This is a genomic window from Erwinia sp. MYb375 (genome assembly GCF_037479175.1).
In the GTDB taxonomy this organism is placed as follows: Bacteria; Pseudomonadota; Gammaproteobacteria; order Enterobacterales; family Enterobacteriaceae; genus Erwinia; species Erwinia rhapontici.
Genome location: NZ_JBBGZS010000012.1, coordinates 1 through 163875, shown reverse-complemented (window position 1 = coordinate 163875; position 163875 = coordinate 1). Strand labels below are relative to the sequence as shown.

Annotated in this window: 147 protein-coding genes, 1 rRNA gene and 4 pseudogenes; 80 read left to right on the top strand and 72 right to left on the bottom strand. The window is 54.1% G+C overall.

All coding sequences use genetic code 11. The features are described from left to right. Nucleotides 1–90 precede the first annotated feature (90 nt). The 12 genes and pseudogenes from murE to lpxC all read left to right on the top strand — a co-directional run bounded on the left by murE (nt 91) and on the right by lpxC (nt 14490). Nucleotides 91–1578, top strand: a complete 1488-nt coding sequence (gene murE, locus WH279_RS06130) for a UDP-N-acetylmuramoyl-L-alanyl-D-glutamate--2,6-diaminopimelate ligase (RefSeq protein ID WP_339455319.1) — start codon at nt 91–93, stop codon at nt 1576–1578. Further along, nucleotides 1575–2936 carry a UDP-N-acetylmuramoyl-tripeptide--D-alanyl-D-alanine ligase gene (gene murF, locus WH279_RS06125; RefSeq protein ID WP_339455318.1) on the top strand — a complete coding sequence of 454 codons (1362 nt, stop codon included), beginning with the start codon at nt 1575–1577 and terminating at the stop codon, nt 2934–2936. The genes murE and murF overlap by 4 nt, the downstream gene beginning before the upstream one ends. Continuing rightward, nucleotides 2930–4012 (top strand): phospho-N-acetylmuramoyl-pentapeptide-transferase, encoded by a 1083-nt coding sequence (gene mraY / locus WH279_RS06120; RefSeq protein WP_200641652.1) that lies wholly within the window; start codon nt 2930–2932, stop codon nt 4010–4012. The genes murF and mraY overlap by 7 nt, the downstream gene beginning before the upstream one ends. 2 nt (nt 4013–4014) lie before the next feature. Continuing rightward, nucleotides 4015–5331: a UDP-N-acetylmuramoyl-L-alanine--D-glutamate ligase gene (gene murD, locus WH279_RS06115; protein WP_339455317.1), complete on the top strand. Its 1317-nt coding sequence runs from the start codon at nt 4015–4017 to the stop codon at nt 5329–5331. After that, entirely contained in the window at nt 5331–6539 is a 1209-nt protein-coding gene (gene ftsW, locus WH279_RS06110; protein ID WP_133842302.1) for a cell division protein FtsW, read from the top strand. Before murD ends, ftsW begins: the two co-directional genes overlap by 1 nt. Nucleotides 6540–6542: 3 nt before the next feature. Beyond that, entirely contained in the window at nt 6543–7601 is a 1059-nt protein-coding gene (gene murG, locus WH279_RS06105; RefSeq protein WP_339455316.1) for an undecaprenyldiphospho-muramoylpentapeptide beta-N-acetylglucosaminyltransferase, read from the top strand. A gap of 111 nt (nt 7602–7712) precedes the next feature. Then, a complete protein-coding gene (gene murC, locus WH279_RS06100) occupies nt 7713–9188 on the top strand; it encodes a UDP-N-acetylmuramate--L-alanine ligase (protein ID WP_339455315.1) in 1476 nt (491 codons plus the stop codon). Further along, a pseudogene (locus WH279_RS06095) lies at nt 9181–10101 on the top strand (D-alanine--D-alanine ligase). The gene murC and the pseudogene WH279_RS06095 overlap by 8 nt, the downstream one beginning before the upstream one ends. A gap of 1 nt (nt 10102) precedes the next feature. After that, entirely contained in the window at nt 10103–10960 is an 858-nt protein-coding gene (gene ftsQ, locus WH279_RS06090; RefSeq protein WP_339455314.1) for a cell division protein FtsQ, read from the top strand. After that, a complete protein-coding gene (ftsA, locus tag WH279_RS06085) occupies nt 10957–12213 on the top strand; it encodes a cell division protein FtsA (protein ID WP_048914885.1) in 1257 nt (418 codons plus the stop codon). The genes ftsQ and ftsA overlap by 4 nt, the downstream gene beginning before the upstream one ends. 101 nt (nt 12214–12314) lie before the next feature. Continuing rightward, complete coding sequence (ftsZ, locus tag WH279_RS06080) at nt 12315–13469, top strand: cell division protein FtsZ (RefSeq protein WP_133842297.1); 1155 nt, start codon at nt 12315–12317, stop codon at nt 13467–13469. 103 nt (nt 13470–13572) lie between these two features. Further along, nucleotides 13573–14490, top strand: a complete 918-nt coding sequence (gene lpxC, locus WH279_RS06075) for a UDP-3-O-acyl-N-acetylglucosamine deacetylase (RefSeq protein WP_200641646.1) — start codon at nt 13573–13575, stop codon at nt 14488–14490. A gap of 8 nt (nt 14491–14498) precedes the next feature. Here the strand turns inward: lpxC and WH279_RS06070 are convergent, their stop codons facing one another. Beyond that, nucleotides 14499–15014, bottom strand: coding sequence for a DUF721 domain-containing protein (locus WH279_RS06070; RefSeq protein WP_200641645.1), 516 nt, complete (start codon nt 15012–15014; stop codon nt 14499–14501). 21 nt (nt 15015–15035) lie between these two features. On the opposite strand from WH279_RS06070, the gene secM reads away from it, so the two are divergent. Continuing rightward, nucleotides 15036–15536, top strand: coding sequence for a secA translation cis-regulator SecM (gene secM, locus WH279_RS06065; protein WP_339455313.1), 501 nt, complete (start codon nt 15036–15038; stop codon nt 15534–15536). Between the two features lie 78 nt (nt 15537–15614). Beyond that, a pseudogene (secA, locus tag WH279_RS06060) lies at nt 15615–18320 on the top strand (preprotein translocase subunit SecA). Between the two features lie 49 nt (nt 18321–18369). On the opposite strand, the gene WH279_RS06055 reads toward secA, so the two are convergent. After that, on the bottom strand, nt 18370–19164 hold the full coding sequence (locus WH279_RS06055; RefSeq protein WP_339455312.1) for a prepilin peptidase: 795 nt from the start codon (nt 19162–19164) through the stop codon (nt 18370–18372). 194 nt (nt 19165–19358) lie between these two features. On the opposite strand from WH279_RS06055, the gene mutT reads away from it, so the two are divergent. Further along, nucleotides 19359–19748, top strand: a complete 390-nt coding sequence (gene mutT / locus WH279_RS06050; protein ID WP_339455311.1) for an 8-oxo-dGTP diphosphatase MutT — start codon at nt 19359–19361, stop codon at nt 19746–19748. Nucleotides 19749–19751: 3 nt separating this feature from the next. Here the strand turns inward: mutT and yacG are convergent, their stop codons facing one another. From yacG to coaE, 3 genes are read right to left on the bottom strand one after another with little or no spacing between them, the layout of a single operon-like run. Further along, nucleotides 19752–19955 carry a DNA gyrase inhibitor YacG gene (gene yacG / locus WH279_RS06045; RefSeq protein ID WP_133842290.1) on the bottom strand — a complete coding sequence of 68 codons (204 nt, stop codon included), beginning with the start codon at nt 19953–19955 and terminating at the stop codon, nt 19752–19754. Nucleotides 19956–19965: 10 nt separating this feature from the next. Continuing rightward, nucleotides 19966–20709 carry a cell division protein ZapD gene (gene zapD / locus WH279_RS06040; RefSeq protein ID WP_133842289.1) on the bottom strand — a complete coding sequence of 248 codons (744 nt, stop codon included), beginning with the start codon at nt 20707–20709 and terminating at the stop codon, nt 19966–19968. Between the two features lie 4 nt (nt 20710–20713). Continuing rightward, nucleotides 20714–21325, bottom strand: coding sequence for a dephospho-CoA kinase (coaE, locus tag WH279_RS06035; RefSeq protein WP_339455310.1), 612 nt, complete (start codon nt 21323–21325; stop codon nt 20714–20716). A 249-nt stretch (nt 21326–21574) separates the two neighbouring features. Between coaE and WH279_RS06030 the strand changes: the two genes are divergently transcribed. After that, nucleotides 21575–22615: a GMP reductase gene (locus WH279_RS06030; protein WP_339455309.1), complete on the top strand. Its 1041-nt coding sequence runs from the start codon at nt 21575–21577 to the stop codon at nt 22613–22615. A gap of 53 nt (nt 22616–22668) precedes the next feature. Here the strand turns inward: WH279_RS06030 and hofC are convergent, their stop codons facing one another. The 7 genes from hofC to WH279_RS05995 all read right to left on the bottom strand — a co-directional run bounded on the left by hofC (nt 22669) and on the right by WH279_RS05995 (nt 28178). Further along, on the bottom strand, nt 22669–23868 hold the full coding sequence (gene hofC, locus WH279_RS06025) for a protein transport protein HofC (protein ID WP_339455308.1): 1200 nt from the start codon (nt 23866–23868) through the stop codon (nt 22669–22671). After that, a complete protein-coding gene (gene gspE / locus WH279_RS06020) occupies nt 23861–25258 on the bottom strand; it encodes a type II secretion system protein GspE (protein ID WP_339455307.1) in 1398 nt (465 codons plus the stop codon). Before gspE ends, hofC begins: the two co-directional genes overlap by 8 nt. Further along, complete coding sequence (ppdD, locus tag WH279_RS06015) at nt 25255–25698, bottom strand: prepilin peptidase-dependent pilin (RefSeq protein ID WP_200641638.1); 444 nt, start codon at nt 25696–25698, stop codon at nt 25255–25257. The genes gspE and ppdD overlap by 4 nt, the downstream gene beginning before the upstream one ends. Nucleotides 25699–25940: 242 nt before the next feature. Further along, entirely contained in the window at nt 25941–26831 is an 891-nt protein-coding gene (gene nadC, locus WH279_RS06010; RefSeq protein WP_200641637.1) for a carboxylating nicotinate-nucleotide diphosphorylase, read from the bottom strand. A gap of 80 nt (nt 26832–26911) precedes the next feature. Beyond that, on the bottom strand, nt 26912–27457 hold the full coding sequence (locus WH279_RS06005; RefSeq protein ID WP_200641636.1) for a DUF4865 family protein: 546 nt from the start codon (nt 27455–27457) through the stop codon (nt 26912–26914). Further along, the gene (locus WH279_RS06000; protein ID WP_200641635.1) at nt 27454–27852 is read right to left on the bottom strand and encodes a tautomerase family protein; all 399 of its coding nucleotides are present in this window, start codon (nt 27850–27852) and stop codon (nt 27454–27456) included. Before WH279_RS06000 ends, WH279_RS06005 begins: the two co-directional genes overlap by 4 nt. Before the next feature lie 5 nt (nt 27853–27857). Continuing rightward, entirely contained in the window at nt 27858–28178 is a 321-nt protein-coding gene (locus WH279_RS05995) for a carboxymuconolactone decarboxylase family protein (protein WP_339455306.1), read from the bottom strand. Nucleotides 28179–28282: 104 nt separating this feature from the next. On the opposite strand from WH279_RS05995, the gene WH279_RS05990 reads away from it, so the two are divergent. Further along, nucleotides 28283–29194 carry a LysR substrate-binding domain-containing protein gene (locus tag WH279_RS05990; protein ID WP_339455305.1) on the top strand — a complete coding sequence of 304 codons (912 nt, stop codon included), beginning with the start codon at nt 28283–28285 and terminating at the stop codon, nt 29192–29194. Here WH279_RS05990 and WH279_RS05985 read toward each other — a convergent pair. From WH279_RS05985 to WH279_RS05975, 3 genes are all read right to left on the bottom strand, one after another. After that, nucleotides 29181–29840, bottom strand: coding sequence for an anti-sigma factor (locus WH279_RS05985; protein ID WP_339455304.1), 660 nt, complete (start codon nt 29838–29840; stop codon nt 29181–29183). The two genes, WH279_RS05990 and WH279_RS05985, sit on opposite strands and share 14 nt — an antisense overlap. Continuing rightward, nucleotides 29837–30382: an RNA polymerase sigma factor gene (locus WH279_RS05980; RefSeq protein WP_339455303.1), complete on the bottom strand. Its 546-nt coding sequence runs from the start codon at nt 30380–30382 to the stop codon at nt 29837–29839. Before WH279_RS05980 ends, WH279_RS05985 begins: the two co-directional genes overlap by 4 nt. 125 nt (nt 30383–30507) lie before the next feature. Then, nucleotides 30508–31065, bottom strand: coding sequence for a fasciclin domain-containing protein (locus WH279_RS05975; protein ID WP_339455302.1), 558 nt, complete (start codon nt 31063–31065; stop codon nt 30508–30510). A gap of 261 nt (nt 31066–31326) precedes the next feature. Here WH279_RS05975 and ampD point away from each other — a divergent pair, with 261 nt between their 5' ends. Then, nucleotides 31327–31896 (top strand): 1,6-anhydro-N-acetylmuramyl-L-alanine amidase AmpD, encoded by a 570-nt coding sequence (gene ampD, locus WH279_RS05970; RefSeq protein ID WP_339455301.1) that lies wholly within the window; start codon nt 31327–31329, stop codon nt 31894–31896. 3 nt (nt 31897–31899) lie between these two features. After that, the gene (gene ampE, locus WH279_RS05965) at nt 31900–32754 is read left to right on the top strand and encodes a beta-lactamase regulator AmpE (RefSeq protein WP_339455300.1); all 855 of its coding nucleotides are present in this window, start codon (nt 31900–31902) and stop codon (nt 32752–32754) included. Here ampE and WH279_RS05960 read toward each other — a convergent pair. From WH279_RS05960 to aroP (WH279_RS05945), 4 genes are all read right to left on the bottom strand, one after another. Beyond that, on the bottom strand, nt 32725–33699 hold the full coding sequence (locus tag WH279_RS05960) for a glycoside hydrolase family 43 protein (protein WP_339455299.1): 975 nt from the start codon (nt 33697–33699) through the stop codon (nt 32725–32727). The genes ampE and WH279_RS05960 overlap by 30 nt on opposite strands. Beyond that, nucleotides 33696–35111 carry a glycoside-pentoside-hexuronide (GPH):cation symporter gene (locus WH279_RS05955; RefSeq protein WP_159336894.1) on the bottom strand — a complete coding sequence of 472 codons (1416 nt, stop codon included), beginning with the start codon at nt 35109–35111 and terminating at the stop codon, nt 33696–33698. Before WH279_RS05955 ends, WH279_RS05960 begins: the two co-directional genes overlap by 4 nt. A gap of 170 nt (nt 35112–35281) precedes the next feature. Next, the gene (gene aroP / locus WH279_RS05950; RefSeq protein WP_339455298.1) at nt 35282–36637 is read right to left on the bottom strand and encodes an aromatic amino acid transporter AroP; all 1356 of its coding nucleotides are present in this window, start codon (nt 36635–36637) and stop codon (nt 35282–35284) included. A gap of 336 nt (nt 36638–36973) precedes the next feature. Beyond that, entirely contained in the window at nt 36974–38329 is a 1356-nt protein-coding gene (gene aroP / locus WH279_RS05945; RefSeq protein ID WP_339455297.1) for an aromatic amino acid transporter AroP, read from the bottom strand. A gap of 499 nt (nt 38330–38828) precedes the next feature. Between aroP (WH279_RS05945) and pdhR the strand changes: the two genes are divergently transcribed. The 8 genes from pdhR (at nt 38829) to WH279_RS05905 (ending at nt 48436) form a co-directional block, all read left to right on the top strand. Next, on the top strand, nt 38829–39593 hold the full coding sequence (pdhR, locus tag WH279_RS05940) for a pyruvate dehydrogenase complex transcriptional repressor PdhR (RefSeq protein WP_339455296.1): 765 nt from the start codon (nt 38829–38831) through the stop codon (nt 39591–39593). A 135-nt stretch (nt 39594–39728) separates the two neighbouring features. Then, on the top strand, nt 39729–42392 hold the full coding sequence (aceE, locus tag WH279_RS05935; RefSeq protein WP_339455295.1) for a pyruvate dehydrogenase (acetyl-transferring), homodimeric type: 2664 nt from the start codon (nt 39729–39731) through the stop codon (nt 42390–42392). A 14-nt stretch (nt 42393–42406) separates the two neighbouring features. Then, the gene (gene aceF / locus WH279_RS05930; RefSeq protein WP_339455294.1) at nt 42407–44008 is read left to right on the top strand and encodes a pyruvate dehydrogenase complex dihydrolipoyllysine-residue acetyltransferase; all 1602 of its coding nucleotides are present in this window, start codon (nt 42407–42409) and stop codon (nt 44006–44008) included. 300 nt (nt 44009–44308) lie between these two features. Then, nucleotides 44309–45736: a dihydrolipoyl dehydrogenase gene (lpdA, locus tag WH279_RS05925; RefSeq protein WP_133842715.1), complete on the top strand. Its 1428-nt coding sequence runs from the start codon at nt 44309–44311 to the stop codon at nt 45734–45736. Between the two features lie 130 nt (nt 45737–45866). Next, nucleotides 45867–46571, top strand: a complete 705-nt coding sequence (locus WH279_RS05920; RefSeq protein ID WP_339455293.1) for an SDR family NAD(P)-dependent oxidoreductase — start codon at nt 45867–45869, stop codon at nt 46569–46571. 13 nt (nt 46572–46584) lie between these two features. Continuing rightward, nucleotides 46585–47259: an energy-coupling factor ABC transporter ATP-binding protein gene (locus tag WH279_RS05915; RefSeq protein ID WP_200641624.1), complete on the top strand. Its 675-nt coding sequence runs from the start codon at nt 46585–46587 to the stop codon at nt 47257–47259. Beyond that, nucleotides 47256–47900: an energy-coupling factor transporter transmembrane component T family protein gene (locus WH279_RS05910; protein WP_200641623.1), complete on the top strand. Its 645-nt coding sequence runs from the start codon at nt 47256–47258 to the stop codon at nt 47898–47900. The genes WH279_RS05915 and WH279_RS05910 overlap by 4 nt, the downstream gene beginning before the upstream one ends. Then, on the top strand, nt 47900–48436 hold the full coding sequence (locus tag WH279_RS05905; protein WP_133842257.1) for a biotin transporter BioY: 537 nt from the start codon (nt 47900–47902) through the stop codon (nt 48434–48436). Before WH279_RS05910 ends, WH279_RS05905 begins: the two co-directional genes overlap by 1 nt. A gap of 325 nt (nt 48437–48761) precedes the next feature. On the opposite strand, the gene WH279_RS05900 is transcribed toward WH279_RS05905, so the two are convergent. Continuing rightward, nucleotides 48762–49748, bottom strand: a complete 987-nt coding sequence (locus WH279_RS05900) for a zinc-dependent alcohol dehydrogenase family protein (RefSeq protein ID WP_339455292.1) — start codon at nt 49746–49748, stop codon at nt 48762–48764. Nucleotides 49749–49794: 46 nt separating this feature from the next. Here WH279_RS05900 and WH279_RS05895 point away from each other — a divergent pair, with 46 nt between their 5' ends. The 3 genes from WH279_RS05895 to WH279_RS05885 are packed head-to-tail and all read left to right on the top strand — an operon-like array spanning nt 49795 to nt 52911. After that, on the top strand, nt 49795–50226 hold the full coding sequence (locus WH279_RS05895; protein ID WP_445235264.1) for an acyl-CoA thioesterase: 432 nt from the start codon (nt 49795–49797) through the stop codon (nt 50224–50226). A gap of 5 nt (nt 50227–50231) precedes the next feature. Further along, entirely contained in the window at nt 50232–51743 is a 1512-nt protein-coding gene (locus WH279_RS05890) for an AMP-binding protein (protein WP_339455290.1), read from the top strand. After that, nucleotides 51706–52911 (top strand): thiolase family protein, encoded by a 1206-nt coding sequence (locus tag WH279_RS05885; protein ID WP_339455289.1) that lies wholly within the window; start codon nt 51706–51708, stop codon nt 52909–52911. The genes WH279_RS05890 and WH279_RS05885 overlap by 38 nt, the downstream gene beginning before the upstream one ends. 2 nt (nt 52912–52913) lie before the next feature. On the opposite strand, the gene WH279_RS05880 is transcribed toward WH279_RS05885, so the two are convergent. Both WH279_RS05880 and WH279_RS05875 read right to left on the bottom strand, forming a co-directional pair. Beyond that, the gene (locus WH279_RS05880) at nt 52914–53696 is read right to left on the bottom strand and encodes an enoyl-CoA hydratase/isomerase family protein (RefSeq protein ID WP_339455288.1); all 783 of its coding nucleotides are present in this window, start codon (nt 53694–53696) and stop codon (nt 52914–52916) included. Beyond that, on the bottom strand, nt 53693–54634 hold the full coding sequence (locus tag WH279_RS05875) for a LysR family transcriptional regulator (protein ID WP_339455287.1): 942 nt from the start codon (nt 54632–54634) through the stop codon (nt 53693–53695). The genes WH279_RS05880 and WH279_RS05875 overlap by 4 nt, the downstream gene beginning before the upstream one ends. 101 nt (nt 54635–54735) lie before the next feature. Between WH279_RS05875 and WH279_RS05870 the strand changes: the two genes are divergently transcribed. The 3 genes from WH279_RS05870 (at nt 54736) to acnB (ending at nt 60217) form a co-directional block, all read left to right on the top strand. Beyond that, nucleotides 54736–55740 (top strand): aldo/keto reductase, encoded by a 1005-nt coding sequence (locus WH279_RS05870; protein WP_339455324.1) that lies wholly within the window; start codon nt 54736–54738, stop codon nt 55738–55740. 1181 nt (nt 55741–56921) lie between these two features. Further along, nucleotides 56922–57134: a transcription antiterminator/RNA stability regulator CspE gene (cspE, locus tag WH279_RS05865; RefSeq protein WP_133842250.1), complete on the top strand. Its 213-nt coding sequence runs from the start codon at nt 56922–56924 to the stop codon at nt 57132–57134. Between the two features lie 485 nt (nt 57135–57619). Further along, nucleotides 57620–60217, top strand: coding sequence for a bifunctional aconitate hydratase 2/2-methylisocitrate dehydratase (acnB, locus tag WH279_RS05860; RefSeq protein ID WP_339455286.1), 2598 nt, complete (start codon nt 57620–57622; stop codon nt 60215–60217). A 51-nt stretch (nt 60218–60268) separates the two neighbouring features. Here acnB and WH279_RS05855 read toward each other — a convergent pair whose 3' ends face one another. Then, complete coding sequence (locus WH279_RS05855) at nt 60269–60541, bottom strand: helix-turn-helix domain-containing protein (protein ID WP_339455285.1); 273 nt, start codon at nt 60539–60541, stop codon at nt 60269–60271. Further along, nucleotides 60538–60870: a type II toxin-antitoxin system RelE/ParE family toxin gene (locus tag WH279_RS05850; RefSeq protein ID WP_339455284.1), complete on the bottom strand. Its 333-nt coding sequence runs from the start codon at nt 60868–60870 to the stop codon at nt 60538–60540. The genes WH279_RS05855 and WH279_RS05850 overlap by 4 nt, the downstream gene beginning before the upstream one ends. A gap of 305 nt (nt 60871–61175) precedes the next feature. Between WH279_RS05850 and yacL the strand changes: the two genes are divergently transcribed. Beyond that, nucleotides 61176–61538 (top strand): protein YacL, encoded by a 363-nt coding sequence (gene yacL / locus WH279_RS05845; protein WP_133842246.1) that lies wholly within the window; start codon nt 61176–61178, stop codon nt 61536–61538. Between the two features lie 40 nt (nt 61539–61578). On the opposite strand, the gene WH279_RS05840 is transcribed toward yacL, so the two are convergent. From WH279_RS05840 to WH279_RS05815, 6 genes are all read right to left on the bottom strand, one after another. Beyond that, the gene (locus tag WH279_RS05840; protein WP_339455283.1) at nt 61579–62256 is read right to left on the bottom strand and encodes an SDR family NAD(P)-dependent oxidoreductase; all 678 of its coding nucleotides are present in this window, start codon (nt 62254–62256) and stop codon (nt 61579–61581) included. Next, entirely contained in the window at nt 62253–62729 is a 477-nt protein-coding gene (locus tag WH279_RS05835; RefSeq protein ID WP_339455282.1) for a YhcH/YjgK/YiaL family protein, read from the bottom strand. The genes WH279_RS05840 and WH279_RS05835 overlap by 4 nt, the downstream gene beginning before the upstream one ends. Further along, nucleotides 62726–63907, bottom strand: a complete 1182-nt coding sequence (locus tag WH279_RS05830) for a sialidase family protein (protein ID WP_339455281.1) — start codon at nt 63905–63907, stop codon at nt 62726–62728. The genes WH279_RS05835 and WH279_RS05830 overlap by 4 nt, the downstream gene beginning before the upstream one ends. A gap of 1 nt (nt 63908) precedes the next feature. Next, nucleotides 63909–65324, bottom strand: coding sequence for a sodium:solute symporter family protein (locus WH279_RS05825; RefSeq protein WP_339455280.1), 1416 nt, complete (start codon nt 65322–65324; stop codon nt 63909–63911). Between the two features lie 171 nt (nt 65325–65495). After that, nucleotides 65496–66380 (bottom strand): dihydrodipicolinate synthase family protein, encoded by an 885-nt coding sequence (locus tag WH279_RS05820; protein ID WP_339455323.1) that lies wholly within the window; start codon nt 66378–66380, stop codon nt 65496–65498. Between the two features lie 13 nt (nt 66381–66393). Continuing rightward, a complete protein-coding gene (locus WH279_RS05815) occupies nt 66394–67542 on the bottom strand; it encodes an iron-containing alcohol dehydrogenase (protein WP_339455279.1) in 1149 nt (382 codons plus the stop codon). Nucleotides 67543–67771: 229 nt separating this feature from the next. On the opposite strand from WH279_RS05815, the gene dtnK reads away from it, so the two are divergent. Genes dtnK through WH279_RS05800 form a run of 3 tightly spaced genes read left to right on the top strand, consistent with a single transcriptional unit; the run spans nt 67772 to nt 70796 of the window. Continuing rightward, nucleotides 67772–69055 carry a D-threonate kinase gene (gene dtnK, locus WH279_RS05810; RefSeq protein WP_339455278.1) on the top strand — a complete coding sequence of 428 codons (1284 nt, stop codon included), beginning with the start codon at nt 67772–67774 and terminating at the stop codon, nt 69053–69055. After that, entirely contained in the window at nt 69048–70028 is a 981-nt protein-coding gene (locus tag WH279_RS05805) for a D-threonate 4-phosphate dehydrogenase (protein WP_339455277.1), read from the top strand. The genes dtnK and WH279_RS05805 overlap by 8 nt, the downstream gene beginning before the upstream one ends. A 6-nt stretch (nt 70029–70034) precedes the next feature. Continuing rightward, on the top strand, nt 70035–70796 hold the full coding sequence (locus WH279_RS05800) for a DeoR/GlpR family DNA-binding transcription regulator (protein ID WP_339455276.1): 762 nt from the start codon (nt 70035–70037) through the stop codon (nt 70794–70796). Nucleotides 70797–70913: 117 nt separating this feature from the next. On the opposite strand, the gene speD is transcribed toward WH279_RS05800, so the two are convergent. The 3 genes from speD to WH279_RS05785 all read right to left on the bottom strand — a co-directional run bounded on the left by speD (nt 70914) and on the right by WH279_RS05785 (nt 73170). Continuing rightward, a complete protein-coding gene (gene speD, locus WH279_RS05795; RefSeq protein WP_200643762.1) occupies nt 70914–71723 on the bottom strand; it encodes an adenosylmethionine decarboxylase in 810 nt (269 codons plus the stop codon). Between the two features lie 27 nt (nt 71724–71750). After that, nucleotides 71751–72608: a polyamine aminopropyltransferase gene (gene speE, locus WH279_RS05790; RefSeq protein WP_339455322.1), complete on the bottom strand. Its 858-nt coding sequence runs from the start codon at nt 72606–72608 to the stop codon at nt 71751–71753. A 214-nt stretch (nt 72609–72822) separates the two neighbouring features. After that, nucleotides 72823–73170 carry a YacC family pilotin-like protein gene (locus WH279_RS05785; protein ID WP_048914955.1) on the bottom strand — a complete coding sequence of 116 codons (348 nt, stop codon included), beginning with the start codon at nt 73168–73170 and terminating at the stop codon, nt 72823–72825. A 205-nt stretch (nt 73171–73375) separates the two neighbouring features. Between WH279_RS05785 and cueO the strand changes: the two genes are divergently transcribed. Beyond that, nucleotides 73376–74980 carry a multicopper oxidase CueO gene (gene cueO / locus WH279_RS05780; protein WP_339455275.1) on the top strand — a complete coding sequence of 535 codons (1605 nt, stop codon included), beginning with the start codon at nt 73376–73378 and terminating at the stop codon, nt 74978–74980. Between the two features lie 97 nt (nt 74981–75077). Here cueO and WH279_RS05775 read toward each other — a convergent pair whose 3' ends face one another. From WH279_RS05775 to WH279_RS05750, 6 genes are all read right to left on the bottom strand, one after another. After that, a complete protein-coding gene (locus tag WH279_RS05775; protein ID WP_339455274.1) occupies nt 75078–75626 on the bottom strand; it encodes a fimbrial protein in 549 nt (182 codons plus the stop codon). Nucleotides 75627–75639: 13 nt separating this feature from the next. Next, nucleotides 75640–76113 (bottom strand): fimbrial protein, encoded by a 474-nt coding sequence (locus WH279_RS05770; RefSeq protein ID WP_339455273.1) that lies wholly within the window; start codon nt 76111–76113, stop codon nt 75640–75642. Nucleotides 76114–76130: 17 nt separating this feature from the next. After that, nucleotides 76131–76631, bottom strand: a complete 501-nt coding sequence (locus WH279_RS05765) for a fimbrial protein (RefSeq protein ID WP_339455272.1) — start codon at nt 76629–76631, stop codon at nt 76131–76133. Between the two features lie 182 nt (nt 76632–76813). Further along, nucleotides 76814–77563 carry a fimbria/pilus periplasmic chaperone gene (locus WH279_RS05760; protein ID WP_445235261.1) on the bottom strand — a complete coding sequence of 250 codons (750 nt, stop codon included), beginning with the start codon at nt 77561–77563 and terminating at the stop codon, nt 76814–76816. Between the two features lie 72 nt (nt 77564–77635). Next, the gene (locus WH279_RS05755) at nt 77636–80155 is read right to left on the bottom strand and encodes an outer membrane usher protein (protein ID WP_339455270.1); all 2520 of its coding nucleotides are present in this window, start codon (nt 80153–80155) and stop codon (nt 77636–77638) included. A gap of 381 nt (nt 80156–80536) precedes the next feature. After that, complete coding sequence (locus tag WH279_RS05750; protein ID WP_339455269.1) at nt 80537–81070, bottom strand: fimbrial protein; 534 nt, start codon at nt 81068–81070, stop codon at nt 80537–80539. 484 nt (nt 81071–81554) lie between these two features. Between WH279_RS05750 and WH279_RS05745 the strand changes: the two genes are divergently transcribed. Further along, nucleotides 81555–83312, top strand: coding sequence for a PglL family O-oligosaccharyltransferase (locus WH279_RS05745; RefSeq protein ID WP_339455268.1), 1758 nt, complete (start codon nt 81555–81557; stop codon nt 83310–83312). A 713-nt stretch (nt 83313–84025) separates the two neighbouring features. On the opposite strand, the gene WH279_RS05740 is transcribed toward WH279_RS05745, so the two are convergent. Beyond that, on the bottom strand, nt 84026–85303 hold the full coding sequence (locus WH279_RS05740; protein ID WP_339455267.1) for a cystathionine gamma-synthase family protein: 1278 nt from the start codon (nt 85301–85303) through the stop codon (nt 84026–84028). Nucleotides 85304–85555: 252 nt separating this feature from the next. Between WH279_RS05740 and hpt the strand changes: the two genes are divergently transcribed. After that, nucleotides 85556–86092, top strand: a complete 537-nt coding sequence (gene hpt, locus WH279_RS05735; RefSeq protein WP_133842233.1) for a hypoxanthine phosphoribosyltransferase — start codon at nt 85556–85558, stop codon at nt 86090–86092. A gap of 58 nt (nt 86093–86150) precedes the next feature. On the opposite strand, the gene can is transcribed toward hpt, so the two are convergent. Then, nucleotides 86151–86813: a carbonate dehydratase gene (gene can, locus WH279_RS05730; protein ID WP_133842232.1), complete on the bottom strand. Its 663-nt coding sequence runs from the start codon at nt 86811–86813 to the stop codon at nt 86151–86153. Between the two features lie 107 nt (nt 86814–86920). On the opposite strand from can, the gene WH279_RS05725 reads away from it, so the two are divergent. Both WH279_RS05725 and WH279_RS05720 read left to right on the top strand, forming a co-directional pair. Continuing rightward, the gene (locus tag WH279_RS05725) at nt 86921–87847 is read left to right on the top strand and encodes an ABC transporter ATP-binding protein (protein WP_133842231.1); all 927 of its coding nucleotides are present in this window, start codon (nt 86921–86923) and stop codon (nt 87845–87847) included. Next, nucleotides 87844–88614, top strand: a complete 771-nt coding sequence (locus WH279_RS05720) for an ABC transporter permease (protein ID WP_133842230.1) — start codon at nt 87844–87846, stop codon at nt 88612–88614. The genes WH279_RS05725 and WH279_RS05720 overlap by 4 nt, the downstream gene beginning before the upstream one ends. Nucleotides 88615–88705: 91 nt before the next feature. Here the strand turns inward: WH279_RS05720 and panD are convergent, their stop codons facing one another. The 8 genes from panD to sfsA form a co-directional block, all read right to left on the bottom strand. Beyond that, nucleotides 88706–89086, bottom strand: a complete 381-nt coding sequence (gene panD, locus WH279_RS05715) for an aspartate 1-decarboxylase (protein WP_171149221.1) — start codon at nt 89084–89086, stop codon at nt 88706–88708. A gap of 65 nt (nt 89087–89151) precedes the next feature. Then, the gene (panC, locus tag WH279_RS05710) at nt 89152–90006 is read right to left on the bottom strand and encodes a pantoate--beta-alanine ligase (RefSeq protein ID WP_171149220.1); all 855 of its coding nucleotides are present in this window, start codon (nt 90004–90006) and stop codon (nt 89152–89154) included. A gap of 14 nt (nt 90007–90020) precedes the next feature. Next, nucleotides 90021–90815, bottom strand: coding sequence for a 3-methyl-2-oxobutanoate hydroxymethyltransferase (gene panB, locus WH279_RS05705; protein ID WP_339455266.1), 795 nt, complete (start codon nt 90813–90815; stop codon nt 90021–90023). A gap of 199 nt (nt 90816–91014) precedes the next feature. Beyond that, nucleotides 91015–91494 carry a 2-amino-4-hydroxy-6-hydroxymethyldihydropteridine diphosphokinase gene (folK, locus tag WH279_RS05700; protein ID WP_339455265.1) on the bottom strand — a complete coding sequence of 160 codons (480 nt, stop codon included), beginning with the start codon at nt 91492–91494 and terminating at the stop codon, nt 91015–91017. Further along, complete coding sequence (gene pcnB, locus WH279_RS05695; RefSeq protein ID WP_325169075.1) at nt 91491–92912, bottom strand: polynucleotide adenylyltransferase PcnB; 1422 nt, start codon at nt 92910–92912, stop codon at nt 91491–91493. Before pcnB ends, folK begins: the two co-directional genes overlap by 4 nt. A 58-nt stretch (nt 92913–92970) precedes the next feature. Further along, nucleotides 92971–93879, bottom strand: a complete 909-nt coding sequence (gene gluQRS / locus WH279_RS05690; RefSeq protein WP_339455321.1) for a tRNA glutamyl-Q(34) synthetase GluQRS — start codon at nt 93877–93879, stop codon at nt 92971–92973. Between the two features lie 69 nt (nt 93880–93948). Continuing rightward, nucleotides 93949–94404: an RNA polymerase-binding protein DksA gene (dksA, locus tag WH279_RS05685; protein ID WP_133842225.1), complete on the bottom strand. Its 456-nt coding sequence runs from the start codon at nt 94402–94404 to the stop codon at nt 93949–93951. A gap of 369 nt (nt 94405–94773) precedes the next feature. Then, a complete protein-coding gene (gene sfsA / locus WH279_RS05680) occupies nt 94774–95478 on the bottom strand; it encodes a DNA/RNA nuclease SfsA (RefSeq protein ID WP_339455264.1) in 705 nt (234 codons plus the stop codon). Nucleotides 95479–95661: 183 nt separating this feature from the next. Here sfsA and hrpB point away from each other — a divergent pair, with 183 nt between their 5' ends. Continuing rightward, the gene (hrpB, locus tag WH279_RS05675; protein ID WP_339455263.1) at nt 95662–98112 is read left to right on the top strand and encodes an ATP-dependent helicase HrpB; all 2451 of its coding nucleotides are present in this window, start codon (nt 95662–95664) and stop codon (nt 98110–98112) included. Between the two features lie 79 nt (nt 98113–98191). Here the strand turns inward: hrpB and WH279_RS05670 are convergent, their stop codons facing one another. The 7 genes from WH279_RS05670 to WH279_RS05640 all read right to left on the bottom strand — a co-directional run bounded on the left by WH279_RS05670 (nt 98192) and on the right by WH279_RS05640 (nt 103809). Next, nucleotides 98192–98884, bottom strand: coding sequence for an amino acid ABC transporter permease (locus WH279_RS05670; protein ID WP_339455262.1), 693 nt, complete (start codon nt 98882–98884; stop codon nt 98192–98194). A gap of 19 nt (nt 98885–98903) precedes the next feature. Continuing rightward, nucleotides 98904–99611, bottom strand: coding sequence for an amino acid ABC transporter permease (locus WH279_RS05665; RefSeq protein ID WP_339455261.1), 708 nt, complete (start codon nt 99609–99611; stop codon nt 98904–98906). A gap of 68 nt (nt 99612–99679) precedes the next feature. After that, on the bottom strand, nt 99680–100507 hold the full coding sequence (locus tag WH279_RS05660) for a transporter substrate-binding domain-containing protein (protein ID WP_133842220.1): 828 nt from the start codon (nt 100505–100507) through the stop codon (nt 99680–99682). Nucleotides 100508–100572: 65 nt separating this feature from the next. Further along, nucleotides 100573–101265: an amino acid ABC transporter ATP-binding protein gene (locus WH279_RS05655; protein ID WP_339455260.1), complete on the bottom strand. Its 693-nt coding sequence runs from the start codon at nt 101263–101265 to the stop codon at nt 100573–100575. Nucleotides 101266–101303: 38 nt separating this feature from the next. Beyond that, on the bottom strand, nt 101304–101870 hold the full coding sequence (locus tag WH279_RS05650; protein WP_133842218.1) for a peroxidase-related enzyme: 567 nt from the start codon (nt 101868–101870) through the stop codon (nt 101304–101306). Then, the gene (locus WH279_RS05645; RefSeq protein WP_339455259.1) at nt 101867–102349 is read right to left on the bottom strand and encodes a CMD domain-containing protein; all 483 of its coding nucleotides are present in this window, start codon (nt 102347–102349) and stop codon (nt 101867–101869) included. The genes WH279_RS05650 and WH279_RS05645 overlap by 4 nt, the downstream gene beginning before the upstream one ends. After that, a complete protein-coding gene (locus tag WH279_RS05640; RefSeq protein ID WP_339455258.1) occupies nt 102346–103809 on the bottom strand; it encodes an NAD(P)/FAD-dependent oxidoreductase in 1464 nt (487 codons plus the stop codon). Before WH279_RS05640 ends, WH279_RS05645 begins: the two co-directional genes overlap by 4 nt. A gap of 167 nt (nt 103810–103976) precedes the next feature. Between WH279_RS05640 and WH279_RS05635 the strand changes: the two genes are divergently transcribed. The 6 genes and pseudogenes from WH279_RS05635 (at nt 103977) to fhuB (ending at nt 113810) form a co-directional block, all read left to right on the top strand. Continuing rightward, nucleotides 103977–104939 (top strand): LysR family transcriptional regulator, encoded by a 963-nt coding sequence (locus WH279_RS05635; protein WP_227536413.1) that lies wholly within the window; start codon nt 103977–103979, stop codon nt 104937–104939. A gap of 165 nt (nt 104940–105104) precedes the next feature. Further along, complete coding sequence (gene mrcB / locus WH279_RS05630) at nt 105105–107654, top strand: bifunctional glycosyl transferase/transpeptidase (RefSeq protein WP_200643780.1); 2550 nt, start codon at nt 105105–105107, stop codon at nt 107652–107654. 211 nt (nt 107655–107865) lie between these two features. Further along, nucleotides 107866–110079 (top strand): annotated as a pseudogene (fhuA, locus tag WH279_RS05625) (ferrichrome porin FhuA). A gap of 48 nt (nt 110080–110127) precedes the next feature. Further along, on the top strand, nt 110128–110922 hold the full coding sequence (fhuC, locus tag WH279_RS05620; protein WP_339455257.1) for a Fe3+-hydroxamate ABC transporter ATP-binding protein FhuC: 795 nt from the start codon (nt 110128–110130) through the stop codon (nt 110920–110922). Between the two features lie 30 nt (nt 110923–110952). Continuing rightward, on the top strand, nt 110953–111834 hold the full coding sequence (fhuD, locus tag WH279_RS05615; RefSeq protein WP_339455256.1) for a Fe(3+)-hydroxamate ABC transporter substrate-binding protein FhuD: 882 nt from the start codon (nt 110953–110955) through the stop codon (nt 111832–111834). Then, nucleotides 111834–113810, top strand: coding sequence for a Fe(3+)-hydroxamate ABC transporter permease FhuB (fhuB, locus tag WH279_RS05610; RefSeq protein WP_339455320.1), 1977 nt, complete (start codon nt 111834–111836; stop codon nt 113808–113810). The genes fhuD and fhuB overlap by 1 nt, the downstream gene beginning before the upstream one ends. 69 nt (nt 113811–113879) lie before the next feature. Here the strand turns inward: fhuB and hemL are convergent, their stop codons facing one another. After that, complete coding sequence (gene hemL / locus WH279_RS05605) at nt 113880–115160, bottom strand: glutamate-1-semialdehyde 2,1-aminomutase (RefSeq protein WP_339455255.1); 1281 nt, start codon at nt 115158–115160, stop codon at nt 113880–113882. A gap of 168 nt (nt 115161–115328) precedes the next feature. Here hemL and clcA point away from each other — a divergent pair, with 168 nt between their 5' ends. After that, nucleotides 115329–116744, top strand: a complete 1416-nt coding sequence (gene clcA / locus WH279_RS05600; RefSeq protein WP_339455254.1) for a H(+)/Cl(-) exchange transporter ClcA — start codon at nt 115329–115331, stop codon at nt 116742–116744. Between the two features lie 100 nt (nt 116745–116844). Next, nucleotides 116845–117189, top strand: a complete 345-nt coding sequence (gene erpA / locus WH279_RS05595; RefSeq protein ID WP_133842208.1) for an iron-sulfur cluster insertion protein ErpA — start codon at nt 116845–116847, stop codon at nt 117187–117189. Nucleotides 117190–117328: 139 nt separating this feature from the next. On the opposite strand, the gene WH279_RS05590 is transcribed toward erpA, so the two are convergent. The 3 genes from WH279_RS05590 to mtnN all read right to left on the bottom strand — a co-directional run bounded on the left by WH279_RS05590 (nt 117329) and on the right by mtnN (nt 119204). Continuing rightward, entirely contained in the window at nt 117329–117583 is a 255-nt protein-coding gene (locus WH279_RS05590) for a hypothetical protein (RefSeq protein WP_133842207.1), read from the bottom strand. A 120-nt stretch (nt 117584–117703) separates the two neighbouring features. After that, nucleotides 117704–118513, bottom strand: coding sequence for a vitamin B12 ABC transporter substrate-binding protein BtuF (btuF, locus tag WH279_RS05585; RefSeq protein ID WP_339455253.1), 810 nt, complete (start codon nt 118511–118513; stop codon nt 117704–117706). Continuing rightward, complete coding sequence (gene mtnN, locus WH279_RS05580) at nt 118506–119204, bottom strand: 5'-methylthioadenosine/S-adenosylhomocysteine nucleosidase (RefSeq protein ID WP_339455252.1); 699 nt, start codon at nt 119202–119204, stop codon at nt 118506–118508. The genes btuF and mtnN overlap by 8 nt, the downstream gene beginning before the upstream one ends. Nucleotides 119205–119400: 196 nt before the next feature. Here mtnN and dgt point away from each other — a divergent pair, with 196 nt between their 5' ends. Together dgt and degP are read left to right on the top strand one after the other, a co-directional pair. After that, nucleotides 119401–120906 carry a dGTPase gene (gene dgt / locus WH279_RS05575; protein WP_339455251.1) on the top strand — a complete coding sequence of 502 codons (1506 nt, stop codon included), beginning with the start codon at nt 119401–119403 and terminating at the stop codon, nt 120904–120906. A gap of 147 nt (nt 120907–121053) precedes the next feature. Then, nucleotides 121054–122499 carry a serine endoprotease DegP gene (degP, locus tag WH279_RS05570; protein ID WP_339455250.1) on the top strand — a complete coding sequence of 482 codons (1446 nt, stop codon included), beginning with the start codon at nt 121054–121056 and terminating at the stop codon, nt 122497–122499. A 98-nt stretch (nt 122500–122597) separates the two neighbouring features. Here the strand turns inward: degP and WH279_RS05565 are convergent, their stop codons facing one another. The 4 genes from WH279_RS05565 to map form a co-directional block, all read right to left on the bottom strand. After that, nucleotides 122598–122990, bottom strand: coding sequence for a DUF3461 family protein (locus WH279_RS05565; protein WP_133842202.1), 393 nt, complete (start codon nt 122988–122990; stop codon nt 122598–122600). Nucleotides 122991–123219: 229 nt separating this feature from the next. Further along, nucleotides 123220–124044 (bottom strand): 2,3,4,5-tetrahydropyridine-2,6-dicarboxylate N-succinyltransferase, encoded by an 825-nt coding sequence (dapD, locus tag WH279_RS05560; protein ID WP_339455249.1) that lies wholly within the window; start codon nt 124042–124044, stop codon nt 123220–123222. A gap of 173 nt (nt 124045–124217) precedes the next feature. Continuing rightward, nucleotides 124218–126875 (bottom strand): bifunctional uridylyltransferase/uridylyl-removing protein GlnD, encoded by a 2658-nt coding sequence (glnD, locus tag WH279_RS05555; protein ID WP_200643792.1) that lies wholly within the window; start codon nt 126873–126875, stop codon nt 124218–124220. 109 nt (nt 126876–126984) lie between these two features. Next, nucleotides 126985–127776 (bottom strand): type I methionyl aminopeptidase, encoded by a 792-nt coding sequence (gene map, locus WH279_RS05550; protein WP_200643793.1) that lies wholly within the window; start codon nt 127774–127776, stop codon nt 126985–126987. Between the two features lie 373 nt (nt 127777–128149). Between map and rpsB the strand changes: the two genes are divergently transcribed. From rpsB to WH279_RS05445, 21 genes are all read left to right on the top strand, one after another. After that, nucleotides 128150–128875, top strand: a complete 726-nt coding sequence (gene rpsB / locus WH279_RS05545; RefSeq protein ID WP_200643794.1) for a 30S ribosomal protein S2 — start codon at nt 128150–128152, stop codon at nt 128873–128875. Nucleotides 128876–129199: 324 nt separating this feature from the next. Then, nucleotides 129200–130051, top strand: coding sequence for a translation elongation factor Ts (gene tsf / locus WH279_RS05540; protein ID WP_200643795.1), 852 nt, complete (start codon nt 129200–129202; stop codon nt 130049–130051). 154 nt (nt 130052–130205) lie between these two features. Further along, nucleotides 130206–130931 (top strand): UMP kinase, encoded by a 726-nt coding sequence (gene pyrH / locus WH279_RS05535; RefSeq protein WP_062747112.1) that lies wholly within the window; start codon nt 130206–130208, stop codon nt 130929–130931. Nucleotides 130932–131059: 128 nt separating this feature from the next. Further along, the gene (frr, locus tag WH279_RS05530; protein ID WP_339455248.1) at nt 131060–131617 is read left to right on the top strand and encodes a ribosome recycling factor; all 558 of its coding nucleotides are present in this window, start codon (nt 131060–131062) and stop codon (nt 131615–131617) included. Nucleotides 131618–131766: 149 nt separating this feature from the next. Further along, complete coding sequence (gene ispC, locus WH279_RS05525) at nt 131767–132981, top strand: 1-deoxy-D-xylulose-5-phosphate reductoisomerase (RefSeq protein ID WP_339455247.1); 1215 nt, start codon at nt 131767–131769, stop codon at nt 132979–132981. Between the two features lie 293 nt (nt 132982–133274). Next, nucleotides 133275–134027, top strand: a complete 753-nt coding sequence (gene ispU, locus WH279_RS05520) for a (2E,6E)-farnesyl-diphosphate-specific ditrans,polycis-undecaprenyl-diphosphate synthase (RefSeq protein ID WP_200643798.1) — start codon at nt 133275–133277, stop codon at nt 134025–134027. Nucleotides 134028–134045: 18 nt separating this feature from the next. Continuing rightward, the gene (gene cdsA, locus WH279_RS05515; protein ID WP_339455246.1) at nt 134046–134903 is read left to right on the top strand and encodes a phosphatidate cytidylyltransferase; all 858 of its coding nucleotides are present in this window, start codon (nt 134046–134048) and stop codon (nt 134901–134903) included. 9 nt (nt 134904–134912) lie between these two features. After that, nucleotides 134913–136262 (top strand): sigma E protease regulator RseP, encoded by a 1350-nt coding sequence (gene rseP / locus WH279_RS05510; RefSeq protein ID WP_339455245.1) that lies wholly within the window; start codon nt 134913–134915, stop codon nt 136260–136262. A gap of 55 nt (nt 136263–136317) precedes the next feature. Then, nucleotides 136318–138729: an outer membrane protein assembly factor BamA gene (bamA, locus tag WH279_RS05505; RefSeq protein ID WP_339455244.1), complete on the top strand. Its 2412-nt coding sequence runs from the start codon at nt 136318–136320 to the stop codon at nt 138727–138729. A gap of 117 nt (nt 138730–138846) precedes the next feature. Next, the gene (skp, locus tag WH279_RS05500; RefSeq protein WP_200643802.1) at nt 138847–139344 is read left to right on the top strand and encodes a molecular chaperone Skp; all 498 of its coding nucleotides are present in this window, start codon (nt 138847–138849) and stop codon (nt 139342–139344) included. Nucleotides 139345–139347: 3 nt separating this feature from the next. After that, on the top strand, nt 139348–140370 hold the full coding sequence (gene lpxD / locus WH279_RS05495; protein WP_339455243.1) for a UDP-3-O-(3-hydroxymyristoyl)glucosamine N-acyltransferase: 1023 nt from the start codon (nt 139348–139350) through the stop codon (nt 140368–140370). A gap of 148 nt (nt 140371–140518) precedes the next feature. Continuing rightward, nucleotides 140519–140974: a 3-hydroxyacyl-ACP dehydratase FabZ gene (gene fabZ, locus WH279_RS05490; RefSeq protein ID WP_133842187.1), complete on the top strand. Its 456-nt coding sequence runs from the start codon at nt 140519–140521 to the stop codon at nt 140972–140974. 3 nt (nt 140975–140977) lie between these two features. Further along, entirely contained in the window at nt 140978–141766 is a 789-nt protein-coding gene (gene lpxA / locus WH279_RS05485; protein ID WP_200643804.1) for an acyl-ACP--UDP-N-acetylglucosamine O-acyltransferase, read from the top strand. 3 nt (nt 141767–141769) lie between these two features. Then, the gene (lpxB, locus tag WH279_RS05480; RefSeq protein ID WP_339455242.1) at nt 141770–142915 is read left to right on the top strand and encodes a lipid-A-disaccharide synthase; all 1146 of its coding nucleotides are present in this window, start codon (nt 141770–141772) and stop codon (nt 142913–142915) included. Further along, on the top strand, nt 142912–143535 hold the full coding sequence (gene rnhB, locus WH279_RS05475) for a ribonuclease HII (protein ID WP_339455241.1): 624 nt from the start codon (nt 142912–142914) through the stop codon (nt 143533–143535). The genes lpxB and rnhB overlap by 4 nt, the downstream gene beginning before the upstream one ends. 85 nt (nt 143536–143620) lie before the next feature. Next, a complete protein-coding gene (gene dnaE, locus WH279_RS05470) occupies nt 143621–147103 on the top strand; it encodes a DNA polymerase III subunit alpha (RefSeq protein WP_171149213.1) in 3483 nt (1160 codons plus the stop codon). Nucleotides 147104–147115: 12 nt separating this feature from the next. After that, nucleotides 147116–148075 (top strand): acetyl-CoA carboxylase carboxyl transferase subunit alpha, encoded by a 960-nt coding sequence (gene accA / locus WH279_RS05465; RefSeq protein WP_159336927.1) that lies wholly within the window; start codon nt 147116–147118, stop codon nt 148073–148075. 101 nt (nt 148076–148176) lie between these two features. After that, nucleotides 148177–150327 carry a lysine decarboxylase LdcC gene (locus tag WH279_RS05460; protein WP_339455240.1) on the top strand — a complete coding sequence of 717 codons (2151 nt, stop codon included), beginning with the start codon at nt 148177–148179 and terminating at the stop codon, nt 150325–150327. Between the two features lie 73 nt (nt 150328–150400). Next, nucleotides 150401–150796, top strand: a complete 396-nt coding sequence (locus tag WH279_RS05455; protein WP_200643808.1) for a VOC family protein — start codon at nt 150401–150403, stop codon at nt 150794–150796. Between the two features lie 53 nt (nt 150797–150849). Next, nucleotides 150850–152154, top strand: coding sequence for a tRNA lysidine(34) synthetase TilS (gene tilS / locus WH279_RS05450; RefSeq protein ID WP_339455239.1), 1305 nt, complete (start codon nt 150850–150852; stop codon nt 152152–152154). Nucleotides 152155–152169: 15 nt separating this feature from the next. Continuing rightward, nucleotides 152170–152481 (top strand): c-type cytochrome, encoded by a 312-nt coding sequence (locus WH279_RS05445; protein WP_339455238.1) that lies wholly within the window; start codon nt 152170–152172, stop codon nt 152479–152481. A gap of 37 nt (nt 152482–152518) precedes the next feature. Here the strand turns inward: WH279_RS05445 and rof are convergent, their stop codons facing one another. Next, the gene (gene rof, locus WH279_RS05440) at nt 152519–152785 is read right to left on the bottom strand and encodes a Rho-binding antiterminator (RefSeq protein ID WP_133842177.1); all 267 of its coding nucleotides are present in this window, start codon (nt 152783–152785) and stop codon (nt 152519–152521) included. Next, a complete protein-coding gene (locus WH279_RS05435) occupies nt 152769–152972 on the bottom strand; it encodes a YaeP family protein (RefSeq protein WP_133842176.1) in 204 nt (67 codons plus the stop codon). The genes rof and WH279_RS05435 overlap by 17 nt, the downstream gene beginning before the upstream one ends. Nucleotides 152973–153104: 132 nt before the next feature. Between WH279_RS05435 and WH279_RS05430 the strand changes: the two genes are divergently transcribed. The 4 genes from WH279_RS05430 (at nt 153105) to WH279_RS05415 (ending at nt 156706) form a co-directional block, all read left to right on the top strand. After that, complete coding sequence (locus tag WH279_RS05430) at nt 153105–153659, top strand: YaeQ family protein (RefSeq protein WP_133842175.1); 555 nt, start codon at nt 153105–153107, stop codon at nt 153657–153659. Next, nucleotides 153656–154072: an alternative ribosome rescue aminoacyl-tRNA hydrolase ArfB gene (gene arfB, locus WH279_RS05425; protein ID WP_133842174.1), complete on the top strand. Its 417-nt coding sequence runs from the start codon at nt 153656–153658 to the stop codon at nt 154070–154072. The genes WH279_RS05430 and arfB overlap by 4 nt, the downstream gene beginning before the upstream one ends. 26 nt (nt 154073–154098) lie before the next feature. After that, nucleotides 154099–154509 carry a copper resistance protein NlpE N-terminal domain-containing protein gene (locus tag WH279_RS05420; protein ID WP_339455237.1) on the top strand — a complete coding sequence of 137 codons (411 nt, stop codon included), beginning with the start codon at nt 154099–154101 and terminating at the stop codon, nt 154507–154509. Nucleotides 154510–154861: 352 nt separating this feature from the next. Continuing rightward, nucleotides 154862–156706 (top strand): M48 family metallopeptidase, encoded by a 1845-nt coding sequence (locus WH279_RS05415; RefSeq protein ID WP_339455236.1) that lies wholly within the window; start codon nt 154862–154864, stop codon nt 156704–156706. 80 nt (nt 156707–156786) lie between these two features. Here WH279_RS05415 and proS read toward each other — a convergent pair whose 3' ends face one another. The 6 genes and pseudogenes from proS to metN all read right to left on the bottom strand — a co-directional run bounded on the left by proS (nt 156787) and on the right by metN (nt 162374). After that, nucleotides 156787–158505 carry a proline--tRNA ligase gene (gene proS / locus WH279_RS05410; protein ID WP_339455235.1) on the bottom strand — a complete coding sequence of 573 codons (1719 nt, stop codon included), beginning with the start codon at nt 158503–158505 and terminating at the stop codon, nt 156787–156789. A gap of 90 nt (nt 158506–158595) precedes the next feature. Further along, a complete protein-coding gene (gene tsaA, locus WH279_RS05405; RefSeq protein ID WP_339455234.1) occupies nt 158596–159303 on the bottom strand; it encodes a tRNA (N6-threonylcarbamoyladenosine(37)-N6)-methyltransferase TrmO in 708 nt (235 codons plus the stop codon). Further along, on the bottom strand, nt 159300–159704 hold the full coding sequence (rcsF, locus tag WH279_RS05400; protein WP_200643815.1) for an Rcs stress response system protein RcsF: 405 nt from the start codon (nt 159702–159704) through the stop codon (nt 159300–159302). Before rcsF ends, tsaA begins: the two co-directional genes overlap by 4 nt. A 140-nt stretch (nt 159705–159844) precedes the next feature. After that, complete coding sequence (locus WH279_RS05395; protein WP_339455233.1) at nt 159845–160660, bottom strand: MetQ/NlpA family lipoprotein; 816 nt, start codon at nt 160658–160660, stop codon at nt 159845–159847. Nucleotides 160661–160696: 36 nt separating this feature from the next. Then, nucleotides 160697–161350, bottom strand: coding sequence for a methionine ABC transporter permease MetI (locus WH279_RS05390; RefSeq protein WP_133842167.1), 654 nt, complete (start codon nt 161348–161350; stop codon nt 160697–160699). Continuing rightward, nucleotides 161343–162374: pseudogene (gene metN, locus WH279_RS05385) on the bottom strand (methionine ABC transporter ATP-binding protein MetN). The gene WH279_RS05390 and the pseudogene metN overlap by 8 nt, the downstream one beginning before the upstream one ends. Before the next feature lie 188 nt (nt 162375–162562). Here metN and gmhB point away from each other — a divergent pair. After that, nucleotides 162563–163123: a D-glycero-beta-D-manno-heptose 1,7-bisphosphate 7-phosphatase gene (gene gmhB, locus WH279_RS05380; RefSeq protein WP_133842165.1), complete on the top strand. Its 561-nt coding sequence runs from the start codon at nt 162563–162565 to the stop codon at nt 163121–163123. Nucleotides 163124–163533: 410 nt separating this feature from the next. Continuing rightward, a 16S ribosomal RNA gene (locus tag WH279_RS05375) occupies nt 163534–163875 on the top strand; the annotation flags it as partial.

Sequence of the window (163875 nt, the reverse complement as noted above, 5' to 3'; positions counted from 1 at the left end):
GCGGTGTATTGCGCACCATGAATGTTGAGCCGGATGCGCTACCCACCAGTGACAAGAACGAGATGGTAACTAACAAGAATGAGGGATCGAGTGACCGATCGTAATCTGCGCGACCTACTGGCCCCCTGGGTGCCTGGCGCACCGGAGCTCCCACTGCGTGAAATGACGCTGGACAGCCGTATTGCGGCATCCGGCGATCTGTTTGTGGCGATAAAAGGCCACGCGGCCGATGGGCGCCGTTTTATTCCTCAGGCGATTGCCCAGGGCGTGGCGGCAGTGATTGCCGAAGCCGAAGGTGAAGCTGAAGACGGACAGATCGTGCAGATGCACGGTGTGCCGGTGATCTTCCTCGCACAGCTTTCTCAGCGTTTGTCTGCGCTGGCCGGGCGTTTTTATCAGCAGCCAGGTGAGAAACTGAAGCTGATTGGCGTCACGGGTACTAATGGAAAAACAACCATCACTCAACTGCTGGCTCAGTGGGCGCAGTTGCTGGGCGAAACCGGTGCGGTGATGGGCACGGTGGGTAACGGTGTCTATGGACAACTGGCACCTGCGGAAAATACGACAGGCTCGGCGGTGGATGTGCAGCACCTGCTGGCCTCGCTGGTGAACAAAGGCGCTACGCTGGCAGCGATGGAAGTCTCCTCACACGGCCTCGTACAGCATCGTGTGGCTGCTTTGCCGTTTGCAGCAGCAGCGTTCACCAACCTGAGCCGTGATCACCTTGACTATCATGGTGATATGACGCGCTACGAAGCGGCTAAATGGCTGCTGTTCTCCGAGCATCAGGTGGGCCAGGCGATCATTAATGCGGATGACGATGTGGGTCGCCGCTGGCTGGAAAAATTGCCCGATGCCGTCGCGGTCACGATGGAAAATAATTTACAGCCAGGCTGCCGTGGGCGCTGGCTGAAAGCAACAGACGTTAACTACCACGATGGTGGGGCCTCTGTGCGTTTTGAATCCAGTTGGGGTAACGGCGAAATTGAAAGCCGCCTGATGGGGGCATTTAACGTCAGCAATCTGCTGGTGGCACTGGCTACGCTGCTGTCTCTGGATTATCCGCTGGCTGCACTGACCTCTACCGGCCAGCAACTGCTGCCAGTGACCGGGCGTATGGAAGTGTTCAGCGCACCGGGCAAACCAACGGTGGTGGTGGATTATGCCCACACGCCGGATGCCCTGGAGAAAGCGCTGGCAGCCGCGCGACTGCACTGTAAAGGTCAGCTGTGGTGCCTGTTCGGCTGCGGTGGCGACCGTGACAAAGGTAAACGTCCGCTGATGGGGGCCATTGCCGAGCAGTTTGCCGATGTCGTGGTGATTACTGACGACAACCCACGCAGCGAAGATCCGGCGGCGATTGTTGCCGATATACTGAGTGGACTGCTGGATGCGGGCCGTGCACGCGTGGTGATGGGACGTGCGCAAGCGGTCACTAACGCAGTAATGCAGGCGCAGGAAGGCGACATTGTTCTGGTGGCGGGTAAAGGCCATGAAGATTATCAGATCATCGGTAACCAGCGCTTTGATTACTCTGACCGTGTTACCGTCGCTCGTCTGTTGGGGGTGCTCGCATGATTGCTTTTACGCTACGGCAACTGGCAGACATCACCGGCGGCACGCTGTATGGCAGCGACCTGACGATGGATGCGGTCACCACGGATACCCGTAAGGTCACCGCAGGCTGTCTGTTTATCGCCCTGAAAGGCGAACGCTTTGATGCGCATGACTTTGTTGCTGATGCTCTCACCTCGGGCGCGCTTGCGTTATTAGTGAGTAAGCACTTACCTGTCGCCGTGCCGCAGGTGGTGGTGGCGGATACCCGTATTGCACTGGGCCAGCTGGCAGGCTGGGTCCGTCAACAGTCCGGTGCCCGCGTTGTGGCGCTGACCGGTTCTTCTGGCAAGACCTCCGTGAAAGAGATGACGGCCGCTATCCTGCGCGAGTGTGGTGAGACGCTGTATACCGCCGGAAATCTGAATAACGACATCGGTGTGCCACTGACGCTGCTTCGTCTGACAACCGATCATCAGTATGCGGTGATTGAACTGGGGGCTAACCACCAGGGCGAGATCGCGTATACCACTGAACTGACCCGGCCGGAAACGGCGCTGGTGAATAATCTTGCTGCCGCGCATCTGGAAGGTTTCGGGTCGCTGGCGGGCGTGGCGAAAGCCAAAGGTGAGATTTTTAACGGCCTGCCGCTGCATGGCACTGCGATTATCAACAGCGACAGCAACGACTGGCCGCACTGGCAGCAAGCGCTGCATGCCAAAACGGTCTGGCGTTTTTCGCCCGAGCAGCAGGCTGACAGTGATTTTTATGCCACGGACGTGACATTTAGCACCCAGGGCACGCAGTTCACCTTACATACGCCGAAAGGCGATGTGGCGGTGATGCTGCCACTGCCGGGGCGTCACAATATTGCCAACGCGCTGGCCGCCAGTGCGCTGGCGTTATCCGTTGGCGCGCCGCTGAGTGCAGTAAAACAAGGGCTGAGTTCGCTGCAAGCCGTTCCGGGGCGTCTGTTCCCGGTGATCTTGGGTACGGACCAGCTGCTGCTGGACGACAGCTACAACGCCAACGTGGGTTCGATGACCGCCGCCGCACAGGTACTGGCTGAGATGCCGGGCTATCGCGTGATGATCGTCGGCGATATGGGCGAACTGGGGGCTGAGGCCGCCGAGTGCCATCGTCAGGTGGGGGCAGCCATACAGGCCGCCGGTATCGACAAAGTATTAAGTGTAGGTTCACTCAGCCAGGGCATCTCTGATGCCAGCGGTGTCGGTGAGCACTTCCGCGATAAGGCAGCACTCAGCGCGCGTGCGCGTGAGCTACTGTCACAACATCAACAGATTACCGTATTGGTTAAAGGTTCACGCAGTGCTGCGATGGAGCAGGTTGTGCAAACCTTACAGGAGAAAGGCGCATGTTAGTCTGGCTGGCCGAGCATCTGGTCACATTTTATTCCGGCTTTAACGTCTTTTCGTATCTGACGTTTCGCGCCATTGTCAGCCTGCTGACCGCGTTGTTTATCTCCTTGTGGATGGGGCCGCGTATGATTGCCCGCCTGCAGGAAATGTCTTTTGGTCAGGTTGTGCGTAACGACGGCCCGGAATCGCATTTCAGCAAGCGCGGCACGCCGACGATGGGCGGGATTATGATCCTCACCTCCATCACCATTTCGGTGCTGCTTTGGGCTTATCCTTCTAATCCCTATGTCTGGTGCGTACTGTTCGTCCTCGTGGGCTACGGGGCCGTTGGCTTTGTGGATGATTATCGCAAAGTGGTGCGCAAAGACACCAAGGGCTTGATTGCCCGCTGGAAATACTTCTGGCAGTCAGTCATCGCGCTGGGCGTGGCGTTTGTGATGTACATGATCGGCAAAGATACCCCGGCGACCGAACTGGTTGTGCCGTTCTTTAAAGATGTGATGCCGCAGCTGGGGTTGCTGTATCTGCTGCTGGCTTACTTTGTGATTGTCGGCACCAGCAACGCGGTCAACCTGACGGATGGCCTTGATGGCCTGGCGATTATGCCGACCGTTTTTGTTGCTGCGGGCTTTGCTCTGGTGGCCTGGGCAACGGGTAACGTGAAGTTTGCTGAGTATCTGCATATTCCATATCTGCGCCATGCCGGTGAACTGGTGATTGTCTGTACCGCGATTGTCGGTGCGGGCTTAGGGTTCCTGTGGTTCAACACCTACCCGGCACAGGTCTTTATGGGCGATGTGGGGTCACTGGCGCTGGGCGGCGCGCTGGGAACTATCGCCGTGCTGCTGCGCCAGGAGTTCCTGCTGGTGATCATGGGCGGTGTGTTTGTGGTTGAAACGCTGTCGGTGATCCTGCAGGTCGGGTCGTTCAAACTGCGCGGGCAACGTATTTTCCGCATGGCGCCGATCCACCATCACTATGAATTGAAAGGCTGGCCAGAACCTCGCGTCATCGTGCGTTTCTGGATCATTTCACTGATGCTGGTGCTGATTGGCCTGGCAACACTGAAGGTGCGTTAATTATGGCTGACTATCAGGGTAAAAAAGTGGTCATCATCGGGTTGGGCCTGACGGGCCTCTCCTGTGTTGATTTCTTTGTCTCACGCGGCGTAACGCCACGCGTGATGGATACCCGTGTCGTGCCGCCGGGGTTGGAAAAACTGCCGGAAAACGTCGAACGCTGGTTGGGCTCGTTAAATGATGACTGGCTGCAAGGTGCGGATCTGATTGTTGCCAGCCCGGGCATGGCGGTGAGCCATCCTTCGCTGATGGATGCCGCCGATGCGGGTGTGGAGATCGTTGGCGATATCGAGCTGTTCTGCCGTGAAGCGCAGGCTCCGATTGTGGCCATCACCGGCTCCAATGGCAAAAGCACCGTCACCACGCTGGTGGGGGAAATGGCGAAAGCGGCGGGCTGGCAGGTGGGTGTTGGCGGCAATATCGGTTTGCCGGCGCTGATGCTGCTGGACAACTCCGCGCAGCTGTATGTGCTTGAGCTCTCCAGCTTCCAGCTGGAAACCACCGCCAGCCTTCAGGCGGCAGCGGCCACGATCCTCAACGTCACTGAAGATCATATGGATCGCTATCCACTGGGAATGCAGCAGTATCGCGCCGCCAAGTTACGCATTTATGAAAATGCCGCCGTCTGCGTGGTGAACGCTGACGATGCGATGACGATGCCAGTTCGCGGAGCGGATAAACGCTGTGTCAGCTTTGGTGCTGATGTGGGCGATTATCATCTTAACCGCCAGCAGGGCAGCATCTGGCTGCGGGTGAAAGGCGAGAAAGTCTTAAACACCGACGAAATGCACCTCGTCGGTCAGCACAATTATACCAATGCCCTGGCGGCACTGGCGTTGGCTGATGCCGTTGGCCTGCCGCGAGCCACCAGCCTGAAAGCGTTAACCACCTTTGGTGGCCTCCCACACCGCTTCCAGCTGGTGCATGAACATAATGGCGTACGCTGGATTAATGACTCCAAGGCCACCAATGTCGGCAGCACAGAAGCTGCGCTGAATGGTTTACAGGTGAAGGGAACGTTGTGGTTGCTGCTGGGCGGTGATGGCAAGTCGGCTGATTTCAGCTCGCTGAGCCGCTATTTGCAAGGCGATCGTATCCGTACTTACTGCTTTGGCCGTGATGGTGCGGCGCTGGCCGCCTTGCGTCCGGAGATTTCAGTGCAGACGGATACGATGGCTGAAGCGATGCAACAGATTGCCGACCAGGTTCAGCCGGGTGATCTGGTGCTGCTCTCTCCCGCCTGCGCCAGCCTCGACCAGTTTAAGAACTTTGAGCAGCGTGGTGACGCCTTTGCTCAACTGGCGCGGGAGGCAAACTGATGCGTGTACCGGGTCTGAGCCTGGCCGGTGGCCTCTCCGAACGCCTGAAATCCTGGGTGATGGGATCGCGTGAAAGCGATACCAACTCTATTGTGCTGTATGACCGTACCCTGCTGTGGCTGACCTTCGGCCTGGCGATTATTGGTTTCGTAATGGTGACGTCCGCATCGATGCCGGTAGGGCAGCGCTTGTCTGACGACCCGTTCTATTTTGCCAAGCGTGATGCCTTCTACATTGCGCTGGCGCTGGGGATGTCGCTGGTCACCCTGCGCATCCCGATGGATTTCTGGCAGCGTTACAGCAATATCATGCTGCTGGCCTCCGTGCTGATGCTGTTGATCGTGCTGGTGGTGGGGAGCTCGGTCAACGGGGCTTCGCGCTGGATTGCTCTTGGGCCACTGCGTATTCAGCCTGCAGAATTATCGAAGCTGACGCTGTTCTGTTACCTCGCCAGCTACCTCGTGCGCAAGGTAGAAGAAGTGCGTAATAACTTCTGGGGCTTCTGTAAGCCAATGGGTGTGATGGTGGTGCTGGCTGTGTTACTGCTGGCCCAGCCTGACCTTGGCACGGTGGTTGTGCTGTTTGTGACGACGCTGGCCATGTTATTCCTGGCGGGGGCAAAACTGTGGCAATTCCTGGCGATTATCGGCTCCGGCATTTTTGCTGTGTGTTTGCTGATTGTTGCTGAACCTTACCGAATGCGTCGTGTGACCTCTTTCTGGAATCCATGGGAAGATCCCTTTGGCAGTGGTTACCAGTTAACCCAATCGTTGATGGCCTTTGGTCGAGGCGAATTCTGGGGGCAGGGATTAGGTAATTCTGTGCAAAAACTGGAGTATTTACCTGAAGCGCACACCGATTTTATCTTCTCGATTATCGGTGAAGAACTGGGTTATATCGGTGTGGTTTTAGCCCTGTTAATGGTATTCTTCGTCGCTTTTCGCGCGATGTCCATCGGACGTCGTGCTTTAGAGCTCGATCAGCGTTTTTCGGGCTTTTTGGCGTGTTCTATCGGTGTCTGGTTTAGCTTCCAGGCGCTGGTCAACGTTGGGGCCGCAGCGGGCATGTTACCGACTAAAGGTTTGACGTTGCCGCTGATCAGTTACGGTGGATCGAGTCTGATTATTATGTCGACCGCCATCGTATTTTTATTACGCATAGATTATGAAACGCGCCTGGCGAAAGCACAGGCGTTTAGCAGAGGGTAGTCGATGAGTGGAAAGCGACTGATGGTGATGGCCGGCGGTACTGGTGGGCATGTGTTTCCCGGACTGGCAGTCGCACACCATCTGATGGCGCAGGGCTGGCAGGTGCGCTGGCTGGGTACCGCTGACCGAATGGAAGCGGACTTAGTGCCGAGGCATGGTATCGACATTGATTTTATCCGCATTAGCGGACTGCGTGGCAAGGGGATTAAAGCGTTGCTGGCTGCGCCATTGCGTATCTTCAATGCCTGGCGCCAGGCGCGGGCAATTATGAAAGCCTGGAAGCCGGATGTCGTGCTGGGGATGGGCGGTTATGTTTCTGGTCCCGGTGGCCTGGCGGCCTGGAGCTGTGGCATCCCGGTGGTGCTGCACGAACAGAACGGCATTGCCGGCTTAACCAACAAATGGCTGGCAAAGATTGCTACTACCGTAATGCAGGCCTTTCCCGGCGCTTTTCCCAAAGCGGAAGTCGTGGGTAACCCTGTGCGGACCGATGTGCTGGCTCTGCCATTACCGGCGGTACGTTTAGCCGGACGCGAAGGCCCGACCCGCATACTGGTCATTGGCGGCAGTCAGGGGGCGCGCGTGCTTAACCAGACGATGCCTCAGGTGGCAGAGTTGCTGGGCGATGACATCAGTTTGTGGCATCAGGTGGGTAAAGGGGCACTCGAGGCGGTCAATCAACATTATGCTCGTGTGAACCAGACGCAACATCGGGTGTCGGAATTTATCGACGATATGGCCAGTGCCTATGCCTGGGCCGATGTGGTGGTGTGTCGTTCCGGTGCGCTGACCGTCAGTGAAGTGGCTGCAGCAGGTTTACCGGCGATCTTCGTGCCATTCCAGCACAAAGATCGTCAGCAGTACTGGAATGCTCTGCCGCTTGAGCAGGCCGGGGCCGCCAAAATTTACGAACAGCCGGAGTTCACCGCCGAAATAGTGGCTGCCACTCTGGCTCGCTGGGATCGTGCAACGTTATTGCAAATGGCTGAAAAAGCGCGCGCGGTGGCGATCCCGGATGCAACTGAGCGTGTCGCGGCTGAAGTCAGCAAAGCGGCAAAATGATTTCCAGGGGTCGGGCATAACCGGTCTAAAACTGTAGGGGAAGGGGATGCCCGACCCGATTGAGAATGGTAGGGGCCAGGCATGCCTGGCCCGCAGCAACACAGGTAAGAGATGAATACACAGCAACTGGCAAAACTGCGTTCGATCGTGCCCGAGATGCGTCGCGTCCGGCACATTCACTTTGTTGGCATCGGTGGTGCTGGCATGGGTGGTATTGCCGAAGTGTTAGCGAACGAAGGTTATGAAATCAGCGGGTCAGACCTGGCACCGAATGCGGTGACGCAGCATCTGAGCGCGCTGGGGGCGACCATTTACTTTAACCATCGCCCGGAAAACGTCAGTGATGCCAGCGTCGTGGTTGTCTCCACCGCGGTATCGCAGGACAACCCGGAAGTGGTTGCTGCACGTGAAGCCCGCATCCCAGTGATCCGCCGTGCGGAAATGCTGGCTGAACTGATGCGCTTCCGCCATGGCATTGCGGTTGCGGGTACGCATGGCAAAACGACCACCACCGCGATGGTGTCGAGCATTTACGCTGAAGGCGGCCTCGACCCGACGTTTGTTAACGGTGGGCTGGTGAAAGCGGCAGGGACGCATGCGCGCCTGGGCAGCAGCCGCTACCTGATTGCAGAAGCCGATGAGAGCGATGCATCGTTCCTGCATTTGCAGCCGATGGTGGCGATTGTGACGAATATTGAAGCCGATCATATGGATACTTACCAGGGCGACTTCGAAAATTTAAAGCAGACGTTTATTAACTTTCTGCATAATTTGCCGTTTTATGGGCGTGCAGTGCTGTGTGTTGATGATGCGGTGATCCGCGATTTGATCCCACGCGTTGGCCGCCAGATTACCACCTACGGCTTTAGCGATGACGCTGATGTGCGCGTTGAGAACTACGAACAGCGCGGGGCGCGTGGGCACTTTACTCTGGTGCGCCATGATAAACCGCTGATGCACGTTACGCTGAATGCACCAGGTCGCCACAATGCGCTGAATGCAGCAGCAGCGGTGGCGGTAGCGACGGAAGAGAACATTGAGGATGAAGATATCCTCAGTGCGCTGGAGAGCTTCCAGGGCACCGGACGTCGCTTTGACTTCCTCGGTGAGTATCCGGTGACTGACACGAAGGGGCAGAGCGGTACCGCGATGCTGGTGGATGATTATGGCCATCATCCAACGGAAGTGGACGTAACGATTAAAGCAGCACGTGCAGGATGGCCGGATAAAAATCTGGTGATGATCTTCCAGCCGCACCGGTATACCCGTACCCGCGATTTATATGATGATTTTGCTAATGTTTTGTCGCAGGTTGATGTGTTGTTGATGCTGGATGTCTATGCTGCTGGTGAGTCGCCGATTCCCGGGGCAGACAGTCGCTCCCTGTGCCGTACTATTCGTGGTCGCGGCAAGGTTGACCCTATCCTGGTCTCAGACCACGATGCGGTATTGGAAATGCTGTTGCCAAAACTGTCCGGCAACGATCTGATTCTGGTTCAGGGTGCCGGTAACGTTGGACGTATTGCCCGCACCTTGTCCGAGCAAAAGTTACAACTGCAGACGATTAATGAGGAACATCATGGCTGAGAAAATAGCGGTATTGCTGGGTGGAACCTCCGCAGAACGTGACGTATCGCTGTTATCTGGCGCTGCGGTACTGAAAGGTTTGCAGGAAGCAGGCATTGATGCACATCCTGTAGATATTCGCGATGTGCCTGTTTTACAACTGAAAGAACAGGGCTTTGATAAAGCCTTTATCGCCCTGCATGGCCGTGGCGGTGAAGATGGGACATTGCAGGGCGTGCTGGAGTTTCTCAACATTCCCTACACCGGCAGTGGCGTTATGGCGTCTGCCATCACCATGGACAAACTGCGTAGTAAGTATCTGTGGCAGGGCTGCGGTTTACCGGTTTCGCCGTTTGTTGCCCTGACGCGTAAGCAGATGTATGAGGGGCTGACGCCTGAGGAACTGGCAAGCATCGATGCGCTTGGCCTGCCGCTGTTCGTTAAACCGAGCCGTGAAGGTTCGAGCGTCGGTATTTAGCGGGTGAATGAAGCCTGGCAATTCCCTGCGGCACTGGATGAAGCTTTCCGTCATGACGATGAAGTGCTGGTAGAAGCATTTCTTAGCGGACCGGAATATACGGTGGGCGTGATTGGTGAAGAAATTTTACCTTCTATCCGTATTCAGACCGCCAGTGAGTTCTATGACTATGAAGCAAAATACATTTCTGACGATACTCAATATTTTTGCCCCTCTGGGCTGAGTGCGGAACAGGAAGCGGAATTGAGTGAACTGGTGATCGCGGCATGGCGAGCACTGGGTTGCAGCGGCTGGGGCCGTGTTGATGTGATGATGGGTGGCGACGGGCGTTTCTATCTGTTGGAAGTCAATACTTCCCCGGGAATGACCAGCCATAGTCTGGTCCCGATGGCGGCCAAACAAGCTGGCATGAGCTTTTCACAGTTGGTGACGCGCATTCTGGAACTGGCCGACTGATATGTCTCAGGCTGCTCTGAATGTCCGCAACCGTGAAGCGCAAGAAAAAGCACGCCCCGGTACCGGGCGCAGCAACGGTTCACGCCTTGCTGGGATCGTTTTCCTGCTGATGGTCATGGGTGTGATGCTGGCCGGTGGTTTTGTGGTGCTGAAGTGGATGAACGATGCCTCCAGACTTCCGTTGTCGAAGCTGGTGGTCACCGGTCAGACGCATTACACCACTAACGATGACATCCGCCAGGCGATTTTGTCGCTGGGTGAGCCCGGCACGTTTATGTCGCAGGATGTGGATGTTATTCAGCAACAGATTGAACGCTTGCCGTGGATACAGCAGGTGAGCGTACGTAAGCAGTGGCCGGACGAATTAAAAATTCATCTGGTTGAGTATGTCCCGGTTGCACGCTGGAATGATGTGCATATGGTTGATGCAGAGGGTAAATCGTTTAGCGTCCCGGCCAGTCATCTCGGCAAAGAAGTGATGCCGATGTTGTATGGCCCTGAAGGCAGCGAGTCCGAAGTGTTAACCGGCTTCCACCAGATGAGTGATGTTCTGGCGGCCAGTAAATTGAAATTGAAAGCGGCATCCATGACCGCAAGGCGTTCATGGCAGTTGGTGCTACAGAATGATATCCGGCTTGAGCTGGGGCGAAACGAAGACATGAAGCGGCTGCAGCGCTTTATCGAGTTATACCCCACCCTGCAACAGCAGGCCCAGTTGGATAACAAGCTTATTACCTACGTTGATCTGCGTTACGACTCTGGCGCAGCAGTAGGATGGGCACCGGCACCTATCGTGGCCGCTGACAGTAATCAGCAACAGCAACAAACTCAGGCACAGGCACAGGCTAAACAACAATGATCAAGTCGACGGACAGAAAACTGGTAGTTGGACTCGAGATAGGCACCGCGAAGGTGGCCGCCCTGGTAGGGGAAGTTCTGCCTGATGGCATGGTGAATATTATCGGGGTGGGCAGCTGCCCGTCTCGTGGGATGGATAAAGGCGGGGTCAATGACCTGGAATCGGTAGTCAAATGCGTTCAGCGTGCTATCGACCAAGCCGAATTGATGGCTGATTGCCAGATTTCGTCTGTTTACCTTGCATTATCGGGCAAACATATCAGTTGTCAGAACGAAATAGGGATGGTTCCTATTTCCGAAGAAGAAGTGACACAGGAAGATGTGGAGAATGTGGTACACACTGCAAAATCCGTCCGTGTTCGTGATGAACACCGCATCCTCCATGTTATTCCGCAAGAATATGCGATCGACTATCAGGAAGGGATCAAAAACCCGGTCGGATTATCCGGGGTGCGCATGCAGGCGAAAGTGCATTTGATCACCTGTCACAATGATATGGCGAAGAACATCGTCAAAGCGGTAGAGCGCTGTGGCCTGAAGGTGGATCAGTTAATTTTCGCCGGGCTGGCCTCCAGCTTTGCCGTGTTGACTGAAGATGAACGCGAGCTGGGCGTCTGCGTGGTTGACGTGGGCGGCGGTACAATGGATATCGCCGTGTATACCGGCGGCGCGCTGCGCCACACGAAAGTGATCCCGTACGCGGGTAACGTGGTCACCAGCGATATCGCCTATGCCTTCGGCACGCCGCCGACGGATGCTGAAGCGATTAAAGTTCGCCATGGCTGTGCACTGGGATCCATTGTCGGCAAAGACGAGAATGTGGAAGTGCCCAGCGTGGGTGGTCGTCCACCACGCAGTCTGCAACGTCAGACGCTGGCAGAGGTCATTGAACCGCGTTACACCGAGCTGCTTAATCTGGTGAACGACGAAATCCTGCAATTGCAGGAGCAGCTACGCCAGCAGGGCGTTAAACATCACCTCGCGGCCGGTATCGTACTGACGGGTGGCGCGGCACAGATTGAAGGATTGGCGGCTTGCGCCCAGCGTGTATTCCACACGCAAGTGCGTATCGGACAGCCGTTGAATATCACTGGATTAACGGATTACGCGCAGGAGCCTTACTACTCAACAGCGGTTGGCTTACTGCACTACGGAAAAGAATCTCACCTTAACGGTGAGGCAGAAGTAGAAAAAAGAGCCTCAGTGGGTAATTGGTTCAAGAAAATCAACAGCTGGCTGAGAAAAGAGTTTTAATTTTTACCAAAGGGGATCATGCTGTACCTAAGCAATTTTACGTTGCAGGTATAGACTTATTAGTGATCTCCAGGCGAACAGGCACATAACGGAGAGAAATTATGTTTGAACCGATGGAATTAACCAACGACGCGGTGATTAAAGTCATCGGCGTCGGCGGCGGCGGCGGCAACGCTGTTGAGCATATGGTGCGTGAGCGTATTGAAGGCGTTGAGTTCTTCGCAGTCAATACCGATGCACAGGCACTGCGCAAAACAGCAGTAGGCCAGACCATTCAGATTGGTAATGGCATTACTAAAGGCCTGGGTGCGGGTGCAAACCCGGAAGTAGGTCGTAACTCTGCAGAAGAAGATCGTGAAGCACTGCGTCAGGCACTGGAAGGTGCAGACATGGTGTTCATCGCCGCAGGTATGGGTGGCGGTACCGGTACGGGTGCTGCGCCGGTTGTGGCGGAAGTGGCTAAAGAACTCGGCATCCTGACCGTTGCTGTGGTGACTAAGCCCTTCAATTTTGAAGGTAAGAAGCGCATGGCGTTTGCCGAGCAGGGCATCGCAGAGCTGTCTAAGCATGTTGATTCTCTGATCACCATTCCAAACGACAAGTTGCTGAAAGTTCTGGGTCGTGGGATTTCGCTGCTGGACGCATTCGGCGCCGCTAACGATGTGCTGAAAGGTGCAGTGCAGGGTATCGCAGAACTGATTACCCGTCCGGGCCTGATGAACGTCGACTTTGCTGACGTGCGCACCGTGATGTCCGAAATGGGCTACGCGATGATGGGTTCAGGCGTGGCGTGTGGCGAAGACCGTGCTGAAGAAGCCGCTGAAATGGCGATCTCCAGCCCACTGCTGGAAGATATCGATCTGTCAGGCGCACGTGGTGTGCTGGTTAACATCACCGCTGGTTTTGACCTGCGTCTGGATGAGTTCGAAACCGTGGGTAACACTATCCGTGCTTTCGCTTCTGATAACGCCACCGTCGTTATCGGTACATCGCTCGATCCAGAAATGAATGACGAACTGCGTGTCACCGTGGTGGCAACCGGTATCGGCATGGACAAACGTCCAGAAATCACCCTGGTGACCAGCAAACAGCCGACTCAGCCACTGATGGACAACCGTTATCAGCAGCACGGAATGGCCCCGTTGCCGCAGGAACAAAAACCTGCTGCGAAAGTGGTCAATGATCCGGGTGCACAGACGAACAAAGAGCCTGACTATCTGGATATTCCGGCCTTCTTGCGTAAGCAGGCAGACTAAGAATTACCTGAGAAATTGGGATTCTTCGCTCTTTGTGTTAAAGTGTTTGCCCGTCAGTGAAGTAAACTGACGGTCGGATGACTAATTTTTGCGAGATAATACGATGATCAAACAACGGACATTAAAACGTATTGTTCAGACGACTGGCGTCGGTTTACATACCGGCAAGAAAGTCACGCTGACGTTACGCCCTGCGCCGGCTAATACCGGGGTCATCTATCGTCGCACTGACTTGAATCCACCGGTTGACTTCCCGGCTGATGCCAAATCCGTGCGTGATACCATGCTCTGTACTTGCCTGGTTAATGAGCATGACGTACGTATTTCAACGGTCGAACATCTGAATGCAGCCCTTGCGGGACTTGGCATTGATAATATCGTGGTGGAAGTGAACGCGCCTGAAATTCCTATTATGGATGGCAGCGCCGCACCCTTTATTTATCTGCTGATGGACGCGGGTATTGAAGAACTGAATAGCGCCAAGAAATTTGTTCGCATCAAGCAGCCTGTCCGGGTTGAAGATGGCGACAAATGGGCTGAGCTTTCGCCGCACAATGGTTTCTCACTGGATTTCACCATTGATTTTAACCATCCGGCAATTGACTCCAGCTCACAGCGCTACCGCATGGATTTCTCTGCAGATGCTTTTGCGCGTCAGATCAGCCGTGCTCGTACGTTTGGCTTTATGCGTGATATCGAAGCATTACAGTCCCGCGGCCTGTGCCTTGGTGGCAGTTTTGACTGTGCAATCGTGGTGGATGATTACCGCGTATTGAACGAAGATGGCCTGCGCTTTGAAGACGAATTCGTCCGTCACAAAATGCTGGATGCGATCGGTGACCTGTACATGTGTGGCCATAATATCATTGGTGCGTTTACCGCATTCAAGTCTGGCCATGCGCTGAACAATAAGCTGTTACAGGCTGTTCTGGCGAAACAGGAAGCCTGGGAATGGGCGACGTTTGAAGACGAAGCTGCACTCCCGGTGAAATTCAAGGCACCAAATCTGGTTCTGGCGTAAGCCTGAACTTACTTATTACGACTGGTTGAGCTGGTACCTTCTCCGGCCAGTGAGGCCAGTCGTTCTAATATTCTCTTCAGCTTTTCCGGGCTCTGGCTCGCGACACTTCGCAATATTTCTGCACTGTGCTCACTAATCTGTCGTAACGGCGGTTTTTCTGCGTCCTTTGCCTGATTGCTTCTTTCTTGTACAGATTCCTGACCTTTTGCCGCCAGCGAAGGATTTATCCTGATGTCGATTGACGTCAATGATGGTAATATTTGCGCACGTAAAGCTGACAGCAGACTGGATTGTTCATAGCGTAAGCGCATCAACCAGCTGGCATTAGCCGTTTCGATGACCAGAATCCCCTGGCGAAAGTTTGCCACACGGCACCAGGGATGCAGTTGAACGGGAATAATCCCCTGCACTGCGCGATTCAACTTGTTCAGGGCGATGGCTCGTTGCTGCACGTTTTGCAGCACGCTCTGGTCCTGGGCCATATCGAAAAAACTTTCAATTGATTGTGGGCGACTATCTCGCATAGCAAGCTCCGGCGGAACACAGTGATCGGTATTCTTAATCGTTGGCGACAATTTGGCAGACGCTATTTCTGGCCGCATCTCCTTTTGGGGATGGTCGCGGCGAGTCTTGGGCTGCCTCAAGCGTCAGCGCACGAGCGAACTACCTTAGCAGAAACCTCGTCACGAAGCCTGAATATTGGCACCGCCGCACGCTTTGACAGCCTGGCATTGCTCGAAAGTGCTCGACGCCCATCGTTCAGCGTAGACTACTGGCATCAGCATGCTATCCGCACGGTCATCCGCCATCTGTCGTTTACGCTGACACCATCGGTGTCACCCGCAGCGGTTGCCGAGCATCCCCACGAAGCGCATAAACTGGCGCTGCTGGATACGCTCAACGCGCTGCTGACTCACGAAGCCAAACCGCCGGTCATTATTCGCTATACAGCCCAACGTCAGGTTGAAGCTGCACCCCGTCATCAAACCGGCCTCTGGCTGGCTCAGGTTCAGGGCATTCGTGCCGGACCCGTTCTCATCTCTTAATTCATAAAAAACAGTCTGTTTAAAATCAAACGTTAAGTGCCCATCGTGAACAGCGGTGGCTGAGAGAAATTATTCATTATGTTAATCAAATTATTAACCAAAGTTTTTGGTAGCAGTAACGACCGCACACTGCGCCGTATGCGTAAATCTGTAGAACAGATCAACAAGATGGAGCCGGATTTCGAGAAGCTGTCTGACGACGAGCTGAAAGCGAAAACCGTCGAGTTCCGTGCGCGTCTGGAAAAAGGCGAAGAGCTGGATAGCCTGATCCCTGAAGCCTTTGCAACCGTACGTGAAGCCAGTAAGCGTGTGTTTGCCATGCGTCACTTCGACGTACAGCTGCTTGGCGGTATGGTGCTGAACGATCGCTGCATCGCGGAAATGCGTACCGGTGAAGGTAAAACCCTGACCGCAACGCTACCAGCCTACCTTAACGCGTTGAGCGGCAAGGGTGTTCACGTGGTGACCGTCAACGACTACCTTGCCCAGCGTGATGCGGAAAACAACCGTCCTCTGTTTGAGTTCCTCGGTCTGAGCATCGGCATCAACTTGCCAGGTATGCCCGCTCCAGCAAAACGTGCCGCTTATGCTGCTGATATTACCTACGGCACTAACAACGAATACGGTTTTGACTACCTGCGCGACAACATGGCATTCAGCCCGGAAGACCGTGTACAGCGTAAGCTGAACTATGCGCTGGTGGATGAAGTTGACTCCATCCTGATTGATGAAGCACGTACACCGTTGATCATCTCCGGCCCTGCTGAAGACAGCTCTGAGCTGTATATCAAGGTCAATAAAATCATTCCTAACCTGATCCGTCAGGAAAAAGAAGATTCTGACAGCTTCCAGGGGGAAGGCCATTTCTCTGTTTATTAAAAATCGCGTCAGGTTCACCTGACCGAACGCGGCCTGGTGGCCGTTGAAGAATTGATGGTCAGTGAAGGGATTATGGCTGAGGGAGAGTCTCTCTACTCGCCAGGTAACATCATGATGATGCACCACGTGACCGCTGCACTGCGCGCCCACGTGCTGTTTACCCGTGACGTTGACTACATCGTTAAAGATGGCGAAGTGATCATCGTCGATGAACACACCGGCCGTACCATGCAGGGCCGTCGCTGGTCTGATGGTTTGCATCAGGCCGTTGAAGCTAAAGAAGGCGTGGAAATCCAGAACGAAAACCAGACGCTGGCTTCAATTACCTTCCAGAACTATTTCCGTCTGTATAACAAACTGGCCGGAATGACCGGTACTGCCGACACTGAAGCGTTTGAGTTCAGCTCTATCTACAAGCTGGATACCATTGTGGTGCCAACCAACCGCCCAATGGTTCGTAAGGATCTGCCGGATCTGGTCTATATGACTGAAATGGAAAAGATCGGCGCGATCATCGAAGACATCCGCGAGCGCACCGCTAACGGCCAGCCAGTGCTGGTCGGGACCATTTCGATTGAGAAATCGGAAGTGGTGTCTAATGAGCTGACCAAAGCGGGCATCAAGCACGAAGTGCTGAACGCCAAGTTCCACGCACGCGAAGCGGACATCGTCTCTCAGGCGGGCCAGCCAGCAGCGGTTACCATTGCAACCAACATGGCGGGTCGTGGTACTGACATCGTGCTGGGCGGTAGCTGGCAGTCAGAGATTGCTGCCATCGAAGAACCAACGGCTGAACAAATTGAGGCAATCAAAAGCGCGTGGAAAATTCGCCATGATGCTGTGCTGGCCTCCGGCGGTCTGCATATCATCGGTACTGAGCGTCATGAATCACGCCGTATTGATAACCAGCTGCGCGGCCGTTCAGGCCGTCAGGGTGACCAGGGTTCTTCCCGCTTCTACCTGTCAATGGAAGATGCCCTGATGCGTATCTTCGCCTCAGACCGCGTCACCAATATGATGCGTAAACTGGGTATGAAGCCTGGCGAAGCGATTGAGCACCCATGGGTGACCAAAGCCATTGCCAACGCTCAGCGTAAAGTAGAAAGCCGTAACTTCGATATCCGTAAGCAACTGCTGGAATATGATGACGTTGCCAGCGATCAGCGCCGTGCTATCTATACACAGCGTAATGAATTGCTTGACGTGTCTGACGTGTCAGAAACCATTGCCAGCATTCGTGAGGATGTGTTTAAAAGCACCATTGATAGCTACATACCGCCGCAGTCTCTGGAAGAGATGTGGGATGTTGCTGGTTTGCAGGAGCGCCTGAGCAACGATTTCGACCTCAATCTACCGATTCAGGAATGGCTGGATAAAGAGCCAGAGTTGCATGAAGAGACGTTGCGTGACCGCATCATGGAGCAGGCGAAAGAACAGTATCAGCGTAAAGAAGAAGTGGTTGGCGTTGAAATGATGCGCAACTTCGAGAAAGGCGTGATGCTGCAAACGCTGGATTCCCTGTGGAAAGAACACCTGGCGGCAATGGATTATCTGCGTCAGGGCATCCATCTGCGTGGCTATGCGCAGAAAGATCCTAAGCAGGAATACAAGCGTGAGTCCTTCGCTATGTTTGCGGCAATGTTGGAATCACTGAAGTATGAAGTGATCAGCACCCTGAGCAAGGTTCAGGTGCGTATGCCGGAAGAAGTTGAACAGATGGAAGAACAGCGTCGTCTGGAATCTGAGCGCCTGGCACAGCAACAGCAGTTAAGCCATGTGGATGCCGATACCGAAGCGGCCCAGTCTCTGGCTGATCAGACCGGCGAACGTAAAGTCGGACGTAATGATCTGTGCCCGTGCGGCTCGGGTAAAAAATACAAGCAGTGTCACGGTCGCCTGGCGTAGTCAGCCACGAACGATAACACCAGGGGCCGGAAATTTTCCGGCCCTTTTTTTATGTGTTTTGCCAAAAGAACAGTATCCAGATCGCCGCTGCCAGCGCCGGGCCAAAGGGCAGGCGTGCCGACAGTGGGCGCTTAACCACCAGGCGTGCCAGCATGAAAACAGTGATACCCAGAGATGAAGCCAGTAGTAGCAATGGCGGAAGGGTTTGCCAGCCCAGCCATGCCCCTCCGGCAGCCAGTAGTTTCGCATCCCCCCTTCCCAGACCTTCTTCACCCCGCACGATTTGATAGCACCACGCGAGTAGCCAAAATAAGCCATAACCTAGTGCGGCACCGGCAATCCCCTGTTCCAGAGACACGGATGGCAGCACTCCGGCAAGATGGCAGAGCAAACCCACCCACAACAAAGAAAGCGTCAGACTGTCCGGTAATAAAAAATGCATGCTGTCGATGATCGCCAGCGCCAGTAATAGCCAACTCAGCAGCAGAGCGGCCAACAGCAGCGGTCCGGCAGGCAGGAGGCAGGCAACCAGTAATGTGATCAGCAGTGACAGACTTTCGATGGCAGGGTAACGCCAGGAAATGGCTTCCCGGCATCCTCTACAGCGCCCGCGTAGCCACAGCCAGCTAAACAGAGGAATGTTATCGCCTGGCGTCAGTGTTATCTGACACCGTGGGCAATAAGATCGTGGAAATCCCAGGTTGAACAGGTGCGGGTCGTTCCGCTGTATCATCAGCGGCAGCCTGAAAATCACCACATTCAGCAGGCTGCCTGTGCACAGTCCAGACATCACCAGCAATGCCCAGTAAATCCATACTGATTCCGTCGCGAATTGCAGCATCATTTCCTCCCTCTCACCATGATGCTGCGCACTATAGCGCCGGATACAGAATGAAAGGCAGGGCAGAATGCATTTGCACCATGTTACATTTCACTCCTGCGGCGAGGCTCGATCTTTCCCGTATAACAGCTTGTCATTGGGGGGCAACGCTGGAATAGTGGCGGGAAAAATAAGTCAGCCAGTGAAGTGAGGAAAACATGAAGCACCTGCAAGTGGCCGTTGGCATTATCCGCAAAGACGGAGAGATTTTTTTAGCGCAGCGCTCCGCAGACTCTTATATGGCCAATCGCTGGGAATTTCCTGGTGGGAAAATGGAAGAGGGTGAAACACCGGAACAGGCGCTGAAACGTGAATTGCTCGAAGAAACCGGCATCGAGGTGGTGAATGCGACGGCGTATGAGACTATCGATCACACCTATGACGATTTGCGCGTTACGCTGCACTTCTTCATCGTCGATCGCTGGAATGGTGAGCCGTGGGGGCGTGAAGGGCAGCCACAGCGCTGGGTCAGACAGAGCGAACTGGATGCGGAGGCATTTCCCCCTGCAAACGTTGAGATTGTTGCGCGACTGAAAGCCAGCGCTTAACCATTAATCGCGATCAAATGGCTGCTCACTCCAGTCATCGCTGTCAGTCTGGTCACCGCTGCTGGGAATACGTTTCTCTTCAGCGGCCCATTCACCCAGGTCAATTAACTGACAGCGCTTACTGCAGAACGGCCGCCAGGTACTGAGTTCATCCCAGATAACCTGCTTACTACAGGTCGGGCAGTTCACTACGGTTACATCATTCATTACACTTACCTTAACAACAGGCCAGCTCGAAATCGAAGCGGGCAGGAACTTCACCACGTTCGCTGTCCAGCGGCAGAAAACGGATGGCATAACGGCTTTTATGGCCAGAAATCTGAGGATATAACGCATCATCCAACCGGAGCTGCATGCGCAGCAGGTCAGCCCCTTCAGCATTATCCTGGAAGAAACCATTCAGGCTGGTGTGATTACGGAAGATCCCTGACTGGCGAATCAGATCGAGGATCATCGTCAGCGCCTGCTGTATCGGTACTAACGATGCCATCCAGGTGGTCACCTGCTGGTCACGCAGATGTTGTTCAATATGAAGCCAGATATGTAGCGTAGGCAGATCAAAGCTGCAGCAGCCTCCTGGAATGCTCAGGCGCTGACGCACCAGGGCGATCAGCCGTTCTTCGCGCAAAATCTGGCCCATGCGCGGGGCGGACATCAACGTAGCACCAAAACTTTTAAGATCGCTGCGCAGCGTGTTAATACGCGCCATATCCACGCCAGGCACTTCCGCCCAGCCCAGCAGTTTCTGCTGCTGACGTTCAAGTTCTTTCAGAATGTCGGTGCGAAGTTCGCCGCGCTCAAAGACGTCCAGGAGTTCTGCAGCATTGCGGAAAAAGGTCAGGGCACCTAAATGGTCGGTGATTTTCTGGCTGGCAGTAAGCTGTTTTAATAAAAATTCGATACGCAGCCAGGTGCGCATTTTCTCATTCAGAGGATGCTCAAATAGAACCATTGTACTCATACTGTTAATCCCGATAGCTTGCCGCAGCCAGCGCCAGATAACGCTGGTTGAGTTCGGCAACGTGCGTTGTCACCGTCTCAGGCGACCCGCAGTTATCAATAATATCATCCGCTACTGCCAGACGTGCTTCGCGCGTTGCCTGTGCAGCAAGAATATTTTCAGCCTGTTCACGGCTAATGTTATCACGGCTCATAGTCCGGGCCAGTTGCGTTTCACGGTCTACATCGACCACCAGTACCCGGTCAGCCAGATGCTGCAAATTATTCTCCACCAGCAGGGGGACCACCCACAGACACCAGAGTGACTGGGTTAATGCTAGCTGCTGTCGGGTTTTTTCATGGATAAGAGGATGTAACAAATTATCAATCCAGCGTTTTTCCTCTGGAGAGTTGAAAATTTTCTGGCGTAATGCCGGCCGGTTTAACGCGCCATCCGGGTGCAGCACATCGTCGCCAAATCGGGCATGAATAGCGGCTAGCGCGGGCTGACCCTTTTCCACCACCTGACGTGCGATAACATCCGCATCGACAATATCAACGCCCAGTGAGGCAAAGGCATTTGCAATGGTACTTTTTCCGCTGCCGATACCACCGGTCAGCGCTACGGTATAGTGCATATGTCTTGATTCTCTCTGCCTTGTCGTACTGGAATTTGCGCGTTGAAAGCAAATTTGAGGCACAGATCACAAGACAAATTCACAGGTAAATTTCTCGAATTGTAGCCTAAATAAAACAAATTTCGCAGTCTTGTCGGCGTGTTTTTAGCGCGTATGATAGCGTCACTGGAGCGGGCAATTCGCTTATGACCAAAAGTGTTGCCCGCAGAGTGCGTTATTGCACCAACGCCATCAACCAGGAAATCTGTTATGCGTATCGAAGAAGATATTAAGTTAGGCTTCAAAGATGTTCTTATCCGGCCAAAGCGTTCAACGCTGCAAAGCCGTTCTCAGGTTGAGCTGGAGCGTCAGTTTACCTTCAAGCATTCAGGCATTGCCTGGTCAGGCGTACCGATTATTGCCGCGAATATGGATACCGTTGGCACCTTTAATATGGCGCAAGCGCTGGCCTCATTCGATATCCTCACCGCGGTGCATAAGCATTACAGCATTGAGCAATGGCGGGCATTTGTTGAGCGTTCCACGCCTGCGGTGCTTCAGCATGTCATGGTATCGACCGGCACGTCTGAGGCAGATTTCCTGAAGTTACAACAAATCCTGGCATTATCACCGGCACTCAATTTTATCTGTATCGATGTGGCTAACGGCTACTCTGAGCACTTTGTGGCTTTCCTGCGGCGTGCACGCGAAGCCTGCCCGGGGAAAACCATCTGTGCTGGCAACGTCGTGACGGGTGAAATGGTTGAGGAACTGATCCTTTCCGGGGCGGATATTGTGAAAGTCGGTATCGGCCCGGGCTCTGTTTGTACCACCCGAGTGAAAACGGGTGTTGGCTACCCGCAGCTGTCTGCCGTTATTGAGTGTGCCGATGCGGCGCATGGATTGGGCGGACAAATCGTGAGTGATGGTGGCTGCTCTGTGCCTGGCGATGTTGCTAAAGCCTTTGGCGGCGGGGCCGATTTTGTCATGCTTGGCGGTATGCTGGCGGCCCATGATGAATGTGAAGGGACGCTGGTCGAAGAGAACGGAGAACAGTTTATGCTGTTCTATGGCATGAGTTCCGAGTCTGCAATGAAACGTCATGTGGGTGGCGTGGCGCAATACCGCGCGGCCGAAGGAAAAACCGTTAAATTGCCGCTACGTGGGCCCGTAGAGTTTACCGCACGCGATATTCTCGGCGGCCTGCGTTCAGCCTGCACTTATGTGGGGGCCGAACGCTTGAAAGAACTGACCAAGCGCACGACGTTTATCCGCGTTAACGAGCAGGAAAACCGCATTTTTAACCGATAGAAATAGCTGTTAACGCCACAAGTGCTCCCGCCCAACCGGGCGGGACATGGTTTTTAGCCGAGCGCATCCCCTAACCGGAACACGGGCAGATACATCGCCACCACCAGCGTGCCAACAATTCCCCCAATGACCACCATCATTAATGGCTCTAGTGCGGCGGCCAGCTGGTCTGCCAGCTGATGGGTCTGTTGTTCATGCCAGCTTGCCAGTCTTTCCAGTAACGTATCCAGTGAACCCGACTCTTCGCCCACCTTGACCAACTGATAACACAGTGGGGTGAACAACGTATGCGACTTCAGCGCCTGATGCAGCGGATTACCGGCAGCGATATGTTGCTGTAACTGCATGATAGCCTCACGCCAGAGTAGGGGTGAAAGCGTTTTCTCAACCGCCTGAAGGCTTTGCAGCAGAGTCAGCCCGGCACGCTGAGTCATGGAGAGCGTGGTAAATATCTGGCTCAACAGGCTGCCCTGATACAGCGTGGCAATCAGCGGCAATCTGAGTAACAGACGCTGTTCTCGCCGCTGCCAGGTTTGAGATTTCCTACGCTGAACGTTCCAGAAAATACCGAGGCTCATAATAAACAGCATAAATATCATTGCCTGTTGCTGAATGAGCTGAGAAAACGCAATGACCGCAGAGGTAAAAGCAGGGAGTGGCGCGTTGAAGGTGCGGTAAATCTCGACGAACTCCGGTAACACAAACACCAGCATACCGATGCTGACCAGCAGGGCGACCGCCAGAATAAAGAGTGGGTAGCGTAGTGCTTTTTTCACTTTCAGCTGTAACTGTTGCTGCCGCTCTTGCTGGGTTGCCAACTGCTGGCAGCACTCATCCAGCTCCCCGGTTAGTTCGCCAATGTGCACCAGCGCCGGGAACAGCGGTGGGAAAACGTCCGGCCATGCAGCCAGGGCCTGCGAGAAAGGTTCTCCGCCTGAAATGCTCTGCTGGAGCCGCAACAACAGCGCCTGCCAGCCAGGTTCAGGATGATCTTCGCCCAGCAGCTGTAAACTGCCTGTCAGGGGAATTCCCGCTTTCAGTAACGTTGCCAACTGACGGATAAATGCATTCTTCTGTTGCCACTGCCAGTGACGCGGAGCATAGCTGCGGCCACGGGTGATCTTTAACGGGAGCTGATGGACAGCTGCAAGATCCTCAATAATCTGCCCGGTGCTGGTGGCAAAACTGCTTCCCTGATATAACTGCCCGTCGTCGTCAATAGACTGCCAGCGGAAAAGTGTTCGTTTATTCATCACTACCACCCGCTACACGGGTTAACTCTTCCAGTGTGGTATCGCCACGATTTACGCAGTGAAGCCCCTCAACAAACAGTGAGTTCAGCCCTTGTTGACGTGCAATATCTGCCAGCTCTTCCGGGCGTGCCGATTTTGCCAGCGCATTTTGCAGCCGCGCAGTGATGGGGAGCAGCTCAAACAAGGGCAGACGCCCATAGAAACCAGAAAAACAGTGTTCACAACCCACTGCACGCCAGTTCTGCACGGTACCGGGCCAGATATGAGGCGGAAAATGGGCCGTTGCTTCTGCAGGCTGGCGGCAGTGTTTGCACAGCCTGCGAACCAGACGTTGAGCAATCACCAGTTTGAGCGCAGAGGCCAGCAGATAGCCTGGCACCCCCATTTGCCCCAAACGTACCAGTGTTTCAGTGGTGGAATTAGTATGCAGAGTCGATAGCACCAGATGTCCAGTTTGAGCGGCTTTAACGGCGATCTCAGCGGTTTCTCCGTCGCGGATCTCACCGATCATAATGACATCGGGATCCTGGCGCAGCAGGGCGCGTAATACGCGATGAAAATCGAGTCCGGATCGGGCATGAATCTGGGTTTGGTTCACGCCCGCCAGGGGGATCTCCACCGGATCTTCCACGCTGCAAAGATTACGTGTCGCGACATTTAACCAACTGAGGCCACTGTAAAGCGTGAATGTTTTTCCACTTCCAGTGGGGCCGGTGACCAGAATCATTCCCTGAGGGCGGGATAATGCATCACGGTAGCGCTTGAGAAGCGGGCCAGGCATACCGATATTCTCCAGTGCAATCGCCCGGGTATCGCTTTGCAACAGGCGCACCACCGCTTTTTCACCAAAGCGTGTGGGCAGCGTCGACAGGCGAAATGACTCCGTCGTATTGTTCATGGCTAGCGAGAACTGTCCGTCCTGCGGCACCCGGCGCTCGGCAATATCCAGGCCCGCAAGAATTTTAAGTCGTGCAATGAGGGCGGCGCTATTTTCAAATCCTGTTGCCGGCAGCAGTTGCATAACACCATCGACGCGCAAGCGCAGACGTAACCCATTTTCCAGTGGTTCGATATGCAGGTCTGAGGCGCGTTTTTGCAGCGCCTGAGCCAGCAGATAATCCATTTTTTCTACCGCAGTACCACTATGCTCTTCCGGGGCTGGCTCGTGTGCGGCTGTTGTCATTGTCTGTCGGGAAAACTGTTCCAACCTTGCTTTTGGCCAGCATTCGACATTAATTGCGCTATGCGTAGCGAAGCGTAATTCAGTCATCATTTCATGACTGGGTGAGTCTGCCAGCGCAATGTGAAGTCGCTGCGGGCTGCATTCGATAATCACGGCCTGGTAACGTTGGCAGATAGCTTCCAGCGCACGCTGTGTTTCTACTGTCATGGCGTCTCCTCCTCATCAAAACGGAATACATCCTGACAGGCGTCCTTCAGCCCGCTATTGGTACTGTTACAGCTACGCTGCCAGCTTAACTGGCCGTCATTGCTATTCCACTGAGGAGTCAGTTTCACACTCAGCCCCTGGAGGCTTTCCTGGCCGGTAAGCGTGATGACTCCTGCATTGGTGGTTAGCGCTGAAACATAGCGTGAGGTCCGTTCAGCCGGAACACCGTGACTTCCCGCGCTACAGTTTCCGCTGCCACCGTGTTCAATGGCGCATAGCTCGACGGCGGTTTTATACGGCATCGCCGTTTGCAGCATATCGGTGAGTGCGGCTTTTTGCAGATAACCCTGGTAAGCAGGCAGTCCGATGGCGCTGAGAATGGCAATAATGGCGATGACGATCATCAGTTCGATCAGGGTAAAGCCTTGTTGGTTGTTCATAGCAAACCTCCTTGTGTATTGAGGCTGGCAACATAAATCGGGGATGGGCGGGCAGCCAGCGGCAAACGGCGGCTTTCAGAGGAGGAACGTAAAGTCTTTTGCTGCGTTGCATCGGTGCAAGGAGGGGCTGGAAGCCGCCTCGCAAAACCGAAATGCAGGCAGAAAAAAGGCCAGCACGATTGGCTGGCCTGGGGTACAACGTGGGCATTGGCTGACGCGATATCTCTTAAGCGTCGTTACCCTTAGCGAAAGCGCATCGACAGGTCGAGGGCACGCACATGTTTGGTCAGAGCGCCTACGGAAATATAGTCCACGCCGGTTTCGGCAAAGGTCCGCAGAGTTTTATCCGTCACATTACCCGACACTTCCAGCAGTGCGCGTCCATCGCTCAAGGTGACGGCTGCCCGCATCTGTTCAACGGTAAAGTTGTCCAGCATCACGATGTCAGCACCGGCCTGCAACGCCTGTTCCAGCTCGTCCAGCGATTCAACTTCCACCTCGACAGGAACATCCGGGCGCAACCAGGAGGCTTTCTCGACCGCTTTGGCGATCGAGCCGCAGGCAATAATGTGGTTCTCTTTAATCAGAAACGCATCGGACAAACCCAGGCGATGGTTCGCACCGCCGCCACAGAGCACGGCATACTTCAGCGCAGTGCGCAGCCCCGGCAGGGTTTTACGCGTGTCGAGCAACTGCGTGCGTGTGCCTTCCAGCAGGGCAACATAACGGCTGACTTCTGTCGCCACGCCGGAGAGCGTCTGCACAAAGTTCAGCGCGGTGCGTTCAGCCGTGAGGATCAACGGTGCCGGGCCGGTGACTTCAAACAGGATCTGATCGGCGATGATCGCATCACCATCTTCAACGCACCAGGTAATTTTCGCTTTGTCGCCCAACTGAATAAATACCTCTTCCACCCAGCGTTTACCGCAAAAAATACCGGGTTCACGCGTGATGACTACCGCATGAGACAGGGTGTCGGCAGACAGCAGGCTGGCGGTGATGTCTTTACAGGGATCGATTTCCCCGCCCAGATCTTCACGCAGCGCCTGGGCAACGCCAGGGGGAATATCATCTTCAATACGGCCCATCAATTCAGCTCGGCGGCTGTCCGGATCGTAACGGCGGGAGGTCATGATCAAACTCCGAAAGGTCGGATAACAGAGGCTGACATGCTAGCGCGTTTACTGCACCCATACCAGCCAGCGCCATGCGATTACACGATGTTATGCGGGAGCGAAAGATGCCCCACCCGATAGCATTCAGCGGCCGTATCATCAGTGAAAGGCTTTGGGCTTAACTGAAAGTTTAAATGCCGCCATGTCTGTGTATCCCATGCCTGAATATGACTGACATGGCCTGCCTGTTTGTCGGCCCCTGAGCTGTAAGGTATGAGGTCTGTGTAGGGGGCTATTGGTGTGATGATGCGCCTGGCAAAGACGGAGTCCGCCAGTTCCACAGCCGGTTGATAGTGCAAAACCAGCCAGCTGTCGATCTGTGGCCAGCCAAAATCCTGAGTCAGCTGCTGAAACCCACTGCTGGTGAGGAATCGCGTCATACTTTTACTGTCCTGCCAGAGGTAAAAGGGAGCGTAAAGAGGGTCAGTGGAGCTTTGCGGACTGCCATATTCGGCATAGCAATATGCCTTAAGAATCAGGCCCGGAAAGCCATCAAGCCGGTGGCCATTTTCATGGATTCGGGTGGTGATGATCGCCATGTCATAGTCATTGGGCAGGCGGAAACGATATTGCATGGCAATCATTCGTCATTCTCCACCGGCCAGTGAAAGGCGTTACCGCTGGCAAAAGACCAGTCCTCTGGCTGCGTAAAGCTCAGGGTGACCATCACATCCTCCGGGCGCACCGACAGTTCAGAGGCCAGTCGGTGTGCCAGATGATGATAGAACTGATGTTTTTGCTGTGTCGAGCGGGGCCGGCCGGCAGTGATATGGAACCAGATAAATCCCTCCGAGCGTGGGCCGCCAAGATAGTGGCGCGGGAACACGCGCTGGCCTGGCGCATATTCATCCAGCAACTGAAAACAGTCGTCGGTGGGGACGTCGAAGAAGTCCACCAGGGTTCGGTGCAGAATCTCAGACAACGCCTGGCGGAAAACCGGCGTTGTGCCTGCGGGCAGAGCAATACGGCTGAAAGGCATGTCGGTTACTCCTGAGGTTGATGACCGGGCTGGGGTAACTGGCTGAGGGCTGAGACGGCAGCGGGCCAGCCGCAGTAGAACGCCAGGTGCGTCATCACTTCGGCCAGTTCGGCGTTACTAAGGCCATGTTGCCGGGCAAAATCCAGGTGCCAGGGTAACTGCTGGTCGCGGCCGAGGGCGATTAACGCCGCCACTGTGATCAGGCTGCGCTCGCGCTTACTCAGTTCGGGTCTCTGCCAGATCGTGCCGAACAATGTCTGCTCAGTTATCGCTGCCAGCGTGGGCGCGACGCTGGCCAGGCTGTGACGGTCAAGAGGGATGGTCATGTTGCTGTTCCTGTAGTGAGGAAGAAGTCAGCAGCATAGAACGTGAAAATAGTTTATAAAATCGCATAGATTGGTATCGATAATCCCGAAAAACAGGATGATTAATGCAACCGTTTAAACGTATGACTTTCGATCTGGATGCGTTACGCACGTTTGTTCTCGGTATTGAACTGGGAAGTTTTGCGCAGGCGGCCGATCGCCTGAACCGCTCGACCTCTGCCGTCAGCGCACAGCTCAAAAAACTGGAACAGCAAACGGGGTTACTCCTGTTGCAGAAAAGCGGGCGACGCCTGATGCTCACCGATGATGGAGAGTTACTGATGGCTTACGGGCGGCGCCTGCTGGCGCTCAATGATGAAGCGTACAGCGCATTGTCCGGGCGGGATATTGCTGGCAGCGTGCGCATTGGGTTACAGGAAGATTTTGGCGAGACGTTGCTGCCAGCGCTGCTGGGGCAGTTTTCCCGGGCACATCCTCTGATACAGATCTCCGCGCGCATCGGGCGTAACAGCGAACTACTTCAGGGGATTCGTCAGGGAGAGCTGGATCTGGCACTGTGCTGGCAGGGTGAGGAAACGTCACGTTTTATGCAGCCACTACCCGCTGCACCGCTGTGCTGGATAGGGTGTGATGAGTCGCCGTTTACGCAATGGATGGAACAAGGCGATGTTTTACCGCTGCTGCTGTTTGATGCACCTTGTGTGATGCGGACCCGTGCTATTGATGCACTGGACCATGCTGCAATTCCGTGGCGGGTGGCATTTACCAGCCGAAGTCTGAGTGGCATCTGGGCCGCCGCTGCCGCCGGGTTGGGCGTGACGCTACGTAGCGAGTTTGGTTTGCCAGCCGGGCTAAAGCGACTGCAGCATCCGCTGTTGCCGCAAGTGGCCGATTTAGGCCTGGTGCTGCATCTGGGGCAGGAGATTTTACCCCCTGCTGCCGCTCGTTTACGCGAAATACTGCTTGCACAGCTGGCCCCGGTGTTGCCGCAGGCCAGCCTCGCTAAAGCGGGATAACTTTACCGCTGTACAGTACGGGTCCGGTCGGCTGCCCGGTTGGGGAGCCACCGCGAGGTTCAAGACTGATAGCAAGCGTTGGCAGGCTGGCCAGCTGAATTTCCTTCACGGCCACCTGCTGAAGAGCTGAATGATCAATTAGCCCAAGCGATTGCGGTTTTTCCCCTGGCGGGATCAGCCACAGCTGCAAGCTGCGATTGGACTGCACGGCAGAGGCATTGATGGCCTGGACTGTCAGCTGCGTTTTATCCGGGCTGAGGCTGACCACCCAAGAGCCTTGCTGGCTGTCACCGTTAAGGACGGCCACGGTCTGCGGTGCCGGAGGCACAGTAAACTGGTTATACAGCAATGCCCCGGCAAACGAGGCGGCCAGCGCCCAGCCGAGCCATGGCCAGCGCACACTGCTCGTACGCATTTTATCGGCAGGAAGCCCACGGGCGATGCGTTGCCACACCGCTTCCGGCGGGATAACCGGCGTAACCCGCTGATCCAGCTCAGAGAGTGAATTCTGCCAACGGCTGACTTCTGCCGCCAGCTCAGGTTCCTGCAACAGGCGACGGGCAAAACGCTGGCGTGCTGCACCACGCAGGGTGCCAAGGGCATATTCTGCGGCCAGTGCTGAGTCAAAATCGCGTCTGCTTTTCATATGCCCACACACTCTTTTAGTTGAGTTAATGCACGGCGGATCCAGCTTTTAATGGTTCCGGCAGGCTGCTCCAGGTGCAGGGCAATTTCACTGTGCGACAGCCCCTGGTAATACGCCAGCGTGATGCTTTGCCGCTGTTCAGACGTCAACTGCGTCATACAGTCTGCCAGCCTGCGCGACTCCGAGCCTGAAGGTAACTCTGCTGATGAACGATCAACATCGAAAAGGGTGTCATCCTCTTCCAGTTCTTCAACGCGGTTGTCCTGCAGGCGCAGGTAATCAATAGCGCGATTGCGCACAATATTGGTAAGCCAGGTCTTGGGGGCACTGAGCGCCGGGTCGAAGCTGCCAGCACGCTGCCAGACAGTAAGGAAACTGTCGTGCAGGACCTCTTCTGCCCAGTCGCGTCGGCGTAACATCCGCAGTGCGATGGCAAAAAGGTAGGGTGAATAACGGTGGTAGGTCGCTTCAAAAGCCCGTTTATCGCCGGCCGCAATGGCCTTCATTAACAAAATCTGGCTATCTGTTACGTCGTCCGTCATGAAACGTCCTGAAAAAAAGAGGTGCAGAAGGAGTATGAAAAAAACCTGCTGCACCAATTATATACCCTTTATTTTAACATCAGCGGGTATATTTAATTTTTCCCTTGGTGTTGGCACACGATGGATTAAGGCATCAGTACCGTATCAATAACATCAATCACGCCATTTTTTTGTTGCACGTCATAGGTGCTGATATTGGCAACATTGCCTTTATCATCTTTTACCTGAATATTGTGTGGGCCATTCATCATCAGCCACAACGGGGCGCCATTCACGGTTTTCAGCTCAGTGCTGCCGTTGCCCTGTTTGATTTTTTTCACCAGCGTCTTCATATCATACTTTCCGGCCACCACATGGTAGGTCAGCACGCTGGTCAGCGTTGCTTTGTTTTCCGGCTTCAACAGGTTATCCACCGTGCCAGCGGGCAGCTTGGCGAAAGCGGCATTGGTGGGGGCGAAGACGGTGAATGGGCCAGGGCCTTGTAGTGTATCCGCGAGGCCTGCCGCTTTTACGGCAGCGACCAGCGTGGTGTGATCTTTCGAGTTCAGGGCATTCTCAACGATATTGTGGGACGGGAGCATAGCGGCCCCACCCACCATCACGGTATTCTTGGACATCTCAGCCATTGATGCGGTACTGAACAACACTGAGAGGCACAGAGCGGTACGGATGAACGTTTTCATGATGAATTCCTTTGGGTAAGAGAAGGCATTTTTGCCTTACATAGTCCCGCCATGTTTGAAGCGTCAACGGCATGAGCATCATCGGATGCTGGCCTGCTGTTACCCCAATTATGCTGGTTATATCTATCTACGGCTGAGACTGGAAATCGGATGCAAAAAGATGAAAATATTTTTTGCCACAGTAAAAAGAACGACAGAGAAGTTTGATTAAGCTGAAAAAAACCATGTTAATCTGCGAGAGGCTGAACACAGGAGATGGGTATGCAGTTGCAAGATGGGTGGATCGCTGGCGTGCGGCATGTTCCGTCCCCGCATGTTAATCAGCGACCTGACGATGAAGCACCTTCACTACTGGTGGTGCACAATATCAGTTTGCCGCCCGGTGAGTTTGGTGGCCCCTGGATCGATGCGCTGTTTACCGGTCAGCTTGATCCTGGCATTCATCCCTATTTCGCTGATATCTCTCATTTACAGGTGTCTGCACACTGTCTGATCCGCCGCGACGGCGAGATCGTGCAGTATGTGCCTTTTCATCTGCGGGCGTGGCACGCCGGGGTTTCTCGCTATCAGGGGCGTGAAGTCTGTAATGATTTCTCCGTAGGTATCGAGCTGGAAGGCACGGATACGCTGCCCTATACCGATGCGCAATATCAGGCGTTGCAGGCCGTGACACAGCTGTTAATTCAACACTACCCGATGATGGCGCAGCACATCACCGGGCACAGCGATATTGCACCTGAACGTAAGACGGACCCTGGGCCCTCTTTCGACTGGGTGCGTTTTCGCGCCGACCTTGGGCATAACACCCTGACCACACTCAATGGGAGTTAAGGCATGACATTATTCAGCCTGTTGCTGGTTCTCGGATGGGAACGATTATTCAAAATGGGTGAACACTGGCAACTGGATCATCATCTGGTGCCACTGTTCCGCGCTCGTCAGCGTTTTTCTCTGGTGCGTACGCTGTTGATGGTCGTGATGATCATGGCTATCGTCGCTCTGTGCTTACTGGCGCTAAAAGGGCTGTTTTTTGGAGTGCCTAAGCTGCTGTTCTGGATACTGATCGGCCTGCTCTGTATTGGCGCCGGGTCGGTGCGTCTGCACTACCACGCTTATCTGAAGGCGGCCAGCCATAACGACACAGATGCCCATAACGCCATGATTGAGGAATTGACGTTGATCCACGGCGTACCCGGCGAGTGTAGCGAACGTGAGTTTTTGTCTGAGCTGCAAAATGCGTTGCTGTGGATTAACTACCGTTTCTATCTGGCACCGCTGTTCTGGTTCGTGGTGGGGGGCCCGTGGGGGCCGGTGCTGCTGGTGGGCTATGCATTCCTGCGTGCCTGGCAGAGCTGGCTGGCGCGGCAGCAAAACCCGCTGGCGCGTGCACAGTCCGGTGTTGATGCCATTCTGCACTGGGTTGACTGGATCCCGGTACGATTAGTGGGCGTAGCTTATGCCTTGCTGGGGCACGGTGAGCGTGCATTACCCGCATGGTTTGCGTCTCTGGGCGATCGCCACACACCGCAGTATCAGGTGCTGACCCGCCTTGCCCAGTTCTCACTGGCGCGCGATCCCCACCTGGATAAGGTGGAGACCCCGCGTGTGGCAGTGATGCTGGCGAAAAAAGTGTCGCTGGTCATCGTGGTGGTGGTGGCGTTACTGACTATTTACGGCACGCTGGTGTAACACGCTGTCTGCGGGTGGTGTGCCGAACTGCGGCAGGCCATCGGCACTCCAGCTGAATGTTTTCACCCGGGTATGGCGGTTAGGGTCGTATAGCGGGTCACCTTCAATTTCGGTGTAATTGCGTGCGTGATACACCAATACGTCTTCGCCGTTCTCCCCGACCGTAAAACTGTTGTGGCCCGGACCATATTGATGGTTCTCCCAGTCGGTGGTAAACACGGGCGCAGCAGATTTGTGCCAGTTTTCTGGCTGTAGCGGATCCGCATCGACATCAATCCACAACAACCCCATACAGTAATTCTCATCGGTGGCGCTGGCCGAGTAGCTGACAAACAGGCGCCTGCCGTGATGTATTGCCGCCGGGCCTTCATTGACGCTAAATCCTGCACACTCCCATTCATACTGCGGGCGGCTGAGCATCACCGGCTCGCCTTTTATCTGCCAGGGGGTAGCCAGCTCTGCCAGGTAGAGGTTGGAATTACCGGGGATGGCCGGATCTTTCTGCGCCCACAAATACCAGTTTTTCCCCTGATGGACGAAGTGTGTGGCATCCAGCGCGAAGCTGTCGATGGGGGTCAGGATCTGCCCGCGTTCGACCCATTCCCCTTTCAGTGGATCGATATCATCGCAGGTGAGGGCAAACATACGGTGCTGGAACAGACCTTGTTTAATCTCCTGTGATGGCGCTGCCGCAAAATAGATCACCCACTGGCCGTCAATAAAATGCAGTTCCGGTGCCCAAATCAGGGCGCTCATGGGGCCCTGCTCAGGTTTGCGCCAGACGACGACGGCATCGGCCTGTGCCAGTTCTGCCAGGGTAGCGGCGCGGCGGATCTCCAGCCTGTCGTACTCCGGTACCGACGCGATAAAATAGTAGCTCCCCTGATGGCGCAGAATAAAGGGATCGGCGCGCTGTTCAATTAACGGGTTAGGCCAGTGGCTCATCGTGCGGCTCCTTGTGGTTTGGTTTTCAGTTCTTTGTGCTCATGATAGTCGTTCAGCTCCTGATAGTTAGTGCGGCGCTGTTCAAGATCGCTCTGGATTTGCAGCATCAGCGTGCGGTCCACTTTCAGCAGGCGTACCACGCCAGCCGTAATCAGGTATCCCACCGCTGGGATAACGGTAAACAGCAGCACGATACCATTCAGCGCAGCAGGGCTTTGTTGTTTCGCGCCCGCATTGTAACCGTACCAGGAGAGCAGGAAACCGACCATGGCACCGGCCACCGCCAGCCCGACTTTGAGGAAGAACAGGTTGCCGGAGAAGCTGATACCGGTAATGCGTTTACCGGTTTTCCACTCACCGTAGTCATCAACGTCGGCCATCAGCGACCAGTGCAGCGGTGACGGGATTTGATGCAGGATGTTCAGCAGGAAGTACATCACCAGCACCAGCATCGTTGCCTGCGGGTCAAGGAAGTAAAAGCCCCCGGAGAATGCTGCCAGCACGATGTTGGTCCAGAAGAACACTTTCAGCTTGCACCAGCGGTCGGTCAGGATCTTCGCCAGCGTACTGCCGATCATCATGCCTACCACACCGAGGCTGATAAACAGCGTGGCGAAGTGAGTCGATTGCTGCATCACCCAGGTGACGTAATACATGGTGGCTGCCATACGGATAAAGCCGGGGCAGACGTTGCAGAAGGTCAGCAGCAATATGCGTACCCACTGATCGTTCTTCCACACATCCCGCAGATCGGCCTTCAGGTCGTCATTGCTGGGCACTGCCGGACGAATACGCTCGCGTACCGTGGCAAAGCTGAACAGGAACATCAGCAGTGCCACCAGCGCCATCACACCCATGGCCATCTGGTAGCCGCGCGCCTTGTTGTCACCGCCAAACCACTCTGCCAGCGGCAGCAGCGTCAGTGACAGGATCAGCGTGGCAATTCCGACCATCACAAACCGGTACGACTGGCAGGAGACGCGTTCGCCGGGATCGTTGGTGATCACGCCACCCAGGGAACAGTAGGGGATATTGATCGCGGTATAGGTCAGCGACATCAGGAAGTAGGTCGCAAACGCCCATATGACTTTGCTGTTATAGCTCCAGTCTGGAGTGGTGAACATCAGCACACTGAACAGCACATAGGGTACGGAGACCCACAGTAACCAGGGGCGGAAACGACCCCAGCGACTCTGAGTCCGGTCGGCTATCGCACCCATAATCGGGTCCGTGACCGCATCCAGCACCCTGACAGATAACAGGAGAACGCCCACCAATGCAGGCGCCAGTCCGAACACATCCGTATAAAAATAGTTAAGAAAAAGCATGATGGCGCCGCCGATCATATTGCATCCGGCATCGCCCATTCCGTAACCAATTTTCTCTCTGACTGAGAGTTTTGAGCCCTTCATGGATAATTCTCCCGCGTGTCTTTAGTGCTTGAGAGTATTCACGCTTATCGGATGCGGTGCGCAGGTGCAAAACGTCGCAGAGATGGACAAAACGCCTGGAGAAGGGAAAGTGTGAAGCAGATAACAATTCGGCCAGCTAATGCTGGCCGAATCAATAGCGGGCGTGATGATTACGCGCGCTGCGTGCGGTTTTTAATCCAGTACCCCACGGCGAGGATCAGTACCCATACCGGGATCAGCCAGACAGAGATCGCCATGCCTGGGGTCATTGCCATCAGCACCAGAATCCCCGCCAGGAACAGCAGGCAAATCCAGTTACCCAACGGATAAAGTAGCGCCGGGAAGCGGGTGGTGACACCCTGCTGATCTTTCTTACGGCGGAACTTCATATGCGCGAGGCTGATCATCGCCCAGTTGATCACCAGAGCTGAGACCACCAGCGCCATCAGCAGGCCAAACGCCTCACCCGGCATCAGATAGTTGAGCAACACGCACAATCCAGTCGCGATCGCGGAGAACAGGATTGAGATCACCGGCACGCCGCGGCTGTCGACTTTTAACAGCGCTTTAGGCGCATTACCTTGTTGCGCCAGGCCAAACAACATACGGCTGTTACAGTAAACGCAGCTGTTGTACACCGACAGCGCAGCCGTAAGGATCACCACGTTAAGAGCATTCGCCACCAGCGCATCACCCAGCTCGTGGAAAATCAGAACGAACGGGCTGGTATCGGACGTCACGCGCGTCCATGGCATCAGCGACAGCAGGACCGCCAGGGAACCAATGTAGAAAATCAGAATGCGGTAAATCACCTGATTGGTGGCTTTCGGAATGCTGGTTTCCGGGTTATCCGCTTCCGCAGCGGTAATGCCGACCAGTTCAAGACCCCCGAAGGAGAACATGATAATCGCCATCATCATGATCAGCCCGCTAAAGCCATTGGGCAGGAAGCCGCCCTGTTCCCAAAGGTTACGCACGCTGGCCTGTGGGCCGCCGGTGCCGCTGAACAGCAGCCAGCAACCGAACAGGATCATGGCCACCACGGCAACGACTTTAATAATCGCGAACCAGAACTCCATCTCACCAAACACTTTCACGTTGGTCAGGTTGATGGCGTTGATGAGCACAAAGAACACCGCTGCCGACATCCAGGTAGGAATATCCGGATACCAGAACTGAATATATTTGCCTACGGCTGTCAGCTCTGCCATCGCCACCAGCACATACAGTACCCAGTAGTTCCAGCCGGAGGCGAAACCGGCAAAGTTGCCCCAGTATTTATAAGCAAAGTGGCTGAAGCTTCCGGCTACCGGCTCTTCTACCACCATCTCACCCAGCTGGCGCATGATCAGAAAGGCAATAAATCCGGCAATGGCATAACCCAGTATGACGCCAGGCCCTGCGGATTGGATAACCGATGCACTACCCAGAAACAGACCGGTACCAACGGCACCGCCTAATGCGATCAGCTGAATATGGCGGTTTTTCAAGCCACGTTTCAGCGTTTCGCCCTGCTGATGTTCCATGTATGACCTCATGATGTTTTATTATTTTTTATGTCTACGGCTGGCCCTGTTATCCAGGTGTATTAAAAACTTTACGACACTGTGTTAGCAAATATAATCCAAGGCGTAGCCTCAGGATGAGAATAGTGATATGTGCAGAGGTTTGCACTCGCTTTCTGATAAACATGCGCAGGAACGACTAAAAAAGCAGCGCGGCGTCTCATTTATCGCTGTATTTGTTTTGTCATAAATGGGGGGAAATGACGAATAACATTGTCTTATGACGGGGCGTTTCGAAGGGCTTAAGAGCGTTCCGGCCGGAGACAGCCGGAACGTGGATAAAGGAGAAGGGGGTGATCAGGTGCGCGCAGTGCGGCGTTTAACCTGGTAGCCGATAGCCAGGATACCAACCCATACCGGGATCAGCCAGACAGAGATCGCCATACCTGGCGTCATTGCCATGATAACCAGCACCCCAGCCATGAAGATCAGGCACAGCCAGTTGCCAAACGGGTAGAACAGGGCCTTAAAGCGAGGCTGTATCCCCTGCTCGACGAGGCGTTTGCGGAACCGCAGGTGGGAAAGGCTGATCATGGCCCAGTTGATCACCAGCGTGGAAACCACCAGCGCCATCAGCAGCTCGAAAGCTGAAGCGGGCATCAGATAGTTGAGCAGTACGCCGAAGGCGGTCGCAGTGGCAGACATCAGGATGGCTGCGACCGGCACACCTCGTGAATCGACTTTGAGCAGGGCTTTTGGTGCATTACCCTGCTGCGCCAGGCCAAACAACATGCGGCTGTTGCAGTAAACGCAGCTGTTATAGACCGACAGTGCCGCGGTCAGGATCACCACATTCAGTGCGTTAGCCACCAGAGCATCACCCAGCTCATGGAAAATCAGTACAAACGGGCTGGTATTTGCTGTCACACTCGTCCACGGCATCAGCGACAGCAGTACGGTGAGTGAACCGACATAGAAAATCAGGATGCGCCAGATGACCTGATTGATTGCCGTCGGGATGCTTTTTTCCGGGTTCTCTGCTTCTGCAGCGGTCAGGCCAATCATTTCCAGCCCGCCAAAGGAGAACATGATGATGGCCATCATCATAACCAGCCCGCCAATGCCGTGCGGCATAAAGCCACCCTGGCTCCACAGATTGCTGATGCTTGCCTGTGGGCCACCCGTGCCACTGAACAGCAGCCAGCCGCCAAAGGCTATCATCGCGACGACGGCGATGACCTTAATAATGGCGAACCAGAACTCCAACTCGCCAAACACCTTCACATTGGTCAGGTTGATGGCATTGATGATCACGAAGAACACCGCCGCTGTCACCCAGGTCGGAATGTCCGGATACCAGAACTGGATATATTTGCCCACGGCGGTCAGTTCGGCCATTGCCACCAGCACGTAAAGCATCCAGTTGTTCCAGCCGGAGGCCAGGCCCGCAAAAGCCCCCCAGTATTTGTGGGCGAAGTGACTGAAACTGCCGGCAACCGGCTCCTCGACGACCATCTCACCCAGCTGACGCATAATCAGGAAGGCGATAAACCCGGCAATCGCATAGCCCAGAATGACTGCCGGACCGGCGGATTTGATCACCGATGCACTGCCCAGAAACAGTCCTGTGCCCACGGCCCCGCCTAATGCGATCAGCTGAATATGGCGGTTTTTTAATCCGCGCTGCAGCGTCTCTCCCGGTTGTTGCTCCATGATAATCCTCGTAATGCGCTTTTTGTGTATGACTGCATTGGCTAAAAAACTAATAACGTACTGATATATTTACACTTATGTCAGTACGAAAATGCGTATGAGTCTGGTATGGCGCAGAGAATAATGTTAGGAGCGGTACTTTGCACTTTCTTTCTCATTATGTGCGCCAGATCGGATAAAAAACCACCGATCGCACCGGGCACTGTAAGGTAAATAACAGGATGCCGATAACGGTCATAACGCTTTATCGGCGAGGGTTTCGGTATCGTATTCCATCCACTAAGCTGCTGCCTGCTTTCGAAAAAGTGAAGAAATTTAACATTTGTTGCCAGGTAAATTCGGGTGTCAATGGCGTGCCTGTGCCCTGACAGAGAAGGAGACGGCGGTCTGGTTTCGGGCAGTTGCCATATGGACATCAGGTGAATACTTTGTTACTTTACGGGCACCTTTTTGCAATTGGTATTACCAATTTACTCTGGCAAATCGAAAAGAAGGGATGATGGCCTACAGCAAGATCCGCCAACCTAAGCTCTCTGATGCTATAGAGCAGCAGCTTGAGTCCCTGATTATGGAAGGGACACTGCGTCCCGGAGAGAAACTGCTGCCTGAGCGAGAGCTGGCCGTGCAGTTCGATGTCTCCCGTCCCTCCCTGCGCGAAGCGATTCAGCGTCTGGAAGCCAAGGGCCTGCTATTACGCCGTCAGGGCGGTGGCACTTTCGTCCAAACCAATTTGTGGAAAAGCCTGAGCGATCCGCTCGTAGAATTACTTGCCGGCCATCCTGAATCCCAGTTCGACCTGCTCGAAACGCGTCATGCGCTGGAAGGGATTGCCGCTTATTACGCCGCACTGCGCGGTACTGACGACGATCTGAAACGCATCCGCGACTGCCATCTGCATATACAGACCGCCCAGCAGAATGGCGATCTTGACGCAGAAGCGGGCGCGGTGATGCAGTATCAGATCGCTGTAACAGAAGCGGCGCATAATGTGGTGTTACTGCATTTGCTGCGTAGCATGGGTCCGATGCTGGAACAGAACGTCAGACAGAACTTCGAAATGCTCTACACGCGTCGTGAGATGCTGGAGAAAGTAAGTAGCCACCGCGCCAGTATTTTTGAGGCGATTGTGGCACGTGAGCCAGAGCAGGCACGCGAGGCTTCACACCGCCACCTGGCGTTTATCGAGGAAGTATTGCTGGACAGAAGTCGGGAGCAAAGTCGTAGAGAGCGCTCCTTGCGACGTTTACAGCAACGTAAGGATTAACGCGTAAATATAACGCGGCACGTACCTATAAAGGTATAAACGACGGGCCTGTCTCTTTGTGTTTTGCCCACAGAGCACAAAGAGACAGGCTCCAGACAATTCAACGTAATTAGACACAGATAAGGAATACCCCCCATGTCAGAACGTTTAAACAATGACGTGGATCCGATCGAAACTCGCGACTGGTTAGAAGCGATCGAATCGGTCATCCGTGAAGAAGGTGTTGAGCGCGCACAGTATCTGATTGACCAGGTATTGAGCGGCGCACGTAAAGGTGGCGTTAAAGTGGCTGCCGGCGCGGGAGCCAATAACTACATTAACTCTATTGCTGTTGAAGATGAGCCGGAATACCCGGGCAACACGTCTTTAGAGCGTCGTATCCGTTCCGCTATTCGCTGGAACGCCATCATGACCGTTCTGCGTGCTTCCAAGAAAGATCTGGATCTGGGCGGCCATATGTCTTCCTTCCAGTCTTCTGCCACCGTGTATGAAGTGTGTTTCAACCACTTCTTCCGTGCGCGCACTGAAAAAGACGGCGGCGATCTGGTTTACTTCCAGGGCCACATCTCTCCGGGTGTTTATGCGCGTGCCTTCCTGGAAGGTCGTCTGACCGAAGACCAGATGAACAACTTCCGTCAGGAAGTTGACGGTAAAGGCCTGTCCTCTTACCCGCACCCTAAACTGATGCCTAACTTCTGGCAGTTCCCGACCGTTTCTATGGGCCTGGGTCCACTGGGTGCGATCTATCAGGCTAAATTCCTGAAATATCTGGAACACCGTGGCCTGAAAGATACCTCTCAGCAGACCGTTTACGCCTTCCTGGGCGACGGTGAGATGGATGAGCCGGAATCCAAAGGGGCGATCACTATCGCGACCCGTGAAAAACTGGATAACCTGGTCTTCATCATCAACTGTAACCTGCAGCGCCTTGATGGCCCGGTGACGGGTAATGGCAAGATCATCAACGAACTGGACGGTATCTTCGGTGGTGCTGGCTGGGAAGTGATTAAAGTGATCTGGGGTGGTCGTTGGGATGAGCTGCTGCGTAAAGATACCAGCGGTAAACTGATCCAACTGATGAACGAAACCGTTGACGGTGACTATCAGACCTTCAAATCCCGTAACGGCGCCTACGTTCGTGAGCACTTCTTCGGTAAATATCCGGAAACGGCTGAGCTGGTGAAAGATCTGACCGACGACGAGATCTGGTCTCTGAACCGTGGTGGTCACGATCCGAAGAAAGTCTTCGCTGCACTGAAAAAAGCGCAGGATACCAAAGGTAAACCTGTGGTGATTCTGGCACATACCATTAAAGGTTATGGTATGGGTGAGACTGCCGAAGGCAAAAACATTGCGCACCAGGTGAAGAAAATGAACATGGATGGCGTACGCTATATCCGTGATCGTTTCAACGTGCCGGTCAGCGATGAAGCCATCGAAAAACTGCCGTACGTGACCTTCGATAAAGGGTCTGACGAATACAACTACCTGCATGGTCAGCGTGAAAAACTGGGCGGCTACCTGCCAACCCGTGAGCCGAAATTCAGCGAGAAGCTGGAGATGCCGGTCCTGGAAGATTTCCGTCAGCTGCTGGATGAGCAGAACAAAGAGATCTCAACCACGATCGCCTTCGTACGTGCCCTGAACGTGATGCTGAAGAACCCGTCGATCAAAGATCGCCTGGTGCCAATCATTGCCGATGAAGCCCGTACCTTCGGTATGGAAGGTCTGTTCCGTCAGATCGGTATTTATAGCCCGAATGGCCAGCAGTACACCCCGCAGGACCGTGAGCAGGTTGCTTACTATAAAGAAGACGAGAAAGGTCAGATCCTGCAGGAAGGTATCAACGAACTGGGTGCAGGCGCATCGTGGCTGGCGGCGGCAACGTCTTACAGCACCAATAACCTGCCAATGATCCCGTTCTACATCTACTACTCCATGTTCGGTTTCCAGCGTATCGGCGACCTGTGCTGGGCAGCAGGTGATCAGCAGGCTCGTGGCTTCCTGGTCGGCGGAACTTCCGGTCGTACCACCCTGAACGGTGAAGGTCTGCAGCACGAAGATGGTCACAGCCACATTCAGTCTCTGACTATCCCGAACTGTATCTCTTACGATCCAGCATACGCTTACGAAGTCGCGGTCATCATGCATGACGGTCTGGTGCGTATGTACGGCGATGCTCAGGAAAATATTTACTACTACATCACCACACTGAACGAAAACTACCACATGCCAGCAATGCCGGCCGGTGCAGAAGACGGTATCCGTAAAGGTATCTACAAACTGGACAGCAAAGAAGGTAGCAAAGGTAAAGTTCAGCTGCTGGGTTCAGGTTCTATCCTGCGCCACGTGCGTGACGCGGCAGAGATCCTGGCGAAAGATTACGGTGTCGGTTCTGACATCTACAGCGTGACTTCCTTCACCGAACTGGCCCGTGATGGTCAGGACTGTGAGCGTTGGAACATGCTGCATCCAACAGAAGAAGCCCGCGTGCCGTACATCGCTCAGGTGATGAACGATGCACCTGCTGTGGCATCGACTGACTATATGAAACTGTTCGCCGAGCAGGTTCGCAGCTATATCCCTGCCAGCGATTATCGCGTACTGGGTACTGACGGCTTCGGTCGTTCAGACAGCCGTGAGAATCTGCGTCACCACTTCGAAGTGGACGCATCTTACGTGGTGGTTGCAGCCCTGGGTGAACTGGCTAAACGTGGCGAAATCGACAAACAAGTGGTGGCAGACGCTATCGCTAAGTTCGATATCGACGCTGATAAAGTCAACCCACGTCTGGCATAAGAGGTAATAGAGTAATGGCTATCGAAATTAATGTCCCGGACATCGGCGCAGACGAAGTTGAAGTCACCGAGATTCTGGTCAAAGTGGGCGACACTGTAGAAGTTGAGCAGTCACTGCTGGTCGTTGAAGGCGATAAAGCCTCAATGGAAGTGCCATCCCCACAGGCTGGTGTGGTTAAAGAGATCAAAGTCGCTACCGGCGATAAAGTCGAAACCGGCAAACTGATCATGATCTTCGAAGCGGCAGGCGGTGCAGCAGCACCGGCAGCAGGCGAAGAGAAGAAAGAAGAAGCGGCTCCGGCAGCCGCACCTGCAGCGGCCCCGGCGGCCAGCGCAGCAAAAGAGGTTAACGTACCGGATATCGGCGGCGACGAAGTTGAAGTCACCGAGATCATGGTGAAAGTGGGCGACAAAGTTGAAGCTGAACAGTCGATCCTCACCGTTGAAGGCGACAAAGCCTCAATGGAAGTGCCTGCACCATTCGCGGGTACGGTTAAAGAGATCAAAATCAGCGCTGGCGACAAAGTCAGCACCGGCTCTCTGGTAATGGTCTTCGAAGTTGAAGGTGCTGCGCCAGCCGCCGCTCCTGCCGAGACTACCGCTGCCGCTGCACCTGCTCCGGCTAAACAGGAAGAGAAAGCGGCTCCGTCTCCTGCGCCTGCGAAAGCGGAGGCGAAGTCAGAATTCGCAGAAAACGATGCTTACGTCCATGCCACTCCGGTTATCCGCCGTCTGGCACGTGAATTCGGTGTAAACCTGGCGAAAGTCAAAGGCACCGGACGTAAAGGCCGTATTCTGAAAGAAGACGTGCAGAGCTATGTGAAAGACGCGGTGAAACGCGCTGAAGCACCTGCTGCTGCTGGCGGCGGTCTGCCAGGCATGCTGCCTTGGCCGAAAGTGGACTTCAGCAAGTTTGGTGAGATCGAAGAAGTTGAACTGGGCCGTATCCAGAAAATCTCTGGTGCGAACCTGAGCCGTAACTGGGTGATGATCCCACACGTGACTCACTTCGACAAAACCGACATCACTGAGCTGGAAGCGTTCCGCAAACAGCAGAACACCGAAGCTGAGAAGCGTAAGCTGGATGTGAAGTTCACCCCGGTGGTGTTCATCATGAAAGCGGTCGCGGCTGCGCTTGAGCAGATGCCACGTTTAAACAGCTCGCTGTCTGAAGACGCACAGAAACTGACGCTGAAGAAATACATCAACATCGGTGTGGCGGTTGATACGCCAAACGGTCTGGTGGTTCCAGTGTTCAAAGATGTGAACAAGAAAGGCATCACTGAGCTGTCTCGCGAACTGATGGCTATCTCCAAAAAAGCACGTGATGGCAAACTGACTGCGGGCGAAATGCAGGGCGGTTGCTTCACCATCTCCAGCCTCGGTGGTATCGGGACAACCCACTTCGCGCCTATCGTGAACGCGCCGGAAGTGGCTATCCTCGGTGTGTCCAAGTCTGCGATTGAGCCGGTCTGGAATGGTAAAGAGTTCACGCCGCGTCTGATGATGCCGATGTCACTCTCCTTCGACCACCGTGTTATCGACGGTGCTGATGGTGCGCGTTTCATCACCATCATTAATAACGCACTGGCCGACATTCGCCGCCTGGTGATGTAATCCTGAAGAAGGCCGGCGTAAGCCGGCCTTCTGGTAAGTTGTTGTAGTGATTCGTGGCGCCGTGGTTTGCAGTTTATTAACAATTCTGTAAACTCTTGCGGTGAACGCGTCCCGGTGGATGAAGGGCGTTGAAATATATACCCAAAATAATTGGAGCTGCATCAAGGCGGCAAGCGAGGGAATCCCGATGAGCTTACATAAGTCAGTGATTCGGGTGAGCGAGCGTAGCCAACACAGATGCAGATTCAAGTATGACGGGTATCTGCTCTGACCCGCCGGACAATCAAATAAGAGGTCATGATGAGTACAGAAATTAAAACTCAGGTCGTGGTACTTGGGGCAGGTCCTGCAGGCTACTCTGCAGCCTTCCGTGCAGCGGATTTAGGTCTGGAGACCGTGATCGTTGAGCGTTACAGCACCCTCGGTGGTGTTTGTCTGAATGTCGGCTGTATCCCTTCTAAAGCCCTGCTGCACGTGGCGAAGGTGATTGAAGAAGCCAAAGCGCTGGAAGAGCACGGTATCGTGTTCGGCAAGCCGCAAACCGACATCAACAAGATTCGTACCTGGAAAGAAAAAGTCATCACCCAGCTGACCGGTGGTCTGGCGGGCATGGCGAAAGGCCGCAAAGTGAATGTGGTCAACGGTCTGGGTAAATTCACCGGTGCTAACACCCTGGAAGTCACCGCTGAAGACGGTTCTAAAACCGTCATCACTTTCGACAATGCCATCATCGCTGCGGGTTCCCGTCCGATTGAACTGCCGTTTATTCCCCATGAAGATCCACGCGTGTGGGACTCCACTGATGCGCTGGAACTGAAAGAAGTGCCTGAGCGTCTGCTGGTTATGGGCGGCGGCATCATCGGTCTGGAAATGGGTACCGTGTATCACGCGCTGGGTTCTCAGATCGACGTGGTCGAGATGTTTGACCAGGTGATCCCGGCGGCTGATAAAGACGTGGTGAAAGTCTTCACCAAACGCATCAGCAAGCAGTTCAACCTGATGCTGGAAACCAAAGTTACCGCAGTTGAAGCCAAAGAAGACGGCATCTATGTAACGATGGAAGGTAAAAAAGCGCCGTCAGAACCACAGCGTTACGACGCGGTTCTGGTAGCGATTGGCCGCGTACCTAACGGTAAAGGCCTGGATGCTGGCAAAGCGGGCGTGGAAGTGGACGAGCGCGGATTTATCCGTGTCGACAAGCAGCTGCGTACCAACGTGCCACACATCTTCGCTATCGGCGATATCGTGGGTCAGCCAATGCTGGCACACAAAGGTGTGCATGAAGGCCACGTGGCGGCAGAAGTGATTTCTGGTCTGAAGCACTACTTCGACCCGAAAGTGATCCCATCGATCGCCTATACTGAGCCAGAAGTTGCCTGGGTCGGTCTGACCGAGAAAGAAGCGAAAGAGAAAGGCATCAGCTATGAGACGTCCACCTTCCCGTGGGCAGCATCAGGCCGTGCTATCGCTTCCGACTGTGCAGACGGCATGACCAAACTGATCTTCGACAAAACCACTCACCGCGTGATCGGTGGTGCGATTGTTGGCACCAACGGCGGCGAGCTGCTGGGTGAAATCGGTCTGGCTATCGAGATGGGATGTGATGCTGAAGATCTGGCTCTGACCATCCACGCTCACCCAACCCTGCACGAATCGGTGGGTCTGGCGGCGGAAATCTTCGAAGGTAGCATTACCGACCTGCCAAACCCGAAAGCGAAAAAGAAATAACTCGCTTTGGTGTGTAAAAACGGCTCCTGCGGGAGCCGTTTTGCTTTCTGTCTTTCCGTAAAAAACCGCGCAGGGCGCCGCAAAATCGCGTATCTTTGCTGGCAATTTCTGACCGGTCAAAAGGCTCGTTGTGTCGAATAAAGTTGCCCTGATCACCGGTGCCTCACGTGGTATCGGTCACCATCTTGCCCGCCATCTCCATGCTGCGGGTTATCACCTGATACTCATTGCACGGAATGCGCAGGCGCTGAACGCCTTAGCAAACACTCTCGGCTCTGCACGCGTGCAGACGCTGGCACTGGATGTTTGCGATTATCCGGCGGTGGCACAACAGGTGCAGCAGGCACTGAGCGTGCACGCACAGCTTGATGTGCTGATCAACGCGGCGGGGATCTTCCGTGGCGGATCAACGCAGACAGCGCTGGATGATTTCAGCGCCATGCTGGCGACCAACGTCACTGCCATTCATCATCTCTGCCAGCTGTGTGTTCCCTGGCTGTCGAAATCGCCTGAGGGGCGCATCTTTAATCTCGCCTCTGTGAGCGGCGTGCAGCCTTATGGCAGCGTGGCCAGCTATGCCGCCAGCAAACATGCGCTGGTTGGATACAGCCGATCGATTGCGCGTGAGCTGGGAGCTCAGGGGATTAAAGTCACCACGCTCTGCCCCGACGTGGTGGATACCGATATGGCGCAGGGTTCCGGTCTGGCCGTCGATGAGATGCTGAGTACCGACGATCTTTGCCGCGCGGTTGATTTCGTGATGTCGTTGTCCCCGGCTGCGGTTGTGGAGCAACTCACCATCGGGCGGCAGTATCGTCCGCGTAAACCCGTCTGACCCAGGAGACGTTATGCTGGAACTGAAAGGGGTATCGCATGCTTATGGTGAGCGTAAGGTCCTCGATAACATCACTCTGCAACTCGCAGAAAAGCGCATTGGTATTGTCGGCAGCAACGGGTGCGGCAAAAGTACCTTTGCCCGTCTGCTGAACGGCCTGTTGCTGCCGCAACAGGGCGAGGTGTTGGTTGATGGCTTGAACACCCGTCAGCAGGGGAAAGCGGTACGGCGTAAAGTCGGCTTCGTGTTTCAGAATCCGGACAACCAGATTGTCTTCCCGGTGGTTGAAGAAGATCTCGCTTTTGGCATGAAAAACCTTGGGCTGTCAAAGCAGGTGATCCGCGAACGCACCGATGCGGCGCTGGCACGTTATGATATGCAGGATCTGCGTCAGCATCCGGCTCATCTGTTAAGCGGCGGGCAAAAGCAACTGCTGGCTATCTCTGGCGTGCTGGTCATGGAGCCGGAATATATCGTCTTTGATGAGCCAACCACGTTACTCGATCTGCGTAATAAACGGCGCATTGCGCAGGCTATTGCCGATCTCGATCAGACGGCGATCGTGGTCTCTCACGATCTGGAATTTTTACAGGATTTCGATCGCGTGCTGGTGTTTGATCACGGCCAGGTGGTGATGGATGACGTGCCCGCGGTGGCCCTGAAAGAGTACGTCAGGATGATGTCATGATATTAAGCGATTACGTCCCGGGAAATTCGATCATCCACCGGCTGCCACCCGGCCTGAAGATCCTTTCGCTGGCGCTACTGGGCACGCTGCTGTTTGTGTTCCCCCGGCTGGAAACCTCTCTGGCGGCTCTGCTGTTGGTCGGGCTGCTCTATCCACTGGCGCGTATCTCACCCCGTATTATGTTGTTGCAGCTTAAACCGCTGCTGTGGGTACTGGTGCTGTTGTTTGCCGTGCAGTGGTGGATGGTCAATTGGCAGTCCGGCGTGCTGGTGATTGCACGGCTGGCAGCGCTGATGCTGATGGCGGCGCTGGTGACGCTCACCACGCGCACCACTGAGATGATTGACGCCCTGGAGAAAGGCCTGTTCTGGCTGCGTTATGTACGTATCAATCCGGCGAAGGTCAGCCTGGCGCTGTCGCTGGCGATGCGTTTTATTCCGGTGCTGGCAGCGATTGTTGCAGAAGTGCGGGAGGCGCAAAAAGCGCGTGGGCTGGATCGCAGCCTGATCGCCATTGCCATTCCGGTGATCGTTCGTACCCTGAAAATGGCCGATGATATTGCGGCGGCGCTTGAAGCCCGCGCTTATGACCCCCAACTGCGCCGTGAGCGCACTGATGCTGAGAAAGTGAGAGGATCTTAATGTCCACCCGAGATATTGTTTATATTGCGCTGTTTGCCGCCATCACTGCCGCGCTGGGTCTGTTTCCTGCGTTCAGTCTGCCGGTGATTGCTGTGCCGATCACCGCTCAGACTTTAGGCCCGATGCTGGCCGGTGCCATTGCCGGGGCGAAGCGCGGTGCGCTGGCACTGGTGCTGTTTGTGGTGCTGGTGGCGATTGGCCTGCCACTGTTGGCGGGCGGTCGCGGTGGTTTAGGGATTTTCCTCGGTCCAAGTGGTGGCTTTATCCTGGCATGGCCGCTGGCAGCATTACTGATTGGCTTCCTGTATCAGCGTAACCTGCGTTCACTGACGCTGGTCAAAGAGGTGCTGTTCCTGGTGTTAGGCGGGGTAGTGCTGATCTACTCGGCAGGTATTCCGTGGATTGCGGCGGTAGCCGGCTTATCTCTGAAGCAGGCGGCGCTGGGTTCTCTGGGTTTCCTGCCGGGCGATATCGTCAAAGTGGTGCTGGCGGTGCTGATCATTCGCGCGGTGCGCCGGGCTTATCCGACATTGTAAGCGGGGCGGGCATGCCCGCCCCCTAAGGTGATCTGCGTGGGGGCTTATCCGACATTGTGAGGGGGGGGGGGCCTGCCCCCACCCCTACGGGGATCTGCGTGGGGGCTTATCTGACATTGTAAACGGGGCGGGCATGCCCGACCCCTTACGGGAATCTGCGTGGGGGCTTATCTGACATTGTAAACGGGGCGGGCATGCCCGCCCCCTACGGTGATCTGCGTGGGGGCTTATCTGACGTTGTAAACGGGTCGGGCATGCCCGACCCCTACGGGAATCTGCGTAGGGGCGAGGCAAGCCTCGCCCGGGTTTTTTCCCGGAATAATGGTTACATCCGCAATAAAATCTTCCCTTTCAACTCCCCTGACTGCACGGCTTTGACCGCCTGATCAATCTCTTCCAGCGCATATTCGGCGACAATCTCGGTGGCAATCACGCCGTCGTGGATCAGCGCCATCACCTCGTTGATCTTACGCTGCACCACGCTTTTCTCGTGATTATGCACCCACAGGCGCAGATGGAAGTTCGAGAAGCGGATATCCGGGCGGCTGCGCCAGAAGGTCGCCGGGATCGGCTGACCAGACAGCAGGCCATAGTGAATAAACTGCCCACCCGGCGTCAGTGCCTGGGCCAGCGCCAGAGACTCATCGCCGCCGATACAGTCGAAAATAGCCGCGACGCCGCCGCTTTGTGCTAATGCAGTCAGCGCCTGTGGATAATCTTGTGCGCTGCTGTTCAGCACCTGCTCTGTGGCATACCCGCTGAATAAATCAAGATTCTCTGCCTTACGCACAATCGCAATCGGCGTCAGCCCCAGATGATTGGCGATGCGGATCAGCATCTTACCGATGGCCGAGTTTGCTGCATTGATGATGATGCGCATCCCGGGTGTGAAATACATCTCCTCGGTCAACATCAGCAGCGCTGTCATTGGGTTGACGTAGCTGGTCGCCGCCTGCTGGTCAGTTACGAAATCTGGCAGGGTAAAACACCACTGCGGATCGCTGTCCTTATAATGCTGCCAGGCTCCCATGCTGCCAACGGGTAACACACGCTGGCCGACGGGTAACCCGGGCTCATGACTCTGGCTTATTCTGCCCATTCCCTCGAAGCCCGGTACAAAGGGCAGGGCGATACGTGAACGATAGGCGCCAGAAATAGTAATAATATCAGAGGGGTTGATGGTGGCGAAGGCCATTTCCACCCGCACCTGGCCTGTAGTTAATTCTGTGAGTGGGCACAGTTCAAGCTGCATCACCTCACCGATTTTGCCGAACTCCCGGACGACTGCTCTGGTGAATAAAGTCTCTTTCATGGTATATTTTCTTCAGTGTTGTCCGGTTGACAGGTTAATGATTTTTATGCAGGAACAGTATAATAGCGAAACATTTCGCGTATCAATGCGCGATATAGATTTAAACGGTCACGTGCATAATTCTGTTTATTTAGATTATTGTGAAGATGCTGTGGTTAATGCGTTTCGCCGCGCTGATATTCTGCCTTTATTTCGCCCCCATACCGCAGGTGTGGCCTACCATGTGAAAAAATGCGAAGCCACCTTCTTTCATCCGCTGTCGGTGGATGATGTGGTGTTACCTCAGGTATTGATTGAGAAAATCGGTAACAGCAGTTTAATTTTCACCATCCGTTTAATGCTCCATGATAAAACCACGCTGTGCGCCGAAGGCAAATTCATCTGGGTCTGTGTGAATCCAACGGATAATAAGCCGTGCCCGATCCCGGATGAAGCCCGTCAGGCGCTCACCCGGCACTTTCCGTTTGTCGGGGCCTGATCGTCATGCCGGTTCACGACAGAGTTAAGCAGCATGCAGAAAACCATCCCGACCTGACCGCCGTTGATATTGAAGGTTACACGCTGAGCTGGCAGCAGCTGTGGCAGCGTGCGCAGGTGCTGTACCAGCAGCTGTGCCGGATGCCTTCCACTAGTGAAAACCGCACTGTAGCAATAGCCATCGGTAACGATATTACCTTCCCCGTTGCCTGGCTGGCGGCCACTGCGCAGCCTTTTACGGCGGCGATTATCGATCCTCACGCGCCAGTTGAACAACGCCACGATATGCTGCGACGGCTGGCGCCGGATCTGTTGCTGCTGAAAGCAGAGGATCGGGCGCTGATCGCACTGGCCGAGCAGCTGGCGATCCGCTGGCTGGCTGTCGATAGCGAACCCGCGCCATGTGTTCTGCCAGACGATCCCGAATTTACCGCCGGGATGCAGGCTGACACGCCGTTTCTGATCAACTTTACCTCCGGCACCACCAGTCTGCCGAAAGCCTTTATTCGATCGCGACGATCCTGGCGCTGTAGCTTTGAAAACGGTGAAGCGCTCTTTGGGTTAAAACATGCCCCCTCAACGCTGTTTCCCGGTCCTCTTTCTCACGGTATTGGCCTTTACTGCCTGAATGAAACGCTGTACGCCGGAGGGACCTTCTACAGTCCCGGGCAGTGGCAGCCTGCGGCGGCGCTGGCGTTGATTGCGCAGCGACAGATTGAACGGCTGGTGGTCGTCCCCACGATGATCGCCGGGTTTGCTCGTGTGGCAGAAGGCAGCGCATATCCCAGCCTCCAGCGTCTGTTAAGCGCCGGTGCCAAGCTGGAGCTGAACCACTATCGTCAGGCGCGGGCACTGTTTCCCGTTGCCCGAATGCAGGAATATTACGGGGCTTCAGAGCTGGGATTTATTGCCGTTTCCACCCTGGAGGATGCCGATATCAGCGCATCGCTGGCAACGGTCGGCCAGGCGTTTCCCGGTGTGGAGATTAGCATCCGTAATGATCAGGGAGAGGTTCTTCCCGCGTATCAGCCGGGCACCATCTATATTACCAGCGAACAAATTATCGACCGTTATTTGTGGGGCGATGACGGCAGCGCGTTCGTGAAATATCAGTCAACGGCGACGGTGGCCGATATCGGTTATCTCGATGATGATCATCGACTGCATGTGATTGGCCGTCGGGGAAATATGATCCTCAGCGGTGGCAATAATATTTATCTCTCTGAAATAGAGTCAGCGATTAAATCCCTGCCGGGAATTATTGAAGCCGTGGTGATTGCGGTGGATGATGATTATCTGGGTAAGAAAATGGTCGCTATTGTTGAGGGCGCACCAGAAGAACTGAAACAGTTATCACAACGCTGCCGCTCACTGCTGGCGAAATATAAAGTCCCGCGCCAGTTTTATCATATTACACACTGGCCACTGACGCCGAGCGGTAAAATAAAACGCGCCGAGCTGGAAAAAAGGATCGCACAACATGGCAGCAGCAAAGAGCTTACTGAATTATCAGCCTGAGGATGACTGGCAGCCGGTGATCGTCGCTGCCCGACGTACTCCGGTTGGCAGAGCTTATGGCATCTTTGACGGTGTGCCGATGGCCGCGCTGCTTGCACCGCTGTTTGAGCACATCATGGCGACTCTGCCCGCGGAGTGTACCGCGATTGATGAAGTGATTATCGGGAATGCGACGGGCGGCGGTGGCAATATTGCCCGGCTGGCAGCGCTGACGGCGGGTTTGCCGCTCTCTGTTCCTGCCGTTACGGTGGATCGCCAGTGTGGTTCCGGGCTGGAAGCGGTGATTAATGCCTGCCGTCTGGTGCAGGCCAGAGCAGGGGAGTGTTATCTGGCGGGCGGCGTTGAAAGTGTCAGTACTGCACCGTGGCGCGTGGAAAAACCCGCATCGCTGAAACAGATGCCGCGTTTCTTCGGGCGGGCGCAGTTTTCACCGGATGATATCGGTGACCCGGAGATGGGCATGGCGGCCGAGAATGTGGCGCGCCAGTGTGGCATCAGCCGGCAGCGTCAGGATCATTTTGCCCTGCGCAGCCATCAGCGTGCGCTGGCGGCACAGCAGCAGGGGGCATTTCGGCAGGAGATTGTCCCGGTTAGCGTCAGGGGACGTCTGGTGGAGAACGATGAGTGTCCGCGTGCCGACACCTCGCTGGCTAAGCTGTCGGCATTGTCGCCGGTGTTTGCCGCTGACGGAACAGTAACGGCAGGCAACTGTTGCCCGCTGAATGATGGCGCATCGTTGCTTCTGGTGATGAGCCGCCGCAGGGCACGTGCCAGTGGTTTTACCGAAGGACTGCTGTTTGCGGATGCCTGCAGCGCAGGCGTCGATCCCAATCTTCTGGGCCTCGGGCCGGTGCCCGCCACGCAGAAACTGCTGGCGCGCCAGCCGGGTCTGACGCTGGATCAGGTCGATGTCATTGAGTTTAACGAAGCTTTTGCTGCCCAGGTTCTGGGGTCTGTTGATGCTTTGCATATTGATGAGATGCGGATTAACCGCCAGGGCGGCGCTATTGCTCTGGGGCATCCTTATGGCGCATCAGGTGCGATAATGGTAACGCGTCTGTTCAGCCAGCTTCTGGGTCAGCCGCACAGTGGCGGCTTTGGTCTGGCGATGTTGGGCATCGCCGGAGGGCTGGGATTAAGTGCGTTATTTAAAGCGGTGCGGCTTTAAACCTATTTTCCGCGCCACTGCGGAGCGCGCTTTTCGCTGAAGGCAAGCAGGCTTTCCTGATAATCCAGGCTTGCCTGCAACTGCTGAAGCTCCGTAGCGCTGCTCTGGCGCAGATCCTTCATGTAGGCTTCTTTCAGCAGGGCGTTACAGGCCTGAACGGCCAGCGGCGCGTTGCGGTTGAGGCTGGCAGCCAGCGTCAGTGCGTTTTCCAGAAGGTCTTCCGCTGCGGCAACCTGGTAAAACAGGCCCAGTGCCAGCGCACGCTGCGCGTCCATGGGGTCACCGATCAGCAACATCTCACGTGCAACATTGGCAGGCAGGCGTGTTGCCAGTTGGTCGATGGCACCGCCGAGCGGTAGCAGACCGTACTTCACTTCGGGGAGTGCGATTTTTACCTGTTTAGCAGCAATAATAAAATCACATTCCAGCGCCAGTTCCAGCCCGCCACCAAAGGCATGACCATTCAGCGCCGCTATCCAGATTTTGCGCCGTGGCAGATGTTGCAACGGGTTAAACCCACCGTGCGAATTGATCAGACCTTTGCCACCGTCGGTGAAGGCCTCCTCAAGATCGGCTCCACTGCAAAACACCGTGCCGCTGCCGGTAAGGATCACGGTACGGATATCGGCCTGCTGTTCGCACCAGTTCAGGCACTGTTCCAGCTCGCTAATCATCACGGCGTTATAGGCATTGCGCGCAGTGGGGCGATGCAGCGTCAGGCGCGCAACGTGTGGGATGGGGCGGTCGCAGCGGACCAGTTGCGTATTCGGTTGTTCGCTATTCATCGTGGCTCAGCGTGATTCAGCAAGGAATTTGAGTGTATCACGCCGCGATTGGCCTGTTGTATCCACTCAATAAAGCAGCGCATCGCGGCGGAGTGGTATTTACGGCTGGGATAATAGAGCCAGAAACTTTCAGCTGGCGCCACATAGTCAGTCAGCAGCTCCACCAGTTCCCCGCTTGCCAGCGCGCTTTCACTCAGGTTACGCAGCACAAAGGCGATGCCGGCCCCGGCTTGTGCGGCCTGAATCATCATCTGATCGTTATCCAGTGTCAGATTGCCGTTGACCGCAATCTCCTTCAATTTGCTTTGCACCTGGAACTCCCATTTATATTGCATCCCGCTGGGAAAACGCCGCTGGATACAGGGATAATCTGGCAGTTCATCCGGATGCTGCGGCGCACCGTGACGGGCAACAAACGCCGGGCTGGCAATCACTGCGCCAGTGACGGGCATGCCGAAGGGGATCGCCACCATATTCTGCGGAATGACGTTGCCAAAACGTACACCGGCATCAAAACCCTCTTCCACGATGTTCACAAAGCCATCGCTGGTGGCTATCTCCAGGGCAATGTCGGGATACTGCTGGCGGAACGGCAGCAATACAGGGTGCAGAGCAAGGGCTTCCGCATTGCGCGGCATATTGAGACGCAGTGTGCCACGCGGATCGGCACGCCAGGTGTTCAACTCATCCACCGCACTGGACAAATCGACCAGTGCCGGTTCAATACGCGACAGAAAAGCACGACCCGCCTCAGTTAACGATACGCTGCGCGTGGTGCGGTTCAGGAGCCGCAAACCGATACGCTGCTCCAGATTTGTGAGGGTATGACTCAACGTCGAAGGTGTGACGTTACGCTCCTCCGCCGCCTTGCGGAAATTGAGATGGCGGGCGATGGCAGCGAAGATCTCTAATTCCTGTAGCGTAGTGCGATTTTTCATATTGATGATTATTTTTCATTAAAGCGCTTAATCAGCGTCAATTGTTGATTTTAACCGGGGAAAGTATAACGACATTGTCGCTAATCAACGGGATAAAAATGATGAAACAAAGAACATTGGGCAGTGAACATTTTCACGTTTCCGCTCTCGGTCTGGGATGCATGGGAATGAGTTTTGCCTACGGGCAGCCGGGCGATGAACAGCAGATGATCAAAACGCTGCATCGCGCCTTCGATCTGGGCATAGATTTCCTTGATACTGCGGAAGTTTACGGGCCGTTCACCAACGAGTCTCTGATTGGAAAAGCACTGAAAGGTCACGCGGGTAAAGTAAAGATCGCTACCAAATTTGGTTTTCATATCACGGATGAGGGGGAAGGCTGGGAACGTATTAAAGGCGTGAACAGCCAGCCTGAAAATATTCGTGCCTCGGTAGAGGCATCCTTACAGCGCCTGGGGGTAGAAGTGATTGACCTCTACTATCAACACCGCCTCGACCCGAGCGTAGCAGTGGAGGACGTGGTGGGAACAATGGCCGACCTGGTACGTGAGGGGAAAGTTCTGCACCTGGGTTTGTCAGAAATTTCCAGCGAAACATTGCAGCGTGCACATGCGGTGCATCCCATTACCGCCGTGCAGAGTGAGTATTCGTTGTGGTCACGCGAGCCTGAACACTGCTTGCTCTCAACCTGTCGTCAACTTGGCATCGGTTTTGTCCCTTACAGTCCATTGGGCCGAGGTTTCCTTTCAGGAAAGCTTCCCGTGTTGGCAGCCGATGATTTCCGTCATTATCTGCCGCGTTTCCAGAAAGAGGCGCTGGCCCACAATCTTTTGTTAGTCGAGCAGCTAAAAGACGTGGCTTACGGCTATAGCTGTAGCGCGGCGCAGATGGCGCTGGCCTGGGTGCTGGCGAAAGGGGAGAACATTGTGCCTGTTCCTGGTGCCAGTAAAATTCCCCATCTGGAAGATAATTGCCGTGCCGTCGATATCCGTCTGGCAGAGGATGACCTGGCACTGCTCGATCGCTTGTTTGTGGCGGAGAATATTATCGGTGAACGCTATACGGCACAGGAGCTTACGCTGGTGGAAAGCGATTTACCCCGCTAAGCATTTATCACGTCGATAACGTCAGCCGTGGGCGCAGGGTTTGCTGTTTGGCAATCCTGAAGGGCCACGCGTTGACTGACGCATGTGCATGTTAAAAATACGTGCAGGAAAAAAGTTGAACGTAGCCTTATTTATTTTCGAGTAATGTCTTTCTTGGCATGGATATTGATTTTTACCTTGTTTTTTTGCCCATTTATAATGATTTCTGCCGGGTTTGGCGGACAGTTGGCGTTTATATCACCAGATTTTCTCCTTGCCTGACAATGGAGGTGATAAACACTGATAATAATCACATGGCATTAAAAACAGTATTGACTCTTGTTTTTAAAGCAGTAGATTAGAACTCACAGCACGGGAATATTACCGGGTTGTGTCAGATAAAGTTTAATGTTTATTTTGCGATGAAGGTCACGAAGTATTTTTGTATGGGAGAGTCGTTGTGAGTTTAGTTATTGTTATCCACTCGCTTCGATGATGCTTAAGGCCACGCAGTCAGTTGCGAAATCGCAGGGTGGGAACGTAAGCGCGATGACATAAGGCTATGTTTTACCGATATAAGCGAGTCTGAATGTTGTGATGTGTGCTAATAAATCACAATGGAAGTCAAGCCACGTATCAAAGAGTCTACGTCGCGTTGGGTGTGTACTTGTTTAACCGGCCATGTCTTTCGACAGGCATGATGATGTTAACTGTCATTTATGGAGGTAAGCTAGAATCTTAGTCACTTATACTATCCGTAATAAACACGTACATTTGACGAAGTACTAATAGAAGTCATTACTCGTTAAGTTCATTAATGTTAAAGTTTGAGTTAGCAGTACCTTAAAAGCCCTGGCAATCTCTGTCAGGGCTTTTATCATTTAAGCCTGGTGACATTTTCATGAGCTTACCCACATGAGCACTTATCCTTCAGTACAACCCCAGACCAGACGAGAACCATAAAGTTCAAAAAATATAAGTGAAATGAATCCTTGCTTGTTGAGTCTTATCCGGTCTACTATGCCTCATCGGTTTGGAATACAGACCTTATGAAAGCAGTTTTAGTAAAGCAGTCCTCAGTACAAGTGTTATCAAAGATATCCCTTCATCGAGAGCCTCCTCCTAAGTGCCCATAAGTTTAAATCTGATGAACAGGCCATGTTCGCCATGTTAAGTGGCTCAAAAATTGAAAGGAAATATCTATGTCTAACAAAATGACTGGTTTAGTAAAATGGTTTAACGCTGATAAAGGCTTCGGTTTCATCACTCCAGCAGACGGCAGCAAAGATGTATTCGTACATTTCTCTGCTATCCAGAGCAGCGATTTCAAAACCTTAGATGAAGGCCAGAAAGTTGAGTTCTCTATCGAGAACGGCGCTAAAGGTCCATCAGCTGTAAACGTTATCGCTCTGTAATTTGCGATAATCTCGCTAACACCGACGACAGCGATGAGGGCATTAGCCTGAGCAGTGATGTGTTAGTGATAAAAAAAGCCGCCAAGTGCGGCTTTTTTTGTTTTTCTCCCCGCAAAAAATATCCCCTGTGTGCCCCTCTCCATAAGTCATCGAACCGCTGTTTAAAATAAGCTGCATTTATTTCCACAGGTAGTAGCGGGAGATTGCTGTGCGGCAGGAATGCGGTTTTTTAGTCGCAAGTGAAGAACAACCCATATGATCATGTAAAAAAAGCAGCTAAAAACGCTGGAAAAAGGCTTTTTTGCCCATAAAAACTGTCAGGCTATTGATGTTGCTTTTTTGTAAACGGATTAACACGCAACCGAAATCCTGCTATGCTGGCCCTCGCGGAACCGGGCACCTTACCCTACACATGGATGGTTTTCACTTTGCGGTGAACTCAGGTAGCCCGGGATGCTAAATACAATGAGAGCGAGGAGAACGTCGTGCTAGAAGAATACCGTAAGCACGTTGCCGAGCGTGCTGCCCAGGGGATTGTTCCAAAACCGTTAGATGCTTCCCAAATGGCCGCGCTGGTTGAACTGCTAAAAGCCCCTCCTGCGGGTGAAGAAGAATTTCTGTCCGATCTGTTAATCAATCGAGTGCCGCCGGGCGTTGACGAAGCGGCGTATGTCAAAGCGGGTTTCCTGGCTGCTGTCGCGAAAGGCGAAACAACTTCTCCTCTGGTTACTCCTGAACTGGCAATCAAACTGCTGGGCACCATGCAGGGCGGCTATAACATCCATGCGCTGATTGAAGCACTTGACGATGAAAAGCTGGCACCGATCGCCGCTGAAGCGCTGTCCCACACGCTGCTGATGTTCGACAATTTCTACGATGTTGAAGAAAAATCCAAAGCAGGTAACCCACACGCGAAAAAAATTATTCAGTCGTGGGCCGATGCCGAGTGGTTCCTGAAGCGTCCTAAACTTGCCGAAAAAATCACTGTAACCGTGTTTAAAGTGACCGGCGAAACCAATACCGACGACCTCTCTCCGGCGCCGGATGCATGGTCTCGTCCGGATATTCCACTGCACGCGCTGGCGATGTTGAAAAACGCCCGTGAAGGTATCGAACCCGACGATGCGGGTAACGTAGGCCCGATCAAACAGATCGAAGCATTACAGGCAAAAGGCTTCCCACTGACCTACGTTGGTGATGTGGTCGGTACAGGTTCTTCGCGTAAATCCGCCACCAACTCGGTGCTGTGGTTTATGGGCGATGATATTCCTTACGTGCCGAACAAGAAGGGCGGTGGCGTCTGCCTCGGCGGTAAAATCGCACCTATCTTCTTTAACACGATGGAAGATGCGGGCGCACTGCCGATTGAAGTCGATGTTGACCGTCTGAATATGGGCGACGTCATCGACATCTATCCGTATAAAGGTGAAGTCCGCAATCACGACACCGACGAAGTGCTGGCTAACTTTGAACTGAAAACTAACGTACTGTTGGATGAAGTTCGTGCGGGTGGCCGTATTCCACTGATCATCGGCCGTGGTTTGACCACGAAAGCCCGTGAATCGCTGAATCTGCCGCACAGTGATGTGTTCGAGCAGGCGAGAGATGTGGCGGCCAGCACCCGTGGTTTCTCACTGGCGCAGAAAATGGTCGGCCGTGCATGTGGCGTTGACGGTGTGCGCCCTGGCGCCTACTGCGAACCCAAAATGACCTCGGTTGGCTCGCAGGACACCACCGGTCCAATGACCCGTGATGAACTGAAAGATCTCGCCTGCCTCGGCTTCTCTGCGGATCTGGTGATGCAGTCCTTCTGCCATACTGCGGCTTATCCAAAGCCGGTCGATGTGACCACGCATCATACGCTGCCTGACTTCATTATGAACCGTGGCGGCGTGTCGCTGCGCCCAGGTGATGGCATTATTCACAGCTGGCTGAACCGTATGCTGCTGCCGGACACCGTGGGTACCGGTGGTGACTCTCACACCCGTTTCCCTATTGGTATCTCCTTCCCTGCGGGGTCAGGTCTGGTGGCCTTTGCCGCTGCGACTGGCGTGATGCCACTGGACATGCCTGAGTCAGTTCTGGTGCGCTTCAAAGGTAAGATGCAGCCGGGGATCACTCTGCGTGATCTGGTGCATGCGATCCCACTGTATGCCATCAAAGCTGGCCTGCTGACCGTTGAGAAAAAAGGGAAGAAAAACATCTTCTCTGGCCGCATTCTGGAAATTGAAGGTTTGCCGGATCTTAAGGTTGAGCAGGCATTTGAATTGTCAGATGCATCCGCTGAACGTTCTGCCGCCGGTTGTTCTATCAAACTGAGCAAAGATCCGATCATTGAGTATCTGAACTCGAACATTGTCCTGCTGAAGTGGATGATCTCTGAGGGCTATGGCGATCGTCGTACGCTTGAACGCCGTATTCAGGGCATGGAAAAATGGCTGGCCGATCCGCAGCTGCTGGAAGGCGATGCGGATGCAGAGTACGCTGCGGTGATCGATATCGATCTGGCAGATATTAAAGAGCCAATTCTGTGTGCGCCGAACGACCCGGATGATGCTCGTCTACTGTCTGATGTGCAGGGCACAAAAATCGATGAAGTCTTTATCGGTTCCTGCATGACCAACATCGGTCACTTCCGTGCGGCTGGGAAACTGCTGGATGCGCATAAAGGCCAGCTGCCGACGCGTCTTTGGGTGGCTCCGCCAACCAAGATGGATGCGGCACAGCTGACTGAGGAAGGCTACTACAGCGTATTCGGTAAGAGCGGCGCGCGCATTGAGATCCCAGGCTGTTCACTGTGCATGGGTAACCAGGCGCGTGTGGCAGATGGCGCAACGGTGGTATCGACCTCCACACGTAACTTCCCGAACCGTCTGGGAACGGGGGCAAATGTGTACCTGGCGTCTGCTGAGCTGTCCGCGGTAGCTTCTCTGCTGGGTAAACTGCCAACGCCGGAAGAGTATCTGACGTTTATGGGCCAGGTGGATAAAACCGCTGTGGATACCTATCGTTATCTGAACTTCGACCAGCTGAGTCAATACACCGACAAAGCCGATAGCGTGATTTTCCAGACTGCGGTTTAATCTTCAGTGCGCGTTAAGAAACCGGGCCAAGTGCCCGGTTTTTTTATGTGCTCAGTGGATAGCCGCAATCTCGAACTTCACTTGATAGCCGGCTTTGGCAAGCAGTATGACGAGTTTATCCAGACTGAAAAGATGAAACTTTCCGCTACGAATTTCGGAAATACGTGAGACGGTGACGCCGAGCAGTACGGAGGCTTCTTTGAGCGGCATGCCGTCAATTTTTTCCTGCAAAGCCATCAGTAATTGTGAGCGTGCTTTGAGCTGTGCGGCCTCTTTCGGGGTGTCGGCAAGGGCATCCCAGACACTGTCGAAACGCTGGATCATGAGCTGAACTCCTGTATCAGTTGCTGATAACGCTGGCGGATCAGTGCCACATCCTGCGGGCTGGTCTTGAGCGTTTTCTTATGGAAAGCATGCAGTACATAGATGGCATCGCGGAGCTTTGACACATAGACCACGCGAAATGTCCCGCTGTCACCATCATGTATTCGCAATTCCCACACCCCACTGGCAACAGCAGCCAGTGATTTAAAATCTGCGGGTGTCGCACCCGCCTGTAGCTGAGCGAGTTGATAACCCGCATCATGCATCACATTCCTGGGAAAGCGTTTAAGGTCGCTCAGCGAGCTACCAAGAAAACAGATCTTTTTCATTCGATTCTTCCCTGTTGATGAATTTACGGAATTACGTAATTTTAAGCAACTGTTTTTCCGTGATTACGTAATTTTGTGTTATCGGTGAACGGGAATTTCCGTTGTGCCGGGCAGAACATGCCATGGGGAAAAGCGGACAGGCCAGTATTTTTACTGTTCCGTTATCAATATTGGAAAGCGCTACGTAAAACCTCCTGCTTTTCCCGCGCCGGGCTGCGATAATGCGCGCCAAAGCTCAGTATTGTCGCGGCAGACGCGCAAAATGTGGTTGAGCCTGTGAGCAGGCTGACCGGGAGGAAAGCGCGATGGAATATGAATTTTTAAGAGATATCACCGGTGGTGTGAAGGTTCGCATGACGATGGGCCACGAAGCCGTCGGTCACTGGTTTAATGATGAAGTGAATGAAGACCTCACCCTGCTGGATGAGGTCGAAGCGGCTGCCGAAGATGTCAAAGGCAGCGTGCGTCAGTGGCAGCGCGTGGGCAAAGAGTACACGCTGTTGCTGGATGAAGAAGAAGTGATGATCCGTTCAAACCAGCTCAACTTCGAAGGCGATGAGATGGAAGAGGGGATGAATTACTACGATGAAGAGAGCCTGTCATTCTGCGGAGTGGAAGACTTTCTGGCCGTGATTGCCGCCTACCGGGAATTTTTACAGGGGCGTTAACGACCATGCCCAAGCCCTGCTGGGCGAGGGCATGTCCGGTTTATAACGATGCTCCACCGCACATTACCAGCTCCTGCCCGGTAATGGCGGCGGCGGCAGGTGACAGCAGATAGCCCACCAGTTCGGCAACTTCCTGCGGCTGAATAAAGCGGCCGATGGGTGGCAGTTTTGGCGGCGAACCTTCGCGTCCGGGGCTGTTCAGCATCGGTGTCTGTGTGGCGCCAGGCGCAACGATATTGGCCGTCAGCCCACGTGGTGCCAGCTCTGCTGCCCAACTGCGAACCATACCTATCATGGCCGATTTGGTGGCGACATACTGACTACGGCCTGCTGCCCCGCGTGACGTGCGGCTGCCCAGTAGCACGATGCGCCCACCGCTGCGCATATGCGGCACAAAGGTATTGGCCAGCGTTTCCGCCACGGCAATATGCAGCTGCCACAGCTGCTGGCTGGCCGTGACATCCAGCTCCCCCAGCAATGCCGCTTTCATCATCCCGGCCGCGTGAACAATGGCCTGCGGTGTCTCCATCCCGGCAAGTACCCGGGCCAGCGCGGCATTGTCGAACAGGTCCACGCTGACAGACCGAAACTGCGGGTTATCATGTTCAATGTGGCTGCGGCTTAATCCTGTCACCTGCCAGCCCTGCTTTAACAGATGATCGACAATCGCCGCCCCAATGCCTGAACTGGCGCCGGTCACCAGCGCATGACGGCTCATGGCTGGCCCTCCAGCATTCCCACAGGGATCTTGAAAACCGCCTTGCGGACCATCATCGGTTGCCCGATGGCGCACAGTGCCTGATGCGCTTCGCCTGGTGCAAACGTCACAAAGTCGCCGGGGCGCAGATGGACCTGCTGCGTCAGCTGCGGATCGGCGACGATATACAGATCCGCTTTACGTTCTTCACCGCCCGTCGGGCGTGCATCGGTTAGCCCGAAGCGGATAACCTCCTCGCCCGTCAGTACGATCTGAATATCGAGATATTCCCGGTGAAACTCGGTATGGCGCGTGACCGCTGGTGCACTCTGCTGTGAGCCGATATGACAGAACCAGGCAGCCCCCTCCGGCTGCCATCGTCCGTCGGGCAGCGCACTCAGTGCCGCCAGACTGTGTCGGGGCTGCGCCAGCAGTTGAAACAGCGATGCAGGCAGGGTAGCCAGCGTCAGATGGTTGAGGTTACCGGCGATCATCGGCGATCTCCTGTCACCCATTCCTCTTCCACACGCACATATTTAATCGCCTGGCGGAAATAGGTGTAGGCAATATGCAGTTCCCCGTTCAGCCCCTGCTTAATGCTGGGGTAGGAGAACTCACGGTTCAGCTTCTGCTGCGAATTATTCGTCATGCAGTAGCCGTCGCCTTCATCCAGATTACGCCGGAACGGCCAGCTTTTTCCGCCATCACGTGAAATCGCCAGCGTCATGGGGGCACGTGGTGCTCCCCAGAAGGCGGTTTTACCGTTGTGGATCACCGGTTCGGCGGCGACCGCCACGTCATCTTCTTCATCTTCAATTTCGTCATACAGTGAGGTGCGGCGTTCGCTGGCCCCTTCGGCACTCATGGCGTTAAACACCAGCGCCAGGTCACCGTTCGCCAGTGTGGTCACCTGAATGGACGAGTTATTGTTTGGCAGTTCGGTGGCCTGCGGGGCAGACCAGCTTTGCCCGCCGTCGTTGGACCGGCTTTGATAGATATGATCTGCCCAGCGGCTGCGATACAGCGCCAGCAGCGAGCCATCCTTCAGCAGTGTAATATTCATATGCACGCAGCCGGTGCTGTCCGGCACGGCCACATCGTGCCAGTTTTTGCCTTTATCCCGCGAGATTTTCACCGCGCTGTCGTCATTATTGCCCACCCATTTTTCACCCGGTTGTGTACGGCAGTAGAACACCGGCAGCAGCCAGTCGCCGTTAGCCAGCACGACTACTGGCTGACGGATAAAGGTGCCGGGCTGGTCGAGCAGCGTGGCAATCGGCCCCCAGCTCTGGCCGAAGTCCGTTGACTGGCGGTAGCGCACAATTGCCGTATCCTGATTGCCGGACTTTTGCGCGGTGTACAGCAGCCACAGCACGTTGTCCGGGTCGAGGAACAGTACCGGGTTCTGCTCCGAGCGGGTCGGGTCGTCCGAGAGTTTTACCGCGTCGGACCAGCGCTCGCTCCCTTTCTCCAGGCGTGAGCACCAGACAGAAATATCGGCGATCCCTTCCTGAGTACCACCAAACCATACGCAGAGCACATCGCCATCCGGCAACGGCAGCAGGTTAGCCGCATGATTTTGCGGGCAGGATGACGGCAGCATTGCCTGCTGCCTGTCACCCTCGGTAGCGATAATGCCGTTACGTTCTACGGTGAGCGTTTCCAGTGTCATATCAGGCTCCACTTTTTTGAATTTGGTGTGCGGTTTTTTTATGGCTGTCCCGCGATGGGATCATGCGATCAATCACCATCACCAGCGCCGGAACAATCAGGGCGATGTACATATTATTGATGCCGAACGGGTCACCCATGACAAACCAGATCGAGGTCACGACGCAGGAGCCAATCAGCCCCCAGTTTGCGCCGCGCGCACTTTTGAACATCGGCAGGTAGAAGGCGATAATCGCCACCACGGAAATCGACAGACGGATAGCGCGGGTGAAGAACGACAGCTTCAGCACTTCCGGCACCAGCAGCACAAAAATCAGCGGGGCAAAACCGATGGCCAGCGACAGCCAGCGCGTCATTTTGAACTCGCGCTCTGGCGTTGGGTTACGCATCGGCACATAGAAGTCCTTCACAATCAGCGATGCAATCGCCAGCGCTACCGTACTGACGCTGACGAAGATCGACGCCACCAGCGACGTGGTAACCACGCCCGCCAGCCACGGGCTCATATCCTGTAAGAACACGGGCAGGGCATACAGACTGTTGATATCCGGATGCAGAAACTTGGCCGCGACGCCAATCACCGCAATCGCCAGGCCAATCGGCAGACAGAAGAAGAAGGCCACCCAGGTGGCACGGCGCGCAGAGGCCGGGCTTTTGGTGGAGGAGATCGCCTGGATCACGAACTGGGTACAGAAGATCGAACCGATAGTCCCGATCAGCCACGCCATGATCGTGCTGGCACCGACGTGACCATCCCAGGTCCAGTAGAACGACGGCATTTTCTCAACCATGGGCGTAATACCGCCGGTCATCTTCAGTGCCACGCCGAGAATAATCAGAATACCAATGTACTTCAGGCCGCTGTGCAGCATCGTGACCCAGGCCATTCCCTTCATGCCGCCAAAGGCAAAGTAGAAGGTGCTGACAATGGCGGTAATAAAGGCTGCCACCGGCAGATTCACTTTCAAGACGGTTGAGATCGCCGCCGCGCCGCTGACGTAGTTACCCACGTTCACCAGCAGCAGGGCGTAGATCATAATCAGCGAGATAATGCATTTAGTTGTGTTGCCGTACTTCTCGGCAATGGCACCAGAGATAGTAATTTTTCCGGTGTTGTAGATGCGTTTTACCAGCAGCAGACCGAAAATCGGGAAGCCAATGGCGGCACCAATTACCGACCAGGAGGCCGCGAAGCCATCTTCGAACGCCGCCTGTGCGGTACCAATGGTGGACTTGGCACCGATATATTCCGACATCAGCAGGATGCCGACGATAAACGCGGGCATCGCGCGTGCGCCTTCCATATGTTCACCGGAGGTTTTACTGCGCAGTCGCCAGGTCAGCCAACTGGTAAACAGAATGTACACCAGCACCATCCCGACGATGATCAGCGTACCTTGCGTGGTAAATTCTTTCATAACAACCTCTTAAGTTGTAAAAAGCGCGCTGGCCTTCAGGCTCTTGTGGCGCTTCAGTAGGGTACAAAGGCAAAAGAGAGCGATGCACACCTCACAGGAAGGTGTGCCTGTATTGCTGTTAGTGTCTGATTGAGTCAGAGCAGGTGGCACCGTAATGCCGCTGCCGGAAAATTATTGAAGATACTGGTTAACGATCTGGCGAATTTTTTGCTCTTCTTCCGCGCTAAACTGCACCGCGTAGCGGCTGTCGCCCACGTCAAAGCCCATCAGTGCCACGGCTTTTTTCACCGCTGCGGGTGAGAAGGCCACGGCATAGAGGTCGGTACGCAGTCCGGTGACGTTCTCCTGGGCTTTGCGTGAGGCCGCGATATCGCCCGCGTGGAAGTGCGACCAGATGGCGTTGATCTCTTGCGGTGCAACGTTAGCCAGGCCGGAAATACAGGCCGAACAGCCGTCGACGAAACCCTGATGGATCAACGAGTCCGGACCGTTCAGCACGTTAAAGTGATCAATGCCTTCGGCCGCTTTCAGGAAGCCGCTCAGGCTTTCATAGCTGCCTGCGCTGTCTTTGATGCCGATAATGTTGGGGTGGGCGGCCAGCTGGCGAACGGTTTCTGGCTGTAAGGTATTGCCAGTACGCGCCGGGATGTTGTAGAGAAACACCGGCACCGTCAGTGCATTGGCCACTGCGGTGTAGTGGGCGATCAGCTCTGACTGTTTGAGTGGGACAAAGTAGGGAGTGATCACCGACACGGCATCCGCACCCAGCGCGGCAACCTGTTTACCGAGGCGAATGGTGTCGCGTGTGGAAATTTCGCCGACGTGCGCCACCACACTGGCTTTTCCTGCCACTTCGTCGACGCAGGTGGCCGTCACGGCCAGCTTTTCCTGTTCGTTTAATACGAAGAACTCACCGTTGGTGCCGCCGCAGAAAATACCGTTTCCGGCGGCCAGCTGGCGCTGCACCTGACGGCGCATGGCTGCTTCAGCATAGGCACCGTCGTGATCGAAAGGCGTGACGATGGCGGTCAGTACGCCCCGAATAATTTTGCTCATCATAATCTCTCTGTTAGTGATTCAGTGCCGGAAATAGCGTCAGGTACACGTTACGCACGTCGTTTGCGCTCACCGGTGCCGGGACATTTTTCATCAGGCGCTGCACATCGAGTGCCGCTTCCACTAAATAAGGCAGGTGTTCTGAGGTGATCCCCAGCTCGTCGAGGCTGGCAGGCAGCTTCAGTCGCTGGACCAGGGCCGCGAAGTAATCCACCAGTGCGTGAGACTTCTCATCCGCGTTGAGCTGCGGGTTAGCCTCAGGCAACAGGTCGTAGACTTCGGCGAATTTGCTTACCGCCGCCGGGCGCACAAAGCGCATGCAGGGAGCGAGCAGAATGGCGTTCGCCACGCCGTGCGGCAGGTGATATTTGCCGCCCAGCGGGTAGGACATGGCGTGCACCAGATGAGTCCCGGCATGGGCGATGGCCGCACCGCCGTAATAAGATGCCCACAGCATATTCAGTCGGGCCTCCAGGTTGCCGGGTTCAGCCACGGTGGTTTCCAGGCTGGCAAACAGCTTCTTCATCCCGATCAGCGCGTAGTTGTCACTCACCGGGTTTGACACCGTCGCGGTAAAGCACTCAATCAGGTGGCAGAGCGCATCAATCCCGGTTGAAGATGCAATATGTGCCGGCATGCTGGTGGTCAGTTCCGGGGCCAGAATCACATAGTCCGGCAGCATCACCGGGGAGATAATGCCGACTTTCGTCTCTTTTTCCGGGATGGCCAGAATGGCATTTGGCGTGGCTTCTGACCCCGTACCTGCAGTGGTCGGGATCAACAGCGAGGGGGTGCGTCTCTGAGGTTTCTCTCCGGCCAGCAGGGCCTCCAGCGTGGGTGCATTCTCAACGCACAGCACCGACAGCAGTTTTGCCACGTCCAGCACGCTGCCACCGCCTACGCCAATCACCAGATCCACATCGCGCGAGGCCAGGCCGGCGAGGATCTCTGCTACATCATGCTGGCTCGGCTCGGGTGGCACATTGCTGACGGTATGTAAGGTTGAGACCTGACGGCGCACCTGCTCAGTCAGCGTCTGCACTGCCGGGATCGCTGCAATATTCTTATCGGTGACCAGCAAAACACGCGGCTTATCTTTTAACAGGTAGCCAATGTCATTGAGTGTCTGGTAACCCGCGATCACGGTACTGTTTATGTTCATGCCTGATTTCTCCTCATCACACCGCTTTCAGTTGCGGGTGATTGCATTTCGTCATTTGTAAGGACTTTCCGACTTTGATGGGTAATTTATAGGGCATATTGATTCTGATTAATTTGAACTTGCTCACATTTAATCAAATGTGATTGAATATAATCATATTCAGATAATGAGTGGTGTCCTGACCCTCTCTTCACAGACAGGCACCTCAATGTTCCGTACAGGAGTGGCGATGACGCAGCGTAAATGGCAAACGCCGGTACTGGTGATTGCGGATGATTTTACCGGGGCCAATGATGCGGGCAGCGGGCTGGCCAGAGCGGGAGCGCGGGTGAATGTGCTTTTTGACAGCCAGTCACCGCGTGGTGACGAGCAGGCCGACGTCTGGGTGGTCAGCACGGACAGCCGCGCGCTCTCTGCCCAGGATGCTGCAGAGCGGGTGCATCGCGCGCTGATGCACTGGTCGCCGATTGCCCGCGAAGGCTGGCTGTTTAAGAAGATGGATTCCACTCTGCGCGGCAATCTGGGCGCAGAAACCGAAGCGGCTCTGCTGGCCAGCGGTGCATCGCTGGCGCTGGTAGTTGCGGCGGTTCCACGGCTGGGGCGCATTACCCGCGACGGTGAGTGCTTTATTCACGGCTTGCGACTGACCGAGACCGAATTTGCCAGCGACCCGAAAACGCCGGTGACAACGGCGAACATTGCCCGGCGGTTATTGGAGCAGAGCACATTGCCTTGCGGCGGCCTGACGCTGGCCCAGGTTCGCGGGCCACAGTTGCTGGCGCTGATGCAACAGGCCGCCGACAGCGCACCGTCGCTGCTGGTGGTGGATGCAGAAACCGATGATGACTTACAGCGCATTGCGCAGGCAGCGTCCCGCCTGGCACAGCGTCCGCTGCTGGTCGGTGCTGCCGGGCTGAGTGATGCTCTGACGGCGTTGCTGGTGGATCGCCACCCGTCACCGCTGCTGGCAGTGGTGGGCTCGATGAGTGACATCGCCCGTCAGCAAATTGACCGGATTCAGCAGCAGCATCCCGTGACGCTGGTGGATATCGATATTGCCGAACTGTTTGCTATCCCGCGCTGGGCATCGCTTTCCACCTGGCGCCAGACCGTGACCAAGGCATTGCGCGCCGGGCAGCACTGTGTGGTCCGCACCTGCCAGCATAATGGGCAGCGTGAAGCGATTGCTGCACTGTGTGAAGAACATCAGCTGAGCCGTGCTCAACTGGGTGAAGAAATTTGCCAGCTACTGGCACAGCTCACGGCTGAAGTGCTGGCAGAAGCCCAGCCTGGCGGGTTGTATCTTTCCGGCGGTGACGTGGCGATCGCCGTGGCGCGCGGGCTGGGTGCCAGTGGATTCCAGATTCAAGGCCAGATTGCGGGCTGTGTGCCCTGGGGCCGCTTATTAAATGTGACTGAACCCTTGCTGGTGATGACCAAAGCCGGTGGCTTCGGTGATGCAAACACCCTGGTCGACGTTATTCGTTTTATTGAGGAGAAATCGAGTGAGTAAAATTATTGCGATCACTATGGGCGACCCGGCGGGTATCGGTCCGGAAATCATTATCAAATCACTGGCCAGCGGTGAGCTGTCCGGGGTTCCGGCAGTGGTGGTGGGCTGTGCCAGTACCCTGCGGCGCGTGCTGAGCCTGAATATTACCCCGCAGGCAGAACTGCGCGTGCTGGATCGCGTGGCCGATGCTCACTTCGCCCCTGGTATTATCAATGTTATCGATGAACCGCTGACCGATCCGGCTGCCCTGAAGCCCGGAGTGGTGCAGTCGGAAGCGGGTGATCTGGCGTACCGCTGCGTTAAACGTGCCACGGAACTGGCGCTGGCGGGGGAAGTACAGGCGATTGCCACCGCCCCGTTAAATAAAGAAGCGCTGCACTCTGCCGGGCATCTTTATCCCGGGCATACCGAACTGCTGGCGAAGCTGACCGACAGCAAAAATTACGCGATGGTGCTGTATACCGACAAGCTGAAGGTGATCCACGTCACCACGCATATTGCGCTGCGTCAGTTCCTTGATACCCTGGGGCGTGAACGCGTTGAGACGGTGATCGGCATGGCGGATACCTTCCTCCGGCGCGTTGGTTTTGAGAACCCGCGTATTGCGGTGGCCGGAGTGAATCCGCATGCGGGTGAAAATGGCCTGTTTGGCGATGAAGAGATCACTATCGTCGCTCCCTCGATACAGGCGATGAAAGCGCAGGGGCTGAACGTGACCGGGCCGTGCCCGCCGGATACCGTTTTCCTGCAGTGCCAGGAAGGCCAGTACGATATTGTCGTCGCGATGTATCACGATCAGGGGCACATTCCGCTCAAGCTGTTGGGCTTTTACGATGGGGTCAATATTACCGCCGGGCTGCCGTTTATCCGTACCTCGGCAGACCACGGTACGGCGTTTGATATTGCCTGGACAGGAAAAGCGAACTCTGCCAGCATGGCGATCTCTATTCAGTTAGCGATGCAGCTTGCATAAGGACATATGAAGGGACAAAGCCGCCTCGATCAGATTATGGACTATCTGAAAAGTCATAATCTGGTCACGGTCGAACAGCTGGTGGCTGCCATTGCGGCGTCACCCGCCACCATCCGACGCGACCTTATAAAACTCGATCAGGAAGGGGTGATCAGCCGTAGCCACGGTGGGGTAACCCTGAACCGCTTTATTCCCAATCAGCCCACCACGGTTGAGAAGATGCAGCGTCATCTGGCAGAGAAACGGGTTATTGCGCATACCGCGGCCAGCCTGGTGAAAGCCGGTGATGCTGTGGTGCTGGATGCCGGCACCACCATGCTGGAGCTGGCACGTCAGCTGACGCATTTGCCGCTGCGGGTGATCACGGCTGATTTGCATATCGCGTTGTTTCTTTCCGAGTTTAAGCAGATTGAAGTGACGATTATCGGTGGGCGCATCGACGACTCCAGCCAGTCCTGTATTGGTGAGCACGGACGCCGTCTGCTGCGTAATATCTATCCGGACATCGCTTTTGTCAGCTGTAACTCCTGGAGCCTGGAGAAGGGCATCACGGCACCGACGGAAGAGAAAGCCGGGCTGAAGCAGGACCTGCTGGCCAATGCACGCCGCCGGGTGCTGCTGGCCGACAGCAGTAAGTACGGTTCCTGGTCGCTGTTTCAGGCGGCACCGCTCCAGCAACTGACGGATATTATTACCGACAGGCTGCTTAGCGATGAATCTCAGAGTGAGCTGAGTGAGCAGGACTTTACGCTGAGGCTGGCGCTGTAACGCTAAATCCCGGGCCGATCAACGATCGACCCGCGCACTTTTCAGTAACAAGATCTGACGCCAATAAAAAAGCGACCCGAAGGTCGCCTTGTTACGGATATCAATACACCCAACCAGTTACTGCGTTTTTAATCCCAACGACGGAATATTGCGGCCGTAATAAATCTCACGCATCTCTTTCCACAGTAAACCCGTAATGCGTTTATGTTCCTGCGGACTCAGATCGGCGGGTTCGGTATTGAACAGATAGTGTTTCAGATCGAACTCTTTCAACAGCATTTTGGTGTGGAAGATGTTTTCCTGATACACATTCACATCCATCATGTCGTACATCGATTTCATATCATCCGACATGAAATTCTGAATAGAGTTAATCTCGTGATCGATAAAGTGTTTCACCCCGTTCACATCGCGGGTAAACCCACGTACGCGATAATCGATGGTGACAATATCGGATTCCAGCTGATGAATTAAATAGTTCAACGCTTTCAGTGGCGAAATGACACCACAGGTCGAGACTTCAATATCTGCACGGAAGGTACACAGACCGCCTTCAGGGTGGCTTTCCGGGTAGGTATGTACGCAGATATGACTTTTGTCGAGGTGCGCCACAACGGAGTTGGGCAGCGGGCCAGGATGTTCGGAGGTGTCGATGTCGCGCGGATCGATCGGCTCTTCACTGACCAGAATCGTAACGCTGGCCCCCTGGGGTTCATAATCCTGACGCGCGATATTCAGCACGTTGGCACCGATAATTGAGCAGGTCTCGCTCAGGATCTCGGTCAGGCGGTTAGCATTATACTGCTCATCAATGTATGCAATATATCCGTCACGCTCCGCATCGGTGTTTGCGTAACAGATATCGTAGATACAAAAACTCAGGCTTTTCGTCAGGTTGTTGAAGCCATGTAGTTTAAGCTTTTGCAATTTAGTTCACCCCCTTAAAATACCTGGTTAGTCGGCCAGCGCATTTAACAGATATTGCGGCAGGGCAAAGCTGCCAGTGTGGATCGCCGGATTATAGTAACGGCAGTTCAGGCCTGCTTGTGCAAAGCGTGAGGCAATTGTCGCGGCATCGAGCTGGCGCAGCGCCGGATTATTACTGGCCCAGGCGAAGGTCATAATGCCGCCGTAGTAGGTCGGGATCGCAGCCTGGTAGAAGCTGACATCAGCGAAATAGTGGCTGAGTTTGCGATGGCTGTTCACCGCTTCATCCTGCTGCAGGAAACAAACGCCGTTCTGCGCCACGAAGATGCCATTTGGGTTCAGGCAGCGGTGGCAGCCTTCATAAAAGTCTGAAGTAAACAGGCTTTCTCCCGGCCCAATCGGGTCGGTGCAGTCAGAGATAATCACATCGAATTTTTCGCTGGTCTGTTTAACGAAGTTCACGCCATCGTCAATCACCAGGGTAAAGCGCGGGTCGTCATAGGCGCCCTGGCTGTGGTTCGGCAGGTGTTCTTTGCAGAAGGTCACCACGCCAGCATCGATTTCAACCATCGTAATCTGTTCGATGTTTTTATGCCGGGAGACTTCACGCAGCATGGCACCGTCACCGCCGCCGATGATCAGCACTCGCTTTGCGGCCCCGTGGGCCAGCAACGGAACGTGTGTCATCATCTCGTGATAGATAAACTCATCGCGTTCGGTGGTTTGTACTACGCCGTCCAGCGCCATTACCCGGCCTAATGCCGCATTCTGAAAGATAATCAGATCCTGGTGTTCGGTCTGCTCGCGATACAGTACGTTGTCGACAGAAAAATACTGCCCGAATCCGGCATGAAGCGTTTCATACCACATTTCTTTATCGGTCATGGTGGGGGTTTTCATCCTCATATACTCTCCGTCATGCACGTTGCAGCCCGGCGGCACCCGTGTGAACACTGTGTGACGGGGGGAGCAAACGTGGCCTGCGCAGGTGCAGGCTGAATCAGGGCGAATATAACAGCCGCGAAAAATGGGCCAGTATCATAGCGATTAATGACCGCAGTTGCACGGTCAAATCAGCAGCAGGAGGGCGAGAGAACGATTACTTCACGTAGGCCAGCAGGCTCAGAGAGTCACGCGCCAGAGATTTACACTTAGTATCGTTCGGTACGGCAATACCACTGAGATCGCGATAGCTGTCTTCACCTAATGCTTTCATATTAAAGCTGTTGTAATTGGTTAAATCCCAACGATTTTGCTGTGCGAAAAACACCAATGCACGGCGAATTTGCCCGTCGGGGAGATCCTGATAACCACAATCGTTTTTCAAATAAACAAATACGGCGGTTAAATCTGCCAAATCTTCTGCTTCCGATTCGCTGAGGGCGAAACTGGTGGAGGAGAAGCCAAACAGCCCTAACAGCAACAGAGCCTTGATGCTTTTCTTCATGGTTTATCTCATACGTGTGCAATAGCTTGACGTTAGCACAGTTCAGGCCGGGTGCCAGCCACTTTTAAGACAGAAAAGTCCTGAAGGGCTTATCCCGCAATCTTTTAACGGGCTTGACCTTCCCGCTGGGGCAGGGTTTATGCTGTCAGTCGCTATCGATATCTGATACAGACATCTTAGACAAGGACTGAATAAGGAATGGATAATGCAACGTCGTGATTTTATCAAATTAAGCGCCGCCATCGGCGCAGCCAGTGCATTGCCACTGTGGAGCCGTTCATTAATGGCGGCTGAACAGCGCCCGCTGTTGCCGATACCCACGTTACTGACGGCCGATGCGCGCAGTGAAATCACCCTGATTGCCCAGACCGGTAACAGCCTGTGGCGCGGTAAAAACGTGCCAAGCTGGGGCTATAATGGCAGCCTGCTTGGCCCGGCGATCCAACTGGATCGTGGCAAAGAGGTCAACATCACCGTGCATAATCGTCTGCCCGAAACGACGACGGTGCACTGGCACGGTCTGGAACTGCCGGGCAACGTCGACGGTGGGCCACAGGCGCGGATCGCGCCGAACAGCAGCCGCCGGGTGACATTCACGCCCGATCAACCGGCTGCGACCTGCTGGTTCCATCCGCATCAACATGGCCGTACCGGTTACCAGGTCGCGCAAGGACTGGCAGGGCTGGTGCTGATCAACGACCCGGAAAGCGGCAAGCTGCTGCTGCCCAAACAGTGGGGCGTTGATGACATTCCCGTGATTTTACAGGATAAGCGCCTGAGTGCTGACGGCAGCCAGATCGATTACCAGCTGGATATCATGAGTGCGGCGGTGGGCTGGTTTGGCGACACGATGCTGACGAATGGGGCTATCTACCCGCAGACCGGCGTACCGCGAGGTTGGCTGCGTCTGCGTCTGCTGAATGGCTGTAATGCCCGTTCGCTCAATCTGACCACCAGCGATCAGCGCCCGATGTATGTGATTGCCAGTGACGGCGGCCTGCTGGCTGAGCCCGTGCAGGTCAGCGAGCTGCCGATGCTGCCGGGCGAACGTTATGAAGTGCTGGTGGATACCTCTGACGGTAAACCCTTCGACCTGCAAACGTTGCCGGTGCGTCAGATGGGTATGACACTGAAGCCCTTTGATCAGCCTCTGCCGGTGTTGTCGATTAATCCATTGCGGGTGTTGGCCAGCGGAACGCTTCCGGACAAGCTGGTGGAGCTGCCCGCCGTTCCTGCGACTGACGGGCTTAAAACTCGCTGGATGCAATTAATGATGGATCCGGAACTCGACCGTCGCGGCATGATGGCGCTGATGGAAAAATACGGACATGCGTCGATGGCCGGTATGGCGATGGACGGGCACGAAAGCGATACACCGGCAAGCCCGGCGAAATCTGATATGGCTGGAATGGATCACGGCAACATGGCCGGAATGGATCATGCAAAACCGGTGAAAGGCTATGATTTCCATAACGGTAATCAGATCAACGGCGTGGCCTTTAATATGGATAAACCCTCGTTTGAGGTCGCGAAGGGCGTGTATGAGAAGTGGACCATTTCAGGTGAAGGCGATGAGATGCTGCATCCGTTCCATATTCACGGCACCCAGTTCCGCATCCTGTCGGAAAATGGCAAACCCCCTGTCGCACATCGCAGCGGCTGGAAAGACACCGTTCGTGTTGAGGGCTGGCGCAGCGAGGTGCTGGTGCGCTTTAACCATCAGGCCGATGCCGCCAATGCTTATATGGCGCACTGCCATCTGCTGGAGCATGAAGATACCGGCATGATGCTGGGCTTTACCGTGGCGTAGCGACGTGTTGCCACGACAGGCTGCAAAGAGCGGGGCGCATGAATGGCCCCCGATTTTTGCGTGATGGATGCCTGAAACGCATTGTTCGTTACAGGCGTTACTCATATTCCAGGCGAAAAGTGGCCACTGCACTAAAGGGGCCACGCTCAATGGTTTTTTTTGCGATTGCCTCAGGTTCACCCTGTATATAAGCTTTAAAGGCGATTAGGTTACTGCCTGCCATCAGGATAGATTTTTGTCCGGCCAGGTTTAACGGCAACGGTTTGCCTTGCCGGGTTTCCATGCCTATCGCAATGCCATTGGCCTGGCTGGCAGCATCCAGGGCTAATAATCCAGGCAATTGCGGGTTTTCATTGCCAATGAATGTAACGGTAAGTGTGTTGCCCTGATTCAGGTTACATGCCGTCAGATGAATTTCAAAGGGTTGCCCACGCGTTCGCTTATTCAGATACAGATATTTGTCGATCACCGAGCCAAAGTCCAGTTGCAGGTTCTCTTCCCCCGGTGGTATGACACAGGGTTCTGCCACCAGGGCGCCGCGTAAATGCACGTTGTCCTCCGCCAGAACGGCAAAGCTGGATAACAATAATAATCCCGCTATTTCCAGGCTTGTTTTGCTTCTGCCGTCTTTAGGATCGTGCTTCATCTGTTACCGTCCATCATTGATATTCTGCCTTTAATGTTGCCGTGGCCGAAAATACTCCCACTTTTAAGTTTGCGCCCGGCTTTTTGACCGGAACCGCTTTCAGTGTAGGGGGCACTTTGGGGTCGATCACTAACGGGATGTCCAGAACGAAAGGCTTATCGTTTTGCAATACCTGGATGCCCAAATCAGCCATATTGGTTTGGATTGCTGCGTTATTATAGGTCGTTTTTTTTACACTCAGTGTGAACATCACGTCCATTCCGGTCACCCCTTTTTCACAGGTAATGGAGTAACTCAGGGTCTTCAGGTAGTTCACTCCGTCCACTTTGTGGACCCCCAGCTGGTCACCAAAATTGACATCTACCTTATCTCCCCCGTTAATTTTGCAGGGCGGCGGCCCAATCAGCGTACCGCTAAATAGCATATTATCTGCGGCATACAATGGCCGGCTGAGTATTAGCAATAAGCTATAGAGTAAAAATCGCATAGTCAGTTTGTTCCTTTTCAATGGTATGTCACCGTCATGGTTGCTGCGGCCGAAAATTTCCCAGCCTGCAGCGTCATGCCGGGGGATTTCACCGGCACCGCCTGTAACTTCGGCAGGTTGGGATAAGTAAACTTAATCTCACTGTTGAGTGTCACTGGCTGCCCATTGCTGAGAAATTCGATACCTAAGATCTCCTTATCAGTACCCAGAATATCCTTGCCAAAACGGGCCTTTGTACCTTTTATACTAATGGACATGTCATTGGCGGTTGTATTGGTACATTTAATGTCGAACAGCACGTTTTTTTTATAGTTGTCGCCGTTCACCTTATAGGTCAGGACCTCGCCAAAATCCACTTCGATCGGTCGTTTGCCATTGATCTCACAGGAAGGTGAGGGGATGACATCCACACTCAAACTCAATCGGTAGGCTGATGAAACCTGTGGGCTGATCAGTAACCAAGCCACACCCAGACCCGCTGCCCACGCTTTTGACCATAAACGCTTTGAACTTATCATTGGCTCCTTACCCCTCTATCAGCCTGAAGTTCAGTTGTGCCAGAGACAAGCCGCCCTGTAACGCGCCTTTGTGTTGTGGCGCCACGAGACCTTTTCCCCAACATTAATAACAATGCGGGTTCAGGCCGCACCAGACACACCTTGTGTTTCCGTCAACGGCAATGCCATGTCCCGGTTCCGCATTAGTGACTGCTATTGGCTGGTGTTGCCACGCAACTGCTGGCTTTGCAGCTAAATTGCAACTGGGGACGAGCGCCGTAGTCATTGATGTAAGTCAGTACCGGGCTGTTACCCAGTGAGCTCACTCCCGCTGTCATCAAGCTCTGGCCATTGGGTTCCACCATCAACGGTTGAAACTCTTTTGCTGATTCGCCTTTTGCGGACGCTTTGGCATCTACCAGGGTGATGAAATAAGGTGTTGGATTGTTCACCATGTACTTGCCACCCTGTTTAGTTAAGGTGATTTGCTCCTGCCACGGCGTGTCCCCTGACATAATCTCCAGTGGTTCAGGTCGGTAGAACATTTTGATGCGCGTCTGCAGGGCTATCTGTAAGGTATTGGGTTTATCAGTGCGCGGTGGGATCTCTCTCAGGTTGAAGTAAAAGAGTGATTCCCGGTCCTGTGGCAATTGTGCGGCAGCGGGCAGGCCCTGAACTTTCACCTGGCTTTTAGCACCAGGCTCAATACGCTGCACCGGCGGCAGCACCGCCAGCGGAGAGGTGATCTTGTTACCCTGTGCATCCTCAATCCAGCCTTGAGCCAGATAAGGCAGTTGTTTGTTCTCATTGCTGACATTCAGGCTGATCGATTTTTGGCTACCGTTATAAACCACACGGGTGCGGTCCAGAGCGATAGCGGCAAAAGCCGATTGTGCGGTCAAAGCACATAATATAGCGCCAGCGATCAATGGTGTTTTCATCTTCAGTTTCATTTCACTCGTTCTCAATAAAATAGTATTCAGTTGTGATGCGTCATATGCATCAAGCGTCTCTGTCCAAAGGGCTTATTCGCTTAGCAAATGGCACGGCAGCAATAAGCCTGTCAGGCTGCTGTTCGATAGCTCTTCAGGTAAGTCGAATGCACATTGTGCTCTTCCACTCCAGTGCACTGTCATGGCTTCACCGGCTTTAATACCGCTCAGGTACACGCTACCGCCGTCGTCGACGATGCCGACATCTTGCTTTTTCAGGTTCAGAACCGTTGCGCCAAACGGTGGAACCGAACCATCGGCAAGGCGGATCACCGCCATCGCTTTTGCCCCAGAGATCACATCGAATTTCCGGTAGCCAATAGCACCCTCAGTCAGAGTCAGCTGCACAACCGAGTTCATCGCTTCCGCATCATCCGGCAGTGTGTTCAGATCGATACTGACCCGGTTACGGTGATAGCTGCCCACATCGGAAACTGCCGCTTTGCCAAAATAGTTGGACAGCGTCGTTGCGCCATAGCCCTGAATAGGGATCCCCGCGACACCACCGGTGTCGAGCAGTATTCGGGTCCCTCCCATGCTGCCAGAACGGTGCAATGCCGCCCCCTTCAGCGTGGCAGTCGCCCCTCCCTGGAATGACAAGCCTGCAGTGGCATAACGTCCTTCCTGATAGCTGGCATTTGCGTTTATTTGGGCAATACTCCCCTGGTGGCTGTAATAACCACTCGTGGTGACACCGCTACGTGACACTCCGCTACTTATCTGATAACTATCGTTATCATTAACTCGGTTGTAGTAATTTGCCTGGTGGCTGTTTTCTTTACCTTCCCAGCTGCCGCTGTAGCTGATGGATCCGCCATTGCCCCATGGCATCGACAGTGACAGGTACATGCCGTCGTCGTTTATCCCGTTAAATTTATTGCGATACGCCGTCACCGACAGACTCAGGTTTCTCAGCTGGCCAATATCGAGATAATGTGACAGCGTCAGGTTGTACCGATCGTTCGCTGGCTGGTCCCAATACGTCTGGTGGTTGTAGTTCAGGTAGGCACTTAGCCCTAAATCCCGAAACTGCTGGTTAAAGGTGATGGTGTACATCTCTTTACTGTTTTGTGAACGCGTGCCGTAAGTACGTGCATCCAGATATTCCCCCATGGTCATATAGTTTTTCTGCGAGAAGCGATAACCCGCAAATGTGACCTGGCTATCGTAATCGTCAAAACGTTTCGAATAGCTCAGCCTGTAAGAGCCGCCAGAAAGCGTTTCACCCTCTTTTGGTAACTTTGCATGCGATTGTGTGGTGTCAAATGACAAGGCACCCAGGACCATCAAATCACGGCCGATCCCCAGCGCCAGCGCGTTGTAATCGCCGTCCGTTACGCCGCCGCCATACAGCGACCAGCCATTGCTGACACCCCAGGAAAACTCTCCAGTGGCAAAAAGCGGACCGTTGGTACGGCGCTGCCAGTCATTAGGTCGTCCTACTGCCACCTTGTGGCGTAATGTGCCCGGGCGCGTCAGATACGGAACGCTGGCGGTGTCCAGATTGAATTCCTGTACGGTGCCATCTTCTTCTTCGACACGAATATTCAGCTGACCAGTAACCGCATCATTAATATTCTGAATACGAAAAGGGCCAGCTGCGACCTGTATTTCCTGCAATACACGCCCCTGTTGGCTGATAACGACCCTGGCATTCGTGCGCGCAGTGCCGGTAACTTCTGGCGCATAGCCGCGCAGATTCGGTGGCAGCATATTGTCGTCGCTTGTCAGGCTAACCCCCGCATAACGGAAGCTGTCAAAGATGTCGGAGTTCAGGTAGTTCTCACCTATGGTCAAACGCGACTTCAGTCGCGTAATGACCCGATAGGCGTAATAGCGGCTCCAGTCCCAGTTATGCCTGGTAGGTTCACCAGAACCGGTCTTATGATCTAACTGGCTCTGCCAGTCAGCACGTAAACGCCAGGCACCCAGATTGGCACCAACGGTACCGCTACCGCTGACGTTATAGCTTTGTGCTCCATGCTGTTCCTGCCGTTGGGCTTTTGTATTAATTCTGTAATCCATAAGAATGCCCGGAATACCGTTGTCCCAACTCGACGGTGGATCCCAGTTATCATTGGAATATTCCAGATAAGCCTGCGGAATACTCAGATATAATCTGGCCGCCCCTAAATCACCCTTAGCGGTCATTCCCTTCATGCTGTCCAGTACAAGGCACTGGCTCTGATTCCACCAGGTCAGTTTGTCCTTTATTTCAGGTTTTAGTCCAAATTGCTCGACCAGTTCTGGCGAGACACAGGCTACACTGCCTTTAGGATCATCTTCCGGCGCGATGAATGTGACCGGTTGCTCTAAAAGCTCCTGTTTATTAATCTGAACTGTCATAGAATATTCACCCGGCATGATATAACCGCTACGGGAAAACTGTTCTAAGTCAATATTATTTTTATCGTTAATGTCCAATATGTCAGTGTTAAATGTAAATTCATCTGACCGAACAGTAAAAACAGTTCCATGAATAATGAGCCCAATCAATAAACTCAGAAAACGCGGGCGCGAAGACCATGTCTTCAGATTGGTTAACGCCATCATCCTCTGTCCTTTTATATAATTCCATTTAGTATTAATGATGATGTGCAGTTTTAACCGAGGTTAGCGAAGTGAGGTTGTAACTACAATCGCTCGATCATGATATTTTAGTCATAATCCATTTTTAACTATACCGTTGAAATTATTCAACGGCATGTGAATTTTTTAGGTTACTCACAGGCTGTAGTAAGTCGAATATCGTTAATATTTCCTTCGCTAAGGAATCACTGCTCTTCACGGAAACTAATCTCTTGCTAAGGTTAAAAATAGGTTAATTATACCAAATAAAGCCATGTCAGTTATTATTGTGAACATAAGAATGCTTGTGAATGGCAGCAGATAAAATGCATGTGGGGTTATCCACATGCATGAATAACGAGTATCTTACTGATAAGTCAGAGTGAAGTTAGCTACGCTCTTGAAGTCACCAGGGACAATACCGTCTGATGCGCCATCACCCTGCAGATAGGCTGAAAACAGCATGCTGTTGGTACCCGTTTGCAGAGCCTGAGTCGTGGTCGCCTCGCCTAGCTTAATTAACTTGCCGGCACCATCGGTCAGCGCGATGCTGGCACCTTTGGCTGTACCGGTCATACCCAGCATGCCAGTGGTCGCACCGGAAGGACCGGTGAATGTTGCAGAAACAGTCTTTTTGGCTCCTTCGAGATCACAGTTGCTCAGCTGGATTTCGAAGTTCTGAGGTACAGATGAACCTTTATCTTTTAAAGCAACCTTGGACACCATGCCCAGGTTTACGGTCTGATCAACCGATTCTGGCTCAATTGAGCATGCCGCATCAATAACAGAACCTGTAAAGGTGACAGAACCGTTTCCCTTGGCTAATGTAGTTGCCGCGTGACTCATGGAAACCATACCCAGAGCTAATGACATGCCCAGAATAATTTTATTCATTTTCATTTGAAGCGATTCCTTAATTAATAAAATCCTTGATGTTGAAGCTTGCGGTGCTGCAGCCCGTACTTATTGAATAATATCAATGTTACGGTGGTGGAATTATTGCAGAGTAATGGGTGTATTTAATAGTAAAAAATCATTCTGGATGAAATGCGAGTAAAAAAACTAAAAAATAATAGCCAAAGGAATAAAGTGGGATTTTAACGCTACTAAAATTAATTTAGCGACATTTTATTCTGACATAAAAATAAAAAGTAACACCTTGTACTACTCTAATGTAAGATACGGAATAATTGTCGAAATTAAGCCACTGAGAGGCATGGAGACATATTCAAGTTACAGGCGCGCTCATGAAATTTATTTTTCCTTTTTTTATAATTCATTTTTTATTGGTGGTGGGTCATTGTCTTAAACTTTTTTTATTTTTTGAGTGAGCATTTTTAACTATTCCGTGAAACGGAGATGTTGAAAAAATCAGGTGTATAAAATGAACTGTAAGTTACGTGTTTTAAACGTTGGCAAGCTGGGTGGGATTTCTTGGTTACCATTGTATTTGTTGATAATTTGGTTTGGATTCCTCAGTCATCTGTACCTGCCTAATATGGGAGGAAGTGGCCTAAAGCTTCCCCAAAATATCATTACCTGGGCTGTTATAGCCGCGCTGGTCTCAACGATTTGGCTAACGTTTCCATCAGACAAGGCCGTTCGCCTCACGACAGCATCCCGCTTGATATTCGTGTCCATTGCCATTCTGGGCATCCCTTTGTTCTTTACTTCACCCCAATGGCAGGATGTTGCACGTTTACGCTGGCTTGGGTTGCTGGGAGGGGGGGTCTTCTATGTATCGTGCCTGCAATTGAGCACGCGATGCTTTTACCGGTTTTCTCTGTATTACATCTTACTGATAGCAATCGTTTTTCAGGCATTGATCGCCTTGTTGCAATTCACGATACCAGAAGCGGTGCCGGCCTGGCTTGCTTATCCGCAGTCTTGGGGCCGACCGTATGGTGTTTTTCAGCAGGTGAACGTGTTGGCAAGTTTTATTGCCACGGGGCTGGCATTAGCCATCATGTTATTACTGTTGCCGGGCTTTATCCTGGATAACATTAAAAGAGAACGTCTTCGGCTATGCGCTTTAGGTCTGATTTTGCTGATTTTTCCTGCATTGCTGGTGTGGTTACAGTCAAGAGTGGGTTGGCTCGGTGGTGCGATTTCAGACGTATTGTTATTAATCATTGGGGCGAAGGCGGCGCCAAAAAAAAACCTTATCGCCGCAGGCTTAATGGGAGCGAGTATTGTCCTGGCGATTGCAGTTCAATGGAGCGGCCATATTACTGACGTCGCGCATACTGGCTCTAATTTTGCCCGTATGGCTATCCTTAAAAGCACGCTGAGCATGATTGCCGAGAGACCCTGGACAGGCTGGGGATATGGTAGCTTCGAATATAACTTTCAACATTATCGCCTTACTCAGGGATTCTCAACATTAGAGACGAAAGTTGTCAGCCACCCGCATAATGAAATATTACTGTGGTGTGTTGAAGGAGGGGTTATCGCGTTTATTGGATTGTCACTGTTGGTTTATGTCGGGGGGGATATGGTGTGGCGAGCATGGCGGCCAACCCGTCAGCTAAACGAATATCAGACTGGCCTGAACCGAGGATTATCCTGTGCATTATTGCCGATACTGCTGCACACTCAAACGGAGTTTCCGTTCAGCCTTTCAACCGCGCACTGGGCTATTTTCATCCTGTTGCTGGCAAAACTGGATAGCGATATTACACCAACGGCAAGGTACTATTCACTTTCTGCTGCGACGACTGCCTTTTTGAGAAAGGCCTTGCCCGTCTTTTCCATCACAATACTCTTGCTGGCCGGTATTGCATTATATGCAAACCTGTCTTTGACTTCTCTTGAGCGCAATCGTTTTTTAAATGCTGAACCTGCCCGCCGCGCTATGGCGTTTGATCCAGGGGTTAATACTGAACGCTGGCACTATGATCAGCAAATTCATGCTTTGTTGATGTTTAATCAAACGCGTGATCCTGCTTTACTTGAGGGTTACGTTCGTTGGGCTGATTCCTATCTTTCCCGCAGAATTGATAAAAATGTTTATGCCTCATGGCTGTCTATCGCGCACTATCAGCAGGATGCAATAACATACCAACGATTGCGCCGTGAGGCTCACGCACTGTTTCCTGAAGATGAACGTTTCATGGTCCATCTTCAGGAAGGTATCAAATGATGTATCCAAACTTGGGCGGTGACATCGTGAGACATGATTGATTAAGACAAACGCCGAAGTGAGGAATAGTTAAAAACATGTCTGATGGGAAACCCGCCTTGCTTAATGTTAGTCGGGTCCTGTAAATGAGTTTGTTGAACTTTTTTTCGGTCTCTTTGTTTTTTCCTTCATCACCCCAAATTATATCAATGATCTTCTTTTTTTCATTTATTTTGCCTGTCAGGCAAATGAAAAGTTTCATCTGGTTATTGCTTAATCGAACGGATTTATTCTCGCGCTTCATAGATAAAACCTTACCATGCAATGAAATGATATCGCTTTCATAATGATAAAAATCGATGTTGATATTTTTCATTTTAATCTCGGCATTGTAATGATGAATTAAATAATATTTTTTCTTTTTTAATTGTTGATTTTCTCCGGTTTTTTTGGGAGGTTTATAATATAAGTTGTATGGGTTTTTTCGACTCGTTGATAAGAAGTTTTTCCCTCATCGTTAAGTGGAATATTGCTGAGGTTGGGTTATTTAATCGGTTTGTGGATTTTTATGTGTTGCGAATCATGCTAAATAAATTTTAATTAAAATATCTATTTATTGGATGGTTACTAAGTGAGGGGGGATAAAAAGGTTCTACACGACATCAGGCTGGCGCAGCCTGACAATGATGTCCCGCCCCTTGAGGCGGGAACATCCCAGCTCTGCGGATAACGCCTTACCCCAGGGACAGTCGCACATCCTCGATCAAGTCATCTTTATTCTCAATACCAATCGACAGACGAATGGTGGATGAGGTGATACCAAAACGGTTGCGCACATCAAGCGGAACGCCGGAGTGGGTCGTGCTGCCCGGGTGGCTGGCAAGAGATTCGGTGCCGCCCAGGCTCACCGCCAGCTTAAACAGTTGCAGACTGTTGAGGAAACGGAACGCTGCTGCCTCGCCGCCGCGAATATCAAAGGAGAAGGTCGAGCCTGCGCCGCTGCACTGAGTGGTATACACCTTGCCTTCTGCGGAGGCCGGGTCCAGGAAGGGCAAATAATGGACGTGCTCCACCTGCGGATGGCTGCGCAGGAACTCAGCAACCGCCGTGGCGTTATCGTTGGCGCGCTCCATACGCAGCGCCAGCGTCTCCAGCGAGCGGCCAATCATCCAGCTGGAATGTGGGTCAAGCTGCGTGCCAATGGCACTGCGCAGGGCTTTCACCTGGCGAATTAACGCCTTGTTGCCCATGGCGGCTCCGGCAATCAGGTCGGAGTGGCCGCCTACGTATTTGGTCAGTGAGTAGAGAGAAATATCGGCACCGTGTTCCGTCGGGCGTGAAAACACCGGGCCGAGCAGGGTGTTATCGCAGGCGATCACCGGGCGATGCTGCTGCTGGCGCTCAATATGGTCGGCTACACGCTTAATCAGCGCAATATCCACCAGGCTGTTGGTCGGGTTCGCCGGGGATTCAATCAGTATCACCGATACACGTCCCAGCTTCATCGCTTCTTCTGCGGCGGCCTGCACCACGGCTTCGTTCACACCATCCGCAAATCCAAGCGTCGAAACGCCCAGATTACGGAAGGTTTTACTCAGCAGCGTCTCCGTGCCGCCATACAGCGGCTGTGAATGCAGGATGGTATCGCCCGGTTTGACGAAAGCCAGCAGGGTGGTGGAGATCGCTGACATGCCGGAAGAGAACAACGCAGCGCTGTCGGTGCGTTCATAAATTGCCAGGCGATCTTCAACTATCTCGCTGTTCGGATGGTTAAAGCGCGAGTAGACCAACCCGTTACCCTCTCCGGCTGGCGGTTCGCGGCGGCCGGAAACATAGTCAAAGAAGTCTCGCCCCTCTTCTGCACTGTTAAATACGAAAGTAGAGGTGAGAAACACCGGCGGTTTGACCGCGCCTTCTGACAATGACGGATCATAGCCATAGTTGAGCATCTGGGTTTCAGGATGCAGCTCGCGGTTACCGATATGTGTTTTTTTCGAATGTGAAGAAGGCATGCAAACTCCGGCTATCAGGCCTGTGACTTATTATTGTTGCGCATAAGCTAGCATGTGGCAGGAGTGAGAGATAAATGAATAATCGCTCTATGGTTAAATCAAAAAGCCATATGAAATAGGGCTGTCTGAACGTATGGCAGTCTATATGTCTGTGGTGCGGGGGCGGTAAGCGACGTTGCGCAACAGTGAGGGAAAGCGACGAAGTGTGATAAACTTCACCGCTTTCCCTGAACAATCGACGAACCACTATCTATGAAACACACCGTTGAAGTGATGATCTCCGAAGCTGAGATCAAATCCCGCGTTGCCGAACTCGGCAAGCAAATCAGTGACCACTACCGTGACAGCGGCAGCGACATGGTGCTGGTGGGCCTGCTGCGTGGCTCCTTTATGTTTATGGCCGACCTGTGCCGCACGATCGATGTTTCTCACGAAGTCGACTTTATGACGGCGTCCAGCTACGGCAATGGCACCTCAAGCACGCGTGATGTGAAAATCCTGAAAGATCTGGATGAAGATATCCGAGGCAAAGACGTACTGATCGTCGAAGATATTATCGATTCAGGCAATACGTTGAGCAAAGTGCGTGAGATCTTCAGCCTGCGTGGGCCGAAGTCGCTGGCGATCTGTACCCTGCTGGATAAACCGTCGCGTCGCGAAGTGGATGTGCCAGTAGAATATGTCGGCTTCGCCATTCCCGATGAGTTTGTGGTGGGCTACGGTATTGACTACGCTCAGCGCTATCGCCACCTGCCCTATGTGGGCAAAGTGGTGATGCTGGACGAATAATCCGGCAGAGCACAATCGACCAAGGCCGGATCCTCCGGCCTATAATAATATGTGCCGCTTAAGGATTAAGATCCGGGTCGTTGAGCAGGTTAGCAATGCCCTGGCGATAGCGCTGTTCCAGGGTTTCACGATTGGTTGAGCTGACGCCCAGATCGCGCAGGTAGCCATCCATGATGCCGTAAACCCAGCCATGAATATTAACCTTCTGCCCGCGTTTCCACGCTGACTGCATCACGGTCGAGTGACCCAGGTTATACACCTGCTCAATCACGTTGATTTCACACAGTTTGTCGAAACGCTTTTCTGGCGGCAGCTCACCCAGTAACGAACTATGCTTGTACCACAAATCGCGAATATGCAGCAGCCAGTTGTTGATCAGGCCAAGCTCTGGATTTTCAACTGCCGCTTTAACGCCGCCGCAGCCGTAGTGACCACAGATAATAATGTGTTCCACTTCCAGCACTTCAACCGCGTATTGCACGACCGAAAGACAGTTTAAGTCAGTATGGATCACCAGGTTAGCGACGTTGCGGTGAACGAACAGTTCACCCGGCTCCAACCCGGTCAGGCGCTCGGCAGGTACGCGGCTGTCTGAACAGCCAATCCAGAGAAAACGGGGGTTTTGTGCCTGAGCAAGGCGCTCAAAGAAACCGGGATCTTCCTCTTTCAGCAACCTGGACCACTGGCGGTTGTTGCTGATAAGGGTATCAATGTCTTTCATAATGGTGTCGGCCAATAACTCGAAATGCGTACAGTAATATAGGGTAATGCCGCGCAATTGAAAATGACAAACAAGAAACCACAACAAAACAGGGCACTCTTTAATCTATGACTTATGCACTGGAGCTTGAAAAGCTAACCAAAACCTACGCAGGTGGGGTTCAGGCGCTCAAAGGAATCGACCTTGCGGTAGAAGCCGGTGACTTCTATGCACTGCTGGGGCCTAACGGCGCTGGCAAGTCCACCACCATTGGCATTATCAGTTCGCTGGTGAACAAAACCGCCGGTAAGGTGCGCGTGTTTGGCTACGACCTTCAGCAGGATGTCGTTAACGCTAAGCGCCAGCTGGGCCTGGTGCCGCAGGAGTTCAATTTTAACCAGTTCGAAACGGTGCTACAGATTGTGGTCAGCCAGGCTGGACTGTACGGCGTGGAAAAACCGGAAGCGCAGAAACGCGCTGAAAAATACCTAAAACAGCTGGATTTGTGGGAAAAACGCAACGAACGTGCGCGGATGCTCTCCGGTGGGATGAAGCGCCGTTTAATGATTGCCCGTGCGTTGATGCATGAGCCTAAACTGCTGATCCTCGATGAACCCACCGCGGGCGTCGACATCGAGTTGCGTCGCTCAATGTGGACCTTCCTGCAAGAGCTGAACGCCCAGGGTACCACCATTATTCTGACCACCCACTATCTGGAAGAAGCCGAGATGCTGTGCCGCAATATCGGCATTATCCAGCGCGGTGAGCTGGTGGAAAACACCTCAATGAAAGGCCTGCTGTCCAAGCTGAAATCAGAAACCTTTATCCTCGACCTCGCGCCAAAAAGCCCGCTGCCGAAGCTGGAAGGATTCCAGTATCGTCTGGCGGATACCTCAACGCTGGAAGTGGAAGTGCTGCGTGAGCAGGGGCTGAACAGTGTGTTCAGCCAGCTGAGCCATCAGGGGGTGCAGGTGCTCAGTATGCGCAATAAAGCCAACCGTCTTGAGGAGCTGTTTGTCGACCTGGTTAACGGGCGCAAAGGAGATAAAGCATGATGCATCTGTATTGGGTGGCCCTGAAAAGCATCTGGGGTAAAGAGGTCAATCGTTTCGCGCGCATCTGGATCCAGACGCTGGTGCCGCCAGTGATCACCATGACGCTCTATTTTATTATCTTCGGCAACCTGATTGGTTCGCGCATCGGTGAAATGCACGGTTTCAGCTATATGCAGTTTATCGTGCCGGGTCTGATCATGATGGCGGTGATCACCAATGCCTATGCCAACGTGGCATCATCCTTCTTTAGCGCCAAGTTTCAGCGCAACATTGAAGAACTGCTGGTGGCACCGGTGCCGACGCACGTGATCATTGCCGGATACGTGGGCGGCGGTGTGGCGCGCGGTATCTGTGTGGGTGTACTGGTAACGGCGATTTCACTGTTCTTCGTGCCGTTCCAGGTGCATTCATGGCTGATGGTGGCGGTGACGCTGGTGCTGACGGCGGTGCTGTTCTCACTGGCGGGTCTGCTGAACGCCGTATTTGCGCGCACCTTCGATGATATCAGCCTGATCCCCACCTTCGTGCTGACGCCGCTGACCTATTTGGGGGGCGTGTTCTACTCGCTGACGCTGTTGCCACCGGTCTGGCAGATGGTGTCTAAGCTGAACCCGATTGTCTATATGATCAGTGGCTTCCGCTATGGTTTCCTGGGGATTAACGATGTGCCGCTGGTGTTTACGCTGGGCGTGCTGGTGGCGTTTATCGTGGTGTTCTATGCGCTGGTGTGGGTGTTAATTCAGCGGGGACGCGGGTTACGTACTTAATGTGAGATAGCGGGTTGACCGAAAAAGAGGGTCAACCCCTACAGGTCACGAAGGGGCCGATCATTTTTCCGATCGGCCCGTTAAATATCACTTACGCGACCTGAACCGGCACGGCTTTCGCCAGGCGTTTCATCTGGTTGTCGCCTTCAAAATAGGCCACTTTAGGCTGCCATTCACGCGCTTCGGCATCGGACATCTGCACGTAAGAACAGATAATCAGCAGGTCCCCTTCGCAGGCACAGCGCGCTGCCGCACCGTTCACCGAAATGATTTTTGAACCCCGTTCCGCGGCAATCGCATAGGTGGAAAAACGCTGGCCGTTGTTCACGTTATAGATATCAATCGCTTCGTATTGCAGAATGCCGGAAGCGTCGAGGAAGTCCTGGTCGATGGCGCAGGAACCTTCGTAATTCAGGTCGGCCTGAGTCACTTTGACCCGGTGAAGTTTGCCCTGCAACATAGTACGGTTCATAAAAAGTCACCCTGCAATCAATTCAAAAAAACGGCCGTCAGTATTGCCTGAGAGGGCGCTGCTGTCTACTGCGTCAGATCAACCTGTTGGTTATCTATCAAACGCGCTTTACCCAACCAGGCCGCCATCAGGATGACTGCGCGCTGGCTGTCGACATTCAGCGGTCGCAGCGTATCGGCATCGACAATCGCCAGGCCGTCAGGCTGTAACCCCTGATCGCTGAGGGCGTTTTCGGCTTCTGCAATCAGTGTGTCCACATGGCGTTCACCCTGGCTCAGTTTTTCCGCAATACCGTTCATGACCTTGCTCACCACGGGCGCAATTTTGCGCTCATCGGCGGTGAGATAGCCGTTACGCGAACTGAGCGCCAGGCCATCTTTGGCGCGCACGGTTGGCACACCAACGATGTCAATATCGTAGCCCATATCCGCCACCATTTTGCGGATCAGCGCCAGTTGCTGATAATCTTTTTCGCCAAAGCACGCGAGGTCGGGCTGCACCAGATTAAACAGCTTGCTGACGATGGTGGAGACGCCACGGAAGTGACCGGGGCGGCTGGCCCCTTCCAGTAGCGTGGAGAGACCGGGAACCTCAACGAAGGTCTGTTCACCCAGGCCTTGCGGGTAAACGTCGCCAGGGGCAGGAGAGAACACCAGGTCAACGCCACGGCGATTTAGCTTTTCGCAATCTTCCTGCAACGTACGCGGGTAGCGTGCCAGGTCATCAGCGCGTTCGAACTGCATCGGGTTCACGAAAATCGACACCACGACGATATCGGCATTCGCGCGTGCTTCGTCGACCAGCGTCATGTGCCCGTCATGCAGGTTACCCATCGTGGGAACCAGCGCGATGCGCTTGCCATCCTGGCGCCAGCGCCGCACTTCACGGCGCAGCATTGGCAGGGTTTCAATAATCAGCACGGCTTACTCCTCGGTTACTGGAAACTGTGTTGGGCAGCCGGATAGCTTCCGGCTTCCACTTCGGCCACATACTGACGCACTGCGGCGCGGATCTCTCCAGCCTCAGCGAGGAAGTTCTTGGCGAATTTGGGGATATGGCCGCCGGTGATGCCAAAGGCGTCGTGCATCACCAGGATCTGACCATCGGTAACGTTACCCGCACCAATGCCGATGGTTGGAATGGTCAGTGCTTCGGTAATACGCTGCGCCAGTGCAACCGGCACGCACTCCAGTACGACCAGCTGCATACCTGCGGCTTCCAGCGCCAGCGCATCATCCAGCAGGCGGTCAGCATCGCTGCTGGAGCGCCCCTGGACTTTGTAGCCGCCTAAAATATTGACCGACTGGGGCGTCAGACCCAGATGCCCGCAAACAGGCACTGCGCGTTCAGTCAGCTGTTTTACCGTTTCTGCCAGCCATTTCCCGCCTTCCAGTTTGACCATATTGGCCCCGGCACGCATCAGCTGCGCGGCGTTATCAAAAGTCTGTTGCGGTGTGGCGTAACTCATAAACGGCAGATCGGCGAGCAGCAGGGCATTGGCGCTGCCACGGCGCACTGCCTGAGTGTGATAGGCAATATCTGCAACCGTCACGGGCAGTGTGGAGTCATGGCCTTGTACGACCATGCCGAGCGAATCCCCGACCAGCATCACTTCAATGCCTTCATCGGCAAAGAGTTTGGCGAAACTGAAATCGTACGCGGTAATCGAGGCGAATTTACGCCCCTGTTGTTTCCACTGATGCAGGGTCGAGACAGTTGTCGGTTTCATCATTTCACCTAATAAAATCCAGTTGGGCAGTATCTTAAAGGAAGGGAAGAGGGATGTCAGCACTGTCGCGGGTGAGGCATGCCAGCATGGTCGCGGGCGAGGCATGTCAGCACTGTCGCGGACGAGGCGTGCCTCGCCCCTACGGGTAAGGGAACCGATGGGGGGGCAGTAGGGGTCGGGCATGCCCGACCCTTATGCTTTACCAGTGCCGGATACTGCTGCTGTCGAGGGTGGCCAGAATTTCCGCCAGCCGCGTGCCATCTGGCAGGCAAAGTTCAGGGGCGATCTCCAGTAACGGCAGCAGCATAAAGGCGCGGTTGTGCAGATCATAATGCGGCACTGTCAGGCGCGGCGTGTTCAGCGTCTGCTCACCAAACAGCATGATATCGAGATCGAGTGTACGCGGCCCCCAGCGGTGTGCCTTGCGTACGCGGCCCTGCTCCAGTTCAATACGCTGGGTATGGTTCAGCAGGGATTCAGCGTCAAGTCGGGTATCCAGCGCCACAGCGGCGTTAAGGAAATCAGGCTGATCCGGCGGACCGTAAGGTGGGGTGCGGTAGAGGGAAGAGGTGGCAACCAGCGTGGTATCGGGAATGGCCGCCAGCGCATTCAGGGCACACTGCACCTGATGCAACGGGTCGGCCAGATTACTCCCCAGCGCCAGATAAACGCGGATCATGCGTCGTTATTATGTTCGCGACGTGGGCTGCCCGGTACGCGTTTACGCGGACGGCGGGTACGACGGCGTGGCACCGGATCGTCACCCAGGGTGTTGAGCATGGTTTTCTGCTGCGGTGGTGCAGAAACCTGGAACTCGCTCCACCATGTTGTCAGGCGTTGCAGCTCGTTGTTATGTTCCACTTCGGCACGCAGTGCCAGCAGGTCGTAGGCGGCACGGAACTTAGGATGCTCCATCAGCTTCCACGCGCGTTTGCCGTGGCGGCGCGACAGGCGGAGTTGCAGCGTCCAGATATCACGCACCAGCGTGGTGATACGTTTCGGGATCGCCAGTGAACGACAGGCTTCATCCAGCACATCATTCATCGACAGGGCGAAGGCATCGTAATAAGCAAGACCGCTTTCCTGAGCAATTTTCTGTGCCGCCTCCAGCTGTGGATACCAGAAGATGGCGGCAAACAGGAACGCCGGGTTAACACGCATCTGGTTGTGGATGCGGCTGTCGGTGTTTTTCAGCACCTGAAGGATCATCCGCTCCATATTACTGTCACCCTGTTCGGTGAAGTAACGGGTGATGATCGGGAACAGCGGCTGGAACAACTGATGTTCCCGCAGTTTCAGATAGGTACTGTGGCCGTAGCCCGCCTGCAACAGTTTAAGGGTTTCTTCAAAAAGACGCGCCGGGGGAATATCATTCAGCAGTGTCGCCAGACGCGGGATAGGTTCGCCAGTCTCGGCGGCGATGCTCATATCCAGTTTGGCGGCAAAACGCACTACGCGCAGCATACGCACCGGGTCTTCACGGTAGCGGGTTTCCGGGTCGCCGATCATGCGGATAATGCCTTGCTGCAGATCGCTGAGTCCACCAACGTAATCACGTACGGAGAAGTCAGCCACGCTGTAATACAGGCTGTTAATGGTCAGATCGCGGCGCTGGGCGTCATCTTCAATTGAACCAAAAATATTGTCGCGCAGCAGCATGCCGTTCTGGCCGCGCTGCGAGCTGTTGCGGTCATCGGCGACCTGTTGTTCGGCTTCGTGATGCCCACGGAAGGTGGCAACCTCGATAATTTCCGGGCCAAACATCACGTGTGCCAGACGGAAGCGACGGCCAACCAGGCGGCAGTTGCGGAACAGCTTGCGCATCTGGTCCGGCGTGGCGTTGGTGGTCACATCGAAGTCTTTCGGTTTTTTACCCAGCAACAAATCGCGCACGCCGCCACCTACCAGGTAGGCTTCATATCCGGCTTTATTCAGGCGATACAGAACCTTGAGGGCATTTTCACTGATGTCCTTGCGCGAGATGTTATGGGCGTCACGTGGAATGACGGCCATCTGGCGCACTTCCTCGACCACGGCTGGCGCCACCTCATCACGACTGAGGACTTTCCGGCAAAAATTAGCAACTCGGGTAAAAATGGGACACCTCGATAGTGACATTGAAATCTGGTCAGTAAAAACAGCGGCTAATCATAGCTCAGAGTGAGCCGTTTGAGAATGCCGAAGTCGCGGTATGCGCCAGCCTTGCATCGTTAATGGGGATTTTTTCGCAATCCCAGCCATCAACGGCCTGCTGTAATAGTGTTGTTAGCGTTAAATCGCGCCAGCCAGCGGTGACGGTCTGGCCGAGAAAACGCAAGGCGTCAACCAGTGCCGGGCGTGCATCGCCTGCGGGCAATGCCGGGGCATGATTTTGCTTGGACAGTTTATTGCCGTCCTGATTAAGCACCAGCGGCAGATGTAAATGTGCGGGCGCAGTCCAGCCAGACTGTTGATACAACGTTATCTGGCGCACCGTGGGTTCAATCAGGTCTGCCCCGCGCACCACTTCAGTGATGCCCTGGAAATGGTCGTCGACCACCACCGCCAGATTATAGGCAAATAGCCCATCGCGGCGATGAATAATAAAATCTTCACGCGCCAAGGCAGGGTCTGCCTCAACGCGCCCGCGTAGCCGATCGTCAAACGCCAGCACCGGATGGTCGACTTTTAAACGAAGTGCCGCCTGATGCGGGCCATGACCCAGCGTGCGGCAGTGACCGTCATACAGTCCGCCTGTTTGCTGGATCCGGCTGCGGGTACACGTGCAGTAATAGCAGTGACCCTGCCGTTGCAGATCGTGGAGTGCTGCACGGTAAGCGTCATGGCGTTGCGACTGCCACAGCACATCGCCGTCCCATTCCAGCCCGTGATCTTCCAACTGCTTCAGAATACGCGTTGCGGCGCCGGGAATTTCGCGGGGAGGGTCGATATCTTCAATACGGACACGCCAGAGGCCACGTTGTGCACGTGCCTGTAGGTAACTGCCTAAAGCAGCAATCAGTGAGCCGAAATGCAGGTCGCCAGACGGGGAGGGGGCGAAGCGCCCAATATAAGATGATGACATCATGGATAAGAGAGGCAGTGAAGCGGCAGCGGAAACCGCTCCCTGCTTCACTGCACAATCAATGAACCGTTAACCGGCCATTTGTTTTTCGCGGATTTCCGCCAGCGTTTTGCAGTCAATGCAAAGATCAGCCGTTGGACGTGCTTCAAGGCGACGAATACCGATTTCAACACCACAGGAATCACAGTAGCCAAAATCGTCATCCAGCACTTTCTTCAGCGTCTTCTCGATCTTTTTGATCAGCTTGCGCTCACGGTCACGGTTACGCAGTTCAAGACTAAACTCTTCTTCCTGAGTTGCGCGGTCAGCGGGGTCCGGGAAGTTAGCGGCTTCATCTTGCATATGCGAAACAGTGCGGTCCACTTCATCCCGAAGCTGGTTACGCCAGGCTTCAAGAATTTTCTTGAAGTGCTCCAGCTGGGCTTTGTTCATATACTCTTCGCCCGGCTTCTCCTGGTATGGTTCCACACCAGCAATGGCGAGAATACTCAGGGACGATGTTTTACGGTTTTGCCCTTCTTGCATGTTGTTTCTCCTGGATAACACGCACTACTACACCCTTTGTCTTTAAGCTGCAGGTGCGTTGATAGCGACCCTGCAACCCGAATCTTCGGGTATCGATCCCATTAAGGGGAAAAAACAGGCCGCTATAAATAACAGAAGCGGTCAAGGTTAGCAATTATTCCTGAACATCTATTGACAAGCATGTGAGGAAAAGCGTATTTAGCGCGTCTCATCTTCCACTCTCAATTCACAGCGATGTGGGCTTCTTCTTTTCCCCCCTGCACTTAACATGATGTAAGCATTGGGAGATTCTTTCGGTTGCCCTTTTTCTGCCGTTTGAAATCGGTTGGAAATGCAGATTTGCCGTATCAAAACAAATTGCGCTAAATTTTACAACTCCACCGTCAGGGGGCTGTGCAGGTTGATCCCTTCAGGTGATAACTGCGCCTTATAACAGAGCAGTTCAACGCCACTCTGTTGTGCCTGTGCCAATAGTTCCGCGTAGCGTACATCGATATGACGCGCCGGGGAAACGTCCTCAATCCCCGAATGCAGAACGGCGAAGAACAGTACCGCACGATGGCCCGATTGCGCGATCTGCATGAGTTCGCGCAAATGCTTCTGGCCACGCTCGGTCACCGCATCCGGAAAATACCCTTTACCCTGCTGTAATAGCGTCACGGATTTGACTTCAATATAGCAGTTACTGCGATTATCCGCCTGTAACAGGAAGTCAATCCGGCTGTTTTCGCTGCCGTATTTCACTTCAGGTACGATTTTATCGTAACCGGATAACTCTGGAATACGATCGGCGGCGAGGGCTTCACGTACCAGTCCATTAGCGCGCAGGGTATTCACACAAATCCAGTGCCCCTGCTGCGTCTGCGTCAGCTCCCAGCTGTGCGGATATTTCCGCGTCAGGCTGGCCGATGTCGAGTACCAGACCGTATCGCCCGGCGTGGCACATCCGGTCATCGCACCGGTATTGGCACAATGGATGGTCAGGGCCTCTCCTTCGGGCGTCACAATATCGGCCAGAAAGCGTTTATAACGTTTAACCAGTCGTGCTGACAGCAGTCCGGGCGTAAATTCCATAGGAATTCCTTATCGTAAATTGCCCGGCAGCAGCACGTCAGGCTGCGTAGCGTTGCGCAGAAATGTGACAGGCAGATGAATAGGGTGGATAGTTGCAAACACGCATTGCGTCCTGCGGTCAATCCCTCGCGGGCAATGCTACAATGCCCGCAAAAATTAGACCATGTTGTTCTGGAGCAAAACGTGAGTTCATTACCCGTCAGTGCCGTATTACCTGAGCTGCTGGCCGCCTTGCAGACATCGCAGCAGGTGTTGCTGGCTGCGCCCACCGGGGCCGGGAAATCCACCTGGCTGCCGCTGCAAATCCTGCAACAGGCCGGTTTTGACGGGCGTATTCTGCTGCTTGAACCCCGCAGGCTGGCAGCACGTAATGTGGCGCAACGGCTGGCCGAACTGCTGGGGGAGGAGCCGGGTGCCACCGTGGGTTACCGTATGCGGGGTGAAAGCCGCAGCGGAAAACATACCCGCCTGGAAGTGGTGACGGAGGGGATCCTGACGCGCATGCTGCAACAGGACCCGATGCTGGACGGTGTGTCGCTGGTGATCCTCGATGAGTTCCACGAACGCAGCCTGCAAGGCGATCTGGCACTGGCGTTGCTGCTGGATGTGCAGGGGGGATTACGTGATGACCTGAAAGTACTGATCATGTCAGCGACGCTGGACAACTCACGGCTGCGCGAAAGGTTACCCGAGGCACCGTTGATCAGCTCAGAGGGGCGATCGTTTCCGGTGGAGCGCCGTTATCAGCCTTTGGCGGCCAACCTGCGTTTTGAAGAGGCGGTGGCGCGGCAGGCCAGCCAGTTATTGAATGAAGAGTCGGGTTCGATGCTGCTTTTTTTGCCCGGCGTGGCCGAAATTCAGCGCGTGCAAACGCAACTGGCCGAACGAGTCGCCAGCGACGTTGACCTCTGCCCGCTTTACGGCGCGCTGTCGCTGGCGGAACAGCGCCGGGCGATCCTGCCTTCCCCTGGCGGGCGGCGTAAAGTGGTGCTGGCGACCAATATTGCGGAAACCAGCCTGACGATTGAAGGCATTCGCCTGGTGGTGGACAGCGCTCAGGAACGTAGCGCGCAGTTTGATCTGCGCAGCGGCGTGACCGGCCTGCAAACGCAGCGCGTCAGCCAGGCATCAATGACCCAGCGCGCCGGACGTGCCGGGCGTCTGGAGCCCGGCATCTGTCTGCATCTGATTGCCCGTGAACAGGCGGAGCGTGCCGCTGCCCATAGCGAACCGGAAATCCTCAACAGCGATCTGGCGGCGCTGTGGCTCGATCTGTTGCAGTGGGGCTGCCAGGAGGTCAGCCAGCTGAAGTGGCTGGATGTGCCTCCGGCGGCAGGGATTGCGGCCGCCCGACAGTTACTGCGCCAGCTGGGCGCAACCGATGATGAAGGCCGCCTGACGTCGCGCGGGCGAAAAATGGCGACGCTGGGCAGTGAGCCGCGCTTTGCTGCGCTGCTGATGGCGGCGGGGCAGGAGACGAATGCGGTAGCTACCGCTGCGGAGCTGGTGGCGATGCTGGAGGAGCCGGTGCGCGGCAGCACGGATCTGCGTGACAGTTTTCATCGCCGCCTGCCACAGTGGCAGCGCCGCGCACGTCAGCTTCAGCAACGGTTAAACATCACCGGAGGACGGGCTGACGACGATCTTATTGCCCCGTTGCTGGCGGCGGCGTTTCCAGACCGGATTGCACGGCGGCGGGGTGTGGACGGGCGCTATCAGTTAGCGAACGGCAGCGGTGCTTCGCTCGATCGTGAAGACGGTTTAACCCGCCATGAATGGCTGATCGCCCCGGCCCTGTTGCAGGGAAACAGCCAGCCGGATGCACGTATGCTACAGGCGTTACCGCTGGATATTGAGCGTCTGGTCAGCCAGTGTCCTGAGCTGGTGCAGCAGCAGACTGAGGTTGAATGGGATGAAGAAAAAGGCACCCTGCGTGCCTGGCGGCGCGAGCAGATCGGCCAGCTGGTATTGAAATCCCAGCCGCTGGCAAAACCCGAAGAGGGTGAGCTGCATACCGCGATGCTGCGCTGGGTGCGGGCGAAAGGGCTGTCTGTGCTTAACTGGACCCCGCAGGCAGAACAGCTGCGGTTACGTCTGGTGTGTGCCGCGCAATGGCTGCCCGAAGGGGGCTGGCCCGATGCAGAGGAGCCTGCGTTGCTGGCATCGCTGGAAAAATGGCTGCTGCCGGCGATGAGCGGTGTGCGTGATGGTAAAGGATTGCGACAGCTCGACGTGACCAGCGCGCTAGCGCAGCTGCTGAGCTGGGCGCAGCGCCAGCAGCTGGACGCGGTACTGCCGACTCATTATGTCGTGCCCACCGGTAGCCGATTACCTGTTCACTATCATCAGGATAAGCCCCCGGCGCTGGCGGTGCGTTTGCAGGAGATGTACGGCGAGGCGAAGAACCCAAGCGTGGCGAACGGACGCGTGCCGCTGGTACTGGAGCTGTTATCCCCGGCGCATCGGCCGTTGCAGATCACGCGGGACCTGGCAGCATTCTGGTCGGGTGCCTATCGGGAAGTGCAAAAAGAGATGAAAGGGCGTTATCCAAAGCATTTGTGGCCTGATGATCCCGCCAATACCCTGCCCACCAGCCGGGTGAAACGGTTTTCCCCGTCTGCAACCAAGAAGTAACTTTCCGCTGTCAGTGCGCCTGACGACAATCGCCCCGGCAACGTGCCAGGGCGATAAGCCTTTGCGAAACCCGCGATAATCAGGTTCTGATCCTGAGCCGTGCTTCCAGTTTGTCAGCCACTTTGGTGATCACCCAGGCGATCACCATATAGAACACCACCGCCACCAGGAACGCTTCAAGATAGTAATAGTTCAGTGCCGCCGTCAGCTGTGCCTGCGCAAAGATATCCACTACTTCAATGGCGAAGGCCAGCGAGAGCGCCTTCATGATCACCATAAAGGAGTTTGCCAGATCCGGGATCGCGGCAATGATCGTCTGAGGAAACAGCACGCGCCGGAACAGCTGGCCGTTGGAGTAGCCCAGCGAACGCGCGGCGTCCGACTGCCCGGTATCAAAGGAGTTCAGCGCCCCTTTGATCACTTCGGCCTGGAAGGCGGCCACGCAGGCCGTGAGCGCCACGATAACGATCACCCAGTTCGGCATGGAGTGGCCGTTATAGTCAACACCGACCAGCGATGCGCTGAAATGCAGTGCCGGAGGCAGACCGTAGTAGGCAAGAAAAATCATCACCACCATCGGCACGCCTTTAAACACCACCTTGTAACCGACAACCAGTTGCCGCAGCACCGGGATTTGTCGGTATTCGATCAGGGCAAACAGACCCCCTGCCAGCGTCGAGAAGATAAAAATCGTCACGGCCATCATCAACGTTAATGGCACAGCGTCCATAATGCTTAAAAAATCCGGCAGCAAGACATCTAAATCAAACATGGTTAATCACCTTCTTCAGTCAGATGCTCGCCGTGAGCTTAATTCTGGACGGGGCGGTTTTCGAGGTGTAGCGAGAGAACCGACGCTCGAAGACGCGCACAATCAGCCAGGAAATCAGGCACAGCAGGGAGTAAATCACCCCCAACACCAGATAGGTGCTGAACTGGTACTGGTTGTAATCCCGCTCCATCACCAGGTGCGCGGTCGCCATGATATCGGCAGCCCCGATATACATCACCAGCGCCACATTGTGGATCATGTAGATCACCGCATTGCCGTAACCCGGTAACGCAATGTGCAATGCCTGTGGCCCGGCGACGCGGGTGAGTTTTTGCCAGAAGCTGTAGCCCAGGCTGTCTGCGGCATCATGCTGGCCGCGTTCAACCGCCAGCCAGGCCGGGCGAATCACCTCTGACAGATAGCCGCCGTGATACAGGCTCAGCCCAACCATTGACGCCAGCGTGGGCGTGACGAAATCTTTCATATCAAACAGGGCAACAAAAACAGGCAGGCCGTAGAACGCCACGAACAGCTGCAATACCACCGGCACGCTGCGGGCATAGGAGACGTAAAGGTCGGCCAGTTGGCTGAGCACCAGTATCCTGCGAACCCTGAAGGTTGTGGCAATCAGTGCCAGCACGAAGCCAGCGATGAGCGCTACAAACATAATCGCGAGCGTTAACGGCAAGGCCGAGAGTAGCTCTGGGATCATGACGGTAAGATCCATGGTGAAACACTCCTGCTAATAATGTCGGCATTGACCGTTGACCCGGCAGTGCCGGGCCATCGTCAGAGTTACTTGATGTACTTCACCACGTCTTCGCCGAACCACTTCTGCGACAGTTTGTCGAGAGTGCCATCGGCTTTCAGCGTTTTCAGCACGCCATCAATATCATCTGACAGACGCTGGTTCTCTTCTGAGCGGTGGATCAGCACGTAGGTATTGTTGATTGACACCGGCTCACTCGCTTTGATATCGAGTTTCTGGGTTTCGATAACCGTCTGCTCACCCAGGTTTGAAGGCAGGATCAGGGCATCGTACTTACCACGCTGCACTTCTTTCAGACGGTCCGGGTAAGGAATACCGGCACTGGACGCTGAGATTTTCACCGCATCGTTCGGGTTCTCTTGCTGCCACTGAGTCACAAATTTATAGACGCCACCGCCGGCAGTGACCGGAACAATTTTCTTACCCACCAGATCCTTCATGGTGTTGATGTTGCTGTCCTTGCGGCTGTAGATTTTCATCATGCTGGCCCCCATCGGGGTGGCCGGGATCAGGAACTGCTTGCTGCGTGCCGGAGCGGTGTAGAAACCGCCGGTCGCCATATCGTATTTGCCGGTGGCCAGCCCGGTTTCCTGGGCAATATCCGCGGCCCCTTCCAGCTCGAAGCGATACTGCGGAAGTTTGGCGTTAATCGCTCTCAACAGATCGGGCTCGTAGCCCTGGGGTTCATGGCCGATGGCGCCCCAGGAGAGCGGCTTAGATTCTGCAGCGGTAGCCACTTTAATAACGCGTACAGGCGTCTGTGCAGAGGCGGAACCCATGCCGGATGCCGCGATGGCGACACCGGCAAGTAATGCCAGGGTCAGACGACGGAAAGGGGTAGTGTTTGCAGGCATTGTTATTATCCTTTTAGTTAGTAGAGCGTTGTTTCGGACTGGAGGAACTGCGCGAGTCGTGGATTTTACGGCGTATCAAAAATATCCGTCGGGCTACCTTCCGCCGCGACAACGCCCTGATCCATAAACACGATGCGGTTTGAGACATTTTTAGCAAATTGCATCTCATGGGTGACCAGCAGCGAAGTGATCCCCGATGAAGTCACCTCTTTGATCACTTTCAGTACTTCGCCGACCAGCTCCGGGTCCAGTGAGGAGGTCGGTTCATCGAAGAGGATCACATCCGGCCGCACCGCCAGCGCACGGGCGATGCCGGTACGCTGAAGTTGCCCGCCGGAAAGCTGAGACGGATAGTGGTCGAGCTTGTCAGACAAACCGACGCGCTCCAGTTCTTCAAGGGCAATTTTACGCGCTTCATCAGCAGACTTACGCTGTACGACAATCAGCGGATCCATCACGTTCTGAATAACCGTCATGTTTTTAAACACGTTAAACTGCTGGAATACCATGGCGGTACGCAGACGGATCGCCTGAACGGCGTTTTTGTCGACGGACTGATAATCCATGCGGATTTGATCGAACGTGATGCTGCCGGATGAAGGCTTCGCCAGATAGTTAATACAGCGCAGCAGCGTGGTTTTCCCGGTGCCGCTTGGGCCAATAATCGACAGCACATCACCGCGTTTCACCGAGAGGTTCACGCCTTTCAGAATTTCTGAGCTACCGTAGGCGAGCTTAATATTGTCAAGTTCAAGCATGTTGGTCAGTTTCCTGGCACAGGTGGCGTTAAGGTGCTTCAGTTTCCGCTATCGGCGTGGCCGAGAACGTGCATCAGGCGATTTGCCCAGCCGAAGATGGAGATGGCGTGGATCAGGTCGACGATGTCGACGTCATTCATGCCAACGGATTTCAGCAGGGCGATATCTTCCGCCGTCGCTTCCGAGGGCACGGCCGACAGACGACGGGCAAAGCGGTGGATCGCCGCATCGCGTGGGCCGAGCTGCTCGGGTTTATCGAAATAGAGTGCGCTGACCACGTCGTTGCTTTTGGTCAGGTTGGCATGGCGGCGCGCATGGACCACGGCGCAGAACTTGCAGCCGTTCACCATTGACGCTCCAAGCGCACCCAGTTCGCGGTCGGCATGGGGCAAACCGCCGTCAACATACATAATGGCATTGAACAGCACGGTACGGGCTACGTAGCTCTCGGGGTCGTGCGCCAGCGTGCGCACATATTCCGAGACCTTCTTATTCGATGGCGTGACCTTCATCGCTTCAATCTGCTGTGGCGTGGCTTCAGACAGCTCGACCGGAGCGATATGCGGGTGCCAGGTCAGGGGCTTCAGGGTAACAGATGGGATCATAACAACCTCATCAGGCGCAAACCGCTGGCCACTTTGGTCTGGAAATTCACGAAGGCAATCAGTTCAGATAGCGCGACGATCTGCGGATTGTTGAAGCCCGCCCCGGCCAGCCGGGCGATATCATCGGCTTTGGCTTCACCCGGAGTCAGTGTGATCCGGTCAACATGGCGAGCGAGGGTCGCCAGCGGTTCGTCGCAGACGGATGCTCCACTGGCGAAAGCCAGCAACGTGTCGTCAGGCGTCAACGCCGCCAGCTGTGCGCTGTATTCGGCTATCAGTGCGGTATCCGCATTCAGTGTGACGATGCGCAGGGCCACCGCATGGCGCCAGGCAGCAGACAGGCCCTGATCGTTTTCGGGGTGCAGCACCGAGAGACGGCACAGTTCGGCCCCCTGAACAAATTCCGGGCGAAAACGCCGGGTTGCGTACAGTGCATCCTCGGTGGCAAGGCCTGCCGCCTTGTCGATAGCATCAATCACAATGCGTTATCCTTTTGAAGTTGGGGAGTGGAATCAGTCCATTCATCTCCCTGGAGTTCGGGGATGTCATAAGCCATCAGGCTGGTGAAGTGTGCATCGACATCTTCAGCAAATAATGCAGCGGCAATGCCGCGCACAAGACGTTCTGTCCCGGCGCTGACTGCCGGGATATCACCGGACACCTTCCCGTGCGTCAGCATGGCGGCATCGTTAAAGCAGTGAATATTCGCCAGCATCGGGCAGGCACCCGGTACACGCTCTCGGAATTCAAACGTTGGCCCCAGGTCCGGTGAGGCCAGCATGCCAGGGCGCGGTGCACCCATTTCCGGCGTGTAGCGGCCATCGGACCAGGTGCGGATATGCGGCGCTATGGCAGCAAATTCCGGGCGGCCGTTAAAGTCATTGGAAAAGCCGGTAGCGGCGATCAGAAAATCGTAATGCAGCGGGCCCTGAGTGGTGTCAATGCGTAGCGCGCCCGCGTTTTCTTCAACCGCCCTGATGCCGCAATCGAGCAGGAAGCGGGCATTCGCATGGCAGGAGACGCGCAGGGTGGAGGAGCGCGGCGGCGGTGTCTGGGTGGTGTTGGTGTAGTCGACAAACTTCCATTTCCACGCGTCAGGCAGCAGATGCATACCGTGCACCACGCCCTGGCTGCCGATGCCGGTCATTTTGTTGATGCGTGGCATTTCTTTGCGGCGGATCAGCAGGTCAACGGAGCCGACACCGGACTCCAGTGCCGCAGCGGCATTGTCCATCGATGATGCACCCGCCCCGATCACCGCCAGGCGCTTGCCCTTCAGTGCAGCGAAATCGATATCATCGGCAGAGTGTGCCCAGAGGGCGTGGTCAACGCCTTGCAGGAAATCAGGAACGGCAAAGCCGCCCAGCCCTGAACGTCCCGTTGCCAGCACCAGATGCCGGGTATAGACCCGTCCCGTTTCTGCGCCCTCAAGATCGATAGCGATCAGATCGTCCGCTGGAGTGATGCTGGTCATGCGCACATTGTTACGCACGGGCAGCGCCAGCACCTGGCGATACCAGACCAGATAATCCATCCACTGACCTTTGGGAATTTTATCCAGCGCTTCCCAGGCCTCTGCTCCCCACTGTGCCGTGAACCAGGCACGGAAGGTCAGTTGCGGCAGGCCGAGTGCCGGGCCGTGCAGCGTTTTGGGGGATCGCAGTGTTTCCATACGGGCAAAAGTCACCCACGGTCCTTCCAGGCCGGCAGGCGCGGCATCATAGGCAACGACATTGGTGATCCCGCTCAGGATCAGCTTTGCCGTGGTGGCCAGGCCGCACATACCGCCACCAATCACCACCACGTCACGCACAGCGGTACCATGGTAAACACGTGCGGGAACCCAGGGCCTGGCGGGCAGTTCCAGCAAAGACAAATCCTCAGCCAGGCGTTGCTGCAACGCGTCTAAACCGGTTTTGTTTGCACCCTTTGCTGACATGATTAAGCCCCTTTTCGTCATCTCAATGCATATAATGAATTATATGAAAAACGCATTATGAATTAGCATGTATGCGTATTCTTAATACTAATTAATAATTAGCTTATTCAAAAATTGCACTTGATAATTATGGCTGTTGAAAAATAAAGGATTCCCGTATGCAGAACCTGGCTTCACTTAACGATCTTGACCTTCGCCAGTTACAGGCTTTCTCGGCGGTCATCTCGTCCGGCAGTGTGACGGCAGCGGCTAAAGTTCTGCAACGTTCGCAGCCGGCGGTGACCCGGCTGATCCAGGATCTGGAGAACACCCTCGGTTATCCGCTTTTTTTGCGTAACGGGCCACGTATCTACCCGACCGAGCAGGCACTGCGTCTGCATGAGTACGTTGAGACGGCGTTGACGTCACTGCAACAGATACGCCTGCGCGCCAATGAGATCTGGAAAGAGGAAAAAACCCCGCTGCTGATTGCCGCTACGCCATCAATGTCCTCCGGCCTGCTGCCCGTGGCACTGGCGCAGGTGAATCTGGATGATTCGGTGCAAATCCTGAGTGATTCCGCTGAACAAACGGCGCACGCCATTATTACCGGCCAGGCGGAGTTGGGGATCAGCAGCCTGCCGCTGGAGCATCAGGGGGCGCAGGTTCACTGGATTGGTCAGTCGCGCTGCGTCATGGCGCTGAGAGAAGATGACCCGTTGGCACAGAAAGAGCAGGTGCTGTTAACCGACTTAACGTCACGCAAGCTGATCACACCTTACAACCCGTATCGTCTGCGCAGGCGCTATGAGCAGGTCTTGCGTAAAGCAAAGGTCAAACCGGCGGGTGTGATTGAAACGAACTCATCGGTGAATATTCTCTCCTGCATTCGCTCGGGATTAGGTGTGGCGATTATGGAGCCCGTCACCGCTTACGGTTTGCCCGTGGCAGGCGTAGTGATCAGAGAGCTGGATGTGGATATTCCTTATTACTTTGGTGTCACCACTCCGCAATCCAGGCCACCGCGCCCCAGCGTTCTGGCCTTGATCGATGCTTTGAAACAGGCGGCTGCCAGCCTGCTCCCGGAGTTTATCTGCCTAGATGCGAATGAACATGCGCGCGTGATGCAGTCCCTGCATCAGGAGAATTAAGGTTTTTTGTTGCAAAGGCACAATAGATGCTCACCAGTAATAAATGGTATTCTGTCGCGCTTGTGTGACTGCCAGAGGCTTTCAGAAGGTTCTGGTTCCGCAACTGTCGTCATACGACGAAAGTAGTCGGCCCGGCCGACGCCTGCTTCTGGAGAAATAAACAAGATGTCTGACGATCGCGAACCTATCGGGCGTAAAGGAAAACAGCCCCAGCCTGCGCGCAACAAAGCGGGGCGTGGTCGCCGCAGGGAAGAAGAATATGATGACTATGACGATCAGGATGATGAAGATCTGGATGAGGAAGAGGTAACTTCGATGCCACGTAAAGGAAAAGGGCGCGGGACGCGTAAGAAAAGAGGCTGGATAGGCTTATTGTTTAAGCTTTTCCTGATCTTCGCGGTGGTCATGGCCATTTATGGTTTCTACCTCGATTCACAGATCCGCAGCCGTATTGATGGCAAAGTCTGGCAGCTACCGGCCACGGTGTATGGCCGCATGGTCAGCCTTGAGCCAGGCATGTCGTACAGTAAAAAAGAGATGATCACGCTGCTGGAAGGCACACAGTATCGCGAAGTGACGCGCATGACGCGCCCCGGCGAATTTACCGTGCAGGCCAACAGCATTGAGATGATCCGTCGCCCGTTTGATTTCCCCGACAGCAAAGAGGGGCAGATCCGCGCACGTCTGAGCTTCAGTGGCGATCGGCTGAGCGATATTAAGAACCTCGACAATGGACGCAGCTTTGGCTTCTTCCGCCTCGACCCGCGTCTGATCACCATGTTGCAGTCGCCCAACGGCGAACAGCGCCTGTTTGTGCCACGCGCCGGTTTCCCGGACCTGTTGGTGGATACGCTGGTGGCGACCGAAGACCGTCATTTCTATCAGCATGATGGCATCAGCCTTTATTCGATTGGCCGTGCTTTCGTCGCCAATATCACTGCCGGACGCGCTGTGCAGGGCGGAAGTACGCTGACCCAGCAGCTGGTGAAGAACCTGTTCCTCACCAACGAACGCTCGCTGTGGCGTAAAGCCAACGAAGCCTATATGGCGCTGATTATGGATGCGCGCTACAGCAAAGACCGCATTCTGGAGCTGTACCTCAATGAGGTGTATCTCGGCCAGGCAGGCAGCGATCAGATCCGTGGCTTCCCGCTGGCAAGCCTGTATTACTTTGGCCGTCCGGTGGATGAGCTGAGCCTTGACCAGCAGGCCCTGCTGGTGGGTATGGTGAAAGGTGCGTCGTTGTATAACCCGTGGCGTAACCCGAAACTGTCACTGGAGCGTCGTAACCTGGTATTGCGCCTGTTACAGCAGCAGAAGGTGATCGACCAGGAGCTGTACGACATGCTGAGTGCGCGTCCGCTGGGCGTGCAGCCGAAAGGCGGCGTGATCACCCCACAGCCTGCGTTTATGCAGATGGTGCGTAACGAGTTGCAGAGCAAACTCGGCGACAAGATGAAGGATCTCTCCGGGGTGAAAATTTTCACCACGCTGGATTCGGTGTCGCAGGATGCTGCTGAGAAGTCAGTAGAAGAGGGGATCCCGGCGCTGCGTAAACAGCGTGGGGTCAACGATCTGGAAGCGGCGATGGTGGTCGTGGACCGTTTCAGCGGTGAAGTTCGCGCCATGGTCGGTGGTGCCGATCCGCAGTTTGCAGGCTACAACCGTGCCTTGCAGGCGCGTCGTTCGATTGGTTCACTGGCAAAACCGGCGACCTATCTGACCGCGCTGAGCCAGCCGGATACTTACCGTCTGAATACCTGGCTCGCGGATAATCCGATTGCGCTGAAACAGCCTAACGGCCAGGTGTGGAAACCGCAGAACGACGACCGTCGTTACAGCGGCCAGGTGATGTTGGTGGATGCGTTGACCAACTCCATGAACGTGCCGACGGTGAACCTGGGGATGACGCTGGGTCTGCCGCAGGTGGTGGATACCTGGACCAAGCTGGGTGTACCGAAAGATCAGCTGAATCCGGTGCCGGCGATGTTACTGGGTGCACTGAACCTGACACCGATTGAAGTGGCACAGGCTTTCCAGACTATCGCCAGCGGCGGCAGCCGTGCGCCGCTGTCGGCCGTGCGTTCCGTGATTGCTGAAGATGGTAGCGTGCTGTATCAGAGCTTCCCGCAGGCCGAACGTGCCGTTCCGGCGCAGGGGGCTTACCTGACGCTCTACAGCATGCAGCAGGTGGTGGATCACGGTACGGCGCGTGCGCTTGGGGCTAAGTATCCGAAAGCGACGCTGGCAGGCAAAACCGGCACCACCAACAATCAGGTAGATACCTGGTTTGCCGGGATTGATGGCAAAGAAGTCGCCATCACCTGGGTGGGTCGTGATAACAACCAGCCGACCAAACTGTATGGTTCCAGCGGGGCGATGCAACTGTATCGTCGTTATCTGGAAATGCAGGCGCCGATGCCGTTAACTCTCACGCCACCGGAAGATATTGCACTGATGAACGTGGATTCTGCCGGTAACTTTGTCTGCGGCAGTGCCAGCAGCAGCTGGCGTAGCCTGCCGGTCTGGACCACGGATGCTAACGCCCTGTGCCAGCAGCAACAGCAGCAGGTTCAGCAGCAGCAACAGATGTTGCAGCAGCAGAATCAACAGCAGAATCAGCAACAGAATCAGCAACAAGGGCAGCAACCGCAGAATCAGCAAAAGGATGGCGATGGTGTGGCTGGTTGGATCAAAGATATGTTTGGTCAGTAGCCTTCACTGTTATCTGAATGAAAAAGCCGGGAAACCGGCTTTTTTTTTGGCTTTTTTCCGCGCCAGGTCAATGCCCATGCCGCTTGTGTGGCAGATCATGTGGGGCGTTTTTCCTTGCAGAACTGACTTTGTTTCGCATATTATCCGAGCGTTATAATAATAATTATCGTTTCGTTTCACATTCAACAATCCTTGTTCAGAGAAAAGCTAAATGGCCAATGTGCGCGATTTATCCACTGATTTTACACACCTGAAAACAGCAAAACGACAACTGGCAGCGCTGGTCGCTCTCTCACTCACCAGTGGTGCAGCCTTTGCTGCCGCTGAGCAGACGATTAATGTCACGGCGGATGCTGGCAGTGCGCCGCAGGAAAGTGCCTGGGGCCCGGCCCCGACCATTGCGGCAAAACACAGCGCCACCGGCACCAAAACCGATACACCGATTGAGAAAAACCCGCAGTCTGTGTCTGTTATCACCAGCCAGGAAATGCAAACACATCAGCCTTTGTCAGTAAAAGAAGCGCTGGGTTATACCACCGGAGTGATGGTAGGTAACCGCGGTGCGTCAAACGTGATTGATGCATTATCCATTCGTGGTTTTAGTGAAACGAATACCAATCAGTATCTCAATGGCCTGAAATTACAGGGTGATAACTACTCCGAATTTGCTGTTGACCCTTATTTCCTGGAACGCGTTGAACTGATGCGCGGGCCAACGTCTGTGCTGTATGGAAAAAGTAACCCGGGTGGCATTGTATCGATGGTGAGCAAGCGCCCAACCACCGAAACTCTGCGTGAAGTCCAGTTCCAGATGGGGACCGATAACCTGTTTTCTACCGGCTTTGATTTCGGAGGCGCTCTGGATGACAACGGCGAGTTCTCTTACCGCTTAACGGGTCTGGCACGCAGCGCAGATGCGCAGCAGCAGATGAATAAAGAGAAGCGTTATACCATCGCGCCATCTTTCAGCTGGCAACCGGATGAGAATACCCATTTCACCTTCCTGAGCTACTTCCAGAATGAACCGGAAACCGGTTATTACGGCTGGTTGCCGCGTGAAGGCACGGTCGTGCCCATTACGGATGCCAACGGCAATCAGCACAAGCTACCAACCGATTTTGATGAGGGTGAAGACAGCAATAAAATCTCCCGCAACACCAAAATGATCGGTTACAGCTTCGATCATGCGTTCAATGATACCTGGACCGTACGTCAGAACCTGCGTTACGCGCAGATGCGTACCAATTACCTGAGCATCTACGGCAACGGCCTGAATACCGCCAACAACACCATTAATCGTGGATACGCGCATTCACAGGAAAAGCTGAATCAGTTTGCGGTTGATACCCAGGCTCAGGCGAAGTTTGCTACTGGTCAGGTGGATCACACTCTGCTGATGGGCGTAGATTATCAGCGCTCACGCAATGATATAGATGCGATTTTTGGCGCCGCCGCCCCGCTGGATGCGTTGAATCCACAATATGGAAACGATGAAATGATTCAGGGATCAGGATTCCCGTATCAATATCTGAATAAGCAGGAACAAACCGGTCTGTATGCGCAGGACCAAATGGAGTGGGATCGTTGGGTGCTGACGCTGGGCGGACGCTATGACTACCTGACCATGTCGGCGTTTGACCGTAATGCCAGTTAAAACAAACCCCACGACCAGGCCTTTACCTGGCGCGGCGGGGTGAACTATGTCTTCGATAACGGTATTGCACCTTACTTCAGTTACAGCGAATCATTTATTCCTAATACTGGCACAACTCTCGGTGGGGAAACCTTCACACCTTCTCGTGCAAAACAGTATGAAGCAGGCGTGAAATACGTTCCGAAAGATCGTCCTATTGTTCTGACCGGGGCGATTTACCAGTTGACCAAAAATAACAACCTGATGGGTGACCCGACTGCGCCACTGTTTAGCGTACAGGGCGGGGAGATTCGTTCCCGTGGGTTCGAGTTTGAAGCCAAAGCCGCAGTCAATGCCAACATCAACGTGACTGCGTCATACAGTTATACCGATGCTGAATATACAGAAGACAATTACCTGCGTGGAAAAACGCCAGTACAGGTGCCTAAACATATGGCATCACTGTGGGGCGACTACACATTCAATGAAAGTGCCTTATCCGGCCTGACGCTGGGCACGGGCTTGCGTTACGTGGGTGAGAGTAAAGGTCTGTACCGTCCTCAGGCGAGTAATGGCGATAATCAGGATCAGAATTTTGATGTGGCCGGTTATACGTTGGTTGATGCCGTCGTGAAGTACGACCTGGCTCGTTTTGGACTTCCAGGATCATCGGTCGGTATTAACGTTAACAACCTGTTTGACCGTGAGTATGTTGCCAGCTGTTATCGTGAGCATGCCTGCTACTGGGGCGCAGAGCGTCAGATTGTCGGTACTGCCACCTTCCGTTTCTAAATGTCTATCCGGGCGCGGTTCGCCGCGCTCGCCAATCAGAAGATCACCATGCAACAACAGCACACGTCAGAAACGACCTTCACCCTGGACCGCGTCAGTTTTAGCGTTCCAGGCCGTACCCTGTTACAACCGTTGTCGCTGGCCTTTCCCGCCGGAAAAGTCTGTGGGCTGATCGGCCATAACGGTTCAGGAAAATCCACGCTGCTGAAAATGCTCGGCCGCCATCACGCGGCCTCGGCCGGGCAGGTGCTGCTGAATGAGCAGCCGGTGGCCAGCTGGCAGAGTAAAGCCTTTGCCCGTGAAGTCGCCTATTTGCCTCAGCAACTGCCTGCGGCGGAAGGGATGACGGTACGTGAACTGGTCGCCATTGGCCGCTATCCGTGGCACGGTGCGCTGGGGCGTTACGGTGTTGAAGATCGCGAACGTGTTGATGAAGCGATTCATCTGGTCGGGCTGAAACCTTTTGCCCATCGCCTGGTGGACAGTCTGTCCGGCGGTGAGCGCCAGCGTGCATGGATTGCCATGCTGGTCGCGCAGAACAGCCGTTGCCTGCTGCTGGATGAACCCACTTCCGCGTTGGATATCGCCCACCAGGTGGATGTGCTGGCGCTGATCCAGCGTCTCAGCCGTGAACGTGGTCTGACGGTGATTGCGGTACTGCACGATATTAATATGGCTGCGCGCTATTGCGACCACCTGGTGGCGCTGCGCGGTGGCGAAATGATTGCTCAGGGCGAGCCTGCTGAGATTATGAACGGGGATGTGCTGGAACAGATTTATGGCATTCCTATGGGAATTTTACCGCACCCACAAGGTGGCGCGCCGGTAAGCTTTGTTTACTAAGCGCTTAGGCTCTGAGAATTGGATGTTGTGATGCCGGATATTTTGCGTCGCCGTTTACTGACGGCACTGGCTTTTTCCCCGCTGCTGGCCCAGTTTCCCTTCCCGGTGCGTGCTGCAACAGAACCGCGCATTATCGCACTGGAGTGGTATCCCCTTGAGCTGCTGCTTGCGCTGGGCGTGATGCCGATCGGCGCCGCCGAGCTTTACGGTTATGGCCAGTGGGTCGGTGAACCGAAGTTGCCCGCCTCCGTGGTCGATGTCGGGCTGCGAACCGAACCCAATCTTGAACTGATAACTCAAATGAAGCCTTCTCTGATCCTGTTTTCACAGGGTTATGGGCCCGATCCGACTCGCTTTATGCGCATCGCCCCGGGAATGGGGTTTGCCTTTAACGAAGGCGGGAAGGGGAAACCGCTGACCAGCGCGCGTCACGCGCTGATGGAACTGGCAAAGCGTATTGATCGCGTCCCGCAGGCCGTGGCCAATCTGGCCGAACTGGATAGCCAGACTGAGCGCCTGAAAACCAAACTGGCAAACAGGCCGAAGCGCCCGCTGCTGCTGCTGTCGATTGTCGATCCGCGTCATGTGATTGTGTTCACTGAAAACGGACTGTTCCAGGAAGTGCTGGATGACCTCGGGCTGGAAAACGCCTGGAAAGCAGAAAGCACCTTCTGGGGGAGCGTGATCATTGGCATTGAACGTCTGGCTGATCTGGGGGAGGTCGATGCCATCGGCTTCGAACATGACAATCAGGCGATTGTTGATCAGGTGACGGGGACCGCACTCTGGCAGTCGCTGCCGTTTGTGCGTGCCGGGCGTTTCAGGCAGATGCCGCGCGTGTGGTTCTACGGTGCCACACTGTCGGCAATGCAGCTGATCCACAGCCTTGACCATGCGCTGGAGGTGAAATGATGCGTCACTATCGTTTAGCCATCCTGCTGTTAACGGCATTGTTTGCCAGTGCACTGGCTCTGACGCTGATTAACCTGCAACAGCGGCTGCCTGGTGCGCAGTGGCTAACAGCATTGTTGACCCCGGACACCAACCGCATTGAGCAGATGGTGTTTCATTACAGCCTGATGCCGCGCCTGTCGCTGTCATTGCTGGCGGGCGCAGGCCTGGGGCTGGTGGGCCTGCTTTTTCAGCAGGTGCTGCGCAATCCCCTGGCCGAACCGGCGACCCTCGGCGTCGCCAGTGGTGCGCAACTGGGGCTGACCGTTGTCACGCTGTGGAGCGTGCCGGGCGGTATGGTCACGCAGCAGCTGGCCGCGATGATCGGTGCGGTGCTGGTGGGGCTGATTGTGTTCGGCGTCGCCTGGGGCAAACGGATGTCGCCTGTAACGCTGATCCTCGCCGGGCTGGTGGTGTCACTTTACTGCGGTGCGGTGAACCAGATTTTTGCCATCTTCAATCACGACCAGCTGCAGAATATGTTTCTGTGGAGCACCGGTTCACTGAATCAGATGGACTGGAGCAACGTGGAGTTCCTCTGGCCACGACTGCTCGGCGGCCTGTTGCTCACGCTACTGATGTTACGTCCGATGACCCTGATGGGGCTGGATGATGGTGTGGCAAAGAACCTGGGCCTGGCGATCTCGCTGGCCCGCTTTGGCCTGCTGGCACTGGCGATTTTAATCAGTGCTTCCCTGGTAAATGCTGTCGGTATTATCGGCTTTATCGGGCTGTTCTCTCCTCTGCTGGCGCGGATGCTGGGTTTCCGTCGTCTGATCAGCCGTTTGCTGGTGGCGCCGATTATTGGGGCGCTACTCCTGTGGCTGGCGGATCAGTCGGTGCTCTGGCTGACCAGTCGTCTGGGAGAGATCTCTACGGGAACCATCACTGCGGTTATCGGTGCGCCGCTGCTGCTGTGGCTGCTGCCGCGTCTGCGAACCGGTTCGGTGCCGCCAGCGATGAACCAGGGTGACAATGTGCCGACAGAACGTCACCGGGTGCTGTGGTGGGCGCTCATCGGGGGCGGTGCTCTGCTGTTGCTGATGGCGGTGGCGTTAAGCTTTGGACGCGATGCTCACGGCTGGGTATGGGCCAGCGGTGAACTGTGGCAGCAACTTCTGCCGTGGCGCTGGCCGCGTCTGGTGGCCGCGATGGCGACCGGGATGATGCTGGGTGTGGCAGGGTGCGTCGTGCAGCGTTTGACAGGCAACCCGATGGCCAGCCCTGAAGTGCTGGGGATTAGCTCCGGTGCGGCATTTGGCGTCGTGGTGATGCTGTTTATCGTACCGGGTGATGCGTTTGGCTGGCTGCTGCCTGCCGGGAGTATTGGCGCGGCCCTGACGCTGCTGGTGATCTCGATTGCTGCCGGGCGCGGGGGGTTCTCGCCGGAGCGGATGTTGCTGGCCGGGATGGCGCTCAGCACGGCGTTCACCACGCTGATGATGCTGCTGCTGGCCAGCGGTGACCCGCGTATGGCGAATCTGCTGACGTGGATCTCCGGCTCGACCTATAACATTGATGTTTTGCAGGCGAAGCGCACGCTGATCATTATGGTCGTGCTACTGGCACTGGTGCCGCTGTGCCGTCGCTGGCTGACCATCCTTCCACTGGGCGGTGCCACGGCGCGCGCAGTCGGTATGGCGCTGACGCCATCGCGGCTGACGCTGCTGCTGCTGGCTGCGGTGCTGACTGCTGCCGCAACGCTGACTATCGGACCGTTGAGTTTTGTGGGGCTGATGGCACCGCATATTGCGCGGATGCTCGGCTTCCGTCGGGCATTGCCGCAGCAGGTAATGGCGGCGCTGTTGGGCGGCGGATTGATGGTGGCGGCGGACTGGTGCGGCAGAATGCTTTCGTTCCCGGATCAGATCCCGGCAGGGCTACTGGCGACCTTTATCGGTGCGCCGTACTTTATCTATCTGCTGCGTAAGGTATAAAAAAAGGGTCAGGCATGCCTGACCCTTACACTATCCGTAGGGGCGGTGCACGCCCCGCCCGTCTGGATGTTACAATTTCGCGAAACTACGGCGTGCCGCATCGATGGTGTGCTGAATATCATCCGGGCTGTGCGCCAGTGACATAAAGCCTGCTTCAAAGGCGGACGGTGCCAGATACACACCTTCTTCCAGCATCAGATGGAAGAAATGCTTAAAACGCTCAACATCGCACTTCGTCACATCCGCATAGCAGGTCACGCTTTCTGCATCCGTGAAGAAAATCCCAAACATCCCGCCGACATGGTTAATCACCAGCGGGATATTTTCGGCTTTTGCCGCAGCGAGCAGGCCATCCGCCAGTTGAGTGGTCAGACGGGTCAGCGTCTCATGCGTACCCGGACGGGAGACTTCTGTCAGACAGGCAAAGCCCGCTGCCATCGCGATCGGGTTACCGGACAGCGTACCCGCCTGGTATACCGGGCCAGTCGGGGCCAGCGCATCCATCACTTCGCGACGGCCACCAAAGGCACCTACCGGCATCCCACCACCGATGATTTTACCCAGGCAGGTCAGATCCGGTTTCACACCGTAATGGGCCTGTGCCCCCGCCAGCGCAACGCGGAAACCGGTCATCACTTCGTCGATAATCAGCAGCGCGCCAAATTCGTCGCACAGTGTACGCAGGCCCGGCAGGAAGTCCGGCTGCGGTGGAATGCAGTTCATGTTGCCCGCGACCGGTTCAACGATGATGCAGGCGATCTCGTCCGGGTACTGCTCAAAGGCGGCGCGTACGCTGGTGAGATCGTTGAAGGTGCAGGTCAGGGTATGTTTGGCAAAGTCAGCGGGCACGCCCGGTGAGTTCGGCTGGCCCAGCGTCAGCGCGCCAGAACCCGCTTTCACCAGCAGGCAGTCGGCGTGGCCATGGTAGCAGCCTTCAAACTTGATGATTTTGTCACGGTGAGTAAAGCCACGTGCCAGACGAATGGCGCTCATGGTCGCTTCTGTACCGGAGTTGACCATGCGAACGGTATCCATGGTCGGCACGAGTTGGGTGACCAGTTCAGCCATTTTGACTTCCATCTCGGTCGGTGCGCCGAAGCTCAGGCCGCGTTCGGCTGCGTCAATGACAGCATGACGGATAGCGGGATGGTTATGACCCAGCACCATTGGGCCCCATGAACCGACATAGTCTATATAGGCTTTACCATCGACATCGTACAGCAGGGCACCGTCAGCACGTTCGATAAACAGCGGCACGCCGCCCACGCCGTTAAAGGCCCGCACCGGTGAATTTACGCCACCGGGAATTAACTGCTGTGCCTGGGCGTACAGGTTTTCAGACTTACTCATGGAACCGCTCCTGATCATTCATTTAAAAACCCCTCTATTCTAAGTGAACATCATGGGGTAGCGAAAGGCTACTCGCATCACAGACACGATTAGAGAGCCTTAAATGCGGGCATTCAGCATGAGAATACGTAAAATACTGACATGGATTGACAATGTTATGAATGGCTCATGAATCAACAATCACTTTCTACCAACGAACTGAATGTTGTGCCTGCCCGGCGCGGTGATTTCCTGCGCATGTTATTACGCCGCGATAAAACGCCGCTGGCGGTGTTGGTGATGGCGGGGATTGTTGGCACGCTGACTGGCCTGGTGGGCGTGGGTTTCGAGCTGGCTGTCAACGAGATTATTCACCAACGCACCCGTTGGCTTGCCACGCTGGAAAGCCATACTGGGGTGATGGTGCTGTGCGCATTTCTTGCCTCCGCGCTATTGGCCACGATCGGCTATTACCTGGTGCGCCGCTTTGCACCAGAGGCGGCGGGGTCGGGGATTCCGGAGATTGAAGGTGCTCTGGAGGAACTGCGGCCGGTGCGCTGGTGGCGGGTGATCCCGGTGAAGTTTATCGGTGGGATGGGCACACTGGGAGCGGGGATGGTGCTGGGACGTGAAGGTCCAACGGTTCAGTTGGGCGGCAATATTGGCCGCATGATGCTGGATATCTTCCGGATGAGAAGCACTGAGGCGCGGCACACGCTGCTGGCAACGGGCGCGGCGGCGGGCCTGTCGGCTGCTTTTAATGCCCCCCTCGCCGGGATCCTGTTTATTATTGAAGAGATGCGTCTGCAATTTCGCTACAGCCTGATTTCCATTAAAGCCGTGTTCGTTGGCGTGATTATGTCGAGCGTGGTGTTTCGGATTTTCAACGGTGAACATGCGGTAATCGAGATAGGCCGCCTGATCGATGCCCCGGTGAATACCCTGTGGCTTTATCTGCTGCTGGGTATGGTGTTTGGCGTGGTGGGGGTGCTATTTAATCAGCTGATTTTCCGCATCCAGGATCTGTTTCAACGTTTTCACGGCGGGCGTTTAGGTAAAATACTGTTGGTGGGGGCTTTGTTAGGAGGGATGTGCGGCGTATTGGGGGTGTTCCTGCCAGCGGCCGCCGGAGGTGGCGCCAGCCTGATCCCGCTTGCGGCGGCCGGAAACTTTTCTATCGGTATGTTGTTATTTCTGTTTATTGTGCGACTGATTACCACTTTACTGTGCTTCTGTTCCGGCGCACCCGGCGGGATTTTTGCCCCGATGCTGGCACTGGGCACGCTGCTGGGAACGGCATTTGGCCTGTGCGCGTCGATCTGGCTCCCGGAGTATCACTTGCAGGCCGGCACCTTTGCCATTGCCGGGATGGGCGCGCTGTTTGCCACCTCGGTACGTGCGCCACTGACAGGTATTATACTGGTGCTGGAGATGACGGATAACTATCAGCTGATTTTACCGATGATTATTACCTGCCTTGGCGCGACGCTATTAGCCCAGTTTCTTGGGGGACAACCCTTGTATTCGTCACTGCTTACCCGCACTCTGGCGAAACAACAGCAGCAGGAAACGGCTAATGCTACCGCACAGGGTGGTACAGCCTGAGCTTGATTGCTATACCAGTGTGTAAGATAATAAGAACAATTATGGTCGATTTGTGACCTGTCAGGCACCCGGCCTGTACGTATGTATACTGGAGTTACCTATGAGCGACGATGTAGCACTGCCCCTGCAATTTACTGAAGCAGCGGCCAGTAAAGTCAAAAACCTGATTTCCGATGAAAACAATCCGGATCTGAAACTGCGCGTCTACATCACCGGCGGCGGTTGCAGCGGCTTCCAGTACGGTTTTACCTTTGACGATAAGATTAACGATGGTGATATGACCATTGAGAAAGCGGGCGTTGCGTTGGTTGTTGACCCGATGAGTCTGCAATATCTGGTGGGTGGCGCAGTGGATTATACCGAAGGGCTGGAAGGGTCGCGCTTTATTGTGACCAACCCGAATGCCAAGACCACCTGTGGCTGTGGATCGTCCTTCAGTATCTGATTTACCCTCCCTCTCTGAAGCCGCCGCTATCATAGCGGCGTGCTCTTATACCGGTCACTGACTGATACCAACTCCCGGAATGTGCTGCCTTGCTTTTGCCCCAATGATGTTGGGTAAACAGATACTGTTTAGTAAGAACTTACCATTCGACGGTCACTAACCTTGCTTCCTGCCGCGTATCCGCATTACGTGATATAACGCTTTGCGTCACTTTTGGCTGCGCATCAGGTTGAGCTCCACACACAACACCGGGTAAATTGACAGCAGACAAGCTGCGACTCTCTACGCTGCATTGTGAGTAGATGGTTAATTTCACGCCAATGCTGCCGGTAATCGAAGCGGCAAAGGCGTGACCCGTCATCATCAGCCCGAGGGCCAGATAAACGGTTTTCATGTTGCAATTTCCTGGTCAAAATCAGAGCAAAAAACCCTGAATAAAAAACGAGCGTAAAGTCGCCCGTTATCTTTGGTTAACGGCACTTTTTGTCAGAACTTTACTCACCTTTGGCGGCGATTATTGCGGTTTTGACGTGCCGATGGTGTGTAATTCACTGCATAATTTTTGTGCGGCCAGAATCATACGCGGTCCGGCACGGCTTAACCAGTCATCATTGATGGCGATGACCGGGAGTGTGAGCTGGGGTTGCCAGAACTGCGCAATCTGCTGTGCATGAGCATGATCGCCGGGCGTCACGACAGCGGCGGGATGGCGTAATAATACCTGCTCGCGGCTCACCTGTGGCCAGGGCACGCGGGCATCGGCAAAGATGTTCTCTCCACCACATAAGCGCAGAACTTCATCCTGTAAGGTATTGCCCGATGCGGTAAACAGCGGTTTGAGGCCAAACTGAAGAAAGACGCGCTGCCTGGGGGCGTGCTGATAGCGCTGGCGCAGGTCAGCAAACTGCTGTTGTAACGCGGCAGCCGCCTGCTCTGCCTGTTGCGGTTGCGGGCTCCAGGCGGCAAGCTGACGCAGGCTGGCAACCAACTGGTCGATAGAATCCGGTGCCAGCCAGACCACTCTGATGCCCAACGCCTGAAGCTGATCGACCTGGCGCTGCGGCGTGCCCCCTTTCCAGGCGAACACGACATCCGGCTTCAGCCTGAGTAACTTTTCGCTGTTGATCCCCTGCCAGTTAGCGACCTGTTCGATCTGTTGTGCAGCAGCAGGGTAATCGGAATAAGCGCTGACGCCCACCGGAGTCATTCCGGCAGCAAAGGCCAGTTCGGTAATATTGGGTGCCAGCGTGACCACGCGGGGGGCGGCCTGAGCTGTGGTGGCGCAGGCCAGCCACAGCAGCAGGCAAACAAGACGTTTAGCCACGGGAAAGGTGGGTCAGCAGGGTTTCCACCATCAGTGACGATTGCTGTGCTGCCACCACGAGGAACTCATCAAAGCTGAGGTGTGATGCTTGATCAGCCACATCGGAAATCGCGCGGACGACGACAAACGGCGTGCCGAATTGGTGGCAAACGTGGCCAATCGCGGTCGCTTCCATCTCAACCGCAATGGCCTGCGGGAAGGTGCTGCGAATACGCGCCAGCGGGGCTGCGCCATTGATAAAGGCATCACCGCTCACCACCAGACCACGAACTGCATTGAGGTTCAGCTCGCCAATGCACTGTTCGGCAGCGGCAATCAGCTTATCATCCGCCTTGAACGCCGCCGGGCAGCCCGCCATCTGGCCAGGCTCATAACCAAATGCCGTCACATCGGCATCGTGATAACGCACTTCATCAGACACCACGATATCACCCACTTTCAGCGTAGGGGCAAGGCCGCCGGCTGAACCGGTGTTGATGACCACATCGGGCTTGCACAGCTGCAGCAGCAGGGTGGTGCCCAGCGCCGCAGACACTTTACCGATCCCCGACTTCAGCAGAGCCACTTCTACGCCATTCAGTGTACCGGTGTAAATTTCACAGCCCGCCAGGGTGAGGGTCTGACGGTTTTCAATTTTGTCACGCAGCAGCGTCACTTCCTGTTCCATTGCGCCAATAATGCCTGCTTTCATAGGGATACTCTCTGAAGTTGTGGAATGTGTTATTCATTGCGGCGCATAGTTTATCATGACAAACATCATCGCTATACCCGTCATACTTCAAGCTGCCCAGGCGTTGGCTGCATCAAAAGTAGGCCCCACGAGGGGACTCGAATTATTTTGGGTATACTGCGAGAATGACTGCGCCATTTATCAGAGGGAATAAGGCATGACTGGGATCGATTTTCGCAAAAAAATTAACTGGCAGCGGCGCTATCGACCCTACCAGGGACCGAAGGATGAACATGAAATCCTGCGCATATTTGAAAGCGATCGTGGTCGTATTATTAATTCAGCAGCGATCCGCCGACTGCAGCAGAAAACGCAGGTCTTCCCGCTTGAGCGTAATGCCGCCGTTCGCACCCGGCTGACGCATTCGCTGGAAGTGCAGCAGGTGGGGCGCTATATCGCCAAAGAGGTCCTGACACGCTTGCAGGAAGCTGACCGTTTAGTCCCTTTGGGGCTGGCGCAGTTGACCGGGCCGTTTGAGAGCATCGTCGAGATGGCTTGCCTGATGCACGATATTGGCAATCCGCCGTTCGGTCACTTTGGTGAGGCAGCGATTAATGACTGGTTCCGTCAGCAGTTTGATACAAACTGGCAGCCGGAGAGCGGCCGGGAAGATCGTTGTGTCCCCGAGGTATTACGACATCAGGATGATGGCCTGAATGCGCTGCGGGCTAAAGTGCGTCAGGACCTGTCTCATTTTGAAGGCAATGCTCAGGCAATCCGCACGGTGCATACGCTGATGAAGATGAACCTGACCTGGGCGCAGGTCGGCTGTATTTTAAAATACACGCGTCCTGCCTGGCATAGCGGGGCCATTCCCGCCAGCCATGATTATTTAATGAAGAAACCGGGATACTACCTGGCAGAAGAAGAATATATCGCGCGACTGCGTGAGCAATTAGATCTTCAGCCGCATTGCCGTTTCCCGCTGACTTATATTATGGAAGCGGCTGACGATATCTCTTACTGTGTGGCCGATTTAGAAGATGCCGTAGAAAAAAACATCTTTACTGTTGAACAGCTGTATCAGTATTTATTCCAACTCTGGCCTGACCATCAGGCAGGCGATCTGTTTGCCACGGTGGTGACCACTGCGCTGGATAAATCTCGCAGTCGCCGCACAAATCGCAGCAGTGAAGATCAGTTCTTTATGTATTTGCGTGTGAATACGGTGGCAGAACTGGTGCCCCATGCGGCCAGCCGTTTTATCGACCATTTGCCCGCGGTGTACCACGGCGAGTTTAATGAGGCGCTGCTGGAAGATGGTAGCCCGCATAGTCAGCTATTAGATATTTTCAAAAAAGTCGCTTTTCGTCATGTGTTTAACCATCCTGAAGTTGAACAGTTAGAGTTGCAAGGGTATCGGGTGATCAGTGGGCTACTGGATATTTACCAGCCTCTGTTGCTGTTGACGCGCGAAGAGTTCAGCGAATTGACGGAAAAGGATTATTTAAAAGGTTATCCGATTGAAACCCGCCTGTTCCATAAGCTTTCGACGCGTTTTCGTCTTGCCTACAGTGAAGCGGTGGAATCTCTGGATAAAAATCCAGATGAAGAGAATATATGGGAATACTATTATCGCGTTCGTTTATTGCAGGACTACATTAGCGGCATGACCGATTTGTATGCCTGGGATGAGTATCGACGGTTAATGGCCGTGGAATAAGTTCGCCATGCGTGATGATTTGTAAAGAAGAAGAATATTTTTTTACTTTTTCTTCGTGGCTAAATATGAACTTAGGGATAAAAAATTAATCTCACTTTCACAACCACAGCAATGGTTATCCCACAGAATCACTTGAGAATCCGACGAATGAAAAAAACCACGTTAGTATTGAGCGCACTGGCTCTGAGCCTTGGGCTGGCGCTAAATCCGTTAGCCGCCAGCGCCGCTGAAACGGCTTCATCATCTTCTACTCAGCCGCTTCCTAGTCTGGCACCGATGCTGGAAACCGTGATGCCTTCAGTGGTCAGCATCAATGTTGAGGGCAGCACGACGGTACGTACACCGCGTATGCCTCAGCAGTTCCAGCAGTTCTTTGGCGATAATTCGCCATTCTGTCAGGACGGTTCTCCATTCCAGGGATCGCCGATGTGTCAGGAAGGTGGCCCGGAAGGGAAGGGCAATGGCGGCGCTGACAGCCAGCAGCAGAAATTCCGCGCACTGGGTTCCGGTGTGGTGATTGATGCCGCTAAAGGCTATGTGGTAACCAACAACCACGTGGTCGACAATGCGACAAAAATTCAGGTTCAATTGAGCGATGGTCGTAAATACGATGCAAAAGTAATCGGTAAAGATCCGCGTTCAGATATTGCGCTGATTCAGTTGAAAGAGGCGAAAAACCTGACCGCAATTAAGCTTGCTGACTCCGATAACCTGCGCGTGGGCGACTACACGGTAGCGATTGGTAACCCGTATGGTCTGGGGGAAACGGTCACCTCTGGTATTGTCTCTGCCCTTGGTCGAAGTGGTTTGAACGTCGAAAACTACGAAAACTTTATTCAGACCGATGCCGCGATTAACCGGGGTAATTCCGGCGGTGCGCTGGTGAACCTGAATGGTGAACTGATCGGGATTAACACGGCGATCCTCGCGCCAGACGGTGGCAACATCGGTATTGGCTTTGCCATCCCAAGTAATATGGTGAAAAACCTGACATCACAGATGGTTGAATTCGGTCAGGTGAAACGCGGTGAGCTGGGGATCATGGGCACCGAACTGAACTCCGAACTCGCGAAGGCGATGAAAGTTGATGCCCAACGCGGTGCGTTCGTTAGTCAGGTACTGCCGAAGTCTTCAGCGGCGCAGGCGGGCATTAAAGCCGGTGACGTGATTGTGTCGATCAACAACAAGCCGATCTCCAGTTTCTCTGCGTTGCGTGCGGAAGTGGGGTCGTTGCCGGTTGGCACCAAAATGGAACTGGGCCTGATCCGGGATGGCAAGCCATTGAAAGTGAACGTGGCATTGCAACAGAGTGCCGCAGCGAAAGTCGATTCTGGCACTATCTATAACGGTATCGAAGGGGCTGACCTGAGCAACTTTGATGCGAAAGGCGTTAAGGGTGTGAAAGTGGACAGCGTGAAAGCGGGTTCTGCGGCAGCGCGCGTTGGCCTGAAGAAAGATGATGTGATTTTAGGCGTTAACCAACAGCCGGTCGCGAATCTGGGCGAATTGCGCAAAATCCTGGATACCAAACCGTCAGTGCTGGCGCTGAATATCCAGCGTGGCGATGCCAGTATTTATTTGCTGATGCAGTAAGTTATGCTGAAAAGTGCCGTTCGAAAATAAGAGCGGCACCGGACAAAAAAAAGGGGTGACCAGTATTTTGGTCACCCCTTTTTATATCAGAAAAGGAATTAACGACCGCCGCGGGTCAGTTTGTCCAGGTCTGATTCAATTTCAGCAATCTTGTTAGAGACTACGCTCTCCAGATGACGCAGGTCATCAAGGATTTTGCGTTTCAGATCAACTTCAACCTGGTCACGCTGGCAAATCTGGTCAAGCTCATCAATCACATAGCGCAGGTTCGGGCTGATTTCCTGAACTTCTTTGTAACCCTGGCTGGCATTATCAGCTACCACGGTTTTGCGCTGGCGCGGATATTTAAATTTCACGCTTTTGGCAAAGAACTCGCCTTTATCTTTGCGGAAATAGATTTTCAGGATGTCGTTGTTGGCTTCCTGACGCAGGCTGTAACGGTCGATATCTTCCGGCGTCGCGATGCCCAAACCCTTGAGATTGTCGTACATGGTATTTTCCTTTAAGAGACTATCGATCCAGATGCGATCAGAGTAGTCGCTATCCGAGAAACGGAAAAGGATCGTTTAATTTAAATACAGTATTTTCTGGCGCGGATTATGGCGCAGATTGTGCACAATAGCACCACTTGTTTCGTGACGTGAAAGAGGTAGTTCAGGGCAGGAATGTAAAAATTACTTTACAGTCAGGTGCGGACCACTGGTGTGGCCCGCAGGAGGATCAATCGATAGTGCGCAGCAGTTCGTTAATGCCGGTTTTGCTCAGCGTTTTCGCATCGACTTTTTTCACGATAACGGCGCAGTACAGGCTGTAAGTTCCGTCTTTCGATGGCAGGTTGCCTGAAACGACGACGGAACCCGCAGGGACACGACCGTAGTGCACTTCGCCGGTTTCGCGGTCAAAGATCTTGGTGCTCTGGCCGATATACACGCCCATTGAAATCACGGAACCTTCTTCTACGATCACGCCTTCAACGATTTCTGAACGCGCACCGATGAAGCAGTTGTCTTCAATGATAGTTGGGTTGGCCTGCAACGGCTCGAGCACGCCACCAATACCAACGCCGCCAGACAGATGAACGTTTTTACCGATCTGCGCACAGGAACCTACGGTGACCCAGGTATCAACCATCGTGCCTTCGTCAACGTAAGCGCCGATGTTAACGTAAGAAGGCATCAATACGGTGTTACGTGCGATGAATGCGCCCTGGCGTACAGCCGCTGGTGGAACAACGCGGAAGCCTTCTTTTTTGAAGCGTGCTTCGTCGTAGTCAGCGAATTTCATGGGAACTTTGTCGTAGTAACGGCTTTCTGCGCCATCAATTACCTGATTGTCATTGATGCGGAAAGAGAGCAGAACCGCTTTCTTCAGCCACTGATGCGTGACCCATTCGCCGTCGATCTTCTCAGAGACGCGCAGGGCACCGCTATCCAGCTGGGCGATAACCTTATTGACGGCTTCGCGGGTTGCGGCGTCAGCGTTTGCTGGAGTAATGTCTGCACGGCGCTCGAAGGCCGCTTCAATAACACTCTGTAACTGTTGCATATTAGATCTCTCAATTTCAGTGAGTTCGGTGTAACAGGCTCTTCTACTTGCCATTTTGAGCGCAGGCAGTGCCCGCCATTCTCACGTACTTCAGTACGCTGCGCTGTCTGCGCTCAAACTGCCTGCGACAATGACGCCTGTGTCACTCTTTAGGGATGAAAAGTAAATCTGGGTCACACTTTATCGTTTGGAACAAGGGCCTCTGTCAACCGTTGTTGCAGCCGTTCGCGCAAATCGGCATCTAATGCCCGGCGCTCGCTATTGGCGAGAATAAACAAATCTTCGACGCGTTCACCGATGGTACTGATGCGCGCACCGTGCAGCGACACGTTCAGGTCAGCAAAAACCTCGCCAACGCGCGCCAGCAATCCTGGCTGATCCAGCGCGATTAATTCCAGATAAGTTCGCCTGTCAGTGTGTGTGGGTAAGAAGTTGACCGCGGTATCGACATTAAAATGCTTCAGACGGGCTGACTGACGGCGCGTGCGCGGAGGCTGCCAACTGGTCTGGCAGATCGCCTGTTCCAGCGCCTGGCGTGTCATCTCATGGCGGTCAGTCGCTAGCGGGCTTCCATCTGGCTCCAGCACGATAAAGGTGTCCATTGCCATGCCGTCTCGGCTGGTGAAGATCTGGGCATCGTGAACGCTCAGATTGCGGCGATCCAGCTCGCCGGCGACAGTGGCAAACAGATACGGGCGGTCCGGGCTCCAGATAAAGATCTCGGTGCCGCCGCGTGTCGCCTGCGGGCTAACGAGGATCAGGGGCTTGCTGAGATCGTGATTCATCAGATGACGCGCATGCCACGCAAGCTGGTTCGGCGTGTGGCGCAGGAAATAGTCGGCCCGGCAGCGGCCCCAGATACTGTGCAACGCTTCTTCGTCGATATTATCCATGCGCAGTAAGGCCAGCGCCTGGAGCCGATGATGGCGCACGCGTTCGCGCAGATCCGGACTATTTTCCATTCCACGGCGCAGCTGTTTCTCTGTGGCGAAAAACAGCTCGCGTAACAGGCTCTGCTTCCAGCTGTTCCATAAGGTTTCATTGGTGGCACAGATATCGGCAACGGTCAGGCACACCAGATAACGCAGGCGGTTTTCATTCTGCATCACCTCGGCAAACTGCTGGATCTCCGTCGGGTCCTGAATATCGCGGCGCTGGGCGGTGACCGACATCAGCAGGTGATGACGCACCAGCCAGGCAACCAGCTGCGTCTCGCGTGAGTTCAGACCGTGCATCTCGGCAAACTCCAGCGCATCCTGCGCCCCGAGAATGGAGTGATCGCCGCCGCGCCCTTTGGCGATATCGTGAAACAGCGCTGCCATCAGCAGTAATTCCAGCTGCGGCAGGCGTGGCCAGAGTTCAACGCACAGCGGATGTTGCTGACGTGTACGTTCGTCGGCAAAGCTTTCCAGCTTTTGCAGTACGCGAATGGTGTGTTCATCGACCGTATAGGCGTGGAACAGGTCAAACTGCATCTGACCGACGATGTTGCTCCATTGCGGCATATAAGCCCACAGCACACTGTGGCGGTGCATCGGCACCAGCGCCCGGCTAACGGCACCTGGATGGCGCAGTATCGACAGGAACAGCTCCCGGGCCTCTGGGATGGTACACAGGGGCTGCTTCAGGTTACGGCGCGCGTGACGCAAATGACGCAGCGTATTGGAGTAGATACCGGTAATTTTCGGTGTGCGCGCCATGGTGTTGAACATACGCATGATGGATTCTGGCTGGCGAGCAAACAGCGTATCATCACGCAGATCAATCAGCGTGCCGCGTAGCTGGAATTCATCGTCCAGCGGGCGGGGTTTCTCATCGGTTGGCAGCGCCAAAATAGCTTCATCAAACAGCTGTAACAGCATCTGGTTTAACTCGCCAACGCGGCGTGTGACACGGAAGAAATCCTTCATCATGCGTTCAACCGGCTCGTTCCCTTCGCCCTGATAGTTCAGGCGTTGGGCAACATTGAGCTGACGATCAAACAGCAGGCGGTTGTCGTAGCGCGTCAGTGTCAGGTGCAGGGCAAAGCGGATGCGCCACAGGAAGCTCTGGCACTCGTTCAGCTCGTTACGCTCTGCTTCCGTCAGAAAGCCGAAACCGACCATTTCATCCAGCGAGGTTGCGCCGAAGTGACGGCGTGCCACCCACAACAGCGTGTGAATGTCACGCAGGCCACCGGGGCTGCTTTTGATATCCGGTTCCAGATTGTAGCTGGTGCCGTGATAGCGTTGATGACGTACTTGCTGTTCGTCAATTTTGGCCGCGAAAAAGCGGTCTGACGGCCAAAAGCCATCGCTGAAGACGTTCTTCTGCATCTCAAGAAATAACGTGAGATCGCCGGTCAACATGCGCGATTCAATCAGGTTGGTTGAGACGGTGAGGTCGGACAAACCTTCGAGTAAACACTCTTCCAGTGTCCGTACACTGTGACCGACTTCCAGCTTGAGGTCCCACATCAGGGTCAGCAGCTCGCTGGTACGACGGGCATCTTCCTCGGACAGGGGTTTACGACTGAGGATCAGGACATCAATATCCGATAGCGGATGCAGTTCACCCCGACCGTAGCCACCGACCGCAACCAGTGCAATGCCGTCTTTTTCCGGAAATCCGAAGAAGCGCCACAGGCGCCGGAGAAGGCGATCAATGAAGAGTGTACGGGCGTCGATCAGACTTTCTGCATCCTGCCCGGCGTCAAAGGCGGCAGCGAGATGCTGCTGGAAAACATCCAGGTGATGCCTGAGTGTATCGCGGTTCAGTTCGGCATCTTCCCAGCGGCGCGGGGCCTTGGTGAGTTTTTTCAGGATGCTGGCTTCAGGTACGTCTTTATTCATTTCACCGCCCCAATGTGGATCTGGTCATGCTGAACACATAAAAAAGCCGGCTGGCGCCGGCTTTAAATTTGACCCGGGTTGACCGGAAGACAAGGTCAGCCCCTACGCATTATTCTGCGACCAGAATGGCCGGAATGGTGTCATCTTTGCGCAGCGTCATAATTTCGCAGCCGTTTTCTGTCACCACAATAGTGTGTTCGTACTGAGCGGACAAGCTGCGATCTTTCGTTTTTACCGTCCAGCCATCTTTCATGACGCGAATGCGGTAATCACCGGCGTTGACCATTGGCTCAACGGTGAAGGCCATACCGGCCTGCAAGACGACACCGCCGTCATCGGCATCGTAGTGCAATACCTGTGGCTCTTCGTGGAAGCCCTTACCGATACCGTGACCACAATATTCACGCACGACAGAAAAATCCTGTGCTTCAACAAATTTCTGGATTTCGCGGCCCAGGGTACGCAGGCGAATGCCGGGTTTGATCATGCGCAGAGCCAGATACAGGCTTTCCTGAGTCACACGGCACAGACGCTCACCCTGAATGGTCGGTTTACCGACGATAAACATGGTGGAGGTATCACCGTGATATTCATCTTTAATGACGGTGACATCGATATTGACGATATCGCCATCTTTGAGGATTTTCTCGTCGCTGGGAATACCGTGGCACACCACTTCATTCACAGAGATGCATACAGACTTAGGGAAACCGTGGTAGCCCAGGCTGGCGGAAACCGCATGCTGCTTGTTCACGATATGATCGTTACACAGGCGATCAAGTTCACCGGTGCTGACGCCCGGTTTCACGTGCGCTTCAATCATTTCAAGAACTTCGGCGGCCAGGCGGCCAGCCACGCGCATTTTTTGGATTTCTTCCGGGGTTTTAATTGAAATAGCCATTCATCAGGTCCGCATTTGTCGTCATTTTCGACAATAATAAAGAAAGTGCTGCAATGGTAGCAGTCCCCCCGGACGCTGCCAATTGTAGTTTGTAGCGTAAACTGCTGCTGTGCAGGCGTGAGTGGGCCAATTTCGGTGAATAAGGCAACTACCAGTTGGCTTCAATACCTCATTTATGGTATAAAGCGCGCCGACGATTCTCTGTTCGGTGATTCTCACTGCGATGCGAGAAACGCATACATCTCACTATGTGTAAATAACACACACGTATCGACACCTACGCCGGGGTGCCTTGCTGGTTCGAAAGAGCTGATGGGTCGGTTGTATGGGATACGTGGAGGCTTAACCCCAAACTATATCTATAGAGGTAATCATGGCAACTGTTTCCATGCGCGACATGCTCAAGGCCGGTGTACACTTCGGTCACCAGACCCGTTACTGGAACCCGAAAATGAAGCCATTCATCTTCGGCGCTCGTAACAAAGTTCACATCATCAACCTTGAGAAAACTGTACCAATGTTCAACGAAGCTCTGGCTGAGTTGACCAAGATCTCTTCCCGTAAAGGTAAGATCCTGTTCGTTGGTACTAAGCGCGCGGCAAGCGAAGCGGTAAAAGAGCACGCTCTGAGCTGCGACCAGTTCTTCGTTAATCACCGCTGGTTGGGTGGTATGCTGACTAACTGGAAAACTGTTCGTCAGTCAATCAAACGTCTGAAAGATCTGGAAATTCAGTCTCAGGACGGCACTTTCGACAAACTGACCAAGAAAGAAGCGTTGATGCGCGATCGCGAACTGGCCAAGCTGGAAAACAGCCTGGGCGGTATCAAAGATATGGGCGGCCTGCCAGACGCACTGTTTGTTGTTGATGCAGATCACGAACACATCGCTATCAAAGAAGCAAACAACCTGGGTATCCCAGTATTTGCTATCGTTGATACCAACTCTGATCCAGACGGTGTTGACTTCATTATCCCTGGTAATGACGATGCAATCCGTGCTGTTAGCCTGTACCTGACTGCAGTGGCTACCACTGTACGTGAAGGTCGCTCTCAGGACCTGGCTCAGCAAGCTGAAGAAACCTTCGCTGAAGCTGAGTAATAAGGCTTGCTCTTTAGAGAGCCCTTGTACATCAGATGTGAATCTGTAAGGAAGGGGCCTTAATTGGCCCCTTTATTTTTTCGACTTCGCTTCGCCGTTTGTCATATTTATCCGATAGATTTCACGTTGCAGGAAGGTGGCAACTGAGGGCTGTCCGGGAGCTTACATCAGTAAGTGACTGGAGGGACCGAAGACAGCCAACGCATCTGCGGCTGGAAAGATGAAGGAAAATTCGGCGGGGCAGAATGTTTCTCCCGAGACCAGGCATCTCAAGCGAACGCCGCAAGGCGAGCTGGCAGATGCAAGCTAACCGAGGATTAGAGAATGGCTGATATTACCGCTGCTCTGGTAAAAGAACTGCGCGAGCGCACTGGCGCTGGCATGATGGACTGTAAAAAAGCACTGACCGAAGCCAACGGCGACATCGAGCTGGCGATCGAGAACATGCGTAAATCTGGCGCGATCAAAGCCGCTAAGAAAGCAGGTAACGTTGCTGCTGACGGCGTGATCAAAACTAAGATCGACGGCAACTACGCAGTGATTCTGGAAGTTAACTGCCAGACTGACTTCGTTGCTAAAGACTCTGGTTTCCAGGCTTTCGCTGACAAAGTGCTGGATGCTGCTGTTACAGGCAAAATCACTGATGTTGAAGTGCTGAAAGCACAGTTCGAAGAAGAGCGCGTTGCACTGGTTGCTAAAATCGGTGAAAACATCAACATTCGTCGCGTATCTACTCTGGAAGGCGAAGTGCTGGGTAGCTACCTGCACGGTGCTCGCATCGGCGTTCTGATCGCGGCTAAAAGCGCTGACGAAGAGCTGGTTAAGCAGCTGGCAATGCATGTTGCAGCAAGCAAACCAGAATTCGTTAAGCCTGAAGATGTGTCTGCTGAAGTGGTAGAGAAAGAGTACCAGGTTCAGCTGGACATCGCCATGCAGTCTGGCAAGCCAAAAGAAATCGCAGAGAAAATGGTTGAAGGCCGTATGAAGAAATTCACCGGCGAAGTTTCTCTGACCGGCCAGCCTTTCGTCATTGACCCAAGCAAAACTGTGGGCCAGTTGTTGAAAGAGAAAAACGCAGACGTGACCAACTTCATCCGCTTTGAAGTGGGCGAAGGCATTGAGAAAGCTGAGACAGATTTTGCAGCAGAAGTTGCTGCGATGTCCAAGCAGTCTTAATGATCCGAAAAGAACCGCCAAATGGCGGTTCTTTTTTGCCTGCTTTTGGCAGCGCATTTTCAGTCTCATCCCAATAGTATTTCTCTGATGCTTTTAGGATGATACCGCACACAGTTAACACCCCTTTTCGACGATATCTTCCAGGAAAAAAACCATGGCGACCAATGCAAAACCCGTATATCAACGTATCCTGCTAAAACTGAGTGGCGAAGCTCTGCAAGGTGCTGAAGGCTTCGGTATCGATGCCAGCGTGCTGGATCGTATGGCTCAGGAAGTGAAAGAACTGGTAGAGCTGGGCATTCAGGTAGGTGTGGTTATCGGTGGTGGTAATCTGTTCCGCGGTGCTGGTCTGGCTCAGGCAGGTATGAATCGTGTTGTTGGCGACCATATGGGTATGCTGGCAACTGTGATGAATGGCCTGGCGATGCGCGATGCGTTGCACCGTGCCTATGTTAACGCCCGCCTGATGTCGGCTATTCCGCTGAACGGTGTGTGTGACAACTACAGCTGGGCAGAAGCCATCAGCCTGCTGCGCAATAACCGCGTGGTGATTTTCTCCGCCGGTACCGGTAACCCGTTCTTTACCACAGACTCCGCAGCCTGCCTGCGTGGCATCGAAATCGAAGCCGATGTGGTGCTGAAGGCCACTAAAGTGGATGGCGTGTACTCCTCTGACCCGGTGAAAAATCCTGATGCAGTCCTGCACGATCAATTGACCTATACTGAAGTGCTGGATAAAGAACTGAAAGTGATGGATCTGGCCGCCTTTACCCTGGCGCGTGACCATTCACTGCCAATCCGCGTGTTCAATATGAACAAGCCGGGCGCACTGCGTCGCGTAGTGATGGGTGAAAAAGAAGGCACACTGATTACGCATTAATATCAGTCTGCAGTTAAAAGGGTTAAAATAAGGTATATTCTGCATGTCAGGATTATCTTTAAATGTATTTGAACGGCTTCTGGCTATGCCAGAGGCTGGTGGATCAAACAGAATCCAAGGGTTCCCACGTGATTAACGACATCAAGAAAGATGCAGAAACGCGCATGGATAAATGCGTCGAGGCATTCAAAAACCATATCAGCAAAATCCGTACCGGCCGTGCATCGCCGAGTATTCTCGACGGTATCATGGTCGATTATTACGGTTCTTCAACCCCGCTGCGTCAGTTGGCCAGTGTCACGGTAGAAGATTCTCGTACGCTGAAAGTCAACGTCTTCGATCGCTCTATCAGCGCTGCCGTTGAAAAAGCGATCATGGCGTCTGACCTGGGTCTGAACCCAATGTCGGCCGGCACAGATATTCGTGTTCCATTGCCAGCACTGACCGAAGAGCGTCGTAAAGACCTGATCAAAATCGTGCGCGGCGAAGCTGAGCAGGGTCGTGGGTCTGTGCGTAACGTACGTCGTGATGCGAATGACAAAGTGAAAGCACTGCTGAAAGACAAAGAGATCAGTGAAGATGATGATCGTCGTTCACAGGAAGACGTACAGAAAATGACTGACGTATTTATCAAGAAAATTGATGCTGCGCTGGCCGAAAAAGAAGCGGAGCTGATGGACTTCTGAGTTCGTCATCACCCAATGAAACGCCGTACAGATTGCCGTTCATACGAAGGGTCGGTCTGGCGGCGTTTTGCATTTGTTAACTTCCCCGGCAGGCGTGTCTCCCTTCCCCTGATGGCTGCCTGCGCCGGGTCATTACACAGAGCAGCCTCATGAAACACTTGACGATCCTCGGTTCGACCGGCTCTATCGGGACCAGCACGCTGGCCGTGGTGCGTGCTAACCCTCACTTGTTTGCCGTGAAGGCACTGGTTGCCGGGCGCAATGTGGAACTGATGGCTGAACAATGCCTGACATTTCGCCCGGATTACGCCGCAATGTCAGATAGCAAAGCGGCTGAAGCACTGCGTCTTCGTCTGAAAGATCTGAATGTTGCCACTGAAGTAGTAAGCGGGGAGCAGGCTGCCTGCGATCTGGCCGCGTTGGAGGGTGTGGATCAGGTAATGGCCGCCATTGTTGGTGCGGCAGGATTATTGCCTACCCTGGCTGCAATTCGTGCTGGAAAACAGGTGCTACTGGCAAATAAAGAGTCGCTCGTGACCTGCGGCCGCTTATTCCTGGAGGCAGTAAGTGCCTCAAAAGCGCAGCTGTTGCCCATTGATAGTGAGCACAACGCCATTTTTCAGAGTTTGCCTGCTTCCCTCCAGCAGCAGTTAGGGTACGCTTCTTTAGAAGATAATGGCATTGACAGCATTATCCTCACGGGGTCTGGTGGCCCGTTTCGTGAGACGCCGTTGGCAGAATTACGCCATATGACGCCGGATCAGGCGTGTGCGCATCCGAACTGGTCGATGGGGCGAAAAATCTCTGTCGATTCGGCCACTATGATGAACAAAGGCCTGGAATATATCGAAGCCCGCTGGCTGTTTAATGCGACCGACGCGCAGATGGAAGTGATTCTGCATCCGCAATCCGTTATTCATTCGATGGTACGTTACCGTGATGGCAGTGTGATTGCTCAGCTTGGTTCTCCGGATATGCGTACGCCCATTGCTCACGCGATGGCCTGGCCGCAGCGCGTGACTTCAGGTGCCCAACCACTTGATTTCACACGTATGTCGGCATTGACCTTCTCTGAGCCTGATTATGCACGCTATCCCTGCCTGAAACTGGCTATTGATGCCAGTATTACCGGGCAGGCTGCGACCACCACGCTGAATGCAGCGAATGAAATTGCGGTTGCTGCTTTTCTTGCGTCTGAAATCCGCTTTACCGATATTGCTGCATTGAATGTTGCGGTGCTGGAGACATTGTCCTGCCAGGAACCTTCAAGCGTTGAAGCGGTGATTGCCATTGACCGGGAAGCCCGTGCGGTGGCGAGTGCTTTACTGCCACGTTTTTCTGCAGGAAGGGCCAGCGCGATTTAACGCGCCGCTATTTGTGAGCGCTGGGCGGAGGTGGTATAGTCTTGCCCCACCGTTCCGGTGCCTGGGCGTGATTAAGCGGATAAGTTCGTGCAATTACGGTCTTTTTACGCCGGGCGGGTGAGATCTTTCAGAAGCCATTGCATACCCAAATCATTGGTGCTTCAGCAAGGCGGCAAGGCATTGCTTTCTGTACGCTTACAGCAGTAAGTGGCAGGCGTGAATGTCGGCAGTCAGCGCAGTGGCAGCTTAGAATATGAAGGGTATATTTCTGAATAAGGAAATAATTACGCATTATGTCGTCCGAAAATCAATTACAAACCGATGACCAGCAGGGGGCAGGCCCCCGTCATGTGGCCATCATTATGGATGGCAATGGTCGCTGGGCTAAAAACCAGGGCAAGCTGCGTATTTCTGGTCATAAAGCGGGAGTGAAATCCGTGCGCCGCGCCGTGAGTTTTGCGGTGAGCAATAAATTGGATGCGCTGACACTTTATGCCTTCAGTAGTGAAAACTGGAATCGTCCTCAGCAGGAAGTTCTGGCGCTGATGGAGTTGTTCGTGTGGGCACTCGACAGCGAAGTAAAAAGCTTGCACAAACATAATGTCCGGTTGAAAATTATCGGTGATATCAGTCGGTTCAACACGCGTTTGCAAGAGCGTATTCGCCGTGCTGAAGAACTTACTCAACAAAATAATGGACTAACACTCAACATTGCCGCGAATTATGGCGGACGTTGGGATATTATCCACGGAGTCAGAAAAATAGCAGAACAGGTACAGGAAGGACTTCTTCGCCCGGATCAGATCGAAGAAGAGACCCTGCACCCGTATCTCTGCCTGAATGAACTGGCACCTGTGGATCTGGTAATAAGGACCGGGGGAGAGCATCGGATTAGTAACTTCCTGCTGTGGCAAGTCGCCTATGCAGAGTTTTGGTTTACCGATACTCTTTGGCCTGATTTTGATGAACAAGTTTTTGAAGGTGCACTGAATGCGTTTGCACAACGAGAGCGTCGGTTTGGCGGCGCAACACCCGGCGGCGCATAAGCGCACTGGGGGTAATCTTTGTTAAAGTCTCGCCTGATTACCGCGTTTATATTAATACCTATCGTCATCGCAGCGCTGTTTATGCTGCCGCCGCTAGGGTTTGCCATCACAATTTTAGCGATCTGCATGCTGGCCGCGTGGGAGTGGGGCCAGTTTGCGGGCTTTGCTGCCCGCTCACAGCGCATCTGGCTTGCACTGCTGTGTGGACTGCTACTGGCCTTTATGCTGTTTACGCTGCCTGCTTATCAGCACTCCGTGCATCTGCCGCAGATTAGTGGCGCCTTGTGGGTGTCACTTGGCTGGTGGATTGTGGCGCTGCTTTTAGTCTTGTCCTATCCCGGTTCTGCCGCATTTTGGCGTCATTCCCGCCCATTACGTCTGGTGTTTGGGTTGCTCACCATTGTCCCGTTCTTCTGGGGAATGCTGGCGCTGCGTCAGTATCACTATGAAGCTGACCATTATGCGGGCGCATGGTGGTTGCTTTATGTGATGTTCCTCGTATGGGGAGCTGACTCCGGCGCCTATATGTTTGGCAAGTTATTCGGTAAACACAAGCTGGCACCGAAGGTCTCACCGGGAAAAACGTGGGAAGGCTTCTTCGGCGGACTGGTGACATCAGCTTTACTCTCATGGCTGTTTAGCGTGTTCGCTCCGCTTCAGGTGCCATTGTCGACATTGCTGATTTGTTCGATTACTGCCGCGCTTGCATCGGTCCTGGGTGATTTAACCGAGAGCATGTTTAAACGCGAAGCGGGCATTAAAGACAGCGGCAGTCTTATTCCAGGTCATGGCGGTATTCTTGATCGCATTGACAGCCTCACGGCAGCTGTACCGGTGTTTGCCTGCCTGTTGCTGCTGGTCTTTGGGACGCTGTAGGGAAACATTATGTTGAGCGTACTCTGGAGTTTTGCTGCCTTTATTGTTGCACTGGGGATATTAATCACCGTGCATGAATTCGGCCATTTCTGGGTAGCCCGCCGTTGCGGCGTGAAAGTTGAGCGCTTCTCCATTGGCTTCGGCAAAGCGTTGTGGCGACGTCGTGACAAGCAAGGCACTGAGTACGTTATCGCGTTGATCCCGCTGGGCGGCTACGTCAAGATGCTCGATGAGCGTGTGGAAAGCGTCCCGCCAGAACTCCGCCATCAATCCTTCAATAATAAAACGGTCCTGCAGCGTGCCGCCATCATTAGTGCCGGCCCCATCGCTAATTTCATCTTTGCCATCTTCGCCTATTGGCTGGTGTTTATCATCGGCGTTCCGGGTGTACGCCCGGTTATTGGTGAAATAGTGAGCGGATCGCCCGCTGCTGAAGCGCAAATTACCCCAGGTACGGAACTTAAAGCCGTTGACGGTATCGAAACGCCTGATTGGGATGCTGTGCGTATGGCACTGGTTGCGAAGATTGGTGATGAAAGCACCACGTTAACCCTTGCGCCATTCGGCAGTGAAAAAACCAGTGATAAGACAGTGAATCTGCATGATTGGCAGTTTGAGCCAGACAAGCAGGATCCCGTGACGTCATTGGGGATACAGCCGCGTGGACCACAGATCGAATCGGTGTTGGCACAGGTGCAAAAGGACTCCGCTGCAAGTCGAGCGGGTTTGCAAGCTGGCGACAGGATCGTTAAAGTCGATGGTCAGCCTTTGGACCAGTGGCAAAATTTTGTTGCCACAGTACGCGATAATCCAGGTAAAGATATAGCCATTGAGGTGGAGCGTCAGGGCAGTACGGTCAGTTTGACACTGACGCCGGACGTTAATCCTCATAACAAGGCAGAAGGATTCGCCGGAGTAATACCGCGCATTATTCCTCTGCCTGAAGAGTACAGAACGGTGCGCCAGTATGGCCCGTTTGCCGCAATTGGTGAGGCCAGCGCGAAAACCTGGCAACTGATGAAGCTTACGGTCAGCATGCTGGGCAAACTGATTGTTGGTGATGTGAAGTTGAACAATCTCAGCGGGCCGATTTCGATCGCGCAGGGTGCTGGGATGTCAGCGGAATACGGTTTGATTTACTACCTGATGTTCCTCGCTCTGATAAGCGTGAACCTTGGAATTATCAATCTGTTCCCATTGCCAGTGTTAGATGGTGGCCATTTGCTGTTCCTGCTGATCGAAAAGATCAAGGGAGGGCCGGTGTCCGAGCGAGTTCAGGACTTCAGTTATCGTATCGGCTCGATTGTGCTGGTGCTGTTAATGGGGCTTGCGCTATTCAATGACTTCTCAAGGCTATAGTTTACCAATCGGTAAGTTGTCTGTGAGAACTAGTTAGGAAGATTGCAGAAAAACGATGGCGATGAAAAAGTTGCTCATAGCGTCGCTGCTGCTTAGCAGCGCTACCGTATACGGTGCAGACGGATTCGTGGTGAATGACATTCACTTTGAAGGCCTGCAGCGAGTCGCCGTCGGTGCGGCATTGCTCAGTATGCCAGTCCGCGTTGGAGATACTGTCTCCGATGAAGATCTCAGTAACACCATTCGTGCACTGTTTGCCACCGGGAATTTTGAAGATGTTCAGGTCCTGCGCGACGGCAATACGCTGATCGTCCAGGTGAAAGAGCGTCCGACCATTGCCAGTATCACTTTCTCCGGTAACAAAGCGGTGAAAGAGGACATGCTCAAGCAGAACCTTGAAGCATCCGGCGTGCGCGTGGGTGAAGCTCTGGATCGCACCACGATCTCCTCGATTGAGAAAGGCCTGGAAGACTTCTATTACAGCGTCGGTAAATACAGTGCCAGCGTGAAAGCAGTGGTTACGCCACTGCCACGTAACCGTGTTGACCTGAAGCTGGTGTTTACTGAAGGTGTTTCTGCTCAGATCCAACAGATCAACATCGTGGGTAACAAAGCGTACAGTTCAGATGAACTGATCTCGCGCTTCCAATTGCGTGATGAGGTGCCATGGTGGAACGTCGTCGGCGATCGTAAATACCAGAAACAGAAACTGGCAGGCGACCTTGAGACCCTGCGCAGCTTCTATCTGGATCGCGGTTACGCACGATTTAATATCGACTCCACGCAGGTCAGTCTGACGCCAGATAAAAAAGGTATCTACATTACCGTTAACATTAATGAAGGCGAGCAGTACAAGCTTTCTGGTGTGTCGGTGACGGGGAATCTGGCGGGACACTCAGCAGAGATCGAAACGCTGAGTAAAGTCACCCCAGGTGAACTGTATAACGGTTCCAAAGTGACGCGCATCGAAGACGACATTAAGAAACTGCTGGGTCGTTATGGCTACGCTTATCCGCGTGTGCAGACACAGCCAGAAATTGATGATGCTAACAAAACCGTGAAGTTGCGTATCAATGTGGATGCGGGCAACCGTTTCTATGTGCGCAAAGTCCGTTTCGAAGGTAATGACACCTCTAAAGATTCTGTTCTGCGCCGCGAAATGCGCCAGATGGAAGGTGCCTGGTTGGGCAGCGACCTGGTCGAGCAGGGTAAAGAGCGTCTGAACCGTCTGGGTTACTTCGAAACCGTCGATACTGACACTCAGCGTGTGCCAGGCTCGCCTGACCAGGTTGACGTTGTGTACAAGGTGAAAGAACGCAACACCGGTACATTGAACTTCGGCGTGGGTTACGGCACCGAGAGTGGCGTGAGCTTCCAGGTCGGCGTCACCCAGGATAACTGGCTGGGTACGGGTAATACCGTTGGCATCAGCGGAACCAAGAACGATTACCAAACCTATGCTGAATTCTCACTGACTGACCCGTACTTCACGGTTGATGGTGTCAGCCTGGGTGGTCGCGTCTTCTATAATGACTTTAAAGCGGACGATGCTGACCTGTCTGACTACACCAACAAAAGTTATGGTGTGGATGGAACGCTGGGCTTCCCGATCAATGAGAACAACAGTTTGCGTGTTGGCCTGGGCTATGTTCATAACAGCCTTTCTAATATGCAGCCTCAGGTTGCCATGTGGCGCTACCTGCGTTCTGTGGGGCAGAATCCAACGCTGTCTGGTGATGAAGACTACTCCGCAGATGACTTCACCTTTAACTATGGCTGGACGTATAACACCCTTGACCGTGGGTTCTTCCCAACGGCGGGTAACCGTACCAACCTGAACGGTAAAGTGACCATCCCAGGTTCCGATAATGCCTTCTACAAAGCGACGCTGGATACGCAACAGTATCTGCCACTGAACCAGGATCGTACCTGGGTTCTGTTAGGTCGTGGTCGTGTGGGTTACGGGGATGGCCTGAGCGGTAAAGAAATGCCGTTCTATGAGAACTTCTATGCCGGTGGTTCCAGCACCGTTCGTGGCTTCCGTTCCAATAACATTGGTCCGAAAGCGGCTTACCTGAATAACGGTTCTTCTGACTGTTCAGGTACCGATGTGAATAAGGTGTGTAACTCCGATGATGCTATCGGTGGTAACGCCATGGCGGTTGCCAGCGCAGAGCTGATCACCCCGACACCGTTCCTGAGTGAGAAGTACGCGAACTCTGTACGTACGTCCCTGTTTGTGGACGCTGGTACTGTGTGGGACACCAAATGGGAAAACACTGCCGCCACCCGTGCAGCAGGTATCCCGGACTACAGCGATCCAAGCAACATCCGTATGTCAGCCGGTCTGGCATTGCAATGGATGTCCCCTCTGGGCCCGCTGGTGTTCTCTTACGCCCAGCCGTTCAAAAAGTATGATGGAGATAAGGCCGAACAGTTCCAATTTAACATTGGTAAAACCTGGTAATTCGGATTTGCACGGAAGCACTGCAAGAGAGTATCGCGCTTACTCTGTTTGAAAGAAGAGCGGGTAAGCGCAACACATGTGTCCGTGACACAAACGTTGATGGTGAGGAGTTTTATAGTGAAAAAGTTGTTGTGTGCCGCAGGTCTGGGTATTGCTCTGGCGGTTTCCGCCGGTGCTCAGGCTGCTGATAAAATTGCAGTGGTGAACGTTTCCAGCATTTTCCAACAGTTACCAGCGCGTGCGACCGTTGCGAAACAATTGGAGAACGAATTCAAAGGCCGTGCAACTGAGTTGCAGGGTATGGAACGTGATCTGCAAACTAAAATGCAGCGTCTGCAGCGTGACGGTTCTACCATGAAAGCAGCCGAGCGCAGCCGCATGGAAAAAGACGTGATGGCGCAGCGTGAAGCGTTCTCATCGAAAGCGCAGGCTTTTGAGCAGGACAACCGTCGTCGTCAGATGGAAGAACGTAACAAGATCCTGAGCCGTATTCAGGACGCCGTTCAGAAAGTGGCTGATAGCGAAGGTTACGATGTTGTAATCGATCAAAATGCGGTTGCTTACGCTGCTAAATCTAAAGACATCACTGCTGATGTTCTGAAACAGGTTAAATAATTCATGTATTCAATTCGACTGGCTGATTTAGCCCAGCAGTTGGATGCAGAATTGCACGGAGATGGCGATATCGCCATCTCCGGTATTGCTTCTATGCAATCCGCCCAAACCGGTCAGATCACGTTTCTTTCAAACAGCCGTTACCGCGAGCAGCTCGCAGCCTGTCAGGCTTCAGCCGTGGTGCTCACTGAAGCGGATCTGGAATTTTTCCCTGGCGCTGCGCTGGTGGTTAAAAACCCGTATCTGACCTACGCCCGTATGGCACAGTTGCTGGATACTACGCCGCAACCTGCCAAAAATATCGCCCCCAGCGCCGTGATTGATGCGAGCGCACAGCTTGGCAATAATGTCTCGATTGGCGCGAATGCGGTGATCGAATCTGACGTTGTCCTTGGCGATAATGTTGTTATCGGCCCGGGTTGCTTTGTGGGTAAAAAAGCACGTATTGGTGCCGGTAGCCGCTTGTGGGCCAACGTTTCTGTCTACCATGAAGTTGAGATTGGTTGCGAATGCCTGATTCAGTCTGGCACAGTGATCGGTTCTGATGGCTTCGGTTATGCTAACGATCGTGGCAATTGGGTGAAAATTCCCCAGCTTGGCACGGTGATCATTGGCGATCGTGTAGAAATTGGTGCTTGTACCACCATCGATCGCGGTGCTCTCGATAACACCCAAATAGGGAATGGTGTTATCATAGATAACCAGTGCCAGATTGCTCACAATGTGGTGATTGGCGACAACACCGCAGTGGCCGGTGGCGTAATTATGGCTGGCAGCCTGAAAATTGGCCGCTATTGCATGATTGGCGGTGCCAGCGTGATTAATGGTCATATGGAAATTTGTGACAAAGTTACCGTCACAGGGATGGGAATGGTGATGAGGCCAATCACTGAACCTGGAGTATACTCCTCCGGGATTCCGCTACAGCCCAACAAATCCTGGCGCAAAACTGCAGCTCTGGTGATGAACATCGATGAAATAAGCAAACGCTTAAAAGCCATCGAACGCAAGGTCGGCAAAGACTAAGCGCGTCAACATCACGCTGCCCGGCTTTCATAAATACAATATGCGAAAGCGTTAGCGTACAGAAAAATTTGCGGCCTGCAGACGATGGGATGATCGTTGCGGGCCGTGTCATTGATGCCATCAGAATTTTTAGGACAGGAAGAGTATTTTGACTACTGAAACTCATACTCTGAAGATTGAAGAGATTATTGAACTTTTACCGCACCGTTATCCGTTTTTGCTGGTTGATCGCGTCCTTGAGTTCGAAGAACACAAGTTTTTGCGTGCAGTAAAAAACGTCTCGGTCAACGAACCGTTTTTCCAGGGCCATTTCCCTGGTAAACCGATTTTCCCCGGTGTGCTGATTCTGGAAGCAATGGCACAGGCAACGGGTATTCTGGCGTTTAAAAGCGTAGGGAAACTTGAGCCGGGCGAGCTGTACTACTTTGCCGGTATCGACGATGCGCGTTTCAAGCGCCCTGTGGTACCTGGCGATCAAATGATCATGGAAGTCACTTTCGAAAAAACCCGCCGTGGTGTGACACGCTTTAAAGGTGTGGCCACTGTAGACGGTAAAATTGTCTGCGAAGCAACGATGATGTGTGCCCGCAGCCGGGAGGCTTAATTCGTGATTGATAGCACCGCCGTAATTCACCCCAGCTCGATCGTTGAAGACGGTGCCATTATTGGCGCTGGTGTCCAGATTGGCCCGTTTTGCATTGTTGGTGCGAACGTTTCGATCGGCGAAGGCACGGTTCTGAAGTCGCACGTAGTGGTCAATGGTCATACCGTCATTGGTAAAGACAACACCTTCTACCAGTTTGCTTCGATTGGTGAAGCAAATCAGGATCTGAAATACGCCGGTGAACCTACACGGGTTGAGATTGGCGACCGTAACCGCGTTCGTGAAAGCGTGACTATCCATCGTGGTACTGCGCAGTCCGGTGGCCTGACCAAAGTCGGTGATGACAACCTGCTGATGGTTAATGCCCATGTGGCGCATGATTGTGTCGTCGGGAACCATTGTATTCTGGCGAATAACGCAACGCTGGCAGGCCATGTAACCGTCGATGATCATGCCATCATTGGCGGTATGACGGCAGTGCATCAGTTCTGCATTATCGGTGCTCATGTGATGGTGGGGGGATGTTCTGGCGTTGCCCAGGATGTGCCACCTTATGTGATTGCGCAGGGTAACCATGCGACGCCATTTGGTATTAACCTGGTGGGCCTGAAGCGCCGCGGTTTCAGCAAAGATGCGTTGCACGCGATTACTGCAGCCTACAAGCTGTTGTACCGCAGCGGCAAAACACTGGACGAAGTGAAACCTGAAATTGAGGATATCGCGAAAGCGCATCCTGAAGTTCAGCCGTTCTATGACTTCTTTGCCCGCTCTACAAGGGGTTTGATTCGTTAACTCATGCCAAAGCATCCCTTAACGATTGCCCTGGTCGCCGGAGAAACCTCCGGCGATATTATTGGTGCCGGTCTCATTCGTGCGCTGAAAGAAAAGCATCCTGACGCCCGTTTTGTTGGGGTGGCTGGCCCGCTGATGCAGGCTGAAGGCTGCGAAGCCTGGTATGAAATGGAAGAGCTGGCGGTGATGGGCATTGTTGAAGTGCTTGGCCGCCTGCGTCGTCTGTTACATATCCGCCGCGATCTTACCCGCCGTTTTACTGCGCTAAAGCCTGACGTTTTTGTCGGCATTGATGCGCCAGATTTCAATATCACCCTGGAAGGGCGCCTGAAACAGCAGGGCATCCGGACTATTCACTACGTCAGTCCATCCGTTTGGGCATGGCGTCAGAAACGGGTGTTTAAGATTGGTCGCTCCACTGACCTGGTGCTGGCATTCCTGCCGTTTGAAAAAGCCTTCTACGACCGCTTTAATGTGCCGTGTCGCTTTATTGGCCATACCATGGCTGATGCGATGCCAATCGAACCGAATAAACACGCAGCACGCCGCGAGCTGGGCATTGCCCCGGACGCACTGTGTCTGGCACTGCTTCCTGGCAGTCGTGGGGCTGAAGTCGAGATGCTCAGTGGCGATTTTCTGCGAACAGCGATGCTGCTTCGGGCAAAATACCCGGCGCTGGAAATTGTGGTGCCGCTGGTTAATCCGCGCCGTCGCGAGCAGTTTGAGAAAATCAAAGCCGAGGTTGCACCTGACCTGACCATGCATCTGCTGGACGGTAAAGGGCGCCAGGCGATGGTTGCCAGTGATGCCGCACTGCTGGCGTCCGGTACGGCCGCGCTGGAGTGTATGCTGGCGAAATGTCCGATGGTGGTGGGGTATCGTATGAAGCCTTTCACTTTCTGGCTGGCAAAACGCCTGGTAAAAACGGATTACGTCTCACTGCCCAACCTGTTGGCGGGCCGTGAGCTGGTGAAAGAGTTGCTTCAGGATGAATGCCAGCCCGATCGGCTGGCCGCAGCATTAGAACCGCTGCTGGCACAAGGTGAAACCCGCGATAAGCTGCTGGCGACCTTTGCTGAACTTCATCATCAAATCCGCTGGAATGCTGATGAGCAGGCGGCGGCGGCCGTACTGGAGCTATGCCCATGAGTGAATTTATCTATCCCAGTGCCACGCTGATTGCGGGCGTTGATGAAGTCGGCCGTGGCCCGCTGGTCGGTGCCGTGGTGACGGCTGCTGTGATCCTTGATCCGGCGCGGCCTATTGTCGGTCTTGCCGACTCGAAAAAACTGTCGGAAAAACGCCGTCTGGCGTTGTACGATGAGATCAAAGAGAAGGCACTCAGCTGGAGTCTGGGCCGGGCAGAACCGGAAGAGATTGACCAGCTGAATATTCTGCATGCCACCATGCTGGCGATGCAGCGTGCGGTGGCCGGCTTGCACCTGACGCCCGATTTTGTACTGATTGACGGTAACCGTTGCCCGGCGCTGGCCATGCCTAGTCAGGCAGTGGTTAAAGGTGATAGCCTGGTGAAAGAAATCAGCGCCGCTTCAATTATTGCTAAGGTGACACGCGACCGCGAAATGGCTGAGCTGGATCGGCTCTATCCTGAATATGGTTTTGCCCAGCACAAAGGTTACCCGACCGCATTGCATATGGAAAAACTGATTCAGTTTGGCGCCACATCGCAGCATCGGCGCAGTTTCGCGCCGGTACGCAATGTCTTAATGGATGCCGATGTTGCCGCTACGGTTGCGCGTACGCGTTAACCGATATAACGGTTACGGTGGCAGCGCTGCCGTTTCACGTTTGCAGGATAGTTAATCTTCTTCCTCTGTTTTAACAGGATCACCGATGGCCGAACCTCGTTTTATTCATTTACGCGTCCACAGCGACTACTCCATGATCGATGGGCTAGCCAAAACTGGCCCGCTGGTGAAAAACGCGGCAAAAATGGGCATGCCGGCCATCGCAATCACGGATTTCACCAACCTGTGTGGGTTGGTAAAGTTTTACGGCACGGCACACGGTCAAGGCATGAAGCCGATTATTGGCGCAGATTTCAACGTCAGTAGTGAAGCCATGGGTGATGAGCTGTCCCAAATCACCGTGCTGGCCGCCGATAACGATGGTTATCAAAACCTCACTTTGTTGATTTCCCGAGCCTACCAACGTGGCTACGGTCCGGCGGGCCCGACGATTGATCGGGACTGGCTGGTTGAGCATCAGCAGGGGATTATTTTATTGTCAGGCGGACGACGTGGCGATGTCGGCAAAATGCTGTTGCGCGGCAACACTGCGCAGGTCGCAGAGTGTCTGGCGTTTTATCAGCACCATTTTCCCGATCGCTACTATCTTGAACTGATCCGAACTGGCCGCCCGGACGAAGAGACTTACCTGCATGCTGCCGTTGCGCTGGCGATGGAGAACGCGATCCCGGTCGTCGCCACCAACGAAGTCTGTTTCCTGACGGAATCAGAATTCGATGCACATGAAATCCGCGTCGCCATCCACGATGGTTTTACCCTCGACGATCCAAAACGTCCTCGCAACTACAGCCCACAGCAGTATATGCGTAGCAGTGAGGAGATGTGCGAGCTGTTCTCGGACATCCCGGAAGCGCTGGAAAACAGCGTAGAAATTGCCCGTCGTTGTAACGTCACTATTCGTCTGGGTGAGTACTTCCTGCCGCAGTTCCCGACGGGTGACATGACAACGGAAGATTTCCTGGTCGTAAAATCGAAAGAAGGGCTGGAAGATCGCCTGGCGTTTCTGTTCCCAGATGAGCAGGTGCGCGCCGAACGCCGTCCCGCCTATGATGAACGCCTGGATATTGAACTCAACGTTATCAACCAGATGGGGTTCCCCGGTTACTTCCTGATCGTGATGGAGTTTATCCAGTGGTCGAAGGATAACGATGTGCCGGTGGGGCCGGGGCGTGGTTCGGGTGCCGGTTCACTGGTGGCCTATGCGTTGAAAATTACCGACCTCGACCCGCTCGAATTTGATCTGCTGTTTGAACGCTTCCTCAACCCGGAACGTGTGTCGATGCCTGACTTCGACGTCGATTTCTGCATGGAAAAACGCGATCTGGTGATTGAGCACGTGGCTGAGATGTACGGGCGCCAGGCGGTTTCGCAGATCATCACCTTTGGTACCATGGCGGCAAAAGCGGTCATCCGTGATGTAGGCCGTGTGCTGGGGCATCCTTACGGTTTCGTGGATCGCATCTCCAAACTGGTGCCACCTGATCCCGGTATGACGCTGGAAAAAGCCTTTGCCGCAGAACCGCAGCTGCCAGAAATCTATGAGGCAGATGAAGAGGTTAAAGCACTGATCGACATGGCGCGCATTCTGGAAGGGGTGACGCGCAACGCCGGTAAGCATGCCGGGGGCGTGGTGATTGCGCCGACCAAAATTACCGATTTTGCACCGCTCTACTGTGACGAAAATGGTCACCATCCGGTTACCCAGTTCGATAAGAACGATGTGGAATATGCCGGGCTGGTGAAGTTTGACTTCCTGGGGCTGCGCACGCTGACGATCATCGACTGGGCGCTGGCGATGATCAACGCCCGCCGGGCGAAAGAAGGCAAAGATCCGATCGATATTGCGGCGATCCCGCTTGAAGATCAGAAAAGTTTCGATATGCTGCAACGCTCGGAAACCACGGCGGTGTTCCAGCTAGAATCACGCGGCATGAAAGACCTGATTAAACGCCTGAAGCCTGACTGCTTCGAGGATATGATCGCTCTGGTCGCCTTGTTCCGTCCCGGCCCGCTGCAGTCTGGCATGGTGGATAACTTCATTGACCGTAAACACGGGCGCGAGGCGATCTCTTACCCGGATATTCAGTGGCAGCATGAGTCGCTGAAGCCCGTGCTGGAGCCGACCTACGGCATTATCCTCTATCAGGAACAGGTGATGCAGATCGCCCAGGTGCTGGCAGGATACAGCTTAGGCGGCGCGGATATGCTGCGTCGTGCGATGGGTAAAAAGAACCCGGTTGAGATGGCCAAGCAGCGCGGCGGCTTTGAAGATGGGGCGAAATCACGCGGTATTGATGGCGAGCTGGCGATTAAAATCTTCGACCTGGTGGAAAAATTCGCCGGGTACGGATTTAACAAATCTCACTCCGCCGCTTATGCGCTGGTCTCTTATCAGACGCTGTGGCTGAAAGCACACTATCCGGCTGAGTTTATGGCCGCCGTGATGACTGCCGATATGGACAACACCGAAAAGGTAGTTGGCCTGGTGGATGAGTGCTGGCGCATGGGGCTGAAGGTCTTGCCACCGGATATTAACTCCGGGCAGTACCAGTTCCACGTTAACGATAACGGCGAGATTGTTTACGGCATTGGCGCGATCAAAGGGGTGGGCGAAGGCCCGATCGAAGCCATCATTGACGCACGTAACGAGGGCGGATATTTCCGCGAGCTGTTTGACCTCTGCGCACGCACTGATACCAAAAAGCTGAATAAGCGGGTGCTGGAAAAACTGATTATGTCCGGTGCGTTTGACCGTTTAGGCCCGCACCGCGCCGCCTTGATGAGCGCCTTACCGGATGCATTGAAAGCAGCCGACCAACATGCCAAAGCCGAAGCCATCGGCCAGGCAGATATGTTTGGTGTGCTGGCAGAAGCCCCGGAACAGGTAGAGAAGTCCTATTCGGACGTCACACCATGGCCGGAACAGATTCAACTGGATGGCGAAAGAGAGACGTTAGGGCTTTACTTAACGGGTCACCCGATCAACCAGTATTTGAAAGAGATTGAGCGCTACGTCGGTGGACTGCGCCTGAAAGACATGCACCCGACCGAGCGTGGTAAGATGATCACCGCAGCCGGTCTGGTGGTGGCGGCCCGCGTCATGGTAACAAAACGCGGTAACCGTATTGGCATCTGCACCCTGGATGACCGTTCTGGTCGTCTGGAAGTGATGTTATTTACAGATGCGTTAGATAAGTTCCAGCATATGCTGGAGAAAGACCGTATCCTGATCGTCAGTGGGCAGGTCAGCTTCGATGACTTCAACGGCGGGCTTAAAATGATGGCCCGCGAGATGATGGACATTGATGAAGCACGTGAAAAATATGCACGTGGGCTTGCTATCTCGCTGACGGACAGGCAAATTGATGACCAGCTTTTGAACCGTCTCCGTCAATCCCTGGAACCCCATCGTTCGGGGACAATTCCGGTACATCTCTACTATCAGAGAGAGGATGCGCGGGCGAAGTTGCGCTTCGGTGCAACCTGGCGCGTGTCGCCGAGCGATCGTTTGCTGAACGATCTGCGATCGTTGATAGGATCGGAGCAGGTGGAACTGGAGTTTGACTAAAACAGGATTATTATGAGTCTTAATTACCTGGATTTCGAACAGCCAATCGCAGAGCTTGAAGCGAAAATTGATTCGCTCAAGTCGGTTGGCCGTCAGGATGAAAAACTGGATATTAATCTGGATGAAGAGATTCAGCGTCTGCGCGATAAAAGCGTTGAGCTGACCCGTAAAATCTTCTCAGATTTAGGTGCATGGCAGATCGCACAACTTGCGCGTCATCCGCTGCGCCCGTATACGCTGGACTATGTTCGCAATGTGTTCACTGACTTTGACGAGCTGGCGGGCGACCGCGCCTATGCCGATGATAAAGCTATCGTTGGTGGTACTGCGCGTCTCGACGGCCGTCCGGTGATGATCATTGGTCATCAGAAAGGGCGTGAAACCAAAGAGAAAATTCGTCGTAACTTCGGCATGCCTGCGCCGGAAGGTTACCGTAAAGCGCTGCGCCTGATGGAGATGGCCGAGCGTTTTAATATGCCGATCATCACCTTTATCGACACCCCGGGTGCCTATCCTGGTGTGGGCGCAGAAGAGCGCGGTCAGTCTGAAGCCATCGCACGCAACCTGCGTGAGATGTCTGGCCTGACCGTGCCGGTTATCTGTACTGTTATCGGTGAGGGCGGTTCCGGTGGCGCACTGGCCATTGGTGTCGGTGACAAAGTGAACATGTTGCAGTACAGCACCTACTCGGTGATTTCGCCGGAAGGCTGTGCATCTATTCTGTGGAAAAGCGCCGACAAAGCGCCACTGGCCGCAGAAGCGATGGGCATCATTGCACCGCGCCTGAAAGAGCTGAAGCTGATTGATACCGTGATCCCGGAACCCCTGGGCGGCGCGCACCGCAACCCACTGGCGATTGGTGTGTCAATGAAGGCTCAGCTGCTGGCCGATCTGGCCGATCTCGATACCTTCACCAAAGAAGAGTTGTTGGATCGCCGCTATCAACGTCTGATGAGCTACGGCTACGCCTGATTGTTCAGCATTCGTTACCCAAAGGGCCAGACATTGTCTGGCCCTTTTTGTTTTGCGTCCACTATGCTTACACACTGGAGCAAACCGACCAGGAGGCCACATTGAATATTATCGCGATCATGGGACCGCATAACGCATTCTATAAAGATGAACCCATCCGTGAACTCGACGCGACGTTAAAAAACCAGGGTTTTCAGACCATCTATCCGCACGATGCCAGCGACCTGCTGAAGCTGATTGAACACAACCCGCGCATCTGTGGCGTGGTGTTTGACTGGGACGAGTACAGTCTCGAACTCTGTCGTGATATCAACCAGTTAAATGAGTATTTGCCGCTATACGCCTTTATCAACACCCACTCGACGATGGATGTCAGCATTAACGAAATGCGCATGACCCTCTGGTTCTTTGAATATGCCCTGAATGCGGCTGATGACATTGCCCAGCGCATACGGCACTACACCGATGAATACATTGACACCATCACGCCACCCCTGACCAAAGCGCTGTTTACCTATGTGAAGGAGGGTAAATACACCTTCTGTACGCCTGGGCATATGGCGGGAACGGCGTTCCAGAAAAGCCCGGTGGGCAGCCTGTTCTATGATTTCTTTGGTGCCAATACGCTGAAAGCGGATATCTCGATTTCCGTCACCGAACTGGGATCGCTACTCGACCACACCGGCCCGCATCTTGAAGCTGAAGAGTATGTCGCGCGCACCTTCGGTGCCGAACAGAGCTATATGGTCACCAATGGCACCTCGACGTCGAATAAAATCGTTGGTATGTACGCCGCACCGTCAGGCAGCACCATGCTGGTGGATCGTAACTGCCATAAGTCGCTCACCCATTTGTTGATGATGAGCGATATCATCCCGATCTGGCTGAAACCGACACGTAACGCGCTGGGTATTCTTGGCGGCATCCCGAAACGTGAATTCACCAAAGAGAGTATTGCCCTGAAAGTGGCGCAGACACCGCGTGCCAGCTGGCCGGTCCATGCGGTGATCACCAACTCAACGTATGACGGATTGCTGTATAACACGCAGTACATCAAAGAGACGCTGGATGTGCCGTCAATCCACTTTGATTCTGCCTGGGTGCCTTATACCAACTTTCACCCGATCTACCAGGGACTCAGCGGTATGAGCGGAGAGCGCACGCCGGGTAAAGTGATCTATGAAACCCAGTCGACGCACAAACTATTGGCGGCCTTTTCACAGGCCTCGCTGATTCATATTAAAGGTGACTATGACGAGCAAACCTTTAATGAAGCCTACATGATGCACACCACGACGTCCCCCAACTACGCGATTGTGGCTTCTATTGAGACGGCGGCAGCGATGCTGCGTGGTAATCCGGGTAAGCGCCTGATTAACCGGTCAGTGGAGCGGGCACTGCATTTTCGCCGCGAAGTTCAGCGTCTGCGCGAAGAGTCTGAGGGCTGGTTCTTTGATATCTGGCAGCCGGAAGGCGTCGATGAACCAGAATGCTGGGCGATTCAGCCCGGGGACGAGGAGTGGCACGGTTTCCGCGATGCGGATGCTGACCATATGTATCTCGACCCGATAAAAGTCACGATCCTCACACCAGGGATGAGTGAGCTGGGTGAGATGGCGGAAGAGGGGATACCGGCGGCGTTGGTGGCGAAGTTCCTTGATGAGCGTGGTGTGGTGGTGGAAAAAACCGGGCCATACAATCTGTTGTTCCTTTTCAGCATCGGTATTGATAAGACCAAAGCAATGAGCGTCCTGCGCGGGCTGACCGAGTTTAAGCGCTCGTACGATCTTAATCTCCGGGTGAAAAACATGCTGCCGGATCTGTATGCAGAAGATCCCGATTTTTACCGCACTATGCGTATTCAGGATCTGGCGCAGGGGATCCATACGCTGATTCGCCAACACGATCTGCCGCGTCTGATGTTACAGGCCTTTGCCACACTGCCCGAGATGAAGCTCACGCCACATCACATGTTTCAGCAGCAGGTGAAGGGCAATATCGAAACCGTAGAGATCAGTGAGCTGGTGGGGCGCGTCTCGGCCAATATGATCCTGCCTTATCCTCCCGGCGTACCCGTGGTGATGCCGGGCGAGATGATCACCGAGCAAAGCCGGGCAGTGCTCGATTTTCTCCTGATGCTGTGTGCTATTGGCAAACATTATCCGGGGTTTGAGACCGATATTCACGGCGCGAAGCTGACCGATGAGGGGCAATATCTGGTGCGCGTGCTGAAACACGACGTGGAAATGTAATCCAGAATTGTGCCATTGCCGTGGTAATGCCTGACGAGTATGGTCGTCAGGCATGCATTAATCAGGAGTGACAATGTCAGGTTTACAGTTAAAAAAAGTCCATCACGTGGCAATCATTGCCGGGAACTATGCGGTGAGTAAGGCATTTTACTGCGATATCCTGGGGTTCGGCCTGATGGGCGAAGTGTATCGCGAGGAACGCGATTCGTGGAAAGGGGATCTGACGCTAAACGGTGAGTACATTATTGAGCTGTTCTCCTTCCCGCAACCCCCTGCACGACCAACTCAGCCTGAAGCCTGCGGTCTGCGCCATCTGGCATTTAGCGTGGAGGATGTTGATGCGGCGAAACGACAGCTGGAAACACACGGCGTGTCCTGTGAGGTGATCCGCATTGACCCGCTGACCGGTAAGCGCTTTACCTTCTTTAATGATCCGGATGGATTGCCGTTAGAGTTGTATCAGGCTTAAAATACCCCTCTGCTAAACCCGGCTTTTCGTCGGGTTCTTCTTTCAGGAAAGCCATGTCATCCCTTGCCCATCTTGAAGCCCAACTGGCGAATGAGCACAGCCTGCTGCTGGCCTACAGTGGTGGGCTCGATTCCAGCGTATTGCTGCATCAACTGGTGTTGCTCAGACAGCAGCGTCCGGCGTTACAGCTGCGGGCAGTGCATATTCATCATGGCCTCAACCCGCTGGCGGAGAGTTGGGTCACGCACTGTCAGCAGCAGTGTGCACGCTGGCAGGTGCCGCTGGAGGTGGTGTATGTCAGGGTGGATGCGCGTCAGGGAGGGATTGAAGCTGCCGCACGTACCGCACGCTATCAGGCCTTCCGTCAGCGGCTGCGGGCGGGGGAAACGCTGTTAACTGCCCAGCATCAGGACGATCAGAGTGAAACCCTGTTGCTGGCGCTGAAACGCGGCAGTGGTCCGGCTGGGCTGGCGGCGATGCCACAACAGCACAGATTGGGCGAACATCGGCATCTGCGGCCTCTGCTAACGCACGGCCGCCAGCAACTGGAGGAGTGGGCCCATCAGCACCAGTTGACGTGGATTGAGGATGACAGCAACAGCGATGCGCGCTATGACCGAAATTTTCTGCGCCTCGAGGTGATGCCAATGCTGAATGCCCGCTGGCCACATTTTTCACGTGCGGTGGCCCGCAGCGCAGCGCTGTGTGGTGAGCAGGAACAACTTCTGGATGAGTTACTGGCGGAGTCACTGGACTCGCTGATGGATGCATCCGGCACGTTGTCGATTCTCCCGATGCTGGAGATGAGTGATGCCCGGCGCTTTGCGTTGCTGCGGCGCTGGATTGCGCATCAGCAGGGCAGTATGCCCTCGCGTGATGCGCTGCGGCGTGTATGGCAGGAGGTGGCCTGTAGCCGTGAGGACGCAGAGCCACGTTTCCGGCTGGGGGATAACGAGGTACGCCGTTTTCGTGGCCGTCTTTACTGGCTGCCGCTGCTGACATCGTTAAGCGAGCACGCGCTGCCGTGGCCGGATAGAGCACAACCGCTGCCGCTGCCTGACGGGCTAGGGCAGTTGGAACAGCATAATAATGATGGTCTGGCGCTGCGGCCCCCCCTTTCCGGTGAGGCGGTCAGCGTACGCTTCCAGGCCCAGGGATCGTTGCATATTGTCGGACGCGCAGGCAGTCGCCCACTGAAAAAACTGTGGCAGGAACTGGCGGTGCCGCCGTGGCAGCGGGATCGAACGCCGCTGATTTTTTATGGCGACCGTCTGGCCGCCGCCGCTGATTTTTTTGTCACCCGTGAAGGTGCCCCAGCGGCTCCGGATCCTGCCTGGTTTGTGTACTGGCGTCGCTAAAATATTGAGAGAGTCATGATAATTATCAGAGTGATGGTGCTGCTGCTGAGTGCTAGCCTGCCGGCCCTGGCGGCAGGTAACAGCAGCGCCGGGCAGGAGAAGTCAGCGCGTTGTATGGCCTGCCACGGAGCAGAAGGAAAAGCATCGGCACCGATCTACCCCAACCTTGCCGGGCAGCACGCGCCTTATCTGGCTCAGGCATTGCAGGCGTATAAAAGCGGTGCACGCAGCGGCGGCCAGGCGGAAGTGATGAAAGCGTTTGTTGCCGGGCTGAGTGATGAAGATATTGATGATTTAGCAGCGTATTATGCGGGGCTGAAGCCTTGAGAAGAGAGGCGGATCGACGATCCGCCTGACTGGGAGACTAATCGGATTCACTCACCACCACGGTACCGAGGTCGGGGTGGCTGAAGCTGGCAATATGGTCGAGGCGCAGATCGCGGTTTTCTCCGGCAATGTCAATGCTCAGGTATTCCACGTTCTTTCGCGACACCATATCTTTTGCCTTTGCCTTAAGCTGTTCACCGTCTTTTAACGCCAGTGTCAGCATCCAGTTGTTCTGGCAGGCGAGTTCCAGGTTGTCATAGTCATCACAGTTGATCGGTTTGTAGGCTTCATCTTTCGTCAACATAGTCGCTCACCAATAAGTTCGCGGCAGCAAACGCTGCCTTTTCCCTGATGGAAGACGGTAGCACAGGATCGCCCGCTACTTCATCAAGCGCTTTCAACACGCACGCTAATGCGTCAGGCACGTATCCCAGGTCGCCACTGCCTATTTCGGCATATTTCCGGCGAACTAATTCACAATACTTTTGCACATGCACCCCCTTCCGAGTTTTCTCTGGCGATTATCCGACTATAGCACAGGCATTTACGGGAAATCAGCCTGCGAGCGGGTGATTTGCTTCGTCATCAGGTTACAATAGCGGGTAACTGAGATAAGGATCCTTATGGCACTGAAAGCAACGATTTATAAAGCCACGGTTAACGTCGCAGACATGGACCGCAATGTATTTATCGATAATACCCTGACGCTGGCCCGCCACCCTTCGGAAACCGAAGAGCGTTTGATGCTGCGTCTGCTGGCCTGGCTGGTTCATGCGAATGAGCGTTTGACCTTTACGCGTGGACTGAGCGCAGAAGATGAGCCAGAAATCTGGCAGCTGAACGATCATGGTGGGATTGATGTTTGGGTGGATCTCGGTCTGCCAGATGAGCGCAGAATTAAAAAGGCCTGTAGTCGCTCTCAACATGTCTGGCTGTACACCTACAACTGGCGCGCGGCACAGCCCTGGTGGCAGCAGCATCAAAACAAACTGACCCAGCATGATAATCTGACGATACGTTACCTCAATGACGAGCAACTGAGTGCTCTGACGCAACTGGCTTCACGCTCAATGACGTTACAGGCCACTATCCAGGACGGCACTATCTGGCTCTCCGATGAGACTCATCATCTTGAAATTCAGTTTGAGCAGTGGCTGGAGGCAGGAAAAAGGGTATGATTGTATTATCACGTAGCGTCACTATTCCTGATGCCGAAATCGAAATCACCGCGATCAGAGCGCAGGGAAACGGTGGTCAGAACGTGAATAAAAGCTCGACGGCAATCCATTTGCGTTTTGATATTCGCCGCTCCAGTCTGCCGGTGTTTTATCAGGAAAGGATGATGGCGGTTAGCCACCATCTGATCACTCCCGAAGGCATTGTGATTATTAAGGCGCAAGAGTATCGCAGCCAAGAGATGAATCGGGAGGCGGCGTTAAAGCGGTTGGAGAATTTGATCCTGGAGCTCACCGTGGTGGAGAAAACCCGGCGTGCAACACGTCCGACGCTGGCATCAAAAAAGCGTCGGCTGGAAGGTAAAGCGCACAAAGCCTCAACCAAATCGCTGCGCGGTAAAGTCCGCGGCGACTGACTTGTTTATTTTTTGCAGGAGCGACTATGAAAGCTGTTGTTCTCACGCTGTTTGCCGCGCTCGCATTGGGCGCGCTATTTGGCTGTAATAACCGACAAAATGCACAACAATCCTCTCCGCTGGAGCCGATGCAGCAGAGTTACACCGGGTTGTTGCCCTGCGGACCGGTCTGTCAGGACAGTGAATCTTCTTTGTTCTTGGCGGCCGATGGCAGTTATGTGCTGGAGCTGCGGGCGGGCGGAGAGAGTACGCTACGTAGTGCGCAGTATGGTAAATGGGCGCGCACGGCTGATACGCTGACGCTGGTGGCCATGAACGGTGAGAAACAGCGTTTTCGCCCCACTGAAAATGGCCTTGAGGTCATTTCCTGGCGCTCAATGCCGGTGGACAGCCAGCATCCTTATCATCTGACAGCGAATAGCCGTAAGGTGTTATAAAAAAACCTTAAATCATCCCGTGCTTATTAACGTGATGTATTTCCGGGATTAAGTGGAATTAACTCAAATTAATCTCTTCCGTTGCAGGATATTCCCCGTTCTGCAACGGCATTGTTTTTCCTGCGCCAGGTAAATAATCCTAAAACGACGTTAACCTCTTGTTGCTCCTGCTAAAATATTGTCTTATAGCCCTGTTTACTCCCCTAAGTTTATAATATAGCTGACGCATGACCAGAGAAGGATCTCACGCCATTTTTCATTATGCCGGGAGATCTCTCTTTCGGTATTGCCTGATATAAGCAGCTTTGTCTTCTAACACACAGTTTGCGAGTTTATTATTTTGAACGAATTAATGGCATTGAAAAAAGGATATACCAAGGTATTCCTCTGGCTTTTAGTCACGCTTTTCCTGATCCCCACTATTACACTGGTGTTTGCCGAATACGGTACGCGTCAACTCGATCAGGAATACAGTGCGATCTTTATTGATGATGCTCGTGGGCAGGGCCAGGACGTCAATAAACTGACCACTTTCCTGCAACAGAACCCGCCGTCCAGCGTGTGTGGCACAGTGCCGGAGGATCTGCTCGACTATCAGAATGCCGTCTGTGCTGAGAAATCAGAGCTATGGCAGTTCTGGATGATCGATAAAGTGGCCTTCTGGACGCTGGTGGGCGGCGTCGTCATGCTGGGCATGATTGTGCTGTTCAGCGTGCTGGCATTTAAAAGTCGTCAGGGACAGTTGCAAAGCCTGAGGTTGGCACGTCCGTTCCTGATGCTGGCGAGTGCGCTGGAAGTGCTGGTTCAGGGGGGAATGCTGGTCTGGCTCTCCTTCTGGGGAACGGCATTCTTTACCCAAACCTATTATCCGAAGCTGGTGATGGCGATGGGGCTGCTGGTGCTGGTCGCGATGTACTATATGATCAGGGGCATCTTCAAAAAGCTGCCGCCGGAAGACGATGTTGAAGGCGATGTGGTGACGCGTGACGCAGCGCCGGCCCTGTGGGCGCGCATTGATACGCTGGCATCCCAGGTCGGAACGGCACCACCGGACCATATTATTGCCGGTATCGATACCAACTTTTATGTGACTGAAGCGCCTTTGAGCCTCGAAGGACAGGTCCTTGACGGCCGCAAGCTGTATGTCAGCATCCCGTTGCTGCGCCAGTTGACTACCGCTCAGGCTGATGGCGTCATGGTGCATGAGTTAACCCATCTGCATGAAGGCGATACGGCATCAGGTGCCTTACTGGGGCCGAAACTTCATCGTTTTGATCAGTACATCCATCTGATGAGAAAAGATATCTCTACGGTGATGGTCTATTATCCCCTTTGCCTCTATCGCATGCTGTTTGAACTGGCGTGGCAGCGCAACAGTCGCGAGCGTGAATTCGTTGCAGACCGTAATGCCGCCAGCCTGATTGCCCCTGCAGCGATTGTCGAGTCACTGATTAAAATCTCTGCTTATGCCAGCTATCGCAGCGAAGTTGAGCAGACACTGTTTGATAATAAAACCCTGCATGAGAATGAACTGGGTATCAGCAAAGCGATTGCTCAGGGCCTGCCACAGCACGTCAGTTCACCGGACTTTATCGGCATGATGCGTGAACAGAATGTGCCGCACCCGTTTGATTCACATCCACCGCTGGCAGACCGTATGCGCAACGTCGGCTATACGGTGGATGAAACCGGCTACGCCTCGATCGCGGCGGAATTACCCACGGAGAGTTGGGTTGATCTGATGCCGGTGGCGGCAGACATTGAGCAACATCTGTGGCAGAAATATGAGCGTGATTTCTCTTCCGCCCATGAAGTAAGCCTGGCATGGCGTTATTTGCCGGAAGGTGAAGAAGAGACGGCGTTGGTGCTGAAGCATTTCCCGCCTGTCGCCTGGACGCTGAAAGAGGGTAGCCAGATTGAGATCACGTACCAGGGGATTGTAAAGCCAGGGACCGCTGAGCTGTTGCCGTGGGATAATATCAAAAATATCAATGTGATTCGCCGCTTTGGCACTGACGTGCTGTATCTACAACATGTTCAGCCTAATGCTGCGGGTAAAAAACGCACTGAGATCCGTCTGCCTGGCGTGAAGAAGGATATTGAGGTGTTTAAATACACACTGAGCCACTACTGGCAGCGCCATCAGACAATGCGGGCGTTACAGGAACAAGACCAGGCTCTGGCAGCGCAAAGCTAAAAGCTAAAAGCTAAAACGAAAAAGCCACCGCATGCGGTGGCTTTTTTATGTCTGATCGCTTTGGTCAGTAGCCGTGGATCTTAAACCGCCAGCTCACTCACCAGGAAATCAACGATTTCATTGGTTTTGATCATACGTTTCTCACCGGCACGACGCGCTTTATACTCAACTTCTTCGCTATCGAGGTTACGGTCGCCAATCACGATGGTATGCGGTACGCCAATCAGTTCCATATCGGCAAACATCACACCCGGGCGCTCTTTGCGGTCGTCAAGGATCACATCAATCCCTTTAGCACGCAGAGTGGCATACAACTCTTCCGCCAGCTCTTTCACGCGGAATGACTTCTGCATGTTCATTGGCAGGATGGCCACCTGGAAAGGTGCCAGCGCAGGAGACCAGATAATGCCGCGCTCATCGTGGTTCTGCTCAATGGCCGCCGCAACGATGCGCGTAATACCAATCCCGTAGCAGCCCATGGTCATAATCTGGTTACGGCCGTCTTCACCCTGTACCGATGCTTTCATCGCTTCAGAGTACTTGGTGCCCAGTTGGAAGATATGGCCAACTTCAATACCGCGTTTGATCAACAGCGTACCTTTCCCATCCGGGCTGGCATCACCTTCGACCACATTGCGGATATCCGCAACGCGTGGCAGCGGCAAATCGCGCTCCCAGTTGATGCCTTTCAGGTGCTGTCCGTCGATATTGGCACCTGCGCTGAAATCGCTCATCGCTGCCACAGTGCGGTCTGCAATGATCGGCATGTTCAGGCCGACAGGGCCGAGTGAACCTGGTCCTGCGTTAACCAGTGCGCGGATCTCTTCTTCTGTTGCAAAGGTCAGCGGGGCAGCAACGATATCAATATGTTCCGCTTTCACTTCATTCAGCTCATGATCGCCACGAACCAGCAGCGCAACCAGCCTATGGCCGCTCTCTTTGGTCGCTTGTACCATCAGTGTCTTGACGGTTTTCTCGATCGGCAACCCAAACTGTTCTACCAGTTCGGCGATGGTTTTTGCATTTGGCGTGTCGAACTGCACCATCGGTTGCGTGGCGGTTGCACGGCCACCGGCAGGGGCGACTGCTTCTGCTTTTTCAATATTGGCGGCGTAGTCAGATTCGGTAGAGAACACCACGTCATCTTCACCGCTCTGCGCCAGCACCTGGAACTCATGGGAGGCGCTGCCGCCGATAGAGCCGGTATCTGCATCAACGGCGCGGAAGTCCAGCCCCATACGGCTGAAACTCTGGCTGTAGGCACGATACATCGCATCGTAGGTTTCCTGCAGCGACTCCTGCGAAGTATGAAACGAGTAGGCATCTTTCATAATGAATTCACGTGAGCGCATCACACCAAAACGCGGGCGTACTTCATCACGGAATTTGGTCTGGATCTGGAACAGGTTCAGCGGCAACTGCTTATAAGAGCTGAGTTCGTTACGGATCAGGTCGGTAATCACTTCTTCATGCGTCGGGCCGAGAACAAACGGACGTTCGCCACGGTCAACGAAGCGCAGCAACTCCGGCCCATACTGCTCCCAACGACCACTCTCCTGCCACAGATCCGCAGGCTGAACGACCGGCATAGAAATCTCAATTGCACCGGCGTTGTTCATCTCTTCGCGCACGATGTTTTCAACTTTTTTAAGCACGCGTAAACCGGTCGGCAACCAGGTGTACAGACCGGATGCCAGTTTACGGATCATCCCGGCGCGCAGCATCAGCTGGTGGCTGATCACTTCAGCGTCGGCAGGTGTCTCCTTCAGAGTGGAGAGCAGGTATTGAGTAGTACGCATGAATTACGATTCCATATGAACGCATAAAGCCAAAAAACGTGGACGCTAGTGTACCAGCGTGTCAGGTGAGTCAAAAGATGCCGGGAGAAATTAACGCAGGTCGATAGCGATAACTTCCGTGCCGGACTGGGTCACGCGCCAGCGTACATTGAATTCCAGCAGCCAGGCGGCATATTCCCGGTCCGGTTCTTCGCCTTTACGATAAGCAGGCCGGGGATCCTGAGCCAGCACCTGACCGATAAAGCGTTCAAGGTGAGGATAGTGTCGCTGATGCTGTTGTAACTGCTGTTGTGCCGGGAGGCTGAAGCTGACCGGCATATCGGCATCTGGGGCTTGCTGGGCAAATCCCGCGCGCGCTTCGGGGAGCGCCTCGGCAAACGGCAGATAGGGCTTGATATCCACGATGGGCGTGCCGTCAACCAGGTCGAGGCTGCCTAATTCGAGGATCACCTGTTGCTGTTCACAACGAATGCCCTTTAACTCAACCAGCGACATGCCGATAGGATTTGGACGAAAGGTCGAACGGGTGGCAAACACACCCATGCGTGCATTACCCCCTAACCGCGGTGGCCGTACGGTAGGCCGCCAGCCACCTTCCATCGTCTGATGAAAAACAAACAACAGCCAGAGATGACTGAATGCTTCAAGACCACGTACGGCTTCCGGCTGGTTATAAGGCGCTTGCAGATGCAGCTCGCCGCCGCCATCCTGGATTAAACCAGGCTGACGGGGAACAGCAAATTTCTCCTTCCACGGGGAATGGATCACGCCAATCTGTTCGAAGGAGAAACGACTCATTGATTACTGACTTTGAGGGCTGAACCCTGGCATACGGCCTGACGTACGCAGCCCTGAGCGCCACTCACGATCTCACATTTATGTACCAGCACTGCATTGGCTTTCAGACCGGATGCCCGGATCTGCAGACGTTTACGCGCGGTGGCGAGATTCGGTGGTGAATCCTGTGCGTTGCTCTGGCAATCTTCGCCATAGACTTCGCCCAGGTCAGCAAAGGGTTTGCTAACGAGATCAGCAGGATCGGTATACAGTTTTACCGGGGCAGGGCGGGCTGCGGGTTTCGACTGAGATGCGCCAGTCTGCGTAGACTGTGGAAAAGGTTTCACAGGCTCATAGGGCCGTGGTACCAACGAGCACCCTGTCAGCGTTAGCGCTAACAAACAGAGCGGTAAAACACGCATGGGAAAATCCTCACGATCGGTAAAAGTGGCGTTATTGAAGCAAGCCGGGAGGGAAATAACAAGCGGAGAGCGTGCAGTCTGGCACGTATGGACGATGAGAATGTGATAGCGGGCGGCAGAAGCCACCCGCATTGGTTAAATTACCAGCCTTTCACTGCGCCGCCGTTGAACACTTTGTTCGCTGCGTCGTTAACTTCATCTGACTGATAAGCCTGTACGAATTTCTTCACGTTTTCCGCGTCTTTATTATCTTCGCGGGCAACGAGCAGGTTTACGTACGGCGAGTTTTTATCTTCAACGAAGATGCCGTCTTTTGCTGGCGTCAGGTTAATCTGGCTGGCGTAAGTGGTGTTAATCACTGCCAGGGCAATTTGCTGATCGTCCAGGGAACGTGGCAACTGCGGTGCTTCCAGTTCAACCAGTTTCAGGTTTTTCGGGTTCTCAACCACATCCAGTGAGGTTGGCAGCAGGCCAACGCCATCTTTCAGTTTGATCAAGCCCACTTTCTGTAGCAGCAGCAGTGAACGACCCAGGTTGGTTGGGTCGTTAGGGATAGCCACCTGTGCACCGTTTTGCAGTTCGTCCAGCGTTTTAATTTTCTTCGAGTAACCCGCAATCGGATAAACGAATGTGCTGCCTACAGAAACCAGCTTGTAACCGCGATCTTTAATCTGCTGGTCCAGGTAAGGTTTATGTTGGAAGGCGTTAAGATCGATATCGCCTTTGCTCAATGCTTCGTTAGGGAGTACGTAGTCGTTGAAGGTCACCAGCTCAACATCCAGGCCGTATTTATCTTTTGCCACTTTCGCGGCGACTTCAGCAACCTGCTGCTCGCTCCCCACGATCACACCCACTTTAATGTGGTTTGGATCTTTCTCTTTCTGATCGCAGCCAGCCAAGGCCAGAGTACCGATAAGTGCGCCAACAGCGGCAAGCGTTTTAACGTTAAAAGACATATCCCTTCCTTAAATAGAGAGAAATTACTGTTGTGTTTACTTGTGGCTAACCGCACGAACAATGCGATCGCCACAGAACTGAATCAAATACACCAAAACAACCAGCAGAACCAATACCGTGTTCATCACTGTCGCGTTGTAACCGATATAGCCGTACTGATAGCCAATCTGACCCAGACCGCCTGCGCCGACGGCGCCACCCATTGCTGAGTAGCCGACCAGGGTAATCAGAGTAATAGTAGCGGCATTCACCAGACCTGGCAGTGCTTCAGGCAGCAGAACCTTACGGATAATCTGCAAAGGTGTTGCACCCATGGCGCGTGATGCTTCAATCAGGCCGGTAGGTAATTCAAGCAGGGCATTCTCAACCATACGCGCAATAAAGGGTGCTGCGCCTACGGTGAGCGGAACAATCGCGGCCTGCAGACCGATTGAGGTACCGACGATAATCCGGGTGAAGGGGATCATCCAGACCAGCAAGATAATGAAAGGAATCGAGCGGAAGATATTCACCGCGGCTGACAGCACGCGATAAAGCTTCGCGTTCGCGACGATCTGCCCCGGACGGGTAACATAAAGAAGCACACCCACTGGTAGCCCCAGCACAAAACCGAAAAAGCCGGAGACAAAGGTCATCATCAGGGTTTCCCAGATGCCGCGGCCCATTAACCACATCATCGCCTCAGACATAACCTAATACCTCTATCTTCACATGGTGCTCTTGCAGGAACGCGATGGCCGCTTGAGTATCGGCTGACTCACCGTGGATTTCGGCCAGCATAATGCCGAACTTCACGCCACCGGCGTAATCCATCTGCGCGCTGATAATATTGTTGTTCACATTGAAACGGCGTGCTGACTCGGACAGCAGCGGGGCATCCACTGACTGGCCGGTGAACTCCAGGCGTAATAGAGGAACGGTTGTTGCGCTGGGTTCTGGGGAGAGACGTTTCAGGTAGTCTTCCGGGATATCCAGATGCAGCGTTGATTGAATAAACTGCTGTGCCAGCGGCGTCTTTGGATGAGAGAACACTTCACTCACCGTATCCTGCTCAATCAATTAACCGTTACTGATGACTGCAACGCAATCGCAGATACGTTTCACCACGTCCATCTCATGAGTGATCAGCAGAATGGTGATCCCAAGACGACGATTGATGTCTTTCAGCAATTCAAGGATGGAACGGGTGGTCGCAGGGTCCAGCGCGCTGGTGGCTTCATCACACAGCAGTACTTTGGGGTTACTGGCCAGCGCACGGGCAATGGCCACGCGCTGCTTCTGCCCGCCGGAGAGATTGGCAGGCCAGGCATCGTGTTTATCCGCCAGGCCGACCAGGTCCAGTAACTCACTGACGCGGGCTTTAATCTCAGCCTTTGACAGATTGCCCAGCTCCAGCGGCAGTGCAACGTTACCGGCGACGGTACGTGAGTTCAGCAGGTTAAAGTGCTGGAAGATCATGCCAATCTGACGACGCGCCAGTGTTAACTGGCTTTCTGATAGTGTGGTGAGATCCTGGTTATCAACCAGCACGCTGCCGGAAGTTGGACGTTCCAGCAAATTGACGCAGCGGATTAAGGTGCTTTTACCTGCACCGGAAGCGCCGATCACGCCATAAATTTGTCCGGCGGGCACATGCAGGCTGACATCAGACAGCGCTGTAATCGTGCGTGAACCCTGCTGGAACACTTTGGTGATATTTGAAAGTTTAATCATTGATTTATTTATTATCGTGATGGGAGTTATCCGTGGCATTCATTATAACGGCATCCCGCATTGAAGGGACTGGATGGATGGTAGGGCATCCAGACGTCTAAATCAATCGAAGTCATTCAATCTGCCATTCTCTCTTTTATGGTAGTGATGCGATACACTACGGCAAATTTTGTAGCAGGAGTTACTACGTGGCTGAGAAAGTCCCCGCAATTTTCCTCGATCGGGATGGCACCATTAATGTCGATCACGGTTATGTGTTTGAAAGCGACAACTTTGAGTTTATTGATGGTGTGATTGATGCCATGCGTGAACTGAAAGAAATGGGCTTTGCGCTGGTGCTGGTGACAAACCAGTCCGGTATCGCGCGCGGCTTGTTTACCGAAGATCAGTTTATGCATCTGACCGAATGGATGGACTGGTCGCTGGCAGACCGCGATGTTGATCTGGATGGCATCTATTTCTGTCCGCATCATCCGGAAGCAATAGTAGAAGAGTTACGTCAGTCATGTGATTGCCGTAAGCCGCAGCCGGGAATGTTCCTGACCGCGCAGCAGGAGCTGAACATCGATATGGCCGCTTCTTATATGGTTGGCGATAAGATTGAGGACATGCAGGCCGCTTTAGCTGCCGGAGTCGGTAAAAAAGTACTGGTTCGTAGCGGGAAGCCTGTCACTGCTGAAGGCGAGAGTGCTGCGGATTGGGTGCTTAATAGCCTGAAAGAGCTGCCGGGACGTATCAAACAGGGCTAAAAAGCAGCGTTTCGCTGGAACTTTCAGCAGGCAGTGAAAAAGTTGAGATTACTGCTTGCGTTCCCGGGGCGCCTGTCTATAATGCGCAACCACTGAGACGGCACAACGGCTTACGGCCAGCGGCTCAGGAGGTTCAGGAAGCATCTGAACCGCCGGAAAAACTTCTCAAAAAGAAGTTGACTCCGAAGGAGGAAAGCGTAATATACGCCACCTCGCAACAGGAAGCTTCGGCACTGATTGCACCGCTCTTTAACAATTTATCAGACAATCTGTGTGGGCACTCGCAGGATTGATATCAGTCACCTTAGGGTGACAAAAAATATCAAGTCTTAAGAGTGAACACATAATGAAATTCATTATGACGTTTTACACTTGAGCATCGCTGCACTTGTTGCAGCAAATCGAACTTTTAATTGAAGAGTTTGATCATGGCTCAGATTGAACGCTGGCGGCAGGCCTAACACATGCAAGTCGAACGGTAGCACAGGGGAGCTTGCTCCCCGGGTGACGAGTGGCGGACGGGTGAGTAATGCCTGGGAAACTGCCCGATGGAGGGGGATAACTACTGGAAACGGTAGCTAATACCGCATAACGTCTTCGGACCAAAGTGGGGGACCTTCGGGCCTCACACCATCGGATGTGCCCAGGTGGGATTAGCTAGTAGGTGGGGTAATGGCTCACCTAGGCGACGATCCCTAGCTGGTCTGAGAGGATGACCAGCCACACTGGAACTGAGACACGGTCCAGACTCC

Bases quoted from the DNA above. Each gene is read 5' to 3' on its own strand.
- murF (WP_339455318.1), top strand. From the start codon at position 1,575: ATGATTGCTTTTACGCTACGGCAACTGGCAGACATCACCGGCGGCACG.
- mraY (WP_200641652.1), top strand. From the start codon at position 2,930: ATGTTAGTCTGGCTGGCCGAGCATCTGGTCACATTTTATTCCGGCTTT.
- murD (WP_339455317.1), top strand. From the start codon at position 4,015: ATGGCTGACTATCAGGGTAAAAAAGTGGTCATCATCGGGTTGGGCCTG.
- ftsW (WP_133842302.1), top strand. From the start codon at position 5,331: ATGCGTGTACCGGGTCTGAGCCTGGCCGGTGGCCTCTCCGAACGCCTG.
- murG (WP_339455316.1), top strand. From the start codon at position 6,543: ATGAGTGGAAAGCGACTGATGGTGATGGCCGGCGGTACTGGTGGGCAT.
- murC (WP_339455315.1), top strand. From the start codon at position 7,713: ATGAATACACAGCAACTGGCAAAACTGCGTTCGATCGTGCCCGAGATG.
- ftsQ (WP_339455314.1), top strand. From the start codon at position 10,103: ATGTCTCAGGCTGCTCTGAATGTCCGCAACCGTGAAGCGCAAGAAAAA.
- ftsA (WP_048914885.1), top strand. From the start codon at position 10,957: ATGATCAAGTCGACGGACAGAAAACTGGTAGTTGGACTCGAGATAGGC.
- ftsZ (WP_133842297.1), top strand. From the start codon at position 12,315: ATGTTTGAACCGATGGAATTAACCAACGACGCGGTGATTAAAGTCATC.
- lpxC (WP_200641646.1), top strand. From the start codon at position 13,573: ATGATCAAACAACGGACATTAAAACGTATTGTTCAGACGACTGGCGTC.
- WH279_RS06070 (WP_200641645.1), bottom strand. From the start codon at position 15,014: ATGCGAGATAGTCGCCCACAATCAATTGAAAGTTTTTTCGATATGGCC.
- WH279_RS06055 (WP_339455312.1), bottom strand. From the start codon at position 19,164: ATGATGCTGCAATTCGCGACGGAATCAGTATGGATTTACTGGGCATTG.
- mutT (WP_339455311.1), top strand. From the start codon at position 19,359: ATGAAGCACCTGCAAGTGGCCGTTGGCATTATCCGCAAAGACGGAGAG.
- yacG (WP_133842290.1), bottom strand. From the start codon at position 19,955: ATGAATGATGTAACCGTAGTGAACTGCCCGACCTGTAGTAAGCAGGTT.
- zapD (WP_133842289.1), bottom strand. From the start codon at position 20,709: ATGAGTACAATGGTTCTATTTGAGCATCCTCTGAATGAGAAAATGCGC.
- coaE (WP_339455310.1), bottom strand. From the start codon at position 21,325: ATGCACTATACCGTAGCGCTGACCGGTGGTATCGGCAGCGGAAAAAGT.
- WH279_RS06030 (WP_339455309.1), top strand. From the start codon at position 21,575: ATGCGTATCGAAGAAGATATTAAGTTAGGCTTCAAAGATGTTCTTATC.
- hofC (WP_339455308.1), bottom strand. From the start codon at position 23,868: ATGAATAAACGAACACTTTTCCGCTGGCAGTCTATTGACGACGACGGG.
- gspE (WP_339455307.1), bottom strand. From the start codon at position 25,258: ATGACAGTAGAAACACAGCGTGCGCTGGAAGCTATCTGCCAACGTTAC.
- ppdD (WP_200641638.1), bottom strand. From the start codon at position 25,698: ATGAACAACCAACAAGGCTTTACCCTGATCGAACTGATGATCGTCATC.
- nadC (WP_200641637.1), bottom strand. From the start codon at position 26,831: ATGACCTCCCGCCGTTACGATCCGGACAGCCGCCGAGCTGAATTGATG.
- WH279_RS06005 (WP_200641636.1), bottom strand. From the start codon at position 27,457: ATGATTGCCATGCAATATCGTTTCCGCCTGCCCAATGACTATGACATG.
- WH279_RS06000 (WP_200641635.1), bottom strand. From the start codon at position 27,852: ATGCCTTTCAGCCGTATTGCTCTGCCCGCAGGCACAACGCCGGTTTTC.
- WH279_RS05995 (WP_339455306.1), bottom strand. From the start codon at position 28,178: ATGACCATCCCTCTTGACCGTCACAGCCTGGCCAGCGTCGCGCCCACG.
- WH279_RS05990 (WP_339455305.1), top strand. From the start codon at position 28,283: ATGCAACCGTTTAAACGTATGACTTTCGATCTGGATGCGTTACGCACG.
- WH279_RS05985 (WP_339455304.1), bottom strand. From the start codon at position 29,840: ATGAAAAGCAGACGCGATTTTGACTCAGCACTGGCCGCAGAATATGCC.
- WH279_RS05980 (WP_339455303.1), bottom strand. From the start codon at position 30,382: ATGACGGACGACGTAACAGATAGCCAGATTTTGTTAATGAAGGCCATT.
- WH279_RS05975 (WP_339455302.1), bottom strand. From the start codon at position 31,065: ATGAAAACGTTCATCCGTACCGCTCTGTGCCTCTCAGTGTTGTTCAGT.
- ampD (WP_339455301.1), top strand. From the start codon at position 31,327: ATGCAGTTGCAAGATGGGTGGATCGCTGGCGTGCGGCATGTTCCGTCC.
- ampE (WP_339455300.1), top strand. From the start codon at position 31,900: ATGACATTATTCAGCCTGTTGCTGGTTCTCGGATGGGAACGATTATTC.
- WH279_RS05960 (WP_339455299.1), bottom strand. From the start codon at position 33,699: ATGAGCCACTGGCCTAACCCGTTAATTGAACAGCGCGCCGATCCCTTT.
- WH279_RS05955 (WP_159336894.1), bottom strand. From the start codon at position 35,111: ATGAAGGGCTCAAAACTCTCAGTCAGAGAGAAAATTGGTTACGGAATG.
- aroP (WP_339455298.1), bottom strand. From the start codon at position 36,637: ATGGAACATCAGCAGGGCGAAACGCTGAAACGTGGCTTGAAAAACCGC.
- aroP (WP_339455297.1), bottom strand. From the start codon at position 38,329: ATGGAGCAACAACCGGGAGAGACGCTGCAGCGCGGATTAAAAAACCGC.
- pdhR (WP_339455296.1), top strand. From the start codon at position 38,829: ATGGCCTACAGCAAGATCCGCCAACCTAAGCTCTCTGATGCTATAGAG.
- aceE (WP_339455295.1), top strand. From the start codon at position 39,729: ATGTCAGAACGTTTAAACAATGACGTGGATCCGATCGAAACTCGCGAC.
- aceF (WP_339455294.1), top strand. From the start codon at position 42,407: ATGGCTATCGAAATTAATGTCCCGGACATCGGCGCAGACGAAGTTGAA.
- lpdA (WP_133842715.1), top strand. From the start codon at position 44,309: ATGAGTACAGAAATTAAAACTCAGGTCGTGGTACTTGGGGCAGGTCCT.
- WH279_RS05915 (WP_200641624.1), top strand. From the start codon at position 46,585: ATGCTGGAACTGAAAGGGGTATCGCATGCTTATGGTGAGCGTAAGGTC.
- WH279_RS05910 (WP_200641623.1), top strand. From the start codon at position 47,256: ATGATATTAAGCGATTACGTCCCGGGAAATTCGATCATCCACCGGCTG.
- WH279_RS05905 (WP_133842257.1), top strand. From the start codon at position 47,900: ATGTCCACCCGAGATATTGTTTATATTGCGCTGTTTGCCGCCATCACT.
- WH279_RS05900 (WP_339455292.1), bottom strand. From the start codon at position 49,748: ATGAAAGAGACTTTATTCACCAGAGCAGTCGTCCGGGAGTTCGGCAAA.
- WH279_RS05895 (WP_445235264.1), top strand. From the start codon at position 49,795: ATGCAGGAACAGTATAATAGCGAAACATTTCGCGTATCAATGCGCGAT.
- WH279_RS05890 (WP_339455290.1), top strand. From the start codon at position 50,232: ATGCCGGTTCACGACAGAGTTAAGCAGCATGCAGAAAACCATCCCGAC.
- WH279_RS05885 (WP_339455289.1), top strand. From the start codon at position 51,706: ATGGCAGCAGCAAAGAGCTTACTGAATTATCAGCCTGAGGATGACTGG.
- WH279_RS05880 (WP_339455288.1), bottom strand. From the start codon at position 53,696: ATGAATAGCGAACAACCGAATACGCAACTGGTCCGCTGCGACCGCCCC.
- WH279_RS05875 (WP_339455287.1), bottom strand. From the start codon at position 54,634: ATGAAAAATCGCACTACGCTACAGGAATTAGAGATCTTCGCTGCCATC.
- WH279_RS05870 (WP_339455324.1), top strand. From the start codon at position 54,736: ATGAAACAAAGAACATTGGGCAGTGAACATTTTCACGTTTCCGCTCTC.
- cspE (WP_133842250.1), top strand. From the start codon at position 56,922: ATGTCTAACAAAATGACTGGTTTAGTAAAATGGTTTAACGCTGATAAA.
- WH279_RS05855 (WP_339455285.1), bottom strand. From the start codon at position 60,541: ATGATCCAGCGTTTCGACAGTGTCTGGGATGCCCTTGCCGACACCCCG.
- WH279_RS05850 (WP_339455284.1), bottom strand. From the start codon at position 60,870: ATGAAAAAGATCTGTTTTCTTGGTAGCTCGCTGAGCGACCTTAAACGC.
- yacL (WP_133842246.1), top strand. From the start codon at position 61,176: ATGGAATATGAATTTTTAAGAGATATCACCGGTGGTGTGAAGGTTCGC.
- WH279_RS05840 (WP_339455283.1), bottom strand. From the start codon at position 62,256: ATGAGCCGTCATGCGCTGGTGACCGGCGCCAGTTCAGGCATTGGGGCG.
- WH279_RS05835 (WP_339455282.1), bottom strand. From the start codon at position 62,729: ATGATCGCCGGTAACCTCAACCATCTGACGCTGGCTACCCTGCCTGCA.
- WH279_RS05830 (WP_339455281.1), bottom strand. From the start codon at position 63,907: ATGACACTGGAAACGCTCACCGTAGAACGTAACGGCATTATCGCTACC.
- WH279_RS05825 (WP_339455280.1), bottom strand. From the start codon at position 65,324: ATGAAAGAATTTACCACGCAAGGTACGCTGATCATCGTCGGGATGGTG.
- WH279_RS05820 (WP_339455323.1), bottom strand. From the start codon at position 66,380: ATGAGCAAAATTATTCGGGGCGTACTGACCGCCATCGTCACGCCTTTC.
- WH279_RS05815 (WP_339455279.1), bottom strand. From the start codon at position 67,542: ATGAACATAAACAGTACCGTGATCGCGGGTTACCAGACACTCAATGAC.
- dtnK (WP_339455278.1), top strand. From the start codon at position 67,772: ATGACGCAGCGTAAATGGCAAACGCCGGTACTGGTGATTGCGGATGAT.
- WH279_RS05800 (WP_339455276.1), top strand. From the start codon at position 70,035: ATGAAGGGACAAAGCCGCCTCGATCAGATTATGGACTATCTGAAAAGT.
- speE (WP_339455322.1), bottom strand. From the start codon at position 72,608: ATGACCGATAAAGAAATGTGGTATGAAACGCTTCATGCCGGATTCGGG.
- WH279_RS05785 (WP_048914955.1), bottom strand. From the start codon at position 73,170: ATGAAGAAAAGCATCAAGGCTCTGTTGCTGTTAGGGCTGTTTGGCTTC.
- cueO (WP_339455275.1), top strand. From the start codon at position 73,376: ATGCAACGTCGTGATTTTATCAAATTAAGCGCCGCCATCGGCGCAGCC.
- WH279_RS05775 (WP_339455274.1), bottom strand. From the start codon at position 75,626: ATGAAGCACGATCCTAAAGACGGCAGAAGCAAAACAAGCCTGGAAATA.
- WH279_RS05770 (WP_339455273.1), bottom strand. From the start codon at position 76,113: ATGCGATTTTTACTCTATAGCTTATTGCTAATACTCAGCCGGCCATTG.
- WH279_RS05765 (WP_339455272.1), bottom strand. From the start codon at position 76,631: ATGATAAGTTCAAAGCGTTTATGGTCAAAAGCGTGGGCAGCGGGTCTG.
- WH279_RS05760 (WP_445235261.1), bottom strand. From the start codon at position 77,563: ATGAAACTGAAGATGAAAACACCATTGATCGCTGGCGCTATATTATGT.
- WH279_RS05755 (WP_339455270.1), bottom strand. From the start codon at position 80,155: ATGATGGCGTTAACCAATCTGAAGACATGGTCTTCGCGCCCGCGTTTT.
- WH279_RS05750 (WP_339455269.1), bottom strand. From the start codon at position 81,070: ATGAAAATGAATAAAATTATTCTGGGCATGTCATTAGCTCTGGGTATG.
- WH279_RS05745 (WP_339455268.1), top strand. From the start codon at position 81,555: ATGAACTGTAAGTTACGTGTTTTAAACGTTGGCAAGCTGGGTGGGATT.
- WH279_RS05740 (WP_339455267.1), bottom strand. From the start codon at position 85,303: ATGCCTTCTTCACATTCGAAAAAAACACATATCGGTAACCGCGAGCTG.
- hpt (WP_133842233.1), top strand. From the start codon at position 85,556: ATGAAACACACCGTTGAAGTGATGATCTCCGAAGCTGAGATCAAATCC.
- can (WP_133842232.1), bottom strand. From the start codon at position 86,813: ATGAAAGACATTGATACCCTTATCAGCAACAACCGCCAGTGGTCCAGG.
- WH279_RS05725 (WP_133842231.1), top strand. From the start codon at position 86,921: ATGACTTATGCACTGGAGCTTGAAAAGCTAACCAAAACCTACGCAGGT.
- WH279_RS05720 (WP_133842230.1), top strand. From the start codon at position 87,844: ATGATGCATCTGTATTGGGTGGCCCTGAAAAGCATCTGGGGTAAAGAG.
- panD (WP_171149221.1), bottom strand. From the start codon at position 89,086: ATGAACCGTACTATGTTGCAGGGCAAACTTCACCGGGTCAAAGTGACT.
- panB (WP_339455266.1), bottom strand. From the start codon at position 90,815: ATGAAACCGACAACTGTCTCGACCCTGCATCAGTGGAAACAACAGGGG.
- folK (WP_339455265.1), bottom strand. From the start codon at position 91,494: ATGATCCGCGTTTATCTGGCGCTGGGGAGTAATCTGGCCGACCCGTTG.
- gluQRS (WP_339455321.1), bottom strand. From the start codon at position 93,879: ATGTCATCATCTTATATTGGGCGCTTCGCCCCCTCCCCGTCTGGCGAC.
- dksA (WP_133842225.1), bottom strand. From the start codon at position 94,404: ATGCAAGAAGGGCAAAACCGTAAAACATCGTCCCTGAGTATTCTCGCC.
- sfsA (WP_339455264.1), bottom strand. From the start codon at position 95,478: ATGGAATTTACGCCCGGACTGCTGTCAGCACGACTGGTTAAACGTTAT.
- WH279_RS05670 (WP_339455262.1), bottom strand. From the start codon at position 98,884: ATGTTTGATTTAGATGTCTTGCTGCCGGATTTTTTAAGCATTATGGAC.
- WH279_RS05665 (WP_339455261.1), bottom strand. From the start codon at position 99,611: ATGGATCTTACCGTCATGATCCCAGAGCTACTCTCGGCCTTGCCGTTA.
- WH279_RS05660 (WP_133842220.1), bottom strand. From the start codon at position 100,507: ATGCCTGCAAACACTACCCCTTTCCGTCGTCTGACCCTGGCATTACTT.
- WH279_RS05655 (WP_339455260.1), bottom strand. From the start codon at position 101,265: ATGCTTGAACTTGACAATATTAAGCTCGCCTACGGTAGCTCAGAAATT.
- WH279_RS05650 (WP_133842218.1), bottom strand. From the start codon at position 101,870: ATGATCCCATCTGTTACCCTGAAGCCCCTGACCTGGCACCCGCATATC.
- WH279_RS05640 (WP_339455258.1), bottom strand. From the start codon at position 103,809: ATGTCAGCAAAGGGTGCAAACAAAACCGGTTTAGACGCGTTGCAGCAA.
- mrcB (WP_200643780.1), top strand. From the start codon at position 105,105: ATGTCTGACGATCGCGAACCTATCGGGCGTAAAGGAAAACAGCCCCAG.
- fhuC (WP_339455257.1), top strand. From the start codon at position 110,128: ATGCAACAACAGCACACGTCAGAAACGACCTTCACCCTGGACCGCGTC.
- fhuD (WP_339455256.1), top strand. From the start codon at position 110,953: ATGCCGGATATTTTGCGTCGCCGTTTACTGACGGCACTGGCTTTTTCC.
- fhuB (WP_339455320.1), top strand. From the start codon at position 111,834: ATGCGTCACTATCGTTTAGCCATCCTGCTGTTAACGGCATTGTTTGCC.
- hemL (WP_339455255.1), bottom strand. From the start codon at position 115,160: ATGAGTAAGTCTGAAAACCTGTACGCCCAGGCACAGCAGTTAATTCCC.
- clcA (WP_339455254.1), top strand. From the start codon at position 115,329: ATGAATCAACAATCACTTTCTACCAACGAACTGAATGTTGTGCCTGCC.
- erpA (WP_133842208.1), top strand. From the start codon at position 116,845: ATGAGCGACGATGTAGCACTGCCCCTGCAATTTACTGAAGCAGCGGCC.
- WH279_RS05590 (WP_133842207.1), bottom strand. From the start codon at position 117,583: ATGAAAACCGTTTATCTGGCCCTCGGGCTGATGATGACGGGTCACGCC.
- mtnN (WP_339455252.1), bottom strand. From the start codon at position 119,204: ATGAAAGCAGGCATTATTGGCGCAATGGAACAGGAAGTGACGCTGCTG.
- dgt (WP_339455251.1), top strand. From the start codon at position 119,401: ATGACTGGGATCGATTTTCGCAAAAAAATTAACTGGCAGCGGCGCTAT.
- degP (WP_339455250.1), top strand. From the start codon at position 121,054: ATGAAAAAAACCACGTTAGTATTGAGCGCACTGGCTCTGAGCCTTGGG.
- WH279_RS05565 (WP_133842202.1), bottom strand. From the start codon at position 122,990: ATGTACGACAATCTCAAGGGTTTGGGCATCGCGACGCCGGAAGATATC.
- dapD (WP_339455249.1), bottom strand. From the start codon at position 124,044: ATGCAACAGTTACAGAGTGTTATTGAAGCGGCCTTCGAGCGCCGTGCA.
- glnD (WP_200643792.1), bottom strand. From the start codon at position 126,875: ATGAATAAAGACGTACCTGAAGCCAGCATCCTGAAAAAACTCACCAAG.
- map (WP_200643793.1), bottom strand. From the start codon at position 127,776: ATGGCTATTTCAATTAAAACCCCGGAAGAAATCCAAAAAATGCGCGTG.
- rpsB (WP_200643794.1), top strand. From the start codon at position 128,150: ATGGCAACTGTTTCCATGCGCGACATGCTCAAGGCCGGTGTACACTTC.
- tsf (WP_200643795.1), top strand. From the start codon at position 129,200: ATGGCTGATATTACCGCTGCTCTGGTAAAAGAACTGCGCGAGCGCACT.
- pyrH (WP_062747112.1), top strand. From the start codon at position 130,206: ATGGCGACCAATGCAAAACCCGTATATCAACGTATCCTGCTAAAACTG.
- ispC (WP_339455247.1), top strand. From the start codon at position 131,767: ATGAAACACTTGACGATCCTCGGTTCGACCGGCTCTATCGGGACCAGC.
- ispU (WP_200643798.1), top strand. From the start codon at position 133,275: ATGTCGTCCGAAAATCAATTACAAACCGATGACCAGCAGGGGGCAGGC.
- rseP (WP_339455245.1), top strand. From the start codon at position 134,913: ATGTTGAGCGTACTCTGGAGTTTTGCTGCCTTTATTGTTGCACTGGGG.
- bamA (WP_339455244.1), top strand. From the start codon at position 136,318: ATGGCGATGAAAAAGTTGCTCATAGCGTCGCTGCTGCTTAGCAGCGCT.
- lpxD (WP_339455243.1), top strand. From the start codon at position 139,348: ATGTATTCAATTCGACTGGCTGATTTAGCCCAGCAGTTGGATGCAGAA.
- lpxB (WP_339455242.1), top strand. From the start codon at position 141,770: ATGCCAAAGCATCCCTTAACGATTGCCCTGGTCGCCGGAGAAACCTCC.
- rnhB (WP_339455241.1), top strand. From the start codon at position 142,912: ATGAGTGAATTTATCTATCCCAGTGCCACGCTGATTGCGGGCGTTGAT.
- dnaE (WP_171149213.1), top strand. From the start codon at position 143,621: ATGGCCGAACCTCGTTTTATTCATTTACGCGTCCACAGCGACTACTCC.
- accA (WP_159336927.1), top strand. From the start codon at position 147,116: ATGAGTCTTAATTACCTGGATTTCGAACAGCCAATCGCAGAGCTTGAA.
- WH279_RS05455 (WP_200643808.1), top strand. From the start codon at position 150,401: ATGTCAGGTTTACAGTTAAAAAAAGTCCATCACGTGGCAATCATTGCC.
- tilS (WP_339455239.1), top strand. From the start codon at position 150,850: ATGTCATCCCTTGCCCATCTTGAAGCCCAACTGGCGAATGAGCACAGC.
- WH279_RS05445 (WP_339455238.1), top strand. From the start codon at position 152,170: ATGATAATTATCAGAGTGATGGTGCTGCTGCTGAGTGCTAGCCTGCCG.
- rof (WP_133842177.1), bottom strand. From the start codon at position 152,785: ATGTTGACGAAAGATGAAGCCTACAAACCGATCAACTGTGATGACTAT.
- WH279_RS05430 (WP_133842175.1), top strand. From the start codon at position 153,105: ATGGCACTGAAAGCAACGATTTATAAAGCCACGGTTAACGTCGCAGAC.
- arfB (WP_133842174.1), top strand. From the start codon at position 153,656: ATGATTGTATTATCACGTAGCGTCACTATTCCTGATGCCGAAATCGAA.
- WH279_RS05420 (WP_339455237.1), top strand. From the start codon at position 154,099: ATGAAAGCTGTTGTTCTCACGCTGTTTGCCGCGCTCGCATTGGGCGCG.
- WH279_RS05415 (WP_339455236.1), top strand. From the start codon at position 154,862: ATGGCATTGAAAAAAGGATATACCAAGGTATTCCTCTGGCTTTTAGTC.
- proS (WP_339455235.1), bottom strand. From the start codon at position 158,505: ATGCGTACTACTCAATACCTGCTCTCCACTCTGAAGGAGACACCTGCC.
- tsaA (WP_339455234.1), bottom strand. From the start codon at position 159,303: ATGAGTCGTTTCTCCTTCGAACAGATTGGCGTGATCCATTCCCCGTGG.
- rcsF (WP_200643815.1), bottom strand. From the start codon at position 159,704: ATGCGTGTTTTACCGCTCTGTTTGTTAGCGCTAACGCTGACAGGGTGC.
- WH279_RS05395 (WP_339455233.1), bottom strand. From the start codon at position 160,660: ATGTCTTTTAACGTTAAAACGCTTGCCGCTGTTGGCGCACTTATCGGT.
- WH279_RS05390 (WP_133842167.1), bottom strand. From the start codon at position 161,350: ATGTCTGAGGCGATGATGTGGTTAATGGGCCGCGGCATCTGGGAAACC.